This is a genomic window from Sphingomonas sp., assembly GCF_017744835.1.
Taxonomy (GTDB): domain Bacteria; phylum Pseudomonadota; class Alphaproteobacteria; order Sphingomonadales; family Sphingomonadaceae; genus Sphingomonas.
Genome location: NZ_JAGIAM010000001.1, coordinates 506,380 through 733,091, shown reverse-complemented (window position 1 = coordinate 733,091; position 226,712 = coordinate 506,380). Strand labels below are relative to the sequence as shown.

Genomic DNA, 226,712 nt, shown 5'->3' with positions numbered 1-226,712 from the left:
ATGATCTCGACACGCTCTACGCCATTTGCGACCGCGTCGCGGTGCTCGCCGACAAGCGCGTCATAGCGGTCGGTACCATCGACGAGCTGCTCGCGTTGGATCATCCGTGGATCCAGGAGTATTTCAACGGGCCGCGCGGACGCGCTGCGGTCGCCAGCGCCGGCAAGGCGCGCGCGGGGACATGAGGGACTGATGGAAACGCGTTCGAACCATGTACTCGTCGGCGCCGTGGTGCTGATCCTGCTCGCCGTGCTCGCGCTGTTCATCGTCTGGCTCGCCAGGCTCGGCGGCGGCAATGAGCGCGAGTACGACATCTTCTTCCGCCAGGCAGTCGACGGGCTCAGCCCCGGCTCTGCGGTCACCTTCTCGGGCGTGCCCTCGGGCCAGGTGAAGCAGATCGCCTTCTGGCAGCCGGATCCCAGCCTGGTGCGCGTGCGGATCAGCGTGAACCCCGACGTGCCGATCCTCGAGGGTACTACGGCCTCGATCCAGGGCAGCTTCACCGGCCCCAGCACGGTGCAGCTCGACGGCGCGATGAAGGGCGCTCCCCCGATCGAATGCCCGCAGGAGAATCCGCGTGCCGCCTGCCCGCTCGGCGTGCCGGTGATCCCCACCAAGGCGGGCGGGCTCGGCGCGCTGCTCAGCTCGGCGCCGAAGCTGCTCGAGCGGCTCACCACGCTCACCGAGCGGCTGACCGAGCTGCTCGGCGACCGCAACCAGAATTCGATCGCCGGCATCCTCGCCAACACCAATCGCCTGACCGACGCGCTCGCCGATCGCGGGCCCGAGATCGCCGCGACGCTCGCCGAGACGCGCGTCGCGATCCAGAAGTTCGGTGATGCGACGCAGCAGATCGGCGAGCTTGCCGACACCACCAAGGGCGTGGTGTCCGACGACGTGCGCCCGACGATCGCCAACCTCAACCGCACCATTGCGTCGGCACGCAAGAGCATGGAGACGCTCGACGCGACGATCGGCGACGCCCGGCCGGGGCTGCAGGCGCTATCGAAGAAGACGATCCCCGAGGTCGGCCAGCTCGTCCAGGACCTGCGCGTCATGTCGACCTCGCTCGCCGCGGTCGCCGAGAAGCTCGATCAGGGCGGCGCGACGAGCATCCTGGGCGCGCCCAAGCTGCCCGACTATGAACCGAAGAAGAAGTGAGGACCCTGATGAACAAGCGCTCCGTCCTCTGCGTGCCGCTCGCCGCGCTGGCGCTGTCGGGCTGCGTCTCCTTCGGTGCCAAGCCGCCCGGCTCGCTCCTGCGGCTCGAGCCTGCCGTGACGCTCCCGGTCGGCGAATCGCAGCATTCGAACGTCGCCGCGACGATCACGGTCGCCGTGCCCTCGGTCCCGCAGGAGCTCGCCGCCTCGCGCGTGCCGGTCCATTCGGGCGGCACTGCCGTCGCTTTCGTCAAGGATGCGCAATGGGTCGAGCGCCCGTCGCAGCTCTTCGCGCGGCTGCTCGGCGACACGATCACTGCGCGCACCGGCCGGCTGGTGCTCAGCACGCGCCAGTCGATGCTCGATCCGGGCGCCTATCTGATGGGCGAGTTGCGCGCCTTCGGCGTCGATTCGGATCGCAGCGAGGCCGTGGTCACCTATGATGCCGCGCTGATCCGCGGGCCCGAGACCGTTGTCGAGAAGCGCCGCTTCGAGGCGCGTGTGCCGCTGACCGAGATCGCCGCCGCGCCCGTCGGCACTGCGCTCAACCAGGCCGCGAACCAGGTTGCCGCCGAAGTCGCCGACTGGGTCGGGCGCTAGGGCGCGCGCCGCACCGGCGGCAGCGCATTGCAGATGTCGGTGCCGCCGGCCGGCACGGTGAAGAATGGCGGGCTGCGGTTCTCGCGCGCCTTGATCCAGGCCGCGAACCGCGCGTTGTCGGTGGCGCGGTACTGGAAATGCGGCCGCTCGTCCTCGGGGAGCTGGCTCGCCAGCCGTACCGACAGGATCGGCGTGCGTTCAGCCTCCTGCTCATAGACGCCCAGATTGCCCGTGCCGCGCGGCAGGCTGGAGAGCCACTGCATTCCGTCGATCACGCGCCCGACCAGCGCGATGTTGCGGTCGAGGTGGCGCGGGGCATGGCCGATCACCGTGTAGAGCTCGGCGCCGCTCCCGGTGCTCGGCGCCAAATCGCGCGCGACGCCGACCATCGAATAGCAATGGGTGAGCCAGGCCGCCTTGCCGTCGCCTGCCACCGGCCAGCCGTCGGCGCTGTGCCCGGTCCTGGCGGCATAGCTGTCGGGCTTGGCGAGGCTCGTCACGCCGTCATAGCGCGCCCATTCATATTCGGCGGGCGGGTTGGCGATCACCAGCGGCGGCAGCGGCTTCCGTTCGGTCGCGTCGCCCCATTGCGTGACGTAATTGTCCTGCACGCGATAGACGCTGGTCCCGTCCCACCAATGCGCCTCGGCGAGCTTGCGGATGTTGGCGACATGCGCGGGCGCGTAGCGTGGCGCCAGCCGGATCGTGACCTGCCGGCCGCCGGCGAGCGTCATTACCAATATCTCGTCGTCGGGGATCGGCTTCCAGTCCGCATCCGCCGCGTCGCCCGGCGAAGGCGCGGGGGCGGTCTGAGCGAGGGCGGGAGAGACGAGCAAGGCGGCGAGCGCGCAGAGCGCGAGGCGTGGGCTGGGCATGAAGCGAGACTGGCACGCCCCACCACGCTTGCCTAGCCCGCCCGCAAGCGGTAGGGCACGCGCCTTCCAGCGCATGCGGAGCGGTGGCCGAGTGGTCGAAGGCGCTCGCCTGGAAAGTGAGTATACGGCAAAACCGTATCGAGGGTTCGAATCCCTCCCGCTCCGCCACTTTTCCCTCCCGGCATTTCACGGACGTTGCGGGGCGACCGCGCGGGCACTAGAGGGCCGCGATGCCTTCCTCCAGCGATCGCCGCACCTTCGCCATCATCTCGCACCCGGACGCGGGCAAGACCACGCTGACCGAAAAGCTGCTGCTCTTCGGCGGCGCGATCCACTTGGCTGGCGAGGTCAAGGCGCGTGGCGCCGCGCGGCGTGCGCGCTCGGACTGGATGAAGATCGAGCAGCAGCGCGGCATCTCGGTCACCTCGTCGGTGATGACCTTCGAGCGCAACGGCGTGACCTTCAACCTGCTCGATACGCCGGGCCACGAGGATTTCAGCGAGGACACCTATCGCACGCTGACCGCGGTCGACTCCGCGGTGATGGTGATCGACGTCGCCAAGGGCATCGAGAGCCAGACGCGCAAGCTGTTCGAGGTCTGCCGTCTCCGTAACGTCCCGATCATCACCTTCGTCAACAAGGTCGACCGTGAAGGCCGCGAGGTGTTCGCGACGCTCGACGAGGTTGCGGACCTGCTCGCGCTCGACGTGACGCCGATGACCTGGCCGGTGGGCATGGGCGGCAGCTTCGAAGGCATCTTCGACCTCGCCACCAACCGCCTGCTGCTCCCCGAGGGGGACAGCCGCGAGTTCCAGGGCAAGGTGATCCAGACCAGCGGAATCGACGATCCGCAGCTCGATGGAATTCTCTCGGCCGAGAACCTCGCCAAGCTGCGCGAGGACGTCGAACTGGCCCAGGCGGGCTACCCCGAGTTCGATGCCGAGGCCTATCGCAACGGCGATCTGACTCCGGTCTATTTCGGCTCGGCGCTCAAGGAATTCGGCGTCGATTCGCTGATCGAGGCGATCGCGGCCTTCGCGCCGCCGCCGCACGCGCTGCCGGCCGAGCCCGCCCCGGTCTCCCCCGATGCGCCGCAGGTCACCGGCTTCGTGTTCAAGGTCCAGGCGAACATGGACCCCAACCATCGCGACCGCATCGCCTTCATGCGGCTCGTCTCGGGCACCTTCAAGCGGGGCATGAAGCTGACCCCGACCGGGCATGGCAAGCCGATCGCGATCCACTCGCCGATCCTGTTCTTCGCCCGCGAACGCGAGCTGGCCGACGAGGCGTTTCCGGGCGACATCATCGGCATCCCCAACCACGGTGTGCTGCGCGTGGGCGATACGCTCAGCGAAAAGGCCGACGTGCGCTTCACCGGGCTCCCGAACTTTGCGCCCGAGATCCTGCGGCGCGTCGTGCTCAAGGACCCGACCAAGACCAAGCAGCTCCGCAAGGCGCTCGACGACATGGCCGAGGAAGGGGTGACGCAGGTCTTCTATCCCGACATCGGCTCGAACTGGGTGATCGGCGTGGTCGGCCAGCTCCAGCTCGACGTGCTGCTCAGCCGGCTCGACGCCGAGTACAAGGTCGCGGCCGCGCTCGAGATGGCGCCGTTCGAGACCGCGCGCTGGATCTCGAGCGACGATCCCGCCGCGCTCAAGGAGTTCATGGAGCTCAACCGCGGCGCCATGGCCAAGGACCGCGACGGCAATCCGGTGTTCATGGCCAAGTCGGCCTGGGAAGTCGGCTATATCGCCGACCGCTATTCCAAGGTGAAGTTCGCTGCGACGCGCGAGCGGTAGTCCGCGATCGCTTACGTCAGCTGGCATGCGCATATATGACCGGGCCCTTGAGGAGGGTCCGGCATGATTGCATCGTTTATGCTTCTGTTGGCATCGGAGATGCAGCAGGCACCGCCAATCCCGCCTATGCCCAACCTTTCGCCATGCGCATTCGAGCGGCCTGCGAGGCTGGTTGAACGTAAGGATGCCCTGCCCGCAGAGGCCATCCAGGAACTTGACCGTCTTTTCCGCAGTAACAAGGGCATTGCCGAGGCGGGCGCCTATTTCGAAGCCTCAGATTCCATCCAGATTCCCGATGCGCCGCGCTCGCGGTTCCTGCGCGCATATCTCGTGGGCGACACCTGGTTCATCTGGTTTGAGACGGGAGGCATCGGATTGAGCCGGCAAGTCGTTGCGCTGCAACCGCGTCGAAGGGACGATGGCGTGGTCCAACTATATGCAGTGCCGGGAAGCCTCTTCTCCGGCGACCTCTGTGCTGCGGGCAAGGCTTTTTTGGCGGGGGTGCGAAGCTGACGAGGCTATTCCGCCCAATCCTTCCGCAAATGCCTAACCGCCAATAGCCCGAGCACGCCGGCGATCACGTAGAAGCTCAGCGCGATCAGCGCCGCATAGCGCAGCGCATCGGTGCCGTAGCTCGCCTTGAGCGCGTCGGACATGCCGCCCATCACCCAGGATCCGGCGCCGAGCCCGATCAAATTGTTGATGAACAGGAAGCTGGCCGATGCGGTCGCGCGCATCTGCGGCTTGACGAGGTGCTGGATCGCCGTGGTTATCGGTCCGAGCCACAGGATGTTGAGCCCGTTCGGGATCAGCAGCACGAACCAGGCGATCCAGGGCGAGGGCGCCATCAGCCCCACCGCGAAGAGGGGCGCCGTCACCAGCCAGGCGATCGCAGGCATCTTGGCATAGATGCCCCGGTCGCCGCGCCCGAGCCGGTCGGCGAGCCAACCGCCTGCGAACACGCCCGCGGTGCCGCCGATCAGCAGCAGCGACCCCATGAACTGCGACGCCTCGAGCAGCGAGAAGCCGAAGCTGCGGATCAGCACCGAGGGCACCCAGAAGGCGAGCCCATAGCCGCACATCGAGCTGAACGCGGCCGCGAAGGCGAGCAGCCAGAAGCTCGGCTTGCGCGCCAGGATCGGGAAGACCGAGGCGATCGGCACGCGCTCGGCCGCCGCGGCGCGGACCGCCGCGCTGTCGGCGCCGCCGCGCGCGGGCTCGCGCACCACCAGCCGGAAGATCGGCGCGATCACCAGGCCTGCGACGCCCACCGCAATGAACGCCGCGCGCCAGTTGACCAGCGCCGCGATATAGCCGCCGAGCAGCGCGCCGCCGGCCAGGCCGATCGGAATGCCGAGCGAATAGATCGCCAGCGCCCGCGCCCGCTTCTCGGGCGGGAAATAGTCGGAGATCATCGCATAGGAAGGCGCGACTCCGCCGGCCTCGCCCACGCCCACTCCCAGCCGGAAGAAGAAGAGCTGCCAGAAGCCGGTCGCGAACCCGCACAGCGCAGTGAAGCCGCTCCACACGGTCAGCGACGCCGTGATCACCCAGCTCCGGCTGGTCCGGTCTGCCAGGATCGCGAACGGGATGCCTAGCGTCGAATAGAGCAGCGCAAAGGCCACGCCCCCCAGCGCACCGAGCTGCGTGTCGGTCAGCCCCAGCTCGGCCTTGATCGGCTGGACAAGGATTCCGAGGATCTGCCGGTCGAGGAAGTTGAAGGTGTAGACGAGCAGCAGCATCGCCAGCACGAGGCCACGATACGCACGAGTGGGAGCATGGGCTTCGGACATGCTGAATTCCTAAAAGCAAGCGAGCCGGGTGTCACGCTCGACACCCGGCTCGCGAAAGGGCTCGGCCGTGGCAAGCCGACGGCTCAGAAGCGCACCTCGAGGGTGCCGGTGACGGTGCGCGGCGGGCCGTAATAGCCGATCACCGAATTGCCGGTGAGCGCGCCGGGGAAGTTGTAGCCGCCGACCCGGTAGCGCGCGTCGGTCAGGTTGCGCGCGGCCACGCCCACCCGGTATCGGCCGCTGCCCGAGGTCCAGTTGAGCGCTGCGTCGACGAGCGCATAGCCATCCTGGTCGAGCGCCGGCGTGGCGAACTCGAACATCTGCGTATCGCTGCGCAGCGCCACCGAAGGCGTGAAGGCGATCGTGCCGCCCGCCAGGTCCTCGGACCAGGTCGCCGAGGCGTTCGCGGTCCACTCGGGAGTGTTCTGGAACGAGCGCTGGTCGGAGACGTCGACCGGAGTGGTGCCGCCGCCGATATAGGTGAAGAACTCCTTATAGTCGGCGTTGGTGTAGCCGACCGCAACGCTCGCCTGGAAGTGGCGCGAGGGTACCATGCGCGTCTCGAGCTCGAAGCCGTAGATCACTGCCTTGCCGGCATTGTCGACGAAGCTCGCGATGCCATTGGGCAGCGCGGGCACCTGGATGGTGACCTGCTGGTCCTTATAGTCCGAATAGAAGCCGGCCAGGTTCACGAACAGCTTGTGGTCGAGGAACGCGCTCTTCATGCCGACTTCGTAGCTGTCGATCACTTCGGGCTCGTAGCCGTCGACCGTGGTCGGCGTCAGGATCGCGTCGCCGCGCATGTCGAACCCGCCCGATTTGAACCCCTTGCCGTAGCTCGCATAGAAATTGAGGTCCTGGCGCGGCTCGTAGCTGATGCTGACGCGCGGCGTCGCCTTCTCGAAGGTGCGGCTGTTGGTATAGTCCGAGCGGATCAGCCCGGGCACCGCCGCGGCATTGCCGAACAGCGGGCTGCGGATGCCGGTATAGTTGCGGCGGAAGACCGTGCCCGTCTTGTCGTCCTTGGTGTAGCGCAGGCCGGCAGAGATCTTGAGCTGCTCGGTCAGGTCGAAGCTCAGGTCGCCGAACGCGGCATAGCTCTTGGTATAGACTTCGCCCGAAGTGAGCGTGGTCAGGTTGGCGAGGCCCACCACCGTGTCGAACGCGCCGGCGGCGCGGCCGTTCAGGTAATAGAGGCCGAGCACGCCCTGCAGCCGCTCGCCCTGGTAGAGCAGCTGCAGTTCCTGCGTGAACTGGCGATCCTCGTAGAAGGCGGGGACGTCGAGCGTCGGCAGCTCGGTATTGTCGAAGTCGATCAGCGTGTCGGTACGCCCATCGCGCCAGGCCGTAATCGTCTTGAAGGTCAGCGTGTCGCTGAGGCCGATCTCGCCGGTGACCGAAAGGCCGCGGGTCTCGACGCGGTTGTCGTCGCCGATGCCGGCGCGCGTGTCATAGACGCTCTCGGTCGGCAGGTAGCGCGGATCGGCGCCGTTGGGCAGCAGGCGCGTGCCGTGGCGCGGGTTCGACTTGTCGAGCACGCGGTCGCCCGAGACGCGAAAGAACATGTTGTCGGCGGGCGTGAACTCCGCCGACAGCCGCGTCGCGAGCACGTCCTTGTTGTAATGCTCTGCGCCCGTGGTGAGGTTGGTGCCGAAGCCGTCGCGCCAGTATTTGGCGACTGCGCCGCCGATCGACAGCATGTCACCCACGGGCACCGTCACTTCGCCGATCAGGTCGACCTGATTGTACGAACCATAGGATGCGCGGGCGCGCGCCTCGAAGTCGTGGCCCAGCCGCTTGGTGACATATTTGATCGCGCCGCCGATCGTGTTGCGGCCATAGAGCGTGCCCTGCGGCCCGCGCAGCACCTCGACCCGCTCGACGTCGAAGATGTCGAGCACGGCGCCCTGCGGACGCGCGACATAGACATCGTCGATGTAGAGCGCGACGCCGGGCTCGAATCCCCATAGCGGGTCCTGCTGGCCGACGCCGCGGCTGAAGCCGATCAGCGTCGAGTTGGAGCCGCGCGCGATCTGCAGCGTCAGGTTGGGCGTCTTGTCCTGCAGCGCGGTGATGTCGACTGCGCCGGTCTTCACCAGCGTGTCGCCAGATACGACCGACATCGAGATCGGCACGTCGATCAGGCTTTCCTCGCGCCGGCGCGCAGTGACGGTGATCTCGCCATCGTCCTGCGCGGCGGCGGTGGCGGTGGTGTCGGCGGGCGCCTCCTGCGCCCAGGCCGGCAGCGCGCCCAGCGCCCCAAAGGCTGCGCCCGCGAACAGCACCGAGCGAGCAGACGGAATCATGCGAGACATGCGATTGTCCTCCCCAATTGCCCAACCCGTTCATGCGGGTTGTAAGCCGTTGCGCGAGGCTATACTGAAACATGAACCAGGATTCAACTTCGATCGGCGGGAGAGGGGCGATGGCCGGGCGCGGCACGGCTGGCAGGGGCGAACGGGGCGCAGACGCGGCGAGCGCGGGCAAGGAGCCGCGTACTGCGCGCGGGCGCCGGACGCTGCGCGCGATCCTCGACGCGGCGGCCGCCGAGTTCGGCGAGAAGGGCTTTCACGAAGGCTCGATCAGCGGGATCACGCGCCGCGCCGGCGTCGCGCTAGGAAGCTTCTACACCTATTTCGATTCGAAGGACGACGTGTTCCGAGCGCTGGTGCGCGACATGAGCGAGCAGGTGCGCGAGCATGTCGCGCCCGCCATCAAGGACGCGCCGGACCAGATCGGCGCCGAGCAGGCGGCTCTGCTCGCCTTCATCCGCTTCGCGCGCACCCACAAGGAAATCTACCGGATCATCGACGAGGCCGAGTTCGTCGATCCCGAGAGCTTCCGCCTGCACTATGCGACCACGGCCGAGCGCATCGCCAGGCGCCTCCGCGCCGCCGCCGACCGCGGCGAGCTGCGCGACGACGTCGGCGAGATTCACGCCTGGGCGATCATGGGGATGAACGTGTTCCTGGGCCTGCGCTACAGCGTCTGGGACGAAGGCACGCCGCCCGAGGCAATCGCCGAGACCGTGGCCGCGATGCTCGCCAACGGAATCGTGGCGCGCGACTGAGCCGGATCAGTCCTTCTTCCCAAGCTTGTCCCTGAGCGCCGCCAGCCCGCCGAACGGGCCGCTTTCCTCGGCGAGGCGCTTGGCCTCCTCTTCGCTCAGCACGCCGGCGTCCTTGAGAACGGCCGCCGCATTGGGACTGCGCGGGAAGGGATCGAGCGCCAGCGCCAGCGTCTCCGCCGCCGCCTCGCCCAGGTCGATCGCGCCGCCCGAATAGAAGACGGTGTCGCACTCGTCCTCGCTGAGCTCGAGCTCGTCGGGCGCTTCGCCTTCGCTCGGCTCGGGCAGGAAGCGGATCGCAAAATCCTCTTCGATCTTCGCCGGCAACGGCTCGTCGGTCACGACGCAGGCCTGCGTCACTGCGCCCGACAAATGCCCGCGTGCGATCACGCCGATCGCGTCGCGCCGCAGCGCATAGCGCGCCTCGAGTCGCTCGACCTCCTTCAGCCCGAATCGGCGGGCGAGCGCCTCGCGTTCCTCGGGGCTGGCGGTCACCTCGACTTGCGCTTCGCCGGCACCGATCTGGTCGAGCCGGTGCGGACGGGAGAATTCGGGGGTCATTGCGGCAGCTCCCCGGCGACGACCGAGTCGATCGGCGTGGCCGCCAGCGCGTCGCGGAACGCGCGCAGCCTGGCCTCGACATGCGCCAGCGCCGCGTTTTCGGGCGCATGGCCGCGATAGAGGTTGCGCGCGAGAGCGGGGGCCAGGCTGCCCTCGGCGAGCCCGGCGCGATAGGCGCCCAGCCGTCCCCCGAGCATCCCCATCATCCGGCCCATGTGCTTGCCGACCACGATGTCGCCGATGCCGATCTCGCGCAGCTGCCCATCCATGTCGTCGATGAAACATTCGGCGAGCGCGGTGCTCGGCGCGATTCCCTCGGGCGCCTCCTCCAGCCGGAGCAGCACCATGCACAGCACCGCAGCGATCATGTCGAAGCGGCCGTCGATCGTGTCGGGCACCTGCCCCTCGGCATACCAGTGCGGCGCGCGTCCCTTCGCCACCACCGCGGCATAGAGGCGCGGCGCGCTGCCGCGTTCGGGGGCGCCGAAGAGCCGCTTCAAAAGTCCCATTTCCTGCTTGTTCCGTCCGATGGCTTGAGCCGCGGCCTTGTTTGGCCGCATTTTGCCGCATATTGAGGCGAACGGCGCGCGATGCAATGCGCCGGTACTTGCGTTTGTCCCGGAGACCCCAATGTCGATTCCCACCCGCCTTGCCTGCAGTGCTGCGCTGCTTGCCGTTGCTCTCGGCACGAGCGCCTGCACCAAGACGGCGACGCACCAAGGCTATGTGGCCGACAAGGAGCTGGTCGACGCGATCCAGCCCGGCGTCGACAATCGCGAATCGGTGATGCAGACGCTCGGCCGCCCCACGCTCACCAGCCAGTTCAACGGCGGCGAATGGTATTATGTGTCGCGCGACAGCCGCAACTACATGTACCAGGATCCCAAGGTGCGCCAGCAGCAGACGCTGCGCATCCGCTTCGACGCCGCCGGCAACGTCGCCGCGATCGATCGGATGAACCAGGATCTGGTCGCCTCGGTCGAGCCCTATGGCAAGAAGACCCCGACGCTGGGCCGCAAGCGCAGCTTCTTCGAGGATCTGTTCGGCAACATCGGCACGGTCGGCGCGCCCGGCACGGGTGGCCCGGGCGGCGGTGCCGGCGGCCCCGGCCAATAAGCTTGCTGGCGGCTGACCGGCGCGTTCCCGGCCGGTTCAGCCCGCGTCCTCCAAAAAGCTCCGGTGCCGCTTTTCGAGCGGCCTGAGATGCTTAGGAGGATAGGATGAGAAAGATCATCACTGCAGCGCTGCTCGCCGCGGTCGCCATGCCGGCCGTTGCGCTGCCGACTGCCGCCAGCGCCCAGTCGCGCCAGGAGCTGCGCCGCGACCGCCAGGATATCCGTCAGGAACAGCGCGACTTGCGCCGTGCCCAGCGCAGTGGCGACCCGCGCCGGATCCAGAACGAGCGCCGCGACGTGCGCGAGGCGCGCCAGGAGTTCCGCGAGGACCTGCGCGACCGCAATCGTCGCTGGGGCGACAATGACTGGCGTGACTATCGCACCCGCAATCGCGGCGTCTACGCGCGCGGCAACTGGCGCGCACCCTTCGGCTACACGCGCTTCCGCAGCGGCGTGCGGATCGCGCCGAGCTTCTGGGGTTCGCGCTACTGGATCTCGGATCCCTGGCGCTATCGCCTGCCGCCGGCCGGCTTCAACCAGCGCTGGGTGCGCCATTATGACGACGTGCTGCTGATCGACGTCCGGCGCGGGATCGTGCTCCGCGTGCTCAACAACTTCTTCTGGTAACGGAGGGAAAACGGGCCCCGAGCCGCGATGCGGCTCGGGGTTCGGCCGCGCCGAAATGCGCCCGACGCGGCCGGTGCCCGGAGGCACGGTCCCGAAAGGGGAAGGACCAAAACGCAAAACGCGCCGCAGGCCGTTTCGGTCCTGTAGTGAATTATTTTTCCCTGAGACCGAGCGTCACCGCACGGTGAACAGAATCTGGTCGACCACCCGCCCGCCGAGGTCGACGAGCCGCAGCCGATGCTGCCCCGGGGGCGCCTGCACCAGCGGCCGCGAATCGGCTGGCCCCAAGTCACCTCGATCAAGCAAAAGCCGGTGCCCGGTGGTGTCGCCGGTGACTGCGATCGCCAGCCGCTGGCGGTCCGCGGGAATGTCGGGGTCGAGCGCATAGACGCTGCCCGCCACTGGATTGACGATGCGCGGCCGCCGCGATGCCGCAGGCGCCGCCGCGACTTCGCTCAGCCCCGCTCCGCTGAGGAAATATTCGCGCCGCGGCTGCTCGATGCCGGCCGCAAAGCGGACCGTGCGTTGCTCGACGCCAGCGGGGCGGGGCAGGGCGCGGCCGGGCGTTTCCCGGTGGAGCGCGAGCATCACGTCGCGCCACACCGGCGCCGCACCGCTCGTGCCCGATACCGCGCGCATCGGATCGCCTTCGAGATTGCCCACCCACACCCCAACGGTGAATCGGTCCGAGAAGCCGATGCACCAATTGTCGCGCATCGCCTTTGAGGTCCCGGTCTTGGCCGCGGCCCAGAAGGGCAGGCGCAGCGCCGAATCGGGACCGAAGGTGCCCGCGCGCGCATTGGGATCGGCGAGCATGTCGGCGACGATCCACGCGGCCTCGGGGCTGGTGACCCGCCGCGCCGCCGCGGGACGCTCCCCCCGCACCAGCCGCAGCGGCGACCAGCGTCCGCCCCGGGCAAGGCTGCGATAGGCGGCGACCTGCTCGAGCAGCGTCACTTCGGCCGATCCGAGCGCCAGCGAATAGCCATAATATTGCCCGTCCTCGACCAGCCCGCGATAGCCGCTGTCCCACAGCCGGTCGCGGAAGGCGTCGACGCCGGTGAGCAGCAAGGTGCGCACCGCCGGCACGTTGAGCGACCCCGCGAGCGCGACGCGCGCCGACACCGGGCCCTTGAACGCCCGGTCGTAATTCTGCGGCACATAGAGGCCTGATGCGGTGTCGAGCTGCACCGGCGAATCGTCGAGAATCGACGCTGCGGTGAGATAGCCCTTCTCGATCGCCTGCGCGTAGAGGAAGGGTTTGAGCGTCGATCCCGCCTGGCGATAGGCCGCCGCGCCGTCCACCGAGGGCGCCGTGCTCGCCCCGCCGATCCCGCCGACATAGGCGAGCACCTCGCCGGTGGCATTGTCCGCCACGATCACTGCGCCGTCGCGCGCGCGCGTGCCCCCCAGCCCCTGGAGCTGGCGGCGCAGCGCAGCGGCGGCGGCCTGCTGGATTCGCGCGTCGAGCGTCGTGGTCACCCGCAAGCCCGGCTTGTCGAGCAGGTGCTGGGCGAGGTGCGGCGCAAGCCCGGGATCGAGCGCCAGGCTGCGCGCGGGCCCGAGCATCGACGCGGCGGCACCCGCGAACCGCGCGCAATCCTGCGCCTTCGCCAAAGCGCACGCACGCCGGGCGACTCGCGCCGAGCCCGCCTGCGGGTCGGGCAGCAGCGCAGCGAGCAGCAGCGCGTCGTCGCGCGTGAGCGTCGCGGGCGTCTTGCCGAACAGCCCCAGCGCCGCCGCTCCGATCCCCTGCGCCTCGCCACGGAAGCCGGCGAGGTTGAGATAGGCCTCCAGAATCTGGTCCTTGCTCCAGCGCGCCTCGAGCGCCCGCGCCGCGCGCATCTGGCGCAGCTTGTCGCCCATGCCGCGCCGTCCCGGGCTCGCCAGCTGGGGGGCGAGATAGGCCGCGAGCTGCATCGAGATCGTCGAGGCGCCGCGTCCGCGCCGCCCCTCGGCTCGGTCGCGCAGCGCGCCGCCGAGCGCCAGCCAATCGACTCCGCCGTGGCTGCGGAAACGCCGGTCCTCCGCCGCCAGTATGGTGTCGCGCGCGATCGGGGCGATGTCGTCGAGCCGCGTCCAGGCGAGCCGCCGCGCGCCGAAATCGACGCGGACGCTGTCGATCAGCCGGCCCTCGCGATCGTAGAGCCAGGCTTCGGACGGCTGCCACGCAGCGCGCACCGCGGCATAGTCGGGAAGCGCAGGCGGCTGCGTCGACCAGTCGACGGCGATATGCGTGCCCGCGAGCATGGCGATGGCGCCCCAGGCGAGCCCCGGCGGGGTGAGCACTCCGCGCCACCCACGCTCGCGCCACGCCGTCCGCTCGCCGCCCAGCCAGCGGCCGAGCGCCTGGGGAAAGCCGTCGACTCGCGCGATCAGCCGGCCAAGCCGCTCCCTGACCGCCGCGAACTTCACCGCTCCGCCACCACCATCGCCTGGTTGGGCAGCTGCGCGCGGATCTCGGGCGAGTACATCGCCTCGACCCGCGTCGCGGGCAGGCTGAACCGGCCCGCCGCGTTGAGCCGCATCACGTACGAGATGGTGAAGCTGCCCCGCGGAACCCAGCCGTAATAGGCTCGCCATGCATCGCGCCCGCGCTCGATCCAGTTGGGCGAGACGCCGTCGCTGGTGCCGCCTTCGGACGCCAGCATTTCGGACTGGCCACCCAGGCCCCCGATCACCGTCGCCCCGGTCGGCACGGGGTCGTCGATCACCACCCAGTTGCGCTCGGCCGAGGCCTCGACCGTGATCGTCACCTTGACCACGTCGCCGCGCGTGTAGCGGCCCTGCGCGAAGGACTGGACCGGAGTCACTGTCTTGGTCGCGCGATAGCCCCCGAGCAGCGGTTTGGTGAGCGGCACCGCCGCCTTCACCCTGACGAAGGCCCAGGGCCCTGCGCCGCCGCTCTGCCCGAGCAGCAGCGGCGTGCTCGCCTGCGGCAGCGGCAGGCTGAACAGCCGCTGCGGCTCGGCGATCGGCCAGCTGCGACTCAGGCTCGCCGAACCCAGCCGCGCGCTGGTGACACCCGCGATGCTCTCGGCCGGATAGAGGCTCATGAAGCGCCGCGCGGCGACCGTGCCCCAGGCATTGGCCGTGGTCGTGTCCCAATGACCGCGCTGCTGGCGCGACGCGACGCCGGTCATCATCCGCGGCGATTCGGCCTGCCAGCCGGGGCGGCCGAGCGTCACGAGCGCGGCCTTGATCGCCCCCTCGTCGCCCGAGGACATCAGCCACCAGGGCATATTGTCCTTGTCGGTCAGGTCGACCCGCGTGCCTTCATAGACCAGCCGAGTGCGAAGCACCTGCTCGGCATCGGCGCGGAGCTGCGCACCATTGGCGAGCCCCTGCACGCGGCCGAGCGCGGCCAGATAGTCGGCAAGGCTCGAGGTCGGCATCTCCGCCGGCGCGATGCCGATCTGGCCGAGCATGTCCGCGCTCGCCGCCCCCTGCCGCGCGAGCGCTGCGAAGGCCGCGACGCGCTGGAGCCGCACGTCGCCATAATCCTCATGCCGCAGGCGCCCGTCGAGCACGGCCTTCATCGCGTCGATCATCCGCGCGCGCGGCTCGGCCGGCAGCGGCAGGCCCGCTTCGCCGGTGATCGACAAGACATAGGCCGTGAGCGCCTCCGATCCGGGCCATTCGCCCGGGAAGTAGCGGAGCAGCCCGTCGCCGTCCTGATAGGCCGGGATCTCGCCCGCCAGCGCGTTCCACGCCGCAGTGTCGCCCAGCGCGATCGCCTTGGAGAGCCGCTGCTCGAAACAGCCATAGGGATAGGCCGCCATATAATCGCGCACGCCCTGGAGCGGCGGCGCGAGCGTGTCGGCGAGTTGCACCTCGACCGAGCCGAAGCCGGGCAGCGCGCCGGCAGGCGGCGCGATCGCCAGGCTGGTGCCTTCGCCCACGCGCACCAGGCTCGCCGCCCAGGTCTCGACCGGCACCGCGGGAATCACGTCCTGCGTCACCGTCACGCGGTCGCTGGCCTTGCCGTCGGCCGAGCGCGCCGTGACCGTCCAGCTGAGCTTGCCCGCGCCCGGCGGCGCCGTGAGGTTCCAGGTGACCGGCGCCGCCCCGCCTGCGGGAATCTCCACGGTCAGCGGCCGTCCGGTCGCGACCGCGGGGCTCAGCGCCACCTCCGCCGTGACGCGCATCGGATGGTCCGATCCGTTGCGCAGCGTGAACATCGCCCCGAAGCTGTCGCCGGTGCGCACGAGTTGCGGCACGCCGGCGAAGATGCTCAGGTCCTGCCGCGTCCGCACGCTCGCCTCGCCGGTGCCGAAGAGCTGCGCGCCATTGGTGGCGATCGCGACCAGCTTGAACGACGTCAGCGCGTCCGACAGCGGCACCGCCACTTTCGCCCGGCCTTGGCCGTCGAGCGGCACATGGCCCTTCCACAGCAGCACCGGCTGGAAATTCTCGCGGTTGAGCCCCGACAGGTCGCCGCCCCCGCCGCCGCCCGCCTCGACGGCCTTGCGGCCATAGTGGCGCTTGCCGACCACCTGCGTCTGCGCAGTCGAAGTGAGCACCGAGATCGGCCGCTCGCCCATCATCGCGGCGAGCACGTCCCAGCTGTCGTTGGGCGCGAGCTGGAGCAGCGCCTCGTCCACCGCGGCGAAGGCGACATCGGCTTCGCGCGCCGGACTGCCGTCGGGGTTCTTCACCTGCACCTCGACATTGGCGGTATCGCGCGCGCCATAGGCTTGTCTGTCGGCCTTGACCGCGACGTCGAGCTTATGGCCCTCCCAGCCGACCTTCACCTTGGCGATGCCCAGCCGGTAGGCGGGCTTGGCGAGGTCCACCGTCGCGGTCGGCTTGCCGCCTTCCTTCGAGAAGAAGGGCAGCCCCCAGTCGCGCGCCAGGCTCGATCCCCAGTTGGACCAGCCTGATACGCGCCCGCGCACCGCCATCACCGACACATAGACGTCGGGCGCATAGCCGCCGGGCATCGGCACTTCGATCACCGGATCCTTGCCCGAAAGCCCGACGACAAAGCTCGACAGCACGCCCTCGCGCTCGACCGTGACCAGCGCCGTCGCGGCGCGGAAGGGCATGCGGACCTGGAATTTGGCGGTCTCGCCTGCCTTGTACTCGGTGCGCTCGGGGATCAGGTCCATCCGGTCGCCATTGTCGCCGCCGAACCACCAGTCGTCGTCGCCGACCAGCCACACCGATTGCGAAGCGCGCGCGACATTGCCGTCCGCATCCTTGGTCGTGGCGACGGCATAGACTTCGCCCGACACGCCCGGTTCGAGCTGGCACGCCGCCAACCCCTGCGCGTCGGTCGTGGCCGAGCAGGTGGCGCCCAGCCGCGTGGTCTTCATCTGGTTGTCATAGGCATAGAAGCCGCCGATCAGCCGGCGCCGAGCCGTCAGGATCTCGCGGCTGTAGAGCTCGACCGAGATCTTCTGATTGGCGATCGGCTTGCCCGAGGTGTCGAGCGCGACGAAGCGCAGGCGCAGATCGTCCTGCTTCATCAGCCAGCCGTCGGTCTTGACGCCGAGCTGGACCGCCGAGGTGTAGATCGGGATGCGGCGCGAGGCGGTCAGAATCTCGCCATTGGCGTCCTGATAGTCCATCTCGACCTGCATGTTGGTCGCCTGGTCGAGCGTCTGCGGCACCTCGACATTGGTCCGCGCCGCGCCGTCCGCGCCGAGCGTGATCGGCAGCGTCTGCGTCGGCGGCAGCGGCGTCGACTGCTCGTCGGTCTCGTCGTCGCCGTTGAGCGGCTTGACCCCTTCGCTCAGCGCGCGGCCGGTGAAGCTGTAGCTCTCATAGCCGTCGGGCGCCTTGACGCCCTCGTACCAACCGACGCGGAGCTCGACCGGCAGGTTGGATGCCCCGCCGCCGGAGAGATAGCCGACGAACAGGTCGAGCGGCAGCGCGCGCGGGCGCACCGCGGCTTCCTTCGGGCCCGCGACCGAGGCCTTCATCGTCGGCAGCTTGTATTCGTCGAGCTTGAACGACTGGCCGGTGTAGAGCGTGCGCTCGCCCTCGTCCCCGGGCACCAGCACCTGGACGTCATATTCGCCCATCTTGGCACCCTGCGGCGCGGTCCATTCGCTCTCGCCGATGCCGTTGGCGTCGATCGTGAGCGGCAGGTCGTACTGCGTGTCCGATCCGCGGTGCGAAAGGCGCAGCGTGCCCTGGAAGGCCGGGCCGGTCGCGAAGCCCGTGGCGATCGGCTGACGCACGATGTGCTTCATGTGGATCGTCTCGCCCTGGCGGACGAGCGCGCGATCGAAGACGGTATGGAAGATCTGCTCCTGCGCCTGCCAGCCATAGGGCAGGTCGAAGTCATAGGGGCGGATGCCTTCGCCCCAGCTGGTCAGCGTGAAGCTGAAGTCGTCCGCCTTGCGCGCCGAGACCATCAGCGGCGCGGCGTCGCCCGAATCGCAGCTGCCGAAGGTGTTGGGCTCGGGCAGCCCCTTGGGCACGCCCAATCGGCCCGATGCATCGGTGGTGCCACGCGCGAGCAGCTGGCCGGTGCAGCTGTCGGTCACGCGGACCTCGGCGCCGCCGACGCCCTTGCCGCTGTCGAGCGCGGTCACCCAGACGAGCGAGGTGTCGCGCCCCCATTTGAAATGCACAGCCATGTTGGTGACCAGCGCGCCCGCCGCGACATAGCGCGGCGCGTTGCGGCCGAGCAGCGCCTGTCCCAGCCGCGGGCTCGCCAGCTCGACGACGTAGAAGCCGGGCTGGGTCAGCGGAATGCCGACGACTTCGAATTCCTTGCCCTTGCCGGGCAGGTCGAGCTTGAAGGGCTTGCCCGTGGCCGCGGTCAGCAGCGCCTTGGCGCCGGTCTGGTTGACCTGCACCGTCTCGGCTCCGCGCTTGACCTCGTCGGTCTTGCGCGCGCCGGCGTCGTCGATCGCGCGGAGCCAGCGCGCGACTTCGCCGTCGCCGCCCTCGACCTTCAGGCTCTGTCCGCCCACCGCCATGCGGTTGCCGCCGAGCGCCGCCTCGACGTTGCGCACGCTCACCGGCAGCACGCCGCCTTCCTTCGATTCGAGGATGCCGAAATTGGCGGCGAACTTCACCAGCGGCGGCGCCTCGTCGAAGCGTATGTCGAGCGGGAAACGCTCGGCGTTGGAGAGCTTGCGCCCGCTCTCGTCCGCCACGTCCCCGGGCAGCACCAGGCTGGCGGTTACCGATGCGGGGAGCGGCGCCTTGAAACGCACGTCGGCGATCGTCGCCTTGCGCTTCTCCTCGTCGGAGAGTTGCGGCGCCAGCGTCTTGCCGTCGGGCAGCCTAATCCGGATCGCCTCGGCCTGCGCGCGCGGGATCGGCGCAGTGAAGCGCACGAACGCGTCCTGCACCGGGCTGCATCCCGCCTGCGGATTGACCCGCGAACATTCGAAGCGCGCCGCGAAGGGCTTGCGCACGGTGAAGTCGAAGCGCTGGTCGGCGCCGGCGGCGCGTCCCCCGGCGGCGATGTCCTTGCCCCAGACCAGCGCCATGTCGCGGCCCGGCGGCAGCGGGCGGCGGCACTTGAGCGCGACCACGCTCGCCATCGCGCTTGTGCGCGCACCGGCGTCGGCGGGAAGCGCCTGCGGCAGGCCGGCTTCTTCCAGGAAGCTGCGCACTTCCCAGCGATCGGTGCCGAGATCGCCGACCAGCTTGGGCGCGACATCGGCGGGGAGCACGTCGACCGGGATCTTCTCGCCGATCCCGTCGACTGCGCAATAGGCATTGGCCGCGACCGAGGCGCGATCGGGCGCCAGGTTGGCGGCGACCAGGAAGACCTGGTCCTCCTCGATCTCGCCGCCGTAGCGGCTGGGCAGCACCGCGCGCGCGATCGGCCCGCCGCTGTCGACGGTGAAGCGCGTCTGGCCCTTCACGTCGACGCCGCCCAGCGTTCGCAGCTTGTCCGCCAGGGTGAAGGTGCAGGTCACTCCGCCGGGGAGCGGGTTCGCGAATTCATAGACATAGGTCTGCTGGTCGACCCAGCGGCCCTCGCCCGCCACCGGGCATTCGGCCTTGAACGGCCCTGTCGCCCGAGGATCGCCGAGCGCGACCATCGGCTGGTTGAAGCGCGCGGTGAAGCGCTCGATCGCGCCCTCGCCCACGCCGGGGGTGAACATCTCGACCTGCGGGCTGTTGTCGCCCAGCGCGACGACTGCCCCAAGCGGCGCCAAGACCAGCGCCAAAATCCCCAGCCGCGCCCCAAGCCGCATCCTGCCCTCCCCCAAAGGTCGCGCCACGATACCCGCGCCGAACGGACCGTCCAAGCAACGATTTACTGTCTCCATTCCGGACGATTCACCGCGCCAAGTCTCCGCGGGCCGATTGATCGTCACCGGCGGTGCCACGGATAAAGCCGCATCCGAATCGGAGACGCCGCCGTGGGGGAAGCGCTGGTTCTCATTTCCGCGATCGACGCGGTCGCGCGCGAAGCGACTCTATTCGCGGCGATCTGGTTCCTGATCGGCGGGCTCGACGATTTGGCGGTGGACCTGATCTATTGGGGACGCCGGATCCTGATGCGACGCAGATCGGCGCCGTCACTTGCGCCGCGTTCCGGCATTCCGCCCGCCTTCGCCGTTTTCGTGGCCGCCTGGGACGAATCGGCAGTGATCGGCCACATGCTCCGCACCGCGCTCGGTCGCTTCGACTATCCCGCCTATCGCATCTACGTCGGCACCTATCCCAACGATCCCGCCACCATCGCCGCAGTCGAGGAAGTGGCGAGCGCATTCCCCCGCGTCCGGCTGGTGATCGGGCCGCTGCCGGGGCCGACGACCAAGGCCGATTGCCTCAACGCGCTGTGGCGAGCGCTGCGCGCCGACGAGGCCGCAGGCGCGCGCTTCGATGCGGTGATCCTCCACGACGCAGAGGACGTCGTCCATTCGCTCGAGCTCGACGTCTTCGCCAGCCTCATCCACGCCCATGGTGCAGTGCAGATCCCGGTGCTGCCGCTGCGCTATCCGGGCTCGCGTTTCGTTTCGGGCCACTATCTCGACGAGTTCGCCGAGGCCCACGCCAAGCAGCTTCCGGTCCGTCAGGCCGTCGGCGCGGGCCTGCCGCTCGCCGGCACCGGCTGCGCGATCCGCCGCGACATGCTCGGCCGGATCGCCGATGCGCGCGGCGGTTCTCCGTTCGACGCGACCAGCCTCACCGAGGACTATGAGCTCGGCCTCACGATCAGCGCGATGGGCGGCGCCCCCGTGCTTGCGCGTGTGCCCGAGAGGCCGGGCGGCCTGCCGGTGGCGGTGCGCGCCTATTTCCCCGCAACGCTCGGTGCGGCAGTGCGGCAGAAGGCGCGCTGGATGATCGGCATCGCGCTCGCCGGATGGGACCGCACCGGCTGGAGCGAACCTGGCCGCATCGGCGACCATTGGATGCGGATGCGCGATCGCCGCGCGACGCTCGCGATCCCCGTGCTCGTCGTCGCCTATTGCGCGCTGCTGTTCTGGGGGCTTTCGCTCGCCGGCCATTGGGCCATGCGAACCCCGTCCCCGTCGCTGCGGCCCGGCATGGCCGTGCTGCTCGACGCGAACCTGGCGCTGCTGGCGTGGCGGCTTGCGATGCGGATCCTGTTCGTGCGCGCCGCCTATGGCTGGGGCGAGGCGCTGCTGTCGGTCCCGCGCATGCTCGTCGCCAATTATGTGGCGCTGCTCGCCGCGCGAAAGGCGTTCTTCGACTATCTCGGCATGCTCCGCGGCGCCGCGCCGCGCTGGGACAAGACCGCGCATCATTTCCCCGAAGAGGCCGATCCCGCGGCATGACCGGCAAGGGCCGCCCCTTACGCTTCCTGATGCTGCTGACGCTCGGCTGGACCGGCGCGCGCGTCGCATTGCTCTGGTCGCAGACGGGTTCGCTCCCCGCTGCGGTCGAGCGGCTGATCCCCTTCGCCTCGGCCGGCTCGGCGCCGAGGCCGACGGCCGTTCCGATGCAGACGGCGCAGGTATCCCCGCATCGGTCGCCGAAGAGCCGCACGCCTGCAGCCGTTTTCGCCGCGGTTCCGATATTCGCTCCCCAAAACCCTCCGGTTCGCCAAGTCGATCCCCTCCGCGTGCAGATCGCGCTGCTGGGACTGGTACAATATGGCGCCGCCATCCCGGTCGAGGGCGCGGAAGTGCAGTCCGCCGCCGCGCCCGCCCCCGAACGGCTCGATCCGCTGCCCCAGCGCTGGTCGGCAAGCGCCTGGGCCTCGTTCCGGCCGGGGCAGCGGATCGGCGCGGCGCCCGGCGCGGGACAGCTCGGCGGCAGCCAGGCGGGGGTCCGCCTCGCCTATATGCTCGCGCCCCGGCAACGCCTCGCCGGCTTCGCGCGCTTCACGGCGCCGCTCGCGACGCGCGGTCGGGAAGTGTCGCTGGGCCTCGAATGGCAGCCGACGCGCGCGCCGGTGCGGCTGGTCGCCGAACAGCGTTTCGCGCTCGATGGCGGCGGCAGCGGACCGGGGCTCGGCGTGGTCGCCGGTGCAGACACGGCGCTGGCGCACGGCTTCCGGCTCGAATCCTACGGCCAGGCCGGCGCCGTCCGTCGGCAGCAGCTCGAGCCTTATGCCGACGGCGCCGCGCGCGCGACCCGCGCAGTGCTCGACCAGCGCGGCGTCCGCCTTGCGCTTGGCGCGGGGGCCTGGGGCGCGGCGCAGCGGGATGCGGCGCGGCTCGATCTCGGCCCCTCGGCCCTGCTCGCCGTGCCCGTCGCGGGCCAGACGATCCGCCTCGCGTTCGACTGGCGCCAGCGCGTCGCGGGGCATGCGCGCCCCGGCTCGGGCCCTGCGCTCACCATCGGGAGCGATTTCTGACCCGAAGTCTTTTGCGGAAGCACGCAAAAGCGGTATCGCGTCGAGGGCATGGATCTCTACCTTCCCATCGCCAATCTGTCGGTCAACGCGCTGGTGATCGTGGCGCTTGGGCTCGGCGTCGGCCTGCTCTCGGGCATGTTCGGCGTCGGCGGCGGCTTCCTCACCACGCCGCTGCTGATCTTCTACGGCATTCCGCCCACCGTCGCCGCAGCTTCGGCCGCGAGCCAGGTGACCGGCGCGAGCGTCTCGGGCGTGTTCGCGCATTTCCGGCGCGGCGGCGTCGACGTGCGCATGGGGCTGGTGCTCGTCGCCGGCGGGGTGATCGGCAGCCTGATCGGCGCGGCGCTGTTCGCGATCCTACAGCGGACCGGCCAAATCGATACGGTGATCGGCGTGCTCTATGTGCTGATGCTCGGCTCGATCGGCGGGCTGATGCTGCACGAATCGATCGGCGCGATCCGTGTCGCGCGCGGCGCCCGGCCCGCCAAGCCGCGCAAGCGCCGCCACCATCCGCTCGTCGCGATGCTGCCGCTGCGCTGGCGCTTCTATCGCTCGGGCCTCTACATCTCGCCGCTCGCGCCGCTGCTGCTCGGCGTCTTCACCGGCATTTTGACCGTGCTGCTCGGAGTCGGCGGCGGCTTCATCCTGGTGCCCGCGATGCTCTACCTGCTCGGCATGGGCGCGCAGGTCGTGGTCGGCACCTCGCTGTTCCAGATTCTGTTCGTCACTGCCGCCGCCACATTGGTCCACGCCACCACCACCAAGGCCGTGGACATCGTGCTGGCGGTGCTGCTGCTGATCGGCTCGGTCACCGGCGCGCAGCTCGGCGCGCGCTTCGCCCAGACGATGAAGCCGGAATATCTGCGGTTGGTGCTGGCGGTGATGGTGCTGCTGGTAGCCTTTCGCATGTTGCTCGGCCTCGCGTGGCGGCCCGACGAGATCTTCACGGTCGAGCTGCTGTGAAGCGCTGGGCGATCGTGCTGCTGGCCCCGTTGTTGATGGGCCAGGCCAAGCCCGAGCTGGTGCCCGACGTCTCGCAGCGCGATATCGAGATCGCCTATTCCTTCACCGGCGCCGAGCTGCTGCTGTTCGGCGCGATCCTCTATCCGAACGGGCGCGTCCCCGGGCCGGAGGAGAGGCCCGCCGACATCGTCGTGGTGGTGAAGGGCCCCACCGAGGCGATCAAGGTCCGCGAGAAGGAAAAGGTCGCCGGCATCTGGGTCAATGCCCAGACGATGCGCTACCGCTCGGCGCCGAGCTTCTACGCGATCGCCTCTTCGCGGCCCGTCCGCACGATCCTCGACGATCGCACCCGGGCGATCTTCGAGCTCGGGCTCGACAGCCTCCAGCTCTCCCCGGCCTCGGGCGCCGCGCCCGAAGTGCAGGAGCGCTTCGACCGCGGGCTGGTCGACCTGCGCGTGCGGAGCGGCCTGTTCTACGAAGCGCCGGGAGCCGTGGAGATCACCGACGGCGTGCTCTACCGCGCCCGGCTCGCCATCCCCGCGCGCGTGCCGGTCGGGCGCTTCACGGCGGAGACCTTCCTGATTCGCGACGGCCGCGTGCTCGCCGCCGCGGTGCGGCCCATCGACATCCGCAAGTCGGGCTTCGAGCGTTTCGTCGCGACCAGCGCCCAGCGCTATTCGCTCGCCTATGGCATCATCGCGGTCGCGCTATCGGTGCTCTTCGGCTGGGGCGCCGGCGCGATCTGGCGGCGGATGTAGGACTCCTACTCTAGTCAGACAAAACGCAATATTTACCTCCTGCCGCCATGGTCGCTTCCGCAATTCTGTGGAGTGACGGATGGAAGGCCAGTTCGGTTCGCGGGGTATGGAGAACGCGACGCCCATTCCCATGGCGGACGTGCTTCCCTCGCTCACGCCGATGCGCGCCATCGGCGCGGTGCTCGATATCGCGGGTTCGTCGAGCCAGGTGATGTTCGACCATGCCGAGATCGACGCGCTCGCGCAGAGCACCGACGCCGCCGTTGCCAGCGCCGGCCAGATCGGCAGCCTGGTCAAGATGCGTGTCGGCAATACCTGGCTGATCGCCAACATCCGCTCGCTCCGCCTCGAAGGTTCGGGCGACAGGATCGCCGCGCAGGTCGATTTCCTCGGCGAAGGCGACGAGGAAAAGCTCACCGGCAAGCTCTACAAGTTCCGCCGCGGCGTGACGCGCTATCCGGTGCCCGGCTGCCCCGTGTTCCCCGTCACCACTGCCGATCTCAAGCAGATCTACGCCGCCGACGAGCGCGCGCACATCGAAGTGGGCAACGTCTATCCCACCAAGGACATTCGCGCCGCGCTCTATGTCGACGCGCTGCTCGGCAAGCATTTCGCGCTGCTTGGGAGCACCGGTACCGGCAAGTCGACCGCGGCCGCGCTGATTCTCCACCGCATCTGCCAGCTCGCGCCTCAGGGTCACATCCTGATGATCGACCCGCACGGCGAATATGCCAGCGCGTTCAAGGATGGCGGCGCGCTCTACGACGTGTCGAACCTGCAGATGCCCTATTGGCTGATGAACTTCGAGGAGCACTGCGAAGTGTTCCTCACCACCGATGGCTCGGACCGACAGGTCGACGCGGACATCCTCGCCAAGTGCATCCTCGCCGCCAAGGCCAAGAACCGGCTGGCGCAGGAAGTCGGCAAGCTGACCGTCGACGCGCCGATTCCCTATCTGCTTTCGGACCTGACGCAGATCATCCAGCTCGAGATGGGCAAGATGGACCGCGCGACCGACACCGCGCCCTATCTGCGCCTGCGCAGCAAGATCGACGAGATCAAGGGCGATCCGCGCTACGCCTTCATGTTCTCGGGCATGCTCGTCGCCGATTCGATGGCGACCTTCCTCGCGCGCATTTTCCGCCTGCCGGGCGACGGCAAGCCGATCTCGATCATCGACGTGTCGGGCGTGCCGAGCGAGATCACTTCGGTGGTGGTCGCGGTGCTCAGCCGCATGGTGTTCGACTTCGCGATCTGGTCGCGCGGCGAGTCCAAGCGGCCGGTGCTGCTCGTCTGCGAAGAGGCGCACCGGTACGTCCCCAACGAGCGCAACGCCGATGGCTCGTCGGTCGGCCGCATCCTCAGCCGCATCGCCAAGGAAGGCCGTAAGTACGGCGTCTCGCTCGGTCTGATCACCCAGCGCCCGTCGGACCTCGCCGAAGGCGTGCTCTCGCAGTGCGGCACGATCCTCTCGATGCGCCTCAACAACGAGCGCGACCAGGCCTTCGTCCGCGCGGCGATGCCCGAAGGTGCGCGCGGCTTCCTCGATTCGATCCCGGCGCTGCGCAACCGCGAGTGCATCGCAGTGGGCGAGGGCGTCGCCACGCCGATCCGCCTGCTGTTCGATTCGCTCGAGGAGCACAAGCGCCCCGCCTCGGACGACCCGCTCTTCTCCGAGCTGTGGCGCGACACCGGCGGCGAGGAAGCGATGCTCGAACGCACGATCAAGCGCTGGCGCTCGCAGGGGAAATAGGAACGCCCACTAAACCGTCATCCCCGCGAAGGCGGGGACCCGGAGTCACGAACCGAGACGCTGCCACGCTGGGTCCCCGCCTTCGCGGGGATGACGGCCAGGCTCAGTCGGCGTCCTTCACCGCGCCATGCCCCACCGGCACGCGCAGCAACGTGCCCAGCTTGGCCTTGAACGCGCCCAGATCGTTGCCGGTCAGCTGCTGGGTGCTGGTGAACGACACCGATCGCGGGTTCACCGCGGCGCCGTTCTTGTAGAGCTCATAGTGCAGGTGCGGACCGGTCGACAGGCCGGTGTTGCCCACCGCGCCGATCTGCTGGCCGCGCCGCACATGCTGGCCGCTGCGCACCAGGATGCGGCTGAGATGGCCATAGCCGGTGCCATAGGGCCCGCCGTGGCTCAGCTTGATGAAATTGCCATAGCCCGAGCTGCGTCCGGCGAACTGGACCACGCCGTCGCTCGCCGCGAACACCGGCGAGCCCCAGGGCGCGGCGATGTCGACGCCCTTGTGCATGCGCGTGAAGCCCAGGATCGGGTGGCGGCGCATGCCGAAGCCCGAGGAGAAGCGGCCGTTGGCGGGCATCGCCATCGCGCCGGTGGCATTGCCGCGCCCGGCGCCGTCGAACCAGCTCGTCTTGCCGTTCTGGTCCCAGGGAAGCAGCTGGACCTTGCTGGTGCAGCCGTTGACGCCGGCGTACATCAGGTTGCCCAGCTGGACTTCGCCGGTCGCGGCGCGCGCCTGCTTGACGATGATGTCGAACTTGCAGTCCGAGCCGAGCCGCGCGACCGGCACGCGGCTGGCGAGCGCGCGGATATAGGCCTCGACGGCCTTGGCGGGCGCCCCGGCGGCGCGGGCCGAGCGATAGAGGCTCGATCCGATCGCGCCCTGGATGCGCAGCGGCGTGTTGTCGATCGCGATCGGCACCTGCTTGAGCGCCAGTCCGCCGCCGCTGCGCGCGACTTCGAGCTTGAGGTCGAAGCGCGCGCGGAAGGCGAGCTTCTCGAGCGGGCGCGGCTGCGCCTTGTCGGTGCGGCGGCCGAGCGTCAGGTCGAGCATCGTGCCCGGCTGGATCTCGCCGAGCGCCACCGCGCGCGTCACCAGCGCGCTCACGGCGCTCGCATCGGTCTTGCCGACGCCCGAGCGCTGGAGCGTGCCGAGCAGCGCGTCGCCCGAGGCGAGCTTGGCGTCGAGGTTGAGGATCGGCCGCTCGGGCGTGTCGGCGAGCGGGGCGACCAGGCTGGTCGCGGCCATCCGCCGCCCGGTCGTGGCGCCCAGCGCCAGCGGCTTGATCGCCTGCGCGCGCGACGCGTCGCGCTCGGCGCCGGTCAGCGGGGCAGGGACGGTGCCATAGATCGGCGTTTCGAATCCCGGCGCAAGCAGCAGCGTGACCGCGCACAGCCCCAGGCAGGTCGCCAGCCCGCGGAACCAGGTGACCGATCCGATCTGCGCGCCCAGGTCGGGGACCAGATCGAAGTCGGAGAAGCGGCGGAAGCGCGCGCTGAACGGCGGCTCGATCGGCGCGCGCGGCATCGCGGACGCAATCGAAGCGCCGCCGCCGAGCTGCTGGCCATGATCATCGCTCAGGAACAAGCTGTGCTGCCCCCCGAAACCCTCATCTGCGTTCGTGCAGCCACCCCCGGCCCACGAGCGTTCTGTGTGAAAGCACTGGTTTAAAGTCAAATTAAGCACCCCGCCCGGCGCCGCAGCCTGCGGCGACCTGTGCCTCACCCGAGATAAAGGGAGGACGTCACGACAATCTCCAATAAATCCAACATGGTTAACATCCTCGCAATCGAGGGGAGTTGCGTAAGTCGCGGCGCGCAGCGATCTTGGACTCCGCAATGAGCCAGTTCGCGCGTTCCCCCCTCACAGCGGTGCTCGGACCCACCAACACCGGCAAGACGCATCTCGCCGTCGAGCGGATGTGCGGCCATGCCAGCGGCATGATCGGCTTCCCGCTGCGCCTGCTCGCGCGAGAGGTCTATGACCGGGTGGTCAAGATGAAGGGCCCCGCCGAGGTCGCGCTGATCACCGGCGAGGAGAAGATCCTGCCGCCCAAGGCGCGCTGGTTCCTGTGCACGGCGGAATCGATGCCGCTCGAACGCGACGTCGCCTTCGTCGCGCTCGACGAGGCGCAGCTCGGCGCCGATCCCGAGCGCGGCCATGTCTTCACCGATCGGCTGCTCCGCGCGCGGGGGCGCGAGGAGACGATGATCCTCGGCTCGGATTCGCTCCGGCCCATGCTCAAGGCGCTGGTCCCCGACGCCGAAGTGATCGGGCGCCCGCGCTTCTCGACGCTCTCCTATGCCGGCGCCAAGAAGCTCTCGCGGCTGCCCCGGCGCAGCGCGATCGTCGCTTTCAGCGCCGAGGAAGTCTATGCCGTCGCCGAGGCGCTGCGGCGGCTGCGCGGCGGTGCCGCCGTCGTCATGGGCGCGCTATCCCCGCGCACCCGCAACGCCCAGGTCGCGATGTTCCAGGCCGGTGAGGTCGACTATCTCGTCGCCACCGACGCGATCGGCATGGGGCTCAACATGGACGTGGCGCACGTCGCCTTCGCCTCGCTCCACAAGTTCGACGGACGCCGCCAGCGCCGGCTGACCATCGCCGAGATGGCGCAGATCGCCGGCCGCGCCGGGCGCCACCAGAAGGACGGCACCTTCGGCGCGCTTCACGAGGAAGGCCCGAGCGCCTTCACGCCCGAGGAAGTGCTGGCGATCGAGGCGCATCAGGTGCCCCGGCTCGAGCATCTCTACTGGCGTCAGGGCGAGCCCGATTTCGCCAGCATCGACGCGCTGATCGCCAGCCTCGAGGCCAGGCCGCACCACGAAGTGCTCCGCGCCGCGCCCGAGGCGGTCGACCTCGCCGTGCTCAAGCGGCTCTCAGAAGAGGATTGGGTCCGCGCCCGCGTCCGCTCCCCCCGGATGGTCGCGCGGCTCTGGGCCGCCTGTGGCCTGCCCGACTTCCGCAAGCTCGGCGCCGATCCGCACGCGCGCTTCGTCGGCCGCCTCTTCGGCCATCTCTCCGAGGGCAACGGCCATGTCCCGCACCAATGGTTCGCCGACGAGATCGCGCGGCTCGACAATATGGGCGGCGACGTCGAGACGCTCGCCGGCCGCATCGCCGCGGCGCGCAGCTGGGCCTATATCGCCCACCGCGCCGACTGGCTTCAGGACCCCGCGCACTGGGCCGAGCGCACCCGCGCGATCGAGGAGAAGCTGTCCGACGCGCTCCACGCCAGCCTCACCCAGCGCTTCGTCGATCGCCGCACCACCGTGCTGCTCCGCCAGATCGGCGCGGGCGCGGGCGAGCTACCGGTGACGATCGGGCCCGAGGGCGAAGTCAGCGTCGAGGATCACCCGCTCGGCCGGCTCGAGGGTTTCCGCTTCACCGTCGCCCCGGACGCGCGCGCCGCTGACAAACGCATGCTCCTCGCCGCCGCCGAGAAGCGCCTCGCCGGCGAATATCGCAAGCGCGGCGCCGCGCTGGCCGAGGCCGAGGATGCGGCGCTCGGCCTCGTCGGCGCGGTGCTCGCCTGGTCCGGCACCGGCGTCGCCGAGCTCAAGCCCGGCCCCAACATCGCTCGCCCGCGGATCGTGCTCGATCGCGCGCTCGACGTGCTCGACCAGCCCCAGCGCGCGGCGGTCCAGGCGCGGCTCGAGCGCTGGTTCGCCGATCGGATCGCGCAGAACCTGCCCACGCTCGCTAAACTGGATGCCGCGACGCGCGATCCCGAGGCCGGCGCCCCGGTCCGCGCGATCGCCAATGCGCTGCTCGAGGCCGGGGGGCTGCTCCCCCGCCGCGCCGCCGGCACGCTGGTCGAGGCGCTCGATCCCCCGGCGCGCAAGCGGCTGCGCCAGATGGGCGTGACGATCGGCACGCTCGACCTGTTCGCGCCCGCGCTGCTCAAGCCCGCCGCCGCGCGCTGGCGGCGCGAGCTGATGGGGCTCGCCGATGCTCCGCCCGATGGCGCCACCGTGCTCCCCCGCGGAACGCCCGGCGCCGATCTCGCGCACGGCTTCCGCCCGCTCGGCGCCCAGGCCGTGCGCGTCGACCTGGTCGAGCGGATCGCCCGCGCCGCGCACGACAGCCGTGCCAGGGGCGGCAAGGGCGGTCGCACGCCCTTCGCGCCCGATCCCGCGCTCGCCACTTCGATGGGTCTCACGCCAGAGACGCTGGCACGGCTGATGGCGCAGCTCGGCTTCCGCACCGCCAAGGCGCGCGAGGGCGAGCCGCAGCGCTGGGTGTGGCGCGGGCTCACTCCCGTCGCCAAGCCGGCCCCGCCGCCCGCCGACAGTCCCTTCGCCGCGCTCGCCGGGCTCCGCCGCCATGGCTGACGGCGAGACGATCCGCCTCGATCGCTTCCTCTGGTTCGCGCGCCTCGCCAAGACACGCACCGACGCCCAGGCCATCGCCGAAAAGGGCACGCTGCGCCTCGACGGCCGCCGCATCGAGCGCTCGGCCGCCGCGGTCCGCATCGGCTCGATCATCGTCTTCCCGCTCCACGGCAAGGTCCGCGCGCTGCGCGTCGAGGCGCTGCCGAAGCGCCGTGGCCCGCCCGCCGAGGCAGCCCAGCTTTACACGGCCCTCGAAATCCACGTGCCCAAGCCCGTTGACGACGGGGACTCGGGGGCATAGCAGGGCCGCTAGTTTACTGCTTTTGGCCTTCAGGGGAGCCCGACGCCAATGACCTATGTCGTCACCGACGCCTGCATCCGGTGCAAGTACATGGACTGCGTCGAAGTGTGTCCGGTCGACTGCTTCTACGAAGGCGAGAACATGCTCGTCATCAATCCGAACGAATGCATCGACTGCGGCGTCTGCGAGCCCGAATGCCCGGCCGAGGCGATCCTTCCGGATACCGAGAACGGCCTCGAGAAGTGGCTCGAGCTCAACCGCACCTATTCGGAGCAGTGGCCCAACATCACCACCAAGGGTGACGTCCCGGCCGATGCCGACGAGCGCAAGGGCGAGGACGGCAAGTTCGAAAAGTATTTCTCGGCGAACCCCGGCACGGGCTCCTGAGCCGCCGATAACGCGCTCCCCGCGCGAAACCTGCCACCGCCCGCAGATTTCTGCGGTGCGGCGATGACCTTTGGCTGGTAATTTTATTGCAAGCGTGTTAAATGGGAACCCGACGGAGGCGATGGATTCGCCTTCCGCCCGGAGAAGCATACGAAGTCGCCCCCGACACGCCGGACCGACGCGCGAGCGCTTGGCCCGACGCCGCACCGTTCGGGGCCGTTAATTCACGGAAAGGTTCCTCGCACATGGCTGCCAAGGCGCTGTCCTTCGATGTCGGCGATTATGTCGTTTACCCCAAGCACGGCGTGGGCCGTGTGATCGAGCTCCAGAAGCAAGAAATCGCGGGGATGCAGCTCGAGCTCTACGTCCTCAGGTTCGAGAAAGAGAAGATGACGCTCCGCGTTCCGACCAACAAGGCGGAGAGCGTGGGCATGCGCAAGCTTTCGAGCGACAAGACGCTCAAGGAAGCGCTCGAGACGCTCAAGGGCAAGCCCAAGGTCAAGCGCACCATGTGGTCGCGTCGCGCCCAGGAATATGAAGCGAAGATCAATTCGGGCGACCTCGTGTCGATCGCCGAAGTGGTCCGCGACCTGTTCCGTGCCGACGATCAGCCCGAGCAGAGCTATTCGGAGCGCCAGATCTTCGAAGCTGCCGCGTCGCGCCTCGCCCGCGAGCTCGCCGCGATGGAAGAGACCGACGAGAAGGCCGCGCTCGAGAAGATCCTCGACATCCTGCGCAAGGCCGCGGTCACCTGGAACAAGGACAAGGTTCCGGCCTGAGGGATAAGCCCCTCCCCTTCAGGGGAGGGGTTGGGGTGGGGCCTGTCCACAACACCCAAAAGGGGCGCGCCGGCAACGGCCGCCCCTTTTCCTTGCCTGTCGCGAAGTGTATTGCTACGACAACACACGAATGAGGGAGAAAACAACCATGCGCAAACTGCTGATCGTCGCCCTGCTGCCGCTCGCCGCCTGCCAGTCGAACTGGGAAAAGGGCGAAGCCGCCCAGCCGAGCGGCACCGGCGGATCGCGCAGCTTCGCCGCCACCGGCTTCACCTCGGTCGACCTGCGCGGCCCCGACGACGTCGACGTCCGCACCGGCGCGAATTTCGCAGTCACGGCCGAGGGCGATTCGGCCGTGCTCGACAAGCTCGACATCCGCGTCGATGGCGATACGCTCCGCGTCGGCCGCAAGGATTCGCACGACTGGTCGATGCGCAGCGAGCGCGGCGTGAAGATCCATGTCGTGATGCCGAAGCTCGGCGGCGCGTCGGTCGCCGGCTCGGGCAATCTGACCGCCGACCGCGGCGAGGGCGCGTTCCATGCGTCGATCGCGGGCTCGGGGAACCTCAGCATCGGCGAGCTCCGCGCCACCGACGCCGATCTGTCGATCGCCGGCTCGGGCGACATCCAGGTCGCGGGCAGCGCGACCAAGCTCTCCGCCTCGATCGCCGGCTCGGGCGACATTGACGCCGCCGGCTTCAGCGCCTCGGCCGCCGACGTGTCGATCGCGGGCTCGGGCAGCATCCGCAGCACAGTGAAGGGCGAGGCGACCGTCTCGATCATCGGCTCGGGCGACGCCGAGCTGACCGGCGGCGCCAAATGCCATGTGAGCAAGATCGGCTCGGGCGAGGCGCGCTGCAACTGAGCCGGCGCCAAGGCTTGCACGGAACCCCCGCGCGCGCGAGTGTCATGCGCGGGGGGTGAGCGATGAGCGACTATGTCTGGGTCAGCAACGCGCTGACCGAGGTCAGCCTGACCGGAAAGCTCGAGACCGACGTCTGGCAGAATAACCGCGAGGGAGCCCGGGCCGCGGAACGCGCGAACAAGCGCGGCCAGCCGGTGCCGCCGGAGCTCTGCCCGCAGCGCATCTGGGGCGACGATCGCGCGCCGTTCTTCCAGAAGTTGCCCGATCTCATCTCGGCACAGGCGCACTGGATCGTGTCGGCCCGGGCGGCGGAGATACTGCGCGGGTTCGACCTGGGGCAGGGCGCCCTCTATCCGGTCCGCGAAGGTGCCTATCAGGCCGACAATATCACGCGCGCCCAGGGCGACTATTTCACTTGGATTTTCGGCGCCACCAAATCGGGCCTGCTTCCAGCCGAGAGCGCCGGTCTCCGGCCTTCCGGCGTCGCCGGGCGGGTTTTCAAATTTCCCTGGAAAGTCGCTGACGAGACCGTCGCGGTTTCGCATACGGTGCTCTCTGGCCCCGATGTCTGGGTCGACCCCCATCTCTTCCGGTCGCTGTTCTTCAGCCGGGCACTGGGCGACGCGCTCGATCGCGCCAAGCTCCGCCGCGCCTTCCGCATGTACCGCGCGCGTGTCCTCTAGCGCGCGGCATGGCGCGGTGCCCGCCCCGGGCTTGCGCGAACCGGCGCCGCGCGCGAGTGTCATGCCGATGCGCCGCTTCGCCTTGCTCCCGCTCCTCGTCCTGCTCGCCGCGGCGCCGCCCGCCGCCGAGCGCCGCTTCCTCGTCACCAGCTTCGACCGGCTCCGCGTCGAGGGGCAAGTCGACGTCGAACTGGCACCGGGTTCGCCGGGTGCCGTCGCGAGCGGCGACAGGGCGGCGATCGACGCGCTCTCGGTCCGCATCGACTCCGGCACGCTCGTCGTCCGTCCCGGCGAGGGCGGCAGCGGCGTGCCGCACCTGCGGCTGACCGCGCCGGCGGTGGGCGCAGTGCAGGTCAACGGTGGCGGGCACGTGCGCGTCGCCCAGGTCAAGGGAGACCGGGTCGACCTCACCGTCAACGGCGGCGGCACGCTCGAGGTCGCCGACGTCGCGGCCCGCGACCTTGCGCTGACGCTGTCGGGTACCGGCGCTATCACTGCGGCGGGCAAGGCCGATCGGGTGCGCGCGCGCAGCTTCGGCGCAGGCTCGATCGACGCCGCGCGCCTCACTGCGGGCGACGCGGTGCTGGTCTCGCAGAGCAGCGGCGACCTCTCGGTAGCGGCGCGCTACACCGCCCGTGCGACGGCGCTCGGCACCGGCGCGATCCGTGTCGGCGGCCGCCCCGAATGCCATGTCAGCGGCCCGGGCCCGGTGGAATGCGCAGGCACCGCAAAACGGGATTGAGCGCAGGCGTATCCCGCTCCCGTCGACAATCCGTCCATTCGAGACGCGCGATCCGCTTGCAATGTAGGATTTCGGCTGCTTGGCTGGCTACCCGCCGGCAAGGAGCCGGCGGCGCTCTTTGAACTCGTCCAACCTCGATCAGAGATCCCTCGTCATTATGCTTCGGCGACGGGAGAACCGAAAAACCCCGTGGAGCGTGCAAACGTCAACTTCCGCCAAGATGTCGCAATTTCCTTGCGTGCGGGCGCAAATTTATTGCCGAAAACGCGGGAAAAGTGGGAAGCTAGCCCCGCCAAATCCTACGCCGCGATCGGGAACCGCAGCAGCCGGTCCTCCAGCGCGACCAGCGCCTGCGCCCCGCGGCCTACCGCGCGGACGATCTCGGGATGGTGGGCATCGAGCCCGCCGGTCAGCGCGCCGAACGCCGGCAGGATCAGCTTGGTGCTCGTCGCGACGAAGCAGCGCCGCGCCACTTGCCGTCCGCGCACGCTGATCCGCAGCTTGGGATGGAAGTGGCCGGAAAGCTCGGGGCGCGGGTCGCCCGGATCGGCCTCGTGGCGCAGCACCAGCCCGTCGACTTCGGCTTCCTCCAGAATCGTGCCGCCGCAGTGATCGACCAGCAGCGAATCATGGTTGCCGGTGATCCAGCGCCAGTCGAGCCGCGCGGTCAGCCCCTCCAGCATGGCGCGCGCATCCGCCGGCAGCCGCTCGCAGCCCTTCGAATCATGGAAGCTGTCGCCCAGGCACCACAGCTCCCGCGCCTGGGTCCGCTCGACCAGCGCGGCAAGCGCGGCGAGCGTCGCGATCGAATCATAGGGCGGCAGCATCTGGCCCTTGCTCGCGAACCAGCTCGCCTTCTCGAAATGCAGGTCGGCGACGAGCAGCGCGCGCCGCGCCGGCCAGTAGAGCGCGCCCTCGGGGAGCGCTCTCAGGTCGTGGCCGGCGAACGAAAGGGGAACCATGTCGCTGCTATCCGGCCTCAGGGCGCGCGCGTCAACTCCGGTCGATGCCGCCCCCGCTCAGGCGGGAACGGTCTCGCCCGTCTCCGCCATTGCGCCCAGCCGCCCCAGGATGCGCACCCAGGATCGGATGCCCTTGTTGAAGCTGTTGAGGTCGTATTTCTCGTTGGGCGAGTGGATGTTGTCGTCGTTGAGCGCGAAGCCCACCATCACGCTGTCCATTCCCAGGATCGAGCGGATCGAATTGACCACCGGGATCGATCCGCCGCTCGCGAGCAGCGCCGACTTGCCCCATTCGGCGTCGAGCGCGGCGCGAGTCGCGGCGAGCGGCGGGCTGTCGCTCGCCAGGCTGATCGCGCGCGATCCGCCGCGGGGGATGAAGCTGGCGGTGCAGTCGGCGGGCAGCCGCTCGCGGACATGCGCCTCGAACGCCGCCCACACCTGGTCGGGATCCTGGTCGCCGACCAGGCGGAAGCTCACCTTGGCGTGCGCCTCGGCGGGGATCACCGTCTTGAAGCCTTCGCCGGTATAGCCGCCCCAGATGCCGTTGATCTCGGCGGTCGGCCGCGCCCAGCTCTGCTCGAGCACGCCCACGCCCTTCTCGCCGGCGGGGACGCTCAACCCCACGTCCTTGAGGAACGCCGCGCCGTCGAAGCCCAGCGCGTCCCAGCTCGCCTGCACATCGGCGCTGAGCGGATGGACGCCGTCGTAGAAGCCGGGGAGAGTCACATGGCCGTCGGCATCCTTCAGGTCCGAGAGGATGTCCGCCAGCACCTGGATCGGGTTGCGCGCCGGGCCGCCATAGAGCCCCGAATGCAAATCGCGCGAGGGCCCACGCACCGTCACCTGCCCGCCGGCCATGCCGCGCAGCCCGATGGTGATACCGGGAGTCGCGGTGTCCCACATCGAGGTGTCGCAGATCAGCGCGAAATCGGCCTTCAACTCCTCGGCATTGGCACGGAGGAAGGGCTCGAGGCTCTCCGAACCCGATTCCTCCTCGCCTTCGAACAGGATCGTGACGCGGCACGGCAGCTTGCCCTCGGCCTGCTTCCACGCGCGGCACGCCTCGATGAAGGTACGCAGCTGGCCCTTGTCGTCCGATGCGCCGCGCCCGACGATCGCCTTGCTGCCGTCGCCGCGCGTCTCGAGCACCGGGTCGAAGGGATCGCGCCGCCACAGCGACAGCGGGTCGACGGGCTGGACGTCGTAATGGCCATAGAAGAGCACGTGCGGCCCTTCGCCCTCGTGGTGCGCGACCACCATCGGGTGTCCGGGGGTGGGGGCGACTCGCGCGGCGAAGCCCAGCTCGCCCAGCTCGTCGGCGAGCAGCTGCGCCGCCTGGCGGCACTGCCCGGCATAAGCCGGGTCGGTCGAGATCGAGGGCACGCGCATCAGCGCGAAGAGTCGGTCGAGGCTCTGGTCGAGGTTGCGCTCAGCCTGGTCGAGCGCGGAAGCGGAGTCGGTCATGGGGAAGCGCTACGCCCCCCGCGCGCGCGGGGCAAGGGAGGTGCCACGCCGCAAGGGGAAGTGCGGCGAACCGAACGATTACGCTCGATAAGGCGTTGCGCTTGGTGTAGGTAGAAGGAAGAACAAGGCAGTGCTTGCGGGGGCCTGCCGGGTGAGAGGATGGAATGCCCGAAGGATCGACTGGGCCCTTGAGCTCGGAGGCGCCGCTGGTTGCCGCGCCACAGGAAACGATCGTCGTCGATCGTCCCGAGCGCCCGACTCCCTTTCCGCCCTTCCCGGTCAGCGCCGCCGAACGGGGTGTCGAGACGCTGTCGCGATTCGCGGGACCGGTGGCGTTTTTCCTCGCTTTGGGCGGAATCGTCTGGCTGATCGCCAAATAACTGATTTCGTGAAGCTTCTGTCGCAGAAGCGGTAAAATGGCCCGAAAAATGCCCTGGCCGCGCCGGCCGGGCAGTCGCTGCGTGCCGCTTCGGCGAATCTCTCCTCAGGCACGGATCGTCCCAAATTGACGTGATTCGTCGCATCGACGGCTTGCCTTCTACCTGCCTGCTGTGTCCTGTTGCATTGCAGCAAGTCCGCGGCGCCCCGGCGCAACGGGCTGCCGGCCCAATGTACGGGTGTGTTCTTGCGTCAGGGAGTGACGGGTGTCGCATGTCCAAGATTGACTTGGCAATCCGCGGTTATCCCAGCCGAACGCCCTTTGCGGCGGCGGCCAAGCGCAATGCCAAGGTCTGGCTTTGCCTCACCTTGATCGCGGCTGATGCCGTGGCGCTGCTCGCCGGCTTCGCGGTCGGTCTCCAGGTCGAGCAGCCCGGCAGCGTCTCCGCCAATGCGCTGACGTCGCTCGCCGGCGTGCTGCTCGTCCATGCCGGCATCGCCTTCCAGAACCAGGCCTACAGCACCAAATGCCTCACCAGCGCCACCGCCAGCGTCCGCCAGGCGCTGCTCTCGCTGGCGGGGACGATGCTGCTGTTCCTGCTCGTCGTCTTCTCGCTCAAGGTCACCGGTCGCCTGCCGCGCTTCGCGCTGTCGCTGGGCATATTGTCCACGGTCGCGCTGGTCATCGGCCAGCGGCTGCTGCTCTGCCATTTCGTCCAGCGGACCTGCGGCGGGCAGCTCCAGTCGGAGCTGGTGATCGTCGACGGCGGCAACGTCCCTGATCATTGCCTGGCCAGCGACATCATCGACGCGCGCACCGCGTCGCTGCGTTCCGACCTCGACGATCCCTATATGCTCAACCGTCTCGGCACCGTGTTGCGCGACTATGACCGCGTGGTCATCTGCTGCGCGCCCGAGCGCAAGGGCGAATGGGCGCAGGTGCTCAAGGGTGCCAATATCCAGGGCGAGATCATCATTCCCGAGCTCGGCGAGCTCGGCCCGCTCGCGATCCATCAGCTGAGCGGCGTCACCACGGTGGTCGTCTCGCGCGGGCCGCTCAATCTCGCCGATCGCGCCAAGAAGCGTGCGCTAGACATCCTGCTCACCGTGCCGGTGCTGATCATGCTGCTGCCCGCGCTGGTCGCCGTGGCGCTCGCCATCCGGTTCGATTCGCCCGGCCCGATTTTCTTCCGGCAGGAGCGGATGGGCCGCGGCAATCGCATCTTCCACATCCTCAAGTTCCGCTCGATGCGCGTCGAGACCAGCGATTCGGACGGCACGCGCTCGGCGAGCCGCGACGACGACCGGATCACGCGTGTCGGCCGCTTCATCCGCAAGACCAGCATCGACGAGCTGCCCCAGCTCATCAACGTGCTGCTCGGCGACATGAGCCTGGTCGGCCCGCGCCCGCACGCGCTCGGCTCGCGCGCCGGCGACGAGCTGTTCTGGCGAGTCGACCGGCAATATTGGCACCGCCACGCGCTCAAGCCCGGCATTACCGGACTCGCGCAGATCCGCGGCTTCCGCGGCGCCACCGAGCACCGCAGCGACATCGTCAACCGGCTCGAGTCGGACCTCGAATATCTTCAGGACTGGAGCCTGATGCGCGATATCGGCATCCTTGCCCGCACCGCGCAGGTGCTCGTCCACAAGAACGCCTATTGAGCGGGGAGCAGCGCCTCGGCCGGGCCGTACCAACGGCTCGCCGCGGCGCTAAGCTTTTGTAAACCGATTGCGGACAGAGCTGCCGTCTGGGCTATTAGGGTCTCGGAACGGTGGCAGAAAATCTGACGGCAGCACGCGATGCAGAGGCGCGTTCGATCGATCTGGCGCAGGCGGAGCCTTGGCTCCTCGCTGCGGAGTGGCGTGAGCCGCTGTACGAGCGCGTGATCCAGGCCGGATCGCGCCTAGCTGGCGTGGCGGCCTTTTTCGCGGCGCTCGGCGCGACGGGATATTGGCTGCTGGGCTGAGTTCGGCCGAACGGTTCGCCGCCCTTCCAAGGCGGTTCGTGGCGGAGACGCAACAAGCCGTGCTTGGCGCGCGACCAACGGTGGCCGCGCCGGTGGGCATCTACCCCCTTAAGCTATAGCATGACCTAATTGCTGCACTGCAATGAGGTCATGAGCGCGTGTTTTGCTCGGACGCCAGAGTATCGGGCGAAAAATCTTTCGCAGGCGCGGAAGAGCCGGGAGCGTTTTGCCCCCGTGCTTTTGCTGCACTGCACTATTGTCTGGCGACCGGGCTGCTGCTCGCCGCCGCACCCGCGGCGCATGCGCAGGAGCGGCCGCCGGAGCCCCCTCGGCCCGAGCAATCCGAACAGGCCGAGAAGCCGCAGACCGCGGGCCGGGCGCGGCCGATCGGGCAGGGAGCGGATCAGGGGCTTCGCGTCGATACGTCGCTGTCGGTCGTCTATGACGACAATGTCTACCGTGTCGATTCGCATGCCGAGAACCCGGTCGACGACCTGATCGTCACGCCGACGGTGGAGGTCAGCTACAATCGCGACGTCGGGCCGCGCAGCTTCCGCCTGCGCGGGCTGCTCGGCTATGATCAGTTCGTCTCCGAGACCGCGCGCAGCAAGCCGCGGATCGAGCTGGAGGGCACGGGCCGTTTCCTGATCGCGGGTACCTGTGCGGTCGCGCCCCAGGCGAGCTACCGCGAGCAGCGCGCCGATTATGGCGACATCAACAGCCGTGCCGAGAACTTGCAGCGCTATTCGACGCTGGGAGTCTCCGCGGATTGCGAGCGCCCCGGCTTTTATCCGGTCGCCGCATGGCGGCGCGATACGACGCGCAACGGCGACGGCTTCGAATATGCCGACCAGACCAGCAATCTCTATCGCGCCGGGCTCGGCTTCAGCCTTCCCAGCCTGGGGAAGGTCACCTGGTATTACGAGCATTTCGACAGCGACCGGCCCGAGCTCGTGGTGACCAATCGCGGCGATTCGGTCGGCATTGCGTATGATCGCTCGGTTTCGCCGCTCACTACGATCAATGCCGATCTGCGTTGGATGCGGGTGCGCAGCAGCGCCCCGGCGATCGCCGATTATAATGGGCCGGGCTGGACGTTGCGCGTCACCAACACTGCGATTCCGCGCGTCAAGCTCAGCGCATCGACCGAGCGGACGATCGTCAACGACAGCCTGATCGCCACGGGCTTCGCGGTGCGCACCGCGCATCGTCTCTCGGCCGAGCTGGGCCTGAGCGAGCTCACGTCGATCACGGCTTATGCCGACTTTTCCCGGCGGCAGTTCCGCCAGGACGCCGCGATCCGGCCGTTCAACTACACGCGCGATCGAACGAACCAGTTCGGTTTGATCGCGCAACGCAAGTTCACGGATCGCTTCGCGGCCGATCTCTCGGTCTCGCGGATCGATCGTTCGACCAACAGTGACGTATCAAACTATCGCGCCACCCAGGTGGCGCTTGGCGCAACCATGAGGTTCTGAACCGATGCGGTACAAATTCTTCCAGATCGGCCTGACCGTCACGGCGGCGCTGGCAGCGATGCCGGCGGGCGCGCAGACCCAGCTCGCGGCGGGCGCCGCCCCGCCGGCCATTCCCGCGGCGCCGACCGCTCCTCCGGCGGCGACTGGAGCCGGCACCGCTGCGCCCGCGGGTTATCGGCTTGGGCCGGACGACGAGATCAAGGTTTCGGTTTATGGCCAGCCCGACCTGTCGCTGATCACGCGGATCAAGGCGGACGGCAGCGTGCGCCTCGCGATGCTCGGCGCGGTCGATGCGCGCGGCAAGACCACCGCCGAGCTCGCCGATGCGATAGCCGGTGCCTATTCGCGCGGCGGCTATCTGCAGAACCCCTCGGTCAACGTCGAGGTCTCCCAATATGTGAGCCGCTTCGTCACCGTGCTCGGCAATGTGCCCCAGGCGGGCAATTATCCGCTCGACCGGCCCTATAGCGTCGCCGCGATGCTCGCGCGCGCCGGCGGCTCGACCACGAACGGTGCCAACGCCGTGATCCTGACCCCCGCCGACGGCAGTGGTCCGGTGCGCATCTCGCTTTCCGATCTGGGCGCAGGCGCGGGGCGCCAGCTCGCGCCCGGCGACATCCTTTTCGTGCCCCCGGCCGAGAAGGTCTATGTTTACGGCCAGGTTCAACAGCCCGGCGCTTTCAACTTCGCCGCCGGCCAGACCTTCCGCCAGGCGCTCGCGCTTGCCGGTGGCCCGACGCTCGCGGGCTCGACCAAGCGAATCAAGGTCCGCCGCGGCGGCAAGGAGATCGAGGGCGTGTCGCTCGACGACACCGTCCAGCCCGAGGATGTGCTGATCATCCGCGAGAAGCTGTTCTGACAAGCGAGAGGATGCCGCGAAGGCAAGTGGGGCGGCCACGTGTGGGAGAAGCGGCGATGAGTTTCAATTTTGCGCAATGGCTTCGCGCCCTGTTGGGCGGCGGAGCGGCAGCCGGCCGGAGGATACCCGATCCGGTCGACTATCCGATGCCGGGCGACGGGCTGGGGCAGGGAGAGGAGCGCGCGGCGATCCCGCTCTCCGCTGCGCATGCCGCGGCGGGCGTTCCCAACATCGCCTTTAGGCGGACGGCGGTGTTCACCACTTTCAACACGGCGGTGCCGGTCACCGACCGTCACGGGCTGGCCGGCCGCAAGCAGGAGCTGAGCCGGCTGGTCGACGCGGTGGTCAAGCAGCGCAAGCACGCGCTGGTCTTCGGCGCGCGCGGATCGGGCAAGACCTCGCTCGCGCGCGTGTTCGGCGATCTCGCCGACGAGGCCGGCTGCGTCGCGCTCTATGGATCGGCGAGCGCCGGCGACGACATCGACGCGATCTTCCGCCCCTTCCTGGGTGAGCTGCCGCTTCACCGCGGCACCGCGCCTATCGGCGAGCAGCCGATGAGCGTCCAGCAGCTCGCCAATCTCTTCGTCCAGGGCGTGGCGCAGCGTACCTTGCTGATCGTCGACGAGTTCGATCGCGTGGCGGGCGATCGCGCGCGGCACGACATGGCCGCGCTGCTCAAGCTGCTGTCCGACATGCACTCGCCGGTGCAGGTCGTGCTCGTCGGCATCGCCGGCAATGTCGACGGGCTGATCGCCGCGCATCCCTCGCTTCGCCGCCATCTCCACGCCCAGCCGGTGCCGCCGATCGAGCGCGACGACCTCGCCGGACTGCTCCGGCTTTGCGCCAGCCAGGCGGGGCTGAGCTTCGAGGAAGATGCGGCGCAGACGATCGTCTCCGCTGCGATCGGCTCGCCCTATCACGCCCGGCTGTTCGGCATGCATGCGGCGCTCGCCGCTGAGGCTGCGGAGCGCGAGCGGATCACGCTGGCCGATGCGCAGAAGGGGCTCACCGCCGCGCTCACCGAATGGGGCGAGCTCACGCCCGATCTGCGCGGGCTGTTCGCGCGCGCGCTCGCCGAGGGCGGCCCGCTGCGAGGCATGATCGCGCTCGCCGGCGTCCTCGCCGCGCATTCGCCGGTACTGACCTTCGAGCGGCTGGCCGAGGCGGGCACCGAGCTCTTCGGCGAATCGCTCGGCGGCTCGCCCGCGGTCGATCGCACGATCGGCCTGATCGCCCCGGCGCTCAGCGAAACTCCGGTGCCCGGCGAGTTCCAGTTCGAGGATTCGCTCTCGCCCCAGTTCCTCGTGCTGATGGCCAATGGCGCGGCCGGCCGCCCCGCCGCGGCGCCCGCCGTCCGGCGCGAGACCGCCGAAGCGCGCGAACTCTTGCAGGGAGTGAGTGGACTATGACCGTCAAGGCAGCCGATCTCGTCGCGGCGATCAGGGCGCGCTGGCTGGTGGTCGCCGCGGTAGGCGGGGCGCTGTTCCTGCTCGTCGCCGCGATCGCCTTCGTCCAGCCGCGCCAGTATCTCGCCAGCTCGTCGCTGATGCTCGACCTGTCGCAGACCGATCCGACCGACAGTACCCAGCAGCAGCAGGCGCGCGTCGAGACCGATTCCGTCATCGCCACGCAGGTGGACCTCATCCGCAGCGCCAAGGTGATCGACGCGGTCGCCCAGCAGGCGGGCTTCGTCGAGCAGACGCCGGCCGACCTCGCTCCCGAGGCGCGGCTCCAGCAAGCCGCCGCGCGCGTCCGCGCCGGGCTCAACGTCGCCACCGGGCGGCAGAGCAACGTCCTCCAGATCCAGTATCTCGATCCGGATCCGCAGGTGGCGGCCAAGGTCGCGAACCTCACCGCGCAGATCTACATGCGCGAGCAGGTGGCGCTGCGTGCGTCGGCGGCGCAGGGCTCGGCCTCGTGGTTCGAGGCGCGCACCGCCGATGTGCGGCGGCGCTACGAGCTGGCGCAGAAGCGCCTCTCCGACTTCCAGCGTGCCAACGACATCATCGGCATCAACCGCATGGATCTCGAGGCGGAGAAGCTCAAGAATCTCTCCGCGCACCTCGTCCAGGCCCAGGCCGACGCCGCCGCAGCGCACTCCAAGTCGGGCTCGGCCAAGGTGGCGGAAGTCGCATCGTCGCTGGTCGTGCAGAACATCGAGGAAGCGGTCGCCACTCAGGCCGGCAAGGTCGCCGAGCTGAGCAAGACGCTCGGACCGAACCATCCGCAGATGGCTGCGGCCAAGGCCGAGCTCGCGGAGCTGCGCGGCAAGCTCGGCGAGGCGCGCGCCAATCAGGCGGCGTCGATGACCGCCAACAGCAGCGCTGCCGGCCGCCGCGAGGGCGAGCTGCGCGGCGAGATGTCGCGGCAGGAAGACAGCATGATCCGCATGTCGGGCGTGCAGGACCAGCTGATGGTCCTCCAGCGCGATGTCGAGGCGGCACGCCAGACCTATGACACGGTCCGCCAGCGCTTCAACGAAGCCGCACTCAAGAGCCAGATCTCGCAGCCCAATGCGAGCTTGCTCGACGAGGCCAGCGTGCCGCTCTTCCCTGCCAAGCCCAATCTGCCGCTCTGGCTCGTCGCCGGCATCGCGCTCGGGCTGCTCGCCGGGATCGCCGCGGTCGTGCTGAGCGAGATCCTGCGGCCGCGGGTGCGCACCGCCAGCGGGCTTGCGGCATCGACCGAAGTCGAAGTGATCGCCGATCTTTCCAACGATACCGGCCCCGGCTGGTTCGCGTCACGACAGGAGGCCGCATGAGGCTGCGTTCCACTGCGGGTGTGAACCCGCTGCTTGCCGATCCCTCGGTGCTCCACACCGGCGGGCTCGAGGGCGATCCCGCCGCCACGCCGGCCAATCTGCCGCTGCTCGCGCCCGGCGACGCGCGCGTCGATCCGCTCGTCGCGGCGGCATTCGATGCCGGCGATCCCTATGTCGCCAAGGTTCGTAAGGTGCGCGCCAAGCTGCTCGCCGCGGCGCGCGAGACAGGCGGGATCGACGGCCGGCTTCGGCTGGCGCTGCTCTCGCTTCATGCGGGGGACGAGGCGTCGATCCTCTCCGCCAATCTTGCGACCGTGCTCGCGCAGATGGACGGGCCGACGATCGTCGCCGACGCCGACATTGAGCAGCCGACGCTCGACCGGCTGCTGCGCCTGCCCAACAGCATCGGGCTCGCCGAGCAGCTCTCGGGCATGGCGCTGCGGCTGCCCGTGGTGCCGACTGCGATCGAGCGGCTGTGGCTGATGCCGGCGGGCCAGGCGCATAATGGCGCGGCCAGCCTGGTCGAGAAGGGCTCGCTGGCCGAGGCGGCCGATCGCTGGAACCTGCCCCCCGCCAATCTGCTCGTCCATCTGGCCGAGCGGCCGCGCGGCACCACGGCGTTCGGCAACATCCTCGAGAAGTTCGACGCGGTCGTGCTCGTCGTGCGGCGCGGCGTCACGCCCGTCGCCGAGATGCGCCGCATCATCGACGACCTCGATCGCCATCATGTGCCCATCGCCGGGACCGTGATGCACTGAGTTGCCGCAAGGCACTGACGGAAAAGGGAATAGCATGCAGGGAAATGCTGCATCGATCGAGTTGCCGCTGCACGGCCGCGGTATGGGCGAGGGGCGCGCGGTCGAGAGCGTGCGGATCGGCGGCGTGCCGGTCTCGACGCTGTCGCTGAACGCACTGATCGAGAAGATGCTGGCCGAGGCGCCCGCGCGCCGCGCCGCCGGCCGCTCGCCCTGGCTGGTGTTCGACTGCAACGGCCACGGCCTCTCGCTCAATGCCACCGACCCTGCGTTCCGCGCCGACCTGGCGCAGGCCGACTTGATCCACGCCGACGGGCAGGTGATTGTCGCCGCCTCGCGCCGTTTCGCCCCCGCGCCGATCGCCGACCGCTCGAGCACCACCGACATGTTCATCGACAGCCTGCCCGGCGCGGCGGCGCGCAAGGTGCGCTACTTCTTGCTCGGCGGCACCGAGCAAGTGAACGCCGATTGCGCCGCGCGCATCACCGCGGACACCCCCGGCCTCGAACTCGCCGGCCGCCGCAACGGCTTCTGGAACCCCGAAGAAGAAGCTGCGGTGATCGACGCGATCAACGCCACCGAGCCTGATGTGCTCTGGGTCGGCACCGGCAAGCCGCGCGAGCAGGCCTTCTGCGTGCGCAACCGGGACCGGATCAAGGCCGGCTGGATCGTCACCTGCGGCGGGCTCTTCAACTATATCACCGGCGATTATCCACGCGCGCCGCAATGGATGCAGGACGCCGGGCTCGAATGGCTCCACCGGATGGCAACCAATCCGCGGCACCTGGCGTGGCGCTATCTCACCACCAATCCCCACGCGCTCTGGCTGATCTGGAAGCACCGCAATGGCTGAGGCATCCGCCTTGCCGCTGGAGAAGAAGCCGCTGCGCGCCACGCTCGCGCGCTTCGGGCTGGCGAGCATGTCCTCGGCCGCAGTGTCGGTCAGCCACCTGCTCGTCCAGCTCGTCTCGGTACGGCGGCTGGAGGCGGCCGAGATCGGTACGCTCGCCTTCCTGCTGGTCATCATCCAGTTCGGCTACAGCCTGTCCAACGCGCTGGTCTCGACGCCTTATGCACTTGCGGTCAACCAGCGCCGCGAAGGCGATGAAGCGGGCTTCGACTTCTTCTATCCGATCAACTTGCTGCTCGCCGCTTCGCAGGGGCTGGTCTGCGCGGGCATCGGCTGGGCGATGGCAGGGCCCGGCGCGGCTGCCGCGTTCGGCGTGGCGGGCTTCGCCTCGCTGCTGCGCTGGTTCGGCCGCGCCAACGCCTATGCGCATCACAGCCCGGGCGGCGCCGCCGTGTCGGACGTCGTCTATGCGGTCTGCGTCGTCGCCGGCGTCGGCGCCACCTTGGTGATCGAGGCTCGGATCGAGCTTTTCGGCGCTGTGATCGCCACTGCGGGGCTGATCGGCCTGCTGCCCTTCGGCCTGCACTTCCTTGCCCGGCACCGCCCGGTCGGGATCGGGCGCGCGCTCGCCGCCTATCGCCCGGTGTGGCAGCGCCAGTCGGCCTGGACGCTGATCGGCGTGATCACCACCGAGGCGACGAGCAACGCGCACAGCTATATCGTCACGGCGCTCGCCGGCCCCGCCGCCTTCGCGCCGATCGCCGTCGGCATGCTCTTCTTCCGGCCGGTCAATGTCTGCATCACTGCGCTCACCCAGCTCGAGCGGCCGCGCATGGCGCGGGCGATCGGGCGCGGCGACGAGCGCGCGGCGCAGGGGTCGGCGCGTGCCTTCCTGGCGGCGCTCGCCGTGATCTGGGCAGGCACGGCGATGCTCGCCGCGGCCATCCTCTGGGAATTCCCGCACCTGCTGATCAAGCCGACGCTGTCGCTTCAGACGGTGATGATCGCCGTCGCGCTGTGCGCGCTGCTGTCGCTGGTCCAGTGCCTCCAGGCGCCGATCAGCGTGCTGACCCAGGCGCGCGGCGCTTTCCGCCCGCTCGCCGGCACCAGCATGCGGAGCTGCTTCGTCGGTTTGGTGGCGGTGCTCGCGCTCGCGCTCACGGCGCCTGCCGTGGCGACGATCGCCGGCGTGGTGCTCGCGCAGCTGGTGATGATGCTCGGCATCTATCGGCTCGATCGCCGCTGGCGCGCCGCGGGCGCGGAGGCCGGGCAATGAGCCTCGCCGCCCCCTGGAGCCGCGGGCGGACGCTGGAGCGCTCGCCGCGCGCCGCTGCCGGCAGCGAGCGCGCCGTCGCGCTGATCCCGGTCGCGCAGTTCGTCTATTTCATCTTCCTGATGCTGATCTTCATCGGCCAGCAGCCCTTCTCCTCGCGCAATCAGGAACAGCTGGTCGCGATGGCGGCGAACAACGACGGGTCGGACCCGTTCAAACAAGCCTTCTTCATCGGCTTCGCCCTGGTGCTGACGCTGATCGAGCTGAGCCGCCGCTACGAGCTCAAATACCGTTTCACTTATTGGCCGCTGCTCCTCATGCTGGTCTGGTTCCTGATCAGCTGCAGCTGGGGCGTCGACCCCTTCGTCTCGTTCAAGCGCGTGATGCAGCAGGTGATCGTGATCTACATCACCTTCCTCTCGCTAGCGCTGCTCGGGCCCGAGCGGCTCTATCGCACGCTGGTGGCGGCGCTGGTGCTGTCGCTGCTGATCTGCTGGATCTCGCTGCCGCTCACGCCCAACGCGGTCCACCCGCCGACCGAGAGCGACAAGGCGCTGATCGGCGCGTGGCGCGGCTTCTTCTTCCACAAGAACATCGCCGGCGCAGTGATGGCGCTCACCTTCGTCGTGACGGCGCACGCCTTCTTCACCACGCGCAAATGGTATTATGCGCTCTTCTCGGTGATGGCCTTCATTTTCGTGGTGGGGACCAAGAGCAAGACCTCGCTCGCGCTCTGCTTCGCCATCCTCGCGGTCAGCTCGGTCTATCGCTTCCTCAGCCAGAGCGTCGCCAGGCGCGCGGTGCTGCTCCTGCTCGTCGGGGTCGGCATGCTGATGTTCCTGGCGCTCTACATCGCCTTTCAGCCGCTGATCGAACGGCTGTTCGCGGATCCCACCTCGTTCACCGGACGCGTATCGATCTGGCAGGTGGCGATCGATTACCTCGCCGACCATCCCTATCTCGGCGCGGGGTTCGGCGGCTTCTGGCAGGTGGGCGAGAATTCGCCCGCGCACGCCTATCTCAACCAGCAATTCCAGATGCTGACCGCCCACTCGCACAATGGCTATCTGGAGATCCTCGTCACCACGGGCCCGGTCGGGCTGGTGCTGCTCCTCGTCTCCTTCGTCGTGCTGCCGGCCTGGTGGTTCCTCACGGGTGCCACGAAGGAGAATGTCACGCTCCTCGCGACCTCGTTCGCGATCTGGAGCTTCGTGATCTACCAGAACCTGCTCGAGACCAGCTTCTTCGACAAGGATCGCCAGGTCTGGGTGATCTTCCTCGCCGCGATCGCGATCGCTCACGCCTCGTACAAGACCGCTGAGCGCACCGACTGGAACCGCAGCACCGGGCAGGTGCGGCGCGGGTCGGGCTGGTCGCGGCTGGCGAACGCCAGGACGGGGGCCGCGCAATGACCGACGTCGCAATCTGCATCGCCACCTGCCGCCGCCCGCAAGGGCTGCGCCGGACGCTCGAATCGCTGGCCGCGCTCGACACCGAGCGCGACGTCACCGTGGTCGTCGCCGACAATGACGCCGAAGGGCGCGAGGGGATCGCGGCGGTCGAGGCGCTCAAGCGCGCTGGCTATCGCTGGCCGCTCATTGCGATGACCGTCGCCGAGCGCGGCATCCCCCAGGTCCGCAACGCACTGGTCCGGACCGCCCTGGCGCTCCCGCATGTCCGCTTCGTCGCGATGCTCGACGACGACGAGGCCGCCGAGCCCGGCTGGCTGCACGCGATGCTCGCCTGCCAGGCCGCGACCCATGCCGATGTCGTCGGCGGGGCGGTGTTACGCGCGCTCGAAGGCGAGGTGCCGCCCTGGGCGGCCTCGCACCCGCTGCTCCAGCCCAAGACCCGTGGGCAATCGGGCGTGGTCCCGCTGGTCGAGAGCACCGCCAACGTGCTGATCGACGCCGAGGCGCTGCGCGCGATGGGCGATGCGCCGTTCGATGAGGCGATGGCGCTCACCGGCGGGTCGGACAAGCAACTGTTCACGCGGATGCAGCGCGCCGGCCGCCGCTTCGCCTGGGCGGAAGACGCGCGCGTGACCGAACTGATCCCGGCGAGCCGCATCACGTCCAAATGGCTGCTGATGCGCGGCTACCGGATCGGGATGACCGACATGATCACCACCATTACGCACGAGGGCACGCTGAAGGCCGCCCGGTCCGAAGCGCACCGCATCGTCGGCGGCTTCGTCGTCGGATCGCTGGGTGCCGCGCTGACGCTCGACAAGGGCAAGCGCATCGTCCGGCTCGGGCAAGCATATCGCGCGGCGGGCAAGGTCGCCGCCCTCACCGGCCATCGTTACGAGGAATATCGCAAGGTGCACGGCGCATGACTCAGCTTCCCCCAGCCCCGGCCGGCGCGAAGCCCGTCTTCTCGGTGGTGATTCCCCTTTACAATCGTGCTGCCATCGTCGGCCAGACGATCCGCTCGGTGCTCGACCAGGACTTTCAGGATTTCGAGATCATCGTCGTGGACGACGGGTCGAAGGACGATCCCGAGCCGGTGGTCGCCGCCTTCGGTGACCCGCGCATCCGCTATCTCCGCCAGGCGAACGCGGGCGGCGGCGCGGCGCGCAACCGGGGGATCGAGGCGGCGCGCGGCCATTATGTCGCCTTCCTCGATTCGGACGACCAGTTCCTTCCCGACAAGCTCTCGATCATGGCGGCGGCGCTGCCTTATGACGAGGAGACCGTCCTCTATTCGCAGATGCAGGTCGATCGTGGTGTCGACCGTTACTGGGTGCGCCCCGATCGCGGTATCCGCGAGGGCGAGGACGTCGGCGAATATCTGTTCTGCGCCAACCAGTTCATGCAGACCTCGACCTTGGTGGTGCCGGCCGGGCTTGCCAAGCGCGTGCGCTTCGATCCCGCGCTCAAGAAGGGCCAGGACCTCGATTTCGCGGTGCGGCTCCAGGTCGAGGGCGGGCGCTTCCGGATGATCGAGCAGCCGCTCACCATCTGGCTCGATGCGACCGAGGTCGGGCGGACCTCCTATGTCCGGGGCTATGAGACCTCGCTCGACTGGCTCGAGCGCTGCGGCCATCTGCTCACCGAGCGCGCGCGCCACGGCTATCGCGCGACCGTGCTCGCCTACCACATGGCGCCGATCCGGCCGCTCGCCACGATCCGCGAGCTGGTGCGCGGGCTGTTCTTCGGGCGGGTGCCGCCGCGCATCCTCGCTCGCCAGCTGCTGCGTTCCTACCTGCCCAAGTCGTTCTACCGATCGCTCGTCAACCAGTTCGTCCACCGCTTCGGCAAGGCCGAGGCGCTGTCGGAAGGGGGGAAATAGATGGCGCCCGAGACCGAAGGACCTCTCTTCACGGTCGTGATCCCGACCTACAACCGCCGCGACGCGGTGGTCGAGGCGGTCCGCTCGGCTCTGGGGCAGAGCGTCGCCGACATCGAGGTGATCGTGGTCGACGACGGCTCGACTGACGGCACGCCCAGCGCGATCGCCGCGATCGGCGACCTGCGCATCCATGTTATCGTCCAGGATAATGCCGGCGCAGCCGCCGCCCGCAACCGCGGCATCGCCTATGCGCGCGGCCGCTATGTCGCCTTCCTCGATTCGGACGACCGCTTCCTTCCCGACCATCTGGCGGATCTGCTGCCGCTGCTCGCGCAGGGCGACGATGTGGTCGCCTACAGCCGGGTGATCGTCGATCGCGGCTCGGGCCGGCGTTTCCTCAAGCCGTTTCGCGAGATCCACAAGGGCGAGGGTGTCGATCGCTATCTGATGTGCGAGCGCGGCTTCATCCAGACGAGCAGCATGGCGCTCCGCCGCACGCTTGCGGCCTCGGTGCGCTACCGCGAGGATGTCGGCTTCGGGGACGATACGGATTTTGCGGTACGCCTGTCGCTGGCCGGCGCGCGCTTCCTGATGGCTGCGAAGGCTACGGTGGTCTGGGCTGACCGCCGCACTGAGAACCGGCTGTCGCAGGTGCGCTCGAACATCGGCAACCTTGCCTGGCTGAGCGACCTCAAGCCGCACATTTCGGCGCGCGCCTATTCGGCCTATATGGGCTGGCACGCCGCCAAGAGCGTGTGGCCCACCAGCCGCCGCACGGCGCTCGGCTATTATTTCAACGCGATCCGCCACGGCGCCTTCCGCCCCGGCCTGGCACTGGTGGTCCTGCTACAGATCATCGTGCCCGACGGAGCCTATCGCCGCCTCGCCGATCGCTGGGTCGCGCTCACCGCGCGGTTCCGGAGCTATCGGATATGAAGCGGCGCGCCTTCATCGCGGGCGCGGCGGCCGCCGCCAGCGTGCCGCTTCGGTCGAGCGCGCAGCCCTATGTGCCGCCAGCGCCCGACACCAGCGGGCCTGGGCTTGACGCACGGGCGCGCCGCAGCGGCCGGCACTTCGGCTGCGCGATCAAGTCGAGCCAGCTCGCAAAGGATCCCGCCTTCACCCAGGCAGTGCTGCGCGAGGCGGGCGTGATCGTGCAGGAATATGAGCTCAAGCGCCATGTCACCCAGCCGGCGCCGGGCAGATATGATTTCAGCGGCAACGACAGGCTGATCGCCTTCGCCCAGGAGCATGGGCTCGCGGCGCGCGGGCACACACTAGTCTGGTACGCGATGAACCCGCCCTGGCTCCAGGCTGCGCTGCCCAGAGCGAACGTGCGCGGCAAGGAAGAGCTGCTCGGCGGCTACATCCAGACCGCGATGCGCCGCTATGCCGGCAAGATCAGCGAGTGGGACGTCGTCAACGAACCCGTCGAACCCAAGGAAGGCCGCCCCGACGGACTCCGCGCCAAGAACATCTGGGCCGAGGCGTTCGGCGAGCGATACATCGACATGGCCTTCCACATCGCCCGCGAAGCGGACCCGCGCGCGCGGTTGTTCCTTACCGATTTCGGGCTCGAGCACGCCTCACGCCGCTGCGCCGAGCGGCGCAAGGCGATACTCGGCCTGCTCGAACGCGCGCTGGGGCGCGGCGTGCCGATCGACGCGCTTGGCATCCAGGGCCACCTCAAGCCCTTTCGCGAGCAGTTCGATGAACGCACCTTCGCCGATTTCCTCGACGAGGTCCGCGGGATGGGGCTGCACATCGCGATCACCGAGCTCGACATCGCCGATCGCGGCGGCCCCGCAGACGTCGAGCCGCGCGACGCCCAGGTGGCGGCGGTGGGACGTGCCTTCCTGGATGTCGCGCTCGCCAACCCCGCGGTGGGATCTGTGCTGAGCTGGGGACTGTCCGATCGCTACTCCTGGCTTTCCACTACCCCTGAGTATCGCTGGCCCGACGGCCAGCCGTCGCGCGGGTTGCCGCTCGACGCGCAGCTCCACCGCAAGCGGTTGTGGGCCGAGATGGCCGCCGCCTTCGATGCCGCGCCGGTGCGCGCCGCAGCCACGAACCGTTTGCCAAAGGGAGTATCCGCATGAGGATCGCGCCGCTCACGGGTCTCCGCGGCATCGCCGCCGTGGCCGTGATGCTCTACCACATCCCGCACGCGCCGGCGTTCCACGCCTATGCGGTCCCGCTCTTCTCGCGCGCCTATCTGTGCGTCGACCTGTTCTTCATCCTCAGCGGTTTCGTCATCTCGATCGGCTATCACGAGCGCGTTGTGAAGCACCTCGCGACATCGAGCTATGGCGACTTCCTGCTCAATCGCATGGCGCGCGTCTGGCCGCTGCACTTCGTGGTCGCGCTCGTCTTCTTGGTGCGAATGCTGCTCAACGTGTCGGGCGAGCAGGGCGTGCCGCTCACGTCCGCCAATCTCTTCACCAATCTGCTGATGATCGAGAGCTGGGGCTGGGGCACGCAGCCGCTCGCCGGCAATGCCTGGTCGGTCAGCACCGAGCTGGTCGCCTATTTACTCTATCCGCTGGTGGCGATCCTCGCCTTCTCGCGGCTCGCCTGGGCAGAGGGGCTGCTGGCGGTGCTGCTGCTGGCGCTCGTCGCCATGCTGGGGCACGGATCGCGCGGACCGCTGGACGTCAACGACAGCGACACGATCCTGCCGGTGCTCCGCTGCCTCGCCGGCTTCTCGCTGGGGGTGATTGCCTATCGCGTCGTGCGGCACCCGCGCTGCGAGCAACTGCTGCGCGGCGAGCGCGGCTTCCTCGCCGCCTGCGCGCTGCTCGTCGTCGCCTTCCTTGTTCCGCGGGGCGACGTGCTGGTCGCTCTTGCTTTCGTCCCGGTCGTGATCGCCTGCTATTACGACAGCCGCAGCTCGCGTGCGCTGCTCGCCAATCCCTTGGTCTTCCACCTCGGGCTGATCAGCTATTCGATCTATCTGTGGCACCCGCTGGTGCGCGACATCGCCGCGCGCGGCATGGGGATAGCGCATCGCCACGGGATCACTGGCCTCGACTGGACCTTGGTCCTGGCCACGCTCTTCGCGACCTGGCTGCTCTGCTGGGCGAGCTACCGGCTGGTCGAGGTGCCCGGGCACCGCTTGATCAAGCGGCTCGAGCGGCGCGACATGCGACCCCGCATGCCGCTCCAGCAGGCCGCGGAATAGGCGCCGCCGTGGCGGTACGGAGCGCGCATGCCGCCGAGACGGTGATCGCCGTCCCCACTTTCCGGCGCCCCGAGCATCTGCGCCGGCTGCTCGAGGCCGTGCGGGGGCTCGACGGGCTCGAACGCGCCGCGCTGCTGGTCGCCGAAAACGATCCGCAGCAACGCCAGGGTGCTGCGATCGCCTGCGCGCTCGCGCCGACGCTGCCGATTCCCGTGGACATAGTGCTCGTGCCGCGTCCGGGGCTGTGCAGCGTCCGCAACGCGATCGTCGCGCATGCGCTGCGCTATCCGGCGATGCAGCGGCTGGCGATGATCGATGACGACGAATGGCCGGAGCCCGGCTGGCTCGCCGAGCTCATCGCCGTGCAGCAGCGCACCGGCGCGGCGGTGGTCGGCGGGCCGGTGGAGCCGGTGTTCGCGGACGGAGAGCCGCGTTGGTGGCGCGAGACTTTAGTCTTCCGCCCCGAGGAACGCCCCGAAGGCCTGGTCGAGATGCTCTATGCGAGCAACAATTTGCTGGTGATGCGCGCCGCGCTCGAACGTGTCGGCGAGCCTTGGTTCGATCCCGCATTCAATCGCAGCGGGGGCGAGGACCTCGATTTCCTCACGCGGCTGCGCGCGCAGGGCTTCGGCTTCGCCTGGGCGCCACGCGCGGCGGTACGCGAATGGGTGGGACCCGAGCGCGCGCGTCGCGGCTGGGTGCTCCGCCGGATGTGGCGGATCGGGATCACCGATACGATGGTCGCGCGGAAGAAAAGGCCTGGCGCGCTCGGCCGCGCGACGCTGGCAGCGCGCTCGCTCGCACTGCTGGGGTTCAGGACCGCGTCGTTGCCGGCGCTCGCTTGGAAGCGCGAGCGCCGGCTCGACATTGCCGGCCAATGGGTCAAGGCGCTCGCGCGCCTCTATGCGCTGGCGGGCGGGAGCGACGCGCTCTACGCCGCTCCCGCTCCGGTCAGTTCTGCCAGGCCCGGAAGCTCTTGACGATCATGTCGCCCGAGCCGTCGTCATAGGCGCTGGTGGTCTTTACCGCGACGTTCATGATCGGGTACCAGCGATGGCCCTTGAACGGGTTGACGCTCTGGTAGACTTCGCGCCCGTCGAGGAACCAGGTGATGTATTCGGGGCCGATGTCCACCGCGTAGCGGTGATAGCCCTGCGTGAGGCCCGACATGCCATAGGCCTGCTCCGCCTGAATGATCACGCCGTTCTGGAAGCTGCGCACGCCGCCGCTGCCGCCGTGGATCGTCGCCGAGATGTGGCGATCGAAATCCCAGTAGCTCTGATAGCCGAAGCCCTCATAGACGTCGATCTCGGGCGGCCAGCCGGAAGTCGAGATCAGCCAGAAAGCCGGCCATGAGCCACGCCGCGACGGCATCTTCGCGACCCACTCATATTGGCCATAGCCGATCTGAGTGGAGGTCGTGTTGTGCCCGCTCAGCACCACCGATCCATAATTATAGGCGGTGCCGTTGTAGGTGATCGGGGAGGCGAGCTTCTGCGTGTGGAACACCAGACCTTCGTCGGTGTAGCGCAGCGGCGCCTCGACGCCGGGGTAGAGCGTCTCGTCCAGATACAGGCCGGTCTCGCCGTTCGCGACCTGGGCGCGGCCGTGCGAGAGTTGGGTCGACCAGGCGTCCGACCAGCCCGTCGGCGACCAGTGCATCGTATCCTTGGTCATCTCGTACTGGAGCGCGCCATAATTGCGGAAGGTCCGCGCGTTGCGGAAGCCGCTGGTCGCAGCGGGCGTCGGCGTCGCACTGGCGTTTGCGGTCACCGTGGCGCTCGCGGTGCCCTGGTTCGCCCCCCAGGGTGCCTCGCGCAGCTTGAGCGAGAATTGCTGGCCGTCGGCAGCCGAAAGGATCGGCACGGCGACGGTCTGGACCAGCGGATCGTTCGGCCGGAAGACGACCACGGCCTCGGTCGCCTTATACTGATAGCCCGAGATCGCCTTGTTGGCATCTGTGCCGTTCACGGTGATCACCCGCGCGATCACCGTGTTCGGCGTCGCATGGTCGAGCTTGACCGGAACATAGGCGACCGAGGCGTCAGGCTGGAAGGTCGCCGCGCCTATCGAGAGCGTCGCTTTCTCCGGTAGCCGCGTGCCGTTCGCGAAGTCATAAGTGGCGAAGCTGTTGGTGGTGCTGGTGGTAGCGGCGGTCGCGGTAGCCAGCGGTCCGAGAACGCCCATTGAAGAGGCGGTCGCGGCGGTGGTGTCGACTTTGACGATGCCCGCCGCCTGCTGGGAAGACGAGTCCGCGCCCGAGCATGCGGCTAGGGCGCAAAGCGACAACGCGCCCGCAAGCGGACGCACAAAAGATATACGCATGGAAAAACACCCCCCGGTGTCACGACGGCCAAAACCTCGGGCCGCCCAAGGGGTAATTTAGGAAGAAAACGGCGCGAAGCTTGTGCTTCGCGCCGTTTTTGCGATGAATTGTTAACCGTTCACCGCAAATCGCGGAACCAAATCACTCAGCCGCTATGGCGAGCTCTTCCGTCGCAGATGTGCCCCGGCCGACGCCGGTATAAGTGAAGCCTGCGGCTTCCACTGCCTCGGGCCGATAGATGTTGCGCAGGTCGACCAGCGCATTGCCCGCCATGCGATTGCGCAGCTGGCCGAGGTCGAGCGCGCGGAACGCGTCCCATTCGGTGACGATCACCAGTGCCGATGCGCCATCGGCGGCTTCATAGGGCGACGTCGCGAATTCGACGCCCGGCAGCAGCGGCCGCGCCGCAGCCATGCCCTCGGGATCGAAAGCGCTCACTTGCGCGCCACCGTCCTCGAGCGCCTGGATGATCGCCAGGCTCGGTGCGTCGCGCATGTCGTCGGTGTTCGGCTTGAAGGTCAGGCCGAGCACGGCGATCTTCTTGCCGCGCACCGATCCGCCGCAGGCCGTCACGATCTTGCGGCCCATCGCGCGCTTGCGCGTATCGTTGACCGCGACCGTGGTCTCGACGATCCGGATCGGCGTTCCCGAATCCTCGGCGGTCTTTACCAGCGCGAGCGTATCCTTGGGGAAGCAGGAGCCGCCATAGCCAGGGCCGGCGTGGAGGAACTTGGAGCCGATCCGGTTGTCGAGACCGATCCCGCGCGCGACCTGCTGCACGTCAGCGCCCACTGCCTCGCACAGGTCCGCGATCTCGTTGATGAAGGTGATCTTGACCGCCAGGAAGGCGTTCGCCGCGTACTTGATCAGCTCGCTCGTTCGCCTTCCGGTGAACAGGATCGGCGAATGGTTGAGGTAAAGCGGGCGATAGACTTCCTCCATCACCGGGCGGGCGCGGTCGTCCTCGATGCCGATGACGATGCGGTCGGGGCGCTTGAAGTCCTGGATCGCCGCGCCCTCGCGCAGGAACTCGGGGTTGGAGGCGACGGCGAAATCGGCCTGCGGGTTGGTCTCGCGGATGATCCGCTCGACATCGTCCCCGGTGCCCACCGGCACCGTCGACTTGGTGACCACCACGGTGAAGCCGCTCAGCGCCGGCGCCATCTCGGCAGCGGCGGCATGAACATAGGAAAGGTCGGCATGGCCGTCGCCGCGGCGCGCGGGGGTACCCACTGCGATGAACACCACTTCAGCCTCGCTCACCGGCTGAGCGAGCTCGGTCGAGAAGGACAGCCGCCCCGCCGCGACGTTGCGCGCGACGAGATCGTCGAGCCCCGGCTCGTAGATCGGGATTTCGCCGGCATTCAGCCGCGCGATCTTGTTCGCGTCCTTGTCGACGCAGACGACCTGATGGCCGAAATCCGCGAAGCAGGCGCCGGACACCAGGCCGACATAGCCCGACCCGATCATGACGATGCGCATGCCGTTACTCCTTTTACTGATGGATGCGTGTTGCAGGTATCGCGATCAGGCCGCGCGGCGCGGAGCCCGGGCGGCGAGCAGTTCGCTGGCGAACAGCTCGACATCCTCGGCCAGGTCCTCGCGGTCGAGCGCGACCGCCAGATTGGCGTGGAGGAAGCCCGCCTTGTCGCCGCAATCATAGCGGACGCCCTGGAAGGTGACGCCGTGAAAAGCCTGGTCGCCGATCATCCGCGCCATCGCGTCGGTGAGCTGGATCTCGCCACCCGCGCCTTTCTCCTGGCCCTCGAGCACGCGCATCACTTCGGGCTGAAGGATGTAGCGGCCGATCACCGACAGGTTGGAAGGGGCAGTGCCCGGTGCCGGCTTCTCGACCAGACCCTTCACTTGCGTGAGCGCGCCGTCGCGCTCGCCCGGCGTGATGATGCCATAGCGATGCGTCTGCTCGTCGGGGACGATCTCGGCGCAGATCAGATTGCCGCCCACCTTCTCATAGGCATCGACCATCTGCTTGAGGCAGCCGGGGCGCCCGCGCATGAAGTCGTCGGCGAGCAGCACCGCGAAGGGCTCGTCGCCCACCACGTCGCGTGCGCACCACACCGCATGGCCCAGGCCCATCGGCTCCTGCTGGCGCACATAAGTGACCGCGCCGGGCTTGAGCCGGGTGCGACCCAGGATGTCGAGCGACTTGCCGCGCCCGCTCATCGTCGTCTCGAGCTCGAAGGCGATGTCGAAATGGTCTTCGATCGCCGCCTTGCCGCGGCCGGTGACGAAGATCATCTGCTCGATGCCGGCCTCGATCGCCTCCTCAACCGCATATTGGATGAGCGGCCGGTCGACCACGGGCAACATTTCCTTGGGGATGGCCTTGGTGGCCGGGAGAAAGCGGGTACCGAGCCCGCCAACGGGAAACACAGCTTTGCGCACACGCTTTGGGGTCATGACTTCACCTCCGTCGCTGCGTTGCAGCATAAGCGCGGGGCGGGGCGGCAGCAATTTCGGCTCGCCGCCCGCCGTGCACCGATGATCCGCATTCTACGGAGCTGGAGCCCTTCCAACGGCAAAGGCGCGCGGCGCGATTCGAGACGCAGGTCGAAGTTGCCGGGGCGGGACGCGGGCCCTAGATGGGCGCCATGCAGCTCGCCTTCGTCAAATGCCACGGCTCCGGGAACGACTTCCCGCTGATCGACGCCCGCAACCTGTCGCTCAGCGATGGCGAATGGGCGGGCGTGGCGCGCGCGCTCGCCGACCGCGAGGGGCCGGTGGGCGGCGACGGCATATTGCTGCTCGTGGCGGGCCGCGGCGACCGTCCCTTCGGGATGCGCATGTTCAATTCGGACGGGTCGGAAGCCGAGACCTGCCTCAACGGGCTGCGCTGCGTCGCCCGCGCCGGGTTCGAGGCTCTCGGGCTCGATGCGGCCGAGGTCCAGCTCCAGACGAGCAGCGCGGACGCCGCGCGCGAGGAACCGCTTGCGCCCGGCGTAGTGACGATCCGCACCACCGTGGGCCCCGCCTCGACCGCCGCCGCCGACGTCGGCCTGCGGACCGAGATCGGCGAATTCATCGACGCAGCTATCCCCGGCCTCCCGAGCGATCGCGCCTTCACCGCCGTCACCATGCCGAATCCGCACCTGGTGACCTTCGTCGACACGGTCGACGAGGCCGAGCTGGTGGCGCTGGGCGACTGGTGCGAGGCAGCGCCCGCGCTGATCCCGGGCCGCGCCAATGTCTCGTTCGTCGAGGTGCGCGGGCCGGATGCGCTGTTCGTGCGCACCTATGAGCGCGGCGTCGGGCTGACCGACAGCTGCGGTAGCGCGATGGCGGCGTCGGTGCTCGCCGCGGCGCTGACCGGGCGCGTGCCCCATGAAGCCGACGTGCGCGTGTTCAACAAGGGCGGGCTGGTGCGCGGCCGGGCCGGCACAGACCGGGTGGTGACGATCAGCGGCAACGCCACCTTCCTCTACGATGCGACGGTGGAAGTCGATCCGGCGACGGCTACCGCGGGCGTCCCGCTGGTCCATGCCCGGCGCGAGGAAGAGGCCCGCGCCTGGGAAGCAGCGGTCGCCGCGCTGGCCTAGCTTGTATCGACATTCATCCCCCTCCTTTCAGGGAGAGGAGCGCGTTACGCTATCGCGCCGCCCCGCGCATCCTGCGCGACCAAAGGTCACACCAGGGTCACACTATCGCGGCGGTTCGAGCGGGGCATGACCATCGGCCGATCCGGCGGCGCGATGCCGGAAGTGGACACGGCGGAAGTGGACAAAGTGGACACCCCAACGCGGGCGGATGCGCGTGCGTACGTGCCTGCGCGCGTGCGTGTGCGTGTGCGCGCGAGACGCCGATTATATTCAGATTGAGAAAGAGCGTTCCCGTTCTGTTTCAGGCCAAATCCTATTTTGCAAGCGGCAAGATTTTGCGCCGGGGGCCAGGTTGTACCGACATTCGTCTCCCCTCCCCAAAAGGGAGGGGGAGCGCGTTAGGCTGAATGTCGATTCGTCCTAGCCGCCACAGGATTCAGTTGCAGGTACGTATCGCGATGCGCGCCAGCTCGTCGTCCTTTTCGGTCAGCGCACACCAAGGCGGCTGCCGGCTCCAGTCGCCGGCGGGCGGGTCTTGGCGCGGCGGAGATGGCGCAGGCGCGTGCGCACGCGCGTTCGAGGCCGGGGTTCGTTCCATGGCGTTCTCCTTTGGCGACCGCTGGAATGGTCGAGCGGCGCCGGTAGCCGGCGACCGGCCGTAACGGGCGCGGGAGATTCGCTCAGGAGCGGTTGGTCTGGGCCCTCCGGCGCGCGGCCGTCGGCAGCCGGGCCCTATGGGCTTCCGGCGCGTGGAATCTGGGCAATCCTGCGCGCGATTCAAGAGGGCAGGCAGGTGAAGCGAGCCTCCGCAGCCGCGGGCCGAACCTCAGCCCTCGAGCGGTAGCGTGAAGCAGATGCGCGCGCCGCCGGCGTGCGCGTGGTCGATCCACATCCGCCCGCCATAGGACTGGACGATCGCGCGCGAGACCGCGAGGCCGAGCCCCAGCCCGTCGCGCTTGGAGGAGGCGAAGGGCGAGAAGATGTCCCCCAGCTCGGGCGCGATGCCGGGGCCGTTGTCGTCGATCGCGAAGGTGACGGCGTCGGAGGTCTTGGCGGTGGTCGACACGGTGACGCGCGGTTCGGCGGCCAGCGCGGCGGCCTCGCAGGCATTGCGAAGCAGGTTGAGCAGCACCTGCTGCACCTGGATCTTGTCCGCGGCGACGCGCGGGGCGGCGACGTCGAGCCGCTGCGCGATCTCGCCCTTCCATCCCGGCGCGGCGAGCCACGCGAGCGCGATCGCATCCTCGACGATGTCGAGCACGGGGGCGCTGTCGGTCGAATCGGTCCGGTCCGAAACCATGTCGCGGACGCGCTGGACGATGTTGCGGGTGAAGCCGATGTGCCGCTCGGCCTCCTCCAGCCGCTCGACGACCAGCCCGGCGTCGCCCGGGGCCTGGCGCACCGCCAGCGCGTGCGCCGCGGCGACATAGTTGGACGCCGCGGTGAGCGGCTGCGAGAGCTCGTGCGCCACGGTCGCGCCCATCAGGTTCACGGCCTCGACGCGCGCGATCTGGGCGACTTCGTCGCGCAGCCGCTCGTGGAGCTTCTCCGCGGTGATGTCCTGCTCGGTGGCGAACAGGCGCTCGACGGTCCCTTCGGCACCGCGCACCGCGGTGATGCGGATACGATGACAGGCTTCGTCGCCATCGGCGCGCTGCACCATCACTTCGCACTGCTGCGGCTCGCCGGTCGCCCGCGCCGCGTCGATCGCGCGCGCCAGTTCCTCGCGGCTGTCGGGTTCGAGGCAGGCCAGCACCTGGTCGCGCTGCTGCACGTCATCGGCGACGTCGCGTCCATAAAGCTGGCAAAGCTGGTCGGACCAGAAGAAGCGCTCGGTCTTCAGATCATATTCCCAGTCGCCGATCCGCCCCAGACGCTGCGCTTCGCGCAATCGGTCGTTCGACTCGCCGAGCGCCTGCACGCCCCGGTCGCGTCGTTTCAGGCCCCAGGTGAGCGCCGCGGAAAACGCGATCACCGTCGCGGCGAGCAGCGCGAGCGCCGCCCAATGCCAGTGTCTGCGGCCGGTCAGGCCGCGCAGCGCATCGTCATATCCCAGCCCCACCGTCACGAACACGCCGTAGCGGGCAATCCGGCGATGGCTGAAATAGCGCCGGATCCCGTCGATCGAGCTCGGCCCGAGGTAGGTCCCGTTCGGATCGGTGGCCTGATGCTCCATCACCAGCCGGCCGCGCAGGTCCTCGCCCCACGAGACGCGCGAGCCGGTGCGCCGGGCCAGCGTGATCCCGTCGGCGCGGATCACCGAGATCATGTCGAGCGGGCGCAGCTGCGCGCCATGGTTGAAGTCGGTGAACGCCTCGACCGGGATCATCAGCGAGACCATGCCCGCGAAGCTGCCGTCGCGCGCGCGGATCGGATGGCTGAGCGGGATCACCGTATGCCCCTTGCCGCGCAGCGCCAGCGGGCGATCCACGAGCAGCGACGCACCGGGCGGGGCATCGCGTACCGCCTGGAACGCCGGATAGCGCGCGATATTGCGCGTCACTGCGTCGGGGAAGCTGGTCCAGTGGATGTTGCCCCGGGCATCGGCGATGCTGATCCCGGTGAAAAGCGGATTGGCCGCGAGCGGATCGTCGATGCGCTGGAGCAGCGGCTGCGAATCCAGGTTCTGGCCGTAGCGCAGCGTGAGATGCTCGGCGGCGACTTCGGCAGCCTCGAAGGTGCGCGTGACGAACTGCTCGAAGGCGATCGCGCGGTTCTGGTTCTCGCGTATCGCCGCTTCCTCGGCGCGCAGCCGCTCGGCGCGGAGCTGCAGCGTGCTCGCGACCGCGAGCGCCGCCAGCAGCAACAGGCTGCCGGTCCAGACGAGCAGGATGAGCGGACGGCTCGCCAGGGACAGGTCACGGAAGCGCATCGGCGGGTTCGGCTGTTCCTGGTCAAGCGGGAGAACGGCGTCCCCATCCCCCACGGAGAGGCCCGATCATGCGCGAGCGTAGCGCGTTCCCGCCTGGGCGGAAATATTCGGATTCTGCGTAGGCTAACCGTCAGGAATAGCTAACAATCTGGGCCAGCGCCGGCCGCTTATGCGGCGCGCTTCTCCAGCGCATGGGCGGCCTCGGCCATCAGCGCGGCGATGATGTCGGTCACCGGCTCTTCCTTGCTGACCATGCCCACCGACTGGCCGGCCATAACCGATCCATGCTCGACATCGCCTTCGATCACTGCGCGGCGCAGCGCCCCGGCCCAATAATGCTCGATCTGGAGCTGGGCTTCGGCCATCTCGACCTTGCCCTCGTCGAGCGCCTGCGCGACTTCGCGCTGCTTGGCGGTGAACAGCTCGCCGCCCGCATTCTTGAGCGCACGCACGGGGATGACCGGAAGCCGCGGATCGATCTGGACGCTGGCGATGGCGTCGCGGGCCGAGGCGCGGATGAAAGCCTTCTTGAAATTGGCGTGGGCGATGCTCTCTGTCGCGCAGACGAAGCGCGTGCCGAGCTGGACGCCCGCGGCACCCATGTCGAGATAGCCCGCGATCGCCTCGCCGCGGCCGATGCCGCCGGCGACGAAGACCGGAACCTGGCTTGCGACTTCGGGCAGGATTTCCTGCGCGAGCACGCTGGTCGAGACCGGACCGATATGGCCGCCGGCCTCCATGCCCTCGACCACCAGCGCGTCGACGCCCGAGCGGATCAGCTTCTTGGCCAGGCTGAGCGCCGGGGCGAAGCAGATCAGCTTGGCGCCATTGCCCTTGATCGCATCGAGCGACCCCGCCGGCGGCAGACCGCCGGCGAGCACGACATGGCCGACGCCATGCCTGGCGCAGACCTCGATCAGCTCGAAAAGCTGGGGGTGCATGGTGATCAGGTTGACGCCGAAGGGCTTGTCCGTCAGCGCCTTGGTACCCGCGATCTCCTTGTCGAGCAGCTCGGGGCTCATCGCGCCGCAGGCGATCACGCCGAAGCCGCCGGCATTGGAGATGGCAGCGACGAGGTTGCGTTCGGAAACCCAGGACATGGCGCCGCCGAGGATCGCGACCTGCGAGCCCAGGAATTCGCACCCGCGCGCCATGCGCCGTGCCAGGCGTTCTTCGCCGATCGTCATGCTGGTTCCTTCATAAAAGTCGCGCGGCTTTAGACCGGGGTCCGGCAGAGGGCAACGCTGCCCGCCTCACCCCAGTGTTCCTGCGTTCGCAGGAGCGCGGGACGCCCTACAGGTCGAGCTTGTCATAGTCCGCGGGGGGCGGGATGCCTTCCATCCGCTCGGCGAGCAGCGGGCGGAAGCTCGGGCGGCTCTTCATCCGCAGATACCAGCCCTTGGCCTCCTCATGCCCCTTCCAGTCGATCCCGCCGAGATAGTCGGCGATCGAGATCTGCGCGGCGGCCGCCAGATCGGCGAGGCTCATCGTCGACCCCGCCAGCCAGGTGCGGTGGTCGAGCAGATAGTCGATATAGTCGAGGTGCGAGACCGCTGCCTTCATCGCAGAGCGCAGCACCTGGCCGTCGGGCGACTGCTTGTAGACGATGCGCTTGAGCATCCGCTCCTGGAGCAGCGGCGCGGTGATCTCGCCGAAGAAGTGATTGTCGAACCACAGCACCAGCCGGCGGATCTCGGCGCGGTCGGTGGCGGTGCCGTTTAGCATCGCGTTCTTGGAGACGGTCTCCTCGAAGAACTCGCAGATCACCGAGGAGTCGATCAGCGTGACGCCGCGCTCGGTGTCTACCATCACCGGCACCTGGCCGGTGGGATTCAAGTCGAGGAATTCGTCGCGCCGCTGCCACGGAAGTTCGCGCACCGGCTCATAGCCGATGCCTTTCTCGCCCAGCAGCAGCCGGACCTTCCGCGAAAAGGGACACAAAGGAAATTGATAGAGCTGCCACATGCAGCCCGTATCTAGCGGAGACGCGGTGCGCGTCCAGCCGATGCGTCAATTATCGTCGCTATACGCCTGGACTGCGTCGGCGAGCGGGGCCAGCGCGCCCTTGAGCCGCTCGGCGGTGCGCGCCAGCTCCGAGCTCATCGCCAGCGCATCGCCGGAAACCGCGCCCGCAGTGGCGACCGCGCGGCGCGTGCCGTCGCGGAGCTTCTCCTCGAAGTGCGGGTCCTTGCGCCGCTCCAAGTCGCGCAGCGTGTCCGAAGGCCGGATGTCGTCGCGCGGATCGGTGTAGTGCGCGAGCGGGCCGACGCGGGTGTCGAGCAGGATCTCGGCGATCGAGTTGACCGCCATGGCGACGCCTTCCTGCACCATCGGGTCCTGCAAGCTGCGCGCCGCGTCCTCCGTCCGCGACTGGGCGGCGGCAGGAAGCGCGATCGCGCACAGGATGGCAGCAGCGGGAACGAGACGCATGACATTCTCCCGAGTCGTCAGGATGTCATCCTACATGCATTCCAGCAGCTTAGCACGAGCTGAACGACGTCACTCCGCCGCAACCGCCTCCGCCGCATCGTCGAGCGCATAAGGCAGACGCGACAGCATCTCCTTCGGCACGACCTGCCAGAAGCTGCCGACTGCCCGGTCCCAGTCCTCGAGCAGCCCGCGCGACCATTTGCTGTCGGTCGCCTCGGCATGCGCCTCGATCAGGCCGCGCAGCTTGGCTTCCCAGTGCTGCGAGGCGAGCCGCTGCCACACGATGCTCTCGGGATTGGCGCGGCGCTCGAAGCTGCCGTCCTCGTCATAGACGAACGCCATGCCGCCGGTCATGCCCGCGCCGAAGTTCATGCCCACGCTGCCCAGCACCACCGCGGTGCCGCCGGTCATATATTCGCAGCCATTGGCGCCGCAGCCCTCGACCACCACTTCGGCGCCCGAGTTGCGCACCGCGAAGCGCTCGCCCGCCTGGCCTGCGGCGAACAGCCGGCCCGAGGTCGCGCCATAGAGCACGGTGTTGCCGACGATGGTGTTCTTCCAGCTCTCGATCGGCGAGCTCACCATCGGCCGGACGATGATCGTGCCGCCCGACAGGCCCTTGCCGACATAGTCGTTGGCGTCGCCGAACACTTCGAGCGTGATGCCCTTGCACAGGAAGGCCCCGAGCGACTGGCCGGCCGAGCCGCGCAGCCGGACATGGACGTGCCCGTCGGACAGCGTCGACATGCCGAACTTGCGGGTAACCTCGCTCGACAGCCGCGTGCCCACCGCGCGGTGCGTGTTGCGCACCGTATAGGTGAGCTGCATCTTCTCGCCGCGCGAGAAGACCGGGGCCGCATCCTTGACCATCTGCGCGTCGAGGCTGTCGGGCACTTCGTTGCGGAAGGTGGCGAGGCTGAAGCGGCGCTCGGCGTCGGTCGCGTCGACCTTGGCGAGCACCGGGTTCAAGTCGAGATCGTCGAGATGCTCGGCGCCGCGGCTGACCTGGCGGAGCAGCTCGGTGCGGCCGATCACTTCGTCGAGGCTCGAGAAGCCCAGCTTGGCCAGGATCTCGCGCACTTCCTCGGCGATGAAGGTCATCAGGTTGATGACCTTCTCGGGCGTGCCGACGAACTTGGCGCGCAGCTTCTCGTCCTGGGTGCACACGCCCACCGGGCAGGTGTTCGAGTGGCACTGGCGCACCATGATGCAGCCCATCGCCACCAGGCTCAGCGTGCCGATGCCGAATTCCTCGGCGCCGAGGATCGCCGCGATCACGATGTCGCGCCCGGTCTTGAGCCCGCCGTCGGTGCGCAGCCGGACGCGGCCGCGCAGGCCATTGAGCGTCAGCGTCTGGTTGACTTCGGACAGCCCCATTTCCCAGGGCGTGCCGGCGTACTTCACCGAGGTGACCGGCGAGGCGCCGGTGCCGCCGACATGGCCGGCGACCAAGATCACGTCGGCATGCGCCTTGGCGACGCCCGCCGCGACCGTGCCGATCCCCGCCGAGCTGACCAGCTTGACGCACACCCGCGCGCGCGGGTTGATCTGCTTCAGGTCGTAGATGAGCTGCGCGAGATCCTCGATCGAATAGATGTCGTGGTGCGGCGGCGGGCTGATCAGCGTCACGCCCGGCGTCGCATGGCGCAGCTTGGCGATGAACTCGGTGACCTTGAAGCCGGGCAGCTGGCCGCCTTCGCCGGGCTTGGCGCCCTGGGCGACCTTGATCTCGATCTCGTCGCAGGCGTTGAGATACTCGGCAGTGACGCCGAAGCGGCCCGACGCGATCTGCTTGATCACCGAATTGGCGTTGTCGCCATTCTCATAGGGCTGGTAGCGCGCCGAATCCTCGCCGCCTTCGCCCGACACGGCCTTGGCGCCGATCCGGTTCATCGCGATCGCCAGCGTCTCGTGCGCCTCGGGGCTGAGCGCGCCCAAGGACATGCCCGGCGTCACGAAGCGCTTGCGGATCTCGGTGATCGCCTCGACCTGGTCGATGGCGATGCCCTCGGTCGGGAAGTTGAACTCGAGCAGGTCGCGCAGATAGACCGGCGGCATGTCGCGCACGCCGCGCGAGAAGGCGAGATAGCTCGAATAGCTGTCGGTCGAGACCGCGGTCTGCAGCAGGTGCATCAGCTGCGCCGAATAGGCATGCGTCTCGCCGCCGAAGCGCTGCTTGTAGAAGCCGCCGATCGGCAGCGTCGCGACGCCGCGGTCATAGGCCGCCTCGTGCCGCAGCTTGGCCGACAGATGGAGCGAGGCATAGCCCTCGCCCGAGATCTTGGCGGGCATTCCGGGGAACAGGTCGTTGACCAACGCGCGGCTGAGCCCCACCGCCTCGAAGTTGTAGCCGCCGCGGTACGACGAGATCACCGCGATGCCCATCTTCGAGAGGATCTTGAGCAGGCCCTCGTCGATCGCCTTGCGGTGGTTCTTGAGGCACTGCTCGAGGCTGAGGTCGCCGAACAGGCCACGGGCCTGGCGATCGGCGATCGAGGCCTCGGCCAGATAGGCGTTCACCGTCGTCGCGCCGACTCCGATCAGCACGGCGTAGTAATGCGTGTCGAGGCACTCGGCGGTGCGGACGTTGACGCTCGCGTAGGAGCGCAGGCCGCGGCGGACGAGGTGCGTGTGCACCGCCGCGGCTGCGAGCACGCCGGCGATCGCCACCTTGTCGGGTCCGATATGCTCGTCGGTCAGGAACAGCTCGGTGCAGCCGGCGCGGACGGCCTGCTCGGCCTCGTAGCGGATGCGCGTGATCGCGGCGCGCAGCGCGTCGGGACCTTCGTTCGCCGGGAAGGTGCAGTCGATCTCGGCCGCCTGGCTGCCGAAATGCGCGCGCAGGCGATGCCAGTCGGCATTGGTCAGCACCGGGCTCTCGAGCACCAGCACCCGGCCCTGCGTGCCGTCGGTGTCGAGGATGTTGGCAAGGTTGCCGAAGCGCGTCTTGAGCGACATCACGTGGCGCTCGCGCAGCGGATCGATCGGCGGGTTGGTGACCTGGCTGAAGTTCTGGCGGAAGAACTGGCTGATCAGCCGCGGCTTGTCCGAGATCACGGCGAGCGGCGTGTCGTCGCCCATCGATCCGATCGCTTCCTTGGCGGTCTCGACCATCGGCGCCAGGACCATCTCCATGTCCTCGAGCGTCTGGCCGGCCGCGACCTGGCGGCGGGTGAGCTCGGCGCGGTCGTAATAGGCCGCCTCGGGCGCGGCGGGCAGCTCGTCCTTGGTCATGAACTCGCCGATCATCGCGGCATAGTCCGCTTCGCCGGCGATCTGGTCCTTGATCTCGGCGTCGGTGAACAGCCGGCCTTCCTGCAGGTCGACTGCGATCATCTGGCCCGGCCCGAGCCGGCCCTTGGCGATCACGGTCGATTCGGAGACGGGCACCATGCCCGCTTCGGAGCCGACGATCAGCAGCCCGTCCGAGGTCTGGGTATAGCGCAGCGGGCGCAGCGCGTTGCGGTCCATGCCCGCCACTGCCCAGCGGCCGTCGGTCATCGCCAGCGCCGCGGGGCCGTCCCACGGCTCCATCACCGAGGCGAGATACTGGTACATCGCCAGATGCGATTCGGGCGTGTCCTCGGGCTGCCATGCCTCCGGCACCAGCATCAGCTTGGCGGTCGGCGCGTCGCGGCCCGAGCGGCAGATCGCCTCGAACACCGCGTCGAGCGCGGCTGTGTCCGATGCGCCCGCCGGGATCACCGGCTTGATGTCTTCCGAGCGTTCGCCGAACGCGATGCTCGCCATCTTGATCTCGTGGCTGAGCATCCAGTTCTTGTTGCCGCGGATCGTGTTGATCTCGCCGTTGTGCGCCAGGCAGCGGAACGGCTGTGCCAGCCACCATTGCGGGAAGGTGTTGGTCGAATAGCGCTGGTGGAAGATCGCGACGCGGCTGGTGAAGCGCTCGTCCTTGAGGTCCGGGTAGAACTCGGACAGGCTCTCGGCGAGGAACAGCCCCTTGTAGACGATCGAGCGCGTCGACAGCGAGCAGATGTAGAAGCCGCTGATCTGCGCTGCGATCACGCGCTTCTCGATCCGGCGGCGGATCAGATAGAGGTTCTTCTCGAACTCGGCGGCATCCACGTCGCCGGGCATCGGCCCCGCGATCATGATCTGCTCGATCTCGGGGCGCGTCGCCTGCGCCTTCATTCCGATCACCGAGACGTCGACCGGCACCTGGCGCCAGCCATAGATGGTGTAGCCCGATTCGATGATCTCGCTCTCGACGATCGTGCGGCAGGTCTCCTGCGCGGCAAGGTCGGTGCGCGGCAGGAAGATCATGCCCACGGCCAAGCGGTTGGGGAGCACGCGGTGGCCGCCCGCGGCGATCGCGTCGTCGAAGAAGCGCACCGGCAGGTCGACATGGATGCCCGCGCCGTCGCCGGTCTTGCCGTCGGCATCGACGGCGCCGCGGTGCCACACTGCCTTGAGCGCATCGATCGCCGACTGGACGACGCGGCGCGAAGCCTGGCCGTCGGTCGCGGCGACGAGGCCCACGCCACAGGCGTCACCCTCGAATTCGGGGCGGTACATGCCCTCGCGGGCAAGGCGTTCGCGTTCGGACGGGGAAACCAGGTTCATTGCTTCTTCTCCGCCAATCGGCGTTCCATCAAGGCGGCGATCGCTACTTCGATCTTCCGCTGGGTTTGGGGATCGATGTTGTTCCCCCAGTTCGCAGTCATCTCGGCGATTTCGGCGTTCGCGCGATTGAACTTGGCCATGTCGACCCGGGATGCGAATTGGATCAGTGCGGCCTGGTCTTCGCTGGTGAGCACACTCACGGCCGTGCGCGCGCTCGAAGCGATGTCGGCGCGGACGTCGCCCGCCGTCAGATCCTCTTGGCCGAGCGACGCGATCTGCTTCGTCAACGAGACCTTGAAATCGGCATGCTCCGTCAAGGCGTTCCGCAGCCGCGTACCCGCCGGCGACGCATAGAAGGCCAGCGTCGTGCGAAGATCGTCCGCGGTCAGCCACTTCGCATAGATAATGCTGGTGGTCTGCTGATATTCCGGCATCTTCGCAGACAAGGTCTCCAGGATGATCGGAGTCATCACCGACACGAACTCGGCCGACGCGCCCGGCGATCGCTTTTCGAGCTCGCGAAACAGGGGGTCCTGCGCCAGCGCCGGCTGAAGCGTCTCCTTCAGCATCCGGTCGACCATTGCGCGAGTCGCTGCCTCGCTGTTGATCAGCTGTGTGAGCTTGAGCGCAAGCTCGCGGCTCTCCGCTGTCGCCGTCAGCGGCGTCGGATCCGCGGTCGCGTGAGCGACTGCGACGGGGGGAGGCGGCGCCGGTATCGCCTGGGCAAGCGCCGGCACGGCGCCAGCGGCGCTCGCCAGCGCCGCGACCACGAGCAATTTCTTCACGCGCGTCATTCGGTCTTCACCCCGGCGCTGTCGAGCGCGGTGGCGGCCGCCTCGTCGCAGGCGAGCAGCCCGTCCATCACTTCGGTCGGCGCCGCATCCATCACCTTGCGAGTTGCGTCGAGGAAGCGCTGGAGCGGATAGCGCTTCATCAGCGCCGCCATCTCTGCCTTGTCGCCCGATGCGGCCATCGCCTTGTGATCGGGGCCCGAATAAAAGGCAGTGAGCTGGTCGAGCTCGGCGTCGCTGAGCGTGTCGGCGGCGCGGCGAACCGCATTGACGGCATAATTGCGCGAGAAATCCCCCGCGCACTTGCGCCGCGTCGCGATCACGCCGCGGATCGCGGCTTCCTTGTCGCGGTTGGTTGCGATCAGCCCGGCGATCACGCCTTCCTGGAAGTCGGGCTCGACTTCCTGCTCGCCCTTGCTGCTCGGCGGCAGCGCGGCAAGGAAGCGATCGACATGCGCGGCATGGTCGGGCGCCGCCGCGGTCTGCGCAGCAAGCGGCGCGGCCAGCGTGCCGGCGACCAGCAGCAGGGGAATGGCGCCGCGCATCACGCCGCCACCGGCTCCGAAGCCGGTGTCGCTGCCTTGGCGTGCGTCTTCATCCAGCCGTGCATGTGCGCCGCCACGTCGCGGCCGTCGCGGATCGCCCAGACGACGAGGCTCGCGCCGCGGACGATGTCGCCGGCGGCGAACACGCCGTCGAGGCTGGTCATCATCGACTTGCCGTCGGTGCGCAGCGTGCCCCAGCGCGTGACACCGAGCCCTTCGGCGCCGAACATCTTCGGCAGCTCCTCGGGCTCGAAGCCGAGCGCCTTGATCACCAGGTCGGCATCGAGCCGGAATTCGCTGCCGGGATCGAGCTCGGGGCTGCGACGGCCCGAAGCGTCGGGCGCGCCGAGGCGCATCCGCGACGCGCGCACGCCGGTCACCTGATCGCCGCTGCCGTCGAAGGCCTCGGGCGCGGAGAGCCAGACGAACTCGACGCCTTCCTCCTCGGCATTGGCGACTTCGCGCTGCGAGCCCGGCATGTTGGCGCGGTCACGGCGATAGAGGCACTTCACCGATGCCGCGCCCTGGCGGATCGCCGTGCGCACGCAGTCCATCGCGGTGTCGCCGCCGCCGACGACCACGACATGCTTGCCTTCGGCATTGAGGCTGCCGTCGTCATAGGCCGGCACAATGTCGCCGAAATTCTTGCGGTTGGAGGCGGTCAGATAGTCGAGTGCCTCGACCACCCCTTTGGCGCCGACGCCTGGGGCCTTGATCTGGCGCGCCTTGTAGACGCCGGTGGCGATCAGGATCGAATCGTGGCGCACGCGCAATTCTTCGAGCGTCGCGTCGCGGCCGACTTCGAAATTGAGATGGAAGATGATGCCGCCCTGCTCGAGCCGCTCGATGCGCCGCATGACGACGTGCTTCTCGAGCTTGAAGCCCGGGATGCCATAGGTGAGCAGGCCCCCGGCGCGGTCGTGCCGGTCATAGACATGCACGTCATAGCCGTATTCGCGCAGATATTCGGCGGCCGCGAGGCCCGCGGGCCCCGCGCCGATCACGCCGACCGACTGGCCGCGGGCAGGACCGACGCGCACCGGCTCGACCCAGCCTTCCTCCCAGGCGGTGTCGGTAATGAACTTCTCGACCGAGCCGATCGTCACCGCGCCGTGCCCGGAGAATTCGATCACGCAATTGCCTTCGCACAGCCGATCCTGCGGGCAGATCCGGCCGCAGATCTCGGGCATGGTCGAAGTGCTGTTCGACAGCGCATAGGCTTCGCGCAGCCGGCCCTCCGCGGTCAGGCGCAGCCAGTCCGGGATGTGGTTGTGCAGCGGGCAGTGCACCGAGCAATAGGGCACGCCGCATTGCGAGCAGCGGCCCGCTTGCGCCTCTGCCTCGGGCACGGCGTAGCGGTCCGCGATCTCGCGGAAATCCTCGGCGCGCAGGTCCGCAGGGCGCTTGGCCGGATAGGCCTGGCCGCGGTTCACGAATTTGAGCATCGCATCGTCCGACATGCCGGCGCGCCTACAGCAACGCATAGGCGGAGTCACGCGAAAAGCAGCTGTTATGTCAGCTATGCTGACCTATATTTCTGCAACCTTGTTTCAATCCGGCAAAAATCGGCAGGATCAGCAGAATAGATGGTCCCGTTTCGGACCTACCGCATTCCCAGCCACACCAGCGCGATCAGGCCGGCGACGATTCGGTACCAGGCGAACGGGGCGAAGCCGTGCTTGCTGACGATGCCCACGAACCATTTGATCACCAGGATCGCGACGACGAACGAGACGAGGAAGCCCAGGCCGATCTCGCTCCAGCCGACGCTGCCGGTGGCGATCTGCTCGCTGTTCTTGGCGAGCTCGAGCGTGGTCGCGCCGAGCATCGTCGGGATCGCCAGGAAGAAGCTGAATTCCGCCGCGGTGCGCCGCTCGACGCCGAGCGACAGCGCTCCCAGGATCGTCGCGCCCGAGCGGCTGACGCCGGGGATCATCGAGATGCACTGGATGAAGCCGATGCCGATCACGCGCAGCAGCGGGATGTCGGCGATGCCGTGGATGTCGGTTCGCTTGACCAGCCGCTCGATCACCAGGATCGCGATGCCGCCCAGGATCAGCGCCACCGCCACGACGCGCGGCGCGCCGAGCAGCATCTCGATCTGGTCGTGGAGGGCGAGGCCGATCACCGCGGCGGGGATGAACGCCACCACCAGGTTGCGCAGGAAGCGCCACGAGGTCGGGTTGCGCCGGATCAGTCCCTCGGCGACGGCCCAGAAGGTGCGCCAATAGAGCACCACCACCGCCAGGATCGCGCCGAGCTGGATGATGACGTTGAACATCGCCCAGGTGGCGGCGTCGTAGCCGAGCAGCTCGCTCGCCAGGATCAGATGCCCGGTCGAGGAGACCGGCAGGAATTCGGTCACGCCCTCGACGATGCCGAGCAGGATGGCGACGATCATTTCGTTCATGCGGGCTGGGCCCCTTGTGGCTGGCCCGCCGCCGCACTCCCGGAGCGCAGCGCCGCGGCCGGGAGGAGGAGAAGATCAGGCGGGCTGGCGGAGCCCGGCGAAGCGGCCGTGGCGGCGGAAGCGCACCAGCCAGTCGGGCGCGACCGCCGCGAGCGGGGTCGGGGTGAGCCCGAACGCTCCAAAGCCTTCGGCGCCCGCGGGGACGACATTGTCATGGCCCAGCATCCGCCATTGGTCGCGCGTGATCGGTGCGCCGGGCAGCGCGCCGAAGCTCGCAACGAGCGCGCCGAGCGCGTCGGGCAGTTCGGCGAACGCGGGCTTGCGGCCGATCGCCTCGCCGATCCAGCGATAGAGCGCCGCCATCGTCAGCACGTCGGGGCCGCCGAGCGCATAGGTCTTGCCGCCATGCGCCTTGGGGTCGGCGAGGGCGGCGACCGCCGCTGCGGCGACGTCGGCGACATAGGCCGGCTGGAACTTCGCCTGCGGGCGCAGCACCGGAACCACCGGCAGCGCCGCGATCATGCCGGCGAAGCGGTTCACGAACTGGTCCTCGCGCCCGAACAGCGTCGACGGGCGCAGCACGGTCGCCTGGGGGAAGGCCTCGCGCACGGCGGCCTCGCCCTCGGCCTTGGTGCGGGCATAGGCCGAATCCGAGGCGGGGTCGGCGCCGAGCGCCGAGAAATGAACGAGCGATTCGACGCCGGCCTGCCTCGCCGCCTCGGCGACGTTGCGCGCGCCGTCGACGTGCACGCCGCGGAAATTGCCCGACAGGATGCCGACCAGGTTCACGACGTGATCGGCGCCGTCCACTGCGCGCGCGACCGTCTCCGGCCGAGTCACGTCGGCGGCGACGAATTGCGTCTGGCCCAGGCCGCCCAGCGGCTTCAGGAACCAGGCGTCGCGGGGGCGGCGCTGGGCGATGCGAACGCGCGCGCCGGCACGGTAGAGCTCCTGCGCGACATAGCGACCGACGAATCCGCCGCCGCCGATGAGCGTTACCAGCCTGTCCTTCATGCCTGCCTCACGTACCTCGAACCTGCCCCGCCCCATGCCTCGCGACGGCGCTTTGGGCAAGCCGCCGATGGGCTCTGGCGCGCGGTGTCGCCGCCGTACCGGGGCCCCCGATCGACATTTTGGCCTCTGGCGATTTGGGCCGTTGACAACCAGCCCGCCCCTCCCCTAGAGGGCGCCGCCTACCCCGTGCCCAGATGGCGGAATTGGTAGACGCACCAGCTTCAGGTGCTGGCGGTCGCAAGGCCGTGGAGGTTCGAGTCCTCTTCTGGGCACCAATACTGGCTCTGGATACGTCCAGCAGCGTCCAGTAAGCGGCTGGTTTCACAGCATTTTTAGGCCGAGAATCGCCAGACACCGTCCGGCGAAATCCGGCTGGGACCACCAAAAAGCACCCCGCTTTGGTGCTTCATTTGGTGGCCACGGATCGACCCGGCTTTGCTGGGAAAACGACCATGCTGACCTATATCCAGATCAACAATGCCAAGCCACGGGCAAAGGAGTACGCCCTCTCCGACTCTCAAGGCCTTTATCTCACCATCCGGCCCAACGGCTCGAAGCTATGGCGCTTCAAGTACCGTTTCCTCGACAAGCAGAAGACCCTTCACCTCGGAGGATGGCCGACGATAAGCCTCGCTGACGCCCGCGTGCGCCGAGACGAGGCCAAGAAGCTGGTCGCCAACGGAATCGACCCCGCACTCGAGAAGAAGCGCTCGCGGATCGCCGCCAAATATGCCGCGGCCAACACCTTCGAGGCTGTGGCCAGGGAATGGCTTGTCAAATGCGAGCGGGACGGCCTCGCGCCGGTGACAATCGAGAAGATCGGCTGGCTGCTCGCCAAGGCTTATCCCGTTATCGGAAGCATTCCGATCGCGCAGATCACCCCGCACGAGGCGCTGGCGGTCCTGCGCAAGGTCGAGGCGACCGGCGCCTACGAAAGCGCCCGGCGCATGCGCAGCGTGCTGAGCCGTGTGTTCCGCTACGGTGTCGCGACCGTGCGATGCGACAAGGATGTCGCCGCCGACCTTCGCGGCGCCATCGCTGCGCCCAAGGTCAAGCATTTCGCGGCCATCACGCGGCCGTCCGAGGTCGGCGCCCTGCTCCGGGCCATTGACGGCTACAGCGGCCACAAGGTCACCGTCATGGCGATGCGGCTCTCCCCCCATGTGCTGCTTCGGCCCGGCGAGCTTAGGCAGGCCGAATGGACCGACATCGATTTCGACGAGGCGATTTGGTTCATCCCTGCGGAGCGTATGAAGATGCGACGGCCGCACCGGGTGCCGCTGTCGCGGCAGGTGATTGCGATGCTCAGGGAGCTTCACGAGCACACGCACTGGTGGAAATACCTGTTCCCGTGCTTCGGCAAGCCTCGCAAGGCGATGTCGGAGAACGCCGTGAACCAGGGCCTGCGCAAGCTCGGCTACACGACCGACCAGATGACCGCGCATGGCTTCCGGGCGATGGCAGCGACGCTGCTCAACGAACTGGGCGAGTGGAATCCCGATGCGATCGAGCGCCAGCTTGCGCACGTGGATACCAATCAGGTCCGCCGTGCCTATGCGCGCGGCGAATATTGGGACGAACGCGTCGCGATGATGCAGCGCTGGTCCGACTACCTCGACGAGCTGCGGGACGGAGGGAAAATTCTCCGCCCGGATTTCGGCGCCAGGCGATCGAGGGGTTGACGCTCATACCCCGCGGGGACGGCAGAGGATCATCCCCCGCGGGGTATACCATGAGGCTCATCGCTCGGACGAGTGAGTGGATTGAGGGTCGGCCACGGAGCGACTGGCCGTGAGCGCCTTCAGACTCGCGTATTGCACCAGCGTCGCCCTTCCGACCTTCACCGTGTCGAGATCGCCGGACTGGATCAGCTCATAGATGCGCGACCGGCTCAGACCCGTGATCCGGACCGCCGTCGAAATGCGAACCGTCAGTGGCTCGATCTTCTTTTCCCATGCCCGCTCGATCATTTTTGCCCTCGCAACGCAGCCTCGCGTGCTTTGACAAATCCGCGGTCGCTTTCGAGGAACGCCGTGAGCATCGCCGGGACGAGATCGGCGACCGGTTCCTCGACACCATAGGTCGCGGCATAGACGGCTGCGTAGCTCTGGAGGGCGGCTTGGAGGTCGGGCGTGATCGTGATCGCCAGCTTGACCGGCGTGCGGTCGGGCAACTTGCCCAGCTTCAGCTCTGCCATGTCAGCCGGCCTTTTCGCGCCACGGCGCGAGGATCAGATCGCGGGTCACCAGCATGCGGACCGGCGCGCCGGGGCGGATGGTGATCGTCGGCTGGATATCGAGGTTGCGCTGGGTGATCTGGTCGCCCGCGCCCGCCGTGTTCGACTGCGCGGACTCGCGGATTGCCTGCACGAGATCGCTTTCGCCAGAGATCGACAGCTCCGAACCGACGCCGAGCAATGTCGCGATCCCGACACCCTTGAGCAGCGTCCAGGTGTGAAAGTCGACCTTGTCGGCGAGCCCGGCATAGCCAGACGGATCGGCCGCCGGCATATTGTCGAGGCGGACCGAACTGCCGTCAGGCAGGATCAGCCGTTGCCAGATGACCAGCGCCCGCCGCTGACCGAACGCGACCACGGAGTCATATTTGCCGATGAGTCGCGCCCCCTGTGGCACGAGCAGGATGCGGCCGGTGACCGTGTCGAACACATTCTGCGTCACCTGCGCCGTGACCATGCCGGGGAGATCGGAACTGAGACCGGTGATGAGGCTGGCGGCAATGACGCTGCCGGCGAGCACGCTGTTGGGCGAGACCGGGGGCACCAGTCCTCCCGAATTGAGATCGCCGCCCGTATCGCGCCCGGCGGCGAATTGCTCCTTGCGCGTGCCGGGTGTGCCGGGCGTCGAACCCGCGCCAGCGGCTGGTTCCGACGCCGCCGCTTCCAGTGCCGGCGGAGGGGCGCCATTCCTTGCGGTCGTCACCTGCGCCATGAGCCCGGACTCACGCGCCGCCTTGAGATCGGCGAGGCGCTGCTGCCGGGCGGCCTCCGCCGGGTCGACGCCGGACGGCGCAACCGTGGTGTCCGCTCGCTCCTGCGCGCGGAGGATCGGCCGGCCGAGATCGCCCGGTAGCGGCGGCCCCAGCCTGGGCGCATCGCCATAGCTCGCTGGCAGCCCCGACAGCGCGTCGGATGCAGGCTTCGCCATCGGCTGCGACAGTTCGCTCTCCTGTGCGACCTGCCGAAACACCTGCGGCTTGAGTGCCATCCAGGCGATGCCCATCAGGCTGACCGATCCGAGCGCGGCGATGCCGATGATCGCACCGCGGCGAAAGCGAATGGCACGGGCCGGCCGTGAGCGGATGCTGAGCGTCTCCGGATCGAGCTTCCGTTGAGGCGCGGCCGGCGCCGGTGCAGCGGCCTCGGTCATGCGCCCCTCCGCTTCGCCTTGGACGACACTCGGTCGATACGCACGACCTGCTGCTTCTTGAGCCCGAGCCGCAGCTCGGCGGCGTCGAATATTCGGTCGACGACATAGAAGCGGCCGCTCAGCCGATAGTTGACCAGCTCGGCCTTGCCATCGGATCCGATGAGGAACAGCGGCGGCGCCTCATTGTTCGCCAGCGAGGCCGGGAACTCGACATAGGTCTTCTGCCCATCGTCGAACGCGCGCACCGGCCGCCAGGCGGGCTTGTCGCCGCTGATCGCATAGTTGAAATGAAGCGCCTCGATCGACAGGCCGACGGCGACCGGCGCGGCGGCGCGCTCGGCTTCGGCCTTGCGGCGGAGCGCGAGCAGCTCGTCCTGCGGATAGGTCCAGCGCATCGACGACAGCGCGGTGGCCGAAGTGCTGACCAGCCGGACATGGTACGCGCGGCGGTCGGTGGTAATGACGAGATTGGTGACCAGTCCGGCCGAGAAGGGCTTCACCAAGACATGCGTCTGTTTCGTCTCGCCCGAGCCGCTCGTCGTGTCGCCGATGACCCAGCGCGCGGTGTCGCCGCTGGCGACGGCGATCAGTGCTTCGCCGGGCTGGAGCACGATGTCCGTGACGAGGCCCGGTGCAGTATAGGCCAGGAAGATCGTACCTTCGCTGAAAGGATAGACTTGGGCGCCGCCGACGAACCCGGCCGGCGCCGGCTCGATCGTCGCCGCCCGGTTGGCGGTTGCAACATGCTGGACCGCCTGCCGCGCAGGCCGTGTCTGTCCGGCCGCAGGTGTGGCGATGAGGATGCCGGCAAGCGCCGGCAGGACGGCGAGTTTCATCACTGGGTCTCCTGGGCATTGGCGATCGGTGCGCCGAGGGTCGGATCGAGCGGGGAGCCGAGCGGCAGGTTGGGCGCCGCGGGCGATGGCTGCGCGACCGGTTGGGCGGACCCAGCGGGCGCGGTATCGAGCTCGCGGCTCCAGTCGATCGCGTCGACGTAGATGCCGAGCGGATTCCTGCGCAGCACATCGGCCGAGGCCGGTGGCCGTGAAACGATGGTGAGAATGGCGGTCCAGCGCGAGACGCCGGCCTGGCTGCCACGCTCGAACGCAGTCTCGGTCCACTTTACTTGGAAGGATTTGTCCGAGGCGCGCACGACGCTGGTCACTTCCACCGATACGGTGCGCTCGCCGACATTGGCGAACGGCGATGCCGCGCGCGCATATTCGCCGAGGAACTGGGCGCCGCGCTTGGTCGCGAAGTCGTAGGCTTCGAGCCAGTCGCGCCGCATCAGCACCGGATCGAGCGATACCGACCGCACGCTGCGGATGAACCGGGCAAGGTGCCATGCGATTTGCCGGTCGGTCGGCTGATATTCGACATCGGCCGGCTGCACGGCGCGCGCCTCGCCGAGCCGGTCGACCTCGACGACATAGGGCGTGACCCGGCTGTGCAGCGACTGCCAGGCAAGCCCGGCGGACGTGCCCGCTGTCAGCAACAGGCAGCCGAACGCCATCAGCCGCCAGTTTCGCGCCTGAACCCGTGCCGAGCCGATCCGCTCGTCCCACAGCTGTCCGGCACGCTGATAGGGCGTTTCGGGCGGCGGTGTGCGGCCGTAGCGCTGCATGCTTCGCTTGAAGAACATGGCTCAGTCGTTCCTTTCCTTGATGTCGGGCGTGGCGGACGCGCCGCCGCGGTCGCCTTGCTGGAGCGTGTGGACCGCGAGCTGGCGGTGATGGCGGGCGGTCTGCTGTGCGCGCATCGAGCGCGCCCAGGCGGGTGTGGCGTCGGACCCTTCACCACCGCCGGTGGCGGTCGACGAGCGCGGCGTGCGGTTGAGGGCGGCCCAGGCGGCGGTACGCCCGCGCTCGGCGGCGGCGCCGAGGCCGAACGTGCTTTCCATCTTCTGCGCGGCGGCGCCCCTGGCGGCAGCTGCCATGCCGCCGATGCTCGAGCCGCCGGTCTCGCGGCCGAGCTGCGCCGCAGTCGAGGCGGCACTGCCCATCGTCGTGCCGGCGCGGATCGCGCCCAGCGCGGTGCCGCCCATCGCGCGCGCCGCGCCCAATGTGGCGCCGCCGGCAATCATCGGCACGGCGGCCGCGCCAATCGCCGTGCCGAGTGCGGCACCGGCACCCAGCTGCGGCGCGCCGGAAACGAGGCCCGACGCGATGCCGGGACCGAAGATGCCGAGCCCGAACAGCGACAGCGCACCCAGCGTCAGGCTGAGCGCGGCACCGAGATCGGGTTCCTGCCCCTGCATCGAGCTGGTGAACTCGGCGAAGAAGTTGGAGCCGATGCCGACGGTGACGGCGAGCACCATCACCTTGATGCCCGACGAGACGACATTGCCGAGCACGCGCTCGGCGAGGAAACTGGTGCGGTTCCACAGCGCGAACGGCACGAGGATGAACCCGGCCAGACTGGTCAGCTTGAACTCGATGATCGTCACGAACATCTGCACGGCGAGGATGAAGAAGGCGAGGATGACGATCGCCCAGGAGAACAGCAGCACGGCGATCGTCAGGAAGTTCTCGAAGAAGCTGACGAACCCCATCATGCTCGACGCCTGATCGAGCAGCGGCCACGCCGCCTCGAACCCGGTCGCGGCAACCTTGCCGGGGCGGAGCAAGTCGTCGGCGGTGAGAGACCCACCGCCGGCCGTCAGTCCGGCCTGTGCGAATGACCTGAAGATGATGTCGGCGAGCGTCGAAAAGCTGTTCAGGATGAACGCGAAGGCGCCGATGTAGAGGATCTTCCTGAGGAAGCGGCCGATGATATTGCCCTCGCCGCCCATCGCCCAGAACAGGCCGGCGAGCGTGATGTCGATGCCGATAAGCGTCGTCGTCAGGAAGGCGACATCGCCGCCCAAGAGCCCGAACCCGCTGTCGATGTAGCGGATGAAGGCCTGCATGAACCGGTCGATGACGGAAAGGTCGTTCACGTGCGCGGCGGCTTTCTTTTACGAGGTCAAAGGTGTCGCGGGGTCCGGCGGCCATTGGGGGCGATAGCCCAACAGACCCCGCGACGAGGCAGCGCGCTCGGGGAGCGAGAGCGCGCCGCCTTAGGTCATTCAGGCGGCTATTGCGGCGTGTAGGCCCGGCCGGTGCCGAGGAACCTCCTGGTCGCGGCGCGGCCTTCGATTTCGGCCTGCGCGCGACGCGACTGTTCGAGCGCCTCGGTCCGGAACTGCGCCGCCATGATCTGCTGCAGCTGGAACTGCTGCTTGGCGGTGAGCGCGAGGAGCTGGTTCGTCGCCTGTTGCGCCTGCAGGCTGCCTTCCGCACCCTGGCTACGGGCGACGATCGCGTTCAGCGCCTCGGCATCATCGCGGACATTTTCGACGACCTGCGCCTGCACGGTCATGGTCTGGCGGAACCCGTCCATGCTCGCATCGAGCCGCGCGCGGGCGTCGCGCACGCGCGCATCCATGCGCAGCGCCTGGTCGAGGTCGCGCGGAAACAGCTGGCGGATGCGCGCGTCGAGCTGGTCGACGCGGAAATCCACGCCCTGCGCCTGACCCATCAGTCGGTCGATCTGCTGGAGCTTCTGCCGCAGCTGGTCGAGCTGCGGGAAGTCGATCTTCGAGAGGTTCTTCGCCTGGTTGATCAGCATGGTCGCTTCGTTCTGCAGCGATTGGATCTGGTTGTTGATCTGCGTGAGCGTGCGCGCCGCGGTCAGGATGTTCTGGCTGTAATTGCTGGGGTCGAACACAACCCCGCCGAGCTGCGCGTGCGCCGGCGTGCTCGCGGTAATCAGGCCCATCGCCAGCGAACCGGCAGTGCCGATGCCGAGCGCGGTCGCGACCAGGACTTTGCGGGTAAGGATATGCATTACTTCTCTCCTTCTTGGGGGGCCTTGGAAGATTGGGGGGTTTGATCGGAAAAATCGGCGGCAAGGTCGGCGGCCCACTCGAGGCCGGCGACGCGCAGGAAGGCTTCGGTGAAGTGGTCACGACCGTGTTCGGCGAGCACGGCGTCGATCCGCGCCTGCGCCGCCGGGTCCGACGCGCCGCACAGCGCCAGCGCGACCGGGCCGAGGCCAAGCTCGAACAGCCGGTTGCCGCGGGCGGATTGCAGGTAGTAGTGCCGCTTTGGCGTGGCCCGAGCGATCAGCTCGATCTGCCGGTCGTTGAGGCCGAAGCGCGCGTAGATGTCATGGCCCTGCGGCTCGATCGCGCGGTCGTTGGGCAGCAGGATGCGTTGCGGGCAGCTTTCGATGATCGCCGGCGCGATCGCCGACCCTGCGATGTCGGCGAGGCTCTGCGTCGCGAACAGCACCGCGACGTTCTTCTTGCGCAGCACCTTCAGCCATTCGCGGATACGCGCGGCGAACAGCGGATGATCGAGGAAGATCCAGGCCTCATCGAGGATCAGCAGCGTCGGCCGGCCATCGAACCGCTCCTCCAGCCGGTGGAAGAGATAGGTGAGCACCGGCGCGACCGCGCCGGCCTGGCCCATCAGCGCCTCGGTCTCGAAGCACTGAACATCGGCAAGGGCCAGCTGCTGTTCGGCCGCGTCGAGCAGCCGGCCGTGCGGTCCCTCGAGCGTATAGGGCTGGAGCGCGATGCGCAGCGCGTTCGACTGGAGCAGCAGCGCGAGGCCGGTCATGGTCCGCTCCTCGCGCGGCGCCGACGCGAGACTGCCGAGCGCCGTCCAGATCGAATCCTTCACGTCTGGGGTGACGGCCACATTCTCGTGCGTCAGCAGCGCCGCGATCCATTCGGCCGCCCAACTGCGTTCGCCGGCGTCGTCAATGTTCGCCAACGGCTGGAAGGCCAGCGTCTCGCCGTCCGTCTCGGCCGAACCCAGCGCATGATGCGCGCCACCCATCGCGAGTACCGCGGCCCGCGCGCTGTTGCCCTTGTCGAAGATATAGACCTGCGCGCCCGGGTAGCGCCGGAACTGGAGCGCGATGAGGCTCAGCAGCACCGACTTGCCGGCGCCGGTTGGCCCGACAACCATCATGTGCCCGACATCGCCGACATGGGTGGAGAGCCGGAACGGCGTCGATCCGGCGGTCTTCGCGACCAGCAGCGGCGGGCCGTCGAGATGGGCGTTCCGCACCGGGCCCGCCCACACCGACGACAGCGGCATCAGGTGCGCGAGGTTCAGCGTGTGAACCAGCGGCTGCCGGACATTCGCATAGACGTGACCGGGCAAGGACGAGAGCCACGCCTCGACCGCGTTGACGCTCTCGCGCTTGGCGGTGAAGCCGAGGCCGTTGACGATGCGCTCTACGGCGCGAACCTTGTCCTCGACCGCAGCGCGGTCGGTGTCGGTGACGGTGATGGTCGTGGTCAGATAGCCGAATGCAACATGATCGCCGCCGAGCGCCTGCAGCGCCTGGTCGGCATCGATGACCTTGTTGTCGGCATCGCTGTCGAGCAGCTGCGCTGGCTGGTTGTAGAGCACCTCGCGCAGCATCGCGGTGACCGACTTGCGCTTGTTGAACCACTGCCGGCGCAGCGACGTCAGCGTCTTGGTGGCGAGCGTCTTGTCGAGCGCGATGAAGCGCGTGACCCAGCGATAGCCGAAATCCTGGTGATTGAGCGCGTCGACGATGCCCGGCCGGCTCAGGTTCGGAAAACCGAGGATGGTCAGCGTGCGGACATGCAGCTCGCCCAGCACCGGTTCCAGCCCGCCGACCAGCGGCGTATCGGCCAGCACGCCGTCGAGATACATCGGCGTCTCGGGCGTCACGACCGGGTGACGCCGATCCGAGATGGTACCGTGGAGGAAGGTCAGCGTCTCGTCGTCGTCGAGTGCGCGCGTCTCGGCCATGAAGCCGGAGAGGAGGTCGAGCACCCGGTCGGTCTCAGCGACGAACGAAACGAGTGTGCCGCGCCAATCCCTGCCCTTGTCGGCATCGGGCCGCTCGACCAGCGAGCGCCCGGCGCGATCGCTGGCATCTACGGGCGGCAGCCAGGTGAGCGTCAGATGGTAGCGGCTCTCGAAATGCGTGCCCTCGGCCTCGAACGCCGCGCGCCGTTCGCCGTCGACCAGCCAGCTCGCCGCGTCGGGAAAGTCGCTGTCCGGATAGCTGTGCGCCTCGCGCCGCTCGGCGTCGAAGAACAGCGCCCAGCCACTGCCGAAGCGCTTGAGCGCATTGTTGGCGCGTGCGCAGGCCCCGAGCAGCTCGGCCTCGGTCGCGGATTCGAGATCGGGACCGCGGAAGCGCAGCACGCGCAGGAAGCTGCCATCCTTGTTGAGGACCACGCCCGGCGCGACCAGCGCCGCCCACGGCAGATGGTCGGCCAGCCGGTCGGCGGTCGGCCGGTATTCCCGCAAGCTCAGCACGCGAAGTATCCCTTCTGGCGGATGTGGCGCAGCAGCACAGGGGCGAAGTGTGGGTCGCGGCGGGCGGCCATCACGGCGACGCTGTGTCCAACCGCCCAGAGAGCGAGCCCCGCCAGCCATTGCTGGAGGCCCAGGCCGACCGCGGCGGCCAGCGTTCCGTTGACGATCGCAAGGCCGCGCGGCGCGCCGCCGAGCAGCAGCGGCGCGCCCAGCGAGCCATGGATCGGCACCTCGAAGCCGTCGATGTGCTGGGCGTTGTAGGAGCTTGGGCCGATCACGCGATCAGCGCCCCGCCGCCGAAGCTGAAGAACGACAGGAAGAAGCTCGACGCCGCGAACGCGATCGACAGGCCGAACACGATCTGGATCAGCCGCCGGAACCCGCCGGCGGTCTCGCCGAACGCGAGCGTCAGGCCGGTGACGATGATGATGATCACCGCGACGATCTTGGCCACCGGCCCCTGCACGGATTCGAGCACCTGCTGCAGAGGTTCTTCCCACGGCATGCCGGAGCCGGCTGCCTGGACCTGGGTGGAGAGAGTCAGCGCGAGGCCGACGCCCATGCCGACGAGCAGATGCCGGTTGGCGAATGGGCGCGGATCGAGGGCACGGATCATGGGTCAGGTCTCCTTGGGGTTGGGCTTGGGAAGGTCGGCGAGCGCGTATGCGCCGGTGTCGGGGTCGAGCCCGGCGACGCGCGCGATGGTCGATACGCGGCGATCGACGCCGCGCCCGGAAATGAAGACGACGATGTCGATGGCCTCGGCGATGAGCTGCCGCGGCACGGTGACCACCGTCTCCTGCACGAGCTGCTCGATCCGGTAGAGCGCGGCGATCGCACTGTTGGCATGGACCGTCGCGATCCCGCCGGGATGACCGGTATTCCATGCCTTCAACATGTCGAGCGCTTCGGGACCGCGAACCTCACCCACCACGATGCGATCGGGGCGCAGGCGCATGGTCGAGCGCACCAGCTCGGTCATCGACACATGCGGCGGCCGGGTGCGAAGCGCTACGGTGTCGGGCAGCGGGCATTGCAGCTCGCGCGTGTCCTCGATCAGGATCACGCGGCTATCGACCCAGGCCATTTCGGCGAGCAGGGCGTTGGCGAGAGTCGTCTTGCCCGAACTGGTGCCGCCGGCGACCAGGATATTGTAGCGCTGGGTGACCGCGGCGCGCAGCGCATCGGCCTGGACCTCCGACATCAGCCCGTCGGCGATATAGTCATCGAGCGTGTGCAGCTTCTGCGCAGGCTTGCGGATCGAGAAGCACGGCGCGGACGAGACCGGCGGCAGCACGCCCTCGAAGCGCTCGCCGGCACGCGCCTCAATATGTGGCGGCAGCTCGGCCGAGATGATCGGATGCTCGGCATGGACCTCGGCGCGCGCGTGGCTCGCGACCAGCCGGATGATCCGCTCAACCTGTTCGGGTTCGATGCGGATCTCGGTATCAATGCGGCCTTCGCCGAGCCGGTCGAGCCGCAGCGCGCCGTCGGGATTGACCATGATCTCGATGACCAGCGGGTCGCGCATGGCCGCGGCGATGTCGGCACCGAGCGCGGTGATCAGCATGCGCCGGCGGCGCTCGACAGAAAGACCGGCGGTCATTCGGCGTCCTCCGCCGCGGCGCCGAGCGTGCGGCGCCCGGTCGAGACCTGACGACCGACCTGCGTCACGAAAGCTTCGAACCGCTTGGCGCCGAGCGCGCGGCCAGCATGGTCGTTCTCTGCGAGCGGTGTCTGGATCGCGAGTTCGAACCGGATGAACAGCGCCAGCGTTTCGAGGATCACATAGGCGTCGCGGTCGACCCTGCCGATCGCCTGCGTCAGCCGGTCGAGCCGGATCGCGAACCGATCTTCCAGCTCAGATGCGCCGCGGCGATTGAGCCAGGCCGTGACGGCATCGGCGAGGATCGCCGACTTGCTGGCACCGGGCCTTGCGGCAAGCGCTTCGAGCCGGTCGGAGAGCGGCTTCGGCAGAAACAGCTGGTGGCGGACCTTTTCCATCGGTCAGAACCCCAGCTGCAGGTCGTCGGGCCGAGCCGAGGCGGCATCGAGGCCATATGCCGTTCGCGCGGCGCCGAGTGCCTGCACGCGGTCCATCGCCCGGCGCTCCGCTGCCTGGTCGCCATCGTCCTCGCCGAGACCGAGCGGATCAGCGATCTCAGGTTCTGCCGGACCCTGCACTTCTATCTCATGCGCGGGATGCCGGGCCTGCTCGAGGCCGCCAGTGTCGGTCCCGTCCTCACCATCGGCGTCGCCGGCGAGCCGCATGTCGATCATCCGGACCTGTCCGGTCCAGTCGTCGGGGCGCGCTGCGGGACAGTCGGCATAGCCGTCTGTGTCGAGCGACGGTGCCGGCAGGACGCGTGCGGCGAACCGGCGATCCTCGTAGTAGCGCAGCTTCTTCGCCCGGATCGGCGGATGGCCGGAGACCAGCACCAGCTCGTCGCTGGGCTTGAGTTGCATGACTTCGCCCGGCGTCAGCAGCGCACGGGCGGTTTCCTGCCGGCTGACCATGACATGTGCGAGCCAGGGAGCGAGCCGGTGCCCGGCATAGTTGCGCATCGCCCGCTGCTCGGTCGCGGTGCCGAGCGCGTCCGAGATGCGCTTCGCAGTACGCTCGTCGTTGGTCGCGAACGCGATCCGGACATGGCAGTTGTCGAGGATGGCGTTATGCTCGCCATAGGCCTTCTCGATCTGGTTAAGGCTCTGTGCAATGAGGAAGGCGCGGACGCCATATCCCGCCAGGAATGCGAGGCTGGTCTCGAAGAAGTCGAGGCGTCCGAGCGCGGGAAACTCGTCGAGCATCAGCAGCAGGCGATGACGGCTCGCGCCCGACACGCGCCCGGTAGCGTGCAGCTTTTCGGTCAGGCGGCGGCCGATCTGGTTCAGGACCAGGCGGATCAGCGGCTTGGTGCGGCTGATGTCGGACGGCGGCACGACGAGGTAGAGCGAGATCGGATGCGCGGCTTCGACGAGATCGACGATCCGCCAGTCGGATGCGGCGGTGACCGCCGCCACGGTCGGGTCGCGATACAGCCCGAGGAAGGACATGGCGGTCGACAACACGCCCGAGCGTTCGTTCTCGCTCTTGTTGAGGAGTTCGCGCGCGGCCGAGGCGACGACCGGATGCACCATCGGCGCCTCCTCGCTGCCCAGGTGATTGGTGGTCATCATGCGGCGCAGGGTGGCGGCGAACGAGCGCTGCGGATCGGACAGGAGGGTCGCGACGCGGGCGAGCGTCTTCTCCTCCTCCGCATAGAGCACGTGGAGGATCGCGCCGACCAGCAGCGAATGGCTGGTCTTCTCCCAATGGTTGCGACGCTCGAGCGCGCCTTCGGGATCGACCAGGATGTCGGCGATGTTCTGGACGTCGCGGACTTCCTCCACGCCGCGCCGGACCTCGAGCAGCGGATTATAGCGTGCCGAGCGCGCGTCGGTCGGGTTGAACAGCAGACAATGCGAGAAGCGCGAGCGCCAGCCGGCGGTCAGTTGCCAGTTCTCGCCCTTGATGTCGTGAATGACCGCCGAGCCGGTCCAGCTGAGCAGCGTGGGCACGACGAGGCCAACGCCCTTGCCCGAGCGGGTCGGCGCGAAGGCCATGACATGCTCGGGACCGTCGTGGCGGAGATCGCGGCTGCCGATCCGCCCGAGTGCGACACCGCTCTCGCCGAGCAGACCGGCGGCGGCGACCTCTTTGTTCGTGGCCCAGCGGGCCGAGCCGTAGGTCGTGACGTTCCGCGACTGTCGGGCCCGCCAGACCGAGCCGAAGATCGCCGCGCCGCAGCCGACGAAACCACCCGCTGCTGCGATGGCCCCGGCCTTGTCGAAGATGACCGGCGCGTAAGCGTCGAAAGCGAACCACCAGGGAAAGATCGACCATGGGTGATAGACCGGCGTGCCGAACAATGTGAACCACGGCCGTCCGAGCTCTGGTTGATAGGCGAGGTTCGCGGCGGCCCATTGCGTGGCCGTCCAGATGCTCGCGACAATGGTCGCGAGCACGACGAGGATCTGGCCGATGAGCAGCTTGGTCGGGGTCATGCGAGCCTCCGCCCGCATCCGAGTCACTCACTCGCGGGCTGGCTCGAAAGTCGCCGAATTGCCGTCGGGGTGTCAGATACCGGCGGGGGTCACGCGCGACCTTTTTGGGGCCAGCGGAATATCGAGATCATGGAAGGTGATCGTAATGCGGACGGAACCCGTACAGGATTTCCATCTATTGGTCCCGACCGTTCGGCGCGGAAAGCATGTTGTATGATCGCTAGCGCCTGCAGTCGAGCTCCGATCGAGGCGCCCGATCTTGTCGGCTAGCGCGCAAAGCGCGCCAGTGTTCATACTGGGCTGCGCGAGCTGGCGACGGGTCCTCGTGATCATTGAGCCAGAAGTCGAACCAATCAACCACGCGGCGTTGAACGCTGAGAATCTGCGCGGGATTTTGGGTCGTGTGGTCAGGATGCTGCGAAACGTCAGCCATGTGGAACAATTCCACCGGACGGTGAAGGTAGCGCAGTCGACTGAAAATTTCCCAATGACCCAAGGTTCCCACTTGCGGGGTCATCGACTGGTTGACGAGGAGCAGGGGTGCCTCAATGCACTCTGCATTGAAGCCCGGAGCATTATCTATCCAATTCCTCAGGTTGCGGCCGAATGGAGGTCCCCCCATCAAGAGGCCGGATTCAGGGCGCCAACCGACGAGCGCAGTTTGAAAATAGCTCGGATCGTAGTTGTCTGCGGCCACCGCCGCAGCGAATGGGAACTCCGTGTGCGTGAGAGTATATTCAACATAGAATCCATTTCGGCTGAATCCTGAGATCCCGACGCGCTTGGAATCTACAAGGCCCCGCATCACCAGGTCCGATATGGCGCTTTCGAAGGTCCGCTGGGCGATTTCTCCCTCGCGTGAGGTACCGACTGGAGCGCGGACATTGAGATGCAGCACGAACATGCCGCGGGCAGCCAGCGCACGGGCGGCATAAGGTGCAATTTGCGGTGGACCGAGCCCACCATCGCCCTCTGGACCATAAAGCGAGAAGGTGTTTCCAAGGCTCCGATAATAGACGCTTTGAAGAATGAGTGGATACCGGCGGCCAGCGACGTAGCCAGTCGGATAGTAGAGCACACCATCCCAACGCTGATCCTCCTGTAACTTGCCCTCGATTCGTTCCGCACGGCCCAACTGCAATCTCCCGCCAAGATCGTCATTGGGATCGAGCAGCATTCGGGACTGGCCCGTGCGAGCGTCGTGTGCCCACAGTTTCGGTGGTACGTTTAGGTCCTGCCGAATTTCGATCGCGATCGCTGGCCTTGGAGAGGGCCCAAGGATATCTGAAGTCCGTTCCCATCGACCATCGGCATGGATGAAAGACGCAGTCTGTTCATCGAATACCACGGCAAAAGCGTCGGGGCTTGTCCATTTAAGCGAACGGGTATGAGAGAAATCGCCGGACACCGGCGTGAGCATGCCTGTTGCAATGTCGTAGACCGCGGCGGCCCTGCCACGGAGGCCGTCGTTCCCACCAACTCCTTCCGGCAGAGTTGTCGGGGCCACCACCAAGCGGCGGGAATCAGGCGACCACGCCGCCCGAGCACGCGCGATTGGCGCGGGGGCATCGATGAAGGGGCGGGCATCCCCCGAAGAGAGATCGACGAGGAAGAATTGCTGGAGATCTCTGGCCGATTCGCGAAAGCGATCAATCCGCCCCGCCTCCAACGCAACCCGTAGGTAGTCGTCGGCTGCGCCATAAACATTCCACGCTTCCGGAACAGCCACAGCCGTCCCACGAACAACAGCGAAGCGGCCATCGGGAGAAATCTCGATCAACCGTGCCAAGGGAGTGGCGGGGTCGACTCCTAGCGACCCTATGCGAAGACGCTGCGGAGGCTGACCCGGTCGTTGCAGATACCAATACGAGTTCCAGTCCAAGTCGAGAAAACTGACCCCGTCGAGACGCCCGTTCAAGATAGTGAGGGCGTCTTGCACATCAGGAAGACTGAAGCCTGTGCGCACCAGGTCTTGAGTTCGGTCGACTGGCGGCGGCGCCGCCGCAAGATAGAGGATGGCGCCCGTCGACGTGATGCCGAACGAGTGAACCTGAGTTGGATGGTGTGTCAGGAATTCGCTCTTCCCACTCACCGTATCGATCATCATTACCTGACGGATGCCCGATGCGTCCGAAACCCCCATGACGACATGCTGGTTGTCGTTCCATGAAAGCGGACTGAATGTGGCATCGGTATCGTTGCTCGCCGACGACACGCTCAGTCCGCCAAGCCCGGTAGTAAACAGGCGCGCTACCCGCCGCAGATCCGACATGCCGTCCAAACTGTCCATGCGCCCGACGCGAATTTCGATCCATGCACCGTTTCTCGCCAGGTCGCCACGCACGGTACGGACCACATAGTGCTGGCCATCGGGGGAGATTGAAATCTCGTCGCCTTGTCCGGTGGCGGGCATAAAGCGCGCCGTTTCGATACTATTTTCGGCCGTGATAGCCGCTGGTTTCTCGGCCGCCTGCACGACCGAAATCTCAAGGCTCGCCCACATGAAGACCAAAAGGCGGCTCCGCCAACGTCGACGAGCGCTGCCGAAATAAGTCCGCTCCGCCACCTACCAGCTCTTTCTGAGTGTAATGGCGAACACGCGACCCAGCGGATCCGCATTGGCGGCATCATAGGCGATGCCTGGTTGGAATGCACTGCCGGTTCGGGGCGGTCGCGTGTCGAGCAGGTTGTTGACGGAAAGCCGTAGGTCGAGGCCACGCCACGAAGAGGGGGAGAGACCAAAATTGACGTCGAGCGTCGTGAACGCACTGATCTTGCGATTCGGCGTTACGGTCGTATCGAGGTAGTCGTTGGCGTAATTGACCGCGCCATTAATCTGCCAGTCGCGAGAGATCCAACCGATCGTTGACCTCATCCGGAAATCGAGGATCTGACCGTAGCGATTGTCGAGCCTAGTCGGCGTACAGCCCGCGCAGAAGCTGCTGAGCAAGTGATTGATGATCGTCGCGTTGATGTTCACCAATAGGCGATCCGCGCCGACCGGGAAGCTGTTTGAAATTGAAGCGTCGAAGCCGGATTCGCGCACAAGCGATGCATTCGTAAGTCCGCCGAAATAGGCGTAGCGAATGCTTGAGGTACCTTGGCCCGTCAGGTCAAAGAACTGGAATCCGCCGTTCAGTAGATCGTCAAGAAAGGCTGATGTTTCGCTTTCGTTTCCAAACTGAACGACGAGTGGGCCATAGGTGTCCGGGTTGACTAGAATACCGACGTCGAAAGGTGGCGTTATCAGTCGGTCGCGATAGCGGATCGAGAAATAGTTAATTGCGGCACGAAATCCGGTTGCAAAATGCGGGTGATACTCGGCGCCCAGGGTGAGCGATCTCGCCTTTTCAGGTCGCAGCTGAGTGCTGGACGTGAGAAAAAGCACCGGCGCCGTGCCGCCACCCGGCGCATCGAAGCCATCGAGGGCAAGGACGGTCCGGTTCGCTGCGTTCAGCACTGTCTCCGAGGCATTCGGCGCGCGAAATGACGTGCCCCAGCCGGCACGCAGATTTAAATCGGCAAACGGCTGCCACGAAATCCCAACTCTTGGATTCGTCGTGTTTCCGACATCGGAATAGTGATCGAAGCGTATGGCACCGGATAAATCGAGCCTGCGAATGAATGGAACTCCGGCCTCTGAATCGATCAGCGGAACATAGAGCTCGGCGAAGGCTGATTCGATTCGTCTCGAGAAGTTCCGATTATTGGCAGGTCGCCATGGAAGCTCCGAAGCGAAGGATTCCGCGCGGTGGCTTGCACCCAGGGCGATCCGTATGTCACCCGAGCCCAATGATCCTAATGTGCCGTTGGCTTTCAGATCGACTTCGGCAAGCTTGAAGCCGTTCTCGATGTAAATCGAACCCAGCGGATAGCCGGCCGTTCGCGAAACCGGTTGTCTAACGACCGTCGAGACCTTGCTGTAAACGCCGGTTGCATCCACCCGCCAAGTGCTATTCTGCGGTCGCCAGGAAAGGCCGCCAGCGAGCGACAGAAAGTCGCTCTTCGAATTGTTTTGGTCCGTGCCTCGGGTGGTAGAATAGGAGCGCGACTGCTCGGTCCGGCTAAACAAACCGTCGAGATTGAGGCTGAATTCGCTTCCGACCCTCTGATTAGCGCTTAGGATGGCAGAATATTGATCGCGCTTCGGCAGAAGGTCAGTGGGTTGTACCGCATCGTGCGTAAAGCTCCTGTCGCGCGTCGAAAGGCGATCCGCATGCTGATATTGGAGGGAAAGCAGCGCGCCGCCGCCCGTCCAATTGCGGCCTAGGGTGCCGCCGAATTTATGCTCGAGCCTTCCGTCGTCGTCCGTCGCCACCCGTGCGCTGGTTTCCAGTCCGTCATAGTCCCGTTGCAGTGAAAAGTTTACGACGCCCCCAACTGCATCAGAGCCGTAAAGAGCGGATGCGCCGTCGGTAAGCACCTCGATTCGTTCAATGGCGTCGAGCGGGATTTGTGAGACGTCGACGGCCGCTCCGTATGCGGAGGGGGCAATCCGATGGCCATTGAGCAGCACAAGGGAGGATGAATTGCCAAGACCGCGCAGATTGACGCCGCTGGCGGATTCGACATTGGCAAGGCCAGCGCTACTGTTGATTACGGAATCCTGACTGGCACCGGTCTCACCACCTTTGAAATTCTGCGGAAGTGACGTTATGAAATCCTGGGTATTGGCGTATCCGCTCCGCTCGATCTCCTCGCGCCCATAGACAGCTACCGGCACTGTCGGATTAGTGAGTCCGCGGATATTTGTGCCAACAACTACAATCTCCGAGCTGGAGGTTACGTCCTCTCCCAATGACGCAGCATCACCGGGGGCGGTGGGTGCGTTTCCCGCTTTCACAATCGCCAGTGCGCCGCTGCGATCTATCCTCGCCACGAACCCCGTCCCGGCAAGAATTGCATTAAGTGCGTCTTCGGCCGTATGGGCGCCGCGTACACCGGGGGAACGAGCAGACCTCACGTCGTCGCGATAAATCACCTGCCGTCCTGACTGCCGCGCGAATGTGTCGAGCGCGGTCCTTAGCGAGCCGGCGGGAACGTTGAATTCGCGCGTCTGCGCCGCCGCGGGCGTGGCGAGCGCCACCATGCAAGTGGTGGTTGCGAGTGCTGCTGCGAGTGTCCGGATCATGATGCCCCCTTCCGGGGGCATCGTCCTTGCCCCTCTGGATGCGCGACAATCCGCCGACACAAAAGGGTAACATCCTCACTCGGAAATTCTGACGCGCTCGCCATCCTGCTCGATCCTGAGGCCATAGGCGTCATGCAGTAGCCGAGCGAACGCATCGACGTTCGATGCTTGGAATGTGCCGCCGATCGGGATGCTGGCGGCGGATGGATCGACCTCGAGCTGCGTGCGGTTGTAGCGGTTGAACTCGGCCGCGACCTCCGACAACGGGTTGAGGTTGAAGGTCAGCATTCCGTCGCGCCAGGCAAGCGCGCTCTCCACCCGTTCCTCCGACTTCGCCGCGATCAGCGTCGAGCCGCCGCGCGTGATCGCGGTATCGCCCGCGGTGATGATCGCCGCGCTGGTGTCTCGCTGCTGGCTGTCGTCGACACGGACCCGGCCTTCGACGACATTGACCGTCACCCGGTCCCCGTCGCGCCGCACCGAGAACTTCGTGCCGAGCACGGTGATGGTGCGGCTGCCGGCGTGCACGACGAACGGCTCGCCGGCGCGATGCCTGACTTCGAAATAGGCCTCCCCCGAATCCAGCCAGACGTCGCGGCTCGTCTCGCCGATGGCGGTGCGCACCACGGACTGCGTGTTGAGTTCGATCCTGCTGCCGTCCGCGAGCGAGATGATCTTGTGGCCGCCGATCGGCGTGTCGAACCGCGCCTGCTGCGCTTCGGGCTGGTGGATGAACTCGGGCGCCAGCGAATAGCCGCCGATTCCCAAGGCCAGCAGGAGACTCGCCGCGATCGCCGGCGGCCACCAGCTGCGGCGGTATCCATGGGTCTGCCCGTGGTCCCAGTCGCCGAGCGATCGCACCCGGTCGGCCTGCGCCCAGCCATGCTCGGCGCGCAGCCAGGCCGCGCGGTTGGCCATCGATTCCTGAAGCCATTCGTCGAGCTCGGCCTGATCGTCCTCCGACCAGCCGGGCTCGTCGCGCCGGATCAGCCAGTCGAGCGCCTTGTCCTCGATCGCGCTATGGCGGCTCATGGCTGCGCCTCGCCGGATGCGCGCCTGCCGAACTTCGGCCGCACGATCCTGCCGCTGCCGCCGATCATGTGATCGATCAGAGCCTTCATCCCATATTTGAGCTGCTGGCGGACGGTTTCCGTCGAGACCCCCAGCGCCTCTGCTGCCTCCTGCGTCGACAGGCCGTCGAGTTTCCTGAGCCGCATCACCTCGCGGCAGCGCGGCGGCAACTTGTCGATGCCGGCCTTGGCATGACGCAGCTCGTCGCGCGCGGTCAGCGCGCGCTCGGCCTCGAACAGGTCGAAGTCGAGGCTCTCGCCGTCGAGGTCGGCGACGATTTCGAACGACACGATCCGGGCGCGCTTGGCCTGGTTGATGAGATGGTTGCGGGCGAGCGTGTACATATAGGCGCGCGTGTTGGCCGGCAGCTCGCGCCGCGCTCCAATCAGCGCATGCTCGTAGATGTCCTGCCGCAGTTCGAACACGTCTTCCGCTACCCTCCAGTTGCGACGCACATAGGCCGTCAATGCCCGTTCGAGAGGGAGCACCTCCCGGACGAACCACGCATTGATCACATCATCGTCGACCATCTTGTTCGTCGGAGCAGTCCTCGCGTGACACCTGTCCGATGAGGGAAGACAAGACCCTCGCCGGAATGGGTAACGCGATTTTCTGTCCGGCGCAGATTTTTCTCCTGCGGCGAGCGGCTCCTGCCCATGCGCGCGTCCGCTCCGGAAGCTAGACCGGCGATGGCCGCCTTCGGGTAACATGCTGAACGCGCGCGAAATTAATTGATCGGTCTGTTACCCGTGCCACCGCCTCGCTTGTCACAGTCGCGAGTGGGGGAGGAATGCAACCACACCGGCGAAGGGGGTCCGGTCCGCGGCGTGCCGCGGCAGGAGGTCAGCGAATGGCTGGAAGAAACCAGTCATCGAATGCGTTCGGTTTCGGCCTGGCCGACGATATCCTGCGAGCGGTGCGGGGCGCTGGCGATTGGAAGCAGCTCCGCGCCATCACCCGCGATTTCAGCGACGAAATCCGCTGTCGGCATTTCGCGCTCGTCACCCATGAAGACCTGCGAACGCCTGGGCCGGGCGCCGTCGACCTGCGCGACTATGCCGCAGGCGCGGAGCGGCGGATCATCGGCGAATGCCGTTACCGTCGCGATCCGGTCATGCGGGGCTGTCTCTTCGCCGACAGCGCATTTCTGTGGTCCGAGCTGCGCGACATCATCATGCTCGATCACCACGATCGCATCGCGCTCGAGCTCGGCCAGCGCGAGGGCCTGAACGAAGGCATCACGGTGCCGTGCGGAAAGCTCGGCCACCGCCTCGGCTCCTGCACCTTCGCCGGCTTCAAGTCCTCGCGCATGGCGCAGCTCGCACTGGCGCCCGCGCAGATGTTCGGCGTCTTCGCCTTCCAGCGCGCCCGCCGTTTGGCGGGGCTGCAGGCGCTCGGCCCCCCGCCTCGGCTGGCACCGCGCTACCGCGACTGCGTCGTGCTTGCCGGCCAAGGCCTCAGGAACAAGTTGATCGCGGGCCGGCTCGGCCTCAGCGAGGACACGGTCGAGAGCTACCTGCGCGACGCCCGCCGGCTGTTCGATGCACGCGACCGCACGGAGCTTGTCGCCGCGGCGCTTCTCGCCGGCGAAATCACCCTCGACGAGCTGCGCCGCTGACGGCCCGGAATTCCGGGCGCTGAACCTGACGATCCTAAGCTGCTTGCTTTGCCCCGTGTTCAACCGGGAGCAAGCCATGATCCTCACGATCGACAATCACCGCAAGAGCGCGCACCAGATTGCGCTCGAAACCATGTTCGCCGATCGCAAGGCGCAGTTCGTCGACTTCTTCGACTGGGACGTGCCCGTCGTCGACGGCCGCTTCGAGATCGAGCAGTTCGATACCGCGGATGCTGTGTACCTTGTCGCCATCGACGAGGGCGGCCGGCACGAGGCGTCGCTGCGGATGCTGCCGAGCTGGCAACCGCACCTCCTGGGGCAAATCTTCCCGCATCTCTGCGTCGGCGGCGTGCCCGTCGGGCCGACGACCTGGGAGAGCACGCGGCTCTGCCTGCCGAGCCGGCATGGCGCGGGACGGCGGCGGGTTCTCCGCAATGCGCTGATTTCGGCCATGGCGGACTTCGCACTAGCCCGCGGCATCGAGCATATCACCGGGGTCATTCCCGACGGCTTCCGGCGCGAGGTGCTGGCGATGGGCTGGCGCGCCGAACCGCTCGGCCCGGCGCTGCGCATCAAGGGCGGCCCGATCGGCGCGTTCCGGATCGAGGTGACGCCCGACGTGCGCGAGCGTCTCGCCTGGACCGGCACCTATGCCGGCGCACTGGAGCTCGCCGCATGACCGCGCCGGAAGATGTTGCGGCTGGCGACCTGGCGCGGGACGGCTATTGCGTGTTGCGCGGTGTTCTCGATCGCGCCGTCATCGGCGCGCTCGCGGAAGATCTGGCGCCGAGTTTCGCCGCCACACCGATGTGTCAGGGCGTCTTCTACGGCCATCGCACCCGCCGCTTCGGCGCGCTCTTACGCCGGTCGATCCATGCCGAGGCGCTGGTGCGCCATCCCGCAGTGCTGGCGATCGCCGAGCGCATGCTGCTGCCCTGGTGCGAGCGGATCGCGCTCAATCTGACCCAGGCAGTCGAGATTCATCCCGGCGCGCCGCCGCAGTTCCCCCATCGCGACCAGGACATGTGGGCCGGTCCCAAGGGCACTCTCGAATATCTGGTCAACGTCATGTGGCCGATCGATCCCTTCACCGAGGCGAACGGCGGCACGCGGCTGTGGCCCCGCAGCCATGACGATCAGGACAGCGCCGATTTTCCGGAAGGCCTGGCGGTCGTGCCGCAGATCGCGCCCGGCGACGCCTTGCTGTTCCTCGGCTCGACGCTGCACGGCGGCGGCGGCAACCGCTCGGCTGCGCCGCGCCGCGGCGTGATCGTCAGCTATTGTCTCGGCTGGCTCAAGCCCTTCGAGCTGCAGTGGCTGGTCTATCCGCCGGCGATCGCCAGGCGTTTCTCGCCGGAGCTCGCCGCCCTCGTCGGCTATGCCCAGCATCGCCCCAATCTCGGCAACGTCGAAGGCCAGTGTCCGTCGATGCTGCTTCGCAACCATGTGCCCGAGCATCCCGGCGCGATCGATGCGCTGCGTCCGGACCAGGAGGCGCTCGCGGCAGCATTCCTCGCCGGGAGGGATTGATCGTGGCGCGCTGGGAGCCGCCCGACTGGCGGGACGACGGTGCCTACGCGGCGGTGCTGGCGGGAGGACGGCCGGCGCTCGCCTGGGAATTGCTGCGCCGTGATCCGGAGTATCGCGCATTCGCCGCGAGCACTAATCCGGGCGGCGACGTTTCGGCACGCTGGGGACTCCACTTTCGCGGCTGATCCGATGCTGAACTGTGTCCGCGCCGACTACATGTGGACAGCAGCGGCCGACCCGCATGTCTTGCGCGCCCGGGCCTCTCCGTGGGAGGGGCCGGCCGGCGATGCGATCGATCTTTCGCACCTTTCCCGATGCTCATGGCCGCGCGATGGATGCGTTCATGTCCGGCTCGCCCTGCCGGACGGCGACATGCGTCTCGATCTGGTCGACGGCGCCGTCATGCCGGGGCATATGACAGTAGAGCCGGCGATCGACTTCCGTCGCCCGCTCCATCCTCAACTGGAGTCGATTCGCCGGCTCCACGCACTCATCCGCGGCGACCGACCGTCACTTCGCGATCAGCGCTTCGTCCGTCTGGTCGAGGCGCTTCGCGTCGCCGACGCGCTCGCAGCTGGCGCGAGCCTGCGCGAGATCGCGCTCGGCATGCTGGGCGACGACTGGCCCGGAGACGGCGAGCATGTGAAGTCACGCGCGCGGCGAAGGGTAGCGCTGGCCGGCGAGCTCACGCGCGCGGGACCAGGAGCGGTGCTGGCGCGGCGTATCTAGTGCGCTTCCGGCGCTGTCCGGATCAGTGACAGCGCGTCGACATCGAGTGCCGCCGCGACGTCAATGAATTCGAAGATGTCGAGCCGTCGTTCACCCGTTTCGTATCGGGAGACATATTGCTGCGGCTTGCCGATTTTGTCGGCCACGGCCTGCTGCGTCAGCGCCTGTTGCTTGCGGGCCTCGATCAGTTGTTCGATCACCCAGCGATAGCGACTATCGTGGATGCCGCGCGCCACCAGTTCCTCACACCAAATTGATGTGGCGACCGTGACGGCGATTGGTTCTTACACAAACTTGATGTAAGGATGCTCGAATTGCCGCGATCGGCAGCACTGATTGGCTCGAGGATGAATGTCAGAGACCCACTTCAATCGGTAGCGCCGTCTGGCGAAGCCGTGCTCGACTATGATCGCCGCAACCTCCTGACCTATGCCGAACTGCTCGACGCTGCCGACGCCGGAATTGGCTGGGAAGAGGGTTCGCTCGACATCCTCGGGATTGATCCTGTTGCCGACCCCGATCGGGCGTGGCGTTGCTGGGACAGCCATCTTGAGCGTGCGCGCTGGATCGTCGGAGACGGCCTCGGCGCCGCGATCGAGGCGTTCGGCACGCTACCGCGCAACATGATCCGCAACATCGTCCAATAATTCGCGGGTTTCCGCGCTATCGCACGCCGCCGCTGTGCCGCCCGGCCGGCGCGATGGCGCCGAACCACACGACGCGGCGGATCGGCCTCCGTTCGGCCAGCGTTGTCGCTTTGTCGGCGCCGACCCTTGGGCTAACGTCGCCGGGGGGATCTCGCGCACATGACCACACTCAATCTCCAGGCCAAGCAGGACTTTCTCGAGCGCGACGCGGCGACTCGGGACCCGATCCGAGCGATCGCGGAGCTGGTCTGGAACGCGCTCGATGCGGATGCGACCCGCATCGAGGTGGTGCTCGAACGGAACGATCTGGGCGGCCTGAACGCGATACGGGTCGTGGACAACGGCTCGGGCATCTCGGCCGCCAGCGCCGAGCATGACTTCGGCAATCTTGGCGACAGCTGGAAGCGCGACGCCCGTAGGACGGGCCTGGGCCGTGCCATCCATGGCAAGGAAGGCCGCGGACGCCTGCGCTTCTACTCGCTGGCGCAGCGTGCGCGCTGGTTCACCACGACGCGGTCGGACGCGGGCCTGTCGTCGCGCACTTTGGAGATCCATGCCAAGTCGCTCGAGCGCTGCGAAGTCGTCGAAGCCGATTCGCCGACGGCCGAGGATACCGGAACCATCGTGCTCCTCACGATGCTCAAGGACACGTTCGACGTGCTGTCCACGCCCGATGCCTATCGGCAGTTCAGCACGCTGTTCGCACCCTATGTCCTGCAATACCCGAACGCCGAGATCTGGTTCAACGGCTTCAAGGTCGATCCCGACGTCACGATCCATCGCTGGCAGGATCTGCCGCCGATGGTAGTTCAGCTGCCCGACCGCACCATCGACGACCTCAAGGTCAAGGTCATCGAATGGAAGTCGGCGAACGAGACCCGCCAGATTCATTTCGGCGGCGAGGATGGGATCGTGCTCGGATCGCAACCCGCCCATGTCACCGCGCCCGGTTTCGAATTCTCGGCCTATGCCTACAGCGCCTTCTTCCAGGAGATTGCCGACAAGAACCTGCTGGAGCTCGACAACCTCGGCGAGCCGAACTTCTTGGCCGTCGTCGGCCAGATCCGCGAAGCGCTCGGCGATTATTTCCGGGGTCGGATGAGCGAGCAGTCGCTCGGCGTCATCCAGGACCTCAAGGACCAGGGTGCCTACCCCTATGACGGCGAGCCCCGCGACGAGATCGAACGGCGCGAGCGGCAGGTGTTCGACATTGCGACCTACGCGATCAACTCGCACTCGCGCGACTTCTCCCGCGCCGAGACGCCACTCAAGCGCATGACGCTGACCCTGCTCAAGGAAGCGATCAAGCACAATCCGGACGACATCTCGACGATCCTCCAGGCCGTCGTCAATCTCGGCAAGGCCAAGCAGTCCGAGTTCTCCGCGCTCCTCAAGAAGACGCAGCTCGGCAACATCATCGGCGCCTCCAGCCTCGTCTCCGACCGCATCACCACCCTCGAGGTGCTCAAGGGCATGGTGTTCGATGCCAAGTTCCGGCGGACGGTCAAGGAGCGCGGCGAGCTCGACGCGCTGGTGCGCGACAACACCTGGCTGTTCGGCGAACAGTTCCACATCACCATGGCCGAGAGCGGCCTCACCAAGGTGATGAACCGCGTCGCCGAGGACCTGGGCAACAAGCGGCGAGGCGGCCGCAAGGTCACCAAGCTCGACGGCACGAGCGGGCGCGTCGACTGCTTCCTCGGCCGTTCGGTGCCTCATCCCGATGCCGGCAAGCGCGAATATCTGCTGATCGAGCTCAAGCGGCCGTTGCTGACGCTGGGCCGCAAGGAACTTGATCAGGTCGAGGACTATGTGAACGCGATCCGCCAAGAGGCCGAGTTCACCCATACCGATACCAGCTGGAGCTTCTTCCTCGTCGCCAGCGAATTCGATCCCGCAATCCACAGCCGGATTTACCAGAAGGACCGACCCCACGGCCTCTTTCTTCACGGCGACAATTTCATGTTCTGGATCAAGACGTGGGCCGAGGTCGTGCGCGAGAATGAAGCGCGGCTGCGGTTCGTCCAGCAGAAGCTCCAGGTCGAAGTCTCCGACGAGGAGATCGAGCAACGCATCGCCGATCTGCGGCAGCTTGTCGTCAAATAAGCTGAGCCGCTTCCCCGGATTCTGACGGCAGCCGGCGTCGCCGCGCCAAAGGCGCGGCCCGCGCTCTACGGCCCGACGCAGGCGGGCCGCCGAGCCTCCATCGGGTCTCGGCCGAAGGTGACGATCGCTGACGCTGCCCCGGCTGACGCCGGGTTCCCGCGGTCGCCGCGCCACGAGGCGCGGCGGCGTTCATTTGTGGGCCTTCCCTTGTCAGCGGGTGTGGCCGGCGCTTCCGCCTGAGGCCCGTCGCGGCGCGCGCAACTCCGCATCCGCGGAGTGCTTCATTGCATTGCGCCCTGCCGGTGCGCGCGCCGCTGGAGCCGGACCTCCTCCGGTCGCTTCTCGCCGCCCACCCCCGCCTTTCGCGGGGAGGCCGTGGGGCTTTTTGCGGGTGGCGAGGAGGCGAACGTGTCCCGATCCCCGAACCGCCGCGCGCGCGGCAAGGCTTCTGCCGAGAGCGGCGAACCGCGCGTCAATCTCTATGACGAGGTGACCGCGCGCATCGTTGCCGAGCTGGAGGCCGGCCGCGTGCCGTGGGTCCAGCCGTGGAGCGCCGCCGCCTGCGCCGGGCCGTCGCTGCCGCGCAACGCGCTCACCGGGCGCAGCTATTCGGGCGTCAATGTGCTGCTGCTGTGGGGCGCGGTCATCGCCCATGGCTATCCTTCGCAAAGCTGGCTGACCTTCCGGCAGGCGCGGGAGGCCGGTGGCTCGGTCATGAAGGGCGAGCGCGGCCAGACCGTGGTCTATGCCGACCGCTTTGTTCCCGAGGCCGAGAAGGTGAAGGCGGCGGCGAGCGGCGAGGACGCCAAGGCGGTTCCGTTCCTCAAGCGCTTCACCGTGTTCAACATCGCGCAGTGCGAGGGCCTGCGGCCCGGCCTCGCGCTCGACCCCGCGCCGCTGCCCGAGCGCGAGATCGTGCCAGTCGCAGAAGAGGTGATCGCCGCCTCCGGCGTCGAATTCCGCATCGGCGGATCGCGCGCCTTCTATGTGCCGTCCGCCAACTTCGTGCAGGTGCCGCCGCAGCCCGCCTTCTTCGAGCAGATCAACTATTATCGCACCTGCCTGCACGAACTAACCCACGCCACCGGCCACGCCAAGCGGCTCGGCCGCGACCTGACCAACGCCTTCGGCAACAAGGGCTATGCCCGCGAGGAACTGGTTGCCGAACTCGGCTCCGCCTTCCTCTGCGCCGCGCTCGGCATCGTGCCCACCGTCCGCCACGCCGACTATATCGCCAGCTGGCTGGAGGTTCTGCGCGAGGACAACCGCGCAATCTTCCGCGCCGCCAGTCAGGCAAGCAAGGCCGCCGACTGGCTGCTCGCCCGTCACCGCGAGGCCACCGAGGAGCACGGGAGGATCGCGGCATGATCCTCCTCCCTCCCGAGCTTCGCTACGCGCTCCGCGCGAACGCGATCAACGCCCAAGCCGCTGAGGCCAAGGGCGCGCGGTTCGATCCGGTGCCGGTTATCAAGCTGTTCAACCCGCTCGGCGCGGCGACATGGCTCGCGACCGAGTTGGCCGAGGACGGCGACACGCTGTTCGGGCTCGCCGACATCGGGTTCGGCTGCCCCGAGCTGGGGCCGTTCAGCCTGTCCGAGATCGCCTCGGTGCGGCTGCCGTTCGGCCTCGGAATCGAGCGCGACATCGCTTTCGAGGGCCGCTTCAGGCTGTCGGTCTGGACGGCGTGGAGCCGCCGCGCCGGATCGATCCTCTGGGCCGAAACCCTGCTGCGCCGGATGAGCCGCGGCGACGAGATCGGGCCGCCGCCCGAGGCACCCGGAAACGGGTGATCGACCGGGCGGCGCACCGTCGCGCCGCCCCTTCCGCCCGGCCCGGCGGGGTCGGGCGTCCCTGAGTAGGAGCAAGACCCATGACCCTTATGTTCATTGCGCAGGACCGGCTGTCGGTCAGCAGGACCAACATGCGGCATAGCCGCAAGGCCCCCGATGTCAGCGACATCCTGCCCACCATCCGCAAGCGCGGCGTCATCCAGACCCTGCTGGTCCGCGCGTGCGAAACCGAAGGCGATTACGAGATCGTCGCGGGCGCGCGGCGCTTCCACGCCGCGCAGCTTGTCGCCGCCGAGACTGGCGAGGCCGAGCCGCTGCCGTGCCGCGTGCTCGCAGCGGGCGACGATGCCGCCGCCATCGAGGCGTCGATGATCGAGAACCTTGCCCGGCTCGACGCTGACGAGGTGACCCAGTGGGAGACCTTCACGCGATTGGTCAAGGAAGGCCGCGAGATAGCCGATATCGCCGAGACCTTCGGGCTTCCCGACCTCACCATCCGCCGCGTGCTCGCGCTCGGCAACCTGATGCCGCGCATTCGCGACCTCTATCGCCGCGAAGAGATCGACCGCGCCACGGTCCGCCACCTCACCATGGCGTCCAAGTCGCAGCAGCGCGCATGGCTGGCGCTGCTCGACGACCCGCAGGCCTATGTCCCGACCGGGCACCAGTTGAAGGCATGGCTGCTCGGCGGACAGTCGATCAGCGCCGCCCATGCGCTGTTCGATGTCGATAGCTACAAGGGGACGCTGGTCGCCGACCTGTTCGGCGATGAGCGCTATTTCGCCGACGCCGATGCCTTCTGGGCAGCGCAGAACGCCGTGATCGGCGAACGCCGCGAGGCCTATCTGGAGGCGGGCTGGAGCGATGTCGTGATCGTCCCACCCACCGAGCGGTTCGATGCCTGGGAATACGAGAGGGCCGCCAAGCGCAAGGGCGGGCGGGTCTATGTCGATGTCCGCGCCAACGGCGAAGTCGTCTTCCACGAAGGCTATCTGACCCGCGCCGAAGCCCGCCGCGTCGCGCGCGGCGAGCCGATCGAAAGCGGCACGAAACCCGTGCGGCCGGAGATCACCAGCGCCATGCAGACCTATGTCGACCTGCACCGCCATGCCGCCGTGCGGGCGGCGCTGTGTGGCCACAACGGCGTCGCGCTGCGACTGATGGTTGCGCATGTGATCGTCGGCTCGCAGCTGTGGACCGTTCGCCCGGACCCGCAGTCGAGCCGGAACGACGATGTTCGCGAGAGCGTCGAAACCTCGTCCGGCGAGGCGCGGTTCGACGAGCATCGCCGCGCGGTGCTGGCCGTGCTCGACCTGTCGGCCGAGGAGCCGATGCTCACCGGCGGCAACGGCGACGACCACGGGCTTTGCCGGCTGTTCCACCGGCTGCTCGAGCTTCCCGACGGCCTCGTGCTCGACATCGTCGCGGTCGCGATGGGCGAGACGCTGGCGGTCGGCAGCGCCGCCGTCGATGCGGTCGGGCTGCATCTCGGGATCGACATGGCCGACTGGTGGCAGGCCGACGCCTGTCTGTTCGATCTGGTCCGCGACCGCGAGGTGGCATCCGCATTGCTTGCCGAGATCGCGGGCGATGTCGTCGCCAAGGGCAACGAGGGCGAGAAGACCAAGACCCTCAAGAAGATCGCGCGCGATCATCTGGAGGGCGCGAACGGACGCGCGAAGGTCGAGCGCTGGGTGCCGCGCTGGATGCGCTTCCCGCCCACCGCCTATACCGCGCGCGGCGGGGTCGGCACCGTCGCCGCCGCCGCCCGCGCGGCCCGTCGGGAGCCGGACCCGGAGCCCGACAAGCTCGCCGCCTGATAAAAAAATGGCGCGGGCGGGGGACTGATCCGCCCGCGCCATCCCGGCCCTGCGGGACCGGAATTTCGCGCCGCGCGGGGCCAGCCCCGCGCGGCATTTTCATCGGACGCTCCCGCTCGTCGCCGCGAATTCGCGGCATCGAGCGCTCGCCGTCGCCCATGATCTCCAGCCGGTTGCCCTTGGTGTTGGAGGTGGCGCGGGCAAACGACGCGCGGCGGCGCGAATGTCGCCGATCGACCGTGGTCCGAGCGCCATTCTTCGTCAGCCGGCGACCCGATCCTTGAGCGCTTTAGCCGCGCGGAAGGTGACCCGGGCCGATGGGCCGACCACCATCGGCTCGCCGGTGCGGGGATTGCGGTCGGGCCGCGCGGCGCGGCGCGACACCGAGAATTTCCCGAACCCCGCGAGCGCGACGTCGCCTCTGGCGACGCCCGCCGCGACCGCATCCAGCACGTCATCGACCATCGCCCGCGCCTCCGCCATGCCGATCTTCCTCGTTGCGGCGAGCGCGGCGGCGATGTCGGATCTGGTCATGCGGCTGGTCCCCCCAATGGCGATGCCGGTCGCACGCAAGGGACAGCGGGACCGATCCTCGTTCGAGACAGCCGGCGCGCGGTTTCGGGTAACACGGCCCCGCGTTTCCCGATCGCAACGACAGCGGCCGGCATCGGATACCGGATGGCGGACCGGCCCATTCCGGCCTCCCGACCTGCGGCAATTCGCCGCCATCGGCACGATCATCAACCCTGTTCAGGCGTGAATCCGTCCCGCGGCCTCTCCTGACACGGCGTCCTGCGGCAGGCCGTCCGGCGCCGCAACGCGGTCATGGACTTTCTTCCCCGGGCGCGTTCCGCGCCCTCCTCGCGGGCCAAGAAAGTCCGTGCCTTCGCGTCCTCCGCTCGCGCTGCGGTCCTGCGGATGCACCCCCGTTCCGTCTGCCGCCGATGTCCGCCTGTCGAGGCCGCAATGGGCGGCATCGCGCAGACAAGGAGATGTTTCATGGCACAGATTGGCACCTTCGGCCGCGACGAGAACGGCGTCTTCACCGGCTCGATCCGGACCCTGACGCTCAACGTCAAGGCGACCATCCGTCCCGTCGATCGGGACAACGACAAGGCCCCCGACCACCGCGTCTTCGCCGGCGCGGTCGAGATCGGCGCGGGCTGGACCAAGGCCGCGCGCGAGACCGGCACCGAGTATCTGAGCCTCAAGCTCGACGATCCCTCGCTGCCGTCGCCGATCTACGCGCAGCTCGTCCAGGGCGACGGGAGCGACTGGAAGCTCATCTGGTCGCGCTGACCGCGACGCCCGCCGGGGTGTCGGAACGCGAAATCGTTTCGACACTCCGCGAGCGGGGCCGGCGACCGGATGCTCGGGGACGCGCCGGCACTTCCGCCGCCGCAGCGATTCCGGACCCCGAGCGCCATGCACGACGACAGCGACATCGACCGCGCGGGCCGCGCCAAGCGCGGCTCGCCCTTCCTCACCACCGACCAGGCCGCCGCCTATCTCAAGATATCGCCCAAGTCGCTCAAGCGGCTGCGGCGCGCCGGCAAGGGGCCGGTGTTCCGCCGCCACTGCCGCTTCGTCCAGTACCATATCGACGATCTCGACGCGTGGAGCCGAGACAGCGGCACGCGGGAGCCGGGCAAGTGATCCGCCGTTCTACGGCGGGCGCCGACGCGCCGCTCCTCGCCTGGGGCGACGCGCTCAGGGCCGCGAAAGCACGGCGCCGCAAGCTGAACCGGCGCATGACGGCGGTGGCCGTCGGCAGCGTCGTCCTGCTTGGATCGGCGGTGCTGCCGCCCGCGCCGCGACTGGTCTGGAACGCCTCGGCGAGCGCGCCCACCGGCCTCTACGCGGTCGCCCCCGGCAGCCTCGCCGAGCCCGGCGACATGGTAATCGCGCGGGTGCCGGAGCCCTTCCGCCGCCTTGCCGCCACGCGTCGCTACCTGCCGATGAACGTGCCTTTGGTAAAGCGCGTCGCGGCCGCCGCCGGCGACGAGGTCTGCGCCCTGAGGCAGGAAATCTTCGTCAACGGGCGATCGGTTGCGAGGCGTCAGGTCACGGATGGCACTGGCCGTATCATGCCGACCTGGTCGGGCTGCGTGCGGCTGCGCGGGCGCCAGCTCTTCCTGCTGATGGATGCGCCGGCCTCGTTCGACGGGCGCTACTTCGGTGTGACCGAAGGCGCCGAGGTGATGGGCAAGGCGCGGCTGCTGTGGGCGCGGTGAGGCTCTGGGTTGCCGCCGCCGCACTTGCTTCCGCGGGCCCGGCGCAGGCCGAATCCGTCGCCGACTGGCGCCCCTATGTCGTCGAGGCCTCGACTCGTTTCGGGGTGCCGACCGCCTGGATCGAGGCAGTGATGCAGGCGGAAAGCCGGGGCCGCACCACCCTCGGCGGGCGGCCGATCCGGTCGCCGGCCGGCGCGATGGGGCTCATGCAGCTGATGCCCGCGACCTGGGCCGAGATGCGCGCGCTGCTCGGGCTCGGCACCGATCCCGACGACCCGCGCGACAACATCCTCGCCGGCACGTTCTACCTGCGGCTGATGTACGACCGCTTCGGCTATCCGGGGCTGTTCGCGGCTTATAATGCCGGTCCCGGGCGCTATGCCGAGCACCTCGCCGGGCGCAGGGTGCTGCCGGTCGAGACGGTCGGCTATCTCGCCAGCGTGGCTCCCTCGCAGCCGGCGGCTGCCGCCGTCATCTCTCGGCAAGCGCCTCCCGCGTCGATCTTCGCGGTGCGCAAGGATGCACCATCCTCCGCTGCGGCAGACATGAAACCACCTCCGGCATCGCCGCTGTTCGTCGCACTGTCGCAGGGGAATTGAGGCGATGTCGCGCGCTCTCGGGAGGGAGGAAGCTCGTCTCGACAGGCCCAGCATGACGGCTGGCGCAGCGGCTATCAAGGCCCGCGGGTGCCCCCCAATTTTCTTCGAAAATCGGTTCCCCCCACGTCCGCTTCGCGGCGCTTCCGCTCACGCTCCAGCGGCCCTGACAGCCGCTCCGCCAACCGTCCCTCAAACGCCGTTCTCGATGATGAGGACAGAAGTGTTGGAGGTCACCATGGACATGTCTCAGAGCATCGGAACGGCGTCGGATCTCGTTCTGGAAACGCTCAAGGCCGGACTCGAAATCGAATTCGGACGCGGCGCGGGCGAAGCCCTGGCACACCGTTTTCTCGAAGCGGAGGAAGCGGACTTTCGCTGGGATGCGCGGGTCGAGGAGCGCTGGATCGGCACATATGAAAGCGCCGACGACGAGGATTTCGAACTCGACCGGATAGCGATTTGCGGGCGTCTCGACGGCAGATGGTTCTGCGCCACCATGCTCGTGGATGGCGATGGCAACCCGCATGGCATGATGGGATGTCGCCAGTTCAGGTCGCTGGTGCGGGCGCGGGATGCGATGCTCCATGCGCACTGATCGGAAGCGTTTTCGCGGGGAGAGGCGGCGTCGGCACGGCGTCGTATTTCCCCTTTTTTTGAGCCGGAGAGGGAAGAGCGCAGGAAGGGAGGGGAAACAAGATAAAGGCAGTCTCTATCGAGACATGCCAAGTCTTTGTCTGCACATCCTTTTTTCGCGAGACTGTCTCTCACGGCCTGCGAGACAGATTTTCCGGGAATGGCGGTTTTCGGCCATTTCTGCCTCGAAATCGCGAGACTCGGGCCTGTTTGATGCCTGACGACGACTTCACGCCCAAGCTTGGCAGGAAGCGCGGCAAGGACGGCAAGCGCACTGTCAAATATGACGGGCGCATCCTCGCCGCGGCACGGCTGGCGGGAACCAAGACCGGGGTGCGGACACGGCGCTTCGACGGTAGCCGGATCGGGCGCGGCGCGAGCATGGGACGCCTGCTTTCCAGTCGCGATTGGCTCGCCGGCTTTCGTGGGCGCCGCGCGGTGGTGAAGGCGAGCCTGATCCGGCTGCAGGGCAAGGCCGGCCAGATCGCCAGCGCGCACATGCGCTACATCCAGCGTGACGGGGTCACGCGCGAGGGGTTGCCGGGCGAGCTCTATGGTCCGCACACAGACCGCGCCGACGGCGATGATTTCCTCAAGCGCACGGCCGGCGATCGGCACCAGTTCCGCTTCATCGTCTCGGCCGAGGACGGCGCCGAATATCGCGACCTCAAGCCCTATGTCCGGCGCCTGATGACGCAGGTCGAGCAGGACCTCGGAACGAAGCTCGACTGGGTGGCGGTCGACCACTTCAACACCGAGCGACCGCACACTCATATCGTGCTGCGCGGGGTCGATGATCGCGGCGACAATCTCATCATCGCGCGCGAGTATATTTCGCATGGGCTGCGCGAGCGCGCGTCCGAGCTGGTGACGCTCGACCTTGGCCCGCGCACGGATCGCGAGATTGAGGCGCGATTGCGCTACGATGTTGACCAGGAGCGGCTGACGGCGATCGACCGGCGCTTGCTGCGCCGCATGGATGCGGACCGGACAGTGTCGCCGGCCGACAACGATCCCTTCCAGCAATCGATCGCGGCCGGGCGGCTCCGAAAGCTCAGGGCAATGGATCTGGCAGAGGACATCGGCGGCGGTCGTTATCACCTCGCCGAGGGGCTGGAGGACACGCTCCGCCGCATGGGCGAGCGCGGCGACATCATCCGTTTGATGCAGCGCGAGCTGACCGCGCGCCGGCTCGATCGCGCCGGCGTTGAACAGGTCGTCGCCACCGAGCTCCGCGAACCGGTCGTTGGGCGGCTGATCAACCGGGGACTTTCCGACGAGCATCGCGATCGCCATTACATGATGGTCGATGGCGTCGATGGCCGGGTCCATTATGTCGATATCGGGCGGGGCGACGCGACGCCTTCGGTGCCTGAGGGCGCGGCGGTGCGGATCGAGCCGACCAAGGCCGAGGCGACGGCCGCCGACCGCACGGTCGATGCGGTCGCCCGGGCCAATGGCGGCCGCTACTCGGTCGACCTGCATCTGCGGCATGATCCCCAGGCCAGCGAAGCCTATGCCGCGAGCCATGTCCGCCGCCTGGAGGCGATGCGCCGCGCGGGCGCGGGACCCGAGCGGCATCCGGACGGCAGCTGGACCATTCCGAGTGATCATCTAGTGCGGGCGGAGGGCTTCGCGCACCGGCAGCAACGCGATCGGCCGGTGGCCCTCTCTATTCTGTCGCTGACTCCGATCGCCGAGCTGGCCGCGAAGGAAGCGCCGACCTGGCTCGATCGGGAGCTGGCGTCGGGCGCGTCGGGCCTGGTACGCGACGTAGGGTTCGGACGCGAGGTGCGGACGGCTCTGGCAGCGCGTCGCCAGTGGCTGATCGAGCAGCAGCTCGCCGACCAAATCGACCAGGCATTTCGGCTGCGCCAGGGCGCCCTCGAGAGTCTCCGGCTGCGGGAACTCGAGGATGCCGGCGAACGGCTGGCCGGGCAGCTTCGCAAGCGGTTCGAGCCTGCCAGGATGGGCGAGCGCATGGAGGGCATCATTGCCCGGCGCATTGACCTCGAAAGCGGCCCTCACGCGCTGGTCGAGCGCGCGCGAGATTTCACGCTGGTGCCGTGGCGTGATGTGCTCGAGCGCAACATCGGCAAGTCCGCGTCGGGCATCATGCGCGCTGACGGCATCAGCTGGCAGTTCGGCCGCGGCCGCTCCGGTCCCGCGATTTCGTGATAGGCTTCGAGATAGAGCGATCAGACTTCAACGGCCATCGCGTGGAGCAAAGGCAGGGGCTCGCAGTCGAATTCCTCGAGGAAGGCCTCGCTGGATCGAGCCCCGCTGGTGACCTCGTCGATGATCTGCGCAACGACGCTGTTGTGGTAGCCGGCAAGCCACTCGAACTTCGCTCGTACCTTGCCGGTCGTCGTCGCCAGCTTGTCGCGAACCAGTTCGGCATGCTGACCCAGAAACTCGAAATAACCGCCAGGGTGGTCGAACTCGGATTCGCTCGCGGCCAGATAATCGATGAACCGCACCCCGTCGGCGTCCACGCGAAGCAGCTTGTCGACGTACCCGGTCTCCATCTTCGCGCTGTGGCCTTCCTTGTGGAGCCGTGTGTCTGTGAGGAAGGTATCGTAGGCGCTCCGATCGACGACGATGCGCGGATGGATCGCCTCATGGGTCTCGATCTCGTAGGCGCGCACCATCGCGGGACCGAACACCGGGCCCTTGCCGTCGAGGCCGACATGCGCGTCGCCGATGGTCACGCCGGCACGGATCACCACGCCGCTGCCTACGCACTGGATCTGCGCGTGGAGCAGGTCGAGCAGCTCGTGAAAGAAGGCTCCATCGCGATACTGGGTATCGAATACCCGAACGCGCACCACGGCGTCCGACACCGAGTCCGCGAACGGCTGGCTGAACAGTCGCGCGTCCTTCATCCGTCGCGGTTTGTCGATCGCGTCCGGGGTCGTGAACTTCCGCAGACGCAGCATGATGTCGCGAATGTCATGGGCATGGCGGGTGGCGAGAAGATCGCGGAAGCCGAGCACGTCGATGAAGCTTACGATGCAAGGTTCATAGCCTTCGCCGGGCACGCGAGCCGCAATCTCGGCTGCCAGCTTCTCCCGCGCCCTTTTCCTTCTCGCGGCGCTGCGCTCGACGGACTTCACGACTTCGGCGACAGTTCGGGGCTTGCGCGGCGGCTTCGCCATCGTACGTCCTTCTGGTGGTAGAGAGATCAGAGGCGGGAACTCGGCGATCGCGGATGTAGCTGATTTCCTTCCCGTCGTCGTGTTAGAGCATCAGCTTCGTCGTGGCCGGCCCCGACCGCCTTCCGAAACGTCGGAACCGCGCAGGACGGCGCCGAGCGAGCGCCCGCCGAGGGTGCAGGTCGCAACGACACGGTCATAGCTGCGACTCAAGGCGCGACAGACCAGCGTCCTGCCCATTGCAAGGCGTTCGAGGCGGCGCTTGGCTTCGGAGCCGCGCGGATCGTGCAGCTCGGGAGCGTAGAAATCGGCGAGCCTGCCTTCGATCCAGCGCGACGGTTGACCGGCCGGACCGATGCACAGCCCGTCGCCATCGCCGACCCAGCGGACGACTTCGGAGAAGGTCGTCCCGCTCGCAGGCAGAGACCCTTCGCCGGAGTCGGCGAGTGCGGGAGGAGCCCAGGCGCCCGCGGCCCACGCGACGAGAATGGCAGGAGCGAAGCGGATTTTGATGAGGATGGGCATTGGGGAGACCGAAACTGCGGTAAAATACCGGAAATTCAGCTGCCGCGTGCTCTGATCAGACCGCTGTCGAAGTCCCGCTCCGCGCTCGGCAGCCATCTGAGCAGGTCATCAATGGTCCTCGCTTCGGCCGAGCCGCGAAGGCCGCACTCCCACACTCTTGCGATGCGCCAACCGGCCTCGTGCAGACGCCCTGCAATCTCCGCGTCGCGCTCGACATTGCGATCAAACTTGCTCTTCCAGAACTCCGAATTTGCCGCCGGATCGGTGCACCAGTGACAGCCGTGATGACGATGCCAGAAGCAGCCATGCACGAGGATCACGACCCTGTACCGAGGCAGCACGACATCCGGTTTTCCGGGCAGTTCGCGGGCGTGCAGCCGGAATCTGAAGCCCGCCCGATGAAGGGCGCGCCGCAGGATGATCTCGGGCTTGGTATTCTTGCCCCCGATCCCGGCCATCATCCGCGACCTGGTCGCTCGATCAACTATATCCGCCATGGCACGACTGGCTGTTCTACCTCGGGGGAAAGCTGATATGCATCAGCGATTGCGGGGTGGGCTTCTGAGAGCGTGATTCTTGCCAACATATTCGGTCGTCGACATTTTTGCAGGTCCGGGTGGCCTGGCCGAGGGATTTTCCAGCGTTCGCGGGCCCGACGGCGAGCGCGCTTTCCGCGTCGAGCTGTCGATCGAGAAGGAAACCGCTGCCCACTCGACTCTTCGGCTCCGCGCCTTCCTCCGGCAGTTCGGCGACACGCTGCCCGATCTCTACTATCGCTTCCTCAACGAAGGCGGTGACGAGCCGGACTGGTCGACATCGCATCCCGATGCCTGGCGGGCGGCCGAGAACGAGGCCTGGCAGCTCGAGCTTGGCAAGGAAGAGCCCGACCTTCGCCTCAATTCCCGGCTGGATGCCATCCGCGCCTCGAGCGGCGACAACCTCATCCTTATTGGCGGACCACCGTGCCAAGCCTACTCGCTGGTCGGGCGTGCGCGCAATCAGGGCAAGGAAGGCTATGTCGCGAGCGAGGATGATCGTCACTTTCTGTATCGCGAATATATCCGCATACTCGACCGGCTGCGTCCCGCGGCATTCGTCATGGAAAACGTCAAGGGCATGCTCTCGTCGTCCGTCGACGATGGCGAGAGCCGGATCTTCGACAAGGTGCTCGAAGATCTTCGTGGCGAACGACGCGGCGGCCAGCGCTACCGACTGATCGCGCTGTCCCCTCGGACCCGGCGTCAGAGCGAGTTCGGTGGGTTCGAGCCCCGTGCACCCGACTTTGTCGTGAGGGCCGAGGATTTCGGCGTGCCGCAGGCCCGCCACCGTGTGATCGTGGTCGGGCTGCGTGCTGATCTCGCAGCCGATCTTCCCGAGACCGCGCTCGCCGACGTTCTCCGCAAGCATAGCCTTGCTGCTACCGTCGGGCACGTGCTGGACGGAATGCCTCGACTGCGCAGCGGCCTCAGTCGAGGCGAGGACAGCGCCGCCGCATGGAAGGAGGTGGTCGTCGAGGCAATGGCGAGGGTCGCCGAGCTGGAAACCGGCCTTTCCGACGATCAGCAGCTCGCCTTCACGCTGACCGCTGCGAAGCATCTCGCGCGCTTTCGCGAGCAGAACGAGCTTCCCGGCCGCGAAGCGACGGGCACGGGGATTGCTGACAGCTGCCCCGCCGATCTGCGCGGCTGGCTCGTCGACCCCCGGCTTTCCCGCCTGCCGAATCACGCCAGCCGCAGCCACATGAACAGCGATCTCGGCCGCTATTTCTTCGCGGCCGTCTTTGGTGAGGTTACCGGCCGATCGCCCAAGGCTTCGGACTTTCCGGCCGAGCTCGCGCCCGAACACCAGAACTGGACCTCGGGCAAGTTCGCCGACCGGTTCCGCGTACAGGTTCGCGGCGGCCCGTCCACCACGGTGACCAGTCACATCTCCAAGGATGGCCACTACTTCATCCACCCCGATCCTCAGCAGTGCCGCAGTCTCTCGGTACGCGAGGCAGCCCGGCTGCAGACCTTTCCGGACAACTACTTCTTCAAGGGCAACCGGACCCAGCAGTACGTCCAGGTCGGCAACGCAGTCCCGCCACTGCTGGCGCGGTGGATCGGGGAGGCGCTCCTGTCGATCCTTTCGGCACGGGACGTTCGACAGCAGGACGAGGCGCCGCCCAAGGTGAACCGTGTCGCCTGAGTACGACATCGCCAGCCCCGCCGCGGCGGAGCTGTTCGAGTCCCTGCGCGCGTTCGGCTATGACCTTCCCACCGCGCTCGCGGACATCATCGACAACAGCATAACCGCCGCCGCTCGCAACATCTGGATCGACATGATCTGGGATGGCGCGGCATCGCGCGTCACCATTCGCGATGACGGGATCGGCATGACGGAGGACTCGCTGCGCCAGGCAATGCGTCCCGGAAGCCTCAGCCCGCTCGAGGATCGTGCCGCGAACGACCTCGGCCGCTTCGGCCTCGGGATGAAGACCGCATCCATATCCCAGTGCCGGTGCCTCACGGTCATGTCGAAGCCCAGTGGGGGCGTCACGGCGATCCGCCGCTGGGATCTCGACTACATCGCATCCACCGGCACTGGCGAGTGGCGGCTCCTGAAGGGCGAGACGCTGCTGAGCGAGGAGGATCGGGCGCTGCTCGACGCTCAGGAGCAGGGCACCGTGCTGTTCTGGGATCGGCTCGACCAGCTGGTCGGCGAGACTGGCCCGGACGACGAGATCGCGCAGAAGCATTTCCGAGAGCGCGCCGACGCGGTGAAGGCGCATCTGGCAATGGTATTCCACCGCTTCCTGCGCGGCCGCAATGCCATCCGGCTCCATCTGAACGGCAGGCTGGTCGAGCCATGGGATCCGTTTCTGGAGGACACCGACAAGGTCGATCCCATGCCGGCGGAAACGCTGGTCGCCGATGGCGAGGCGGTCGAGGTCAAGGCGTTCATTCTGCCGCATCATAGCCGCATCTCGCCCGAGCAGCACGCCGCAGCGGCCGGGCCGCGCGGCTGGAACGCGCATCAGGGCTTCTACATCTATCGCAACAAGCGGCTGCTGGTTGCCGGCGACTGGCTTGGGCTCGGCATGCAGAAGGAAGAGCATTTCAAGCTCGCCCGCGTTCGCATCGACCTGTCCAACTCGGCCGACCTTCTGTGGCAGATCGACGTGAAGAAGTCGCGCGCCCGGCCCCCGGCAGCGCTTCGCCGCGACCTGCTCCGCATCGCCCGCACCGCGCGCGGCCAAGCGTCGAGCATCTACCGCCATCGCGGCAAGGTCATCCAGCGGAAGCTCGGCAGTAACGACGTGTTCCTGTGGAACCCTGTCGTGAAACGCGGCAAGACCTTCTACAAGATCAACCGCGAACATCCGCTGGTGCGCAAGGTCCTCGAAACATCCGAGGATCGCGCGCCGGTGCGGGCGCTGCTGGCACTGGTGGAGCAGACCGTGCCAGCGCCACTGATCGTCATCAACAATGCCGAGACGCCGGACGGGTTCGGCCAGCCGTTCGAGGATTCGCCGGCAGACCTGAAGGCAGCCATGGCAGAGACCTTTCAGGCGCTTGTCGAGGACGGTCGCGACAGGCCGGGTGCCGCCCGCGCGCTGTTGGCAATGGAGCCGTTCAACCAGTTCCCCGAGCTCGTCGCCGTCTTTCTCGAGGAAACCGCAACAGGAAAAGCGCAGGAGAGCAGCTGATGGGGGCAGGTCCGGGGGCGCCGATGTTCGATGCGGCCTATGCCGTAGCGAACGGGCTGCTGATGATGGAAACGCGTATCACGATCGAGGCGCTCGAGCGCGCAGTCGCAACCGTGGCGGCAATGCCCAACTTCGCGGATGTCAATGCGGACCGCCTGCGACGCGAGCTTGAGGCCAACAACAACGTCCATGTCGGCGGCTACTCGGTCATCGACGATCGCGATTTCAAGGCATGGATCAAGGCGGCCCGCGAGAACCGGAAGTTCGATTTCTGGACGCGCTACCGCAAGTATCTCGAGCTCAGGAAGCGCATGCCGCATGATGTTGTCGAGCAGCTCGACGGGCTCACCGACGACATCCTCGACCGGCTCCGCGATCCACAGACCGAGGGGGAATGGGATCGTCGGGGTCTCGTCGTTGGTGACGTTCAGTCGGGCAAGACGTCGAACTACACCGGACTGATCTGCAAGGCGGTCGACGCCGGCTATCCCCTCGTCATCGTGCTCGCCGGCGTGCACAACAGTCTGCGCAGCCAGACGCAGATCAGGCTTGACGAAGGCTTCTTCGGCTTCGACACGCGCCTCAATCTGCGGGCCGACCAGGAGAACCAGCGCATCGGTGCCGGCGCTCTGCCCGGCGCTCCGTTTCTGGTCGCGCATTCGCTTACGAGCGGCAGCGAGAGCGGCGACTTCCGTCTCGGTACCGCGCAGGGCACCAAGATCATCCCGGGCGGCAAGGATCCGGTCGTGCTGGTCGTCAAGAAGCGCGTCAGCATCCTCGACAACCTCTGGAAATGGCTCGCCGTTCGCAGCGAGAAGGACGAAGGCACGCCCGGCGGCCGAATCATTCGCGGCGTGCCGCTGCTGATCATCGACGACGAAGCCGACTATGCGTCGGCCAACACCAACGAGTACCGCGACCAGGACGGCAACATCGACGAGGACGCGAACCCGACCAACACCAACAAGTTCATTCGGCGCCTGCTCACGCTCTTCGAGAAGAGCGCCTATGTCGGCTACACCGCCACACCGTTCGCCAACGTCTTCATCCATCACGAAGGGTGGCAGAAGGACGTGGGCGAGGACCTGTTTCCGCGCAGCTTCATCATCAACATTCCGGCGCCGTCGAACTACATCGGCGCGGAGAAGGTCTTCGGCCTCGCGCGGCCGGGCGCCGAAGGCGAGAGCCAGGGATTGCCGATCATCCGCGAGGTTGATGATGCCGAGACGATCTTCCCGCCGAAGCACAAGAAGGAGCTGGCGGTAGCGGAACTGCCCGGGACGCTGCACGAGGCGATTCTCGCCTTCATCCTCGCTTGCGCGGCCCGCCGTGTCCGAGGCGACGTCTCGGTCGACAACTCGATGCTGGTGCATGTCACGCGCTTCACGCTCGTGCAGCAGCAGGTCGCGCGACTGATCGACGAGGAAATGACCGACATCCGTCGTCAGCTCGAATACCCTGGAACCGGTGGCGATGCGCTCGAGAAGCTCGAGGCGCTCTGGCGTGACGACTTCATGGCGAACTTCCCGATCCTGCACGAGCTGCTCGCCGATCATCAGCTTGCTCCCGTCGAATGGGATCAGGTTCGCGAACAGCTGTTCGACGCCGCCCGCAGGATCACGGTTCGAGAGATCAACGGATCGGCCAAGGACGCGCTTGACTATGCCGAGCACCCCGACGGCCTGTCAGTCATTGCCGTGGGCGGTGACAAGCTGTCCCGCGGGCTGACCCTGGAGGGCTTGTCCGTCAGCTATTTCGTTCGAACATCGCGGATGTACGACACGCTCATGCAGATGGGCCGCTGGTTCGGCTATCGACCCGGCTATGCCGATCTCTGCCGGCTCTACACCTCTTCCGACCTGGTCGCCTGGTACCGGCATATCGCCGTCGCAACTTCCGAGCTGCGCGAGGAATTCGACCTCATGTATGCGACCGGCCAGACGCCGGACCAGTTCGGCAACCGCGTCCGGGCCCATCCGAACGGCATGCTGATCACTGCGACGAACAAGATGCGAGCGGTCGCTCATGTTCGGGCAGGATTTTCGGGCACGATCTCGGAAACCGTGTCATTCGATCTCGCCAGCGCCCAGCGCAATCTCGACGCCTTCTCCCGCTTCATCGAAGGGTTGCCCGTCATCCAGCCTCAGCGGGACCGCTACATCTGGGCCGGCGTGGCCGGCGCCGATGTCGCCGCGTTCATGGCAGGCGTCGAGACCGCACGGGAATCCTGGAAGGCGAACTCGCGCGCGATTGCCGACTATGTTCTGGATCGACTCTCCGATGACAAGCTGACCGACTGGACCGTGGCCCTGCTTGCCGGCGGTCGCGGCGGCAGCCGTCGCGAGATCGGTGGATACGACATCCCGCTGACCAAGCGCGAGAACCGGGCACCCGGACAGCGCGGCAAGTACACCATCGGTCGCCTCGTGAGCCCCTCCGACGAAGCGCTTGACCTGAGCCGCGAGCAGCAGGAGGCCGCGCTTCAGGCCACGATCCGTGCATGGGATTTGAAGAAGCCGCCCAAGAAGGATCAACCATCGACCCCGAGCGGCCCGTTCATCCGCCGTCAGCGTGATCCCGGCCGGGGTCTCCTCCTTATCTATCCGATCGACGCCGGTGATGGCACGCCGCCGTTGATGGGCTTTGCGGTGAGCTTCCCTTGGGACGACAATGCCCGGGAGATCGAATATGCCGAAAACAGCGTGAAGCAGCTCGAGGATCTGTTCGATTGACCCCCGCCGAGCTGACCGAGCGCTGGACCGACCTCGCGGCCGCGCGGCGAAGCACGTCCGGCACGGAACGCCGGCGGCTCGACGCCGAAGCCGCGGTCGACGTGTTCGCCTGCATCTTCTGGCCGCGCGGGCGCAGCGGACTGCTGATCGAAGGCGTCGCCTGTGTCAGCGGCCTGTCGGACCGTGTGCCGCGCTGCCGGGGTGTTCGTGTCCTTCTCGACACCGAGGAGATCGAGGGGGACCGGGAACGGGCCAGCCTGGTCATCATTCTTGAGGAAGAGCGGCTGCGCGAGATCTTCGCCGTCCTTTCCGCCGACCTCGTCAACGCCATCGTGGCCGAGCCCGACCCGGCAACGGCGCTCCGCCGTTGCGTCGATCGCCTGTGCATGTGGCAGGGCCTGTTCGACCGCATCGCGCCGGAGGGACTGTCCGAACAGCGGCAGCGTGGTCTGTTCGGCGAGCTGGTCGTGCTCGAGCAGCGCTTTCTCGCGGACGGCGCACTGCTGGAAGGCGTGTCCGCGTGGGTCGGCTCGGACAGTGCGCATCAGGATTTCCGCCTCGGCAGGCTCGCTGTCGAGGTGAAGACCTCGCTCGCCAAGCGTCACGCACGGATCGCCATCTCGAATGAGAAGCAGCTCGATGAGCGGCCGCACGATCCGCTGATTCTCGCGAGCGTCCGCCTTGACGAGAGCGAGCCTCACGGCATCTCACTGCCCGATCTGGTCGCCCGCTTGCGGGCAAGACTCGCGGGCGACGAGCCGGCTTCTCGCCTGTTTGACGATCGCCTGCTGCTTGCCGACTATCTCGACGTGCATGCGCCGATCTACGAGGCGCATCGCTACCAGGTCGTGTCGACACGATGGTTCCGTGTCGAGGGCGACTTCCCGCGCCTGACCGACGCGAATCTTCCGGCTGGCGTCGGTGACATCACCTATTCCATCATCGCCGACGATCTTGGTGCCTGGGAGCTGGCGGACGACGCGATGATCGCGCTCATCGGAGACGCCGCATGACCGAGACCGAGGAACTGGCACAGTTTGCCCGTGACCTGCAGCAGGACGTGTTCGCGAGGGCCGACGCGGCGGAAGACGGCGCCCTCCGGGCGAGCGCATTCACCGAGCTGATGATCGAGCATCTCGTCGACGCGTCGGAGGTCGACGACGGTACCGCATGCGACTTCGAGGGGCGCGGGATGCGCTGTAGCGGATGGTATCTGTCCGAGGATGGCGATCGTCTCGACCTTTTCCTGTCCGTGCCGCGTCTCGACGGCGAGGCAGGAACGGTGCCCAAGTCCGACATCGATACGGCGTTCAAGAGGCTGTCGACCTTCCTGGTCCGGTCACTCGAGGGACAGCACAAGGGCATGGAGGCAGCGCTCGATCGCTACGACATGTGCCGTGCAATCCACGAGGCGCGCGACGATCTCAGCCATGTCCGCCTGTTCGTGCTGACCGACGGCCTCGCGACTGTCGATCGGATCGACAATGACATGATCGGCCGGATCGAGGTGTCCAGCCACCTCTGGGACCTGCGCCGGCTCCTGCGTGCCCGGTCTTCAGGCGCGCACCGCGAACCGATCCGCGTGAACTTTGCCGGCATGGGGAGCCCGGTACGCTGCATCGTCGCCAGCCCGCCCGAGGCAGGCTATCGCTGCCTCCTGACCATGCTTTCCGGCGACGTGCTGGTCGAGATGTACCGTCAGCATGGACCCCGTCTGCTCGAGCGCAACGTGCGCAGCTTCCTGCAGCTCAAGGGCAAGGTGAACCAGGGCATTCGCAAGACGATTCTCGAGGAACCGCAGATGTTCCTCGCCTTCAACAATGGGCTCTCGGTGACGGCCACGGGGGTCGAGCTGATCGATCATGGTGACGGAACCGCCGATCTCGTCTCGGCCAGCGACTTCCAGATCGTCAACGGGGGTCAGACCACCGGCTCGATCTTTCGCGCATCGCGCAAGGACAGCGTCGATGCGTCGAAGCTCCAGGTTCCGGTCAAGATCACCGAGATTCTTGTCGACGGTGACGTCGACGAGATTGCGCCTCGCATCTCCCAGTCCGCCAACAACCAGAACAAGGTGAACATGGCGGATTTCTCGTCCAACCATCCATTTCACCGGCGCATGCAGGAACTGTCGCGCTCGATCTGGGCACCGCCGGCTGGCGGGCTGCAGCGTCAGACCCGCTGGTTCTACGAACGCGCCCGCGGCCAGTACCACGATGCGCTTGCGCAGAATCGCACGGATGCAGAGCGCCGCAAGTGGGAGCTCATCCATCCTCGCAGCCAGCTCATCACCAAGACCGATCTCGCCAAGTACGAGCACAGCTGGTCACAGCTGCCGCACATCGTCAGCCGCGGCGGTCAGAAGTGCTATCTCGATTTCATGGACGTGCTGGAGCAGCGGGGCACGTTCGAGCCTGACGAGCGCTATTTCGAGCGCGCGGTCGCCCGTGCCATCCTGTTTCGCCAGGCCGAGAAGATCGTCTCACGGCAGAAGTTCGGCGGCTATCGCGCGAACATCGTGACATACAGCCTCGCCTGGCTGTCGCATCATACGGAACGGCGTATCGATCTCGACGGCATCTGGTCCGCTCAGGAGCTCACGCCCGCGCTTGCCGGTTTCATCGAGACGCTGAGCGTTCAGGCTCACGAACATATCACCAACCCTCCGGGCGGTCAGAACGTCACGGAATGGGCTAAGAAGCTTGCCTGCTGGGAGGCCTTCCGTGATCTCTCCATCGAGATTCCGGCCGGTGTGCGTGGCGAACTCGTCACCCGCGATGGTGCCCGCGCAGCAGAAGGTGCGCATGTCTTCGAGGAGCAGGTCAGCGCCGCGGAAAGCGAGCAAGTGGCGCGTGTCGCTGCAGTAGCGTCCCAGACCTGGTTCGACATCGCGGCCTGGGCCAAGGATACGCAAAGCCTCCAGCCATGGCAGCGCTCGATCTCCTTTACCCTCGGCAAGCAGGCCAGCATCGGCAAGCCGCCGACACGCAAGCAGGCGGTGCAAGGCGAACGTATCCTCGAGGAAGCCCGCTCTCTCGGCTTTCGCGGCTAGCGGGCTGCAAATGTGGCAGGGAGCGCGTTCGCTTGTTACATATCCTGGGTCTATGCGAAATGAGACCCAGGATATGTAACGGGGGTGTGTTACATATCCTGGGTCTGAAATGGTCCAGACCCAGGATATGTAACAGAATGGCCGACTCTCCTTCCCGATCGCAGCGGCAAAGGCTCGCGGACATACTCGCGCGGCAACCGATCGTACGCGCCTACGAGCTGCGGCAGGAGGGAATCGACCCGCCCACCATCTCGCGAGCTGTCCGCGCCGGCGAACTCACTCGAATATCCCGCGGACTGTATCAGCGCGCCGACAGCGACATTGACGCACATCAGGCACTGGCGGAGGCCGCAAAGAAGGTTCCTCGGGGGGTCATCGCAATGGTTTCCGCGCTGGCCTTTCATGAACTGACGGACCAGATGCCGCGAAAGGTGTGGGTTGCGGTCAGCACAAGGGACTGGAGCGCGCCGGCGCCCTCCTACCCCCCGGTTCGCATTGTCGAGCTTCGGGACCGATACATGCAGCAGGGGATCGAATATCACACGATCTCGGGGACCGAGGTTCCCATATTTTCCATTCCGAAGACACTGGCGGACGTTTTCCGGAATCGCCGACTGGTGGATCGATCCGTCGCGGTGGAAGCTCTCCGGGCCACTCTCGACCAGCGCAAGGCCACACCCGCATCGATCGCGGACGCGGCGATTGCCGGTGATGCCTGGAACATCATGAAGCCCTATCTCGAAGCGCTCACATCCAATGGGTAAGGCGCCCGTCAACATGGCCGCGTCGGTAAAGCAGCGGCTCCTCAATCTCGCTCGCAGCGAGGGGCGAGTCTATGATGTGGTGCTCGTCCGCTACGCGCTCGAGCGGCTGCTCTATCGTCTGTCGATCTCCGCACATCGCGGCTCCTTCATTCTGAAGGGCGGCATGCTCGTCACCCTCTGGCTCGAGAGCACGTCGCGCGAGACGAGGGACGCCGATTTTCTGGGCCATGGAAACAGCGATCCCGAACATCTGCAAAAGGTGTTTGCGGAGGTTCTCTCGATCGACGCCGGGGACGGCTTGATATTCGACACTGCAAGCCTGAAGACCACGATCATCCGCGAGGAAATGGAATACGGTGGCATTCGGCTGCGGGCCGAAGCTCATTTGGAGCGAAGCCGAATTCCGGTGACGATCGATATTGGTTTCGGCGATGCGCTCGCTGATTCAGCCCAGACGATGGCCTATCCGTCAATGCTGGGCATGGAGGAGCCGGAAATCCGGATCTACCCACCTGCCTCGGTCATCGCCGAGAAGTTCCAGGCCATGGTTGCTCTTGGCGCCGCCAACGGGCGGATGAAGGACTATTTCGATCTCTGGGCCATTCCGAGAGCCCTGCAGATTGCGCCGGAAGACCTCGATGCGGCGATCAGCGCGACCTTCGATCGGCGAGGCACGGCGCTACCCGCCGAGAGGCCGCCGGGACTGTCCGACGCGATGCTGACCGACGCCAAGCAGGCACAATGGCGGGCATACGCCGCATCGCTGGATCTGAAGGATCTCGCCTTCGAAGAAGTCATCAATGCGGCATGGGGCCTCGTCGGCCCGTCATGCGAGCGCCTGTCAGGCGCCAAGTCGCCGCCGGTTCGATGAGCAAAGGCGCCCTTTGGCCCGGTTTGACAGCGGATGCCGGGCAGGGGCGCCTAGACCTGCTCCTGCTCGATCGTGAAACGCAGGTTTCCGACGGTCCAGACACTGGACGGTTCGGGCAGATGCTCTTCCTGTTCCGGCGTACTCAGAGCCCTCAGCTCCTCGATCAGATCGCCTGCCGAGGCATCGCCTGCTCGCTCCTGAAGTCGCGCTATCGCCGTGACGAGCTGATTCCAGTTGGAGAATGTGACATCGTCATCGGCTACAACCTGTCGGAGCGAATGCGCGTAGTGCCGCGTGAGAACAAGCAGGCTGATTTGGGGTCTCGCCGAACCGGACGGCAGCCGAAAGGTCGCGCGAAGTTCGGCCGTGCTCGCGGCGGCGAGCCATGAACGCACCTTGCGAAGCCATTCGCTCACCTGCTGATTCAGCCGGCCGGTCCTCGCCAGCATCGTGGCGAAATCCGCGCCGTACGGGTCCTGATGCTTCAGCTGCGTAAGGATCACGCGGTTGCCCGACGCCTCGACAATCACCAGATCGATGTCCGTCAGAACCTTGCCGGCCTGCCTCAACTTGATGTTGCCCCGGAATTCCAGCGTGGGAAGCACCGAGCGGATCGCCTTCTCGACCGATCGTTGCATCACCCCTTCCCGGGCCCGCTGCGCCCGGTCGTACTCCTTCGGAAAGCTGTGCTGCAGCGAATTCAGGAGAAACAGCATGACCTCATCGCTGGTCGCGCCCGCCAGGGGCCTGATAACGTGATCGTCGGAGCACTGGATCAACGGCGGGATCGGCGCCCCCGGACGATCGAGCAGCGCCAGATTGCGCCTGCTTACGGAAAGCACGTCGAAGATGATCCGCACGTCGTCATCGGTCACCGGCACATGGCCTTCGAACCGCTCGCCGAACTGATTGATGAACTCTCGCAACCCTTCGAGAAAGCCTGCGGTCTCGACCGACACGGTGAGGATGTCCTCGATCCTGATCGAAGGCTCCTTCTCCAGGAGTGCTCGCACGAATGCACGGTGCTTCATCGCCACTGACACGATGAAGGTCGCTGCGAGCTTGTAGTTCGCGAAGGTCACGCCACCGAAGATCGTAGAGAAGTGGAAGGTGTCGAAACCCTTGGCAAGCAGCATGTCATTGTAGGCGTGCCCGAAGAAGTAGAAGTCCAGCGCGGGATCGGCCTCGTAGCCGATGAAGTGCGTCGCGAAGGGATAGACGAGATCGGTAAGCAGTGCTCTGACTTCATCGCCGATCCTGGGCCCGACGATCGCTTCGTAGCCCTCCGCGAGACTTCTCCTGTAATGCCCAGTGTGAAGACGCTCGAGCTCGCGCTCGTGCAGCTCGAGATCGGCCACCTTCGCGGGCAGCACGATGCGGAAGCGATCGGGCAGCTTCTCTATCCGAGCCCCCTTTGCGGTCAGGCTCTGCGCCACGCGCCGGCCGTGCTCGATTGCGCCGGCCACACCGATGAGCGAGAGCACCGCACCCGAGTAGGTGAGGTCGCGCTGGATCGTCACCGTCGGCGCATCGAACCGATCGTTTGCCTGCATTGCCAGCTTGATGATGCGGACCACGCCGATGCGCATGAGGTACGATCGCTCCTGATCGGCCTCCGTCGGCTCGGCTCCGAGGTCCACACCTTCGAAATCGAGGTCGAGCTCGTTGATGGCGATCCGCATCAGCAGCCCGAGACGGTCGGTCGCGACTTCAGCCGCGAGAACTCGCTCCTCCTGATTGAGGCTTTCGTAGAATTCTCGCAGGCTGTCAGTCACCTGACGCTGATCCCCCTCTGCGCACCCCAGTCTCGCGAACCTACCGGCGATCTATGGGCGCCGCTTTACGTCCAGAGGGGCTCTGCTGCTCGCGCATGACGCATTGAAATATATGCCTGCAATATATCATGGGTGTAGATGACGCACGGAATTCAAGGTCGGCCCTCGTGCTGGAGAATCACTGACATAGGGGTGGCCCACCCGCTTATCTGTCCGAAATTTGTAGTTCTATTTCGGACATGAGCCCAACCGGCCCGACGCCCAGAAGGACTCGAACCGCCCGTCCATTCACGTCCAGCCTTTTCCACGAATCCAGATCGTGCTATCGATGTCCTTGGCGAGTTTGCAAGTCTATGATTTGACTGCGAAATCAATCGCTTAGCTGCCCAGCGATCAAGCTCTTCTGGCACCACTTTCCCCATCCATCAGCGTCCATCGGCGTCGCGTAAGTGGCTGGGGAAAAAGCCTTTTTCCAAATATCTTTCCGACGAGATTTGGGCGGGTCCGCCGACATACCACCAGTTTTGGTGGCACAATCAGCAGTGGATTCGCCGTTTTTCGAACGGAGATACCCATGGCTCCTACAGCTCTTGCGATCAGAAATGCGCAGCCTCGAGCGAAGGCCTGCAAGCTCAGTAACGAGCGCTCCCTCTTCCTCCTGGTGATGCCGAACGGCGCCAAATGGTGGCGCTTTTCGCTATCGCTTCCTCGACAAGCGGAAGACGCTTGCGATCGGCGTATGGCCCGAGGTCAGCCTTGCCGATGCTCGCGTCAAACGCGACTTCGGGCCAGATGGTCGCGGACGGCATCGACCCGACGGTCGCGAAATAGCGCCGGAAGCTCGGCGCGCAATTCGATGCCAACGCGGCCGATGGGCTATAGCGGCGACGAAATGACCGCCCGCTGCTTTCGAGCGATGGCCTGCGACGCTGCGCAACGAGATGGAGTTGCGGAATCCCGACGCGATCGACGCCGACGCGCCGCCCCGAAAGCGGCCGCCCATTTTGAAGCTCAGGAAACCCGAACGATCTCGCCGATTCGAACGCCATTGAGCCCAAGCCACGCAGCGAGCTGATCAAGTTCGTCACCCAGCCGCGCAACCGTTTCGGCGGGCGCGCCGGGTTCGAGTGTCACGCGATGCGCGAGGAGCATGCTGGCCTGGCGATCGGCCTTGAGATCCGCTCGGGCGACGAGCGCTTCGTCCATGAGAAAGGGCAGGACGTAGTAGCCATGAGTGCGCTTGTCCTGCGGCACATAGATTTCGATGCGATAGCGAAATCCGAACAAACGTTCGGTGCGGCCGCGCTCCCAGATCAAGGGGTCGAATGGCGCCAGCAACGACGCAGCGCGCACGCTGCGGGGTGCGTGGGCTTCGCGATGCATCCACGCTTTCTGACTCCAGCCCTCGACGCGAACCGGGACGAGCGTGCCCGCTTCTGCTTCGGCCGCTATGGCGTGATCGGCCTCTTCGGGTTTCAGGCGATAATAATCGCGCAGGTCCGCAGCGGTTGCGACCCCGAGCGCACGCGCGCTGCGCTCGATCAATGTGCGTTGCGCGCTCGCCGTATCCGGGGTGGGCAGATCAAGGATAGCCTTGGGCAAAACACGGTCAGGCAGGTCATAGACCCGGGCGAAGTTCCCGCGGCGCGTTGCGGTGGTAATCTTGCCCGCCCAGAATAGCCATTCCAGTGCGTGCTTGGTGTGACTCCATTCCCACCACCCGCTCTTGCTCGATCCGTTTTCGAAGTCCGCGGCCGTCATAGGCCCCTCCGCGGTTATACGGTCGAGCACCGCCTGCGCCTCAGCTCTTCGCTCGGCCGCGAAGCGCCTCAGGCCTTGGTAACCGATCTCGCCGCGTTCTGCGCGGGCCATCCGCCAGCGCAGCACGGGGTGCAGTTCGAGCGGAAGCAGGGAGGCTTCATGCGCCCAATATTCAAACATGCGCCGCTGGCGCATCGGGCCCCAAGCGTCACGCTCTATCAAGTTGGGGTCGTAACGCCCAAGCCGCGAGAAGGCGGGCAGATAATGTGCCCTGGTGAGCACGTTCACGCTGTCGATTTGAAAGAGCCCGAGCCGATCTAGCGTCGCTCTTAAACGGTTGGGGGTTGTTCGCGCGGGTCGAGGAATGCCGAATCCTTGGGCTGCAAGAGCGATTCGTCGCGCTTCTTCAAGTGAAAGATTTGTTGTCACTTTCCACTGCTTGATCGTTCGGTGCGGAACCCGTCAACCCGAGATCCACGGGCAAGCATCGGACGCTGCGCCCCCGCCACAGTCAGGAATTCGATGAGCGAGGAGCCCAGGCGCCGGTCGCGAGCAGATGGGGCGAGAGCATTTCGTCGTGCGCGCGCCAGCGGAGCGGGCTGGCGCCGGGGCGAAGCACGATGCGGCGCGGCGCGAAGCGCCACAGCCGCTCGCATCCCGCGAAGGCCTGAATCTCGGGGCTGTCGAGGATCAGCTCTGCATCGCCTGTCATCTGGAGCAGGTCGCCACGCTCGAAGTCGATGAACAACAGCCCGGCATGCCCATTGGCCAGGATGTTGCCCAGCGTGTTGAAATGGCGGTTGCCCGAAAAATCAGGGATGGTGAGCCGCCCCTGCGGGCCCAGGCGCACGAACCCCGGCTTGCCGCCGCGATGCGAGACATCGACCTGGCGGCGTCCGCCTTCCAGCTCGACATGGCTCGCGACGAAGAAGGTGTCGGCTTCCTCGATGATCGCGCGCGCCCGCGCATCGAGGGCGGCCAATGCCACCGGGGCTCCGGGCGCTCCGGCCTCCCAGCGGAACTGGCGGAGCTGGATATATTTGGGGCAATTGCCGAAACTGTGCTCGACGGTGAGGCTGAAACGGTCGGCGCCGTGCCGTCGCATGCGCCCGTTGACGCGGTTGCGCCGCCTTGTGTGCAGCTCGATGCCCAGCATTCCGATATCGGCCCCCTCGACCATCCCAGCTGCCGCGGGATCGCCCGGCGCGCAGCCGGCCGCGACCTCGAGCACCGCCGGATCGGGCGAGTGCAGGAAGCCGGGCGCGCCGGTGAGAATCGTCGCCCAGCTGTCGCCGGCGTGGTCCACCGTGCCGACCAGCACGAAAGGCAGCTGGGCGAAGAAGTCGCGGTGCTGGTCGGGCATGAAGCTGCGGATCACCTTGCGCCCGATCGCGTCCATCTTCTCGGCCGCGCCGATGCGCTGCTGGAGCGCGATCTCGGCAGCATGGAACGGCGAGGCCGAGGGAAGGGGGGCGCCGGTCGGCACAGGCTGGACTCGCGGTCAGGCGGCCAGCGCCGCGACGTCGAACGGCAGGAAGCCGGGCAGCGCCTCGACGCGCTTCAGCCATGCCGCGACATGTGCATAGGGTGACAGGTCGACATTGCCCTCGGGCGCCTTGACGACATAGCTGTAGAGCGCGACGTCGGCGATCGTCGGACGGTCGCTCGCGATCCAGTCGCGCGTCTCCAGCTCGGCGTCGATCAGCGTGAGGATCGCGTGGGCGCGGGCGATGACTTCCTCCGCGTTGAACTTCGCGCCGAAGATCGTGACCAGCCGCGCCGCCGCCGGGCCGAAGGCGATCTGCCCCGCGGCGACCGACAGCCAGCGCTGCACCGCCGCCGCGCCTGCCGGATCCTCGGGCAGCCAGTCGGTGCGGCCGAGCTTCTTGGCAAGATAGATCAGGATCGCGTTGGAATCGGGCACCAGCACGCCGTCGTCGTCGAGGAGCGGCACTTGTCCGAAGCGATTGAGCTTCAGAAAGTCCTCGGCCTTGTGGGCGCCGCTTTTCAGATCGAGGGCGACCAGTTCGGGCTCGATGCCCAGCAAGGCGCAGAACAGCCGTGTGCGATGGGCATGGCCCGACAGAGGGTGGTGGTAGAGTTTCATCCTGGGCTCCCGAAAAATCGGCTTGGGAGATCGCCTATTCCAACACCGAGAAGAATGGCCGTAATGGGCAATTGATAATTCCGGAATCTGGAATAAACCGTCGGCATGGATCGGTTGCAGGCGATGCGCATCCTGGTGAAGGTGGCAGAGACGGGCAGCTTCGCCCGAGCGGCGCGCGAGCTCCATAGCAGCCCGCCTGCTGTCACGCGCGCCGTAGCCGGGCTTGAGGAACGGCTCGGCACCCGCTTCTTCGTCCGCACCACGCGCTCGGTCACGCTCACCGAGACGGGGGCGAGCTATGTCGAGGACTGCCGCCGCATCCTCGCCGAGCTCGAGGAAGCCGATGCGCTGGCTTCGGGCGCGTTCGCGACGCCAGGCGGCACGCTCACCATCTCCGCCTCGACGCAGTTCGGGCGGATCTATGTGCTCCCGATCCTGATGGAATATCTCGATCTCCACCCCAAGGTTTCGGTGCGCGCGCTCCTCGTCGATCGTGTGACCAACATGGTGGAAGAGGGCGTCGACGTCGCGGTGCGCCTCGGCCATCTGCCGTCGTCGAGCCTCAGCGCGGTACGCGTCGGGACGATGCGGCGCATCGTGTGCGGCGCGCCCGGCTATTTGCGCCGTCGGGGGGTGCCGCAGGTTCCGGGCGACCTGCTCGCGCATCAGATCGTCGGCGCGACCGAGGCCTGGAACTCACCCGACTGGCATTTCGGCGGTGGCAGGCCCGTCACCGTACGCGTGGCCCCGCGGCTGCTGTGCAGCACCAACGACGCCGCGATCGAGGCCGCCGTCCAGGGTTGGGGGCTGACGCGCGTGCTGTCCTATCAGGTCGCCGCTCTGGTCGAGCAGGGGAAACTGGTCCCTGTCCTCACCGACTATGAGGAAGAGCCTTGGCCGATCCACATCGTCCACCCCGAGGGGCGACGCGTAACGGCCAAGGTCCGCGCCTTCGTCCAGCTCGCCACCGCGCGGCTGCGCGCGAACCGGCAGATCAATCCGGACTGAGAGGCCATCGAAATGTCCGAACCTGGGCCGTCGAGCGCTCAACCGAAGTTTGAGGGCTAACCCTCGCACACGTCGTCAGGCGCCCGATAGATTTCCTGCTGGGCATAGGCGATCGTCCGGCGGCACGAGCAAGCCGCGGCCTCGAGGCGACCGAAGTCGATGATGTCGATGCCTCCGCGCCGGCTGCGAATGAGACCGCCGCGCTGCAGCGCGGAGGACGTGACCGCGATGGTCGAGCGCTGGACGCCGAGGATGTTGGCAAGCTCTTCCTGCGTGAGGGTCAGGTGGCTGCCCTTGTGGCTTCGCGCGGACGCATCGAGCAGCACGCGGCACATGCGGCTTTCTACCCGATGGATCGCAGTGCAGGCGACCAGCTGGCGCGCCTCGACCAGCAGCGCCTCGACTTGCTTGTGGATCGCGACCCTGAGGTTGGCCGAATGGTCGAAAAGATCGCGATAATGTGCGGCACGGATCCGCCACGCGATCCCGCCGATCTGCACGAGCGCACGCGAATAGCTGATCCTGCTGCCGCAGGCTTCGAAGGCGCCGAAGGTGCCGTTGCGCCCGACCATGCCGCCGCTGATGCTTTCGCCTTCGACGCTTTCGGACGCCATGCAGATCAGCGCATCGTCGGGGAACCAGACCCACAGGATCTCGGCGCCGGTTTCCTGGAGCACGTCGCCGCGGTTGAGCTCGACCCGTTCGATCTGGGCCGTGAACTTCAGCGCGATGGCAGGCTCGATTTCCGCGAGGATCGCGTTCTTGGGATTGAAAGTCATGGTGCCCCCGAAGCTCCGGAGGGTGTCCGGCGCCCGAATGAAGAGGTATGGAGCCCCGAATCGCATCGGGTGGGAATGTCAGGGTCGCGGAACCCTCGGCGGGTGAGCGCTTTTAAGCGATAACGACACGGACCATAGGCGGATACTGCGCTCATGACCTTGAATGCGGAAACGCAGCCGCTCACAGTCGACGTACTCAATGGCGAAGTTGTCATGACGGGTCCCCGGGTCGCCATTGCATTGCAGCCGAACGCGGCCACCGAAACGGCGCGGCGGCTGCTCGCCGCGGCGGACCTGGCAGCCGAGCAGGCGCAGGCGCCGATCCAGGTGGCCGACGGCGGCACGGCATCCAACGATACGGTCTAGTCGGTTCGCGACGCGCGAATTGCGCCGGATGCCGGGGGGAAGTGGCTGCATCCCACCGTGCATAATCGATTCAATTGCACCCTTCTGTTGGGTATCGAACACAACTCGGGAATATAGCTGTCTATAGCGCTGCCCTTGCAAGCGAAGGGACGCGTTATGGAGCTGGCGTATCGGCCGACACCCCTGATACCGACGGGGGTGCCGGGCCTCGATCCGATTCTGAGTGGCGGTTATGCCGAGAATCGGATCCACTTGGTCGAAGGCCAGCCCGGATCGGGCAAGACCAGCATGGCGCTCCAGTTCCTGATGGACGGTGCCGATAAGGGCGAGCTTGGCCTCTACGTCACGCTGTCGGAGACCCGGGCCGAGCTCTATGCGGTGGCCGCCAGCCACGGCTGGAGCTTCGACGGGATCGAGATTTTCGAGCTCATGCCGCCCGAGCTCTCGCTCGACCCCAAGGCGCAGCAGACGGTGCTCTATTCCTCCGAGCTCGAGCTCGGCGAAACGGTGCAGATGGTCATGGCGGAGGTCGAACGGATCAAGCCCAAGCGGCTGGTGTTCGACTCCCTGTCCGAGATACGGCTGCTGTCGCAGGGCTCGCTGCGCTATCGCCGGCAAGTGCTGGCGCTCAAGCACTTCTTCCTGAAGTGCGGCTGCACCGTGCTGATGCTCGATGACCTCACGTCCGAGCAGGACGACCTCAACCTGCACAGCATCAGCCACGGCGTGCTTCGCCTCGAGCAGCTTGCGGCGCTATATGGGGCCGAACGCCGCCGCCTGCGCTGCATCAAGATGCGCGGGGTCAAGTTCCGTGGCGGCTATCATGACTTCACGATCGAGCGCGGCGGGCTGCACGTCTATCCGCGGCTGGTCGCCGCCGACCATCACGTCGACTATGTTGCGGGCTCCGCCAACAGCGGCGTCGCCGAACTCGATGCGCTGGTCGGCGGGGGGCTCGACCGCGGAACCAGCACGCTGATTATCGGCCCTTCGGGCTCGGGCAAGTCCTCACTCGCGCTGCAGTTCGTCTACGCCTCGCTCCAGCGCGGCGAGACGGCGCTCGTGCTCGTCTTCGACGAGATCCGCAGCGTGTTCCTGCGGCGCGCGCGCGGCATGGGCTTCGACCTCGAGCCGTTCATCCAGCAGGGGCTGCTGCACCTGCGCCAGATCGATCCCGCGGAACTGACGCCGGGCGAGCTCACCGCCTGCGTCCGAGAGGCGGTCGAGCACCATGAGGCGCAAGTCGTCGTTCTCGACAGCCTCAGCGGCTACCTGAACGCGATGCCCGAAGAGCATTTCATGATGCTGCAGATGCACGAGATGCTCTCGTATCTGAACCAGCAGGGTATTGTGACGATCCTGGTGCTCGCGCAGCACGGCATGGTCGGCCAAATGGCGAGCCCGGTCGACCTGACCTATCTGAGCGACGCGGTGATCATGCTTCGCTTCTTCGAGGCCGGGGGCAAGCTCAGGCGGGCGCTCTCGGTGCTGAAGAAGCGCACCGGGCAGCACGAAGAGACGATCCGAGAATATCGGATCAGCTCGCGCGGCGTGTCGGTGGGACACGCGCTCACCGAATTCCAGGGCGTGCTGACGGGCGTGCCGACCTTCACGGGCGCGGAAGCGGACCTTCTCGAAGAGAAGCGCTGACATGGGCCGCGAGTCGGCCGTCCTGGTCTGGGCCCCCGTTGGGCGGGACGGCCCGATCATCGAGCGCCTGATCGCGAACGAGGGCATCCCGAGCCGCGCTTGCGGGGGGATCGATGATCTGCTGCGTCACCTCGACACGGCCGCGGGCGCCGTGATTGCCCAGGAAGGCCTTGCCGTCGGCGACTGGCCCGCGATCGACCGCTGGGTGAAGGCGCAACCGAGCTGGTCGGACTTTCCGTTCGTGCTCTTGTCGCACCGCGGCGGCGCGATCGACGAGCGCGTGATCACGCTCCTCGGCAACGTCACGGTGCTCGAGCGGCCGCTCAACCAGACCAGCCTGATATCCGCCGTCGGCTCGGCGCGCCGCGCCCGGTTGCGGCAGTTCGAAGCGGGCGAGCAGCTGGCGGAGGAAGCGCGCATCCGCCGGGCGCTTGCCGAGGAAACACGGACGCTCGGCATCCTCAACAAGCTCGGCGCGACGCTCAGCGCCGAGCTCGACCTCGAACGCGTCGTGCAGGCGGTGACCGACGCCGGGGTCGCGCTGACGGGGGCGGAATTCGGATCGTTTTTCTACAATGTCATCGACGAGAAGGGTGAATCCTACACGCTGTACACCTTGTCCGGAGCGCCGCGCAGCAAGTTCGATAACTTTCCCATGCCGCGCAACACGCCGGTGTTCGCACCCACCTTCACCGGCGAGCGGATCGTGCGTTCGGCGGACATCACGCGCGATCCGCGCTACGGGCGAAACGCTCCCAATGCCGGCATGCCGGAGGGCCATCTGCCGGTCTGCAGCTATCTTGCGGTTCCGGTTGTGTCGCGCAGCGGCGAAGTCCTCGGCGGCTTGTTCTTCGGCCATTCGAAGCCCGATGTTTTCGGCGAAGCCGCCGAAGCGGTGATGGTAGGGGTCGCGGGCCAGGCGGCCGCCGCGATCGACAATGTCCGGCTGTTCATCGCCGAGCAGCGCGAGCTCGAGGAACGCCGGCGCGCCGAAGCCGAGCTCCAGCGACAACGTGACGAGTTTCTGACGCTTGCCAACAATATATCTTCGCTGTGCTGGCTGGCCTACGGCGACGGCACGATCTTCTGGTACAACCAGCGCTGGCACGAATTTACCGGCAAGGGTCCGGAGGAAGACGCCGGCTGGGAGGCGGCGCACGACCCCGAAGCGGGGCCCGAGGTCCGTCGGCGCTGGCGCCAGGCTCTGAAGAGCGGCGAACGCTTCGAGATGGTGTTCCCGATGCTCCGGCACGACGGGGTGTTGCGCCATTTTCTCTGCCGGATCGTCCCCATCCGCGACGAGACGGGAGCCATTTTCCGCTGGTGCGGCACCCATGCCGACATCACGGCGCAGCGTGAAACGGAAGCCGCGCTCGAAGCGCGCGTCGCCGAGCGGACCGGCGAGCTGCAGCAGGCGCTCACGCGGCTCGAGCGGGAAGCCGCGGAGCGCCAGAAGGTCGAAGAGGCGCTCCGGCAATCGCAGAAGATGGAGGCCATCGGCCAGTTGACCGGCGGCGTCGCGCACGACTTCAACAACCTGCTGACCGTGATCCTGTCCGGCGTCGATGCGCTCCGGCGCCCGGGGCTGAGCGAAGACCGGCGCGCGCGCTACACCAGCGCGATCGCCGAAACGGCCGAGCGCGCGGCCAAGCTCACCGCGCAGCTGCTCGCCTTCGCCCGCAGGCAGCCGCTGCGCGAAACCGTGTTCGACGCGGCGGACAAGGTCGGCCGGGTCGCGGAGATGCTGGCCACGGTGGTCGGCTCGCGGATCATGCTCCGGACCGACCTTCGCGTCTCGCCGGCACCGATCAAGGCGGACCTCATCCAGTTCGAGACGGCGCTGGTGAACATGGCGGTAAACGCGCGGGATGCCATGAGCGGCGAAGGAACGATCACCCTGACGGTGGGCGAGAGCTCGGAGATCCCGGAAGCGCCGGGCCATCCGCCGCTCGCCGGCGCGTTCGTCACTGTCGGCATCGCCGACACCGGGGTGGGGCTTGCGGAGGAACAGATCGCCCGGATCTTTGAGCCCTTCTACACGACGAAGGAAATAGGCAAGGGCACTGGGCTCGGGCTGAGCCAGGTCTATGGCTTCGCCAAACAATCGGGGGGCGACGTGCGTGTGCACAGTGCGCCGGGGCAGGGAGCGACGTTCACGCTCTATCTGCCGCGCGTTGCCGACGCCCAGCTTCCGTCCGAGCAGCAGCGCGAGAACGAGCGAATCGACGGCGATGGGAGCGGGCGTATCCTTGTCGTCGAGGACAATGAGAATGTCGGCGAGCATGCATCGGAACTGCTCGCCGACCTCGGTTATGAAACGGTGCGCGTGCTGGATGCGCGCGCCGCGCTCGAGGCCCTAGATCAGGCGCGCGAACCGTTCGACCTGGTGTTGACCGATGTGGTCATGCCTGGCGGGATGAGCGGCCTGGAACTCGCGCGCATGCTCGGCCGGAGCCACCCCGACCTGCCCGTGGTGCTGACCACAGGATATGCCGACGCGCTCGTCGACGACGACGCTAGCGACATCGAGCTGCTGCGCAAGCCCTACTCGATGGATGCCCTGGGCGCGCTGGTCGGCCGCCTGATCAAGGCGAAAGTGGAGCCGGTCTCGTGAGCGATTTCTGCGGCAAGCGTGTCTTGGTGCTCGAAGACGAACCGCTCATCGCGATGCTGCTCGAGGACATTCTCGTCGACCTCGACTGCGTGGTGGTCGGGCCGGTACTGGACGTCGGCAGCGCGGAGGCGCTTGCGCGTGACATGACGCTCGACGCCGCGATCCTTGACGTCAATATCGGCAATCGGACCAGCCATTCCGTAGCGGCGATCCTTCGCGAACGCTGCGTGCCGTTCGTCGTGGCAAGCGGGTACGACGATGCGGATCTGGTGCCGGGTGCCGGGGGTGCCTTGAACAAGCCCTATCGTCCCGAGAATGTGAAGGCCGCGCTGGCGCGAATTCTGGAGCGATCAGACGCGCTCGACCGGTAGCCGCCCTGGCGGCGCTCGTTTTCCCAAATCCCACCCGCAGAGGCTGGACCGCTGAGGAATGTCGCCGCGCGGGTAATGGCATACTATAAACATGGAAAATATCTATTGTAGAAAATAACATGTAACAAATTGTCCAAGTGGTGCCCGCAAAATCTCGGACATCTCCGTTGATTTTCGATAGTTTTGCAAAACCTTTCTCCTTCATGAACGATTTGTCGGTAGCAGACGCTACGTCCGCGTGGTGGAACCTTGATGGTTGCATTATCGTTATGGATGCCGACATTGCGTCGACTTGAAATTCTGGAGCGATGATTGGTTGCTGATGATCTCTGGCCCCTCACTGGAGCGCGTGCCCCGTCTGCGACCTCTCGCAGTCAGGAGGCATTGCCATGGACGGTTCATTCGAGGCGAATGCGCTGCTCGCGGCGCTTGAGCCCGGCGTGCGCGCACGATTTTCTCCCTATTTTCAGCGATGCGAGCTGCGTCGCGGCGACGTGCTGCACAGCGATGGGCAGTTCATCGAGTGGGTCTATTTCCCGCTGACCGGGCTGGCGGCCACGTTGACCCAGACGATCGGCGGTGACAGCGTCCAGACCGCGATGATGGGATGCAACGGCGGCGTCGGCGTGCTGGAGGCCTTCGGTAGCGGCCGCTTTCGTTCGCGTGGCGAGGTCCAGATTCCAGGTAGTGCGCTGCGCCTGGGTGTCGGGCGTTACCGCGAGATGTTCGAGGCATCGCCGGCGCTTCGACGTGCGGTTGAGCTGCATTTGGAAATGCTGGTAACCGAGGCGCGCCAACTGATGGCCTGCAACGCGCTGCATTCGATCGAGAGCCGTTTGGCGCGCTCGATACTCGACGCGCTCGACCATAGCTGCCTGGAGAAGGTGCTGCCGCTCACGCAGGAATCGCTGGCACAGATGCTGGGCGCGACGCGCAGTTCGGTTTCGAGCTGCATCGCCAAGCTGCAGCGCGAAGGGCTGATACGCGCCACGCGAGGCGCCATCGAAGTGCTGGACCTCCGCCGGCTGGAACGCGTCGCATGCGACTGCCGCGCGAGCCTGGCGATGGCGAAGGACGACATCTGGGCGCCCGCGCCCGATCAGCAATCGTCGTCAGCTTAGACGGCAATCAAAGCTACGCCGTGCCCTATGGAGCCGCTGATGCACCGCGTTCTGCGGAACCGGGCGTGGAGCGGACGCCCGTCATCTCATCGGTGAGGCTCGACGCGCACGCCACGGGCGACGACCGCGCCATTTTCTTCGATCCGGATTTCTGAAATGCCGCGATCGCCCTGAAAGACGATCCGCAGGTCCCGCTCGCGTGCGAAGAAGCGGTCGGGGGTGCTGGCCGCGAGCGTTACTCTCAGGCTGCCCGAGCGCAGCACGAGCTCACCCTCTTCCAAACTGATGTCGACGTCGCCGGAAGCCTGGGTTCGATAGCGCCCGACATAGCGTTTCAGCTTCTCAGGCGAGAGCGGAATGGCGACCGAGGTTGCGACATAAGGCGGAGGCCGGTGATCGTAGCTGACGATCCGGGTCATCGCCCAGCCGCCTGCCTGATGCTGCCATATTACCAGGAATCGGGCGAGCGTCGCGGGCCGTTCGGGCGTGTCGCCCTGGCGGGCATGGAACAGATGCTCCCCGGTCAGCATCGCGCCATATCCCGGGATCGCCTGAAAGCGCATGCTTCCGTCCACGAGCGCGCGCCGCAGGTGCAGACCGGGGGTGCCGCAGGGCCCCTTGAGGAGCGATGCGACTGTCGCGGCGCGGCCCCGCGTCAATCCGGTGAGGTCGTGATAGAATTCCACATCCTCGCTGAACCAGCGTGCCATCGATGCCGCATCGCACGCATTGAACGCGCGCCAGAACGCGTCGTCGGCAGTTCGAACCGCTTTCTCGTCCGCGGCGGCGACCGGGGCCGCGGTTTGCGCCGCAGCCACCTCCGGCCTGGCACCGTCACCTGCGAGGACGAGCAAAAATGCTGCGGGCCACGACATCGCATTCTCCTTGTGTATTATATGAATAATACACACAAAGGGGCAGTGTAGCCAGCCTCTCCGGTCATCCTCCGGCCTGACCGCGAGTAGGTTCGGGCAGATCGAACCGTACGGGCGCCAGTTCGGCTCGCGCGGGCAGGCCCGCCATCGTGCCCGTGTTCAGGAACTCCATGGCCGCGCGCCACAGATCGGGCCGGTCCCGGAGCAATTGCGGCGCGCCCGCATGTTGGCCGCGATGCACGACGATCGCGTGCGCGTTGGGATAATAGGGCAGGACCCCGAGCAGATTCTCGATGGGCGTATTGGTGTCCCAGTCTCCCTGGACGAACAGGACCGGGGTCTCGTCCTTCGCCGGCCGCCGGAAATCGTCCCCCAGGTCGCCGGTCGGCCAGGCGTCGGCGGATGCGAGGTACGTCGCGAAATTCCACGGCCCGATGATGTCGAGCGCCGGATCGGCGCGCAGCTGGCGTTCGCGCGCGGCACTGACGCCGGTCGCCGTATCGATCAGTGGGCCGATCAGATCGGTCTCGAGCGCCTTGCGGCTCGCCACGATCTCGCGCGCCCAGCGCTCGTAGCGCGCGTGGTAGAGATCGATGACGAAGGCCGGCCATGCCGAAGCGGTGGCGGCATGCTCGACAAGCGATTGCTGAAAGTCGCCCAGCCCCATGGTGACGGAGACGGGCTTGGCGCCGGCGTCGTCTGGAAGCGTCACCACGACGGGCCCCGCCGCCAGCCGGTCGCGTATCGCGCGCACCGCGGCCATCAACCCGCCGGCCGGTATGTGAGGCTGCAACGCCGGATCCTGCTCGGCCTCGAGAGCGATCCGCTCCATGGCGGCGAGGACCTGCGAAGGCATGTCGTAGCCGTTGTCCAGGGGTTCGACCGCGGAGATCAGCGCGCGCGCGACCGTGCCCGGATGCCGCTTCATGACGGCGAAGCTCCACTGCGACCCGAAGCTCGCGCCCAACAGGCTGATGCGCGAATATCCAAGCGCCCGGCGCACCGCGTCGACGTCGTCGGCGCATTCGGCGAGGGTGTAGCCGGCGAGGTCGTGTCCGGGATTTCCCGCGCCGCTCGTCTTCGCAAGCGCCTTCACCACCGCGACATTGTCCGCCACCGTGGTCGGACGGTCGAGCGGCATCGCCGGATAGCGGATCTTGAGCATGTCGCCACCGATCGTGAAGCCGCGCTGCTCGACGATGACGAGATCGGCGCCGGCGCTATAATCGAGCCAGTAGCGAAGGCGGCGGCGTGCAGCGGCACTTTTGTCGCCGATCGTGTCGAGCAGGGTGACGCCGGGGCCGCCAACGAGCAGGAAGATGGGCGGCGCGTTGGTCGGCTCCCGCGCCTTCACGCGCAGCACACCGACGCCGATCCTGCGGCTATCCGGCTTCGACCGGTTCTCCGGAACGAGGATCGTGCCGATTTCATAAGGGACGGGGGTGCCGTCCGAGGCGGTTTCCCGACCCGGTGCGAGAACGAGGTCGAGGGAGACCTGCTTAGCTATGGTCGGCAAAGGCCGGGCAGCCGACGAAGTCGCCGTCAGAAGGAGGCAGATGGCGAAAGACCGAGCGAAGCCGCGCATAAAGTCGCCTTTCTTGTCGATGATCCAGTGCCGGGGAGAAATAAGTTCGAAGGTCGACTTCCCACTCCGCATCCCCCAGCGGCATGCCCACTCTAGCGATGTCGCCTGCCGCATCGGCGTTCGATCGGCGAACGGCGCAGCCGTGTCGGCGAACGGCAAGACCAGCGCGCAATTCGCTTTATAAGGCGAGGTCATGATCCGGCTGGCGGCGATCCTTCTCGTCTTCCTCCTCGTGCCGCCCGCACGGGCCAGCAATCTGTTCGAAGTGGACGAGGTGATCCTGTGCGCCGGCCCCCCCGGCACCGTGCCGACATTCACCGAGCCGGCGTGCCGCAGGACGAAAGTGAGCGACATCGACAGCCAGAACGGCCCGGTATGGATCAAGGCCGCCATATCGCTGCCGGAAACCGATGCGCCCATCGGTCTCAGGATCGCTGCGATGGCCGCCAGTGAGGTCTGGTGGAACGGCACGCGTCTGGGCGCAAATGGCAGGCCGGGCGCCGACGCCGCGACGGAGATTGCCGGCCGGTTCGATGCAGTGTGGCCGCTTCCGCTTAGCTTGCAGCGCCGCGACAATGTGCTGGTCGCGCATCTCTCCTCCGTGCACCAGCCTTGGCGGGTGAGCCAGCCCGTCGTGCAGATCGACGTGGAGAATTATGCCGGGTCCCAGGCTCCGATCCTGCGCTATTATCTGCCTGCCTTGCCGACCGCAGGCATCTTCGCCATCGCCGCGATCTTCTTCGGAGGCGCATGGCTGACGGATCGCAGGGACAAGGGTTCGCTCATTCTCGCCGCGCTGTCGGGCGCGACATTGCTGCAATTGACCGCCGAACTATCCCGCGGAGTGCTGGCTTTGCCCTATCCGTGGCAGGGGCCGCGTCTGCTCGCCGTCATGGTCTGCGCGAGCGCGGTCGGCATGTCGATGCTCACCTATACGGCCTGGCATTACCGGCGCGCCGGCCTCGCCGTCTGGCTGACGAGCGGTGCGCTCGCCATGCTCGGGGTATGGATATTGCCGATTCGCGAGGATTACCGGTCGATGCTGGTCCTCGCGCTCGGCGCGTGTGGGGCAATGCTGGCGGCCGGCACGGCCGCGCTTCGAAGCGGTCCAAGCATGTGGCGGGCGCGGATGCTGATCGCCGCGATGGCGCTCTTCGTGACGTTGCTCGCGCTCCAGCCGGGATTTCTCGACGGGGCGCAATATCTCGCGCTCGCGGCGCTCGCCGCGGTCCTTTTCGCGGACCAGATCCTGGTCCTCCGAAGTGCCCAGCGCGACGCTGCGGTCGCGGCCGCGCGCGCAGCCGGGCTGGAAATGGCGCTTCTGCGCCAGAGCATCGCGCCCCATTTTCTGCTCAACACGCTTAATAGCCTGATCGAGTGGGTCGAAAGCGATCCGGCGACCGGCGTCCGCATGATAGAGCTGCTGGGCGACGAGTTCCGCACCCTTGCGAGGATCGCCGGCCAGCCGCTGATCGCTCTCGGCGAGGAGATCGAGCTTTGCCGGGCGCATCTTCGGTTGATGGCGTTTCGCACCGACGCGCGGCTCGCGCTCGATGTAGACGGCGACGCCGCAAACCTTCAGATTCCTCCCGGCGTCCTTCTCACTCTGGTCGAGAATGCTCTGGTCCACGGGCGGTACCCCGACGGTGCTCGCTTCTCCCTCAAGATCCTGCGCAGCGGGACGCGGCTCCTTTCGCTCGAACTGACGACACCCGCCAGCCTGCGCAGCGGAGAGGGATCGCTGCGCACGGGCACGGGTCTGGCTTATGTCGGCGCGCGGATTTCGGCGACGTTCGGCGCCGCGGCGACGGTCGATGCCCGCGCCCTGGCCGGCAGCATCTGGCAAACCACCATCACCACGGGCGCCCCGTCATGAGGCTGCTCCTCGTCGAAGACGAGGCGTCCGCGATGCGTCGGCTCGTCCGGCTCGTCGGCGAGCATTTCGGCGACCGGGCCTCGCTGACCTGCGCCGAAGATGTCGCCGATGCCGTCGGGCAGCTCAACGCCGCCGCCTTCGACGGCATCCTGCTCGACCTCAACCTCGGCGGCAGCGACGGCTTCGCGGTACTGCGCGCGGCCGGCCGGACGCCGTGCGTGGTGGTGTCCGCGCATGCCGATCGCTCGCTCTACGCGTTCGACCATGCGGTGCTGGACTTCGTGTCCAAGCCGGTCGTTCCGGCGCGGCTGGCGCGGGCGCTCGACCGGCTCGCGGCGACGAGAGCCGGTCCTCGGCGCCCGGCGCTCATCGTACGCACCGCTGGGGGCGCCGAGATAATCGATTGCGACGATCTGCTGCGGATCCAGGGAGCGGACGATTACGCCGAGTTGGTGACGCTCGACGGCAGGCACTTGCTCCACGATGGCAGCCTTGCCTTGCTTGAGCGCCGCCTCCCGCCGAATTTCGTCCGCACCCACCGGTCTCACATCGTCAACGCGGCACATGCGTCGGCGATCGTCCGCGAGGAGACAGGTGCCGCGGTGAGGCTGGTTGGCGGGGAGCTTGCCCCCGTCAGCCGGCGCAGGCTCCAGGCAGTCGAGCGCAGTCTGCTGGGCGCGCAATCCGTTCGCGATGCGCGGGAATGATCTGGGGGACAAGATGATCATTGGGAGGAGAAGCATGCGCGGATTCAGACTGGCGGCAGCAGTGGCGATGACATTGCTTGCCACGCCCGTTCAGGCGCAAACCGCCGATGTTGCGTTCACGAAGCGGCTTCATCGCCTGGCCGCGCAGCTCGACCTGCCGGGCTTCAGCGTCGCCGTCCTCCGAGACGGCAAGATCGTCTATCGGCACCAGGAGGGCGTCGCCGACCGCGCCACCGGCGCTCCGATCAGGCCCGATTCGCTCTTCGGCATCGCTTCGGTGACCAAATCGATGACCGGGATCATCCTCGCCCAGCTCGAGGCCGAGCGGAAGATCCGGCTCGACGATCCGGTACTCGCCTATCCGCTCATTCCGGCATGGCAGCCGCCGGAAGGCATGGGAGATGCGAACATCAGCATTGGCGACGTGCTGAGCATGAGCGCAGGCGGGCGGCCGGGCGAAACCTTCGTCTACAACGGTGCGCGCTTCAATCGCCTCGCCGGGCTTTTCGACAAGGTGAGCGGCATGCCTTCGCCGCAAAGCTATGTGGTGCAGAGTCGCCAGCGAATCCTGCAGCCACTCGGCATGACCGACACGATGGCGGGATATCAGAAGGACAACCCTCTCGCGCCGCGCGCGGTCAAACGGTACGAAGCGCAGCCCTCGTCCTCCGGCTGGAAATATGTGGAGCGACCCTATGATTGGGACGCGGCCTATCCCGCCTCGGGGCTGATCTCGACGATCGACGATCTCGCAAAATATGCCGCGGCACTCGACCACAATGTCCTGATCAACCAGGACGGCTATGATCGTCTCACCACTCCGCGCAACGGACACGACTATGGCTATGGCTGGTTCACTCAGGCCAGTCCGGCCGGGCGGCTCCACTGGGTCTATGGCTATGGCCAGGCCGAATCCGCTATATTCCTCCGCGTGCCCGACAGGAAGCTCACCTTCATTTTCCTGTCCAATGCCGACACGCCGTCCGCGCTCGCCCATCTCGATTATGCCGACGTGCTGCGCCAGCCCTTTGCGCTCGCCTTCCTCGATGCCTGGGTGACGGGCGGCAAAACCGTGGATTTCGATCGCCCCGTATCGGCGATCGAGCGGCAGATCGGGTCACGGCCCACGCCAATGATAATCGAGGCATTGTTGGATGAGGCGATGCTTCAAGCCTTTCGCGCGCGCATGACGGGAGCAAGCACCGCGCGCGCCGTGGCGCTTACAGAGCTTCTCGCGCGCGTCGCTCCGCGGCGCTTCGACCGGGCTGACGTCTATATGCTCGGGCTTTTGTCCGAGGTCATGTCGCCCCGGCTCGAGGCGCCCGCACGCCGCCTGCTCGCCGCCTTCGATCTCGACAAGGATCGCAGACCCGTTGCCGCCTATTGGGGCGGGACGCTTCGCGAGCGATTGGGGGACATGGCCGGTGCCACCGCATCCTATGCCCTGCTTTGCGACCGCCCCGGCTTTGACGACGAGGAAATGAAAGCCAGGGCCTGCGAACGCCTTGCCAATTACGAACGCGGGGATGGACGGCAAGACGAGGCTCGCGCGCATCTCTGGCGCTCGGCACTGCTGTCTCGCAGCGCCGCCGATGGCAAGGAATTCGATCGCAAGGTCGCGCTCCTCGCCACACTGCAAAATTAAACCACGCAGCGCGACCGTTCGCCCGAAGCAGAGCTGCGGCGATTCCGGCGTTTTCCCGGACCGGGCGCGCCGAGCGCATTCGGCGCAACTGCCGCCGAGGCTCACCGGATGGCGGATTCATCGCGATTGGGGCTTTTCCTTGAGCACAGGCTTCCTAGCTTTGGCGCAAGAGAGAAGGCACAGAAGCGATGAGAGGCCAGCCTGAAATGATTGCGCCCGAGGTGATCGACTGCATAGCGTGCGGGAGATCGCCGAGAGTGGACGAGCTCTTCCGTGTCGCCGATCACATCTGGCAGGATATCCACGGCTCGCGGTCCGTCTTTGCCTGGGATGAGCTGCCTGATGACAGCTCGGAACGGCGGATGATCCTGAGGGCGGCGCATGCGGCTTTGCTCGGAAATAGCACCTAGATCGCGCAAGCGCCGGCGCCTGGCCAGTGCATGCTCAATCGCGTCGGGCAGACACTGATCGAATTCTTCCAACAGCGAGTTGGCCGGGCGGCCGTGCCGCGATGCCAGCCCATCCCTCACAGCGTTCGCTCCGGCCCGTTCGACCGCGGGTGAGAACAATGGAGTTCCACACCTCGGTCCTGTCATGCAGCACCGATTTGTGTGGGCTGCGGCCAAGAAGTTCGCCCCGAATACGGATTCGACCCGGCTGTTCGAACCTGCCAACGCTCTAATAATACGTAGGTATGTACCTACCTTGTGTCTCGCCCGCCACAAGTCGGGCCGTGCGCCGGGAAATCTGCATTCCGTGAGTATTTCGGCGGGCAAATTTGCTTGCCTGAAAAGGGTCATTCCGCCTCTCTCGGTCGAATTGCCGACGTGGTCGAAGGTGACTGATAACGTTGTCACGCCGCGCAGCGCAAAGGAGGGGAAAGAATGAGTCCGGGCGAACTCAGCGTCGCGTTCTTCATGCAGATCTTCGTCATCGTCGCGGCCTGCCGCGCGATGGGCTGGATCATGAAGCGTTTCTTCGACCAGCCCCAGGTGATCGGCGAGATGATCGCCGGCGTGATCCTCGGGCCGTCGCTGCTCGGGCTTCTCGCCCCCGATATCCAGGCGATGATCTTCCCCAAGGAGACCAAATCGGTCCTTTACGTGGTCTCGCAGCTTGGTGTCGGACTCTACATGTTCATGGTCGGCCTCGGCTTCCGCACCGACCATTTCCGGCTCAATGCGAAGAGCGCGGTGGCGGTGTCCCTCTCGGGCATGGTCGCGCCGTTCCTCGTTGCCGTCGCGCTGACGCCGTGGCTTATCGGGCTCGACCTGTTCGGGGATGGTGTCAGCCCGTTTCAGGCGACGCTCTACACCGGCGCCTGCATCTCGATCACAGCCTTCCCGGTGCTCGCGCGCATCATCCAGGAACGCGGCATCACGCGGACGCCGCTCGGCTCGCTGTCGCTTTCAGCCGGCGCGATCGACGATGCGGGCGCATGGACGGTGCTCGCGATCGTGCTGGCGAGCTTCGGCGGCGGGTCGGTCGTCGCGGTCAAGGCGATCGTCGGCGGCGGGCTGTTCGCGGCATTCATGGTGTTCTTCGGCCCGCGCGTATTTGCGCCGCTCGCACGCTGGGCCGAACGCGAAGGCAAGATCACGCCGCCGCTGCTCGCGGTGGTGATCATGCTGTTCGGGCTCAGCGCCTGGGCGATGGACGGGGCCGGGCTGCACTCGGTGTTCGGCGGCTTCCTGCTCGGCGTCGCCATGCCACGGGGGCTGCTGACGCGCGAGATCCGCAAGCAGATCGAGCCCTTCACCACGGCGCTGCTGGTGCCGATGTTCTTCGCCTTCTCGGGCCTCAATACCCAGCTCACCATGGTCAACAGCCTCGAGCTGGCGGCGATCGCGAGCGTGATCGTCGCCGGTTCGATCCTCGCCAAGGGCGGCGCCTGCTGGGCAGCGGCGCGGCTGACCGGCCAGGACAATCCCACGGCGATGGCGGTCGGCGCGCTGATGAACGCGCGCGGACTGATGGAGCTGATCATCATCAATATCGGGCTGCAGAAGGGCATTATCGGCCCCGCGCTCTTCTCGATGCTGGTGGTGATGGCGATCGTCACGACGCTGATGGCGAGCCCGCTCTTCGAGCTGGTCTATGGCCGCAAGGCACGTGCCAGCGGGGCACTAGGCCAGCTCAACGAGGATGAGGAGGACGACGTCCTCGTCGCGCAGGGCGCCGCCGCCGGAGCGTAGCCGGGGCCGCACTCTTCTCCCTTCGCTCGATCCGGGGTGGGCATCCGCCCGGATCGGCGCGGACAACTCGAATCAGAAGGAATGCGCATGGCGGTGTCGCCTTCGTCGGAGCAGATCGTGAAGCGGGTAGTGGTGGCCGGCGGAGGTACGGCCGGCTGGGTGACCGCGACCGCGCTGGTGCGTCATCTCGGTCCGCTGCTCGACATCACTCTCGTCGAATCCGATGCGATCTCGACCATAGGCGTGGGTGAATCGACCGTGCCGACCTTCCGCGGCTTCCACACGCTGATGAAGATCAAGGAAGACGCGTTCATGTCCGCCGCGCAGGCGACGGTGAAGCTGGGGATCGAGTTCCGCAACTGGGGCCGGATCGGCGACCGCTACATCCACCCCTTCGGCATCATCGGCCGCCGCTGGAGCTGGATGGCGGACTTCCATCATTTCTGGTTGCACGCGAAGTCGCAGGGGTTCGGCGGCGAGCTCGGCGAATATTGTCTCGAGTGGGTCGCGGGCGAGGCCAACCGCATGTCGCTCGAGACTGCGGTGGCGCCGAGCTACGCCTATCACGTCGACGCCGCGCGCTATGCCCGCTTCCTGCGCGGCCTCGCCGAGCCGGCCGGGGTCAAGCGCGTCGAAGGCAAGATCCAGCGCGTCGAGCGCAACCCCGAAAGCGGCTTCATCGATGCGATCGAGCTCGAATCGGGTGAGCGGATCGAGGCCGATCTGTTCATCGACTGCACCGGCTTCCGCTCGCTCCTGCTCGGCGATGCGCTGGAAGTGCCGTTCGAGGATTGGGGGCACTGGATCAGCACAAACAGCGCGGTGGCGGTCCAGTCGACATCGACGCGGCCGCCGCAGCCCTATACCGGCGCCTATGCGCATGAGACGGGCTGGCGATGGCGCATCCCGCTGCAGCAGCGCGAGGGCAACGGCTTCGTCTTCTGCAACGAGTTCCTGTCCGACGACGAAGCGCACGCGCGGCTGCTCGCCGAGATCGACGGCGAGCCCATGGTCGAGCCTTGGCTGGTGCGCTTCAAGACCGGCATGCGCGTGAAGAGCTGGGAAAAGAACTGCGTCGGCCTGGGCCTCGCCGGCGGCTTCATCGAGCCGCTCGAATCGACCAGCATCCACCTCATGATGGCGGCGGTGACGCGGCTGATCGAGGATTTCCCGTTCAACGGGTTCAACGAGGCGCTGCTCGGCCGCTTCAACGCCAAATCGCGGGAGGAATTCGAGAATATCCGCGATTTCATCATCCTGCACTATCACATCACCGAGCGCGACGATTCCCCCTTCTGGAACCGTTGCCGGACGATGGACATCCCCGACAGCCTCAAGGCGAGGCTCGCACTGTGGCGGGAGGATGCGCGCGCCTATCAGCTGCCGAACGAGCTGTTCCGGATAGACAGCTGGGCTTCGGTGCTGCTCGGCCAGCGCATGGCCCCGCGCGGCTATCATCAACTCGCCAAAATGGTGCCGGAGCATCAGTTGCGCCACGAACTCGAGCGGCTGCGAGGGGAAATCGCCGACCTGACTGCGGAAATGCCGACGCATCCGGAATTCCTGCAGGCCTATTGTCCCGCCACAGAGCTGGCGTGAGACGCCCTAGCGCTCTCGGAGCATCGATGCAGGCTTCGGGCCTTCATCTCGAGGACATCGATCGGGCGCTGGCCGACCTGCCCGATAGCTTCGACATCAGTCGCGCGGATCTCGGCGTGCTCCTGCCGCGCGCGGAGTTTTATGCGATCGACCGTCGGGCGTTCTGCGGCGGGATGATGGAAAGGCCGACGCGCCAATAGGCCCCGGAAACCACATCCGAGTTCGGCCAGTGCCGGCGACGGCCTGCGTGCCACCTCGGCGGTAACGCGTCCGTCAGCATTTTGCCCGCCGATCGAAATGCAAATGCAACGCAGCGGCCGCCGCGATGTAAGAAGCCGCGACTAGGGCCCCCTGCAGTGAGCCATGGAGCTCGGGGGAGATAACCGCATGTCGCATCGTTCACGCCTGCTTTGGGCAACGCTTCCTTACACCCTGGCCGCTCTTGCCGTCGCGAGCCCTGCCCATGCCCAAAGTGCGGTGACCGCCGCCCAGGCGCAGGCCGGGCCCTCGGACGAGGCTGCGGACGAGATCGTCGTCACCGGCTCCTATGCGGACAGCCTCGCCGCCGCGACCGAGACCAAGCGGCGCGCGGCGTTCGGCGTCGATTCGATCGCATCGACCGATATCGGCAAATTCCCCACCCAGAACGTCGCCGAGGCGCTCCAGCTGGTCACCGGCGTCGCGATCACGCGCCCGCGCGGCGAGGGGCTCTACGTCAGCGTGCGCGGCCTCGGCCCGCAGTTCCAGAGCACCCTGCTCAACGGCCGCACGATCGCGATCAACGACCTGGTCGAGAACGGCGGTGCCAACGGCCGCCAGTTCCGCTTCGAGATGCTGCCGGCCGAGTTCGTCTCGCAGATCGACGTGGTGAAGACGCCGACCGCCGACATGACCGAGGGCGCGCTGGGCGGCAACATCGACGTGCGGACCTTCCGCCCGCTCGACGTCGGCAACAAGACCACGCTCAACCTGCGCGGCACCTACACCTCGCTGACCGAGAAGGTGAAGCCCAACGCGACGCTGCTGCACAGCGCCACCACGGGCGATGGCAGCTTCGGCATCCTCGCCGGGGTGCAATATTGGGCCAAGTCGGTCCGCAACGATCGCTGGTACAATACCGGCTGGAACGCCGACAAATTCACGTCGGTACTGGGGACAGGCTTCTACACGCCCACCCGCACGCGCCCGACGGTGGAGACCGAGGAGCGCGAGCGCGTCTCCGGGCTGATTTCGGCACAGTGGCGCCCCTCGCCCGAGCTCGAGACCACGCTCGACGTGCTCGCGACGCGGCTCGACGTCGCCTATGACGAGTTCGGCCTCGACATCTATCCCGACGACGCCAGCGTCTCGGGCCACCGGCCGGTGCTGGTCCCCGGCTCGGTCAAGCTCGACGGCAACACCGTCGTCGCGGCCACGATCAACGACGTGCGCTTCATGGCGTCGCGCGAATACAGCCTCAACCGGCACGACCTGGTCACCATCGGCCTCAAGCAGAGCTGGAAGCCCGAGAGCTGGGACGTCTCGGCCAATATCAACTGGTCCTACGCCCACAGCTTCCACCCCAGCTATGCCGAGGGCACGGTGCGCAGCCGCATCCAGTTCTTCGCGCCGCTGACCTATGATTCCTCCGGCGGCTACAAGGTGATCCCGACCTTCACCACCACGCTCGATCCCAGCGATCCGGCGAACTACGTCCTCTACCCGTTCAACATCGCGCCCAAGAACAGCAAGGACTGGGACTGGTACTCGCGCCTCGACGTCGGGCACGAGATGAGCGGCTTCCTGACCAAGGTCGCCGCCGGGGGCGAATATCACTCGCGCAAGCGCGACTATTGGCGCCGCGACTTCACGGTCGATCCGGGCAAGATCCCGCTGACCAGCTTCGCGCCCGACGGCTATGAGCCGATGCCGTTCGACGATTTCCTCAGCGACGTGCCCGGCAACGCCCCGCGCAACTGGATCGTCCCGATCACCAGCGTCTTCTACGACAAGCTGTTCACCCCCGCGGTCGCCAATGCCCCGCTCACTACGGGTGATCGCCGCGCTTCCTATGTCGTCAGCGAGAAGACCGCGAGCGGCTATGTCCGCGCCGATTACGCGATCGGCTCCAGCGTCACCGGCAATATCGGCCTGCGCTTCGTGCACACCGATCAGGTCTCGAGCGGTACGCTCACCGTCGGCAACGACTGGAAAGAGGCGAGCTTCCCCAAGACCTTCAACAACTGGTTGCCGAGCTTCAATCTGCGCGCCGAGCTGAGCCCGACCCTTGTCGCGCGCCTCGCCGCCAGCCGCGTGCTCACGCGGCCGAACGTCACCCAGAGCTCGCCGCAGATCAGCGTCTCGACCGACGCCGCGACGGGAAGCGGCGGCAATCCCGAGCTGCTGCCGTTCCTCGCCACCCAGTTCGACGGCTCGCTCGAATGGTATTTCAGCCGCAAGGGCTCGCTGACCGGCGCGCTGTTCTACAAGGCGCTGGACAATTACATCACGCAGCAGAACGCCCTTGTCGATATCCCCGGCCGCGGCCAGATCCTGCTGAGCACGCAAGTCAATGGCGGCAACGCCAAGGTCTATGGTGCCGAAGCTGCCTACAACCAGGTGTTCACCTTCCTGCCCCGGCCGCTCGACGGCCTCGGCTTCCAGGCCTCGTACACCCACACTTCGGTGCAGGCGGATTACACCGCGGGCACGCGGACGATCAAAGACCAGCTGCTCGGGCTGTCGAAGAACAGCTTCAACCTCGTCGGCTTCTACGATTATGGTCCGGTCTCGGCGCGGCTGTCCTATACGTGGCGCGACAAATATCTGTCGGGCACCGGCAGCTCCACCAATACGCCGAGCTATATCGACGCGTTCGGTTCGCTGGACGGCAACCTCTCGTTCCGCGTGACCGACAAGACGACGCTGAGCCTCGAGGCGATCAACATCGCCGGCGCGCGCCAGTATAGCTACAGCGACGATCCGATCCGCTACAACGAGATCCATTATTGGGGCCGGACGATCCTGTTCGGCGTGAGGACGGAGTTCTGATGGGCAAGGCGATATTCGCGGCCGCCGCAGCGTTCGCTCTGGCCGGCGCGGCGCCCGCCCCGCAGGCGATGAACGACATCCAGGTGGTCGGTTCGCACAACAGCTTCAAGGCGCGGATACCGGCGTCTGTGATGGCGAAGATCCGCGCAGCGGGCCCGGGGCTCGCCGAGGGGCTCGACTATTATCACCTGCCGCTGGCGCAGCAGCTCGACGCCGGCGTCCGCCAGCTCGAGCTCGACGTCTTCGCCGATCCGCAGGGCGGGCGATACGCCGATCCCAAGGGCGAGGCGCTGGCCAAGGCGGCGGGAGAGGCCACCGGCTTCGATCGCCCGGCGATGCTGCGGCCGGGCTTCAAGGTGTTCCACATCCCCGATGTCGACTATCTCAGCACCTGCGTGACTTTGGTGCGCTGCCTCGGCGAGATCGACCGCTGGTCGCGCGCGCATCCGCGGCACCTGCCGATCATGATCACGATCAATGCCGCCGACACGCCTTCGGGCCGGCCCGGCATTTCCGACCCGCTGCCGCTCGACAATGCCGCGCTGCTCGATGCGCTCGACGGCGAGATCCGCACCGTGCTGCCCAGCAAGCGCCTCATCACGCCCGACGAGGTGCGCGGCTCGGCGCCGAGCCTGCGCGAGGCGGTGCGCACGCGCGGCTGGCCCGCACTGTCGGCCGCACGCGGCCGCATCTACATCCTGCTCGACGTGCGCAGCGCCGTGTCCGACGTCTATCGCGCCGGCCATCCGTCGCTGGCAGGGCGGGCGATGTTCGGCTGGTATCCCGAAGACCAGCCCGAAGCCGCGATCGAGATCGTCCAGGATCCGCTGGTCGACGGCGACAAGATCCGCCGCTGGGTTTCGGAAGGGATGATCGTCAGGACGCGCACCGACGCCAACACGGTGGAGGCGCGCACTGGCGACCTCTCCAAGGCGCGCGCGGCGATGGGGAGCGGCGCCCAGGCCGTGAGCACCGACTATTATCCCGGCGCGCCCGATCCGCTCGGGCGCGGCTTCGTCGTCACGCTGCCCGACAGGGCGATGGCGCGCTGCAGCCCGGTGCGCGTGCCGGCGGGCTGCAGCCTGAAGCCCTAGGCCGTCCTCACCGGCTCAGCGGCCGGCAGGCGCGGGATTCGCCTCTAGGATCGCCGCCACGATCACTTCCGCTTCGGCGGGCGAGAGCGAGCCCGGATCGTCCTGCGGCATCGAACGCCGGATCTTGTCGAGCAGCGCGGCCGGGCGCCCGCGCCAGTGGCTGTCGAAGCGCGCGCCGATAAGCGGCGGTGCGTCTTCGATCCCTTCCATCCGCTCGCCATGGCACGCCGCGCAGCGCGCCGCATAGATCGCCTGGCCGCGTTCTGCCGTGGGCGCGGCCTGACCGCCGGCGGGCGCGGCGCCGCGCGCCATCGCCGACGTGAGGAGGCAAGCCACCAGCAGAAGCGAATGCAGCCGCGCCATGACCGTTATACCCGCTTGCGCGTGCCCTTCTCCTGCACCGGGGCCTGCTGCTCCGCGCCGGGAATGGGCGGCGCGGGGAAATTCGCCGCCGCGTTCTTCGCGAACGCCAGCATGTCACCGGTGGCGGGCAGCACCGGCGGCCGGCGCATCGGCTGGTCGAAGCGGAAGGCCGAGGTCAGGTCGCCGAAGGTCTGGCGCCGCCAGTCGCTGATATTGGCCTCGCGCACCCCGGTCAGCCGCTCGAGGAACTGCAGGATCGAGGTGTGGTCGAAGGGCTGGCTGCACACCCAGCCGCCCATCGTCCACGGCGAGACCAGGATGCATGGCACGCGGAAGCCGCCGCCGATCGGCAGGCCTTCGACGAACTCGTGCGGCGTCGCCGCGGGCGGCACCGGCGGCGCGACATGGTCGAACAGGCCGTCGTTCTCGTCATAGTTGAGGATGAACACGGTCTTGGCCCAGACATCGGGGTTGGCGGCCAGCTCGTTCAGTCGCCGCGCGATGAAGTCCGCACCCGCAGCCGGCATGTTGTCCGGATGCTCGTTGGCCTCCGCCGCCGGGAACATCCAGGAGACCGCCGGCAGGCGATCGTTGCGCACGTCGTCGGCGAAGCGCTGCTCGTCGGTGTCGGGCATCCCCTTGACCCACAGCGGCGAGCTCGCCGGCGCGTTGGCGAACTGCGCGAAGGTCTTGAACATGTTGTGGGCGCGCTTGCCCTGCTCGCCATATTGATAGACGCCCCAGGGGACACCGGCCGCCTCGAGCCGCTCTGCATAGGTGGTCCAGCGGAAGCCCTCGGGCGGCTTCTTGTTGCTGAGCACCGGCCCGCCCGCGAGCGCATCGGGATCGATCGTGCCGGTCATATAGTAGAGCCGGTTGGGCCAGGTCGGGCCCATCACCGAGCAATGATAGGCGTCGCAGATCGTGAATGCCTCTGCCAGCGCGAAGTGGAACGGGATGTCCTCGCGCTTGAAATAGCCCATCGTATAGGGCCCCTCGGCGCCGTCCGCGGCGCGGTGCGCGGGCAGCCACTGGTCCATCCGCCCGCCGTTCCACGCCTGATGCTGGACCTTCCACGCATGGCTGGTCGAGGGCAGCGCCTGCGCGTTGGTCGAGCGCGTGTCGAGGTGGAAGGGCAGCAGATAGCCGGCAGGATTTTCCGCGTCGGGCTGGTGGAAGACGTTCCGTCCGGTGGAAAGCATCAGCGCCTGCGGATCGCCGAAGCCGCGCACGCCCGAGAGCGTGCCGAAATAGTGATCGAACGAACGGTTCTCCTGCATCAGCAGCACGACGTGCTTGATGTCCTTGAGCGTGCCCGCGCGCCGCGGCGGCTGCGCCATCAGCTTCTGGACATTGGGCGGCATCAGCATCGACGCGGCAGTGAGCGAGGCGAGTTGCGCGGCGCCCGTCACCAGGCGGCGGCGCGTGAACAGCGGCGTGTCGGACATCAGGAATACTCTTTTTCGAGGAACGGGATGCGGACTCGCCTAGAGCCGGGCCCGGAAGCCGATCGTGCCCGAACGGCCGAACCAGTTCTCGATGGCGGTGTGATTGGGGATGACCGGCTGGTCGGCCACGGCAGGCGCGAGGCTGCCGGGCACGACCACATTGTACGGCTTGTTGAGCACGTTTGCCATCGTCGCGAACATTTCCAGCTGCCTGGTGAGCTTGACCCGCAGGTTCATGCTCAGATCGGTGCGGGCCTGGAACCAGCTTGGCGTGGTCGACCGCAGCTTGTCGTCGTTCCACAGCAGGTTGACGTAGAAGCGCACCGGACCCTTTTCATAGGTGATCGCGGCCGAACCGATGTTGTTGCCCAGGCGCAGCAGCGGATCGTCGCCGTGCGTGTTGGGCTCGTTGTGCATGAAGGCGCCGCGCACCGACAGGCCGTCGAACGGCGCTGGCAGCCAGCTGAAGCTGTGCTGGAAGCTCGCCTCTACGCCCTTGATCGTGACCAGGCTGACCTGCTTGTAGGTGGTGAACAGGATACCTGTCGGATCGTCGATGCCCAGCTGCACCAGCGCTTGGGCCGCGGCGGAGCCGGCTTCCTCGGCGGTCAGGTTCGACTGTGCGACCGCCAGCCCGCTGATCCGGTTGTAGTAGACGCCGATGTTGAACAGGCCGACGCTCTTGAAATAGCGCGAGTAGCGTGCGGAGAAATTGTCCGACGTCGCCGGCGTCAGGCCCGGGTTGGGGATGGTGATCAGGCCGGTGCCGAGTTCGCCGCCCAGTGGGTCATAGCTGGCGTTGCCAGCGGTCGCGTTCAGGCCGGGGCGCAGGATGGTGTTGCTGTAGCCGATGTCGATGTCGTTGCTCTGGCCGACCGTCCATTTGAGCGAAGCCGAGGGAAACAGCTTGAAGTAGCTGCCCGTGGTTCGCTGGATGCCGTTGGTGCCGTACTGGATGTCGACGCATGGAATGGTGGTGGCTATGCCGCCCTTGTCCACCGCGCAGGCCTTGCCGGTGCCGGGGTCGACATGGGTCGCGAGGTCCGCCGCCGGCATCTGGGTGTAGCCGAAAGAAGTATTGTCGGCCCATTCGGCGCGCAGGCCAGCACGCAGCTTCATCCGGGGCGCGACCTCGGCGGTCACCATGCCGTAGGCCGCCTTGATGTTCTCTTCGAACTTGGTGGAATTGTTGTAGGCCGCGGCCGCATAATTGGCTGCGGTCGGCACCGCCTTGGTCCAGTTGCCCGGGTTGTTGACGAAGTCGAGATAGAGCGCGTGGGTGTCGAACGTCGGGATGTAGTTCGAACCAGACAGGGAATAATGATAGGACCCCGCCTGGTCGAACACCGTCCGCTTATACGGGTTCACGAAGTGCTGGATGAATTCAGCGTTCGTCATTGGCCCGGAATAGTTGTAGATTCTGCTCAGATTGGTGTCGTCGCCGAAACGATAGTTGGTATCGCTGATCTTGAAGCCCGCCTTGAACGACAGCGGCATGTCGCCAAGATGCGTGTCGTAATAGGCGTTCATCTGGCCCGATTTCTCGTAGATGAAGGCGTCCTGACCGCCGCTGGTGCGGATCTGCGCGGCGCTCATCGTGTAATTGGCCGGGTTTGACCAGTCGGGCCCCGCGGTCTGGATGACGGTCCAGTCGGTGCCCATCAGGCCCGCGCTGTTTTTGAACAGGTTGAACTGCGGTGTGCCCGAGAGCGTCAGCGTGGGCGCGGTGCCCACCTGTTCGCGGTGCAGCGTGTCGTAATAGCTGTGGCTGTCGGAATAAGCGAAGCTGCCGTCGAGGCGGAAATTGCCGCTGCGCCATTCGAAGCTCGGCGCCAGGATGTTGCCGTTGTTGACCTTGTACTGGCCGCCGCCGCTCACCGTCATCTTCGCCCCGGACAGGGTGGTGAAGTTGCTCAGCGGATCGCCGATCACGCCGTTACGCGCGCCGGTGGTGTAGGTCACGTCGCCGGTGGTGTTCTGGTAGACGTCGCCGCGATAGAGGATCGACAGGAAGCCGAAGCTCAGGTGATCGTTCGCCTTGAAGTCGAGCTGGAGCGAGCCGGTGCGCCGCGTAGTCTCGCGCGGGCTGGCGGCGGTTTCATAGGCAGTGAAGGCCAGCGGCGACGGGCTCTTGGCTGTCGGCGCATAGCTACGGCTCATCGTGTTCTGCTGATAGCCGAGATACTGGTCGGCGAAGCCCAGCGAGAACATCACGCCCAGGCGATTGCCGAGGAAGCTGTCGGCGAAGAACAGGCTTCCGTTGGGCAGGAAACGCTTCGAGCCCCATCCGTCCGATTTCGGGCCGGTATGGGGGTATTTGTCCAGCATGTCGTCCGACGTGAACGCGCTGAGCGAGACGGTGAAGACCGGCTTCTTGCGGTTGTAGGCGTGCTTGGTGCGCAGATCGACGATACCGGCGGGCGCGTCGGCGTTCTGATCGGCGCCGACCGTCTTGTACAGCACGATCGAATCGATCGCCGAGATGCCGATCGCCTCATAGCTGAACACACGCGCGGCAGCCGCCGAGTTGGCATAGCCGGTGGGCGAATTGGCGTTCGCAGAGATGACGTCCATGCCGTTCAGCTGGGTGCGGGTGAACTCGCCCGGCAGCCCGCGCAACGAGGCGTAGATCGAGGATCCATTGGTGCCGTCCACATCGACGCCGGGCATGAACTTGATCATTTCCGCCGGGTTGCCGCCGGCGATGTCGCCATAGGCCTCGGTGGATATCACGTCGGCGATCTGCATTTCCCGGCGCTGGGCCATGATCGAGTTCGCCTGGCCCTCGCGCTCGCCGCTGACGACGATTTCGTCCGCGCTCGCCGCCTCACCATCGCGTCCGGTCTGGAGGAGCTCGAAATCGACTCTGACGGTGCCGCCCGGCGCGATCGTCACGTCCTGAGTCTGAGGGAGATGGCCGATGAAGCGGATCGTTACCTTGGCGGGGCCGGCCGGCAGTCCGTTCAGGCTGAAGACGCCGTCATCGCCCGTCGTCGCGGTGAAGACCTGACCACCGGCGGTCTCGATCCTGACGTCCGCGTTGCGCAGGTAGCTGCCGGTCGCGGGGTCTATGACCCGGCCCGTCAGTTCTCCCTTGCCGTCGGTCGGCTGCGATTGCCCCTGCGTCGCGGCGGCGCGCGCATGCGCAAACGGAACCGCAAGCGCCAGGATCGAGCAGGCACAGAAGATCGACTGGCGGACGAGTCCGCCACGCAGGCTTTGGTTTGTCACGGTGCGTCCCCCGAGGATTATGGTTTCGATATTCCGAGGGGCGTTGGCCGGGCATTGTTACGCAGGCATGGTGCATCGGTTGCAGTCCCGCGACCTTGTCATGACGAATCCGTGATCTGATCGATTTTCCAACTCGCGGTGACGATTTTATCTCGTTTCTATCGTCCCGCCGCGGCGTTAGTCTCTCGTTCGAGAGGATCAGCCACAGAGAGGACGACCGACATGGACGCGACGACGACCGGCAGCCCATTGAGCGATCCGAACAAGGAGCCGGCGGCGCTCCGATCGCTTCTCGGGCGCACCAACCGCGACTGGTGGCCCAACCAGCTCAGCCTGGAAATCCTCCACCAGCACGGCCGCCACGGCAATCCGATGGGCGACGACTTCGACTATGCCAGGGAGTTCCAGTCGCTCGACTATCAGGCGGTCAAGCGCGACCTGACGGCGCTGATGACCGACAGCCAGCCCTGGTGGCCGGCGGATTATGGGCATTACGGCCCCTTCTTCATCCGCATGGCCTGGCACTCGGCCGGCACCTATCGTACCGGCGACGGCCGCGGCGGCGCGTCTTCGGGCTCGCAGCGCTTCGCCCCGCTCAATTCGTGGCCCGACAACGCCAATCTCGACAAGGCGCGGCGCCTGCTCTGGCCGGTCAAGCAGAAGTACGGGCGCAAGCTCAGCTGGGCGGACCTGATGATCCTCGCCGGCAATGTCGCGATCGAGTCGATGGGTGGGCCGACCTTCGGCTTCGGCGGCGGACGCGAGGACGTGTGGGAGCCCGAGAAGGACATCTACTGGGGCACCGAGGAGCAGTGGGTCGGCCAGGAAGGCAATCTGACCCGCATCGACGAGGAATCGGGCCGCGCGCTCGAGAATCCGCTCGCCGCGATCCAGATGGGCCTCATCTACGTCAATCCCGAGGGGCCGGGCGGCAACCCCGATCCTCTGCAGTCGGCGCGCGACATCCGCGCGACCTTCTCGCGCATGGCGATGAACGACGAGGAGACGCTCGCGCTCACTGCGGGCGGCCACACCTTCGGCAAGTGCCATGGAGCGGGCGACGCCTCGAAGGTCGGTGCCGAGCCCGAGGGCGCGGACATCGCGCAGCAGGGCCTCGGCTGGCAGTCGGGCCATGAGAGCGGCATCGGCGACCACACCATCACCTCGGGTCTCGAGGGCGCATGGACTCCGACGCCGATCCAATGGTCGATGAACTATTTCCACATGCTGCTCGACTATGAGTATGAGCTGGTGCGCAGCCCCGCGGGCGCGAAGCAGTGGCAGCCGATCAACCCGAAGCCCGAGGACATGGCGCCGGGCGCGCACAGCCCGGATCGTCGCCTGCCGACGATGATGACCACCGCCGACATGGCGTTCAAGATGGACCCGGAATATCGCAAGATCGCCGAGCGCTTCCGGGCGAACCCGGACGAATTCGCCGACGCCTTCGCGCGCGCCTGGTTCAAGCTCACCCACCGCGACATGGGCCCCAAGGCGCGCTACCTCGGCCCCGAAGTGCCCGCCGAGGACCTGATCTGGCAGGATCCGGTCCCCGCCGGCACCAAGCTCGGCGACGCCGACGTCGCGACGCTCAAGCAGAAGATCGCGGACTCGGGCCTCAGCGTCAGCCAGCTGGTGAAGACCGCCTGGGCCTCGGCCTCGACCTTCCGCGATTCGGACAAGCGCGGCGGCGCCAACGGCGCGCGCATCCGCCTCGCCCCGCAGCGCGACTGGGAAGTCAACGAGCCGGCCGAGCTCGCCAAGGTCCTCCAGGTCTATGAGGACATCAAGGCGGGCTTTGCAGGCACGGTCAGCATCGCCGACCTGATCGTGCTCGGCGGTTCGGTGGGCGTCGAGCAGGCGGCGCGGGCCGCCGGCTACGACATCACCGTCCCCTTCGCCTCGGGCCGCGGCGACGCCAGCCAGGAGCAGACCGACGTCGACAGCTTCGAGCCGCTCGAGCCCAAGGCGGACGGCTTCCGAAACTATCTGTCGGTGCGCTTCAGCGTGCCGACCGAGGAGCTGCTGATCGATCGCGCGCAGCTTCTCGGGCTCTCTGCGCCCCAGATGGCGGTGCTCGTCGGTGGCCTGCGCGTGCTCGGCGCCAACCACGGCGGTTCGAAGCACGGCGTGTTCACCGATCGGCCGGGGCAGCTGACCAACGACTTCTTCGTCAACCTGCTCGACATGGGCACGGCGTGGAAGCAGGTCGACGACAAGGGCGACGAGGAATTCGTCGGCACCTGCCGCAAGACCGACGAGCAGAAATGGACCGCGACGCGCACCGACCTGGTGTTCGGCTCGAACTCGCAGCTCCGCGCGCTCTCCGAAGTCTATGCCGCGAGCGACGCAGGCGAGCGGTTCGTCAAGGACTTCGTCGCCGCCTGGACCAAGGTGATGAACGGCGACCGTTTCGATCTGGCCCGCGCCTGATCGCATCATCGGCACGAGGATCAGGGCCGGGGGAAACCCCGGCCCTTTTTCGTGCGATCGTTACGCTTGAGTTGCCTTCACACTTGCACATATGCTCGCTCCGGCGCCGGGAGACTGTCCCGCAAGGCGCCAGGGGGAATGGCGATGCTTTTGTGGATCCTGTTGGGCGTAGCAGTCCTGCTGCTGATCATTCTGATCGCGATCTACAACCGGCTGGTGCGGTTGCGCGCGCTGGTGCGCGAGGGGTGGAGCGGGATCACTGTCCAGCTGCGCCGCCGCGCGGACCTCGTCCCCAATCTCGTCTCGACCGTTCAGGGCTATGCCACGCACGAGCGCGAACTGATCGAGACGGTCACCGCGCACCGCGCCGATGCCGTCCAGGCCAAGGGGGTGGGCGCGACCGCGCAGGCCGATGCGGCAATGAGCGGCATGCTCGGCCGGCTGTTCGCGGTGGCCGAGGCCTATCCCGATCTCAAGGCGGACGAGAATTTCCGCCAGCTCCAGGACGAGCTGGCCTCGATCGAGGAAGAGCTCGCCGGCGCGCGCCGCTATTACAACGCCACGGTGCGCGACCTGAACACGCGCATCCAGTCCTTCCCCGATCTGCTGCTCGCAGGCCCCCTCGGCTTCAAGCTCGAGGAGCCCTATGCCGATGATGTGGCGGCGCTGCAGGTCGCGCCCAAGGTGAGCTTCTCGGCCGCCGCGGGCTGAAAATGCGCGCCCTCGCGATCGCGCTGGCGGTGCTGCTGCTGCCGCTCGCCGCCCATGCACAGGAGCAGGAGCGCATCCGCAGCTTCGTCAGCGACGTCGCGATCCAGCCGAACGGCGATCTCGACGTCACCGAGACGATCCGTATCGTCGCGACCGGCGACCAGATCGATCACGGCATCCAGCGCGATTTCCCGACCAGCTATGCCAATGGACTCGGCCAGCGCACGCGCGTGCGCTTCGAAATCGTGTCGGTGGCGCGCGACGGCCATGCCGAGCCCTATGCGCTGATCGGCCTTTCCAACGGCAAGCGCATCCGCATCGGCAGCGCGGACGTGACCGTGCCGCCCGGTGAGCATGTCTATGCGATCCGCTATCGCACCGGGCGCCAGCTCATCCACGCGGCGGATCATGACGAGCTCTATTGGAACGCCACCGGCACCGGCTGGACCTTCCCGATCGACAGCGCCGAGGCGCGCATCCGCCTGCCGGCGCCGGTCCGCTTCGGCAATCGCGCCGCCTATACCGGGCCCGAGGGATCGCGGGCGCGCGACGCCGAAGTGGTCCGCGACGAGCCGGGGCTGATCGTCTTTCGCACCACGCGGCCACTGCCGGCCGAAAACGGGCTCACCGTCGCCGCAGCCTTTCCCAAGGGCGTGGTGGAGAGCCCCGACGCCTCCCGCAGGCTCCATTGGTGGCTCGAGGACTGGGGCGCGCTCGCCGCCGGGCTCGCATCGCTGGTCGCCCTCGGCGGCTATTATCTCGCCGCCTGGGCACGAGCGGGGCGGGGGCCGCGTGCGGGCACGGTGGTCCCGATCTTCACGCCGCCCGACGGGCTGAGCCCCGCCGTCGCCCGCTACGTCAGCCGGATGCGCTTCGACAACAAGGCGTTCAGCGCCGCGATCATCGATCTCGCGGTCCATGGCCACCTCAGGATCCGCAAGGAGGAAGGCGGCTGGCTCGGCAAGGACACGACCACGCTCGAGCGAGTCGAGGGCGGGCGGCCGCTCGGCGGGGCCGAGCAGGCGATGCTCGAATCGCTCTTCGCGGGCGGAAACGAGCTCGTGCTCAAGCAGGACAATCACGAGACGCTGCAGGCCGCGCGGGCCGCACTGTCGAAGGAACTCGAGCGCGCCTGTTCGAGCAGATTCTTCGTCAGCAACCTCGGCTGGTCGCTCTGGGGCATGGCTGCGGTCCTGGCGGCGATGGTGTCCGTCGCGCTCGTGGCGATGCTGGTGACGGCCCCGGGTCCGTTCGCCGCGATCCCGCTGCTCGGGCTTGCTTCGCTGTTCCTCGCCTGGCGCATCCAGCGCAGCCCGGGGCGCAAGCTCGGGCTGGACCGCGCCGGCCTGTTCTGGGGACTCGCGCTGCTCGTCGCGCTGGCCTGCGGCGCTGCCGCGCTGGTCCGCGGGATCCAGGTCGCCGGCTGGGTGATGTTCGTGCCGCTCGCGATGCTCCCGCTCGCGCTCTCCGCCTTCGCCTGGATGGTCGCGCCGACGCGCGAGGGGCGGGCGGTGATGGACCGGATCGCAGGCTTCAAACACTATCTCGGCATCACCGAGGAAGCGCGGCTCGAGACGCTCCATCCGCCCGAGAAGACTCCCGAGCTGTTCGAACGCTATCTGCCCTATGCCATCGCGCTCGGCGTCGAGAATCACTGGGCGCAGAAATTCTCGGGCGTGCTCGCCGCCGCGGCTGCCTCCGGCGCGACCTCGCATGCGATGGGCTGGTATTCGGGCAACGACAATGTCTGGGACGATCCCGGCAGCTTCGCCGACAGCGTCGGCTCCTCGCTCGCCAGCACCGTCGCATCGGCCGCGACCTCGCCGAGCAGCAGCGGCGGCGGATCGTCGGGCGGGGGCTCGTCGGGGGGTGGGGGAGGCGGCGGCGGCGGCTCGGGCTGGTAAGCACCAACGACCCGCTTCGCGCCGCACTCGCTTCGTCCCATCGCGCGCAACAAAGCGCCCCTCCGCGCGTAGCGGATGCATGGAGCATTCGGCCCTTGGACAGGGCCAGGAGGTCGCCATGAAAGTGAGCGAATGCATGACCCGCGACGTGCGCATCGCGGATCCGGACGAGACCATCCAGGAAGCGGCGCGGACGATGGCAGTGGTCGACATCGGCTTCCTGCCGGTCGGCGAGCACGATCGGCTGGTCGGCGTGCTGACCGACCGCGACATCGCGGTTCGCGGCGTGGGCGCCGGCAACCGGCCCGACGCGCGGGTGCGCGACGTGATGAGCGCCGAGGTGCGCTATTGCTTCGAGGACGAGGATCTCGACGACGTGCTCGACAATATGGCCGAGCTGCAGATCCGCCGCCTGCCGGTGGTCGATCGCAACAAGCGGCTCGTCGGCGTGATCTCGCTGAGCGATGCCGCCGCCGACGAGGCGCCGCATGCCGGCGAGGCGCTGTGCGACATCGCTCGGCCGAGCGGGCGTCACTCGCAGAGCATCTGAGCCGGCGCGGTTCCGGTTCCCCAGGGAACCCGCATGCCGTTGCGCTCGTCTCTAGGGCGCAACGATATGCGGAGGCCGTTTGAGCATCGCCGATTTCGCCCGCCGCTGCGCGGTCGCGCTGCTGTTCGTCGTTCTGGCGCTGCTGGCCTATGCGCTGGCGCAGGTCCTGCTGCTGATCTTCGGGGCGGCACTGATCGCCGTGGTGCTGCGCGCGCTCGCCGCGCCGATCCGCCGCTGGACGCGCGTGCCCGATCACACCGCGGTGATGCTCGCGGTGCTCGTGCTGCTCCTCCTCCTTGCAGCCGCCGGCGCGCTGTTCGGCGCGGGCATGACTCAGGATTTCGACGCGCTGCAATCGCAGCTCGCGCGCGGCTGGGCCGCGCTCCAGGCAAAGCTCGGCGGAAGCGTGCTCGGCAACAACCTGCTCGAATGGCTGCGCGAGGCGACGCCCAGCTCGCGCGACGTCGCGTCGCGCTTCGGAAGTTTTCTGGGAACGCTGGGGAGCGCGCTGGCCAATTTGATCATCGCGCTGTTCGCCGGCGTCTATCTTGCGCTCAGCCCTTCGCTCTATGTCGAGGGGATCGCGATGCTCTTCCCGCGCAGCCACCACGACCAGCTCATCGCGGCGATGCGCAACGCCGGCCGCGCGCTCAACCTGTGGCTGATCGGCCAGCTCGTCGCGATGCTGCTCGTCGGCGTGCTCACCGCCGCCGGGCTCTGGCTCGTCGGCGTCCCTTCGGCCCTCGCCCTCGGGCTGATCGCCGGCATCACCGAGTTCATTCCCTTCGTCGGCCCGGTGGCGGCGGCGATCCCCGGCCTGCTGATCGCGCTCACCGTCAGTCCCGAGATGATGGTCTATGCGCTCGCGGTCTATGTGATCGTCCAGCAGGCCGAGGGCAATCTGATCACGCCGCTGATCGTACGCCGCACCGTCTCGATTCCGCCCGCGCTGACCTTGCTCGGCGTGCTCGCCGCGGGCGTGTTGTTCGGGCCGCTCGGCGTGCTGCTCGCCGCGCCGCTGGTCGTGGTCGCCTTCGTGCTGGTCAAGCGGCTCTACGTCCGCGACACGCTGGGCCACACGGTTGACATCCCCGGCGAATGAAGGCGCGCTAGCGCCGGTGCCTCGGCCTGAAGTTGAGCCGGCGCGTCACGCGCAGGTCGAGCACCGCCATCACGAAATAGGCGGCGAGCTGCTTGAGCCGAGTGAACGGGCCCGTGCGCGCCTTGTAGAGCGATGGGGTGATCCGCTCCGAAAGCGCGACTTCGCCATCGACATAGCGGCGGACGTGCGCGGCGAAGTCGCGATCCTCGATCCGCAGCATCAGCTCCAGGTTCAGGTACATCGACCGGATGTCGAAATTGGCCGATCCGATGTGGACGACGTCGTCGATCACGAACAGCTTGGTGTGCAGCTTGGTCGGCTGATATTCGTAGATCTCGACTCGCTTGCGCAGCAGCCCGGCATAAGTGAAGCGCGCTGCCCAGATCGCCGCGCCATGGTCGAGCTTCGACGGCAGCACCAGCCGCACCCGGCCGCGCTTGGCGGCCTTGTCCAGCTTGCGGAGCATGCCCGGGGTCGGGGCGAAATAGGCGGCGATCAGGTCGATCGAGCGCGCCTGCTTCAAGTCGCGCTTGACCACGCGCGCCCAGGGCGAAAGCTCGCGCATCGGCCCACCCAGCAGCCAGCGCATCGTCCCTTCGGGCTCGCTCCAGCTGCTGAGCAGCCGGCCGAGCTGGCGCAGCGGCGCCTTGCTCTGCCGCGTCCAGCGGGCGAGCGCGTCGAAATAGCCCGTCAGCCGGCCCGCCGCCGGCCCCTCGACCATCAGCCCCAGGTCGCGCCACGCCGCCTGGTCGGGGGTGCCGAAATAGCTGTCCTCGATGTTGAAGCCGCCGATGATGACGCGCTCCTCGTCGGCCAGCGTCAGCTTCTGGTGGTTGCGCAGCAGATAGCGCCTGCCCCAGCGGGGCACGAAGCGGCACAGGTCGATGCCGGCTTCCCGGAGCGGATCGAAGAATCGCGCCGCCGCGGCGGGCTCGCTGCCCAGCCCGTCGACGATCAAATGCACCTCGACGCCGCGTGCCGCCGCGTCGATCAGAGCCTGGCGGACCGCTTGGCCCGCCTCGTCGTCGACATAGATGTAGTAGAGCACTCGCAGCGACCGCTTGGCCGAGCCGATCAGCTCGAGCAGCTTCTCCAATCGTTCGGGGCCTTCGGTCAGCAATGTCAGCCGATTGCCGGCGACCGTGAAGCTGGGCGAGGGCGAGACGGTCATGGCATGTTGATGGGGAAAGCCGCGGCAAAGGGCAAGCCGCTGCGCGCTCGGCCGGATTTCTTGACATTGCGGGCCCCTGACCCTAAGTCCGCGACCTTTCCGGCACATTAGATTCCAAGGAAGCGTAGATGGCGCGCGTCACAGTCGAGGATTGCGTCGACAAGGTCTCCAACCGGTTCGACCTGGTGCTGTTTGCGGCGCAGCGCGCCCGGCAGATCTCGGGCGGCGCCGAGCTCACGCTCGATCGCGACCGCGACAAGAACCCGGTCGTCGCGCTGCGCGAGATCGCCGAAGAGACCGTGCGTCCCGACAATCTCGAGGAATCGCTGGTCTCGAGCCTGCAGCGCGTCCAGATCGACGACGAGGAAGCGCCCGACGAGATCGGCTCGCTGGCGCAGTCGGCCGAGGCACTGCGCCTCACCGCCGCCGCGCCGCCGCGCAACCAGAACCTGGGCGCCGATTACGAGGGCTGAGCCCCGCGGCGCCGGTTCCGGCAACAGATCGAAAAGGGCCGGGGTGCTTCCCCGGCCTTTTTGTTTGCGGTTCAGTTCTTCTTGGGCTCGCCGCCGGGCATCGGGCCCATGCGCTGGCGCAGCGCGTCGCGCTCTGCCTGGTCGATCCGCCCGTCGTGATTGGCATCGAGCCGGTCGAAGCGCGCCGCCGCGGCAGCGCGCGCCTCGGCCTGGGTGATCTGTCCGTCGCCGTCCGAATCGGCGCGCGTCAGCATCCGGCTGCCGCGCCCCACCGCCTCGATCTCCTGCGCACTCAGCTTGCCGTCCTTGTTGGTATCAAGCCCGCCGAATCGCGCATCGCTCGCGGCGAGCATCTCGTCCTTGCTGGTGGCGCCGTCACCATTGGGATCAGGGAACAGCGCGGCCATCATCCCGCCCGGGCGGTCCTGCGCCGCGGCCTGGATCGATCCCGCGCCCATCGTCACGCCGAGCATCGCGGCGCCGAGCAACAGCTTTTTCATCGCATGAAATCTCCTGCGACTCGCCCCGAAAGCAGGGCGGCCGGCGTGCATGCTGCGCCCGGCCTGTCGCAAAAGTTTGTCAGGATGCGGAAGATTCGCCGTCCCGGCGGCCCTTGAAGCCCTGCGCGACCACGAACCACTCGACCGATCCCTTGCGGCTCGCCGGCGGCTTGGCATGCTTCACGGTCGCGAAATTGCGCTTCATCTCGGCAACCAGCGCCGAATCGGCCCCGCCCGCGAACACCTTGGCGACGAAGGTTCCGCCCGGCTCGAGCGTCTGGATGGCGAAATCCAGCGCGGTCTCGACCAGCCCCATCGTCCGCAGCGCGTCGGTCTGCGGATGGCCGACGGTGTTCGCGGCCATGTCGGACACGATCAGGTCGGGCGCACCGCCGAGTTCCTCGATCAGCCTGTCGGGCGCCTTGTCGTCCATGAAGTCCATCTGGAGGATCGTCGCGCCGTCGATCGGATCGACCGGCAGCAGGTCGATCCCCACCACCGCCGCCTTCGGAAGGCGCTTGCGCACCACCTGGGTCCAGCCGCCCGGGGCCATTCCCAGGTCGACCACACGCTTGGCGCCCTTCAGGAAGCCGAATTTCTCGTCGAGCTCGATCAGCTTGTAGGCCGCACGGCTGCGATAGCCCTCGGCCTTGGCTTTTTTCACATAGGGGTCGTTGAGCTGGCGCTCGAGCCAGCGCGTCGATTGCGGGGTGCGCCGCTTCGCCGTGAGCACGCGCGTATGGCCGCGCCCGCCGCCCCGGCTCACAATACCACTCCGCTCATCAGCCTGCGCAATATACCCTCACGAATGCCGCGGTCCGCGATCCCCAGCCGCTCGGCGGGCCAGAAATCGAGGATCGTCTCCAGAATCGCGCAGCCCGCCACCACCAGGTCCGCACGCTCGGCGCCGATGCAGGGCACCTGGCTGCGTTCGGCCATGCTCATGCCTGCGATGCGGCGGCTCACGTCGCGCATCGCCTGCGCTGGCACGATCAGCCCGTCAACCACCGACCGGTCGTAAGTGGGCAGCCCCAGATGGACGCTGGCGAGCGTGGTGACGGTGCCGCTGGTGCCCAGCAGCCGGGGCGTGCCCCGGGGAGGGCGCAGCCGCGCGACGAAGGGGGCAAAGGCTTCCGCCACGCGGGCGCGCATCTCGGCATAGGCGACCTGGCGCGAATCGGCGTCGTTGCCCGCGAGCCCTACTGCCTCGGTGAGCGAGACCACGCCCCAGGGCGCGCTGTGCCAATCGAGGATACGCGGTACTTCGGCGCGCGAATCGACCAGCACCAGCTCGGTCGAGCCGCCGCCGATGTCGAACACCAGCGCGGGGCCGTCTCCGGGCTCGAGCAGCGCATGGCAGCCGAGCACCGCCAGCCGCGCTTCTTCCTCGGCGGTGATGATGTCGAGTACGATGCCCGTCTCGCGATAGACGCGTTCGATGAATTCGGGCCCGTTGGTCGCGCGGCGACAGGCTTCGGTCGCCACCGAGCGCGCCAGCGCCACGTTGCGACGCTTGAGCTTGTCGGCGCAGATGCGCAGCGCCGCCAGCGTGCGGTCGATCGCGGCGTCGGACAGACGCCCGGTGGTGGCCAGGCCCTCGCCGAGGCGGACGATTCGCGAGAAGGCGTCGATCACTGCGAATCCGGCGCCTTGCGGGCGGGCGATCAGCAGCCGGCAATTGTTGGTGCCCAGGTCGAGCGCGGCGTAGTGGCGCGCTTCGGGCCAGCGCGCGCGGCCCGGACGGTCGCCGGGCGGCTTCGGGACTGGCCGGGCGGAGCCGCTGCTCCGGCCGCGGGGTAGTCTGGCAGGGCCATCCCCCATCATATCACTCGCTTATGTTCTGTCCGTCGCGGCTCCGGGTCGGCGCCGTCGGTGCTTGGGAGCGAGGCTAGCGCAGCCCCGTGCAATGGGCAAGGCGGCCGGCCGCGAGGCACGTTGACAGGCCCGAATTGCCGCCCTATCTGGCGCGCCTCACGTTGCCCCGTCGTCTAAAGGTAAGACTACGGACTCTGACTCCGTCAATTGAGGTTCGAATCCTCACGGGGCATCCACTTCTTCCCGGCCGCCGCGCCCGGCGCGGCCTCCAGGGAACCGTCGTCGCCGCAAGGAATTGGAATCACTTGCCTGCATATTCGCAGGGAGAGGACCAATGACGCGGGAAGAGATCGTCGCCGTCACCGGGCAGATACCCGATCACTTCGTGGTGGACATCCTCGCGACGGGCGCGACCGCGGGCGAGCTGGCCGAGGCGTGCTCGCTGGCGCGCGGCGAATTCCTGGGTGGGCGCGACGGCGCGCCTTCGGCCAGGGTGCAACAGCTCTGCCAGATTCTCGATGCAGTCGACGAGGCCGCGCGCGACCCGAGCGAGCTCGAAGACCTCCAATGATGCGCGTGCGCCGGGCCGCTCAGGCCGTTTGTTCGCCGCGCGACTCCTGGCGAGTCCGATCGAGGAGCTGCTGCGACTGTTCTGCCAGCCGCTTGCTCTCCTCGATGCTCGCTTGAAGCCTCTCCTGCGTCTCCTCGACTTCCGCGAGCAGATCGCGCTTATCCCTCGACACCTGACCAACCCCGCTCAGACTTTTGCTTGATCATCAACACCCGGGCATGGCCCCGGTTTCCATGTCACGCGGCGGGCTCGGTGAGCCGCCCCAATCCTGCGATAGATTATCCCAGGTTAAGATCATACATCAAGAAGTTGCGCCGCTTGCGTGCTCGACCAGTCCATCTCGCCCGTGACGCGCCAGACCTCGCGGCCCTCGGCATCGAACAGGATCGTGGTCGGAAGGTTGAGCCCCAGCCCCAGGCTGAACGCCGCCTCGGTGTCGAGATAGGGCTTGAGCCGCTTGAAGCCGGCTTTGGCGAAATAGGGATCGACCTTGGTCTTGCCCTCGAAATCCTGGCTGACGGTGAGCACCTGCAGCGCGTCGCCTTTCGCCTGGGCCAGCGCATCGAGCGTGGGCATTTCCTTGACGCACGGCGCGCACCAGGTCGCCCATAGGTTGAGCAGCACCGGCTTGCCGCGGAAATCGGCGAGCGTCAGCTTCTTGCCGTCGGGGCTGGTGAAGGCGATGTCGGGCGCCGCCTCGCCCTTGTGGCTACGGTCGACCTTGCCTGCAGGCGCCTCCGCGGCCGCCGCGGCATTCGCGCTTTCGTTCGCTTGGCTTCCGGTTGCGGATTGCCTATCGCAACCCGCAATCACCGCCGCGCCCAGAAGGAGAAGAACGATCGTCGAGCGCAAGCAGAGCTCCAATGCCCAAGAGGGTAATAAAATGTGGGGCGGGCGCTTCGCCGAAGGCCCTTCCGCTGTCATGCGCGAGATTAACGCCTCGATTCCGTTCGACAAGCGCATGTGGCGGCAGGATATCCGCGGTTCGAAGGCGCATGTCTCGATGCTGGGCAAACAGGGCATCGTCGCGGCCGACGATGCCGAGCGAATCACCCAGGGGCTCGATCAGGTCGCCGCGGACTTCGAGGCGCAGGGCGTGCCCGACGATCTCGCGCTCGAGGACATCCACATGCTCACCGAGGCGCGGCTCGCCGAGAAGATCGGCGCCACCGCGGGCCGGCTCCACACCGCGCGCTCGCGCAACGACCAGGTCGCAACCGACTTCCGCCTCTGGGTGCGCGACGCCATCGACCAGGCCGAGGCGGCGCTGGCCGGGCTGCAGGACGCGCTGCTCGCGCGCGCCGAGGAGCATGCCGACAGCGTGATGCCCGGCTTCACCCATCTCCAGAGCGCGCAGCCGGTGACGCTCGGCCATCACCTGATGGCTTATTTCGAGATGATCGACCGCGACCGCTCGCGGCTGCGCGATGCGCGCAAGCGGATGAACCTCTGCCCGCTCGGCTCGGCCGCGCTCGCCGGCACCGGCTTCCCGCTCGACCGCGAGGCGACGGCGCAAGCGCTCGGCTTCGACGGGCCGACGCGCAACTCGCTCGATTCGGTCTCGGACCGCGACTTCGCGCTCGAATATCTCACGGCGGCGGCGCAGTGCAGCCTGCACCTCAGCCGGCTGGCCGAGGAATTCGTGATCTGGGCGAGCCAGCCCTTCGGCTTCGTCTCGCTGTCCGATCAATGGTCGACCGGCAGCTCGATCATGCCGCAGAAGCGCAACCCCGACGCCGCCGAGCTGGTCCGCGGCCATTCGGGCCGGATCACCGGCGCGCTCGTGTCCCTCATGATGACGATGAAGGGCCTGCCGCTCGCCTATTCGAAGGACATGCAGGACGACAAGCCGCCGGTGTTCGAGGCGCACGACCTGCTCGAGCTGTGCATCGCGGCGATGACCGGCATGGTGGAGAGCGCGACCTTCCGCACCGATCGCATGCGCGCGCTCGCCGAGAGCGGCTTCGCCACCGCGACCGACCTCGCCGACTGGCTGGTGCGCGAGGCCGGCGTGCCGTTCCGCGAGGCGCACCACATCACCGGCCGCGCCGTCGCGGCGGCCGAAGGCGCTGGCGTGCGGCTCGACCAGCTCAGCCTCGACCAGTTGAAGGCGATCGACGCGCGGATCGACGATCGCGTATATGGCGTTCTCAGCGTCGACGCGTCGGTCAACAGCCGGTTGAGCTTCGGCGGCACCGCGCCGGCGCGGGTGCGTGCGGCGATCGCGGCGGCGCGGTCGAAACGCGAGGAGGAAGGGCGATGAAGCCATTGCTGCCCCTGGGCGCGCTTGCTGCGCTCCTGCTCGCCGGTTGCGGCGCGCGCGAGCCGCTCAAACCCGCCGAGGGCGCCTCGCTCCCGGTCGCCCCCTATGGCGCCACCGCCACTCCCACGCCCGAGGACCTGCTCGCGCCCCCGCCCCAGACGCGGCCGGCACGCAGCGACGACCTCATCGAAAGCTCCGACAAGCGCCGCAGCGACAAGTTCGACGTGCCGCCTTCCAACTGACGGAATTCCATGGACCATTTTTCCCTGATCGGCGGCGAGATGCATGCCGAGAACGTGCCGCTCGCCAGGATCGCCGCCGAAGTCGGCACCCCGGTGTACGTATATTCGACCGAAGCCTTTCGCGGCTTTGCGCGCGCCTTCCGCGACGGGCTCAAGCAGGTCGGGCGGCACCACGTCGCCTTCGCGGTCAAGGCCAACCCCAATCTCGCGGTGCTGCGTCTGCTCGCCAATGAGGGCTTCGGCGCCGACGTCGTCTCGGGCGGCGAGCTTTCGCGCGCGATCGCGGCGGGAATCCCCGCAAAGGACGTCGTCTTCTCGGGCGTCGGCAAGACGCGCAAGGAACTCGTCCAGGCGCTCGACGCCGGGATCGGCCAGTTCAACCTCGAGCTCGAGGAAGAAGGCGTCGTCCTCGCGCAGATCGCCGCGGCACGCGGCGAGCGCGCGCCCGCAGCGCTGCGCGTCAATCCGGACGTCGACGCCGGCACGCACGAGAAGATCTCGACCGGAAAGGCCGAGAACAAGTTCGGCCTGCCGATCGACCAGGCCCCGGAGATCTTCGACCGGCTGGCGAAGCTCGACGGGATCGAGATGCGCGGCGTCGCGGTGCATATCGGCAGCCAGCTGCTTGGGCTCGAGCCGCTGGAGAAGGCCTTCGTGCGCGTCGGTCAGCTCCTCGCCGAGCTGCGCGCGGCCGGACACACGATCACGCATGTCGACCTGGGCGGCGGGCTGGGCGTTGCCTATCGCCCCGGCGACGTGCCGCCGACGCCCGAGGCGTTCGGCGAGATGGTCGCGCGCGTGACGCGGGACTGGGACGTCGAGCTGATGTTCGAGCCCGGCCGCGTGATCTGCGCCAATGCCGGCGTGCTGGTGACCGAGGTGCTGTGGGTGAAGCCCGGCGCAGTGAACCCCTGGGTGATCGTCGATGCGGCGATGAACGATCTTGCCCGCGTCGCACTGTACGACGCCTATCACGACATCGGCGCGGTGCGGCCCGGCGGCGCGAAGTTCGTCGCCAATGTCGCCGGCCCGGTGTGCGAGAGCAGCGACGTCTTCGCCAAGGGCCGCGAGATCGACCAGGTCGTTGGCGGCGACCTGATCGTGCTGCGCAGCGCCGGCGCCTATGGCGCGACCATGGCGAGCACCTACAACAGCCGCCCGCTCGTCCCCGAAGTGCTCGTCTCGGGCGATCGGTTCGACGTGGTGGCGCAGCGCATCCCGGCCGAAGTGATCATGGCCGAGGAGCATGTTCCGGACTGGCTGAAGTGAGCCTGCCCGCCCTGCCGATCTTCGTGACGCTGGCAGGGCGGCCGGTCATCCTGCTGGGCGAGGGCGAGGCGGCCGAGGCCAAGCGCCGCCTGCTCGAGCGCGCGGGCGCCGCGGTCGTCGGTGAGGAAGGCGAGGCGCGGCTCGCCGTGGTGGCGCTCGCCGATCCCGCGCCCGCGGTTGCCCGGCTGCGTGCTCGCGGCGTGCTGGTCAATGCGGTCGATCGGCCGGACCTGTGCGACTTCACGCTTCCGGCGATCGTCGACCGCAGCCCGGTGCTCGTCGCGATCGGCACCGCGGGCGCATCGGCCGGGCTCGCGGCGGCGCTGCGCCAGCGGCTGGAGGCGCTGCTCCCTGCCGGGCTCGGCAGGCTCGCCGAGGGACTCCACGCCGCCCGCGCCGCGGTCCGGGCGCGCTGGCCCGACGTCGCCGATCGCCGCCGGGCGATCGGCGCGGCGCTCGCCGGTCCGCTCGATCCGCTCGCCGACCATCCCGATGGCGCCGTGGCGCGCTGGCTCGAAAGCCCGGAGGCACCCGCAGCCGCGCTGGTCCGCTTCCGTCTCGTGTCGGGCGATCCCGACGATCTCACCCTGCGCCAGGCCCGCGCGCTTGCGCAGGCCGAGCGGATATTCCACCGTGGCGACGTGCCCATAGCGATCCTCGAACGCGCCCGCGCCGATGCCGTGCGCATCCTGTGCCAGGCGCCGCCGGCCGCGCCCGGTCCGGGCCTCTCCGTCGATTTGGAAATGGTCGAATGAGCGGTTTCGCCTATCTGGTGCGGGGCGGAAAGGCCGAAGAGGTCCCCCTCAAGTCGGCGCTCGACCACCAGGCCGATCTCACCTGGATCCATCTCACCACCACCGACGAGCGCGCGACCGCATGGCTCAGCGGGGCGGCCAAGCTCTCGCCCTATATCGTCGAGGCGCTGACTGCGGCCGAGACACGGCCGCGTTGCGACTCTGTCGGACCCGGCGCGGTGATCAACCTGCGCGGGCTTTCGTCCGAGCAGCTCAGTTCGTCCGATCCGCTCGCATCGGTGCGCACCTATGCGTTTGCCGGCTGCGTCTTCTCGGTGACGCGCAAGCCGCTGAACGCGATCGTTTCGGTCCGCAAGGCAGTAGAGGCGGGGCAAGTCCTCGATCCGGGCGACCTGATCTCGGCGCTCGCCCAGCAGATCACCGAGGAGCTCGACCCCGTCGTTGCCGATCTCGGCGATTCGCTCGACGATTGCGAGGAGCGGATCGCGGCGCGGCATGCCTTCGAGCTGCGCCGCCAGGTCAATCGCGTGCGCAGCCAGGCGATCGGCTATCGCCGCTTCCTCGTCCCCCAGCGCTCGGCGCTCGAGAAGCTGGCGACGCTCCCCGTCGACTGGCTCGGCGACGACGATCGCCTCCACCTGACCGCCGCGGCCGACCGCGCCGCGCGCATGGCGGAGGAGCTGGAGAGCATCCGCGAACGCGCGGCGCTGGTGCACGAGACGCTCACCGACCTCCGCTCCGAGCAGATCGACCAGCGCTCGCTGATCATCGCAGTGGTGGCGATGGTCTTCCTGCCGCTCACCTTCGTCACCGGCCTGCTCGGCATGAACGTCGCGGGTATTCCCTATGCGCACGAGCCTTGGGCCTTCTGGGGCGTGGTGGGCGTGTGCGCGGTGCTGTCGGTGGCGATCACCCTCTACTTCCTGCGCCGCCACTGGTTCGACCGGTAGGGACAGGGGCGGCCTGCCCGATACGCCTCTCCCAGGGGAGAGGGATTCGGCCTACGGCACCAGCACCGTGTCCACCGCTTGCGGCGCCGTCTCGGGATAGTCGAGCGTATAGTGCAGCCCGCGGCTCTCCTTGCGGTGGAGCGCCGAGCGGACGATCAGGTCGGCGCTTTCCAGCAGGTTGCGCAGCTCGATCAGGTCGGGCGTCACGCGGAAATGGCCGTAATAGTCGTTCACTTCCTCGCGCAGCGTGCGGATGCGGTGCGCGGCGCGCTCCAGCCGCTTGGTGGTGCGCACGATGCCCACATAGTTCCACATGAAGCGGCGGATCTCGGTCCAGTTCTGCTTGATGACCACTTCCTCGTCGGAATCGGTCACGCGGCTTTCGTCCCAGGGCCGGATCGCCGGCGGCGGCGCCAGGTCGCTCCAATGCGCCGTGATGTGGTTCGCCGCGGCCTCGCCGAACACGAAACATTCGAGCAGCGAGTTGGAGGCGAGGCGATTGGCGCCGTGCAGCCCCGACTGGCTCACTTCGCCCGCGGCATAGAGGTTGGGCAGGTCGGTGCGCCCGTCGCGATCGATCACCACGCCGCCGCAGGTGTAGTGCTGCGCCGGGACGACGGGGATCGGCTCGGTCGTCATGTCGATGTCGAGGTCGAGCAGCCGCGCGTGGATCGTCGGGAAGTGGTGCTTCACGAACTCCGCGCCCATGTGGCTGATGTCGAGATGGACATAGTCGAGGCCGAAGCGCTTGATCTCGGCGTCGATCGCACGCGCCACGATGTCGCGCGGCGCCAGTTCGGCGCGCGGATCGATCTCGGGCATGAAGCGGTGGCCGGTATTGGGGTTCTTGAGCTGCCCGCCCTCGCCGCGCACTGCCTCGGTGATCAGGAAGTTCTTGACCTCGAGATTGTAGAGGCAGGTCGGGTGGAACTGCATGAACTCCATGTTGGAGATGCGCGCACCCGCACGCCACGCCATGGCGATGCCGTCCCCCGTCGCCCCGCGCGGCGCGGTCGAGAAGAGATAGGTGCGCCCGGCGCCGCCCGTCGCCAGCACCGTCGCGCGCGCCGTGAAAAGCTCGACGCGGTTGGTCGCGCGATTGAAGGCATAGACGCCCCAGACATTGCCCGCCCCCGAATAGCGCATCTCGTGTCGGCTGGTGGCGAGGTCGATCACCACCATGTCTGGCACGAGCGTGATGTTCGGATGCGCGCGCGCGGCCTTTAGCAACGCCTCCTGCACCGCCCAGCCGGTGGCGTCGTTGACATGGACGATGCGGCGATGGCTGTGCCCGCCCTCGCGCGTCAGGTGTAGCGCATTGCCTTCGGTGTTGAACGGCACGCCCAGCTTGGCCAGCCGGTCGATCGCCGCGGGGGCGTTCTCGACCACCATCTCGACGGTCGCGCGGTCGTTGAGGCCCGCGCCCGCGATCATCGTGTCCTCGACATGGCTCTCGAACGTGTCGCCCGGCTCGAGCACCGCGGCGATCCCGCCCTGCGCCCAGGCCGTCGAGCCTTCGTTGAGCCCGCCCTTGGCGAGCACGGTGACCTTGAACCGCTCGGCCAGGTTGAGCGCGGCGGTAAGCCCCGCCGCGCCCGATCCGATGACGAGAATATCGGAAGTACGCGCCTCAGCCATTCGCGGCCCGCGTCAGGTTGAGGAACACGTCCTCGAGGTCCGCCTCGCGCGTCGAAACGTCGACGATCCCGTAACCCGCGGTCTGGACGGCGCCGAGCACTTCCCCGGCGTTCGCCTGATCCTTGCGATAGGTGATCACCAGCGTTCGATCGGCCTTCAGCTCGATCTTCTGGAAGCACTGGTTCTGCGGCAGGCCGGGCACGTCGCGGTCGACGGTCACCTCGACCACTTTCTCCTGCGCCATGCCGACCAGCTCGCGCGTGGGCTTGTTAGCGATCAGCTTGCCGTGGTTGATGATCGCGATCCGGTCGCAGAGCTCCTCGGCTTCTTCGAGATAATGGGTGGTCAGCACCACGGTCACGCCGCGCGCGTTGAGCTCCTTCACATAGGCCCAGAGCTGCTGGCGAAGCTCGACGTCGACGCCCGCGGTGGGCTCGTCGAGCACGATGATCGGCGGCGAATGGACCATCGCCTTGGCGACCATCAGCCGCCGCTTCATCCCGCCCGAAAGCGTGCGTGAATAGGCCTCCGCCTTGTCCTCCAGATGCACGGCGCGGAGCAGCGCCATCGCGTCGAACCGGTCCTTGCGCACGCCGTAGAGGCCGGCCTGGATCTCCAGCGTCTCGCGCGGCGTGAAGAAGGGATCGAAGGTGATCTCCTGGTTGACGATGCCGATCGACGCCTTGGCGTTGCGCGGGTGCGCGTCGATGTCGAAGCCCCAGATCGACGCGGTGCCGCTGGTCTTGTTGACCAGCCCGGCGAGGATGTTGATCAGCGTCGACTTGCCCGCGCCGTTGGGGCCGAGCAGCCCGAAGATCTGCCCGCGCGGCACGTCGAAGCTCACCCCGTCGAGCGCGCGCTTGCCGCCCGCATAGGTTTTGCAAAGGTCCTGGATAGCGATAGCGGCCTGGGTCATGCTTTGCGCATAAGACCGTGCGCGCGCGATTGCGAGCCCCCTCCGGCTTTGCTAGGCGCGTCTCATGACCGCGCCCCTGCCCGAGATCATCCGCACTTCCCACGCCCGCGTGTCCTGCGACGGCACCGGCCCCGGCCTGCCCGCCGCGCTCGGCCATCCGCGCGTGTTCCTGCAGATCGACGAGCACGGCTATGTCGATTGCGGCTATTGCGACCGCCGCTTCGTGCTGATCGGCGGCCCCGCGGACGGCGCCGACCAGAGCCAGCTGCCCGATCACCCGGCTGGCGCGAGCGTCTAACCTGCCTATATCTGTGGGATGACGATTCCCACCGATCCGCGCAGTTTCCTCTACCGCGACAGCCTCGATCCCGAGACGGCGGCGAAGCTGACCGCAGAAGCCCTGGGCCGCGCCGAGGACGGCGAGCTCTATCTCCAGTATCGCAAGACCGAGGCGTTCGGCTTCGACGACGGCCGGCTCAAGACCGCTTCGTTCGACACGCATTCAGGCTTCGGGCTGCGCGCGGTCTCGGGCGAGACCACGGCCTTTGCCCATGCCAATGAGATCACCCCCCAGGCGATCCGGCGTGCCGCCGAGACGATGGCGCTGATCGATCCGGCGAAGCAGGGCAAGGCGCCGCCGCCGCAGGGCAGCAACCGTCACCTCTATACCGACGCCGATCCGCTCGACCTCGTGCTCTTCGCCGACAAGGTGAATTTGTGCCAGACGATCGACGCCGCGGCGCGCGCGCGCGATCCGCGCGTCGTGCAGGTCTCGGTCGGGCTCACCGGCCAGTGGAGCGTGGTCGAGGTGGTCCGGCCCGACGGCTTCATCGCCACCGACGTGCGGCCGCTGGTGCGCTTGAACGTCTCGATCGTCGTCGAGGCGAACGGGCGGCGCGAGACCGGAAGCTTCGGCACCGGCGGGCGCACGCTTTATGACCGGCTCTTCCAGCCCGAGACCTGGAACCGCGCGATCGACGAGGCGCTCGCCCAGGCGCTGGTCAATCTCGACGCGATCGACGCACCCGCGGGCGACATGCCCGTGCTGTGCGGCCCCGGCTGGCCCGGCGTGCTGCTCCACGAAGCGGTCGGCCATGGGCTGGAGGGCGACTTCAACCGCAAGGGCACCAGCGCCTTCTCCGGCCGGATCGGCGAGCGCGTCGCGGCGCCCGGGGTGACCGTGGTCGACGACGGCTCGATCCTCGACCGCCGCGGCTCGCTGTCGATCGACGACGAAGGCACGCCGACGCGCGAGACGGTGCTGATCGAGGACGGCATTCTCAAGGGCTATATGCAGGACCGCCTCAATGCCCGCCTGATGGGCGCCGAGCCCACCGGCAACGGCCGCCGCGAGAGCTTCCAGCACGCCCCCATGCCGCGCATGACCAACACCTTCATGAAGGGCGGCCAGGACGACCCCGCGGAATTGCTCACACGCGTAAGGAAAGGGATTTTTGCCAAAAGCTTCGGCGGCGGCCAGGTCGACATCGTCTCGGGCAAGTTCGTCTTCTCGTGCACCGAGGCCTATATGATCGAAAACGGCAAGCTCGGCGCGCCGATCAAGGGCGCGACGCTGATCGGCGACGGTCCCTCGGTGCTGACGAAGGTGACCGGCATTGGCAACGACTTCGCGCTCGACGAAGGTATCGGTATGTGCGGCAAGGGCGGCCAGTCCGTGCCCGCCGGCGTGGGCCAGCCTACGCTGCTGGTCGAGGGGCTGACGGTGGGCGGGACCGCGGCCTGATGCTCGGCGATGCCGACGTCTCCGCCTATTTTGCGCGCACCGGCTATGCGGGCGAGCCCACGCCCGATCGCGCGACGCTGGCCGAGCTGGTGCTGCGCCACACCCTGGCGATTCCGTTCGAGAATTTCGATCCGCTGCTTGGCCGCCCAGTGCGGCTGGAGCCCGACGCACTGATCGCGAAGCTCGTGCACGGACGCCGCGGCGGCTATTGCTTCGAGCAGAACGGACTCTTCTGGCGCGTGCTGGAGGCGATCGGCTTCCGCGTGACGCCGCTCGCCGCGCGTGTGCTGTGGAACATGGATGAGGACGCGGTCACGCCCCGGAGCCACATGCTGCTGCGCGTCGATCTGCCCGAGCGACCGGTGATCGTCGACGTCGGTTTCGGCGGCGCAGTGCTTACCGGTGTGCTCGACCTGGTGACGGACGTCGAGCAGGAAACGCCGCACGAGCCCTTCCGCCTGATCGAGCACGGCGGCGAATGGCGGCTCCAGATCCTAATCGGCGACGACTGGCGGACCTGCTACCGCTTCGACCTGCATCCGCAGCTCGCGATCGACTTCGAGCCGGTCAACTGGTGGGTCTCGACCAGTCCCGCATCGCACTTCACCCAAGGCGTGACCTGCGCGCGCGTCCTTCCGGAGGGGCGGCTGGCGGTGCGCAGCGGGCTGTTCACCCGGTATGGCCGCGATGGCAGCTTCGAGCGCCGCGAAGTGGATGAGCCCGAAGCATTCTGCGACATCCTCAGCGAAGAAATGGGGCTGGAGCTGCCCGACCGCGCTGCGCTGATCGCGCGGCTGGGCGTGATGGCGGCCTGATGGCACTCGTCGAACTCGGCCGCTTCGACCGGCAGCACGCCTTCATCATCCAGTCTAGGCTCGAGGCCGAGGACATTCCCAGCTTCGTGTTCGACGCCGGCGCGAGCATCGCCGACGGCAGCTGGCTGCTGATCCCGGTTCGCGTGATGGTGGACGACGAGGACCTAGAGGCGGCCCGCGCATTGCTGGACGATACTGCCTGATTTTTGAGCAGACCTTCACGTCTGCGTAAAAATTTGCACCTCCGTAACGGTCGCGCCTCGCTCCCCCTTAGAGATATTCGCGATTCCGGCGTCTGGCACGGCGCTTGCTGATCGCTCCCTCGGGACAACCGCCAATGAGGGGGCGAAATGAAACTCATCATCGCCATCATAAAACCGTTCAAGCTGGACGAGGTCCGCGAGGCGCTGACGCAGGTCGGCGTCACCGGCATGACCGTGTCCGAAGTGAAGGGCTTCGGCCGCCAGAAGGGCCAGACCGAGATCTACCGCGGCGCCGAGTACAGCACCAACATGGTGCCGAAGATCAAGATCGAGGTCGCGGTCGGCTCCGATCTCGCGGACCGTGCCGTGGAGGCGATCCAGGCCGCCGCGAGCACCGGCGCGATCGGGGACGGCAAGATTTTCGTCCTCGATATGGGCCAGGCGGTGCGGATCCGCACCGGCGAGACCAACGAGACTGCGCTGTGAAGGGGGTCGAGATGAAGCTAGCCAAGACTTTAGCCGCGGGCGGCGCGCTCGCGGCATTTGCCGCGCTGCCCGCATGGGCGCAGGACGCCGCGCCCGCCGCTGCGGCGACGGTGACGCCGGATGCCTCGATGGTGAACAAGGGCGATGTCGCCTGGATGCTGGTGTCGGCGGCGCTCGTGCTGATGATGTCGGTGCCCGGCCTCGCGCTCTTCTATGGCGGCCTGGTGCGCACCAAGAACATGCTGTCGGTGCTGATGCAGGTGCTGACGATCGTCTGCGTCGCCGCGCTCGTCTGGGTCGGCTGGGGCTATTCGATGGCGTTCACCGCCGGTTCGGGCGGGCTCGCGCCGTTCGTCGGGGGCTTCTCCAAGATCTTCCTCAAGGGCGTCGACGCGACGACCTTCGCGGCGACCTTCACGAACGGCGTCTATCTGCCCGAGCTGGTGTTCGTCGTGTTCCAGCTGACCTTCGCGGCGATCACCCCGGCGCTGATCGTCGGCGCCTTCGCCGAGCGGGTGAAGTTCTGGCCGCTGATCATCTTCGTCGTGGCGTGGCTGACGATCGTCTATTTCCCGATCGCGCACATGGTCTGGTACTGGGCCGGCCCGGACTTCCTGCCGGCGAACCCGACCGACGCGGGCTTCCTGTGGGGCAAGGGCGCGCTCGACTTCGCGGGCGGCACCGTGGTGCACATCAATGCCGGCATCGCGGGCCTGGTGGGCTGCCTCGTGATCGGCAAGCGCATCGGCTACAAGAGCGAGCCGATGGCGCCGCACAGCCTGGTGATGACCATGATCGGCGCCTCGCTGCTGTGGGTGGGCTGGTTCGGCTTCAACGCGGGCTCGAACCTCGAAGCCAACGGCCTTGCGGGCCTGGCCTTCATCAACACGCTGGTCGCCACGGCGGCGGCGGGCCTGACCTGGGCGCTGATCGAGCAGATCGTGCACAAAAAGTCCTCGCTGCTCGGCGCGGCTTCGGGCGTCGTCGCCGGCCTGGTCGCGATTACTCCGGCGGCGGGCTTCGCCTCACCGGCGACGTCGATCCTGCTCGGCGCAGTGGCGACGGTGGTCTGCTTCTTCTTCGTGACCACGGTGAAGAACAAGTTCGGCTATGACGACTCGCTCGACGTGTTCGGCGTCCACTGCGTGGGCGGCATCATCGGCGCGATCGGCACCGGCGTGGTCGCGGACCCGGCGCTCGGCGGCCAGGGCTTCTTCGACTACACCAAGCTGCCGGCGGTTCCCGGCACCTACGACATGGGCGCGCAGATCGTGACCCAGATCACGGCAGTGGGCGTCACGCTCTTCTGGTCGGGCCTGGTCTCGGCGGCGCTGTTCCTGGCGCTCAAGCACACGGTCGGGCTGCGGCCGAGCGCGGAAGTGGAGGTCGAAGGCCTCGACATCAACGCGCACGGCGAGCGCGCCTACAACTACTGACGAGCTTGGGACGCCGCGCGAGAGCGGGGCGTCCCTCACCGCGTTCCTCCTGCGGACGCACTGGGCCGGTGGTCTCCACCGGCCCTTTTTTTATGCGGCGAGCTCGTCGCGGATGAAGGCGGCGCAGCGCTCGCCGATCATGATCGTGGGCGCGTTGGTGTTGCCGCCGATCAGGCGCGGCATCACCGAGGCGTCGGCGATGTAGAGGCCGTCGACGCCGCGGACGCGGAGCCGGGGATCGCAGACCGCCTGCGCGTCCGCGCCCATGCGGGCGGTGCCGACCGGGTGGTAGACAGTGTCCGAGCGGACGCGGAGCAGCGCCTCGAGCGCTTCGTCGTCGGCGAGGTCGACGGGGTAGCGGTCGCGCGGTTCGAAGGCGGCCATCGCGGGTGCCTCGAGGATACGGTACATGGCGCGCACGCCGCGCTTGAGCACGTCCATGTCGTGCGGGTCGCCCAGGAAATCGGGGTCGATCAGCGGTGCGTCGGTCACCTGAGGCGACTGGAGGCGCACCGTGCCGCGGCTCTCGGGCCGGAGCACGCAGGCGTGGCACGAATAGCCGTGCGCCTTGACCGCGGCGCGGCCATGGTCCTCGACGATCGCCACGACGAAATGGAGCTGGACGTCAGGGCGTTCGTCCGCCGGATCGGTGCGCAGGAAGCCGCCGGCCTCGGCAAAGGGCGAGGTCATGCCGCCGCTGCGCGTGAGCAGCCAGCGCGCCATCGCGCCCATCGACTTGAGCGTGCCGCCGAGCGAGCGGCCGAGGAAGGGGGCGCCCGCGGTCTCGAAGGCGGCGACATAGTCGATATGGTCCTGCAGGTCGGCGCCGACGGCGGGGCGGTCGATCCGCACCTCCAGCCCCATGTCCCTGAGGTGCTGTGCCGGGCCGATGCCCGAGAGCATCAGCAGCTGCGGCGTCTGGAAGGCGCCGGCGGCGAGCACGACGCGATCGGCGCGGATCTCGCGCCTCTCGCCGCCCTGGACATAGGCGACGCCGACGGCGCGGCCGCCGTCGAACAGGATGCGCTCGGCCACGGCGTCGCAGAGGATCGCGAGATTGTCGCGGGGCTGGACGGGCAGATAGGCGCGGGCGGCGGTCCAGCGCTCGCCGTTCCTCTGGGTCACCTGATAGAGGCCGACGCCCTCCTGCCGGGTGCCGTTGAAGTCAGCGTTGAGGGGGATCTGGAGCGATTCGGCGGCGCGGAGGAAGGCGTGCGCGCCGGGGTTGGCGAAGCGCTGGTCGCTGACCCAGAGCGGGCCGGCATCGCCGTGGAAGGCATCGGCGCCGCGGACATTGTGCTCGCTCACCCTGAACCAGGGAAGCACGTCGTCCCAGCCCCAGCCGGTGCAGCCGAGATCGCGCCACTGGTCGTAATCGGCAGGATGGCCGCGGATATAGAGCATCGCGTTGATCGCGCTCGACCCGCCAAGCCCCCGGCCGCGGGGCTGATAGCCGCGCCGGCCGGCGAGGCCGCGCTGGGGCACCGTTTCGAAGCGCCAGTTGGTCGCCTCCCCCTGGAAGGGCATCATGCCGGGCATGATGGTCTTGAGCCCGGTGTTGCGCCCGCCCGCCTCGAGCAGCGCGACGCGCGTGCGGCCGTCCTCGCTCAGGCGGCCTGCGACGGCGCTCCCGCCCGATCCTCCGCCGATGACGACGATGTCGGCTTGTTCCACGCACCCTCCCGCTGCTGCCGCGCCTGCCAGCGCGCCTTGATCGTCTCGGACGTGTCCCGGCTGCCGTCGTGGCTCCAGCCGGGCGGCCGGATCATATAGTCGAGCCGCGCGCGCCAGGTCGGTGCCGCCGCGACGTCGCGCGCGATGCCGATCCATTCGTGGAAGGCCGCCCAGAGCAGGTTGAAGCTGCCGAGGTTCTTGACGATGCCGTAGCGGGGCTTGTCGTCGTCGCGTTCGGGCTCGAAGGTGCCGAAGAGCTTGTCCCAGACGATGAAGACGCCGGCATAGTTGCGGTCGAGGTAGCGCGCATTGGTCGCGTGATGGACGCGGTGGTGCGAGGGGGTGTTCATCACCGCCTCGAACCAGCGCGGCATGCGGCCGATCACTTCGGTGTGGATCCAGAACTGGTAGATCAGGTTGAGCCCCGCGACGAAGAAGACCATCGCCGGCGGGAAGCCGATCAGGAACAGCGGAAGGCGGAAGAGGAAGTTGAAGCTGACGAAGCCGGTCCAGGTCTGCCGGAGCGCGGTCGAGAGATTATAGTGCTGGCTCGAATGATGGATGACGTGGCTCGCCCAGAACCAGCGGACGCGGTGCGAGGCGCGGTGGAAGACGTAATAGGCGAGGTCGTCGAGCACGAAGGCGAGGGCGAACCAGTACCAGCCCCAGCCGATGTCGAAGAGGCGATACTGCCAGACCCAGCTCGCCATGGCGAAGACGAGCCCGCCCGAGAGCAGCCCCGCGACGGTGCTGCCGAGCCCGAGGCCGAGCGACGTCAGCGTGTCGCGCGGGCAATAGCGGCGCCGGTCCTTGGCCCAGGCGACGATCATCTCGGCGAGCACCAGCAGCACAAAGGCCGGGACCGCGTAATCGACGGGGTTGGGCAAATGGGGCATCGGCCCTTGCTTACCGCACTGTAAGTAGCGTGTCACGCAAGGCAAAGGTCACACCAGGGTCACACTGTCACGGTGGTCTGGCGCGGGTGATTTGGCGCGGTGTTTGGCAGCGCGCGAACACACCACGCAGCCTGAAAGCGTTTTCGTTGCGAGTGCTGTCGACTTGTCAAAGAGCGGCGGCCGATCGGCAGCACGCCGACCTGAGCAGCCGAAATCCTACATTGCAAGCGGCTGTGCGCCTCAGCGAGAGACCCCCGCCGCGCCCCGCACCAGCACGTCGCCGAAGCGGCGCTCGCCGCTGGCCACCAGCAGGCCGTCGGGAGTCGGGTGCACCGCGGTGGCGGCCAAGCGGCGGACGGCGACCTGCGTGCCGTGCTGCTTGAGCAGGGCGAGGCTGCCGTCGCGACCGTGGACGAGCGCGGCCTGGCCGTCGCTGCCGACGATCGCGCGCTCGGCCTCGAAGCCCGAGAGCTGCGCCTCGGCCTCACGGATCGCCGCGGCCTCACCCTCGATCGCGCCGCCGCCGAGCCGGAGCAGCCGGGCGGCGAGCGCCAGCAGCAGGATCGCGGCGAGCGAGCCGAGGAAGAGGGTGAGCTGGTTCATTGCGCCGGGACCGGCGCGCGCTCAGCGACCGGAGCGCCACGGGCCCAATCGGCGACGCGCTGGTCGGCACGCTGGAGCGCGGCGAGCACCGGTTGCGTCTCCGCGTCACGGCACCCGCGGTCGAAGTCGAGCCTGGCGTCGGGCCCGGTCGCGCGGTGCCAGCGGACCTCGCCATAGGGGAAATCGGTGACTCGCTGCGTGCAGGGCAGCTGCTGGCCGGCGCGGCGTTCGGCCTGGCCGAGCAGCGCCGCGATTTCGGCGAAGCCGGTCGCGCCCGCATCGAAGCGCCGGGTGACCAGCTCGCGGGCGTCGAAGACCCCGGGCTCGGGCAGCGTCAGGCTGCCCTTGCCGTCCGCGCCGATCGACCAGCGCGACATGGGGCGGCCCCACGAACGCAACTCCATTTCGATCCGGTCGGGCGCCGGGGCAGCGGCGGGGCGTGCCATAGCGGCCGGGTCGGCGCAGGCTGCCGGCACGGCGAGCGCGAGCAGCGCCGCGCAGCGGACCAGGCGCGGGTTCACGCCCGTCCGGAAAGCGAATCGAGCAGCGGGCGGATGCCGGAAATATCGTAGCCCGCGCCCGCCGCCTTGGCGGTGAGCTCGGCCGGGTCGCCGCCGCGGCTCGCCTGAGCGAGCGCCCAGAGGTTGCACGAGCGCGTGCCCGAGCGGCAATAGGCGAGCACCGGGCCGCCGGCGCTCTCGAGCGCATCGGCCATCGCTTCGACCATGTCGGCCGAGAAGCCGGCGTGGGTGACGGGGATCGCGGTATAGGCGAGCCCGGCAGCCTCGGCCGCGCGGCGGACCGCATCGCCCTCGGGCTGGCTGAACTCCTCGCCGTCGGGGCGGTTGTTGACGATCGCCCGGAAGCCCGCGGCGGCGAGGCCGGGGACGTCCTGGGGGTCGATCTGCGGGGCGACGCTGACGCTGTCGTCGATCTTGCGGATGGTCATGGCGCGCAGCTTACACGCCTGATGCCGGATTGGGGAGACGATCGAGCGCGGCCTTCACTTCGGCCTCCGACCGCGCGTGGAGCGCCCAGAAATCGGGGATGCCGCGCCCGGCGAGCCGCGCCTGCAACACCGCGAGATGCGAATTCCAGCCGGCGCCGAAATTGGCCATCGGCGCGGGGCCGGTGATGCCGCTGTGGGTGAGGACGAGCCGGGTGCGATCGCCTTCGGCGAACAGCTCGAAGCGCGCGACGCCCTCGGTGCCGCCCACCCAGCTGAAGGCGAGGACGTGCGGCGGATCGAACTCGACCACGCGCTCCTCGCCGCGCGCACCTTTCCATTTGGCATAGGGTTCGGGGTAGGGAACGTCCCCGTCCGAGAGATTGTCGTGATCGAAGACGAGCTGGACGGCGCCGCCGACGCGGGGCTCGATCGCGCCCTCGGCGAACCAGGTCCTGCGCAGATCGGACTCGGCGAGATAGCGCCACACCGTCTCGATCGGCGCGTCGAGCAGGCGTTCCATCCGGATCGTGTCGGGCGCGGTGCGTTCGAAATCAGCCATGATCGGTCTCCAGGGTGCGGCCGAGCGTATCGAGGATCATCGTCCAGCCGTTGCGGACGGGCTCGGCATAATCGGCCCATTTGGGCGGGATCTCGTGCGTCAGGGTGAGGCGGCAGCCGCCCGGCGCCTCGGCGATCTCGACGGTGACCTGCGACCATTCGCCCTCCTCGGTTCCGGGGCCGCGGAACAGGAAGACGAGGCGGCGGGGGCGATCGATCTCGACGAAGCGGCCGTGGTGCTCGGCATCGCCCTCCGCCCGGCGATCGACGAACAGGAAGCTGCCGCCGACGCGCGGATCGAGATCGGCGCGGACCATCTCGCCGCCGGGGGTGGCGAAGAGGAAGCGGCGCGCGACCGTTGGATCGAGCCAGGCGTCGAACACGCGCTCGGGCGGGGCGGCGAGGCTGCGCTCGACGCGGACCACTGCGGGGGCCGCGGTGCTCATTGCAGCTCCAATTGCCAGGAGACGCCGAAGCGATCGTTCACCCAGCCGAACTTGCGGCTCCAGCCGTAATTGTCCGCGGGCATCAGCACGCCGCCGCCTTCGGAGAGCGCGGCGAACAGCCGGTCGAACTCGGCCTCGTCGGCGCAATCGACGAAGAAGGAGAAGGAGGGCGTGAAGTCGAAGCCGTGGCGGATGAAGCTGTCGTGCGCCATCACCGGCTGGCCCGCGATCGTGACCAGCGCGCGCAGCACCGTGCCCTCGGGGCCGGGGCCCTGGGGGCCGAAAAGCTCGAGCCTGTCGATGCGGCTGTCGGGGACGGTCTCGACATAGAAGCGCAGCGCCTCCTCGGCGCGGCCGCCCTGGAACATCAGGAAGGGCTTCATGCTGGTCATTGGTCCTCCTCCTTCTTGGCGACGAGCGTCTCGAGCGCGTCGAGGCGCACCGTCCAGAACTGCTCCCATTGGCGGAGCCATTGCCCGACCTCGGCGAAGGAGGCGGGTTCGAGCCGGCAGAGCTGGGTGCGGCCCGACTTGCGGCGCGCGACCAGCCCGGCGCCTTCGAGCACCTTCACATGCTTGGCGGCGCCGGCGAACGACATGTCGAACGGCTCGGCGAGCGCGCCAACCGACTTCTCGCCGAGCGCGAGCTGCGCGAGCATGCCGCGCCGAGTCGGGTCCGAAAGCGCGTGGAAAACCGCGTCGAGTCTATGTTCAACCATCTGGTTGAATTTAGCGGGCGGTGTCGGAACGTTCAACCTGTTGGTTGAATAATTTTTGGCGGGATTCCGCCATTCCCTGTCCGAGGGTGGCTCCGGAAGTGGACACGAAACGCGGTTTTCAGCGTTTTCCGTCCCCGCCAGGAATTCGGCGAGCGTCCGCTCCGCCCGGTCGATCGCGCCGGGGTCATAGGGTCCGCGCAGGCGAGGGAATCGGGCCATGGCGCGAGCAGAGCAGGCGAAATCCTATTTTGGAAGGGCCCTCGACATGCGCGCGGCGCGCAGGCTGTCGAGCGCGTAGAGCGCGCAGCCGGTCCAGATCAGCGCGAAGGTGACGACATGGACCAGCCCGACGGGCTCGTCGAAGAAGAGCACGGCCTGGGCGAACTGGAAGCTGGGGGCGATATATTGGAGCAGGCCGAGCGTCGCGAGCGGCAGCCGGCGCGCGGCGGCGGCGAACATCAGCAGCGGCGCGGTAGTGACCGGGCCGGCGAGCATCAGCAGCAGGTCGAGCCGCGTCGACTGGCCGAAGGCGCCCTCTCCGGCATGGCCGGCCTGGACGAGCAGCGCGAGCGCGATGGGCGCGAGCAGCAGCGTCTCGACCGTGAGGCCGCCGAGCGCGTCGATCGCGGCGACCTTGCGGACGAGGCCGTAGAGGCCGAAGCTGAGCGCGAGCGCGAGGCTGATCCACAGCGCGCCGCCGCCGCTGACGGCGAGGATCGCGACGCCGGCGGCGGCGACCGCGATCGCGACGCCCTGGAGCCGCCGCAGCCGCTCGCCGAGCACCGCCATGCCGAGCGCGACATTGACCAGCGGATTGATGAAATAGCCGAGGCTCGCCTCGAGCACATGATGGTGCTGGACCGCCCAGATGTAGACCAGCCAGTTGATCGCGATCAGCGAGGCGCTGGCGACGAGCAGCAACAAGGTGCGCCCGCGCGCCGCCTGGAGGATCGGCCGCGCGCGGCGCAGCGCCACGATCACCAGCGCGAGGAGCAGCACCGACCAGAGCACGCGATGCGCGAGCACCTGGAGCGCCGGGACCTGCTGGAGCAAGTGGATGTAGAGCGGCAGCACGCCCCAGAGCGCATAGGCGGCGGCGCCGAGCAGGAGACCGGCGCGGCCGGGGGAGGCGGAGGACTGCATGGCTCCCGCTAGAGCCCAAGCGCGGCGAGCGGGCAAGCGAGCAAGGCTTTAGACGGGCGAAGCTGCAGGGCTTGCGTCGCGTTGCGGCGCGGCTAACCTGCCGCGACAAACAGGGGGCAGGTTCAATGGAAGACATCGAAGACGGCGCGGGGGCGCCGTTCGGACATCCCGTGGTGGCGACGCTTGCGGGCGCGGCAGTGCTCGTGGTCGGCGCGCTGCTGGCGCCGATGCTCGTGCCGCAGCAGCCGCTGGGGCTGTTGCTCGGGGTGGGCGCGGGCGTGGCGGTGCTGCTCTGGGCGATCGGCTATGTCGTGACGACGCGCCATGCCGGGGCGGCATGGAAGGCGGGATCGCTCGGGCTGCTCGTTGCGGCGGGCGCGGGATCGGCGATGATCGCGCATGCGCAGTACGAGACGCACGCGCGCGCAGATGCGAGCAGCTTCGCCGAAGTCGAGTTCGGACCCGGCGGCGCGGCGCAGATGCCCGCGGGCGCGGCGGCGCGCGGTCCGCTCTCCAGGCTGTTCGCCGAGAGCGTCGCGGCCGATGCGCAGGCGCAGCGCGACTTCGGCGCCGAGATGGCGAAGCTGGGGGTGGGCAATCTCTCGAGCCCCTATCTGCTCGGGCTCGATCCCAAGGTGCTGTCGCATTGCGAGGCGGTGGACGCGCTGGAGGCGACGGCGCGCGCGCAGGCCGATGCCCGGGCGGCGCGCGGCAAGGCGATGGCCGATGCGCTGGCCGCGGCCCGGCTCTCGGACAAGGCCAAGCAGGGGATCGCGGCGATGGCAGGCGCGCAGGGCGACGCGCTGCTCGCCAACCAACGCGCGCTGATCGGCGCGACCGGCGAGCTGTGCCGGCTGCTCGCCAGGCGCGGCTGGACCAACAACGGCGGCTATTTCGGATTCGCGAGCGGCGCGGACGCCGCCAGGTTCCGCGCGCTCACCCAGCGCCAGGCGGCGATCGCGGCCGAGGGCGCGCAGATCGCGCGCGCGGCGCAGCAACGGATGGCCTCGGGCCGCGACACGGTGCGCGACGTGCTCAGCCGCTCGATCTTCTCGGGGGGCTGAGCGTTCAGCCGGGGCGGACCGGGGTGGCGGCGTGCTCGCCGACGACGGTGGCCCAGGGCTGGACGCGCCACGCGGTGACGAGGCCGTTGGCGACATAGGGATCGGCTTCGGCGAAGGCGCGCGCGGCGTCGGCATCGGTGAAGAGGAGCAGCGCCGATTCGACCGGGTCGCCGACCGCGCCGCCGAGCAGCAGCGTGCCGCGTTCGGCCGCGGCCCAGGCGAGCGCGAGATGCGCGTCGCGGAAGGCGGGGCGGCGCTCGAGATAGTCGGCGGCGAGCGTGTAGTGGAGCAGATGGTGCATGGGCCGAGGCTAATGCGGGGCGATCCGCGCGCCAAGGCGGATTGCCTTGGCCGGCGGGGACTCTAGGAAGCAGCCATGCGCATCCTCCAATGGCTGTTGACGACCGCCGCCGCGATCGGGCTGCTTGCCTTCGCTTCCCGCATCCAGATCCCCGCGCCGGCGCCGCTGGCCGCGGTGCCGATCACGCTCCAGACGCTGGCGGTGACGCTTGCGGGCGCGCTGCTCGGCTGGCGGCAGGGCGGGCTCGCCGTGGTGCTCTGGCTGGTGTGCGGCGCGGCGGGGCTGCCGGTGCTCGCGGGCGGCGGCGCGGGGCTGGCGAAATTCTGGGGCGAGGGCGCGGGCTATCTCTATGCCTTCCCCTTCGCCGCGGCGGCGACCGGCGCGCTGTTCGGCGCGGGCTGGGGAAGGAGTTGGCCGCTGGCGATCGGGGCGATGGCGATCGGCAATGCGCTGTGCCTTGCCGGCGGCGCTGCGTGGGTCGGCTGGCATTCGAACGTCGCGCACGCCTGGGCGGCGGGGGTGCAGCCCTTCCTGATTGGCGCGGCGGTCAAGTCGGTCGTCGGCGGGCTGGCGATGCGCTGGCTCGCGGCCAATGGGTTCCGAACGCCGGCCTGACCGGATTGGCTCAACCCTTCTGCCTCCCCTCCCTTTCTGAAGGGGAATCCTGGGTCAGGCGATGCGGAGCCAGAGGGCGGTAGCGTCGTCGGAGATCTTGAAGCGCGGGAAGCGGGTGCAGGTGTCGTCGGCGTTCTCGATTTTGCGGAGTGCAGTGGCGAGCGGGGCGAGGCCCTGGCGGGGGAGCGCGTCCATCAGCGCCGCGGCGTCATAGGCGCCATAGCTGTCGACCAGCGCGGCGAAGCCGTCGGTCATCAGCAGCAACTCGTCGCCGGGCGCGCAGGGAACGCGCTGGGTATCGGCGCGTTCGGTCGAGCCCTCGACGCCGAGCACCTGGAGCAGGCCGGGCCGCTCGCGCGAGGCGCGCAGGGTCTCGATCAGCGGATCGTCGCGGCCCTTGATCGTGCCGAGCCCATAGTCGGCGAAATCGCGCGCGAGCTGAGTCTCGCGGTCGCGCTCGACCGGCGGGCGGCCGAGGCGGATGACGCTGCCGTCGGTGCGGCGGAGCAGCCCGGCGCAATCGCCGAGCCAGCCGCATTCGAGCGCATCCTCGTCGAGCCGGGCGACAAGCAGCGCGGCGATGGGAAGCTCCCAGCGGCCGAGCGGCGCGCGGGCGCGGGCGGCGACGAAGCAATCGGCGATTCGCAGCGCGAGCATCTGCAGCATGGCCTCGACCGGCGCGTCGGCGGCGCAGGCGAGCTCGGCGTTGGCCTGGTCGGCGAGCCAGGCGGCGCCGCCGCGTGGGCCGACCAGCCCGGGCGGGCCGAGGTCGGTCGCGCCGTCGATCACCCAGGCGAGCCGGTCGCGGCTGCCGGTACGATCGTCGTTGGGAATGCCGGAGCTGCCGGCGAGGCTGAGCGACTGGATCAGGTCGAAGCGCATGGGCGCTCCCTTAGCAGGCTCGGGCGGGGCGGACCATGTAGCGCGCGCCTGGGCCATAGCTGGCGAGCTTGGCGCGCAGCTCGGGGCTCTCGCGCGGCTCGAAGCCCTGCGCCTGCCAGAAGGCGGCGGAATCGTTGACCGAGACGAGGCCGATCGGCGCGTCGATGCGGTCGAACAGCAGCGCCACGCCCGCGCCGGCCTGGCCCTGCCCGCGGGCCTCCGGCAGGAGCGCGAGGTCGTGGAGGTACCAGGCGGTGCGTGCCTCGGGCAGGCCGCCGAGCAGCGTGTCGAGCGGCGGGACCGCCTCGAGCGGCCAGGGATAGGCGATCAGATAGCCGGCGACGCCTTCGGGTGCTTCGAGGACGAAGCAGGTTTCGGGCGCGAGCGCGAGCCGCTCGGCGAAGCAGGCGCGGCCCTCGGGATGGTCGGGGAAGGCGATGCGGGCGACCGCGACGACGCCGTCGAGGTCGTCCGTGCGCATCGCCCGCCAGCGCATCAGTCGGCGAACAGCAGCACGGGGGTTTCGAGCAGCTTCTTGAGCGCCTGGACGAAGCTCGCCGCGTCCCAGCCGTCGACGACACGGTGGTCGCAGCTGATCGAGAGGTTCATCAGCTTGGCGCGGACGATGTCGTCGCCGTGGAAGACCGGGCGCTCGACGATCTTGTTGGGACCGATGATCGCGACTTCGGGGCGGTTGATCACCGGCGTGGTGGCGATGCCGCCGAGGGGCCCGAGCGACGTGACGGTGAGGGTGGAGCCGCTGAGCTCCTCACTCTTCGCCTTGCCGGTGCGCGCGGCCTCGGCGAGGCGGGTGATCTCGGCCGCGAGCTGCCAGACGTTGCGGTCCTGCGCGTCGCGGATGACGGGGACCATCAGCCCGGCATCGGTCTGGGTCGCCATGCCGAGATGGACGCGGCCGTGGCGCGTGACCACCCCGGCCTCGTCGTCGTAGCGCGCGTTGATCATCGGGAAATCGGGGATGGTCCGGCAGATCGCGACGATCAGGAAGGGGAGCATCGTCAGCTTGGGGCGATTGCCGCGGTTGGCGTTCAAGTCACCGCGCATCGCCTCGAGCGCGGTGACGTCGATTTCCTCGACATAGGTGAAGTGCGGGATGGCGCGCTTGGAGGCGGCCATGTTCTCGGCGATGCGGCGGCGCATGCCGATGACCTTGACGGGCTCGTCGTCGCGGGCGCGGCTGGCGTGCGGGGGCTGGTAGCCCTGGGCGCTGCCGTAGCGGAGATATGCGTCGAGATCGGCGTGGCGGACGTGGTTGCCGTCGGCCTTTACCGCGGCGAGGTCGATGCCGAGGTCACGCGCGCGGGCGCGGACCGCGGGGGAGGCGAGGATCTTGTTCTCCTGCGCTCCCCCTCCCGCTTGCGGGAGGGGGCTGGGGGGTGGGCCCCCGCTCTCCACGAGGTCATCGCTCGCTGCAGCCGGGGGCCCACCCCCGGCCCCTCCCGCAAGCGGGAGGGGAGCGCTGGGGGTGGGGTCGCGCGCTTCTTCTGCGCCCGGGTTCTCGGCTTCGACCTGCTCCTCGACCTCCTCGGCCGCACCTTCTTCCTCGGTCTCGATCACCATCAGCGCCGAGCCGATCGCGACCTGGTCGCCGACTTCGCCTGCCAGCTCGAGCACAACGCCCGACACCGGCGATTCCATTTCGACGGTGGCCTTGTCGGTCATCATGTCGGCGACCTGCTGGTCCTCCGACACCTTGTCGCCGACCTTGACGTGCCAGGCGACGATCTCGGCCTCGGCGATGCCTTCGCCGATGTCGGGGAGGCGGAACGTGAAACGAGCCATGCCGGTCAGTCCTTCAGGATCTTCTTGAGGGCCTCGCCGATGCGCACGGGCCCGGGAAAATAGGCCCATTCGAGGCTGTGGGGATAGGGCGTGTCGAAGCCGGTGACGCGCTCGATCGGCGCTTCGAGATGGTAGAAGCAGCGTTCCTGGACGAGCGCGGAGAGCTCGGCGCCGAAGCCCGAGGTGCGCGTCGCCTCATGGACGATCAGACAGCGGCCGGTCTTCCTGACCGAGGCCTCGATCGCCTCGATGTCGAGCGGCACCAGCGTGCGCAGGTCGATGATCTCGGCGTCGATGCCCAGCTCCTCGACCGTGGTCGCGACGACATGGACCATCGTGCCGTAGCAGAGGATGGTCACGGCCTCGCCCGGGCGGACCGTGGCGGCCTTGCCCAGCTCGACGCGGTAATAGCCGCCGGGCACCTCGGCGCCGGGATGGTCAGCCCAGGTCTTGGCGGGGCGATCATAATGGCCGTGGAAGGGGCCGTTGTAGATGCGCTTGGGCTCGAGGAAGAGGACGGGGTCGTTGTCCTCGATCGCGGCGATCAGCAGGCCCTTGGCGTCATAGGGCGTCGAGGGGATCACCGTCTTGATGCCCGAGACATGGGTGAAGATGCCCTCGGGCGACTGCGAGTGGGTCTGGCCGCCGAAGATGCCGCCGCCATAGGGCGAGCGCACGGTGATCGGCGCGATGAAGTCCGCCGCCGAGCGATAGCGCAGCCGCGCGGCCTCGGAGACGAGCTGGTCGAGCGCGGGGTAGATATAGTCGGCGAACTGGATCTCGGGGACCGGGCGCAGGCCGTAGGCGCCCATGCCGATCGCGACGCCGATGATGCCGATCTCGGTGATCGGCGTGTCGAAGGCGCGGGTCTTGCCGTATTTGGCCTGGAGCCCGGCGGTCGCTCGGAACACGCCGCCGAAATAGCCGACATCCTCGCCCATCACGACGACGTTGGAGTCGCGCTCCATCATCACGTCCATGGCCGAGTTGATCGCCTGGATCATGTTCATGCGGGTGGTGGTCACCGTCTCGTCGCTCACAGCCCGGCCGCCTTCTGCTCGTCGAGCATCTGCTGCTGCTGTTCCTTGAGGTGCCAGGGGATCTGCTCGAACACCCCTTCGAACATGCTCTCGAAGGGCTGGTGGAGGCCGTGGCCGAGGATGCCGTTCTTCTCGGCTTCCTTCTGCGCGCGCTTCACTTCCTCGGCGCATTCGAGGTCCATCGCGGCGTGGCGTTCCTCGTCCCATTCGCCGAGCGCGATCAGGTGGTCCTTGAGCCGGCGGATCGGGTCGCCGAGCGGCCAGGCATTGGGCTCGCCCGCCGAGCGGTACGCCGTGGGGTCATCGGACGTGGAGTGGCCCTCGGCGCGATAAGTGAAATGCTCGATCAGTGTCGGGCCCTGGTTGGTGCGCGCGCGCTCGGCGGCCCAGAGCGTGGCGGCATAGACCGCGAGCGGATCGTTGCCGTCGACGCGGAGCCCGGCGATGCCATAGCCGACGGCGCGCGCGGCGAAGGTGGTCGCCTCGGCGCCGGCGAAGCCCGAGAAGCTCGAGATCGCCCATTGGTTGTTGACGACGTTGAGGATGACCGGCGCCTTGTAGACGGTGGCGAAGGTCATCGCCGAGTGGAAGTCGCCCTCCGCGGTCGAGCCTTCGCCGCACCAGGTGGCGGCGATGCGCGTGTCGCCCTTGGCCGCGCTCGCCATCGCCCAGCCGACCGCCTGGGGATATTGGGTCGCGAGGTTGCCCGAGATCGAGAAGAAGCCGAACGCCTTCGCCGAATACATGATCGGCAGCTGGCGGCCCTGCAGCGGATCGCCCTTGTTCGAATAGATCTGGTTCATCATCTGCACGAGCGGATAGCCGCGCGTGATGAGGATGCCCTGCTGGCGATAGCTGGGGAAGCACATGTCGTCGGCGGCGAGCGCCATCGCGGCGGCGACCGAGACGGCCTCCTCGCCGGTCGACTTCATGTAGAAGCTGGTCTTGCCCTGGCGCTGGGCGCGGAACATGCGCTCGTCGAAGGCGCGGGTGAGCGCCATGCTGCGAAGCATCTTCCGCAGCGCATCGGGGTCGAGCCGCGGGTTCCACGGGCCGACCGCCTGGCCTGCGTCGTCGAGCACGCGGACCAGAGTATAGGCGAGGTCGCGGAAGGCTGCGGCGGGTTCGGCAGTGTCTGGGCGGCGCGCCGAGCCGGCGGGCGGCACGTCGACATCGCTGAAGTCGGCGGTGTCGCCGGGGCGGAAACGAGGCTCCGGCACGTGCAGCGAGAGCGGGCGCAGGTTGGCGCGCGGGGCGTCCATGGTCTCTCCGGATTGCGAACCGAGTCGTCCCGGAGAACGCACGGAATCGATTTCCGAACCTTGTTATAAAATTTCAAAAGCCTTGTCGAGTAGGTCAGCAGCGCTGACCTTGATCAGGCCTCCGCCGGCGTGTCCGCGAGGGTCGCGCCCTTGCCCAGGAAGCGGTTGTACGCCCAGCTGATTCCGATCAGCGCGACGCCCAGCGCGAGGAAGGAGAGGATGCGCAGCACGCCCTCGAGCGCCGCCGCGTCGATCAGGAAGACCTTGAAGGTGACCGCGGTGAGCAGGCCGAGGCCGAAGAGGCGCAGGTCGCGCGCCGAGGCAGCGATCCCGCGCCACAGCCAGAACAGCGCGAGGCCGAGCAGCGCGGCTGAATAGCCGGTGTTCTCGAGCGTGCCGACCGGGCCGGTGAGGAGGTTGCCGTGCGTCGCCTGGCGCACCGCGGCGAGCAGAGTCGCGATGGTGAACAGCGCCGCGCCGGCGCGGATCGGGCGGGTGGGGGCGAGCGTCCACAGCCAGAAGGCGGCGAGGCCCAGGTGGAGCACCGCGGCGTTGAGCAGCGGGATCGCGCCGACCGCCTGGGGCTCGATCACCGGGCTCAGCACGACGAGGTCGAACCAGACCAGCCGGGCGAGGCCGAGGGTGAGCAGCACGCCGCCGAGGCTGGGGAGCTGGTTGCGGCGGAGCAGCAGCCAGCCGGTGCCGAGGCAGACCTGGGTGAGCAGCGCGCGCTCGACGAAGCCGAGGCTGGCGAAGCGCGGCAGCGTGGCGATGGCGAGCAGCTGCTTGGCGAGCGCATAGAGCAGCAGGATGCCGAGCGTGATCGCCGCGGCGCCGACGAAGCGGCGCGCGCGGCCGAGCTGGGGCCGGTCGAACAGGATCGTGATCGTCGCGGCGACGGGCAGCGCGAGCGTGCGGAACAGGTCGCCCAGCGCGGGGAGCCGCAAATAGGGAAGGCGGTCGCCGGTGGCCGAGGCGACGACGAGGTCGGCGAGCGCCGCGATCGGCAGCGCGGCGGCGAGCAGCGCGGCGGCGAAGGGCAGGACGGGAAGCTCGTAGAGATGCGGCGCCCTGGCGGTGCGCGCCCAGGCGGCGAGGCCGAGCAGAGTGAGCGTGAGCGGGACTGCGATCCAGCGGTCGGGGACGAGCTGCGCGAGGCCGAGCGCGGCGAGCAGCGCAGTCGCCAGCGTGGCGGCGGTGAGCGCAGTGCCGTCGCGCTCGCGCAGCAGCCAGGCGACGCGCGCGCAGGCGGCGGCGGCGAGCAGCTCGAGCAAGGCCCAGCCGGTATCGGGGAGCAGCGAGGGGGCGCAGGCCTGCGCCACCAGCAGCGGCCCCGCGCTGCCGCCGAGTGCGAGCAAGGCCCAGCGCGTGCCGCGTGTCGCGAGCAGATGGCCGGGGACGGCGAAGAGCAGCGTCGCGAGGACCGCGGCGACGGGGGTGACGCTCCGCTCGGGCTGGAGCAGCGCGAGCGCCTGGAGCAGCAGCAGGAAGATCAGCGCGGCGAGCGCGGCGGGGAGATAGAGCGAATCGCGCCACGACAGGAAGATCGCGGCGGCGGCGAGGACGAGGTAGAAACCCCAGGCGAGCGCGTCGAAGTGGAGCGCGGGGGCGAGCGCGACGAGCTGGATGAAGCCCGCGACCAGCGGCGCGAGGCGGAACCAGCGGTTGCGCGCGCCCGCGGCGGGCAGCGCGGCGCTGGCGCAGGCGGCGAGCAGCATGGTGAAGGCGCCGACCGCCGACAGGTCCTGCGCGCGGCCGCCCAGCTCGGCGATCAGGAAATTGATCCAGGCGAAGCCCGCGGCGGCGGCGGCGAGCGCGAGCCAGCCCCAGCCGCGGCGGATCGCGAGCGCGAACAGCGCGCCGATGAACAGCGCCAGATAGACGAGCAGCGGCCCGATGCCCGCGGCGTCGAACCCGGCGATGAGCGGCGCGGCGAAGCCGCCGACCAGTGCCATCACGGCGGTCGGCGGGCCGTGGCGGAGCGCGAGCGCCATCGCGGCGGCGGTGACGCCGAGCACGAGCACGAAGGCGCTGAGCGGGCTCACCAGATGATAGAGCGCGGCCGCCATGTAGAGCGTGCCGTAGAGGCTGGCGACGCCCGCGCCGGCGAGCGCCTGGGCGATGCGCGGGTCCTCGGCGGTGGCGGGCAGGCGGCGCGCGACCTCGCTCGCGGCGATCAGGACGAGGCCGAACAGGGCGGCGAGCACCGTGCGTGTGGCCGGGCCGAGCAGCCCGCTCTCGATCGAATAGCGGACGAGGAAGAAGCCGGCGAGGACGAGCGCCGCGCCGCCGATCCACACCGGCAGGCTGCTGCCGATCAGCGTCTCGAGGTTGAAGCTGCGCGCGGGCGCCGCGACGGGCGAGGGCTCGCGCACCGGCTCCGCTGAGGGGGCGACCCGCACCGGGCGCGGTTCGGCGGCGAGCGCCGCCGCCGGCTGGACGGGCTCGGGCGCCGCCTGGGGGCGGGCAGGGGCGGATCGCGCGAGCCTTTGCTCGAGCCCGACAAGCTCGGACTCGACGCGGCGCAACTCCTGCTCCAAGATGGTGACGCGCCGCAGGACCCAGAAGAGGCCCACGGCCAAGCCGAGCGCGATCAGGAAGACGAAACCGGTCACTGAATCACTCTTGGCACATCGGGCTCGCGCTGTCGCGGTGGCGAGAAGGCTTGGGTGCTCCAGGCAAGGACGTTCGCCGCATGATGGAGAGGAATGTCCGATGATCGTATTTGGTTCGACGCTTTCGCCCTATGTGCGCAAAGTGATGGTGTTCGGGGCCGAAAAGGGGCTCGAGCTCGAGCTGAAGCCGGCGGGCATGGGCCATGGCGGCCCCGAGTTCGCCGCCGCCAGCCCCTTCGGCAAGATGCCGGGGTTCAAGGACGGCGACTTCCTGATCGCCGATTCGACTGCGATCGTCACCTATCTCGAAGCCAAGTTCCCCGAGCCCAATCTGATCCCGCTGGCGCCTGAGGCGCGCGCGCGGACGATCTGGTTCGACGAGCTGGCCGACACGCTGATGATGGCTGCAGGCGGCGAGATCTTCGGCCACCGCTTCGTGCGCCCGCGCGTGCTCAAGCAGGAATGCGACCATGCGGCCGCCGACGCGGCCGAGCGCGACTTGCTGCCGCCGCTGCTCGACTATCTCGAGAAGACGATTCCCGACAGCGGCTATCTGGTCGAGGACCGGCTGACGCTGGCCGACATCGCGGTCGCCAGCCCGCTGGCGACGCTCGGCTGCATCGGCGTGCGCGCCTGCCGCGAGCGCTATCCGCGCACCGCGGCCTGGGTCGACACGATGTGCGCGCGGCCGAGCTTCGCGACGATCCTCGTGCGCGACCAGGCGACGGTAACGGCGATGGGCGGGCCGGTGACTGCCGAGGCCGCGGCGGCCTGAGGCGAGTCGCAGCCGCAGGCGGTTGACTCGCCCCCCGGTTCGATGGTTGCTTGTTGCAGTGCGGCAAGCCCGCGATCGGCGGGACTGCCTTCGCTCGCACCGGCGGGAGGCACGCAGGGACGATGGCGACCACGCGGAAGTCCGGTGAGGCCCGGCGCGTCGACCTGGCGCTCCAGGGCGGCGGCGCGCACGGGGCGTTCACCTGGGGCGTGCTCGACCGGTTGCTCGAGGAGCCGTGGCTCGAGATCGACGGCATTTCGGGCACTTCGGCGGGAGCGATGAACGCCGTCGTCCTGGTCCATGGCTATGGCCAGGGCGGCGCCTATGGCGCCCGCAGCGCGCTCGACGGCTTCTGGCGCAAGGTCTCGGAAGCGGCGGTGTTCAGCCCGTTCCAGCGCAGCGCGCTCGACGTGCTGCTCGGGCGCTGGTCGCTCGACTATTCGCCCGCGTTCAATGCGATGGACATGATGGCGCGGGTCTTCTCGCCCTATGACCTCAACCCCGTGGGGGTGAACCCGCTGCGCAATATCCTGAGCGACAGCGTCGATTTCGACGGGCTCGCGCGCAGCCCGATCCGGCTGTTCATCACTGCGACCAACGTCCGCACCGGCCAGGGGCGCGTGTTTCGCAACGCCGGGATCACTGCCGACGTCGTGCTCGCATCGGCCTGCCTCCCGACGCTGTTCCACGCGATCGAGATCGACGGCGAGGCCTATTGGGACGGCGGCTATTCGGGCAACCCGACGCTGACGCCGCTGGTGCGCGAGTGCGAGTCCGAGGACACGATCCTGGTGCAGGTCAATCCGGTCGAGCGGAGCGCCGCGCCCTATTCGGCGCGCGACATCGCCGACCGAGTCAACGAAGTCTCGTTCAATGCCGCGCTGTTCAAGGAGCTGCGGATGATGGCGCTGCTCCGCCAGGTCGCCGATCCGGGGCATGGCGAGGGCTCGAAATGGGCGCGGATGCGCGTCCACCGGATCGCGAGCGCGGCGATGGAGGAGTTCGGCTATTCGTCCAAGCTCAATGCCGAAGCGGGCTTCCTGTCGAAGCTGAAGGCGATCGGCCGGGCCGCGGCGCAGGAGTTCCTCGACCGCTCGGGACCCGCGATCGGGCGCGAATCAACCCTCGACCTCGACGCGCTGCTTGCCGGTGTCTGATCTCGCGGGCTTCCTGGGCATCGGGCTCGCGCTCGCGGTGCTGGTGGTGCTGGCCTATCGCGGCTGGAGCGTGCTGCTGCTCGCGCCGGTGACGGCGCTGATCGCCGCGGGCTTCTCGGGCTTCCCGCTGCTCGCGACGCTGACCCAGCTGTTCATGACCGGGGCGGCGGGGTTCATCGCGCAATTCTTCCCGCTGTTCCTGTTCGGCGCGCTGTTCGCCAAGCTGATGAACGACAGCGGCTCGGTTTCGACGATCGCCGATTGCATGACGCGCGTGCTCGGGCGGGAGCGCGCGGTGCTGGCGGTGGTGCTCGCGGGTGCAGTGCTCACCTATGGCGGGATCAGCCTGTTCGTCGCCTTCTTCGTCATGGTGCCGATGGCGCAGGCGCTGTTCGACGGGGCGGGGATTCCGCGGCGGCTGGTGCCCGCCACGGTGATCCTGGGGACCTCGACCTTCACGATGACGGCGCTGCCGGGATCGCCGGCGATCCAGAACGTCATTCCGATGCCCTTCTTCGGGACCTCGCTCTATTCGGCCCCGGGGCTGGGGTTCATCGCGGCGGCGGTGATGCTGGCGATCGGCCTCGCCTGGCTCCGCCGCGCGCAGGCGGTCGCCCGGCGGAACGGGGAAGGCGAAGCGATCGCGTGCCCGATCGACGCGGCGCGGATCCGTGAGCACAGCACCACGGCCTCGACCTTCGATCCCGCGGAGATCGACCGCGGCGCGCCGGCGGCGGACCGGCCGGGTTTCGCAGTCGCGTTCGTGCCGGTGGGGGTGGTGATCTGCGTCAATTTGCTCCTCTCGCTGGTCGTGCTGCCGTCGATCGATGCGGACTATCTCGCCGAGGCGAAATGGGGCGGCACGACGGTGTCGGCAGTGGCGGGGATCTGGTCGGTGGTGGCGGCGCTGGCGGTCGCGACGCTGGTGCTGATCCTGCTCAACCGCGGACGGCTGACCAATTTGCGCGACAGCGTCGACGCGGGCTGCCACGCGGCGGTGCTCCCGGCGCTGAGCGTCGCGTCGCTGGTCGGCTTCGGCGCAGTGATCGCGGCGCTGCCGGCCTTCGAGGCGATCCGCGACTGGCTGTTGGGGCTGGGGGGCGGGCCGCTCGTCTCGCTCGCGGTCGCGACCAATCTGCTGGCCGGGCTGACCGGATCGGCCTCGGGCGGGCTGACCATCGCGCTCGAGGCGCTCGGCCCGGCCTATATGGACATCGCCGCGCGGACCGGCACCGACCCCGAACTGATGCACCGCGTCGCAGTGATCGGGGCGGGGACGCTCGACCTGCTCCCCCACAATGGCGCGGTGGTGACGCTGCTCGCCCTCTGCGGAATGACGCACCGGGAAAGCTATATCGACATCGCGGTGGCGGGAATCCTCAACTCGCTGGTCGCGCTCATCGTCGTGATATTGGTGGCGAGCGTCTTCGGATCGTTTTGAACAAGACGTACGACGAGACAGTACAAGCAATTCTCATTGGTTTCGGATAACCAACGGCCCGAATATCTATTCGGATCAATGCGGATGCGATCGAAGACGTGCGCCCTGGGTTGTTCGACCATTGCGATCGCATGTCTGTTCGGCTCAGCCGCATCGGCGCAGCAAGCCGAGGGGCGGTCGAGCCCAGAGACTTCGCCCGATGATTCCAAGCCCGACATCATCGTGATCGGCAAGCGCGGGTCGGCCGTCACCGACATCGCCCCGATCGCCGAGCTCGACGCCGATGCCGTGGCCGCCACGGGCGCCGCGACGGTGCCCGAGCTGCTCCAGGCCATCCGTGGCACCACCCAGAGTGCCGACGGTTCGGAGCCGATCTTCCTGCTCAACGCCCAGCGCATCTCGGGCTTTGCCGAGATCGGCACGCTGCCTCCCGAAGCGATCGAGAAGGTCGAGGTCCTGCCCGAGCAGGCCGCGCTCAAGTTCGGCTTCCCGCCGACGCGGCGCCTGGTCAACTTCATCACCAAGCGCCGCTTCCGCCAGATCGAGGCGAGCGGAAGCGCGGGCACCACGACGCGCCGGGGGAGCGCGACCGAGAAGGCCAATCTGGGAATGACGCGGCTGCGCGACGGCGCCCGGCTCACGATCGGGATCGAATATCGGCACACCGACCCGCTGCTCCAGTCCGAACGCAGCCTGGCGCCCGATCCCGGCGTGCCGTTCGACGCGATCGGCAACATCACCGCTCCGGGCGGCGGCGAGATCGATCCGGCGCTGTCGGCCGTGGCGGGCCGGCCGGTGAGAATCGCGTCGGTGCCCGAGAATCCGGCCGACCGCGGGGTGCTGGCCGGCTATGTCGCGGGCGCGGATCGGCCGCGCCTGTTCGACCTAGGCCCCTATCGCACGCTCATGCCAGGCAACGACGCGGTCAAGGTCGAGACCGTGGTCGCCGACCGGATCGGCGAGACGCTCTCCGGCTCGATCAGCCTCTCGGCCGAGCAGAGCCGCGACCGCTCGCTCGGCGGCCCCGCCACCGCCAGGCTGCTCGTCCCGGACACCAATGGCTTCTCGCCCTTTGCGGGCCCGGTGCTGCTCAATCGCTATCTGACCGAAGCGCCTGTGCTGCGCGCGGACAAGACCGAGACCAGTCTCCACGCCGGCTTGATGCTGCGCGGTGCGATCGCCGGATGGCGCTGGGACCTGACCGGCTCGCTCGACCAGAAGCAGACCCGGGCCCGCACCGAGCTGGGCATTTCGCCGGACGCAGCCAACCAGGCGATCGCCGCGGGCGCCGACCCGTTCGCGCCGCTCGATCCGTCCTTGCTCTCGGCGCGGCTGGTCGACCGCACCCGGCAGCGCGTCCGCACCGCCGAGGCCAAGGCCGTGATCACCAACACGCCGATCCGGCTCCCCGCCGGCGGCGTAGTCGTGACGGCGACCGCGGAGGCGGGGCGGACGACGGCAGTTTCCTCCTCGGTCGGGCCCAATCCCTCCGACCTGCGCCTCGGGCGTGGGCGAGCGGAGGCAGGCATCGCGCTCGAAGTGCCGCTGGCCTCCAGGCGCGAGAAGGTGCTCGGCTTTGTCGGCGAGCTTTCGGTCAACGCGTCGGTCAATGCGCGCCAAGTCGGGGGCTTCGGCGCGCTGCACGACACGGCCTATGGCCTGAGCTGGGGCCCGCTGAAGGACGTGCAGCTGCTCGCCACCGTCAAGCACAGCGCAACCGCGCCCGACATGGTGCAGCAGTCCACCCCGGTGACGCGCGTTCCCAACGTGCCGGTCTTCGATTTCGGAAGCGGCCGCACCGAGCTGGTCACGCTGGTCCAGGGCGGCAATCCCGACCTTGCCGCCGAGCGGCGGACGGTCCGCTCGCTGGCGCTCTCGCTCAACCCCCTGCCCGAAATGCGGCTGGCGCTGACCTATGAGGCGGCGACGATCCGCGGCCAGACGGGCACCGTCTATGCGATCACGCCGCAGACCGAGGCGCTGCTGCCCGACCTGTTCCTCCGCGACTCCGCCGGGCGCCTGACGTCGGTCACCTACCAGCCGATCAACTTCGCCGTCGAGCGCCAGCGCACGCTGAACCTGACGGTCAGCGCCTATGGAAAGTTCGGCAAGGCGCCGCCGCCTCCCCCCGGCACCAAGGGCGCCGGGCCGGCGCAGACGAGCTATTATGCCGGCATCGGCCCCAGCATCCGCTTCTCGGACCGGCTGCAGCTGCGCCCCGGCACGCCCGAGCTCGACCTACTGCGCGGCGACACGGTGCGCGGCTGGGGCGTGCCCCGGGCCTATGGCTATGCCTATGCCGGCGTGAACTACCTGGGCCACGGGATGAAGTTCGACGCCTGGTACCAATCGCCCAACCGCGTGCGCAGCCCCGATCCCGCCGGGGACCTGCACTTCTCGTCGATCTTCAAGCTCAATCTGGGCGGCTATGTCGCGCTCGGCAGTCTGCTCAAGCAGGAGAAATGGGCGCGCCGATTGCGGCTGGCGCTCGACATCAGCAACCTGACCGACGCGCACCAGCATGTGCGGGACCGAAACGGCGTGCTGCCCAATCGATTCCAGCCGGACTATCTCGACCCGATCGGGCGGACGGCGACGGTCACGCTGCGGAAACTGTTCTAGCGGCGGGTTCGGTGCGCGAGGGGGTGAGCGCGCTGACCTGATGCAGCGTCGCCTGCGAACCGCGGAAGAAAGCTGGCGCACCCGACAGGATTCGAACCTGTGGCCTCTGCCTTCGGAGTGCACAGAAATGGGTATTTTTGAGATTTCTCGAAATTTCCAACTCATTGATAAGTATTGATTTTCACTCTCCGATGATCTAACCATTTCCCACTATGTTTTCCGTACATTTTCCGTACGGAACGGACGGGAGGCCGGCATGGCGCTGGACCTGAGCAAAGTGAAGGAGCGCGAAGCGCTCCGCAGCCGGCGCGAGCCGTACTGGCAGCGCATTCGGCCCGGATGCTTCCTGGGCTATCGACCGTCGGCACGAGAGGGGGCGGGGACCTGGGTCGCTCGAGCCTATGACGAGGATCAACGCCGTTATCACCTCAAGGCGCTAGGCGACTTCGGCAAGCTTCCCGGCCGCGATCGATTTGCCGACGCGAAGAGAGAGGCGGAAGCCTTCGCCGCCTTGGTGGAGTCCGGCGGGCAGGTCGAGGAAATGCCTAAGACCGTAGAGGAAGCGTGCCGCCGATATGCGGAGACGCATTCGGATGCGGTTGGTCGCTTTAAGCGTCACGTCTATTCCGATCCGATCGCCAAGGTGAAGCTGGCCAAGCTTCGACGGCATCATTTGCAAGCGTGGCGCAAGCGACTGGAAGATAAGCCGGCACTAGTGACGCGGCGCAAGAAAGGCCCGCAGGTTACCCGCGACCGTGCACCCTCTTCGATCAATCGGGACATGGCGATGGTTCGGGCAGCATTGAACACGGTGCTCGCACCAGGCGCGCCGGATACTGAAGCTGCGTGGCAAGAGGCATTGAAGTCCATCCGAAACGCCGACCGGCAACGGACGCTCTACCTGGACCGCGACCAGCGGCGCGCGCTTCTGGAGAAGGTCGACGCTGAAGCCGCACCCTTCGTGCGGGCGCTTTGCTTGCTTCCGCTGCGGCCGGGGGCGGTAGCCGGCTTGAAAGCCGGCGATTTCGACAAGAGGACATCGGAACTGACCATCGGCAAGGACAAGAGCGGCAAGCCTCGGCGCATTCTTATACCGGCGGGTGCCGCCAAATTCTTCGCAGCGCAGGTAAAGGGCAAGCTGACCCATACCCCATTGCTGGCGCGCGCCAACGGCAAGCCGTGGGACAAGGAAACATGGAAGACGCCGATCGCGGAGGCCGTCGTCGCTGCCAAGCTGCCGGCGGGGACGACCGCCTACACACTCCGTCATAGTACAATCACCGACCTTGTGAACGGTGGACTGCCGTTGCTCACGGTGGCGCAGATCAGCGATACCAGCGCGGAGATGATCGAGCGGCACTACGGCCACCTCAGCCGGCTTGCGGCTGCGGAGGCGCTGGCGGGTCTTGCTCTATGAGGGAGGTCGCTTGGAACGTTCCGCTGGCCTAGGCGCGTGAGTTAGTTCGGGCTGCATGGGAAGGCTTCGATTAGGTGGTTAGCCGACAGGCACCTTTTATCCAGCCGGCTGGGAAGCGAAAATGTGCCTTTGGTTTGCAAGCTATTCCACCAGCAGGATGCAGTGCAGTGTAAGCCAGTACGCATCTGTTTCGTAGGAAACCAAAATCCTTCGAACAGCGCAGCGATGTTCAGGCCTTGGAACGCTTCCGATTTTCCAAAAATAAGTGTGTGAAAGCTATCCCAATGGACCCATGCTAGAAGCGAGCGATCGGGGGCGATCAAGCATTTCGCGCCATATTATGGTAGTTCGGCCGTGCCGTCCCGCAAATCACCTCTTCCCGACAGGCTGGTGTCCACCAGGCGCTCATCATCGCCAAACTCATCTCCCACGATTAACCGGTTATTCCCGGCTCGCGACGGCCCGGCGCCGCCAAGTCGCAACTGGCCCGGCGTCACTCCGCGGTGCGCGCGGTAGGTCCGCACGAAATGGGCCGCGGACGCAAATCCGGTGCGCTCCGCGATTTCGCGTAGCCCGAGATCGGTTCGGCGGACGAGCTCTTCGGCGCGGCCGAGGCGCAGGCGGAGCGCGAATGCTGCGGGGGTCTCCCCCGTCGTCCCGCGAAAGGCACGCACGAAGGCGCTGACGCCTAGCCCGGCCGTGCGCGCCAGCACGTTGAGCGTGACGCGTTGCGCCGGTTCGGCGTCGAGCTGTTCGATCACGCGTGCAAGCGCCCGGGGGTGTAGCCAGCCGTCGTCGCGGCGCCGCTCGGCTCCCGCAAAGCTACCCGCAACCTGGCGGGCGAGCGCGAGCTGCAGCATGTCGAGGGCGAGGTGCGTCGCGGTACCTTGCGTGACGTTCTTGGCGATGGCCTCGGCGATGGCGAAGATCTTGGGGTCCGCAACATTGAAGCCGTGCCGCCATCTCGCGTGCAGGGCTTGCTCGCACGCATCCTCGACGAAGCCTTCGTCCAGCTCGAATTGCGCACCCAGGATCAGCCCCGTGCCGGCACGGCATTCGCGTTCGACGCCGTTCGGCGTGAAGGAGATCGACCCGCGCCGATCCGGCGCGCCGGTCCACCCAGCCGAGCCCACCCGGCAGGCCGAGCGCCCGGTGCCGCCGTCCAGCGTCACATGAAGCAGGTGCCGCTCGGAGTGCTGCGAATATTCGATCGCTTGCGTGATTTCTATGCGCGAGACCTGGAGAGCGCCGCCGGACAGGGAAGCGGCCGTCGGCAGGGCGAGTTCGGTGGCGCTGCCACGCCGCACGATCGTGGTCGGCCGGAGCGAAGCTGGAGGGGCCAAGGGCAAGGCAATCCTTCCACGAGGATGATAGCTGGCCAGCGCATCGCTGCCGATATGGCCGCCAGCCGGCGGGGGCAAATGGTAGTAAGGCGATAGCGTAGCGCATGCTCTGCGTCGATTTTGCGCAATTGACTGACCGCATGCGCCGCCAACCCGCACTGGCCCCGCACAATCCCGACCGGCCACCGCCGAGTGCGAAATCCGTGGAGCGACGGAGCGGCATTGCGACAAATTAGAGGGCGAATGCCGTGGGCAGTTCCGAACTAGCTCTCCGGTGCCTTGCCGGCGCCGGAGGGGGGCGGAGCAGGACTCGCAATTGCGGAATGGCGGCTCAAACTGTGGGCGAAACGCGCGAAATCGGCGTCGCACCCTCCCTAGTAAGTCGCTCAGGGCGATACTCGTCTCAAGGAATGTTAGGACATGCGCATCCGCTTCGCTGCCGCTCCGCTTCCGGCACCTTGCAGGCCGGGCGGGGCACTGTGCAAGATACCTCTGGCGAAAGGCCTTTCGAGGGCGCCATCGTGAGCTAGATGGGGGGCGCCGACAATGGCGAGCTCCGCGCGCATAGTGAGGACGGCGCGCCATACGGCGCGGCTGCGGCTCCGTTCACGGGGCGTTTAGCCACGGCCGAATTCGTCATTCGAACTATCGTCGCGTGCACAGCAGGCATCAGGCGGCTGTGGGCGCCGATCAGCGCTTTTGAGCCCACCGCGCCTCGAAACAGTCGCGTCGCACCTAGCCGCCGCGCGGGCATCGCCTCGGTCTTATCGCTGCGGCCACACGCGAACTGCGCGCGTATCCTGAGCGCATTCCAACCGTCTGACATCGTAGGACGGGGCCGGCGCTCGCCGTCTGCCGAGCTGAGAAGGCAACGGTCCTTTTCGGCATTGATGGAGAAAAGCCATTCGTACGATCAGGTCGACGCCGGCCCACGCCATGTGGCTGGCCATTGCAATCGTAGGTCTGGCCAGCGGGTGCGACGGAGGCGGGAGTCGTTCTCCGTCGCCCACCCCAGCCCCTCGTCCGACTGAGGTGGCGCCGACGCCCACGTCCACACCTTGGCCGCAACCCTCGACGCCCGCGCCCCGTCCCTATGTGTTCAGTTTCCAGGTAATCCGCGAGTGGTCCTGGGGCTATGGCGAATATTCGATCGGTCAGGAGGAGGCGATCGGCTTCGCCGGGTCGCACGAGCGATTGCCTGCGCCCCTTGAGTATCTGAAAGGCGTGAGGCTTAGGAGCGACAATCGCTCGGGAGAGGTGTTTATGTACATCTTTCGGCGCTTGGACGGGTTCAAGCGGAGCACTTGGTATCGCGCCTATTTCACGATTAGGGTCGCGACCAACGCGCCGATCGGGTGCGGCAGCCTGGAAGGTGCGCCCGGCGAGAGCGTCACGCTAAAGGCAGGCGCGACAACCGGTCAGCCGATCATGCGGGTCCGGGATAGGCGCGTGATATCCGACTTTGACAAGGGCAATCACGCGAGTTCCGGGGCGGAGTCGGTTGTCCTCGGGAATATCGCAGGCACCCAAATCGACTGTGCAGGACCGCGGTCCTATGAAATCAAGACGCTGGGAAGCGCGTCCGGCGTTCCGGTTCAGACCGACGCCGAGGGCAGGCTCTGGCTTTATATCGGCACCGATTCCGCGTTCTTCGGCGTGACGGACATCTATATCCTCGAAGGCTCGATCGAGTTCGCTCCTCAATAGAGATCCATGATTACTGTCTAAGAGCCGATCTTGGGCAGGACCTGCCGGGAGGAACTTGCGGATCACCGATCACGTGCCCGCGCGGCCGGTGGGAACAGCCGTTTGCCATTCAGCGTGTAGGCCAAAGATCTGTGCTCGCATTCGACCGTGCCGCTCGCGCCGCATCGAAGCACCGAGGCGCGGCGATACCGGGCGGTGCTCGCTGGTTCCAACGCTTGCGAATCACGCACAGGCCCGGATCCAGGTGACAACGCGGGCGGAAAGCCGGTGGGCAATCCATCACCACGTCTTTCTCCCGCGCGCCGGTGGCTGGATCATGGAACCGCGGTCTCGCCGGTTGGCGGGTTTCATGAAATCCGCGCAAATGCGCGGCTCCTGCCAATCATTGATGCGTCGCGCCTCCCAGCTTCGTACGACACGGGCGAGGAGGAGATACCATGCCTGATGATCGACCGGCGATGAATTGGCTTTCGAGCGAGGACCTGGGGCGCTGGATACTGGGTCTTGCTGCGCTCGGGTTTGGAGCGGCGGCCTGGCTGCAGGGGGATTTCACGCTCTATTGGCAGCCCGTTCCAGACTATATTCCTTACAGGGCCGTCCTGGCTTTCACCTGGGCCGGCCTGTGCATGGCTTCCGGTGCCGGGCTCCTCCATCCCAAGACGGCGCGGCCGGCAACGCTGGTCCTGGTCGGTCTTTGCCTGCCGTTTCCCGTTTTCCATACCATGATGCGGCCCTGGCCATGGCTCGGCATCGCCGAATGGTCGGCGATCGCCCTCGGCGCTGCGGCGGTGAGGGCGCGCCTTTCGCCGAGGCTCGCCGCGCAGCGAGCGACGTGGCCGATCGCTGCGCGCTGCGCGTTGGGCTTGTGCTGCGTGGTCTTCGGCTTGTCGCACTTCTTGTTCCTGGCATCGACGGTGCAGATGATACCGGCGTGGATGCCGGGCGATGCCGCGTTCTGGGCATTGTCGACGGGAGTCGTCCACGTAGCGGTGGGCATTGCGTTGCTCTCGGGCCGGGGCGCCGTTGCAGCCACGCGTGTGGCCGGGCCAATGTATCTCGCCTTTGCCGCGATCATATGGTTGCCCGGGTGCCTGCTGCATCCCGAGCAGTGGCTTCGCTGGGCGGGTAACGCGATCACGCTCGCGGTGCTTGGGGGCGTATGGTCGGTCGGCGACTATTTGGTCGCGTTTGCGAGGGCCACCCGTTCCGCGCCGGCATCGTCTTCAGCGCGCGGACATGCTGCGCCGTCGTCTGCCGAGGGGGCGGGCCAAGGCAAAGCCGCCGCGTCAGGCTGACTGGCAGCGGTGCGACGGGCGTGCCGGGGTCGGGCTCGTCACTGTCGCCCGCGCGCCACGCGCGGTATAGGCATTGAGCGGGAAGTCCATCCGAGCGCGGCACACATCACTCGCGCTTCTCGGGCCCGTTTTCGCCGCACGGCAAGCAAAGACGATAGCCGTGAGGGTCTTGGCCTTCTTGCCGGCGTTGGCGCTCGCGACCTTCTCGCCCGCCGGTTCGGCGCGATCCGCCCCAGGACCTCGCGGTCGCGCACGCTCGCGAACAATGCCTTGTCGGCCTGCCACCAGTCCGCCATGTCGGACGCCTATCGCGATGACGGCATACGTGAGCTTCAAGCCCAGCAGCGCGAGGCCGGAATGCCCAGTGAGTCGGGGAGCATGGCGGTGTGGCGGCGCAGGTCCGCACAGGCCTGCAACGTCGAGGCCAGCTCGTCGCGCTTCGCTGCCTCGAGTTCGCCGCGCGCCTCGGCCTTGGCGAGCCGGGCGCCTTCCTTGCGGTCGACGTAGCCTTCATGGATGATCACCTCGGCCATTGGCGCGGAGACAGAACGACCACGGCATTGTCCCAGCCCGCCATGCAACAGGCCAGCCGCCGCGCCTCGACCGCACCCCAGAAAGCCTCGACGCCGACAAAGAAGCGGTTCAACAGGTCGGCGACGGAGGCGAGTTCGTTGACCTCCGCATCGAACAGGGCGTGGCGCCGCCGAACTGGGACGCCTTGAGCGGGTGCCCGGTCCGGACATGGGTTTCGAGGTCCTTGGCGAGCGCCTGCCACCCCTTCGCTGGCTTTCGGAAGCCATGGTCACGTGGCGGACGGCGGCCGCGTCGACCTCCTCTACTTGCGACCTTCGGGCGCCGACCGGTGAAGCTCTCCCGTTGGGGTGATTTCGTCGGGGTCGAGGCGGACGCCGTCGACAGGGCAGCCGGGAAACCGCGCGCCTAACACAACCAGGCGCTATAGCCGCGGATCAGTCTCGTGTAAGCGCCGGGAGGTCGGCCGCCGGCTCGCCAAGCTCCAGGCGCATCGCGGCAAAGTCGATGGTGTAGCTCGCAAAAGTACCGAGCGCGTTTGAGCCGAGCGCGCCATAAAAGCGCTCGGCTTCGCTTCCGCCCGGCAGCGTCAGCGGAAGCTCTGCGAGGGGCACTCGGCGCCCCGCCACGGTGAGCGGAGCGCCGGCCCAGGTCGCTATGCGCGCGATAAGCGTGCCGCCGGCGCTCGCGCTCGCCGCGCTGCCGGCGGGCAGCGCCGCAACCGTCTCGGGGTGGGCCTGCGCATAAAGCGCGCCGAGCAAGGTTCGGTTGGCGCCGGTGTCGAGATGGAGAGGCATGGCCTCGCCGGCGATGGTCGTATCGACGAACAGGTCGCTGCCGCTCGCATGGAGGTTGGGTGGTCCGGCGGGGCCGGCCGGCGGCAGCACCGTGAAGCGGCCCGCGCCGGTCTCCATGCGCACGCGCCCGAGCGCGCGCATCAACGGCAGGCCGACGATCGCACGGATGTCGTAGCCGCCACGCACCGGGAAGGTCAGCGCGGCATCGTCGATGACGAGGAACGGCACGTCGGTGAGCACGGTGCCGGCGATTTCGACGCGCCGAGCGACGCCGACCCGCACCGGCACGCTGCCGGCAACGCTGTTGCTGACGGGCGTCGTGGCGTCGAGCACCGCCACGCCCAGGCGGCGTGCGGTAGCGGCGGAGAGCACCGACAGGTTGGCGCCGGTGTCGAACACCGCCTCCTGGATTTCGCCGTTTACGGCGATGTCGATCCGCTGCAGCCCGACTTGGTCCGTGCGCGCCGCAATCGTCGTCGGCGTCTTGGTGCCGAGGACGGCTTGGCCCGGGTATCGGGCGAGCAGGGCCGCGAGCCGCCATGTCCGCTCCGCGCCTTCGGCGTCCTCACGCCTGCCGGCGGCGGCAAGCTGCGCCGCCAGCGTCTCGCCGAACCGGGCGGCTTGGGCATAGCAGCTATTGGCGAAGCTCACGTCGGTGAGAACCGCGAGCGCCGCGCGGCGCAGCGCCGGATCGCCGCCCTCGGCGAGGCGGACGAGCGCCGGATCCTGCGCGATTGCGGGATCGAACCGCGCCGCGGCAAGCCGTGCCCTGAACAGGGCGCGGACATCGGGATCCGTCTCTACCTCAAGCGCGCGCACGAGCGGCGCGGTCTCGCCACGATCGGCGGCCTCGAGCAAGGATTCGAGCGAGATTCCCGCTCGTGTCGGAGCAGAAGAGGGAGTCTGCGCAAGCGTCGGGGCGGGCGCACACGCCAGAAGCGTCGTGATCAGCGCGATAGAGGTGGCGTCGAGGCGCGTCATAGCATTCTCCGGGTCCGGTCCTTGCCTCGGTCGCGTTGCTGCGATAACCTCGACAGGCGAAGAGAACTTATCGTGAAACGAAAATAAATGGCTGTCAAACGATGGTAGAACTATGCCGACGAACACGCCGCGCGGCCCGCCAGCTGCGGTGGTTGACCTTTGCCGCCATCGGGCTGGCTGTCCTCGCCTGCGGGTTCGCGGCGGTGACGCTCGCCTTCGGCAAGCCGGCGCTGGGTCCGATCGTGGTCGGGATGGACGACAGCCTTACGAGCGCGCAGGGCGCCGGCTTGCTCGCCGTGACCGGGGCCCTGCTGGCGATGGCCCTGCTGCGGCTTGCGGCGATGCTGCGGTCGGTCGAGACCGGCCAGGCGTTTCCCGCCGCGCCGCTGCGCGGCTTTGCCTGTTACCTGTTCCTGGCCGTGCTCGCGTCGGTCGCCGGCCCGCCGCTGATCCAGCTGGCGGCCGCGGCGGTCGCCGGGGGCGGCCGGGTCGAGCTCGGGCTCGACGGCGGCGAGGTGCTGCTGCTGTTTGTTACATGTCTGCTGTTCTTCGTCGCCCAGCTGCTCGGCGATGCCCAGGCCATCGCCGACGACGCGCGCCAGATCGTCTGACCGCGATGGCCGTCGTCGTCCGCCTCGATGTCGTGCTGGCGCTGCGAAAGGCCAAATCGAAGGACCTTGCGGCCCATGTCGGCATTACGGAAACCAACCTGAGCCTGCTCAAGTCCGGTCGCGTGAAGGGCATCCGCTTTGAGACGCTGGACAAGATCTGCCAGTTCCTCGACTGCCAGCCGGGCGACCTGCTGGCCTATGAACCCGACGTGGACTCCACTTCCAGCAGGTGATCTGCCAAGCTGTAGCAGTGGCTCGCGCAATAAGCGTTTCGGCCGCGGTTCATATGCGTCAGGTTGAAATTTCGGATCGCGCGCAACGCGCGCGGGTCGGTCAGGAATTTGCAGATGGAGGCGTCGCCCGACACCTTGACGCCGAAGGTGTCGGCTTTCCAAAGAAAATGGCTGACGTCCTCGGGGCGGGAGACGCATTGCTCCAGGAATGCTTGGTCGAGATCGGCCGGCTCGGGTGAGCCTGCGGTGGTGAAATCGGACAGGTGCAGGATGAAACGCGCCCGGACGCCGTCGCCATCGGCCAGGAGGGTGAACAGCTCCATCCAGCTCGCACTGATGCGGGCGAGCGGCTTGTCGGACGTCGACGGCAGGCACGAAACCGACCAGTATTCGCGCTCAGTCATGCGCGGGACCGGTATGCAGTTCTCGACGTAGAGCCGGAGGATCGCCAGCACCTGCTGCGCCTGGGGGCGGCGGAGCAGTTTCTCGAAGCGGCCGATGTATTTGAACCGTTGCTCAATTGACTCGGAGCGCGCATCGACATCGGGCGGAACTATTTCTCCTTCCACCCAGGCGCGCTGCTGCTCGAAATCCAGGAATTGGCGCAGGCCCATCGCGCCGCGGCAGGGGCTCGCGCGCTTATCGGCTTTCACGGCGAGATCCATCGGGCTTCAGCGCGAACGCGTGCGCCCTTTGCGCAATGTGGTGCCAGAGCCGACAGGCGACGGGACCATGCGGCCGATCTCGCCTGCGCGCGGCAACGAGGTCGACGCTGACACCCGGGAAATGCGTGCCCGCCATCGACATCAGCAATCCGCGTTCGAGCTCGGCTGCGATCATGAACGCCGGCAGGTGCCCCCAGGCGAGGCCCCGCAGGATGACTTCCTTCTTCATGCGATGGTCGGCGACAGTGCATTGCGGTGCGTCGTCGAGCACGTGGAAGCTCGGCCTGTCGGGGCCACGCGCAGTGTCGCGAATGATGCACTGCGTCAGGCTCCTCATCTGCTCTGGCGCGATCGAAGGGGTGATGTCGAACGGCAGGAAGCCCGGCGCCACCACCGGCACGAAGGCGACCGTGCCAAGGTCGATCCACTCGAAACGCGCATCGGCCTTGTCAACCCAGTGAAGCACGAGGTCGGCTTCCCCTTCGAGCAGCCTCTCCTGGGGTCCGCTGATCGTCTCGTAGTGCAGGTCGAGGCGGGTGTCCGGCTGCTGGGCAAAGAAGCCGCCCAGCAGCTCGAGCCCCTGTTCGGTGGGGCAGGTATCGCCGAGGATGACTCGCAGCTGCGTTTCCTCGCCCGAGGCCAGTTGCCGCGCGTGCATGTCGAGAGCCGCAGCGTTCGCGAGCAGGTGACGCACCTTGGCGTGGAACGAGCGGCCGGCTTCGGTCGGCACGACCCGGTAGCCGCTCCGGTCGAGCAGGGCGATGCCCACCCGCGCCTCGAGCTTGGCGACCGCGGCGAACACGGCGCTGTGCGAGCGATGGAGCCGGGTCGCGCCGGCCTGGAACCCTCCTTCGCACACCACGGCATCGAAGGACTGGAGTTCTTGCAGCGTAAAGTTCGACATTTGCGAAGACGGTTACAGGGATTGTGTGATCTTTTCAATTTCTGTCGAACATATCCTTTCCTAGATCGAAGCCACCTTCATCGAGGACAAAGCTCCCATGCACGACAACGAAACATCCCCGGTTCCGGCGCAGCTGCTCGGCGCGACCCTGCCGTCTGCGGGCACCCTGTCCCATTTCACGACTGGCGACGGCGTGCGGATTGCTTATCGCGAGGACGGTTCGCCGACACGGCCTGCGCTCGTCCTTTCGAACTCGATCGGCACGACGCTCGACATGTGGGGCCTCCAGGTCCCGGCGTTCGCCGAACATTTCCGCGTGATCCGCTACGATTTTCGCGGCCATGGCGCCTCCGACGTCCCGGCAGGGGCCTATTCGGACGCGCGGCTCGGGCGGGACGTGCTCGAGCTGCTCGACCACCTCGGCATCGCGCGCGCACACTTTCTCGGGCTCTCGCTCGGCGGCTTTGTCGGCCAGTGGCTGGGAATCCACGCGCCGGAGCGGATCGAGAGGCTGGTCCTCAGCAATACGGCGGCCCATCTCGGCCCGCCCGACGCCTGGGACAGTGCGATCGCCGGCATCCTCGCTGCGCCGGACATGGCCGAAACGGCCGAAATGTTCCTCGCCAACTGGTTTCCCAAGGCGGTGATCGAAGCCGAAGCCCCGATCGTCGCGCAGTTCCGCGAACAACTGCTCAGGACTTCTCCGCGCGGGCTCGCCGGCTGCCTGGCGGTGGTTCGCGATACCGACTTGCGCCGGACGATCGCGCTCATCCCCAACGAGACGCTCGTCATTGCCGGCCGCTTCGACACCGTGACCTCGGCCGAGCGCGGCGAGGAGATTGCCCGAACGATCCCGGGTGCCAGTCTCGTGATGCTGCCGGCGGTCCACTTGCCCAATGTCGAGCTGGCCGAGCAGTATTCGGCTGCGGTCATCGAATTCCTGACCGGAGCCGGAGGGGCATAGCGCGGGCGCACGGGCCTGCCGCAGCAGCAAGATGCCGCGATTGATCATGCCGGAATGCTCCGGCATGATCGACGCCTCGGCGATCAACGAAGCAAAGCAGCGCTGGTCGGCGCCTGTCGCCGGCGAGCGTCGGCCCAGCGATCGGTCAGAGATAGCCGAGCCATCGGTCCCTGCGGGTACGCTTGACGTGGTCGAACCAGCGCGACAACGGATAGAGTAGGGCCAGGGTAATCGCCCAGAAGAGATAGGCGCCGGCCAGGGATAGGCCCCAACCGGCCTCGATCAGTCTCGACGGATCGACGATCCAGTTGGCGAACGCCGCTACTGGAACGCCCATCGTCGCACCCGCCAGGACGGCAAGGCCGTGCGCGAGCCAGATGTGCAGCAGGTAGGTGAACAGCGGCGTGCGACCGAAGGTCCGCAGGACGCCGACGACCGCGCCAGACCGGCCTTCGAGGCCGCGAAAGACAAGCAGGGACAGGCCCAGCATCAGCGCGACATAGGCCGGTGACGGCGGATACTTGCTGACATTGAGGAAGCTGAGGACGGTCCAGAGCGCCTCGGGTTGCCGCGACCAGGCACGCGGGTCCAGGCCGGGCACGTTGAACCAGCGCAGCAGGAAAAATCCCGCCAGCAGGACGCATGCTATCGCGAGGACGTCCCGGTTTCGCCGGCCGGCGGGCTTGTTGAATAGCGGCCCCAGGCCGTAGCCGAACAGCATGATGCCAATCCAGGGGATGGCCGGATAGGCGACCAGGGCGAAGCCGGCCGGCGTCGCCACGGGCCCGAACACAGCGAACGCTCTCCAGGCGATGGACCAGTCGCCGAACGCTTCGGCCGGTATCGCGCCCATCAAGGGGTGCAGGACGAGAATGCCGATCCCCAGCAAGAGGATCAGCATGCGGGGCAGCCACAGCAGGCCCGCCAGCGCGATCATGCCCGCGCCGATTGCCCAGATGACCTGCAGGAAAATCCACCAGCCAAAGTTGAACCCGACTCCCACGATGGTGAGTTCGAGCAGGATCAGCCAGATGCCGCGCGCCAGCAGGAACCGGCGGAGTTCGGCGACACTCTTGCCGTTGGCGTGCTGAAGCCAGATCGAGACCCCCGACAGGAACACGAACGTCGGCGCGCACAGGTGGGTCACCCAGCGCGTCATGAAAAGGAGCGGATCGCCGCTGTCCAGGGCCAAGGGGTCGGCGATCAACGCACCGCGATGGAAGAAGTCGCGGACATGATCCAATACCATCAGGACCAGGACCAGGCCGCGCAGGGCGTCGATCGTGCCGACCCGCGGGGAACCGGTTCGCGTGAGGCCCTCGTCGTTGGTGGTCGATGGCTGCCGTTCGGTCGAGGCTTGGATCATGCTTCATGCCCTCGGAGGAAGATCATCTTGCCCGTCGGCCGGGCCGCGCACGCCGGTCCCGCCGCCGGTGCGCAATTCCAGCCGCCCGGCGAGGTCGAGCTCGATTGCGGCGCCGGCCATCACCATCGGCATCGCCCATGCGCACATCGACATCACGCCGGCGTGAGGGTCGCCGCGACGGCAAGGAAATAAATGCGCGTGATGCCCTCGTACCCGGAATCGGTCCCCACCACGAGCCAGAGCCTGCCGACGCTGTCGCTGGTCGCGTAAGGCGCTTGCGCGCCGGTCGACAGCGTCTTGCGCTCGTAGGGCGCCGCCCTGCAATCGCCCGGAAGCGCCTGCGCGAAGTCGCCGATGACGACGACCTCGGTCGCGCCCTCGCTCTGATCGCCCTTGTCGAAATTGGGCATCACGCGCGCGTTTTCGATCACGTTCGCAGGCTCACGAGGCGAAGCCCCGGCCTTCAGGTAGACGCCTTCGCCCGGCGGGCCGCCCGTGCCGCGGCAGCCTGGGGGGGCGTTGGTGGCAAACGCCACGGTCAGGTCAATGCGATAGCGCCGGTTGGGGACAAGGCCTGTGACCGGTCGCCAGAGGTACATGAACACGTCGTCGGCGCGATTGTGGGACGCGAGAAACACCCCAGCGCCTGCGTCGAGGGGTTGCGGAAGCTGCTCGTGGCCCGACAGGAAATCGATCGAGGCCTCCTCTCCCGGGACGTAGTCCGCGTAGTTCGCCTGCCAGCCGTCGAAGCCGGCTGCGAAGGAAGAGCTGAGCGTAACCGGGCCAGGCGTCGGTGTTGGCGTTGGAGTCGGTGTTGGTGTTGGCGTCGGCACAGGCGTAGGAGTGGGCGTCGGTGCAGGCGCGTCGGTCTCGCACGCGGACAGGAGCAGGCCGGCCGCGAGCGCCAGCGAGGGGAAGCGGATTCTTGTCATGCAGCACCTCGTGAGGAAAATGCCTTGGCCGGAACCCGCAAGTGAACCATCAACGCAAGGACGGACCCGCAGCGGCGTGCCCGTGCACCCTCCGTCCAAGACGGCTGAGCTCCCCGGCCGGATACGGGGGGCGTGGCGGTGGCCGGCGCCATGCGCCTGCGATGCGATCGCCAAGCGGCCCGCAATCCTGTTGCGCGCGATTTCATTTGAAGGGGCGCCGTGTCAAAGCGCCATCGAGAAATAATAGGCCGACAAGGTCATGCCCTTGCGCTTGTAGAAGCGGTGGGCGGCCTCACGCGCGGTATTGGAAACGAGGCGCAGGTGCGCGCAGCCTTGCGCCTTGGCGAGATCGACGATCCAGTCGAACAACTCCCCGCCATAGCCCTTCGACCGCGCGTCCGCCCGGGCAACGAAATCTTCGATTTCCAGGTAGCGCCCCTCGACGAGCCACTCGCCGGCCCGGAGGCCGGCGACGCACAGGACACCGCCGTCTTCCAGATACGCGAGCCGGAAGCCGGACATGCTCCCCAGGCGCCGGACGTGGTCGACAAAGGTGTCCGCCTCGAGGTGTGGACGCAGCTCGCGCATGACCGGGAAGCAGGCGGCGATCTGGGCGTCGGTCAGGGCAATCGATATGTTTCGGCTCATACTCCGCCCCTCACGCGCATCAACCGGCCGCTTGGTCGTTCGACTTAATCCTGCGTCTCTCCGGCAAGCGGGGTCGCTTGCATCGACGCCCGCTTGGCGAAGGCATCGAACCATGCGCTCAGGCGCGGGAAGGACCGGAAGGACGGCAGATCGCGAAACTCCAGCCAGTCCAGGGTCGTCGCGAGGGCGACGTGCCCAACGTTCAGCGCCTCGTTGGGATCGATCCGCTGCTCGAGCCAGGCGTAGCTTTCCTCGAGCTTCAGCGCATATCCATCGGCGAGCGGCGGGTAGCGCAGCGCCTCCGGGCGGCGCACGCGTTCCCAGCGAAGCTGGATGCCCGAATCCGCCATGCCTTGAGCCGCGGCCTCGAACCGCAGCGCCCGCCAGCGCGCTTCGCCTGCCTCGGGAATGAGCCTGGGACCGTCGTGAAGAGTGTCGAGATAGGCGCAAATGACCGTTGAATCGAAGATGGGCTCCTGGCCGGGGCGAAGGAGGATGGGGACCTTGCCGAGCGGATTCTCGGCGAACACCGCGGGGTTCGCGCGGGTCGGGCTGGTCTCGTGATGCTCGACGGCAACGCGGTCGCCGAGGCCGGCCTCGAGCGCGAAGACCAGCGCCTTGCGCGCGTAGGGAGAATGGGTCTGGTACAGCAGTTTCATGGTCTCAACGGTCTTTCACGTGACAAAGGATATAGGCGAGCGCCGTGGTGAGCTTGTGCGCGGCCGGCAGGTGCAGGAATTCGTTCGGCCCGTGCGCATTGGATTCCGGTCCGAGCACGCCTGTCACCATGAACTGCACGCCCGGGAAGCGCGAACCGAGCATCGTCAGGAAGGGAATGCCGCCGCCGCCGCCGATCGTCGCGGCCGGGCGCCCGAACGCCAGCCGCGAGGCGGCATCGAAGACCTCGGCAAGATGTGGATCGAGGCGCGGCGCTTCCCAGCCGGGCGAAAGCATGTCGAGGCCGAAGCTGACATCGCAGCCGTACGGCGGGTCCGCTTGGAGGACATGTTTGAGGGTGGTACCGGCGGCAGCGGGATCCAGCGTCGGCGGTAGCCGCAGGCTCAGTTTGAGAGCAACCTCGGGCCACATTACCGCGGCCGCATCGGCAACGCTGGGAATACCGTCGACGCCGGTGACGGCAAGCTGCGCCCGCCACGCCCGGTTGAGCAGCTGCTCGGCGCCGTCCTCGACGACGGGCGCCGTGCTGCCAGCAAGCGGTAGCGCGCGGTGCAAGGGGCCGATTGCACCGGCGGTGGCGATTGCCTGCGCGCGCCGCTCCGCCGGGATAACCACCTGGAAGCGGGCGTCGATTTCACCGGTCAAGGGGTCTTCGATCCTTGAAAGGAGCTGTCGTGCGATGCGCAAGGGCGAAGGCACGACGCCCGACGCATCGCCCGCGTGCACGCCCTCGCGCAACGTGCGCACGGTGAGAGTTCCGGCAACTTGGCCGCGCAGCGAGGTCATGGTCCAGAGCTGTTCGTAGTTGCCGCAGGAGCCGTCGAGCGCGACCAGGAGGCCCGGCTTGCCCAGCCGGGTTCCGAGGTGCTCGATCGTGGGCTCAAGGTCACCGCTTCCCGACTCCTCGGAGCCTTCGATCAGTATCTTGATTGGCGGATGGGGCTTAGCCTGCGCGCGCAGCGCGAGCACCGCGAGGACGGCGCTGAAGATCGCATAGCCGTCGTCCGCCCCGCCGCGGCCGTAAAGCCGGTCACCCTCTATGACGGGAACCCAGGCCCCCGTGCCAGGATGCCAGCCGTCCATCGGCGGCTGCTTGTCGTAGTGGCCGTAGAATACCACCGGCGCGCGCGCGTCGCCCGGAATGTCGATGAAGATGGAGGGCGTGCGCCCGGCAAGCCGGACGATCTCGACCGAGGCTTCGGTGATGCCGGCGAGCCGCGCTGTGGCCCAGTCGTGGAGCAGTCGCGCCGCACGTTCAAGGTGGCCGCTGCCCTCCCACTCGGGATCGAATGCCGGCGATTGCGCGGGAACGGCAATGTACGCCTGCAGCCGGGGAAGGATGTCGCGCTGCCACGCTTCGCCGATGAAGGCGTGCGCCCGTGCATGGTCAAGCAACTCGAAAGCTCCGGTTCAAGTGAAGGTCCAGCCTAGCGTACAAACGTGCCGTCTTTGGGCGATTTAAGGGTGCGTCGCGCCGCTAGGCCGCGCGCCCGCACCGATGCGCCAAGATGGGTTGCGAGGGATGACCCACGAGGCTGCCGAGTCGCCCCTCTTCCGGCTCCTGGGCCGGCATTTCTGTCTCCCGTCGGCCGCGCCGCGGGCTTGCGAAGCAGCCCGCGCAGGACGACGGCGGGAACCAGGCCCGCGCCTTTGGGCGCTAGGCGAGGAGCGCCTCGTCGCCTGGATCGCACGCTCCCTCTGTCACGATCACAAGCGCGATGCTGTCGCGGCCGAGGCGATGGATATGCCGCAGCGCGGGATCCATCGCGACGTGAAGCAGTCCCGCAAGACCCGCCGCCCCCGACGCGGTGGTCTCGACGCCGGCATCGGCGGCAAGGACTTCAACTGCCTGCGCGAGGCAGCCCTCGCCCACGGCCACCGGACGTGCGCCGTGGCGCTTGAGGACCTCCAATGCCGGCGCCGAGGCCAGGCCGCAGGACAGCATCTCGGCGGAAGTCGCCAAGCCGCCCGGAAGCAGCTCGGGCCTGCCGGCTGCCAGGGCCCGGCCCACGCAGGCCGCGGATTCGGGTTCCACGACGATCATGGCACCGCCATCGACACCAAGCCCGCTCGCCACCGCGGCGGCCAACCCGCCCACGCCGGCTTGGACGAAGCTATGGCTGAGCCGGGCGTCCATCCGAGCCAGCTGTGCGCGCAGTTCCGTGGTCAGCACCGCATAGCCTTCCATCACGAGCGTGACCGCGCGGTTCTCGGCGTCACGCGTGGTATCCGGGACCAGCAACCCTTCGCCGGCACGTTCCGCCGCCACCGCGGCATCGACCGCGTCGTCATAGGTCCCAGGGACCCAAGCGATGGACGCGCCCAGTCGGGCGATCCGCTCGGCGCGCGCGGCGTCGACCCCGGTGTGAAGATAGATTGTCGCCTGCGACCCTGCGGCTTGCGCGGCCGCCGCGACCGACAGTCCATGGTTGCCGTCGCTCGCGCAGATGAGCCGGGGAAGGACTCGGCCAGCCCCGCATCCGTCGGCAAGCTCCGGCACGGCCAGCCCGGCGTGGTCGGCGAGCAGGCGCAAGCCCGCGTACATGCCGCCGAGCACCTTGAAGTTGCCAAGCGGACGCTCGTTCTCGAACTTGACGAGCACCCGGGACACGCCGGCGCGCCCGGCAAGTGCCGGAAGATCGCGCAGCGAAGTCGGGGGAAGCCGCAGGCCGGACGGCGAAAAGGACAGGCTGGTCATGGCCCAATAATGAGGCCGGTGCCGTGCCGCGCGACCGCAAACTTGCACGCTCGCAAGCGGACAATCGGCGCCCGCGGCGCCTCAATCGATCCCGTCGATGGCGATGGGAATGGCCAAGCCGCGCTTGATGACACCCAGAGCCACGTTGGTGGTGAAGTGCCTGATATTGGCATTGTCGCGCACCATCCGGGACATCAGCTCGTCATAGCTTGCCGTGTCGGGAGCAGTCACGATGAGGACAAAATCGGCTTCGCCGGTGACGTAGAAGGCCTGTTGGACCTGGGGCTCGTTCGCCAGCCAGCGGCGCAGTTGCGCGAGCAGCTCGGGGCGCTCGCGCTCGATCTGGAGCGCCACGACGAAGAAGGTCGGGCGACCGGCGTGCTGGGGATCGACGATCGAGACGTTGCGCTGGATGACCCCCGCCTCGTGCAGGCGGCGAATCCGTCGCTGGATCGCCGAGACCGACAGCGCGACGCTTTCGCTGAGCTTTTCGCCAGTCAGCGAGGCGTCTTCCTGGACCAGGTTCAGAATCCGGCGGTCAAATGTGTCGAGCTTCATGCGCAGCGTTGTAGCGTCGCCAAATGGCGTTTGAAGGCGAATCCGGCTTGATGGCCGCCGTAAAGCGGCGCCACGTCGCGGCAATTTGCGGCGGGTGCGCGTCGCGTAGGGCATGAAAGTCAGCCGTCACGCGCGACAAGCCCCCGCCGGTGCAACCAGGCCTCGCCCCAGTTCCGCAACTCATGGAGGATGGGCTCAAGCGAGCGACCCTCCTCGGTGATCGAGTAATCCACTCTCGGCGGCACGACCGGATATACCGTTCGTTGGACGAGACCGTCCGCCTCGAGCTCGCGCAACTGCTTGATAAGAAGTCGTTGCGAGCAATCGCCCAGCTCGCGCTTGAGCGCGTTGAACCGCATCGTTCCCTTCGTCAGGTGGTAGAGGATCACGCCCTTCCACTTGCCACCAATGATATTCAGCGTGGCGTACATGGTGCAGCCAGGAACCTGTTCATAGTCGTGCAGCTTCTGCATTGGCGCCCTCACGGTATACTTTCGGGCACTATGTGCTTTCGATTACCGTATTTTCAATTTCGACTTCGCGGCCACTTCTGTCCGCGACCCGCGCCGCAACGGCGCGCAGACAGGAGTACACCCATGCCGCGTAGCGTCCGATTTCATGAATACGGGAGCGTCGATGTGCTGCGCATCGAGGAACTGGAGACCCCGGTGCCGACGGCGGACGAGGTATTGATCGCCGTACGCGCGATCGGCCTCAACCGCGCCGAGGTGATGTTCCGCAACGGGGCCTACCTGCATGAAGCTTCTTTTCCTTCAGGCCTTGGCTACGAAGCGGCCGGCACCATCATCGCCGCCGGAAGCCGCGCGACCGGGTTCACGGTCGGCGACGTCGTCAGCGTCATTCCGACCCCCGACATGTCCCGCTGGCCAACCTATGGGGAAGTCATCGCCATCCCCGCCCGCTACGTCGTGAAGCATCCGGCCGGACTGTCATTCGAGAAGGCGGCCGCCGCATGGATGCAGTACGTCACCGCCTGGGGTGCGCTGGTCTACCAAGCGAAGCTTGCGGCCAACGAATTCGTGATCGTTTCGGCCGCCTCGAGCAGCGTCGGTATTGCCGCGATTCAGGTCGCGCGCTGCGTGGGAGCCACCGTCATTGCGACAACGCGGTCGGGGGCGAAAGCACAGGCACTGCGCGAAGCCGGCGCCCACCACGTGATCGCCGTTGAGTGCGAGGATCTCCCCGCCCGGGTGGAGGAGATCACGGGCGGCAAGGGCGCCCGCGTCGCCTTCGATCCGATCGGAGGGCCCGCAATTGCGCAGCTTGCCGGCTGCATGGCGGCAGGAGGCACGCTGGTCGAATATGGAGCGCTCAGTTCCGAGCCGGGGGTGTTCCCCCAGTTTTCGGTGCTTGGCCGGAGCCTGACCATCAAGGGCTACCTTTATACAGAGGTCGTGAACGACGACGCAGCCTTGGCGCTGGCCAAGGCTTTCATCGTCGAAGGGCTCGAGGCCGGCCGGCTCGATCCCGTGATCTCGCGCGTGTTCCCGTTTGGCCGGATTCGAGATGCGACGCGCTTCCTGGAATCGAACGAGCAGATCGGCAAAGTCGTCGCCGTGCTCGATGGCTAGGTACGGCCTGTCGAACTTCCCTCGGCCCGGCCAGGGCGCATGATGCGCTGTCCTTGGCGCAAGCTTAGTCCTAACCTGCCCGGGCGCATCGGCGGCTGCCTGAGGCGCGCCGAGGGACTCGATGCCGGGTCACCGTGTCGCGAGAAGGACGGGGCGGGGCGGCGGGCCGAGGCGGCTTCCACGCTATCGCGCAGCCGCGATCCTGTAGTCCAGCCGCACCCGCCCGTCGCCGAGGCGGCGAGCCTGTAGCTGCTCGAGCGCGTGCGTCGCCTGGATCGTCGAGAAGAGCGCCGTTCCGCCGACCGAGACGAGCGGGTATACGATAAGCCGGAGCTCGTGGACCAGTCCGGAGTCGATGAGCCCCGCGATCGTCTCGGCGCCTCCTACCAGGTAGATGTCCTTCCCGGACTGCCGGAGCAGCTCGGCGACATCTTCGGTGCTGCGCAGGAAGCGGGTGTTCGGCCAGAGCGCCGCCTGCGACGTCGCCGAGAGGACATAGTGCGGCAGCTGCGGGACATGCCGTGCCCAGGCGATTTCGTCGGCGGTCGGTAGCGCCCCGGTCATGGGGTGGAGCCGGTCGGGGGCCTCAATGACGGCCGTCCAGTATCGCTCATAGTCGGGGTACATGGCGCGGCCAAGAAGGCACGCATCGATCTGCGGCGTGAGATCGTAGTCTTCCGACCAGGCCTGCACCCACTCCGGATATCCGTCGGCGGCCACCACCTTCCCGTCGAGGGAAATCTTCATTCCGGCAATCAGTCTGCGCATCCAGCCCTCCTCTTGCGGGGGGCAGTTGACGGCGAAAGGCACGAAGGGCGGGAGTTACAAGAGTGGCGGGATTTCCTGGGCTGCCGTTACCTCCGGCCAGGGGCGCCTCGGCCCCCGCTAGCGCTGGGCCAAGGCGCGGCAAAAGGCCCGTGTCGCTTCGTCTGCCGGGTGCATTGCTTCGATGCGCAGCTCGTCCGCCACGACTTCGGACGCGCCAACGAATGTCGTAAGCGTCGAGAAGAAGCGGAGCTCGCCGTCGGGCCCGTGCAGCGCTGTGGTCACGACGGGCAGTGGCGGCCTTCCTGGCTCGCGGCGTCGCCACGCGTCGGGCACTCCCGGGAATGCGGTGAGGCGGGCGAGCAGCGTGCGCGGACGCGGGTCGGTCGGACGGCGGCGGATTTCGTGGTGGAGATGGCGCAGCAATTCGCTGGCAACCTCGCTCCAGTTTGCAATTGCCGGCCGCATGTCGTCGGGATCGAACAACTGGAGAAGAATATTGCGGTTCTTCGGCCCGCCCGGTCGCACTGCCTCGAGCAGCCGTGTCATGCCCGCGCTGGCCTGGATCAGGTCCCAATTCCGATCGAAGGCAAAAGCCGGGTAGGGTTCGTGCTCTTCAAGGATGAGCGACACGGCGGCGCTGACCAGCCCCATCTCGGGCGCGTCGAGCGAAGATGCAGGAAATGCGGGTGCATAACCTGCCGCCACCAGCAGCTCGTTGCGTTCGCGCAGGGGCAGCTCAAGCGCCTCGGCGAGGGCCGTGAGGAGGCCGCGGCTCGGCTGCGAACGGCCGGTCTCGACATAGCTCAGGTGCCGCGGCGAGGTTCCCGCGTGCAAGGCCAGCGTCATTTGGCTGAGGCCGCGGGCAGCCCGCCACTCGCGCAGCAGGGCGCCGAGCGGCGTCCATCTGCTTGGCCGCTTCATGGTGGAACCTGCTGCGGTTTGCATGCCGGCGATGACCTTGTCTGCTTGCACCCGGATATATCGCGCCGCTGTCTGGGGGCAACGTGGTCGCGACGCCATGACCTTGCAGGTCATCGCCACGCATCCTTTTCCGGGTCGACAAGGGCGGGCGAAAGGAATGCGACGATGATCAGGCGCAATTTTCTCGTTTCGGCGACCCTGGGATTGGCGGGGGGCGGCCTGGGACGTGGCGCGGCCGCCGCCGAGGCGAGCCCGGCGGCGACCCCAGGCGAGGCAGGGAAAGCGTTGATCGGTCCGGACGAGGCCATCGACGCCGCGCGTTTCCACGTGGATCGCCGCCTGCTCGGCACGCGTTTCGGCACGATCAGCTATCTCGACCGCGGCACCGGTCCTGCCGCGCTGTTTATCCACGGCTTCCCGCTGAACGGGTTCCAATGGCGGGGAGCAATCGATCGTCTGTCCCCGCTGCGCCGCTGCCTTGCCCCCGACCTGCTGGGGATGGGGTACACCGATCCTCGCCCCGGCCAGTCGCTGGGCCCGCACGCCCAGGTTGAAATGCTGCTCGACTTCCTCGACGAGCTGGGCGTCGGCGAGATTGACCTGGTCGGAAACGACAGCGGCGGCACGGTCGCGCAGCTGCTTGCCGCACGCGCACCCGGTCGCGTCAGGACGCTCCTGCTGACCAACTGCGACACCGAGATCGACAATCCCCCTCCAGCGCTTGCGACGGTGATCGCCCTTGCCCGCGAGGGAGACTATCCGGACGCCTGGCTAGTGCCCTGGTTCCACGACAAGGAGCTCGCGCGTCGCAAGGAGCTTAGCGACGGATACAGCCGGGCGGGCTTTCCGAGCGACGCCGCGCTCGAGGTCTATCTCGGACCGCTGATCGCGACGCCGCGCCGCAAGGCGCTGACGAACGAATTTACGCTCGCGCTCGAGCCCAACGTGCTGCGTGCCGAGCATGAACGGCTGAAGCGATTCCCGGGCGAGGTTCGCATTGTCTGGGGCACGGCGGACGGCCTCTTCGCACGGGACAGCCCCGCCTTTCTCGATGGCCTGTTTCCGAATTCCAGAGGGATCCGTGCGCTGACCGGCGCGCGGTTCTTCTTTCCCGAAGAATATCCGGACCTCATTGCCGAGGAGGCCCGGCGGCTTTGGCTCCCGTCATGATCCACGCATCCAAGCAAGTACCGCAGCGCCGTTTAGACGCGCGACCGACGCTTGATTAGCGCAAAAACCGCGCAGCTGCACGATAGTGACGTCGGCTTGGAACCTTGAGCAACCGAAAGATCGACATGCCTGACAAGAAGTCCGGCGGTAAAAGCAGAGTCGCCGTATATGGCGCCGCCGGGCATACGGGGCGGTTCGTCGTGTCTGAGCTGCTCCGCCGCGGAATGACGCCTGTCGCCGCAGGGCGTGACACGTCCCGACTCCTCGCCACCGGCCTCGAGGACAGCGGCGTGGAACTGCGCGGCGCATCGATCGACGATCCGGCATCGCTCGACCAGGCGTTTGTTGACGTCGCGATGGTCATCAATTGCGCAGGGCCATTTCTCGACACGGCAGAGACCGTCGCGGCCGCAGCACTTCGCGCCGGTGCGCACTATCTGGACGTGACCGCCGAGCAGGCCAGTGCGACGGCGACCCTTGAGCATTTCGCAGAACCCGCCCGCCGCGCCGGCCTGCTCGTCATGCCGGCGATGGGATTCTTCGGCGGACTTGCCGACCTGCTCGTTACCGCCGCCGCAGGCGACTGGGAATCGGTCGATGACGTAGCCATCGGCATTGCGCTCGACAGCTGGCATCCGACCCAAGGAACCCGCCTTACCGGCGCGCGCAACACCGCGCAGCGCCTGATGGTCACGGGCGGCGCGCTCGCGCCGCTGGCATTGCCCGCAGCGACCCGAGCGTGGGATTTCCCGCCGCCGTTCGCACGCCAGGAGATGGTGGAGATGCCGCTTTCCGAAGTCGTCCTCGTCGCGCGGCACCTGCGTACGAGGGAACTGCACACGTACCTCAGCGCGGCCGCGCTCAACGACATTCGCGATCCGGCTACGCCGCCGCCGCAACCCGTGGATGCGCACGGCCGATCGGCCCAGCGCTTTCTCGTCGAGGCGATCGTGCAAAAAGGAGGCCTCGAACGCCGGGCCAGGGTCGGCGGACGCGACATCTACGCCTTCTCGGCACCGCTCGTCTGCGAAGCCGCCGAGCGTATCCTCGACCACCGCACCACGGCGCGCGGCGCCTTTGCACCGGGAGCCGCGTTCGATGCGGCAAGCTTCCTGGGCGCGATCGCACCGGACGCATTCACGACCGAGGCTCGGGGCGCCTAGCGGCGCGCCGGCGCGGAAAGACCATCAATCGGCAAGGGGAAGGAACGAGCTTGGAGCAGATCGAAAAGGCACGCAGGTTCGCCGCGCTGCATAGGGGCGAGGCCCCGCTGGTGCTTTACAACGCCTGGGATACGGGCAGCGCACGGGCGGTCGCGGCGGCGGGCGCCGAGGCGATCGCGACTAGCAGCTGGGCGGTCGCGGCTGCCCATGGCTACGAAGACGGGCAGGCGATCCCGCTGGCGCTGGTCGAGCAGATCGTCGGACGGATTGCCGCCAGCCTCGACCTGCCGCTGACGGTCGACTTCGAGGCTGGCTACGCCGAGGACGACGACCTGCTCGCAGCGAACGTCGCTCGCTTGCTCGCGCTGGGAGTGGTCGGCATCAATTTCGAGGATCGCATTACCGCAGGAACAGGGCTTTACGAGCCCCGCCGGCAGGCCGGACGAATTGCCGCCCTCCGCCGCGCTGCCGACGCGATGGGCATTCCCCTGTTCATCAACGCCCGTACCGATCTGTTCCTGGGAGGGGAGGACGAGCCGGCAGCCCTGCTCGACGCGGCGAAAGACCGCGCCGAAACCTATCGTGACGCCGGCGCCGACGGCTTCTTCGTGCCCGGCCTGGTCGACGATGAGCTGATTGGCGCGCTCTGTACGGCCTGTCCGCTCCCTGTGAACGTGATGGTTGCCGAGGGCGGTTCATTGCTGGCCCGGCTCGCCGGCCTGGGCGTGGCCCGCATAAGTTTCGGGCCGGCCCCCTTCCTCGCCGCGATGCACGCGCTCGAAGCCACGGCAAGAGCGGCATGCGGCCGGCTTGGCAAGGCATGACAGTGGCATCCGGCCGACAAGGTTGCGCGGGCTGGAACGGGCTTGTCCGGCTGCTCGGCGGCGCTTCGGTAACGCTTGTCCCTGCTGCCGCCGCTGCGCAGGACGTCCTGCACGGGACGATCGCCGAGCAAAGCTATGTCGAGGTCGAAGCCG

207 protein-coding genes, 3 tRNA genes and 1 pseudogene (2 of these 211 only partly in view) are annotated in these 226,712 nt (G+C 67.6%); 116 read left to right on the top strand and 95 right to left on the bottom strand.

What is annotated here, in order from left to right; translation table 11 throughout:
• The 3 genes in view from J7500_RS03380 to J7500_RS03370 are tightly spaced (at most 8 nt apart) and all read left to right on the top strand, a layout consistent with a single transcriptional unit that may run on beyond the window.
• Positions 1-185 carry the 3' portion of an ABC transporter ATP-binding protein gene (locus J7500_RS03380; protein ID WP_294060670.1) on the top strand. 619 nt of this gene lie to the left of the window's left edge, so only the last 185 of its 804 coding nucleotides appear in the window; its start codon lies beyond the left edge, outside the window; it ends in the stop codon at positions 183-185.
• Between the two features lie 7 nt (positions 186-192).
• Entirely contained in the window at positions 193-1,161 is a 969-nt protein-coding gene (locus J7500_RS03375) for an MlaD family protein (RefSeq protein ID WP_294060015.1), read from the top strand.
• 8 nt (positions 1,162-1,169) lie between these two features.
• Positions 1,170-1,760, top strand: a complete 591-nt coding sequence (locus J7500_RS03370; protein ID WP_294060014.1) for an ABC-type transport auxiliary lipoprotein family protein — start codon at positions 1,170-1,172, stop codon at positions 1,758-1,760.
• Here J7500_RS03370 and J7500_RS03365 read toward each other — a convergent pair.
• Positions 1,757-2,635 carry a peptidylprolyl isomerase gene (locus tag J7500_RS03365; RefSeq protein WP_294060012.1) on the bottom strand — a complete coding sequence of 293 codons (879 nt, stop codon included), beginning with the start codon at positions 2,633-2,635 and terminating at the stop codon, positions 1,757-1,759. The genes J7500_RS03370 and J7500_RS03365 overlap by 4 nt on opposite strands.
• Before the next feature lie 77 nt (positions 2,636-2,712).
• Between J7500_RS03365 and J7500_RS03360 the strand changes: the two genes are divergently transcribed.
• The 3 genes from J7500_RS03360 to J7500_RS03350 all read left to right on the top strand — a co-directional run bounded on the left by J7500_RS03360 (position 2,713) and on the right by J7500_RS03350 (position 4,950).
• Positions 2,713-2,803, top strand: a tRNA-Ser gene (locus J7500_RS03360).
• Positions 2,804-2,865: 62 nt separating this feature from the next.
• Entirely contained in the window at positions 2,866-4,437 is a 1,572-nt protein-coding gene (locus J7500_RS03355) for a peptide chain release factor 3 (RefSeq protein ID WP_294060011.1), read from the top strand.
• A gap of 63 nt (positions 4,438-4,500) precedes the next feature.
• On the top strand, positions 4,501-4,950 hold the full coding sequence (locus J7500_RS03350) for a hypothetical protein (RefSeq protein ID WP_294060008.1): 450 nt from the start codon (positions 4,501-4,503) through the stop codon (positions 4,948-4,950).
• Between the two features lie 5 nt (positions 4,951-4,955).
• On the opposite strand, the gene J7500_RS03345 is transcribed toward J7500_RS03350, so the two are convergent.
• Positions 4,956-6,230, bottom strand: coding sequence for an MFS transporter (locus J7500_RS03345; protein ID WP_294060007.1), 1,275 nt, complete (start codon positions 6,228-6,230; stop codon positions 4,956-4,958).
• 83 nt (positions 6,231-6,313) lie between these two features.
• Positions 6,314-8,545 (bottom strand): TonB-dependent receptor, encoded by a 2,232-nt coding sequence (locus J7500_RS03340; protein WP_294060006.1) that lies wholly within the window; start codon positions 8,543-8,545, stop codon positions 6,314-6,316.
• 110 nt (positions 8,546-8,655) lie between these two features.
• On the opposite strand from J7500_RS03340, the gene J7500_RS03335 reads away from it, so the two are divergent.
• Entirely contained in the window at positions 8,656-9,300 is a 645-nt protein-coding gene (locus J7500_RS03335) for a TetR/AcrR family transcriptional regulator (RefSeq protein ID WP_294060669.1), read from the top strand.
• A 6-nt stretch (positions 9,301-9,306) separates the two neighbouring features.
• Here J7500_RS03335 and J7500_RS03330 read toward each other — a convergent pair whose 3' ends face one another.
• Entirely contained in the window at positions 9,307-9,858 is a 552-nt protein-coding gene (locus J7500_RS03330) for a YceD family protein (RefSeq protein WP_294060004.1), read from the bottom strand.
• On the bottom strand, positions 9,855-10,367 hold the full coding sequence (locus J7500_RS03325) for a ubiquinol-cytochrome C chaperone family protein (RefSeq protein ID WP_294060002.1): 513 nt from the start codon (positions 10,365-10,367) through the stop codon (positions 9,855-9,857). The genes J7500_RS03330 and J7500_RS03325 overlap by 4 nt, the downstream gene beginning before the upstream one ends.
• A gap of 121 nt (positions 10,368-10,488) precedes the next feature.
• On the opposite strand from J7500_RS03325, the gene J7500_RS03320 reads away from it, so the two are divergent.
• Together J7500_RS03320 and J7500_RS03315 are read left to right on the top strand one after the other, a co-directional pair.
• The gene (locus J7500_RS03320; RefSeq protein ID WP_294060001.1) at positions 10,489-10,974 is read left to right on the top strand and encodes an outer membrane protein assembly factor BamE; all 486 of its coding nucleotides are present in this window, start codon (positions 10,489-10,491) and stop codon (positions 10,972-10,974) included.
• 104 nt (positions 10,975-11,078) lie between these two features.
• Positions 11,079-11,600, top strand: coding sequence for an RcnB family protein (locus J7500_RS03315; protein ID WP_294059999.1), 522 nt, complete (start codon positions 11,079-11,081; stop codon positions 11,598-11,600).
• 174 nt (positions 11,601-11,774) lie between these two features.
• Here J7500_RS03315 and pbpC read toward each other — a convergent pair whose 3' ends face one another.
• The gene (gene pbpC / locus J7500_RS03310; protein WP_294060668.1) at positions 11,775-13,850 is read right to left on the bottom strand and encodes a penicillin-binding protein 1C; all 2,076 of its coding nucleotides are present in this window, start codon (positions 13,848-13,850) and stop codon (positions 11,775-11,777) included.
• 161 nt (positions 13,851-14,011) lie between these two features.
• Positions 14,012-19,771 carry an MG2 domain-containing protein gene (locus tag J7500_RS03305; protein WP_294059998.1) on the bottom strand — a complete coding sequence of 1,920 codons (5,760 nt, stop codon included), beginning with the start codon at positions 19,769-19,771 and terminating at the stop codon, positions 14,012-14,014.
• 168 nt (positions 19,772-19,939) lie between these two features.
• On the opposite strand from J7500_RS03305, the gene J7500_RS03300 reads away from it, so the two are divergent.
• The 5 genes from J7500_RS03300 to J7500_RS03280 all read left to right on the top strand — a co-directional run bounded on the left by J7500_RS03300 (position 19,940) and on the right by J7500_RS03280 (position 25,821).
• Positions 19,940-21,322, top strand: coding sequence for a glycosyl transferase family protein (locus tag J7500_RS03300; RefSeq protein WP_294059996.1), 1,383 nt, complete (start codon positions 19,940-19,942; stop codon positions 21,320-21,322).
• Positions 21,319-22,347, top strand: coding sequence for a hypothetical protein (locus tag J7500_RS03295; protein ID WP_294059994.1), 1,029 nt, complete (start codon positions 21,319-21,321; stop codon positions 22,345-22,347). Before J7500_RS03300 ends, J7500_RS03295 begins: the two co-directional genes overlap by 4 nt.
• 48 nt (positions 22,348-22,395) lie before the next feature.
• Positions 22,396-23,310, top strand: a complete 915-nt coding sequence (locus J7500_RS03290; RefSeq protein ID WP_294059993.1) for a sulfite exporter TauE/SafE family protein — start codon at positions 22,396-22,398, stop codon at positions 23,308-23,310.
• Positions 23,307-24,068 (top strand): TIGR02186 family protein, encoded by a 762-nt coding sequence (locus tag J7500_RS03285; RefSeq protein WP_294059991.1) that lies wholly within the window; start codon positions 23,307-23,309, stop codon positions 24,066-24,068. The genes J7500_RS03290 and J7500_RS03285 overlap by 4 nt, the downstream gene beginning before the upstream one ends.
• Before the next feature lie 130 nt (positions 24,069-24,198).
• Positions 24,199-25,821, top strand: coding sequence for a DUF87 domain-containing protein (locus J7500_RS03280; protein WP_294060667.1), 1,623 nt, complete (start codon positions 24,199-24,201; stop codon positions 25,819-25,821).
• Between the two features lie 103 nt (positions 25,822-25,924).
• On the opposite strand, the gene J7500_RS03275 is transcribed toward J7500_RS03280, so the two are convergent.
• On the bottom strand, positions 25,925-27,409 hold the full coding sequence (locus J7500_RS03275; RefSeq protein WP_294059990.1) for a M23 family metallopeptidase: 1,485 nt from the start codon (positions 27,407-27,409) through the stop codon (positions 25,925-25,927).
• Between the two features lie 251 nt (positions 27,410-27,660).
• Here J7500_RS03275 and J7500_RS03270 point away from each other — a divergent pair, with 251 nt between their 5' ends.
• From J7500_RS03270 to J7500_RS03240, 7 genes are all read left to right on the top strand, one after another.
• Positions 27,661-30,153, top strand: a complete 2,493-nt coding sequence (locus tag J7500_RS03270; RefSeq protein WP_294059988.1) for a helicase-related protein — start codon at positions 27,661-27,663, stop codon at positions 30,151-30,153.
• A complete protein-coding gene (locus J7500_RS03265) occupies positions 30,146-30,454 on the top strand; it encodes a S4 domain-containing protein (protein WP_294059986.1) in 309 nt (102 codons plus the stop codon). Before J7500_RS03270 ends, J7500_RS03265 begins: the two co-directional genes overlap by 8 nt.
• 48 nt (positions 30,455-30,502) lie before the next feature.
• Complete coding sequence (gene fdxA, locus J7500_RS03260) at positions 30,503-30,841, top strand: ferredoxin FdxA (RefSeq protein ID WP_294059985.1); 339 nt, start codon at positions 30,503-30,505, stop codon at positions 30,839-30,841.
• Positions 30,842-31,086: 245 nt separating this feature from the next.
• Positions 31,087-31,620 carry a CarD family transcriptional regulator gene (locus J7500_RS03255; RefSeq protein ID WP_294059983.1) on the top strand — a complete coding sequence of 178 codons (534 nt, stop codon included), beginning with the start codon at positions 31,087-31,089 and terminating at the stop codon, positions 31,618-31,620.
• A 148-nt stretch (positions 31,621-31,768) separates the two neighbouring features.
• On the top strand, positions 31,769-32,485 hold the full coding sequence (locus J7500_RS03250; protein WP_294059982.1) for a head GIN domain-containing protein: 717 nt from the start codon (positions 31,769-31,771) through the stop codon (positions 32,483-32,485).
• 62 nt (positions 32,486-32,547) lie between these two features.
• Positions 32,548-33,168 (top strand): hypothetical protein, encoded by a 621-nt coding sequence (locus J7500_RS03245; RefSeq protein ID WP_294059981.1) that lies wholly within the window; start codon positions 32,548-32,550, stop codon positions 33,166-33,168.
• 61 nt (positions 33,169-33,229) lie between these two features.
• On the top strand, positions 33,230-33,910 hold the full coding sequence (locus J7500_RS03240; protein WP_294059980.1) for a DUF2807 domain-containing protein: 681 nt from the start codon (positions 33,230-33,232) through the stop codon (positions 33,908-33,910).
• Between the two features lie 299 nt (positions 33,911-34,209).
• Here the strand turns inward: J7500_RS03240 and pdeM are convergent, their stop codons facing one another.
• Both pdeM and J7500_RS03230 read right to left on the bottom strand, forming a co-directional pair.
• Positions 34,210-34,872, bottom strand: coding sequence for a ligase-associated DNA damage response endonuclease PdeM (gene pdeM, locus J7500_RS03235; protein ID WP_294059979.1), 663 nt, complete (start codon positions 34,870-34,872; stop codon positions 34,210-34,212).
• A gap of 57 nt (positions 34,873-34,929) precedes the next feature.
• Entirely contained in the window at positions 34,930-36,336 is a 1,407-nt protein-coding gene (locus J7500_RS03230; RefSeq protein ID WP_294059978.1) for a M20/M25/M40 family metallo-hydrolase, read from the bottom strand.
• Positions 36,337-36,500: 164 nt separating this feature from the next.
• Here J7500_RS03230 and J7500_RS03225 point away from each other — a divergent pair, with 164 nt between their 5' ends.
• The 17 genes from J7500_RS03225 to J7500_RS03145 all read left to right on the top strand — a co-directional run bounded on the left by J7500_RS03225 (position 36,501) and on the right by J7500_RS03145 (position 54,115).
• Positions 36,501-36,716 carry a hypothetical protein gene (locus tag J7500_RS03225; RefSeq protein WP_294059977.1) on the top strand — a complete coding sequence of 72 codons (216 nt, stop codon included), beginning with the start codon at positions 36,501-36,503 and terminating at the stop codon, positions 36,714-36,716.
• 271 nt (positions 36,717-36,987) lie between these two features.
• Complete coding sequence (locus J7500_RS03220) at positions 36,988-38,379, top strand: exopolysaccharide biosynthesis polyprenyl glycosylphosphotransferase (protein ID WP_294059976.1); 1,392 nt, start codon at positions 36,988-36,990, stop codon at positions 38,377-38,379.
• Positions 38,380-38,489: 110 nt separating this feature from the next.
• Positions 38,490-38,684: a hypothetical protein gene (locus tag J7500_RS03215; protein ID WP_294059975.1), complete on the top strand. Its 195-nt coding sequence runs from the start codon at positions 38,490-38,492 to the stop codon at positions 38,682-38,684.
• 158 nt (positions 38,685-38,842) lie between these two features.
• Positions 38,843-40,162: a hypothetical protein gene (locus tag J7500_RS03210; protein ID WP_294059973.1), complete on the top strand. Its 1,320-nt coding sequence runs from the start codon at positions 38,843-38,845 to the stop codon at positions 40,160-40,162.
• 4 nt (positions 40,163-40,166) lie between these two features.
• Positions 40,167-41,021: a polysaccharide biosynthesis/export family protein gene (locus J7500_RS03205; protein WP_294059972.1), complete on the top strand. Its 855-nt coding sequence runs from the start codon at positions 40,167-40,169 to the stop codon at positions 41,019-41,021.
• A gap of 56 nt (positions 41,022-41,077) precedes the next feature.
• Positions 41,078-42,430, top strand: coding sequence for an ATP-binding protein (locus J7500_RS03200; RefSeq protein WP_294059970.1), 1,353 nt, complete (start codon positions 41,078-41,080; stop codon positions 42,428-42,430).
• Entirely contained in the window at positions 42,427-43,782 is a 1,356-nt protein-coding gene (locus J7500_RS03195; RefSeq protein WP_294059969.1) for a GNVR domain-containing protein, read from the top strand. Before J7500_RS03200 ends, J7500_RS03195 begins: the two co-directional genes overlap by 4 nt.
• Positions 43,779-44,540: a capsular biosynthesis protein gene (locus J7500_RS03190; RefSeq protein WP_294059967.1), complete on the top strand. Its 762-nt coding sequence runs from the start codon at positions 43,779-43,781 to the stop codon at positions 44,538-44,540. The genes J7500_RS03195 and J7500_RS03190 overlap by 4 nt, the downstream gene beginning before the upstream one ends.
• A gap of 82 nt (positions 44,541-44,622) precedes the next feature.
• On the top strand, positions 44,623-45,390 hold the full coding sequence (locus tag J7500_RS03185) for a WecB/TagA/CpsF family glycosyltransferase (protein WP_367112967.1): 768 nt from the start codon (positions 44,623-44,625) through the stop codon (positions 45,388-45,390).
• Complete coding sequence (locus tag J7500_RS03180) at positions 45,383-46,663, top strand: polysaccharide biosynthesis protein (protein ID WP_294059965.1); 1,281 nt, start codon at positions 45,383-45,385, stop codon at positions 46,661-46,663. Before J7500_RS03185 ends, J7500_RS03180 begins: the two co-directional genes overlap by 8 nt.
• Complete coding sequence (locus tag J7500_RS03175) at positions 46,630-48,072, top strand: O-antigen ligase (RefSeq protein WP_294060666.1); 1,443 nt, start codon at positions 46,630-46,632, stop codon at positions 48,070-48,072. The genes J7500_RS03180 and J7500_RS03175 overlap by 34 nt, the downstream gene beginning before the upstream one ends.
• On the top strand, positions 48,069-48,998 hold the full coding sequence (locus tag J7500_RS03170; protein WP_294059964.1) for a glycosyltransferase: 930 nt from the start codon (positions 48,069-48,071) through the stop codon (positions 48,996-48,998). The genes J7500_RS03175 and J7500_RS03170 overlap by 4 nt, the downstream gene beginning before the upstream one ends.
• On the top strand, positions 48,995-49,954 hold the full coding sequence (locus J7500_RS03165; protein WP_294059963.1) for a glycosyltransferase family 2 protein: 960 nt from the start codon (positions 48,995-48,997) through the stop codon (positions 49,952-49,954). Before J7500_RS03170 ends, J7500_RS03165 begins: the two co-directional genes overlap by 4 nt.
• Positions 49,955-50,890 carry a glycosyltransferase family 2 protein gene (locus J7500_RS03160; protein ID WP_294059962.1) on the top strand — a complete coding sequence of 312 codons (936 nt, stop codon included), beginning with the start codon at positions 49,955-49,957 and terminating at the stop codon, positions 50,888-50,890. It begins immediately after the preceding gene.
• Positions 50,887-52,053: an endo-1,4-beta-xylanase gene (locus J7500_RS03155; protein WP_294059961.1), complete on the top strand. Its 1,167-nt coding sequence runs from the start codon at positions 50,887-50,889 to the stop codon at positions 52,051-52,053. The genes J7500_RS03160 and J7500_RS03155 overlap by 4 nt, the downstream gene beginning before the upstream one ends.
• Complete coding sequence (locus tag J7500_RS03150; RefSeq protein WP_294059960.1) at positions 52,050-53,135, top strand: acyltransferase; 1,086 nt, start codon at positions 52,050-52,052, stop codon at positions 53,133-53,135. The genes J7500_RS03155 and J7500_RS03150 overlap by 4 nt, the downstream gene beginning before the upstream one ends.
• Positions 53,136-53,143: 8 nt before the next feature.
• Positions 53,144-54,115: a glycosyltransferase gene (locus J7500_RS03145; protein ID WP_294059959.1), complete on the top strand. Its 972-nt coding sequence runs from the start codon at positions 53,144-53,146 to the stop codon at positions 54,113-54,115.
• Here the strand turns inward: J7500_RS03145 and J7500_RS03140 are convergent.
• The 3 genes from J7500_RS03140 to galU all read right to left on the bottom strand — a co-directional run bounded on the left by J7500_RS03140 (position 54,087) and on the right by galU (position 57,882).
• The gene (locus J7500_RS03140) at positions 54,087-55,322 is read right to left on the bottom strand and encodes a family 16 glycosylhydrolase (RefSeq protein ID WP_294059958.1); all 1,236 of its coding nucleotides are present in this window, start codon (positions 55,320-55,322) and stop codon (positions 54,087-54,089) included. The two genes, J7500_RS03145 and J7500_RS03140, sit on opposite strands and share 29 nt — an antisense overlap.
• A 280-nt stretch (positions 55,323-55,602) precedes the next feature.
• Entirely contained in the window at positions 55,603-56,943 is a 1,341-nt protein-coding gene (locus J7500_RS03135) for a UDP-glucose/GDP-mannose dehydrogenase family protein (protein ID WP_294059957.1), read from the bottom strand.
• A gap of 45 nt (positions 56,944-56,988) precedes the next feature.
• On the bottom strand, positions 56,989-57,882 hold the full coding sequence (gene galU, locus J7500_RS03130; RefSeq protein WP_294059956.1) for a UTP--glucose-1-phosphate uridylyltransferase GalU: 894 nt from the start codon (positions 57,880-57,882) through the stop codon (positions 56,989-56,991).
• A gap of 191 nt (positions 57,883-58,073) precedes the next feature.
• On the opposite strand from galU, the gene dapF reads away from it, so the two are divergent.
• The gene (gene dapF / locus J7500_RS03125) at positions 58,074-59,018 is read left to right on the top strand and encodes a diaminopimelate epimerase (protein ID WP_294059955.1); all 945 of its coding nucleotides are present in this window, start codon (positions 58,074-58,076) and stop codon (positions 59,016-59,018) included.
• An 826-nt stretch (positions 59,019-59,844) separates the two neighbouring features.
• On the opposite strand, the gene J7500_RS03120 is transcribed toward dapF, so the two are convergent.
• From J7500_RS03120 to J7500_RS03075, 10 genes are all read right to left on the bottom strand, one after another.
• Positions 59,845-61,890: an ATP-binding protein gene (locus J7500_RS03120; protein ID WP_294059954.1), complete on the bottom strand. Its 2,046-nt coding sequence runs from the start codon at positions 61,888-61,890 to the stop codon at positions 59,845-59,847.
• A gap of 167 nt (positions 61,891-62,057) precedes the next feature.
• Positions 62,058-63,077: a nitronate monooxygenase gene (locus J7500_RS03115; RefSeq protein ID WP_294059953.1), complete on the bottom strand. Its 1,020-nt coding sequence runs from the start codon at positions 63,075-63,077 to the stop codon at positions 62,058-62,060.
• A gap of 106 nt (positions 63,078-63,183) precedes the next feature.
• Positions 63,184-63,855, bottom strand: a complete 672-nt coding sequence (locus tag J7500_RS03110; RefSeq protein ID WP_294059952.1) for a glutathione S-transferase family protein — start codon at positions 63,853-63,855, stop codon at positions 63,184-63,186.
• Positions 63,856-63,900: 45 nt separating this feature from the next.
• Positions 63,901-64,320, bottom strand: coding sequence for a hypothetical protein (locus tag J7500_RS03105; RefSeq protein ID WP_294059951.1), 420 nt, complete (start codon positions 64,318-64,320; stop codon positions 63,901-63,903).
• A 69-nt stretch (positions 64,321-64,389) separates the two neighbouring features.
• Positions 64,390-68,904 (bottom strand): glutamate synthase large subunit, encoded by a 4,515-nt coding sequence (gltB, locus tag J7500_RS03100; RefSeq protein WP_294059950.1) that lies wholly within the window; start codon positions 68,902-68,904, stop codon positions 64,390-64,392.
• Positions 68,901-69,698, bottom strand: coding sequence for a DUF2059 domain-containing protein (locus J7500_RS03095; protein WP_294059949.1), 798 nt, complete (start codon positions 69,696-69,698; stop codon positions 68,901-68,903). The genes gltB and J7500_RS03095 overlap by 4 nt, the downstream gene beginning before the upstream one ends.
• Positions 69,695-70,240, bottom strand: a complete 546-nt coding sequence (locus J7500_RS03090; RefSeq protein WP_294059948.1) for a hypothetical protein — start codon at positions 70,238-70,240, stop codon at positions 69,695-69,697. The genes J7500_RS03095 and J7500_RS03090 overlap by 4 nt, the downstream gene beginning before the upstream one ends.
• Complete coding sequence (locus J7500_RS03085; RefSeq protein WP_294059947.1) at positions 70,240-71,700, bottom strand: NAD(P)-dependent oxidoreductase; 1,461 nt, start codon at positions 71,698-71,700, stop codon at positions 70,240-70,242. Before J7500_RS03085 ends, J7500_RS03090 begins: the two co-directional genes overlap by 1 nt.
• 143 nt (positions 71,701-71,843) lie before the next feature.
• Positions 71,844-72,650: an undecaprenyl-diphosphate phosphatase gene (locus J7500_RS03080; RefSeq protein ID WP_294059946.1), complete on the bottom strand. Its 807-nt coding sequence runs from the start codon at positions 72,648-72,650 to the stop codon at positions 71,844-71,846.
• 75 nt (positions 72,651-72,725) lie between these two features.
• A complete protein-coding gene (locus J7500_RS03075) occupies positions 72,726-73,664 on the bottom strand; it encodes a complex I NDUFA9 subunit family protein (RefSeq protein WP_294059945.1) in 939 nt (312 codons plus the stop codon).
• Between the two features lie 188 nt (positions 73,665-73,852).
• Between J7500_RS03075 and J7500_RS03070 the strand changes: the two genes are divergently transcribed.
• Together J7500_RS03070 and J7500_RS03065 are read left to right on the top strand one after the other, a co-directional pair.
• A tRNA-Leu gene (locus tag J7500_RS03070) sits at positions 73,853-73,939 on the top strand.
• A gap of 177 nt (positions 73,940-74,116) precedes the next feature.
• Positions 74,117-75,346, top strand: a complete 1,230-nt coding sequence (locus J7500_RS03065) for an integrase arm-type DNA-binding domain-containing protein (protein ID WP_294059944.1) — start codon at positions 74,117-74,119, stop codon at positions 75,344-75,346.
• Positions 75,347-75,403: 57 nt separating this feature from the next.
• On the opposite strand, the gene J7500_RS03060 is transcribed toward J7500_RS03065, so the two are convergent.
• The 17 genes from J7500_RS03060 to J7500_RS02980 all read right to left on the bottom strand — a co-directional run bounded on the left by J7500_RS03060 (position 75,404) and on the right by J7500_RS02980 (position 94,119).
• Positions 75,404-75,634, bottom strand: coding sequence for a helix-turn-helix domain-containing protein (locus J7500_RS03060; protein WP_294059943.1), 231 nt, complete (start codon positions 75,632-75,634; stop codon positions 75,404-75,406).
• Positions 75,631-75,861 carry a DUF2274 domain-containing protein gene (locus tag J7500_RS03055; protein ID WP_294059942.1) on the bottom strand — a complete coding sequence of 77 codons (231 nt, stop codon included), beginning with the start codon at positions 75,859-75,861 and terminating at the stop codon, positions 75,631-75,633. Before J7500_RS03055 ends, J7500_RS03060 begins: the two co-directional genes overlap by 4 nt.
• A gap of 1 nt (position 75,862) precedes the next feature.
• Positions 75,863-77,050, bottom strand: coding sequence for a TrbI/VirB10 family protein (locus J7500_RS03050; protein WP_294059941.1), 1,188 nt, complete (start codon positions 77,048-77,050; stop codon positions 75,863-75,865).
• Complete coding sequence (gene trbG, locus J7500_RS03045) at positions 77,047-77,886, bottom strand: P-type conjugative transfer protein TrbG (protein ID WP_294059940.1); 840 nt, start codon at positions 77,884-77,886, stop codon at positions 77,047-77,049. The genes J7500_RS03050 and trbG overlap by 4 nt, the downstream gene beginning before the upstream one ends.
• Positions 77,886-78,692: a conjugal transfer protein TrbF gene (gene trbF, locus J7500_RS03040; protein WP_294059939.1), complete on the bottom strand. Its 807-nt coding sequence runs from the start codon at positions 78,690-78,692 to the stop codon at positions 77,886-77,888. The genes trbG and trbF overlap by 1 nt, the downstream gene beginning before the upstream one ends.
• A gap of 3 nt (positions 78,693-78,695) precedes the next feature.
• Positions 78,696-79,988, bottom strand: coding sequence for a P-type conjugative transfer protein TrbL (gene trbL, locus J7500_RS03035; RefSeq protein ID WP_294059938.1), 1,293 nt, complete (start codon positions 79,986-79,988; stop codon positions 78,696-78,698).
• Positions 79,989-80,125: 137 nt separating this feature from the next.
• Positions 80,126-80,878 carry a P-type conjugative transfer protein TrbJ gene (trbJ, locus tag J7500_RS03030; RefSeq protein ID WP_294059937.1) on the bottom strand — a complete coding sequence of 251 codons (753 nt, stop codon included), beginning with the start codon at positions 80,876-80,878 and terminating at the stop codon, positions 80,126-80,128.
• Positions 80,878-83,343, bottom strand: coding sequence for a conjugal transfer protein TrbE (trbE, locus tag J7500_RS03025; RefSeq protein ID WP_294059936.1), 2,466 nt, complete (start codon positions 83,341-83,343; stop codon positions 80,878-80,880). The genes trbJ and trbE overlap by 1 nt, the downstream gene beginning before the upstream one ends.
• Positions 83,337-83,621, bottom strand: coding sequence for a VirB3 family type IV secretion system protein (locus J7500_RS03020; protein ID WP_294059935.1), 285 nt, complete (start codon positions 83,619-83,621; stop codon positions 83,337-83,339). The genes trbE and J7500_RS03020 overlap by 7 nt, the downstream gene beginning before the upstream one ends.
• Positions 83,618-83,959 carry a TrbC/VirB2 family protein gene (locus tag J7500_RS03015; protein WP_294059934.1) on the bottom strand — a complete coding sequence of 114 codons (342 nt, stop codon included), beginning with the start codon at positions 83,957-83,959 and terminating at the stop codon, positions 83,618-83,620. The genes J7500_RS03020 and J7500_RS03015 overlap by 4 nt, the downstream gene beginning before the upstream one ends.
• A gap of 3 nt (positions 83,960-83,962) precedes the next feature.
• A complete protein-coding gene (gene trbB, locus J7500_RS03010) occupies positions 83,963-84,949 on the bottom strand; it encodes a P-type conjugative transfer ATPase TrbB (protein ID WP_294059933.1) in 987 nt (328 codons plus the stop codon).
• Positions 84,946-85,347, bottom strand: coding sequence for a CopG family transcriptional regulator (locus tag J7500_RS03005; protein WP_294059931.1), 402 nt, complete (start codon positions 85,345-85,347; stop codon positions 84,946-84,948). The genes trbB and J7500_RS03005 overlap by 4 nt, the downstream gene beginning before the upstream one ends.
• Before the next feature lie 3 nt (positions 85,348-85,350).
• On the bottom strand, positions 85,351-87,387 hold the full coding sequence (locus tag J7500_RS03000) for a conjugal transfer protein TraG (protein ID WP_294059929.1): 2,037 nt from the start codon (positions 87,385-87,387) through the stop codon (positions 85,351-85,353).
• Positions 87,388-87,607: 220 nt separating this feature from the next.
• Complete coding sequence (locus tag J7500_RS02995) at positions 87,608-89,890, bottom strand: prolyl oligopeptidase family serine peptidase (RefSeq protein WP_294060665.1); 2,283 nt, start codon at positions 89,888-89,890, stop codon at positions 87,608-87,610.
• A 63-nt stretch (positions 89,891-89,953) separates the two neighbouring features.
• Positions 89,954-92,518, bottom strand: a complete 2,565-nt coding sequence (locus tag J7500_RS02990; RefSeq protein ID WP_294059928.1) for a TonB-dependent receptor — start codon at positions 92,516-92,518, stop codon at positions 89,954-89,956.
• Positions 92,519-92,593: 75 nt separating this feature from the next.
• Complete coding sequence (locus J7500_RS02985) at positions 92,594-93,550, bottom strand: FecR domain-containing protein (protein ID WP_294059927.1); 957 nt, start codon at positions 93,548-93,550, stop codon at positions 92,594-92,596.
• On the bottom strand, positions 93,547-94,119 hold the full coding sequence (locus tag J7500_RS02980) for a sigma-70 family RNA polymerase sigma factor (RefSeq protein ID WP_265313397.1): 573 nt from the start codon (positions 94,117-94,119) through the stop codon (positions 93,547-93,549). The genes J7500_RS02985 and J7500_RS02980 overlap by 4 nt, the downstream gene beginning before the upstream one ends.
• A gap of 260 nt (positions 94,120-94,379) precedes the next feature.
• Here J7500_RS02980 and J7500_RS02975 point away from each other — a divergent pair, with 260 nt between their 5' ends.
• From J7500_RS02975 to J7500_RS02955, 5 genes are all read left to right on the top strand, one after another.
• Positions 94,380-95,207 carry a LuxR family transcriptional regulator gene (locus tag J7500_RS02975; RefSeq protein WP_294059924.1) on the top strand — a complete coding sequence of 276 codons (828 nt, stop codon included), beginning with the start codon at positions 94,380-94,382 and terminating at the stop codon, positions 95,205-95,207.
• Positions 95,208-95,283: 76 nt separating this feature from the next.
• A complete protein-coding gene (locus tag J7500_RS02970; protein ID WP_294059923.1) occupies positions 95,284-95,886 on the top strand; it encodes an acyl-homoserine-lactone synthase in 603 nt (200 codons plus the stop codon).
• Positions 95,883-96,737 (top strand): phytanoyl-CoA dioxygenase family protein, encoded by an 855-nt coding sequence (locus J7500_RS02965; RefSeq protein ID WP_294059922.1) that lies wholly within the window; start codon positions 95,883-95,885, stop codon positions 96,735-96,737. The genes J7500_RS02970 and J7500_RS02965 overlap by 4 nt, the downstream gene beginning before the upstream one ends.
• Positions 96,738-96,739: 2 nt before the next feature.
• Positions 96,740-96,922 carry a DUF6499 domain-containing protein gene (locus J7500_RS02960; protein WP_294060664.1) on the top strand — a complete coding sequence of 61 codons (183 nt, stop codon included), beginning with the start codon at positions 96,740-96,742 and terminating at the stop codon, positions 96,920-96,922.
• 187 nt (positions 96,923-97,109) lie between these two features.
• Positions 97,110-97,466: a DUF2285 domain-containing protein gene (locus tag J7500_RS02955; RefSeq protein ID WP_294059921.1), complete on the top strand. Its 357-nt coding sequence runs from the start codon at positions 97,110-97,112 to the stop codon at positions 97,464-97,466.
• On the opposite strand, the gene J7500_RS02950 is transcribed toward J7500_RS02955, so the two are convergent.
• Positions 97,463-97,702, bottom strand: coding sequence for a helix-turn-helix transcriptional regulator (locus tag J7500_RS02950; protein ID WP_294059920.1), 240 nt, complete (start codon positions 97,700-97,702; stop codon positions 97,463-97,465). The genes J7500_RS02955 and J7500_RS02950 overlap by 4 nt on opposite strands.
• 159 nt (positions 97,703-97,861) lie before the next feature.
• Between J7500_RS02950 and J7500_RS02945 the strand changes: the two genes are divergently transcribed.
• From J7500_RS02945 to J7500_RS02925, 5 genes are all read left to right on the top strand, one after another.
• A complete protein-coding gene (locus tag J7500_RS02945) occupies positions 97,862-98,113 on the top strand; it encodes a hypothetical protein (RefSeq protein WP_367112962.1) in 252 nt (83 codons plus the stop codon).
• Between the two features lie 159 nt (positions 98,114-98,272).
• Entirely contained in the window at positions 98,273-100,219 is a 1,947-nt protein-coding gene (locus J7500_RS02940) for an ATP-binding protein (protein WP_294059918.1), read from the top strand.
• Between the two features lie 408 nt (positions 100,220-100,627).
• Positions 100,628-101,587 (top strand): zincin-like metallopeptidase domain-containing protein, encoded by a 960-nt coding sequence (locus tag J7500_RS02935; protein ID WP_294059917.1) that lies wholly within the window; start codon positions 100,628-100,630, stop codon positions 101,585-101,587.
• Entirely contained in the window at positions 101,584-102,009 is a 426-nt protein-coding gene (locus J7500_RS02930; protein ID WP_294059916.1) for a DUF2958 domain-containing protein, read from the top strand. Before J7500_RS02935 ends, J7500_RS02930 begins: the two co-directional genes overlap by 4 nt.
• An 80-nt stretch (positions 102,010-102,089) precedes the next feature.
• The gene (locus tag J7500_RS02925; RefSeq protein ID WP_294059914.1) at positions 102,090-103,829 is read left to right on the top strand and encodes a ParB/RepB/Spo0J family partition protein; all 1,740 of its coding nucleotides are present in this window, start codon (positions 102,090-102,092) and stop codon (positions 103,827-103,829) included.
• 261 nt (positions 103,830-104,090) lie between these two features.
• Here the strand turns inward: J7500_RS02925 and J7500_RS02920 are convergent, their stop codons facing one another.
• The gene (locus J7500_RS02920; RefSeq protein ID WP_294059913.1) at positions 104,091-104,363 is read right to left on the bottom strand and encodes an HU family DNA-binding protein; all 273 of its coding nucleotides are present in this window, start codon (positions 104,361-104,363) and stop codon (positions 104,091-104,093) included.
• A gap of 465 nt (positions 104,364-104,828) precedes the next feature.
• Here J7500_RS02920 and J7500_RS02915 point away from each other — a divergent pair, with 465 nt between their 5' ends.
• The 6 genes from J7500_RS02915 to rlxS all read left to right on the top strand — a co-directional run bounded on the left by J7500_RS02915 (position 104,829) and on the right by rlxS (position 109,473).
• A complete protein-coding gene (locus J7500_RS02915) occupies positions 104,829-105,128 on the top strand; it encodes a DUF736 domain-containing protein (RefSeq protein WP_294059912.1) in 300 nt (99 codons plus the stop codon).
• 126 nt (positions 105,129-105,254) lie between these two features.
• Positions 105,255-105,485 (top strand): helix-turn-helix domain-containing protein, encoded by a 231-nt coding sequence (locus tag J7500_RS02910; protein WP_294059909.1) that lies wholly within the window; start codon positions 105,255-105,257, stop codon positions 105,483-105,485.
• Entirely contained in the window at positions 105,482-106,063 is a 582-nt protein-coding gene (locus J7500_RS02905; protein ID WP_294059907.1) for a S26 family signal peptidase, read from the top strand. The genes J7500_RS02910 and J7500_RS02905 overlap by 4 nt, the downstream gene beginning before the upstream one ends.
• Entirely contained in the window at positions 106,051-106,662 is a 612-nt protein-coding gene (locus tag J7500_RS02900; RefSeq protein WP_294059905.1) for a lytic transglycosylase domain-containing protein, read from the top strand. Before J7500_RS02905 ends, J7500_RS02900 begins: the two co-directional genes overlap by 13 nt.
• A 235-nt stretch (positions 106,663-106,897) precedes the next feature.
• Positions 106,898-107,257 (top strand): hypothetical protein, encoded by a 360-nt coding sequence (locus tag J7500_RS02895; protein WP_294059903.1) that lies wholly within the window; start codon positions 106,898-106,900, stop codon positions 107,255-107,257.
• A gap of 251 nt (positions 107,258-107,508) precedes the next feature.
• Complete coding sequence (gene rlxS / locus J7500_RS02890; RefSeq protein ID WP_294059902.1) at positions 107,509-109,473, top strand: relaxase/mobilization nuclease RlxS; 1,965 nt, start codon at positions 107,509-107,511, stop codon at positions 109,471-109,473.
• 20 nt (positions 109,474-109,493) lie between these two features.
• Here the strand turns inward: rlxS and J7500_RS02885 are convergent, their stop codons facing one another.
• From J7500_RS02885 to J7500_RS02875, 3 genes are all read right to left on the bottom strand, one after another.
• Positions 109,494-110,453, bottom strand: a complete 960-nt coding sequence (locus tag J7500_RS02885; protein WP_294059900.1) for a hypothetical protein — start codon at positions 110,451-110,453, stop codon at positions 109,494-109,496.
• 90 nt (positions 110,454-110,543) lie between these two features.
• Positions 110,544-110,975 (bottom strand): nuclease, encoded by a 432-nt coding sequence (locus J7500_RS02880; RefSeq protein ID WP_294059897.1) that lies wholly within the window; start codon positions 110,973-110,975, stop codon positions 110,544-110,546.
• 35 nt (positions 110,976-111,010) lie between these two features.
• Complete coding sequence (locus J7500_RS02875) at positions 111,011-111,472, bottom strand: very short patch repair endonuclease (protein ID WP_294059896.1); 462 nt, start codon at positions 111,470-111,472, stop codon at positions 111,011-111,013.
• A 79-nt stretch (positions 111,473-111,551) separates the two neighbouring features.
• On the opposite strand from J7500_RS02875, the gene J7500_RS02870 reads away from it, so the two are divergent.
• The 7 genes from J7500_RS02870 (at position 111,552) to J7500_RS02840 (ending at position 122,082) form a co-directional block, all read left to right on the top strand.
• Complete coding sequence (locus J7500_RS02870; RefSeq protein WP_294059894.1) at positions 111,552-113,162, top strand: DNA cytosine methyltransferase; 1,611 nt, start codon at positions 111,552-111,554, stop codon at positions 113,160-113,162.
• Positions 113,152-114,663, top strand: a complete 1,512-nt coding sequence (locus tag J7500_RS02865) for an ATP-binding protein (RefSeq protein WP_294059892.1) — start codon at positions 113,152-113,154, stop codon at positions 114,661-114,663. Before J7500_RS02870 ends, J7500_RS02865 begins: the two co-directional genes overlap by 11 nt.
• A gap of 122 nt (positions 114,664-114,785) precedes the next feature.
• Positions 114,786-117,395 (top strand): Z1 domain-containing protein, encoded by a 2,610-nt coding sequence (locus J7500_RS02860; protein ID WP_294060662.1) that lies wholly within the window; start codon positions 114,786-114,788, stop codon positions 117,393-117,395.
• Complete coding sequence (locus J7500_RS02855) at positions 117,392-118,408, top strand: PD-(D/E)XK motif protein (RefSeq protein WP_294059890.1); 1,017 nt, start codon at positions 117,392-117,394, stop codon at positions 118,406-118,408. Before J7500_RS02860 ends, J7500_RS02855 begins: the two co-directional genes overlap by 4 nt.
• The gene (locus tag J7500_RS02850) at positions 118,405-120,447 is read left to right on the top strand and encodes an AIPR family protein (protein WP_294059887.1); all 2,043 of its coding nucleotides are present in this window, start codon (positions 118,405-118,407) and stop codon (positions 120,445-120,447) included. The genes J7500_RS02855 and J7500_RS02850 overlap by 4 nt, the downstream gene beginning before the upstream one ends.
• 137 nt (positions 120,448-120,584) lie before the next feature.
• The gene (locus J7500_RS02845; protein ID WP_294059886.1) at positions 120,585-121,211 is read left to right on the top strand and encodes an AbiEi antitoxin N-terminal domain-containing protein; all 627 of its coding nucleotides are present in this window, start codon (positions 120,585-120,587) and stop codon (positions 121,209-121,211) included.
• On the top strand, positions 121,204-122,082 hold the full coding sequence (locus J7500_RS02840; protein ID WP_294059882.1) for a nucleotidyl transferase AbiEii/AbiGii toxin family protein: 879 nt from the start codon (positions 121,204-121,206) through the stop codon (positions 122,080-122,082). Before J7500_RS02845 ends, J7500_RS02840 begins: the two co-directional genes overlap by 8 nt.
• Positions 122,083-122,132: 50 nt before the next feature.
• Here J7500_RS02840 and J7500_RS02835 read toward each other — a convergent pair whose 3' ends face one another.
• Positions 122,133-123,857, bottom strand: a complete 1,725-nt coding sequence (locus tag J7500_RS02835) for a hypothetical protein (RefSeq protein ID WP_294059879.1) — start codon at positions 123,855-123,857, stop codon at positions 122,133-122,135.
• A 704-nt stretch (positions 123,858-124,561) separates the two neighbouring features.
• On the opposite strand from J7500_RS02835, the pseudogene J7500_RS18510 reads away from it, so the two are divergent.
• A pseudogene (locus J7500_RS18510) lies at positions 124,562-124,753 on the top strand (hypothetical protein); the annotation flags it as partial.
• 115 nt (positions 124,754-124,868) lie between these two features.
• Here the strand turns inward: J7500_RS18510 and J7500_RS02830 are convergent.
• The 3 genes from J7500_RS02830 to J7500_RS02820 all read right to left on the bottom strand — a co-directional run bounded on the left by J7500_RS02830 (position 124,869) and on the right by J7500_RS02820 (position 127,725).
• Positions 124,869-126,047 carry a crosslink repair DNA glycosylase YcaQ family protein gene (locus tag J7500_RS02830; RefSeq protein ID WP_294059877.1) on the bottom strand — a complete coding sequence of 393 codons (1,179 nt, stop codon included), beginning with the start codon at positions 126,045-126,047 and terminating at the stop codon, positions 124,869-124,871.
• Between the two features lie 82 nt (positions 126,048-126,129).
• Entirely contained in the window at positions 126,130-127,104 is a 975-nt protein-coding gene (locus J7500_RS02825; RefSeq protein WP_294059875.1) for a pyridoxamine 5'-phosphate oxidase family protein, read from the bottom strand.
• Positions 127,105-127,119: 15 nt separating this feature from the next.
• Positions 127,120-127,725, bottom strand: a complete 606-nt coding sequence (locus J7500_RS02820) for a glutathione S-transferase family protein (protein ID WP_294059874.1) — start codon at positions 127,723-127,725, stop codon at positions 127,120-127,122.
• Between the two features lie 105 nt (positions 127,726-127,830).
• Here J7500_RS02820 and J7500_RS02815 point away from each other — a divergent pair, with 105 nt between their 5' ends.
• On the top strand, positions 127,831-128,733 hold the full coding sequence (locus J7500_RS02815) for a LysR family transcriptional regulator (RefSeq protein WP_294059872.1): 903 nt from the start codon (positions 127,831-127,833) through the stop codon (positions 128,731-128,733).
• Positions 128,734-128,789: 56 nt separating this feature from the next.
• On the opposite strand, the gene J7500_RS02810 is transcribed toward J7500_RS02815, so the two are convergent.
• On the bottom strand, positions 128,790-129,512 hold the full coding sequence (locus J7500_RS02810; RefSeq protein ID WP_294059870.1) for a Crp/Fnr family transcriptional regulator: 723 nt from the start codon (positions 129,510-129,512) through the stop codon (positions 128,790-128,792).
• Positions 129,513-129,665: 153 nt separating this feature from the next.
• Here J7500_RS02810 and J7500_RS02805 point away from each other — a divergent pair, with 153 nt between their 5' ends.
• The 5 genes from J7500_RS02805 to J7500_RS02785 all read left to right on the top strand — a co-directional run bounded on the left by J7500_RS02805 (position 129,666) and on the right by J7500_RS02785 (position 135,634).
• A complete protein-coding gene (locus tag J7500_RS02805) occupies positions 129,666-129,878 on the top strand; it encodes a hypothetical protein (RefSeq protein ID WP_294059868.1) in 213 nt (70 codons plus the stop codon).
• Between the two features lie 156 nt (positions 129,879-130,034).
• Positions 130,035-131,528, top strand: a complete 1,494-nt coding sequence (locus J7500_RS02800; protein ID WP_294059866.1) for an ATPase domain-containing protein — start codon at positions 130,035-130,037, stop codon at positions 131,526-131,528.
• 1 nt (position 131,529) lies between these two features.
• Positions 131,530-134,142, top strand: a complete 2,613-nt coding sequence (locus J7500_RS02795) for an ATP-binding protein (RefSeq protein WP_294059863.1) — start codon at positions 131,530-131,532, stop codon at positions 134,140-134,142.
• Positions 134,139-134,513 (top strand): response regulator, encoded by a 375-nt coding sequence (locus tag J7500_RS02790; protein WP_294059861.1) that lies wholly within the window; start codon positions 134,139-134,141, stop codon positions 134,511-134,513. Before J7500_RS02795 ends, J7500_RS02790 begins: the two co-directional genes overlap by 4 nt.
• A gap of 389 nt (positions 134,514-134,902) precedes the next feature.
• Positions 134,903-135,634: a Crp/Fnr family transcriptional regulator gene (locus J7500_RS02785; protein ID WP_294059859.1), complete on the top strand. Its 732-nt coding sequence runs from the start codon at positions 134,903-134,905 to the stop codon at positions 135,632-135,634.
• A gap of 86 nt (positions 135,635-135,720) precedes the next feature.
• On the opposite strand, the gene J7500_RS02780 is transcribed toward J7500_RS02785, so the two are convergent.
• Positions 135,721-136,509 carry a DUF4440 domain-containing protein gene (locus J7500_RS02780; RefSeq protein WP_294059858.1) on the bottom strand — a complete coding sequence of 263 codons (789 nt, stop codon included), beginning with the start codon at positions 136,507-136,509 and terminating at the stop codon, positions 135,721-135,723.
• A 64-nt stretch (positions 136,510-136,573) separates the two neighbouring features.
• Entirely contained in the window at positions 136,574-138,289 is a 1,716-nt protein-coding gene (locus J7500_RS02775) for an alpha/beta hydrolase (RefSeq protein ID WP_294059856.1), read from the bottom strand.
• On the opposite strand from J7500_RS02775, the gene J7500_RS02770 reads away from it, so the two are divergent.
• From J7500_RS02770 to J7500_RS02730, 9 genes are all read left to right on the top strand, one after another.
• A complete protein-coding gene (locus J7500_RS02770) occupies positions 138,288-139,970 on the top strand; it encodes a sensor histidine kinase (protein WP_294059854.1) in 1,683 nt (560 codons plus the stop codon). The two genes, J7500_RS02775 and J7500_RS02770, sit on opposite strands and share 2 nt — an antisense overlap.
• Positions 139,967-140,677, top strand: a complete 711-nt coding sequence (locus J7500_RS02765) for a LytTR family DNA-binding domain-containing protein (protein ID WP_294059853.1) — start codon at positions 139,967-139,969, stop codon at positions 140,675-140,677. The genes J7500_RS02770 and J7500_RS02765 overlap by 4 nt, the downstream gene beginning before the upstream one ends.
• 34 nt (positions 140,678-140,711) lie before the next feature.
• Positions 140,712-142,322 carry a serine hydrolase gene (locus J7500_RS02760; RefSeq protein WP_294059851.1) on the top strand — a complete coding sequence of 537 codons (1,611 nt, stop codon included), beginning with the start codon at positions 140,712-140,714 and terminating at the stop codon, positions 142,320-142,322.
• A 257-nt stretch (positions 142,323-142,579) separates the two neighbouring features.
• Positions 142,580-142,732, top strand: coding sequence for a hypothetical protein (locus J7500_RS02755; protein WP_294059849.1), 153 nt, complete (start codon positions 142,580-142,582; stop codon positions 142,730-142,732).
• A 474-nt stretch (positions 142,733-143,206) separates the two neighbouring features.
• The gene (locus J7500_RS02750; protein WP_294059847.1) at positions 143,207-144,517 is read left to right on the top strand and encodes a cation:proton antiporter; all 1,311 of its coding nucleotides are present in this window, start codon (positions 143,207-143,209) and stop codon (positions 144,515-144,517) included.
• A gap of 87 nt (positions 144,518-144,604) precedes the next feature.
• Positions 144,605-146,116: a tryptophan halogenase family protein gene (locus J7500_RS02745; protein WP_294059845.1), complete on the top strand. Its 1,512-nt coding sequence runs from the start codon at positions 144,605-144,607 to the stop codon at positions 146,114-146,116.
• Between the two features lie 26 nt (positions 146,117-146,142).
• Positions 146,143-146,316, top strand: coding sequence for a hypothetical protein (locus tag J7500_RS02740; protein WP_294059843.1), 174 nt, complete (start codon positions 146,143-146,145; stop codon positions 146,314-146,316).
• A 187-nt stretch (positions 146,317-146,503) separates the two neighbouring features.
• Positions 146,504-149,146 carry a TonB-dependent receptor gene (locus tag J7500_RS02735; protein ID WP_294059842.1) on the top strand — a complete coding sequence of 881 codons (2,643 nt, stop codon included), beginning with the start codon at positions 146,504-146,506 and terminating at the stop codon, positions 149,144-149,146.
• Positions 149,146-150,240, top strand: coding sequence for a Ca2+-dependent phosphoinositide-specific phospholipase C (locus tag J7500_RS02730; protein WP_294059840.1), 1,095 nt, complete (start codon positions 149,146-149,148; stop codon positions 150,238-150,240). Before J7500_RS02735 ends, J7500_RS02730 begins: the two co-directional genes overlap by 1 nt.
• Positions 150,241-150,255: 15 nt before the next feature.
• On the opposite strand, the gene J7500_RS02725 is transcribed toward J7500_RS02730, so the two are convergent.
• The 3 genes from J7500_RS02725 to J7500_RS02715 are packed head-to-tail and all read right to left on the bottom strand — an operon-like array spanning position 150,256 to position 155,282.
• Positions 150,256-150,603 (bottom strand): cytochrome c, encoded by a 348-nt coding sequence (locus J7500_RS02725; RefSeq protein WP_294059837.1) that lies wholly within the window; start codon positions 150,601-150,603, stop codon positions 150,256-150,258.
• A 5-nt stretch (positions 150,604-150,608) separates the two neighbouring features.
• Complete coding sequence (locus J7500_RS02720) at positions 150,609-152,051, bottom strand: alkaline phosphatase family protein (protein WP_294059835.1); 1,443 nt, start codon at positions 152,049-152,051, stop codon at positions 150,609-150,611.
• A gap of 39 nt (positions 152,052-152,090) precedes the next feature.
• A complete protein-coding gene (locus J7500_RS02715) occupies positions 152,091-155,282 on the bottom strand; it encodes a TonB-dependent receptor (protein WP_294059833.1) in 3,192 nt (1,063 codons plus the stop codon).
• 222 nt (positions 155,283-155,504) lie between these two features.
• On the opposite strand from J7500_RS02715, the gene katG reads away from it, so the two are divergent.
• From katG to J7500_RS02690, 5 genes are all read left to right on the top strand, one after another.
• Entirely contained in the window at positions 155,505-157,715 is a 2,211-nt protein-coding gene (gene katG / locus J7500_RS02710) for a catalase/peroxidase HPI (protein WP_294059830.1), read from the top strand.
• A gap of 138 nt (positions 157,716-157,853) precedes the next feature.
• The gene (locus J7500_RS02705) at positions 157,854-158,426 is read left to right on the top strand and encodes a LemA family protein (protein ID WP_294059829.1); all 573 of its coding nucleotides are present in this window, start codon (positions 157,854-157,856) and stop codon (positions 158,424-158,426) included.
• 2 nt (positions 158,427-158,428) lie between these two features.
• A complete protein-coding gene (locus J7500_RS02700) occupies positions 158,429-160,330 on the top strand; it encodes a DUF2207 domain-containing protein (protein WP_294059827.1) in 1,902 nt (633 codons plus the stop codon).
• Between the two features lie 118 nt (positions 160,331-160,448).
• Positions 160,449-160,880: a CBS domain-containing protein gene (locus tag J7500_RS02695; RefSeq protein WP_294059826.1), complete on the top strand. Its 432-nt coding sequence runs from the start codon at positions 160,449-160,451 to the stop codon at positions 160,878-160,880.
• Positions 160,881-160,959: 79 nt separating this feature from the next.
• Positions 160,960-161,982 (top strand): AI-2E family transporter, encoded by a 1,023-nt coding sequence (locus tag J7500_RS02690; RefSeq protein ID WP_294059823.1) that lies wholly within the window; start codon positions 160,960-160,962, stop codon positions 161,980-161,982.
• A gap of 7 nt (positions 161,983-161,989) precedes the next feature.
• Here the strand turns inward: J7500_RS02690 and J7500_RS02685 are convergent, their stop codons facing one another.
• Entirely contained in the window at positions 161,990-163,153 is a 1,164-nt protein-coding gene (locus J7500_RS02685; protein ID WP_294059820.1) for a phosphatidylserine/phosphatidylglycerophosphate/cardiolipin synthase family protein, read from the bottom strand.
• A gap of 128 nt (positions 163,154-163,281) precedes the next feature.
• Between J7500_RS02685 and rpoZ the strand changes: the two genes are divergently transcribed.
• Positions 163,282-163,626 carry a DNA-directed RNA polymerase subunit omega gene (gene rpoZ, locus J7500_RS02680; protein ID WP_294059819.1) on the top strand — a complete coding sequence of 115 codons (345 nt, stop codon included), beginning with the start codon at positions 163,282-163,284 and terminating at the stop codon, positions 163,624-163,626.
• Between the two features lie 71 nt (positions 163,627-163,697).
• Here rpoZ and J7500_RS02675 read toward each other — a convergent pair whose 3' ends face one another.
• The 3 genes from J7500_RS02675 to J7500_RS02665 all read right to left on the bottom strand — a co-directional run bounded on the left by J7500_RS02675 (position 163,698) and on the right by J7500_RS02665 (position 165,947).
• Positions 163,698-164,126, bottom strand: coding sequence for an EF-hand domain-containing protein (locus J7500_RS02675; RefSeq protein WP_294059817.1), 429 nt, complete (start codon positions 164,124-164,126; stop codon positions 163,698-163,700).
• Positions 164,127-164,205: 79 nt separating this feature from the next.
• Entirely contained in the window at positions 164,206-164,892 is a 687-nt protein-coding gene (locus J7500_RS02670) for an RlmE family RNA methyltransferase (RefSeq protein ID WP_294059815.1), read from the bottom strand.
• Positions 164,889-165,947 carry a Ppx/GppA phosphatase family protein gene (locus tag J7500_RS02665; protein ID WP_294060661.1) on the bottom strand — a complete coding sequence of 353 codons (1,059 nt, stop codon included), beginning with the start codon at positions 165,945-165,947 and terminating at the stop codon, positions 164,889-164,891. Before J7500_RS02665 ends, J7500_RS02670 begins: the two co-directional genes overlap by 4 nt.
• 156 nt (positions 165,948-166,103) lie before the next feature.
• On the opposite strand from J7500_RS02665, the gene J7500_RS02660 reads away from it, so the two are divergent.
• Together J7500_RS02660 and J7500_RS02655 are read left to right on the top strand one after the other, a co-directional pair.
• Positions 166,104-166,177: transfer RNA gene (locus J7500_RS02660), tRNA-Gln, on the top strand.
• Between the two features lie 98 nt (positions 166,178-166,275).
• The gene (locus J7500_RS02655; protein WP_294059813.1) at positions 166,276-166,512 is read left to right on the top strand and encodes a hypothetical protein; all 237 of its coding nucleotides are present in this window, start codon (positions 166,276-166,278) and stop codon (positions 166,510-166,512) included.
• Between the two features lie 294 nt (positions 166,513-166,806).
• Here the strand turns inward: J7500_RS02655 and J7500_RS02650 are convergent, their stop codons facing one another.
• Positions 166,807-167,364 carry a TlpA disulfide reductase family protein gene (locus J7500_RS02650; RefSeq protein WP_294059811.1) on the bottom strand — a complete coding sequence of 186 codons (558 nt, stop codon included), beginning with the start codon at positions 167,362-167,364 and terminating at the stop codon, positions 166,807-166,809.
• Positions 167,365-167,395: 31 nt separating this feature from the next.
• Between J7500_RS02650 and argH the strand changes: the two genes are divergently transcribed.
• Genes argH through J7500_RS02625 form a run of 5 tightly spaced genes read left to right on the top strand, consistent with a single transcriptional unit; the run spans position 167,396 to position 171,991 of the window.
• The gene (gene argH / locus J7500_RS02645) at positions 167,396-168,775 is read left to right on the top strand and encodes an argininosuccinate lyase (RefSeq protein WP_294059810.1); all 1,380 of its coding nucleotides are present in this window, start codon (positions 167,396-167,398) and stop codon (positions 168,773-168,775) included.
• Positions 168,772-169,017, top strand: coding sequence for a hypothetical protein (locus J7500_RS02640; protein ID WP_294059808.1), 246 nt, complete (start codon positions 168,772-168,774; stop codon positions 169,015-169,017). Before argH ends, J7500_RS02640 begins: the two co-directional genes overlap by 4 nt.
• A 9-nt stretch (positions 169,018-169,026) precedes the next feature.
• Positions 169,027-170,286, top strand: coding sequence for a diaminopimelate decarboxylase (gene lysA, locus J7500_RS02635; protein ID WP_294059805.1), 1,260 nt, complete (start codon positions 169,027-169,029; stop codon positions 170,284-170,286).
• Positions 170,283-171,041, top strand: coding sequence for a siroheme synthase (locus J7500_RS02630; protein ID WP_294059803.1), 759 nt, complete (start codon positions 170,283-170,285; stop codon positions 171,039-171,041). The genes lysA and J7500_RS02630 overlap by 4 nt, the downstream gene beginning before the upstream one ends.
• The gene (locus tag J7500_RS02625) at positions 171,038-171,991 is read left to right on the top strand and encodes a zinc transporter ZntB (protein ID WP_294059802.1); all 954 of its coding nucleotides are present in this window, start codon (positions 171,038-171,040) and stop codon (positions 171,989-171,991) included. The genes J7500_RS02630 and J7500_RS02625 overlap by 4 nt, the downstream gene beginning before the upstream one ends.
• A 51-nt stretch (positions 171,992-172,042) precedes the next feature.
• Here the strand turns inward: J7500_RS02625 and nadB are convergent, their stop codons facing one another.
• Both nadB and J7500_RS02615 read right to left on the bottom strand, forming a co-directional pair.
• Positions 172,043-173,629 carry an L-aspartate oxidase gene (gene nadB / locus J7500_RS02620; RefSeq protein ID WP_294059800.1) on the bottom strand — a complete coding sequence of 529 codons (1,587 nt, stop codon included), beginning with the start codon at positions 173,627-173,629 and terminating at the stop codon, positions 172,043-172,045.
• Complete coding sequence (locus tag J7500_RS02615) at positions 173,622-174,545, bottom strand: ABC transporter ATP-binding protein (RefSeq protein WP_294059798.1); 924 nt, start codon at positions 174,543-174,545, stop codon at positions 173,622-173,624. Before J7500_RS02615 ends, nadB begins: the two co-directional genes overlap by 8 nt.
• A 64-nt stretch (positions 174,546-174,609) precedes the next feature.
• Here J7500_RS02615 and J7500_RS02610 point away from each other — a divergent pair, with 64 nt between their 5' ends.
• The 6 genes from J7500_RS02610 (at position 174,610) to J7500_RS02585 (ending at position 179,229) form a co-directional block, all read left to right on the top strand.
• Complete coding sequence (locus tag J7500_RS02610) at positions 174,610-174,843, top strand: zinc-finger domain-containing protein (protein ID WP_294059795.1); 234 nt, start codon at positions 174,610-174,612, stop codon at positions 174,841-174,843.
• A gap of 18 nt (positions 174,844-174,861) precedes the next feature.
• On the top strand, positions 174,862-176,289 hold the full coding sequence (gene tldD / locus J7500_RS02605) for a metalloprotease TldD (protein ID WP_294059792.1): 1,428 nt from the start codon (positions 174,862-174,864) through the stop codon (positions 176,287-176,289).
• On the top strand, positions 176,289-177,104 hold the full coding sequence (locus J7500_RS02600) for an arylamine N-acetyltransferase (protein ID WP_294059790.1): 816 nt from the start codon (positions 176,289-176,291) through the stop codon (positions 177,102-177,104). Before tldD ends, J7500_RS02600 begins: the two co-directional genes overlap by 1 nt.
• On the top strand, positions 177,104-177,307 hold the full coding sequence (locus tag J7500_RS02595) for a DUF2007 domain-containing protein (protein WP_294059789.1): 204 nt from the start codon (positions 177,104-177,106) through the stop codon (positions 177,305-177,307). The genes J7500_RS02600 and J7500_RS02595 overlap by 1 nt, the downstream gene beginning before the upstream one ends.
• 147 nt (positions 177,308-177,454) lie before the next feature.
• On the top strand, positions 177,455-177,793 hold the full coding sequence (locus tag J7500_RS02590) for a P-II family nitrogen regulator (protein ID WP_294059787.1): 339 nt from the start codon (positions 177,455-177,457) through the stop codon (positions 177,791-177,793).
• Between the two features lie 11 nt (positions 177,794-177,804).
• On the top strand, positions 177,805-179,229 hold the full coding sequence (locus tag J7500_RS02585) for an ammonium transporter (protein ID WP_294059784.1): 1,425 nt from the start codon (positions 177,805-177,807) through the stop codon (positions 179,227-179,229).
• Between the two features lie 90 nt (positions 179,230-179,319).
• Here J7500_RS02585 and J7500_RS02580 read toward each other — a convergent pair whose 3' ends face one another.
• From J7500_RS02580 to rarD, 10 genes are all read right to left on the bottom strand, one after another.
• Positions 179,320-180,903 carry a GMC family oxidoreductase gene (locus J7500_RS02580; protein ID WP_294059782.1) on the bottom strand — a complete coding sequence of 528 codons (1,584 nt, stop codon included), beginning with the start codon at positions 180,901-180,903 and terminating at the stop codon, positions 179,320-179,322.
• Complete coding sequence (locus tag J7500_RS02575; protein WP_294059780.1) at positions 180,837-181,799, bottom strand: sterol desaturase family protein; 963 nt, start codon at positions 181,797-181,799, stop codon at positions 180,837-180,839. The genes J7500_RS02580 and J7500_RS02575 overlap by 67 nt, the downstream gene beginning before the upstream one ends.
• Before the next feature lie 240 nt (positions 181,800-182,039).
• A complete protein-coding gene (locus tag J7500_RS02570) occupies positions 182,040-182,402 on the bottom strand; it encodes a hypothetical protein (RefSeq protein ID WP_294059778.1) in 363 nt (120 codons plus the stop codon).
• Positions 182,399-182,923, bottom strand: coding sequence for a hypothetical protein (locus tag J7500_RS02565; RefSeq protein ID WP_294059776.1), 525 nt, complete (start codon positions 182,921-182,923; stop codon positions 182,399-182,401). The genes J7500_RS02570 and J7500_RS02565 overlap by 4 nt, the downstream gene beginning before the upstream one ends.
• Complete coding sequence (locus J7500_RS02560; protein ID WP_294059773.1) at positions 182,920-183,351, bottom strand: TIGR01244 family sulfur transferase; 432 nt, start codon at positions 183,349-183,351, stop codon at positions 182,920-182,922. The genes J7500_RS02565 and J7500_RS02560 overlap by 4 nt, the downstream gene beginning before the upstream one ends.
• 10 nt (positions 183,352-183,361) lie before the next feature.
• Complete coding sequence (locus J7500_RS02555; RefSeq protein WP_294059771.1) at positions 183,362-183,910, bottom strand: SRPBCC family protein; 549 nt, start codon at positions 183,908-183,910, stop codon at positions 183,362-183,364.
• Positions 183,903-184,355, bottom strand: a complete 453-nt coding sequence (locus J7500_RS02550) for an SRPBCC domain-containing protein (protein ID WP_294059768.1) — start codon at positions 184,353-184,355, stop codon at positions 183,903-183,905. Before J7500_RS02550 ends, J7500_RS02555 begins: the two co-directional genes overlap by 8 nt.
• Positions 184,352-184,747: a VOC family protein gene (locus tag J7500_RS02545; RefSeq protein ID WP_294059766.1), complete on the bottom strand. Its 396-nt coding sequence runs from the start codon at positions 184,745-184,747 to the stop codon at positions 184,352-184,354. The genes J7500_RS02550 and J7500_RS02545 overlap by 4 nt, the downstream gene beginning before the upstream one ends.
• Complete coding sequence (locus J7500_RS02540) at positions 184,744-185,073, bottom strand: helix-turn-helix transcriptional regulator (protein WP_294059764.1); 330 nt, start codon at positions 185,071-185,073, stop codon at positions 184,744-184,746. The genes J7500_RS02545 and J7500_RS02540 overlap by 4 nt, the downstream gene beginning before the upstream one ends.
• 243 nt (positions 185,074-185,316) lie before the next feature.
• Entirely contained in the window at positions 185,317-186,216 is a 900-nt protein-coding gene (gene rarD, locus J7500_RS02535) for an EamA family transporter RarD (RefSeq protein ID WP_294059763.1), read from the bottom strand.
• A gap of 125 nt (positions 186,217-186,341) precedes the next feature.
• Here rarD and J7500_RS02530 point away from each other — a divergent pair, with 125 nt between their 5' ends.
• Positions 186,342-187,280, top strand: a complete 939-nt coding sequence (locus J7500_RS02530; RefSeq protein ID WP_294059761.1) for a hypothetical protein — start codon at positions 186,342-186,344, stop codon at positions 187,278-187,280.
• 4 nt (positions 187,281-187,284) lie between these two features.
• On the opposite strand, the gene J7500_RS02525 is transcribed toward J7500_RS02530, so the two are convergent.
• On the bottom strand, positions 187,285-187,581 hold the full coding sequence (locus tag J7500_RS02525; protein ID WP_294059758.1) for a YciI-like protein: 297 nt from the start codon (positions 187,579-187,581) through the stop codon (positions 187,285-187,287).
• 75 nt (positions 187,582-187,656) lie between these two features.
• Here J7500_RS02525 and J7500_RS02520 point away from each other — a divergent pair, with 75 nt between their 5' ends.
• Entirely contained in the window at positions 187,657-188,196 is a 540-nt protein-coding gene (locus J7500_RS02520) for a biotin transporter BioY (protein WP_294059755.1), read from the top strand.
• Between the two features lie 54 nt (positions 188,197-188,250).
• Here J7500_RS02520 and J7500_RS02515 read toward each other — a convergent pair whose 3' ends face one another.
• The 6 genes from J7500_RS02515 to J7500_RS02490 form a co-directional block, all read right to left on the bottom strand.
• Positions 188,251-189,078 (bottom strand): protein phosphatase 2C domain-containing protein, encoded by an 828-nt coding sequence (locus J7500_RS02515; protein ID WP_294059754.1) that lies wholly within the window; start codon positions 189,076-189,078, stop codon positions 188,251-188,253.
• 10 nt (positions 189,079-189,088) lie between these two features.
• The gene (locus J7500_RS02510; protein ID WP_294059752.1) at positions 189,089-189,559 is read right to left on the bottom strand and encodes a GNAT family N-acetyltransferase; all 471 of its coding nucleotides are present in this window, start codon (positions 189,557-189,559) and stop codon (positions 189,089-189,091) included.
• 14 nt (positions 189,560-189,573) lie between these two features.
• Complete coding sequence (locus J7500_RS02505; protein WP_294059751.1) at positions 189,574-190,881, bottom strand: dihydrolipoamide acetyltransferase family protein; 1,308 nt, start codon at positions 190,879-190,881, stop codon at positions 189,574-189,576.
• 5 nt (positions 190,882-190,886) lie between these two features.
• Entirely contained in the window at positions 190,887-191,891 is a 1,005-nt protein-coding gene (locus tag J7500_RS02500) for an alpha-ketoacid dehydrogenase subunit beta (protein ID WP_294060660.1), read from the bottom strand.
• Positions 191,892-191,917: 26 nt separating this feature from the next.
• Complete coding sequence (locus J7500_RS02495; protein ID WP_294059748.1) at positions 191,918-193,183, bottom strand: 3-methyl-2-oxobutanoate dehydrogenase (2-methylpropanoyl-transferring) subunit alpha; 1,266 nt, start codon at positions 193,181-193,183, stop codon at positions 191,918-191,920.
• A gap of 113 nt (positions 193,184-193,296) precedes the next feature.
• Positions 193,297-195,798: a DUF2339 domain-containing protein gene (locus J7500_RS02490; RefSeq protein WP_294059747.1), complete on the bottom strand. Its 2,502-nt coding sequence runs from the start codon at positions 195,796-195,798 to the stop codon at positions 193,297-193,299.
• Positions 195,799-195,898: 100 nt separating this feature from the next.
• Between J7500_RS02490 and J7500_RS02485 the strand changes: the two genes are divergently transcribed.
• The 5 genes from J7500_RS02485 to J7500_RS02465 all read left to right on the top strand — a co-directional run bounded on the left by J7500_RS02485 (position 195,899) and on the right by J7500_RS02465 (position 203,210).
• Positions 195,899-196,573, top strand: a complete 675-nt coding sequence (locus J7500_RS02485; RefSeq protein ID WP_294059746.1) for a glutathione S-transferase family protein — start codon at positions 195,899-195,901, stop codon at positions 196,571-196,573.
• A gap of 122 nt (positions 196,574-196,695) precedes the next feature.
• Complete coding sequence (locus tag J7500_RS02480) at positions 196,696-197,730, top strand: patatin-like phospholipase family protein (protein WP_294059743.1); 1,035 nt, start codon at positions 196,696-196,698, stop codon at positions 197,728-197,730.
• Positions 197,723-199,171, top strand: a complete 1,449-nt coding sequence (locus J7500_RS02475; RefSeq protein ID WP_294059741.1) for a GntP family permease — start codon at positions 197,723-197,725, stop codon at positions 199,169-199,171. Before J7500_RS02480 ends, J7500_RS02475 begins: the two co-directional genes overlap by 8 nt.
• A gap of 84 nt (positions 199,172-199,255) precedes the next feature.
• A complete protein-coding gene (locus tag J7500_RS02470) occupies positions 199,256-201,793 on the top strand; it encodes a TonB-dependent receptor (protein ID WP_294059739.1) in 2,538 nt (845 codons plus the stop codon).
• Positions 201,794-202,049: 256 nt separating this feature from the next.
• The gene (locus J7500_RS02465) at positions 202,050-203,210 is read left to right on the top strand and encodes a tyrosine-type recombinase/integrase (protein WP_294059738.1); all 1,161 of its coding nucleotides are present in this window, start codon (positions 202,050-202,052) and stop codon (positions 203,208-203,210) included.
• Between the two features lie 338 nt (positions 203,211-203,548).
• On the opposite strand, the gene J7500_RS02460 is transcribed toward J7500_RS02465, so the two are convergent.
• Positions 203,549-204,553, bottom strand: coding sequence for a helix-turn-helix domain-containing protein (locus J7500_RS02460; protein ID WP_294059736.1), 1,005 nt, complete (start codon positions 204,551-204,553; stop codon positions 203,549-203,551).
• Positions 204,554-205,585: 1,032 nt separating this feature from the next.
• On the opposite strand from J7500_RS02460, the gene J7500_RS02455 reads away from it, so the two are divergent.
• Positions 205,586-206,260, top strand: a complete 675-nt coding sequence (locus tag J7500_RS02455) for a hypothetical protein (protein ID WP_294059734.1) — start codon at positions 205,586-205,588, stop codon at positions 206,258-206,260.
• A 437-nt stretch (positions 206,261-206,697) separates the two neighbouring features.
• The gene (locus J7500_RS02450) at positions 206,698-207,555 is read left to right on the top strand and encodes a hypothetical protein (protein ID WP_294059733.1); all 858 of its coding nucleotides are present in this window, start codon (positions 206,698-206,700) and stop codon (positions 207,553-207,555) included.
• Between the two features lie 332 nt (positions 207,556-207,887).
• Here the strand turns inward: J7500_RS02450 and J7500_RS02445 are convergent, their stop codons facing one another.
• Both J7500_RS02445 and J7500_RS02440 read right to left on the bottom strand, forming a co-directional pair.
• Positions 207,888-208,088, bottom strand: coding sequence for a hypothetical protein (locus J7500_RS02445; protein ID WP_294059731.1), 201 nt, complete (start codon positions 208,086-208,088; stop codon positions 207,888-207,890).
• Between the two features lie 435 nt (positions 208,089-208,523).
• On the bottom strand, positions 208,524-209,864 hold the full coding sequence (locus tag J7500_RS02440) for a retropepsin-like aspartic protease (protein ID WP_294059729.1): 1,341 nt from the start codon (positions 209,862-209,864) through the stop codon (positions 208,524-208,526).
• Positions 209,865-210,016: 152 nt separating this feature from the next.
• Here J7500_RS02440 and J7500_RS02435 point away from each other — a divergent pair, with 152 nt between their 5' ends.
• Positions 210,017-210,475, top strand: a complete 459-nt coding sequence (locus J7500_RS02435; RefSeq protein ID WP_294059728.1) for a hypothetical protein — start codon at positions 210,017-210,019, stop codon at positions 210,473-210,475.
• Between the two features lie 5 nt (positions 210,476-210,480).
• A complete protein-coding gene (locus J7500_RS02430; RefSeq protein WP_294059725.1) occupies positions 210,481-210,708 on the top strand; it encodes a helix-turn-helix transcriptional regulator in 228 nt (75 codons plus the stop codon).
• Here the strand turns inward: J7500_RS02430 and J7500_RS02425 are convergent.
• Both J7500_RS02425 and J7500_RS02420 read right to left on the bottom strand, forming a co-directional pair.
• Complete coding sequence (locus J7500_RS02425) at positions 210,672-211,373, bottom strand: hypothetical protein (RefSeq protein ID WP_294059723.1); 702 nt, start codon at positions 211,371-211,373, stop codon at positions 210,672-210,674. The genes J7500_RS02430 and J7500_RS02425 overlap by 37 nt on opposite strands.
• Positions 211,348-212,277, bottom strand: a complete 930-nt coding sequence (locus J7500_RS02420; RefSeq protein WP_294059721.1) for a LysR family transcriptional regulator — start codon at positions 212,275-212,277, stop codon at positions 211,348-211,350. The genes J7500_RS02425 and J7500_RS02420 overlap by 26 nt, the downstream gene beginning before the upstream one ends.
• A gap of 97 nt (positions 212,278-212,374) precedes the next feature.
• On the opposite strand from J7500_RS02420, the gene J7500_RS02415 reads away from it, so the two are divergent.
• Positions 212,375-213,241 (top strand): alpha/beta fold hydrolase, encoded by an 867-nt coding sequence (locus J7500_RS02415; RefSeq protein ID WP_294059720.1) that lies wholly within the window; start codon positions 212,375-212,377, stop codon positions 213,239-213,241.
• Between the two features lie 145 nt (positions 213,242-213,386).
• Here J7500_RS02415 and J7500_RS02410 read toward each other — a convergent pair whose 3' ends face one another.
• From J7500_RS02410 to J7500_RS02370, 9 genes are all read right to left on the bottom strand, one after another.
• Positions 213,387-214,607, bottom strand: coding sequence for a heparan-alpha-glucosaminide N-acetyltransferase domain-containing protein (locus J7500_RS02410; RefSeq protein WP_294059717.1), 1,221 nt, complete (start codon positions 214,605-214,607; stop codon positions 213,387-213,389).
• A gap of 3 nt (positions 214,608-214,610) precedes the next feature.
• Positions 214,611-214,733: a hypothetical protein gene (locus J7500_RS02405; protein ID WP_294059716.1), complete on the bottom strand. Its 123-nt coding sequence runs from the start codon at positions 214,731-214,733 to the stop codon at positions 214,611-214,613.
• 26 nt (positions 214,734-214,759) lie between these two features.
• A complete protein-coding gene (locus J7500_RS02400; protein WP_294059715.1) occupies positions 214,760-215,539 on the bottom strand; it encodes a hypothetical protein in 780 nt (259 codons plus the stop codon).
• Between the two features lie 222 nt (positions 215,540-215,761).
• Positions 215,762-216,187, bottom strand: a complete 426-nt coding sequence (locus J7500_RS02395) for a GNAT family N-acetyltransferase (RefSeq protein WP_294059713.1) — start codon at positions 216,185-216,187, stop codon at positions 215,762-215,764.
• A 44-nt stretch (positions 216,188-216,231) separates the two neighbouring features.
• Positions 216,232-216,846, bottom strand: coding sequence for a glutathione S-transferase family protein (locus J7500_RS02390; RefSeq protein ID WP_294059710.1), 615 nt, complete (start codon positions 216,844-216,846; stop codon positions 216,232-216,234).
• Positions 216,847-216,850: 4 nt separating this feature from the next.
• The gene (locus J7500_RS02385; protein ID WP_294059709.1) at positions 216,851-218,260 is read right to left on the bottom strand and encodes a M20/M25/M40 family metallo-hydrolase; all 1,410 of its coding nucleotides are present in this window, start codon (positions 218,258-218,260) and stop codon (positions 216,851-216,853) included.
• Between the two features lie 262 nt (positions 218,261-218,522).
• Positions 218,523-219,563 carry a pyridoxal-phosphate dependent enzyme gene (locus J7500_RS02380; RefSeq protein ID WP_294059707.1) on the bottom strand — a complete coding sequence of 347 codons (1,041 nt, stop codon included), beginning with the start codon at positions 219,561-219,563 and terminating at the stop codon, positions 218,523-218,525.
• Between the two features lie 81 nt (positions 219,564-219,644).
• A complete protein-coding gene (locus J7500_RS02375; RefSeq protein WP_294059704.1) occupies positions 219,645-220,121 on the bottom strand; it encodes an Lrp/AsnC family transcriptional regulator in 477 nt (158 codons plus the stop codon).
• A gap of 119 nt (positions 220,122-220,240) precedes the next feature.
• A complete protein-coding gene (locus tag J7500_RS02370) occupies positions 220,241-220,594 on the bottom strand; it encodes a helix-turn-helix domain-containing protein (protein ID WP_294059701.1) in 354 nt (117 codons plus the stop codon).
• A 123-nt stretch (positions 220,595-220,717) separates the two neighbouring features.
• Between J7500_RS02370 and J7500_RS02365 the strand changes: the two genes are divergently transcribed.
• A complete protein-coding gene (locus tag J7500_RS02365; RefSeq protein WP_294059699.1) occupies positions 220,718-221,713 on the top strand; it encodes a zinc-dependent alcohol dehydrogenase family protein in 996 nt (331 codons plus the stop codon).
• Between the two features lie 183 nt (positions 221,714-221,896).
• Here the strand turns inward: J7500_RS02365 and J7500_RS02360 are convergent, their stop codons facing one another.
• The gene (locus J7500_RS02360) at positions 221,897-222,481 is read right to left on the bottom strand and encodes a dihydrofolate reductase family protein (RefSeq protein WP_294059696.1); all 585 of its coding nucleotides are present in this window, start codon (positions 222,479-222,481) and stop codon (positions 221,897-221,899) included.
• Positions 222,482-222,598: 117 nt separating this feature from the next.
• The gene (locus tag J7500_RS02355; protein WP_294059694.1) at positions 222,599-223,516 is read right to left on the bottom strand and encodes a helix-turn-helix transcriptional regulator; all 918 of its coding nucleotides are present in this window, start codon (positions 223,514-223,516) and stop codon (positions 222,599-222,601) included.
• 51 nt (positions 223,517-223,567) lie between these two features.
• Between J7500_RS02355 and J7500_RS02350 the strand changes: the two genes are divergently transcribed.
• From J7500_RS02350 to J7500_RS02335, 4 genes are all read left to right on the top strand, one after another.
• The gene (locus J7500_RS02350) at positions 223,568-224,572 is read left to right on the top strand and encodes an alpha/beta fold hydrolase (protein ID WP_294059691.1); all 1,005 of its coding nucleotides are present in this window, start codon (positions 223,568-223,570) and stop codon (positions 224,570-224,572) included.
• A 125-nt stretch (positions 224,573-224,697) separates the two neighbouring features.
• Positions 224,698-225,735 carry a saccharopine dehydrogenase NADP-binding domain-containing protein gene (locus tag J7500_RS02345; protein ID WP_294059689.1) on the top strand — a complete coding sequence of 346 codons (1,038 nt, stop codon included), beginning with the start codon at positions 224,698-224,700 and terminating at the stop codon, positions 225,733-225,735.
• Positions 225,736-225,785: 50 nt separating this feature from the next.
• The gene (locus J7500_RS02340; protein ID WP_294059687.1) at positions 225,786-226,559 is read left to right on the top strand and encodes an isocitrate lyase/phosphoenolpyruvate mutase family protein; all 774 of its coding nucleotides are present in this window, start codon (positions 225,786-225,788) and stop codon (positions 226,557-226,559) included.
• Positions 226,556-226,712, top strand: the 5' end (the start) of a protein-coding gene (locus tag J7500_RS02335; RefSeq protein ID WP_294059686.1) for a creatininase family protein. 800 nt of this gene lie beyond the right edge of the window; 157 of the gene's 957 nt are visible here — the first part of the coding sequence; its start codon is at positions 226,556-226,558; its stop codon lies beyond the right edge, outside the window. Before J7500_RS02340 ends, J7500_RS02335 begins: the two co-directional genes overlap by 4 nt.

Excerpts from the sequence above, each read along its gene's own strand:
- J7500_RS03375 (WP_294060015.1), top strand. The coding sequence starts at position 193 with ATGGAAACGCGTTCGAACCATGTACTCGTCGGCGCCGTGGTGCTGATC.
- J7500_RS03370 (WP_294060014.1), top strand. The coding sequence starts at position 1,170 with ATGAACAAGCGCTCCGTCCTCTGCGTGCCGCTCGCCGCGCTGGCGCTG.
- J7500_RS03365 (WP_294060012.1), bottom strand. The coding sequence starts at position 2,635 with ATGCCCAGCCCACGCCTCGCGCTCTGCGCGCTCGCCGCCTTGCTCGTC.
- J7500_RS03355 (WP_294060011.1), top strand. The coding sequence starts at position 2,866 with ATGCCTTCCTCCAGCGATCGCCGCACCTTCGCCATCATCTCGCACCCG.
- J7500_RS03350 (WP_294060008.1), top strand. The coding sequence starts at position 4,501 with ATGATTGCATCGTTTATGCTTCTGTTGGCATCGGAGATGCAGCAGGCA.
- J7500_RS03345 (WP_294060007.1), bottom strand. The coding sequence starts at position 6,230 with ATGTCCGAAGCCCATGCTCCCACTCGTGCGTATCGTGGCCTCGTGCTG.
- J7500_RS03340 (WP_294060006.1), bottom strand. The coding sequence starts at position 8,545 with ATGTCTCGCATGATTCCGTCTGCTCGCTCGGTGCTGTTCGCGGGCGCA.
- J7500_RS03335 (WP_294060669.1), top strand. The coding sequence starts at position 8,656 with ATGGCCGGGCGCGGCACGGCTGGCAGGGGCGAACGGGGCGCAGACGCG.
- J7500_RS03330 (WP_294060004.1), bottom strand. The coding sequence starts at position 9,858 with ATGACCCCCGAATTCTCCCGTCCGCACCGGCTCGACCAGATCGGTGCC.
- J7500_RS03325 (WP_294060002.1), bottom strand. The coding sequence starts at position 10,367 with ATGGGACTTTTGAAGCGGCTCTTCGGCGCCCCCGAACGCGGCAGCGCG.
- J7500_RS03320 (WP_294060001.1), top strand. The coding sequence starts at position 10,489 with ATGTCGATTCCCACCCGCCTTGCCTGCAGTGCTGCGCTGCTTGCCGTT.
- J7500_RS03315 (WP_294059999.1), top strand. The coding sequence starts at position 11,079 with ATGAGAAAGATCATCACTGCAGCGCTGCTCGCCGCGGTCGCCATGCCG.
- pbpC (WP_294060668.1), bottom strand. The coding sequence starts at position 13,850 with ATGCTCGCGGGCACGCATATCGCCGTCGACTGGTCGACGCAGCCGCCT.
- J7500_RS03305 (WP_294059998.1), bottom strand. The coding sequence starts at position 19,771 with ATGCGGCTTGGGGCGCGGCTGGGGATTTTGGCGCTGGTCTTGGCGCCG.
- J7500_RS03295 (WP_294059994.1), top strand. The coding sequence starts at position 21,319 with ATGACCGGCAAGGGCCGCCCCTTACGCTTCCTGATGCTGCTGACGCTC.
- J7500_RS03290 (WP_294059993.1), top strand. The coding sequence starts at position 22,396 with ATGGATCTCTACCTTCCCATCGCCAATCTGTCGGTCAACGCGCTGGTG.
- J7500_RS03280 (WP_294060667.1), top strand. The coding sequence starts at position 24,199 with ATGGCGGACGTGCTTCCCTCGCTCACGCCGATGCGCGCCATCGGCGCG.
- J7500_RS03270 (WP_294059988.1), top strand. The coding sequence starts at position 27,661 with ATGAGCCAGTTCGCGCGTTCCCCCCTCACAGCGGTGCTCGGACCCACC.
- J7500_RS03265 (WP_294059986.1), top strand. The coding sequence starts at position 30,146 with ATGGCTGACGGCGAGACGATCCGCCTCGATCGCTTCCTCTGGTTCGCG.
- fdxA (WP_294059985.1), top strand. The coding sequence starts at position 30,503 with ATGACCTATGTCGTCACCGACGCCTGCATCCGGTGCAAGTACATGGAC.
- J7500_RS03255 (WP_294059983.1), top strand. The coding sequence starts at position 31,087 with ATGGCTGCCAAGGCGCTGTCCTTCGATGTCGGCGATTATGTCGTTTAC.
- J7500_RS03250 (WP_294059982.1), top strand. The coding sequence starts at position 31,769 with ATGCGCAAACTGCTGATCGTCGCCCTGCTGCCGCTCGCCGCCTGCCAG.
- J7500_RS03245 (WP_294059981.1), top strand. The coding sequence starts at position 32,548 with ATGAGCGACTATGTCTGGGTCAGCAACGCGCTGACCGAGGTCAGCCTG.
- J7500_RS03240 (WP_294059980.1), top strand. The coding sequence starts at position 33,230 with ATGCCGATGCGCCGCTTCGCCTTGCTCCCGCTCCTCGTCCTGCTCGCC.
- pdeM (WP_294059979.1), bottom strand. The coding sequence starts at position 34,872 with ATGGTTCCCCTTTCGTTCGCCGGCCACGACCTGAGAGCGCTCCCCGAG.
- J7500_RS03230 (WP_294059978.1), bottom strand. The coding sequence starts at position 36,336 with ATGACCGACTCCGCTTCCGCGCTCGACCAGGCTGAGCGCAACCTCGAC.
- J7500_RS03225 (WP_294059977.1), top strand. The coding sequence starts at position 36,501 with ATGCCCGAAGGATCGACTGGGCCCTTGAGCTCGGAGGCGCCGCTGGTT.
- J7500_RS03220 (WP_294059976.1), top strand. The coding sequence starts at position 36,988 with ATGTCCAAGATTGACTTGGCAATCCGCGGTTATCCCAGCCGAACGCCC.
- J7500_RS03205 (WP_294059972.1), top strand. The coding sequence starts at position 40,167 with ATGCGGTACAAATTCTTCCAGATCGGCCTGACCGTCACGGCGGCGCTG.
- J7500_RS03200 (WP_294059970.1), top strand. The coding sequence starts at position 41,078 with ATGAGTTTCAATTTTGCGCAATGGCTTCGCGCCCTGTTGGGCGGCGGA.
- J7500_RS03195 (WP_294059969.1), top strand. The coding sequence starts at position 42,427 with ATGACCGTCAAGGCAGCCGATCTCGTCGCGGCGATCAGGGCGCGCTGG.
- J7500_RS03190 (WP_294059967.1), top strand. The coding sequence starts at position 43,779 with ATGAGGCTGCGTTCCACTGCGGGTGTGAACCCGCTGCTTGCCGATCCC.
- J7500_RS03185 (WP_367112967.1), top strand. The coding sequence starts at position 44,623 with ATGGGCGAGGGGCGCGCGGTCGAGAGCGTGCGGATCGGCGGCGTGCCG.
- J7500_RS03180 (WP_294059965.1), top strand. The coding sequence starts at position 45,383 with ATGGCTGAGGCATCCGCCTTGCCGCTGGAGAAGAAGCCGCTGCGCGCC.
- J7500_RS03170 (WP_294059964.1), top strand. The coding sequence starts at position 48,069 with ATGACCGACGTCGCAATCTGCATCGCCACCTGCCGCCGCCCGCAAGGG.
- J7500_RS03165 (WP_294059963.1), top strand. The coding sequence starts at position 48,995 with ATGACTCAGCTTCCCCCAGCCCCGGCCGGCGCGAAGCCCGTCTTCTCG.
- J7500_RS03160 (WP_294059962.1), top strand. The coding sequence starts at position 49,955 with ATGGCGCCCGAGACCGAAGGACCTCTCTTCACGGTCGTGATCCCGACC.
- J7500_RS03155 (WP_294059961.1), top strand. The coding sequence starts at position 50,887 with ATGAAGCGGCGCGCCTTCATCGCGGGCGCGGCGGCCGCCGCCAGCGTG.
- J7500_RS03150 (WP_294059960.1), top strand. The coding sequence starts at position 52,050 with ATGAGGATCGCGCCGCTCACGGGTCTCCGCGGCATCGCCGCCGTGGCC.
- J7500_RS03140 (WP_294059958.1), bottom strand. The coding sequence starts at position 55,322 with ATGGGCGTTCTCGGACCGCTGGCTACCGCGACCGCCGCTACCACCAGC.
- J7500_RS03135 (WP_294059957.1), bottom strand. The coding sequence starts at position 56,943 with ATGCGCATCGTCATGATCGGGTCGGGCTATGTCGGCCTGGTGTCCGGC.
- galU (WP_294059956.1), bottom strand. The coding sequence starts at position 57,882 with ATGACCCCAAAGCGTGTGCGCAAAGCTGTGTTTCCCGTTGGCGGGCTC.
- dapF (WP_294059955.1), top strand. The coding sequence starts at position 58,074 with ATGCAGCTCGCCTTCGTCAAATGCCACGGCTCCGGGAACGACTTCCCG.
- J7500_RS03120 (WP_294059954.1), bottom strand. The coding sequence starts at position 61,890 with ATGCGCTTCCGTGACCTGTCCCTGGCGAGCCGTCCGCTCATCCTGCTC.
- J7500_RS03115 (WP_294059953.1), bottom strand. The coding sequence starts at position 63,077 with ATGACGATCGGCGAAGAACGCCTGGCACGGCGCATGGCGCGCGGGTGC.
- J7500_RS03110 (WP_294059952.1), bottom strand. The coding sequence starts at position 63,855 with ATGTGGCAGCTCTATCAATTTCCTTTGTGTCCCTTTTCGCGGAAGGTC.
- J7500_RS03105 (WP_294059951.1), bottom strand. The coding sequence starts at position 64,320 with ATGCGTCTCGTTCCCGCTGCTGCCATCCTGTGCGCGATCGCGCTTCCT.
- gltB (WP_294059950.1), bottom strand. The coding sequence starts at position 68,904 with ATGAACCTGGTTTCCCCGTCCGAACGCGAACGCCTTGCCCGCGAGGGC.
- J7500_RS03095 (WP_294059949.1), bottom strand. The coding sequence starts at position 69,698 with ATGACGCGCGTGAAGAAATTGCTCGTGGTCGCGGCGCTGGCGAGCGCC.
- J7500_RS03090 (WP_294059948.1), bottom strand. The coding sequence starts at position 70,240 with ATGCGCGGCGCCATTCCCCTGCTGCTGGTCGCCGGCACGCTGGCCGCG.
- J7500_RS03085 (WP_294059947.1), bottom strand. The coding sequence starts at position 71,700 with ATGTCGGACGATGCGATGCTCAAATTCGTGAACCGCGGCCAGGCCTAT.
- J7500_RS03080 (WP_294059946.1), bottom strand. The coding sequence starts at position 72,650 with ATGAACGAAATGATCGTCGCCATCCTGCTCGGCATCGTCGAGGGCGTG.
- J7500_RS03075 (WP_294059945.1), bottom strand. The coding sequence starts at position 73,664 with ATGAAGGACAGGCTGGTAACGCTCATCGGCGGCGGCGGATTCGTCGGT.
- J7500_RS03065 (WP_294059944.1), top strand. The coding sequence starts at position 74,117 with ATGCTGACCTATATCCAGATCAACAATGCCAAGCCACGGGCAAAGGAG.
- J7500_RS03060 (WP_294059943.1), bottom strand. The coding sequence starts at position 75,634 with ATGATCGAGCGGGCATGGGAAAAGAAGATCGAGCCACTGACGGTTCGC.
- J7500_RS03055 (WP_294059942.1), bottom strand. The coding sequence starts at position 75,861 with ATGGCAGAGCTGAAGCTGGGCAAGTTGCCCGACCGCACGCCGGTCAAG.
- J7500_RS03050 (WP_294059941.1), bottom strand. The coding sequence starts at position 77,050 with ATGACCGAGGCCGCTGCACCGGCGCCGGCCGCGCCTCAACGGAAGCTC.
- trbG (WP_294059940.1), bottom strand. The coding sequence starts at position 77,886 with ATGAAACTCGCCGTCCTGCCGGCGCTTGCCGGCATCCTCATCGCCACA.
- trbF (WP_294059939.1), bottom strand. The coding sequence starts at position 78,692 with ATGTTCTTCAAGCGAAGCATGCAGCGCTACGGCCGCACACCGCCGCCC.
- trbJ (WP_294059937.1), bottom strand. The coding sequence starts at position 80,878 with ATGCATATCCTTACCCGCAAAGTCCTGGTCGCGACCGCGCTCGGCATC.
- J7500_RS03015 (WP_294059934.1), bottom strand. The coding sequence starts at position 83,959 with ATGATCCGTGCCCTCGATCCGCGCCCATTCGCCAACCGGCATCTGCTC.
- trbB (WP_294059933.1), bottom strand. The coding sequence starts at position 84,949 with ATGACCGCCGGTCTTTCTGTCGAGCGCCGCCGGCGCATGCTGATCACC.
- J7500_RS03005 (WP_294059931.1), bottom strand. The coding sequence starts at position 85,347 with ATGGAAAAGGTCCGCCACCAGCTGTTTCTGCCGAAGCCGCTCTCCGAC.
- J7500_RS03000 (WP_294059929.1), bottom strand. The coding sequence starts at position 87,387 with ATGACCCCGACCAAGCTGCTCATCGGCCAGATCCTCGTCGTGCTCGCG.
- J7500_RS02995 (WP_294060665.1), bottom strand. The coding sequence starts at position 89,890 with ATGTGGGCGAGCCTTGAGATTTCGGTCGTGCAGGCGGCCGAGAAACCA.
- J7500_RS02990 (WP_294059928.1), bottom strand. The coding sequence starts at position 92,518 with ATGATCCGGACACTCGCAGCAGCACTCGCAACCACCACTTGCATGGTG.
- J7500_RS02985 (WP_294059927.1), bottom strand. The coding sequence starts at position 93,550 with ATGAGCCGCCATAGCGCGATCGAGGACAAGGCGCTCGACTGGCTGATC.
- J7500_RS02980 (WP_265313397.1), bottom strand. The coding sequence starts at position 94,119 with ATGGTCGACGATGATGTGATCAATGCGTGGTTCGTCCGGGAGGTGCTC.
- J7500_RS02975 (WP_294059924.1), top strand. The coding sequence starts at position 94,380 with ATGCAACCACACCGGCGAAGGGGGTCCGGTCCGCGGCGTGCCGCGGCA.
- J7500_RS02970 (WP_294059923.1), top strand. The coding sequence starts at position 95,284 with ATGATCCTCACGATCGACAATCACCGCAAGAGCGCGCACCAGATTGCG.
- J7500_RS02965 (WP_294059922.1), top strand. The coding sequence starts at position 95,883 with ATGACCGCGCCGGAAGATGTTGCGGCTGGCGACCTGGCGCGGGACGGC.
- J7500_RS02955 (WP_294059921.1), top strand. The coding sequence starts at position 97,110 with ATGCGTCTCGATCTGGTCGACGGCGCCGTCATGCCGGGGCATATGACA.
- J7500_RS02940 (WP_294059918.1), top strand. The coding sequence starts at position 98,273 with ATGACCACACTCAATCTCCAGGCCAAGCAGGACTTTCTCGAGCGCGAC.
- J7500_RS02930 (WP_294059916.1), top strand. The coding sequence starts at position 101,584 with ATGATCCTCCTCCCTCCCGAGCTTCGCTACGCGCTCCGCGCGAACGCG.
- J7500_RS02925 (WP_294059914.1), top strand. The coding sequence starts at position 102,090 with ATGACCCTTATGTTCATTGCGCAGGACCGGCTGTCGGTCAGCAGGACC.
- J7500_RS02920 (WP_294059913.1), bottom strand. The coding sequence starts at position 104,363 with ATGACCAGATCCGACATCGCCGCCGCGCTCGCCGCAACGAGGAAGATC.
- J7500_RS02915 (WP_294059912.1), top strand. The coding sequence starts at position 104,829 with ATGGCACAGATTGGCACCTTCGGCCGCGACGAGAACGGCGTCTTCACC.
- J7500_RS02910 (WP_294059909.1), top strand. The coding sequence starts at position 105,255 with ATGCACGACGACAGCGACATCGACCGCGCGGGCCGCGCCAAGCGCGGC.
- J7500_RS02895 (WP_294059903.1), top strand. The coding sequence starts at position 106,898 with ATGGACATGTCTCAGAGCATCGGAACGGCGTCGGATCTCGTTCTGGAA.
- rlxS (WP_294059902.1), top strand. The coding sequence starts at position 107,509 with ATGCCTGACGACGACTTCACGCCCAAGCTTGGCAGGAAGCGCGGCAAG.
- J7500_RS02885 (WP_294059900.1), bottom strand. The coding sequence starts at position 110,453 with ATGGCGAAGCCGCCGCGCAAGCCCCGAACTGTCGCCGAAGTCGTGAAG.
- J7500_RS02880 (WP_294059897.1), bottom strand. The coding sequence starts at position 110,975 with ATGCCCATCCTCATCAAAATCCGCTTCGCTCCTGCCATTCTCGTCGCG.
- J7500_RS02875 (WP_294059896.1), bottom strand. The coding sequence starts at position 111,472 with ATGGCGGATATAGTTGATCGAGCGACCAGGTCGCGGATGATGGCCGGG.
- J7500_RS02860 (WP_294060662.1), top strand. The coding sequence starts at position 114,786 with ATGCCCAACTTCGCGGATGTCAATGCGGACCGCCTGCGACGCGAGCTT.
- J7500_RS02850 (WP_294059887.1), top strand. The coding sequence starts at position 118,405 with ATGACCGAGACCGAGGAACTGGCACAGTTTGCCCGTGACCTGCAGCAG.
- J7500_RS02845 (WP_294059886.1), top strand. The coding sequence starts at position 120,585 with ATGGCCGACTCTCCTTCCCGATCGCAGCGGCAAAGGCTCGCGGACATA.
- J7500_RS02840 (WP_294059882.1), top strand. The coding sequence starts at position 121,204 with ATGGGTAAGGCGCCCGTCAACATGGCCGCGTCGGTAAAGCAGCGGCTC.
- J7500_RS02820 (WP_294059874.1), bottom strand. The coding sequence starts at position 127,725 with ATGAAACTCTACCACCACCCTCTGTCGGGCCATGCCCATCGCACACGG.
- J7500_RS02815 (WP_294059872.1), top strand. The coding sequence starts at position 127,831 with ATGGATCGGTTGCAGGCGATGCGCATCCTGGTGAAGGTGGCAGAGACG.
- J7500_RS02810 (WP_294059870.1), bottom strand. The coding sequence starts at position 129,512 with ATGACTTTCAATCCCAAGAACGCGATCCTCGCGGAAATCGAGCCTGCC.
- J7500_RS02805 (WP_294059868.1), top strand. The coding sequence starts at position 129,666 with ATGACCTTGAATGCGGAAACGCAGCCGCTCACAGTCGACGTACTCAAT.
- J7500_RS02800 (WP_294059866.1), top strand. The coding sequence starts at position 130,035 with ATGGAGCTGGCGTATCGGCCGACACCCCTGATACCGACGGGGGTGCCG.
- J7500_RS02795 (WP_294059863.1), top strand. The coding sequence starts at position 131,530 with ATGGGCCGCGAGTCGGCCGTCCTGGTCTGGGCCCCCGTTGGGCGGGAC.
- J7500_RS02785 (WP_294059859.1), top strand. The coding sequence starts at position 134,903 with ATGGACGGTTCATTCGAGGCGAATGCGCTGCTCGCGGCGCTTGAGCCC.
- J7500_RS02780 (WP_294059858.1), bottom strand. The coding sequence starts at position 136,509 with ATGTCGTGGCCCGCAGCATTTTTGCTCGTCCTCGCAGGTGACGGTGCC.
- J7500_RS02770 (WP_294059854.1), top strand. The coding sequence starts at position 138,288 with ATGATCCGGCTGGCGGCGATCCTTCTCGTCTTCCTCCTCGTGCCGCCC.
- J7500_RS02775 (WP_294059856.1), bottom strand. The coding sequence starts at position 138,289 with ATGACCTCGCCTTATAAAGCGAATTGCGCGCTGGTCTTGCCGTTCGCC.
- J7500_RS02765 (WP_294059853.1), top strand. The coding sequence starts at position 139,967 with ATGAGGCTGCTCCTCGTCGAAGACGAGGCGTCCGCGATGCGTCGGCTC.
- J7500_RS02760 (WP_294059851.1), top strand. The coding sequence starts at position 140,712 with ATGCGCGGATTCAGACTGGCGGCAGCAGTGGCGATGACATTGCTTGCC.
- J7500_RS02750 (WP_294059847.1), top strand. The coding sequence starts at position 143,207 with ATGAGTCCGGGCGAACTCAGCGTCGCGTTCTTCATGCAGATCTTCGTC.
- J7500_RS02745 (WP_294059845.1), top strand. The coding sequence starts at position 144,605 with ATGGCGGTGTCGCCTTCGTCGGAGCAGATCGTGAAGCGGGTAGTGGTG.
- J7500_RS02740 (WP_294059843.1), top strand. The coding sequence starts at position 146,143 with ATGCAGGCTTCGGGCCTTCATCTCGAGGACATCGATCGGGCGCTGGCC.
- J7500_RS02735 (WP_294059842.1), top strand. The coding sequence starts at position 146,504 with ATGTCGCATCGTTCACGCCTGCTTTGGGCAACGCTTCCTTACACCCTG.
- J7500_RS02730 (WP_294059840.1), top strand. The coding sequence starts at position 149,146 with ATGGGCAAGGCGATATTCGCGGCCGCCGCAGCGTTCGCTCTGGCCGGC.
- J7500_RS02725 (WP_294059837.1), bottom strand. The coding sequence starts at position 150,603 with ATGGCGCGGCTGCATTCGCTTCTGCTGGTGGCTTGCCTCCTCACGTCG.
- J7500_RS02720 (WP_294059835.1), bottom strand. The coding sequence starts at position 152,051 with ATGTCCGACACGCCGCTGTTCACGCGCCGCCGCCTGGTGACGGGCGCC.
- katG (WP_294059830.1), top strand. The coding sequence starts at position 155,505 with ATGGACGCGACGACGACCGGCAGCCCATTGAGCGATCCGAACAAGGAG.
- J7500_RS02705 (WP_294059829.1), top strand. The coding sequence starts at position 157,854 with ATGGCGATGCTTTTGTGGATCCTGTTGGGCGTAGCAGTCCTGCTGCTG.
- J7500_RS02700 (WP_294059827.1), top strand. The coding sequence starts at position 158,429 with ATGCGCGCCCTCGCGATCGCGCTGGCGGTGCTGCTGCTGCCGCTCGCC.
- J7500_RS02695 (WP_294059826.1), top strand. The coding sequence starts at position 160,449 with ATGAAAGTGAGCGAATGCATGACCCGCGACGTGCGCATCGCGGATCCG.
- J7500_RS02685 (WP_294059820.1), bottom strand. The coding sequence starts at position 163,153 with ATGACCGTCTCGCCCTCGCCCAGCTTCACGGTCGCCGGCAATCGGCTG.
- rpoZ (WP_294059819.1), top strand. The coding sequence starts at position 163,282 with ATGGCGCGCGTCACAGTCGAGGATTGCGTCGACAAGGTCTCCAACCGG.
- J7500_RS02675 (WP_294059817.1), bottom strand. The coding sequence starts at position 164,126 with ATGAAAAAGCTGTTGCTCGGCGCCGCGATGCTCGGCGTGACGATGGGC.
- J7500_RS02665 (WP_294060661.1), bottom strand. The coding sequence starts at position 165,947 with ATGGGGGATGGCCCTGCCAGACTACCCCGCGGCCGGAGCAGCGGCTCC.
- J7500_RS02655 (WP_294059813.1), top strand. The coding sequence starts at position 166,276 with ATGACGCGGGAAGAGATCGTCGCCGTCACCGGGCAGATACCCGATCAC.
- argH (WP_294059810.1), top strand. The coding sequence starts at position 167,396 with ATGTGGGGCGGGCGCTTCGCCGAAGGCCCTTCCGCTGTCATGCGCGAG.
- J7500_RS02640 (WP_294059808.1), top strand. The coding sequence starts at position 168,772 with ATGAAGCCATTGCTGCCCCTGGGCGCGCTTGCTGCGCTCCTGCTCGCC.
- lysA (WP_294059805.1), top strand. The coding sequence starts at position 169,027 with ATGGACCATTTTTCCCTGATCGGCGGCGAGATGCATGCCGAGAACGTG.
- J7500_RS02625 (WP_294059802.1), top strand. The coding sequence starts at position 171,038 with ATGAGCGGTTTCGCCTATCTGGTGCGGGGCGGAAAGGCCGAAGAGGTC.
- nadB (WP_294059800.1), bottom strand. The coding sequence starts at position 173,629 with ATGGCTGAGGCGCGTACTTCCGATATTCTCGTCATCGGATCGGGCGCG.
- J7500_RS02615 (WP_294059798.1), bottom strand. The coding sequence starts at position 174,545 with ATGACCCAGGCCGCTATCGCTATCCAGGACCTTTGCAAAACCTATGCG.
- J7500_RS02610 (WP_294059795.1), top strand. The coding sequence starts at position 174,610 with ATGACCGCGCCCCTGCCCGAGATCATCCGCACTTCCCACGCCCGCGTG.
- tldD (WP_294059792.1), top strand. The coding sequence starts at position 174,862 with ATGACGATTCCCACCGATCCGCGCAGTTTCCTCTACCGCGACAGCCTC.
- J7500_RS02600 (WP_294059790.1), top strand. The coding sequence starts at position 176,289 with ATGCTCGGCGATGCCGACGTCTCCGCCTATTTTGCGCGCACCGGCTAT.
- J7500_RS02595 (WP_294059789.1), top strand. The coding sequence starts at position 177,104 with ATGGCACTCGTCGAACTCGGCCGCTTCGACCGGCAGCACGCCTTCATC.
- J7500_RS02590 (WP_294059787.1), top strand. The coding sequence starts at position 177,455 with ATGAAACTCATCATCGCCATCATAAAACCGTTCAAGCTGGACGAGGTC.
- J7500_RS02585 (WP_294059784.1), top strand. The coding sequence starts at position 177,805 with ATGAAGCTAGCCAAGACTTTAGCCGCGGGCGGCGCGCTCGCGGCATTT.
- J7500_RS02575 (WP_294059780.1), bottom strand. The coding sequence starts at position 181,799 with ATGCCCCATTTGCCCAACCCCGTCGATTACGCGGTCCCGGCCTTTGTG.
- J7500_RS02570 (WP_294059778.1), bottom strand. The coding sequence starts at position 182,402 with ATGAACCAGCTCACCCTCTTCCTCGGCTCGCTCGCCGCGATCCTGCTG.
- J7500_RS02560 (WP_294059773.1), bottom strand. The coding sequence starts at position 183,351 with ATGACCATCCGCAAGATCGACGACAGCGTCAGCGTCGCCCCGCAGATC.
- J7500_RS02555 (WP_294059771.1), bottom strand. The coding sequence starts at position 183,910 with ATGGCTGATTTCGAACGCACCGCGCCCGACACGATCCGGATGGAACGC.
- J7500_RS02550 (WP_294059768.1), bottom strand. The coding sequence starts at position 184,355 with ATGAGCACCGCGGCCCCCGCAGTGGTCCGCGTCGAGCGCAGCCTCGCC.
- J7500_RS02545 (WP_294059766.1), bottom strand. The coding sequence starts at position 184,747 with ATGACCAGCATGAAGCCCTTCCTGATGTTCCAGGGCGGCCGCGCCGAG.
- J7500_RS02540 (WP_294059764.1), bottom strand. The coding sequence starts at position 185,073 with ATGGTTGAACATAGACTCGACGCGGTTTTCCACGCGCTTTCGGACCCG.
- rarD (WP_294059763.1), bottom strand. The coding sequence starts at position 186,216 with ATGCAGTCCTCCGCCTCCCCCGGCCGCGCCGGTCTCCTGCTCGGCGCC.
- J7500_RS02530 (WP_294059761.1), top strand. The coding sequence starts at position 186,342 with ATGGAAGACATCGAAGACGGCGCGGGGGCGCCGTTCGGACATCCCGTG.
- J7500_RS02525 (WP_294059758.1), bottom strand. The coding sequence starts at position 187,581 with ATGCACCATCTGCTCCACTACACGCTCGCCGCCGACTATCTCGAGCGC.
- J7500_RS02520 (WP_294059755.1), top strand. The coding sequence starts at position 187,657 with ATGCGCATCCTCCAATGGCTGTTGACGACCGCCGCCGCGATCGGGCTG.
- J7500_RS02515 (WP_294059754.1), bottom strand. The coding sequence starts at position 189,078 with ATGCGCTTCGACCTGATCCAGTCGCTCAGCCTCGCCGGCAGCTCCGGC.
- J7500_RS02510 (WP_294059752.1), bottom strand. The coding sequence starts at position 189,559 with ATGCGCACGGACGACCTCGACGGCGTCGTCGCGGTCGCCCGCATCGCC.
- J7500_RS02505 (WP_294059751.1), bottom strand. The coding sequence starts at position 190,881 with ATGGCTCGTTTCACGTTCCGCCTCCCCGACATCGGCGAAGGCATCGCC.
- J7500_RS02500 (WP_294060660.1), bottom strand. The coding sequence starts at position 191,891 with ATGAACATGATCCAGGCGATCAACTCGGCCATGGACGTGATGATGGAG.
- J7500_RS02495 (WP_294059748.1), bottom strand. The coding sequence starts at position 193,183 with ATGGACGCCCCGCGCGCCAACCTGCGCCCGCTCTCGCTGCACGTGCCG.
- J7500_RS02485 (WP_294059746.1), top strand. The coding sequence starts at position 195,899 with ATGATCGTATTTGGTTCGACGCTTTCGCCCTATGTGCGCAAAGTGATG.
- J7500_RS02480 (WP_294059743.1), top strand. The coding sequence starts at position 196,696 with ATGGCGACCACGCGGAAGTCCGGTGAGGCCCGGCGCGTCGACCTGGCG.
- J7500_RS02470 (WP_294059739.1), top strand. The coding sequence starts at position 199,256 with ATGCGATCGAAGACGTGCGCCCTGGGTTGTTCGACCATTGCGATCGCA.
- J7500_RS02465 (WP_294059738.1), top strand. The coding sequence starts at position 202,050 with ATGGCGCTGGACCTGAGCAAAGTGAAGGAGCGCGAAGCGCTCCGCAGC.
- J7500_RS02450 (WP_294059733.1), top strand. The coding sequence starts at position 206,698 with ATGCCTGATGATCGACCGGCGATGAATTGGCTTTCGAGCGAGGACCTG.
- J7500_RS02445 (WP_294059731.1), bottom strand. The coding sequence starts at position 208,088 with ATGGCCGAGGTGATCATCCATGAAGGCTACGTCGACCGCAAGGAAGGC.
- J7500_RS02440 (WP_294059729.1), bottom strand. The coding sequence starts at position 209,864 with ATGACGCGCCTCGACGCCACCTCTATCGCGCTGATCACGACGCTTCTG.
- J7500_RS02430 (WP_294059725.1), top strand. The coding sequence starts at position 210,481 with ATGGCCGTCGTCGTCCGCCTCGATGTCGTGCTGGCGCTGCGAAAGGCC.
- J7500_RS02425 (WP_294059723.1), bottom strand. The coding sequence starts at position 211,373 with ATGGATCTCGCCGTGAAAGCCGATAAGCGCGCGAGCCCCTGCCGCGGC.
- J7500_RS02420 (WP_294059721.1), bottom strand. The coding sequence starts at position 212,277 with ATGTCGAACTTTACGCTGCAAGAACTCCAGTCCTTCGATGCCGTGGTG.
- J7500_RS02415 (WP_294059720.1), top strand. The coding sequence starts at position 212,375 with ATGCACGACAACGAAACATCCCCGGTTCCGGCGCAGCTGCTCGGCGCG.
- J7500_RS02410 (WP_294059717.1), bottom strand. The coding sequence starts at position 214,607 with ATGATCCAAGCCTCGACCGAACGGCAGCCATCGACCACCAACGACGAG.
- J7500_RS02405 (WP_294059716.1), bottom strand. The coding sequence starts at position 214,733 with ATGGTGATGGCCGGCGCCGCAATCGAGCTCGACCTCGCCGGGCGGCTG.
- J7500_RS02400 (WP_294059715.1), bottom strand. The coding sequence starts at position 215,539 with ATGACAAGAATCCGCTTCCCCTCGCTGGCGCTCGCGGCCGGCCTGCTC.
- J7500_RS02395 (WP_294059713.1), bottom strand. The coding sequence starts at position 216,187 with ATGAGCCGAAACATATCGATTGCCCTGACCGACGCCCAGATCGCCGCC.
- J7500_RS02390 (WP_294059710.1), bottom strand. The coding sequence starts at position 216,846 with ATGAAACTGCTGTACCAGACCCATTCTCCCTACGCGCGCAAGGCGCTG.
- J7500_RS02380 (WP_294059707.1), bottom strand. The coding sequence starts at position 219,563 with ATGACCAGCCTGTCCTTTTCGCCGTCCGGCCTGCGGCTTCCCCCGACT.
- J7500_RS02375 (WP_294059704.1), bottom strand. The coding sequence starts at position 220,121 with ATGAAGCTCGACACATTTGACCGCCGGATTCTGAACCTGGTCCAGGAA.
- J7500_RS02370 (WP_294059701.1), bottom strand. The coding sequence starts at position 220,594 with ATGCAGAAGCTGCACGACTATGAACAGGTTCCTGGCTGCACCATGTAC.
- J7500_RS02365 (WP_294059699.1), top strand. The coding sequence starts at position 220,718 with ATGCCGCGTAGCGTCCGATTTCATGAATACGGGAGCGTCGATGTGCTG.
- J7500_RS02360 (WP_294059696.1), bottom strand. The coding sequence starts at position 222,481 with ATGCGCAGACTGATTGCCGGAATGAAGATTTCCCTCGACGGGAAGGTG.
- J7500_RS02355 (WP_294059694.1), bottom strand. The coding sequence starts at position 223,516 with ATGACCTGCAAGGTCATGGCGTCGCGACCACGTTGCCCCCAGACAGCG.
- J7500_RS02350 (WP_294059691.1), top strand. The coding sequence starts at position 223,568 with ATGATCAGGCGCAATTTTCTCGTTTCGGCGACCCTGGGATTGGCGGGG.
- J7500_RS02345 (WP_294059689.1), top strand. The coding sequence starts at position 224,698 with ATGCCTGACAAGAAGTCCGGCGGTAAAAGCAGAGTCGCCGTATATGGC.